Raw genomic sequence first — 217460 nt, 5'->3', positions numbered from 1 at the left:
GCCCGGGCTACGGGTTCACCGCCGTCTGCGGGCCGGTAGCCCGGACAGATGCGCAAGCATCGCCTCCGGGAAATTCAGCCACTCTGCGCGCTGCTCCCGGGGGCGGCGCTTAACGCGCCTTGCCCGGGCTACGGGTTCACCGCCGTCTGCGGGCCGGTAGCCCGGACAGATGCGCAGCATCGCCTCCGGGAAATTCAGCCACTCTTCGCGCTGCTCCCGGGGGCGGCGCTTAACGCGCCTTGCCCGGGCTACGGGTTCCCCCCGTCTGCGATCCGGTAGCCCGGACAGATGCGCAGCATCGCCTCCGGGATGTTATCGGCCCGCTACGGCTCTCTTATTCGATAATGCACGCTGAATCGACAGCACGCTGAACAGCACAATCACCAGCCCCACCAGCGCCAGTCCCTCGATCTTTTGCCCGAGGAAAACCCAGCCTAATAGCACCGCCGTCACCGGACTCAGCAGGCTCATCGCCGACACCGCCACCGGGGAAAGGCGGCTGATACCGCGAAACCACAGGCCGTATGCCAGCATCGCCCCGGCAACGCACAGCCACAGATAGCCCGCCGCCTGAGTCAGCGTCACCTGATGCAGCGGCGGATCGACCAGTAACGCAATCGGTGCCAGTACGATACCGCCAATCAGCAGCTGCCAGCCGGTCAGCGCGATAACCGGCAAAGCGATCGCCCAGCGACGCGACAGCCAGGTTCCCAGCGCCATGCTCATCGCTCCCAGAAACGCCGCGGCGATCCCCAGCGGTTCGAGCGTGGTTTGCGGCGACAGCAGCAGCATCGCCATTCCCGCGATCCCCATCAATGCCGAGAGCACCGCCAGCCAGGGCGATCGCTGACGATCGACGCACCAGGCCAACAGCATCACCAGCAGCGGCTGGATAGCCCCTATCACCGCCGCCAGGCCGCCCGGCAGCCGATAGGCGGCAATAAACAGCAGCGCCTGAAACGCGCCGATATTCAGGATCCCGGTAACGATCAGCTTCCACCACTCGGCGCGCAGCGGGAAACGGCGACTCCAGATCAGCAGAGCGATCCCGGCCGGCAGCACCCGCAGCAGCGCGGCGATAAACGGCCGATCCGGCGGCAGAAACTGCGAGGTCACAATATAGGTGCTGCCCCAGATGGCGGGGGCCAGCGCGGTTAAAAACAGATCAACCATCAAATTGCGCGAAACAAAGGCCATGATTTTATCTTCACATCAAGGTAAATTGTGGCCTAATTATGTATCGATATTTATCTTGATATCAAGACAAGTGAGCATTAATGGACAAATCACCGCAGACCGACGCCGTGGATCGCATTCTTGAACAGTGGAAACGGGAACGCCCCGATCTCGATTGCAGTCCGATGGGGCCGTTTGGCCGCCTGAAACGCTGCGCGCTGCTGCTGGAACCGCGCATTGAAGCGGCTTTTCTTCGCCATGATTTAGTGCGCTGGGAGTTTGATATGCTGGCGACGTTGCGGCGGGCGGGCGAACCGTTCGTGCTGTCGCCCACCCAGCTATTTTCAACGTTAATGATCACCTCCGGCACCATGACCCATCGTCTGAAAGCGCTGGAAAAACGGGGGTTTATTCGCCGTCTGCCAAACCCGGACGATGCGCGCAGCATGCTGGTCGCGCTGACACCAGAGGGGAGAGAGTTAATCGACAGGGCGGTGGAAAGTCACGTGGAGAATGAGCGGCAGCTGCTAAGTGGACTCTCTGCGGCGCAGCGCCATCAGCTTGATGAAGCGCTGACGATTTTTATGCGCCTGCTGGAAAAAGAGTAATACCCACCCGCTTTGAATAAGGCGCTTACCTTGTTGCCGGATGGCGGTTGACGAAGCACCACCGTTATTTCCCGGAGGCGATGCTGCGCATCTGTCCGGGCTACCGGATCGCAGACGGCTGTTAACCAATAGCCCGGGCAGGCGCTTTGCGCCGCCCCCGGGAGCAAAGCGCAGAGTGGCATAATCACCCCTTACCGAGCGGAAACGGGCGATCCTGCACAACCGTTTTCATCACCAGCGTCGACCGCAGGTGCTGCACGCCGGGCATCGCGGAGAGTTTGTCATCATACAGCTTCTGGAACGCCGGGAGATCGCGCGTCACCACGTGCATCAGGTAGTCCGGATCGCCAAACAGGCGCTGCGCCAGTACGATTTGCGGTATCTCTTCCACCGCCTCCTCAAACGCGCTCACCGCTCTCTTATCGCCCTCTTTTAGCGTCGCGAAGACGATCGCCAAAAAGTTAAAGCCCATTTTGGCCGGATCCAGATTGGCCCGATAGCCGGTAATGACGCCTTCCTGCTCCAGCGTCCGCAGCCGTCGATGACAGGGAGAAAGGCTGAGATTCACCCGCTCGGCTAGCTCGGTTATCGACAGTCGTCCATCGGACTGGAGTTCAGCAAGAATTTTTCTATCAATGCTATCCATTTGGAAGATTTTCCCTCAGAAGACCGCTTAAGAGCATAACATTGAAAGCTCATTGCGCAATAAACTCGATATTCTTTCCTTCAAATAATCGCCGCTTTACGAGGGAAAATGATGAGAAACTGCCGTTACCACGCAGAGGTGCGCTGTCCATGGAAATGAGCTTTATCGCCAGCTTTTGGCTGGTCTCTTTTCTGCTGATCATCACGCCGGGCGCTGACTGGGCCTACACCATCAGCGCAGGGATCAACGGTCGGCGCGTGATACCCGCCGTCGCCGGACTGATGTCCGGTCACCTGCTGGCCACGCTGATCGTCGTCGCCGGAATCGGCGTGTTAATCGCCGGCCACCCGCTGGCGCTATCGACGATTACCCTGCTGGGCGCGGGCTATCTGATGTGGCTGGGGATCGCTATTTTGCGCCATCCGCCAACGCCAGGCACACAGCAATACAGCGCGGATAGCTGGAATCGCTGGGCGATTAAGGGGCTATGCATTAGCGGCCTGAATCCAAAAGTCTTTCTTCTGTTTTTGGCCCTGCTGCCGCAGTTTACCGACCCACAGGGAAGCTGGTCGCTAGCCCAGCAGATGTCGGCGCTAGGCGGTATTCATCTGGTAACCTGCACGCTGGTCTATTTACTTGTCGGCTACGGCGCCAAAGCGCTGTTAGCGACCCGGCCCCAAATCGCGCAAAAGGTCAGCATCGCTTCCGGGGTGATAATGGTCGCCATAGCCGCCCTGCTGTTTCTGGAGCAGCTGAGGTAGCCTGCCATATTAGGCGCGAGCGGGTGTCTTGTTCGCGCCATGGCATTATTGCGGCAAAAACGCATTGCTGTACGGTTATTTTGCATTAGTCATTACCTCCCTCTAAATTAGCCAACGCGCGACCCTCGCTTCCTTATCAGCCAGATTTTTTGGCTACGCAACCCTCCGATATACCCCCCTCTTAGCGGCAGTTAAGGTTTATCTCATATGAAATAAAACAATTCTTAACGCTCGCCACAATTGTTGCGCTTCCTGTTTCCCCTATTCATAAGATGGTTTTTGCAGTATGGTTAACAATATTAGAAGTTATATACTGCTGTATACCCACTTAAGGAGAAAACAATGAGCAGGATATGGGCCCTATCCCAAAGAGTAACGCCAAACAAAAATATAAATATAAATATAAAAACTACCTATCCAAAAGAAGCCACAACGCTTAAATATTGCCCGCCGCAGCAATAAATAATGCACATGCAGACGAGCTTAATCATTACCTGATAACGGCCAAAAAATGCGCTAGCCGGCTGCATAATAAAGGGAACTCAATGAAAAGCAATGCTATTTTAAAAAAAAGGAACTTCCTGACTCACAACGAAATAGAGTCATTACTCAAAGCGGCCAACAGTGGCGCACATGCCACGCGTAATTATTGCCTGACATTATTATGTTTTATTCACGGATTACGCGCCAGTGAAATATGCCGCCTGCAAATTTCCGATATCGACCTTAGTTCTAAATGCATCTATATTCACCGTCTTAAAAATGGATTTTCGACAACGCATCCTTTGCTGAATAAAGAAATCCGCGCATTAAAAAACTGGCTGCATGTCCGCGCCTCATACCCGCAGTCCGACAGCGAATGGTTATTTCTCTCACGAAAAGGTAATCCTTTGTCTCGCCAGCAGTTTTATCAGATTATTTCCGCCTCTGGCGATAATGCCGGGCTGTCGCTCGAAATTCATCCGCATATGCTCCGTCATTCATGCGGCTTCGCCCTGGCCAACATGGGCATTGATACCCGCCTTATCCAGGACTACCTGGGCCACCGCAACATTCGCCATACCGTATGGTATACCGCCAGTAACGCTGGCCGTTTCTATGGTATCTGGGACGAAAGCAGAGACAGACAGCGGAGCCCTGTTCTGCCGTAATGCTCGATGCCATGGAGGGCGTCAAAATAACCGTCAGGCAGCGGTAAACATTAATAAAAATTAACCATACGGTGTTTATGATTATTGTTCCGGCAAGTTCACAGCGCTACGATGATTTATCTTATTACCCCTCGGGCATGACCCAGCATATAAATGCACCAACTCCCTTCCGTTTAAAATAGCCGCAACCATGCTTTTTTCCTTTTAATTTTATACACCTGAAAAAGAACCGCGGCGCAGAGGTTGCCGCCATCAATAAAATCTATAAGAATAAGATTTATCATCTGGCAATATTCTGCCCCACAGCCGCTACAATGTCATTATTCAACTATGCTTAATCCCCTTCATATAATACGCGATTAACCTTGCGAATTATTTGTGAGCGCCCCCTGCGGTCAGCAGGGTCGTGTTAATTATCAAGATCATATCAGGAGTTATTTATTGTGAACCGACGTCGTTTTCTCACCGGTAAAGAAGTTCAGGCGATGATGCTGGCAGCCCGTCACGGGCAAACGGGAGAGCGGGATTACTGTCTAATCCTGCTCGCTTTTCGTCATGGTATGCGCATTAGCGAATTACTCGATCTGCACTATCGCGACCTCGATCTTGTCGAAGGCCGCATCAATATTCGACGGCTGAAGAATGGATTCTCCACCGTACATCCGCTGATGGTTGATGAATGTGACGCCATCAGGCGCTGGAGTCAGGTACGCGCCGCCTGGAAAGGCGCGCAAAAAACCGATGCGCTGTTTATATCGCGACGCGGTACTCCGCTTTCGCGTCAACAGGCCTACCGAATCATCCGAACCGCTGGCGTAGACGCTGGCACGGCTACCCATACTCACCCGCATATGCTGCGCCATGCCTGCGGTTACGAGCTGGCGGAGAGAGGGGCCGACACCCGCCTTATCCAGGACTACCTCGGCCATCGAAACATTCGCCATACCGTACGCTATACGGCCAGCAACGCCGCGCGATTCGCCGGGCTCTGGGAACGCAACAACCTGATGGAGTGGAATTTACAAAATCAGAGAATTGAAAATAAGAATTTGATAAATAAGGGAAAATAACTTACCGAACAGGTCAATTGGGGCCAAACTGTGTGCATCATAAAAATATTCAGTTACCTTTTGCAACCATCGAATGCATCAAGCAGAGTGTAAAAACCAATATCACATTGATTAATAATATTTTTTATTTTTAATTTTTTCCAGAAACATCCTTCTTTCCGCTACCCATCTTTTGTGGCCCCGCGTTGACGATAGCCATCCATGGCTTATTAAGCCTTAACTACTTCAATTTATTATCTCGAAAAACAACAATAAATCAGATTAAAAAACCAAATTATTTATAAAGAAATCATAATTTCAGTCAATTACACCAATGAGTCAAAATGGCCCCAAATGTCTCATTTTTTGGGTGAAAAACATGCAGAACCGCAGCCGAAAATTTCGGCTGAAACATGAAATACCTGGAGGTCATGATGACGGCCAGATCGGTTCGTAATCCCGATATTGTTCAAAGGAAAACAACATGAAAATCAAATCACTGGCAATCGTTGTTCTGTCAGCCCTGTCTCTTAGCTCCGCGGCGGCGCTGGCCGACACCACGGTAAATGGCGGCACGGTGCATTTTAAAGGGGAAGTCGTCAACGCAGCCTGCGCCATTGACGCGGGTTCAATCGATCAGACCGTTCCAATGGGCCAGGTTCGTTCGGCAAAACTCGCTACTCCAGGCAGCACCAGCACGGCTGTCGGCTTCAATATCCAGTTGAACGATTGTGACACCACCGTTGCCACCAAGGCCGCCGTCGCCTTCACCGGCACCGCAATTGACAGCACCAACACCACCGTACTGGCGCTGCAAAGCTCCGCAGCAGGCAGCGCGAATAACGTCGGCGTGCAGATTCTGGACCGTACCGGTACGCCGCTGGTGCTGGATGGCGCGACCTTCAGCGCAGCTTCTACCCTGAACGATGGCACCAACGTCATCCCATTCCAGGCGCGTTACTATGCGACCGCTGCAGCCACTGCCGGTACCGCTAACGCTGACGCCACCTTTAAAGTGCAGTACCAGTAATTTTTTCATCAGGCAGGGAAGCGCGCCGGGCCAGGAAGGCCCGTTATCCATAACGGAATTCGGGTGATAACGATGCAAAGGATGAAGTCAGGTCTGTGGATATTTTTGCTCCCACCGCTGGCGCTGGCCGGTAACCAGTGGAACGTCACGCTGCCCGGCGGAAATATGCGCTTTCAGGGCATCATCATTGCCGAGTCCTGCCGCGTTGAAGCGGGCGACCAGCAGATGACGGTCAATATGGGACAGATCAGCAGTAATCGGCTTCATTCAGCCGGAGAAGATACGAATCCAGTTCCCTTCGATATCCACCTGCAGGAGTGCAGTACCGCCGTCAGCCAGCGCGTTGGCGTGGCCTTTCACGGCGTCGCCGATGGTAAAAACCCGGACGTGCTCTCGGTGGGCGAAGGGCCGGGGATAGCAACCGGCGTGGGTGTCGCTCTGTTTGATAAAGACGACCATCCGATCCCATTGAACGGCCCTCCCGCCGTCTGGACAAAATTGTATACCGGGCCAACCACATTGCATTTTGTCGCGAAATACCGGGCAACGGGGCACCAGGTCACCGGAGGCGCGGCCAACGCTCAGGCCTGGTTCTCCCTGACCTATCAGTAATGAATCAGCAGACGAACCGAAAACAGGAAACGACGGTGACGATAAAAGGGGTAAACGTGAGAACAACACTGGCAATAACGCGCGGTTTACTGGCGGGGGCGCTGATGATAGCCGCCATGGGACTTACCGCTCACGCCGAGGCCGGCGTGGCGCTGGGGGCGACCCGCGTCATCTATCCTGCCGGGCAAAAGCAGGTTCAGCTGGCGGTCACCAACAACGACGAAAAGAGCACTTATTTGATTCAGTCATGGGTGGAGAATGCCGACGGCGCGAAGGACGGCCGCTTTGTCATCACCCCGCCGCTGTTCGCCATGCAGGGAAAAAAAGAGAATACCCTGCGCATCATTGATGCCACCAACGGCCAGCTGCCGCAGGATCGGGAAACGCTGTTCTGGATGAACGTCAAAGCGATCCCGTCGATGGATAAATCAAAGCTCAGCGACAACACCCTGCAGCTGGCGATCATCAGCCGCATCAAGCTCTATTACCGTCCGGCAAAACTGGCGCTGCCGCCGGATCAGGCTGCGGAAAAGCTGAAATTTCGCCGCGGCACAGGGACGCTTACGCTGATCAACCCCACCCCCTACTACCTGACGGTCACCGAACTCAACGCCGGTACCCGGGTGCTGGAAAATGCGCTGGTTCCGCCGATGGGTGAAGCCAGCGTTAAATTGCCCGCCGATGCCGGTCGCGAGATTACATACCGGACGATTAACGACTACGGCGCGCTGACCCCTCGGATGCAGGGCGCTACGCAATAACTGACGGGAGACCGCGTTCTCCCGGAAATAAAAATAAGAACTGACAGCCGGGCGACTTTGGACCGGAGGGACTATGTCACATCTGAAATATGGACTCGACGATCTGGGCTCCGGGCGTAAAAGCAGCCACGGGACGGGGAATGCGCGCGCTTTCGCTCAAATCACGCTGGCTCTGTTACTTGCCGCACCGATCTTTTCTTTACAGGCGGAGCTCTATTTTAATCCGCGTTTTTTAGCGGATGACCCTGCCGCCGTGGCGGACTTATCAGGATTTGCCAACGGCCAGGAGGTCCCTCCGGGAACCTATCGCGTCGATATTTACCTCAATGACGGGTTTATGACTACCCGCGATGTCACTTTTAATAGTAGCGAAAGCGATCGCTCGCTGGTCCCCTGTCTGACGCGCGGGCAGCTGGCCGGGATGGGCGTCAACACGACATCCATTGAAGGGATCGGTGCTCTGGCATCCGATGCCTGCGTACCGTTAACCGAAACCATCAAGGACGCCACCACCCGCTTCGATGTCGGCCTGCAGCGGCTGTACCTGACCGTACCCCAGGCGTTTATGGGCAACCGCGCCCGCGGCTATATTCCGCCCGAGCTCTGGGACCACGGGATTAACGCCGGGCTGCTGAACTACAACTTCACCGGCAACAACGTCCATAACGACATCGGCGGCAGCAGCAACTACGCGTACCTGAATCTGCAGAGCGGGCTCAACCTCGGCGCCTGGCGCCTGCGCGACAACACCACCTGGAGCTACAGCAGCAGCGGCAGTTCGTCGACCAATGAAAACAAGTGGCAGCACATCAATACCTGGCTTGAACGTGATATTACGCTGCTGCGCTCGCGCCTGACCCTCGGCGACAGCTATACCAACGGCGACGTCTTCGACGGCATTAACTTCCGCGGCGCGCAGCTTGCCTCCGATGACAACATGCTGCCGGACAGCCAGAAGGGGTTTGCCCCGGTGATCCACGGCATTGCCCGCGGCACCGCTCAGGTATCGGTCAAACAGAACGGCTATGAGATCTACCAGAGCACGGTGCCGCCCGGCCCGTTCACCATCAACGATCTCTACTCCGCCGGCAATGGCGGCGATCTGCAGGTGACCATCAAAGAGGCCGACGGCAGCAGCCAGGTCTTCACCGTCCCTTACTCGTCCGTTCCGGTGCTCCAGCGCGAGGGCCATACCCGCTATGCCGTCACCGCCGGAGAGTACCGCAGCGGTAGCGATCGGCAGGACAAACCGAAGTTCTTCCAGAGCACCGTAATGCGCGGTCTTCCTGAGGGCTGGACGCTGTACGGCGGCACCCAGCTGGCGGACCGTTACCGCGCCTTTAACCTCGGCGTCGGCAAAAATATGGGGGAGCTGGGGGCGCTGTCGCTGGATATCACCCAGGCCAACGCCACCCTGCCCGATGACAGCGATCGTCAGGGCCAGTCGGTACGTTTCCTCTATAACAAGTCGCTGACGGATACCGGCACCAACATCCAGCTGGTGGGCTACCGCTACTCGACGCGCGGTTATTTCAGCTTCGCCGACACCACCTACAGCCGGATGAACGGTTACAACATCGAGACCCAGGACGGGGTGGTGCAGATGAAGCCGAAGTTCACCGATTACTACAACCTCGCGTACAACAAGCGCGGCAAAGTGCAGCTCAGCGTTACCCAGCAGCTGGGACGCACCGCCACGCTCTACCTGAGCGGCAGCCACCAGACCTACTGGGGAACCAACAGCGCCGACCAGCAGCTCCAGGCCGGGCTTAACGCCGCCGTCGACGATATCAACTGGACCCTGAGCTACAGCCTGACCAAAAACGCCTGGCAGCAGGGTCGTGACCAGATGCTGGCTCTCAACATCAGTATCCCGTTCAGCCACTGGATGCGCTCCGACAGCACTTCCGCCTGGAGAAACGGTAACGTCAGCTACAGCATGTCCAACGATCTGAACGGCAGGACCACCAGCCTGGCGGGGCTGTACGGCACGCTGCTGGAGGACAATAACCTGAGCTACAGCGTACAGACCGGCTACGCCGGCGGCGGTGAGGGCAACAGCGGCGGTACCGGCTACGCGGCGCTGAACTACCGCGGCGGTTACGGCAACGCTAACGTCGGCTACAGCCGCAGCGACGGTATCAAACAGCTGTACTACGGCCTGAGCGGCGGCGTGCTGGCCCACGCCGACGGCATCACGCTGAGCCAGCCGATGAACGACACGGTGGTGCTGATCAAAGCCCCCGGCGCGGATGGCGTGAAGGTAGAAAACCAGACCGGGGTACGGACCGACTGGCGCGGCTACGCCGTTCTGCCCTACGCCACCGAATACCGGGAAAACCGAGTGGCGCTGGACACCAATACGCTGGCCAACAACGTCGACCTTGATGATGCGGTGGTCAGTATTGTGCCCACCCACGGGGCGATTGCGCGCGCCGAATTTAAGGCCAGCGTCGGCATGAAGCTGCTGATGACGCTGACCCACAACGGTAAACCGGTTCCTTTTGGCGCCATAGCCGCCGCTGTCGATAGCCAGACCAGCAGCATCGTCGCCGATAACGGCCAGGTCTATCTGAGCGGAATGCCGCTGGCGGGCAAGGTGCGCGCGAAATGGGGCGAAGGTCCGAACGCCAGCTGTGAGGCCAGCTACAGCCTGCCGCCGGAAAGCCAGAACCAGGCGTTAAGCCAGCTGTCGGCAGCGTGCCGCTAAGGAAACCATGATGATGAGAAAAAACCTGTATCTGCTGGGCGCCATACTCTCTCTGGTCTCCTTCAGCACCCCTGCCGCCGATAGCACTATTACGATTAGCGGATACGTAAGGGATAACACCTGCGCCGTGGCGGGTGAGTCAAAAGATTTTACCGTCGACCTGATGAATAACGCCGCCAAACAGTTTAATGCCGTCGGCACGGCCACGCCGCTGGTGCCGTTTCGCATCGTGCTATCGCCCTGCGGCGGCTCCGTCACCGCGGTTAAAGTCGGCTTTACCGGCATAGCGGACAGCGACAACACCAGCCTGCTTAAGCTGGACAGTGGCGTATCGGCAGCGTCCGGCATCGGCGTGCAGATCCTTAACGGCAGCCGGGCTCCCCTGGAACTCAACGCCACCTCGTCAAATATCGCGTGGACCACGCTGAAACCCGGGCAGACCAACACCCTGAACTTTTACGCCCGGCTGATGGCCGCGCGCGTCCCGATTACGGCAGGACACGTTAATGCCACCGCAATCTTCACGCTTGAATTTCAGTAACCGGAGGCTGAAATGAAATGGACTCATGCACCCTGGCTGCTGGCGGTAATCATGACCTTCGCCAGCGCCCCCCAAGCCGCCGATGTGACCATTACCGTTAACGGCAAAGTGGTGGCCAAACCCTGCACCATCGCCACCCCAAAAGCCACCGTCGACCTCGGTGATTTATACACCTTTAACATGCTTTCACCCGGCTCGGCATCAGGCTGGCATGACGTCACGCTCGAGCTCAGCAACTGTCCGGTTGGTACCTCACGGGTCACCGCCAGCTTCAGCGGCACGGCGGATGCCACCGGCTATTACAAAAACCAGGGAACGGCGGGCAACCTCCAGCTGGAGTTGCAGGATACCAGCGGCGCCCGGTTTAACAACGGCACAAGCAAAACGGTGGCCGTCAACGATGCCACGCAATCCACCCGCTTTCCATTGCGCGTCAGGGCGCTGACGGTTAACGGCGGACCAACGCAAGGAACAATCCAGGCGGTGATTAACGTCACCTACACCTGGCTATAAGGCAGGAGAACGTTATGAATCAGCGGATTACCGCTCCCCGTAGATGTCGTATGGCGCTGGTCAAGGCGCTGTGGCTGGCGCTTGTGTTAGCGGGCTTTTCCACCAGCGTCAGGGCTTATACCTGCTACGACTCCACCGGTACCATATTAAATAGCGATTCAGGCGGGAAAGTATCCAACGTCTACGTTAACCTGCAACCAAGCCTCGGAGCCGGGCAGAACCTGGTCGTCGACTTATCCAGCTCGATTTATTGTAAAAATGACGCACCGGACAGGCGCAACGACATGGTAAGCATGCTACAGGGATCGGCCTATAGCGGCCTGCTTACCAACTTCACGGGGTCTTTAAAATACTACGGGGTTAGCTACAGTTTCCCGCTAAATTCCCCAACTGCCAGCCACAACTTTACTTCCGGTAACTACACGAGCTGGAATACCCAGCTCTACCTGACGCCAATATCCACCGCCTCCGGGCTGGCGATAAGCGCCGGCTCGCATATCGCCACGCTGGTGATGTATCAGGTGGGTTCCGATATCAACGGCGGCGGTAACGTTCGTACCTCAAAATTTACCTGGAATATCTATTCCAACAATAGCGTGATTATCCCGACTGGCGGCTGCGATGTTTCCGCTCGCAACGTCACGGTAACGCTGCCTGAGTACCCGGGTTCGACCGCTGTTCCGCTCACGGTACGCTGCGGGCAAAATCAAAAGATAGGTTTTTACCTCTCCGGCACCACGGCGGATAGCGCCAACAGCGTTTTCACCAATACCTCTTCCGCCTCACCGGCTCAGGGCATTGGCGTTCAGCTACTGCGCAATGGCACCATCCTGCGTTCAAACAGTACCGTCTCAATGGGAACCGTGGGCACCTCCGCGGTCAACCTGGGACTCACCGCAACCTATGCGCGCACCAGCGGCCAGGTCACCGCGGGCAACGTGCAATCAATTATTGGGGTGACCTTTGTTTACCAGTAACGCGCCTGCGGCGCGTGATAGAACGGGAATGGACTATATTCTTTCGCCCTGCTCGCTGGTCGCCGATGGATTAGCCAAAGTGATGATGGCCAACAGCATGCAGCCCGTTGTGCTGCCGTCGGATGCGACGAGGCTTCCCGGCGACGCGAACATTCGCCGCATCATCGTTTTTCTGCCGGAAACCCCGGCCAGGCTGCTCGCCACCCTACAGCAGGCCGCTGCGTTTCTCAAACATTCGGCAACGCCGCTGCCGATGCTGATCCTTAGCCGCAGCCCGGCCAGCTGGCTGTGGCATACGTTGCTGCATCAGGTCATCGATCGCCATTTACTTTCTGAAGTGCGATCCGCCGCCTCGGACCTGCCCGTCCCCAGCCTGACCGCAGTGCTCCAGGACTACATTCAGCAAAGATATCCTTCGCTTAAGCAGCTGGCTGACGAAGAGATACGCCTCGGCGGAAAGAGCCCCGGTGGGCTCACCCGGCCGGAGCTCAATGCCATTCTCGGTCTACTCAGCGGATACAGCGTCAACGCCCAGGCAAAGCGCCGCGGCATTAGTCACAAAACGCTTTATAACCAGCGAACCGCAGGACTGAAAAAAATGGTGGAACATTATCCTCAGCTGGCAACCCGTTTCCCCGGCAGCCAGACCAAAGGGCAGAAGATCCAGCCGGATGCCGCGCTCTCCGCCTTTGAGCGCGAATTTGTCCACGCGATTCACTGTCGGCAAATTTTCCCGGTCTTCCAGCCCATCACTGACGATCGGATGCGGTTAAAAGGGTTAGAGATCCTCTGTCGCTGGCGGCAAAAAGGTCAGGTTCTGCTTCCCGGCGAGTTTTTACCGCAGATACGTTCCGCGTACGCCTGGCTGGTGTTGACAGCCTTTGTGCTTCGCGAGGCCGTGGAGAATATCAATTTACATCCAGGTGAGTTTTATTTCTCAGTCAATATTCCCGCCGCTATCGCCAGCAATGACAACCTGATCCGCATGCTGGAGACCGCGCGCCAGCAGCTGCGCGAGCCCCATCAGTCCTCGAGGCTGGTACTGGAATTTGCTGAAACCCTGGACCTCAACCTGCAGAGTAAAATTGCCGACAATATTTCCCGGCTACGCAAGCAGGGCTTTGCCATTATGCTCGATGACTGCTTTTCACAAAGCAGCGTCATGTTTCCGGCGAGATCGGTCAGGTTCAGCGCTTATAAGCTGGATATGAGCATCGTCAACGATATGCAGCGCGATCCTCACGCCCAGGCCCTGATCAAAAGCCTGCTTTACTACTGCCAGCTAACCGGTAGCCGCTGTGTTGCCGAAGGCGTGGACAGCCTGGATAAATTCAACCGACTGAAAGCGCTGGGAATCGATCGTTTTCAGGGTTATCTCATCTCGCCGCCGGTGGAGCGGGAAAACGTCAGTGACCTTATCCACCAGCTTTTATCCGGCCGCGATCTGAGCCTTATCGACGGATGAACAATCGCCAGAATACGTCGCCGACCGCGCCAGGCTAAAATAGTTGCGCCAGCATGCTGGCGCATTTATTTCAGGCGCGAATATCGTCGTACTCACGGGTATTATCAAATTCATGTTTGGCAAACGGGCACAGCGGAATAATTTTGCGCTGCTCGCCGCGCATTTTTTCCACCACTTTCGCCACCAGCTTTTTCCCCACCCCCTGGCCTTTCAGGCTGGGGTCGACGTCGGTGTGTTCAATAATGCTGAGGTGCTCGCCCGTGGGTACAAAAACAATTTCCGCCACCTGCTTCCCGTCGGCGTCATTGACGTAAAACTTGTTATGACCTTCCAGTATTTCCATCATTTCCTCGCTTATTTTTGGCGATACTTTAGTGCGCCGCTCGGGCAAGTATCAATAACCTTAACCACCGTGGCCACGTCCACTTCATCCGGGACGATCCACGGTTTGCGTTTCAGGTTGAAAAGCTTCGCGCTACCGCGCACGCAGTTACCCGAGTGCTGACAGATATCGGTGTTAAAGTAGACATCGATTTTCTCGCCGGTATAGACGCGATAGCCCGCTTCCAGTAGTTCTTTATCCATGACATTGCCTCAGTTCTGACTTTTTTTTTAGCTTTGGCTCTAAGCATAGCCCTGCCAACAACCGCTGACTATCGGCGACGGGCGAAATTTATATTCCAGCGGCCTCACGCCATTAATGCAGAATGAATGATTTTCTATGCACTCGTTATCCAAAGAAAATGTTCTGTTTACCGATGAAATACAGACGCTTCGGTTATATCTATCTTTTATTTCCCCGGTAGGGAGATTACACTCATTTCACCTTAACCCGAGCACTCAGGTATTCAGTCTTGAATCGCATTGTAAAGCTGCCGCGCCCTACGCTCTTATTCTTGCTATTTACGCTCTCCGGCTGCTCATTATCCCCGGCAATTCCGGTATTAGGCGCCGCATTCCCGGGCTGGTTTTTCTGCTTAACAGGCGCCGCGCTGTTACTTATTCCCTGCCATATCCTGATTGTGCGTAAAGGATGGCAGTCGCGATTTTCTCCGCTGGTCTTCAGCTATCTGGCGCTGATGTTCCTGTTCGCCACGATTCTGTGGTTCCTGCTCTTCGTAAACTAGATACCTATGACCTCATCCCGCTCAAGCGTTATCCGCAAAAAATGGCCCCTGCTGGCGCTCGTTCTCGCCGCTATCGTGGCGCTGATTGTGGTTATCTGGCAGCTGCAAACCTCGCCGGAAACCAACGATGCCTATGTGTATGCCGACACCATCGACGTGGTGCCGGAAGTGAGCGGGCGGATCGTCGAGATGCCGATTCGCGACAATCAGCGGGTAAAAAAAGGCGACCTGCTGTTCCGCATCGACCCGCGCCCCTACCAGGCGATGCTTGATGATGCCAAAGCGCGGCTGACCACGCTTGATGCGCAGATTATGCTGACCCAGCGCACAATCAAAGCGCAGGAGTACAACGCGCAGTCAGTCAACGCCGCCGTTGAACGCGCTAAAGCGCTGGTTAAGCAGACCACCTCTTCACGCATTCGCCTTGAGCCGCTGGTACCGCAAGGGTTTGCCTCCCAGGAGGATCTTGATCAGGCGCGAACGGCAGAAAAAGCGGCGCGCGCCGAGCTGGAAGCCACCCTGCTGCAGGCGAAACAGGCTTCCGCCGCCGTGACCGGCGTCGATGCCATGGTGGCGCAGCGGGCGGGTATCCTCGCGCAAATTGCGCTGGCCGAGCTGCACCTCGAATTTACCGAAGTCCGCGCGCCGTTTAACGGCGTGGTGGTGGCGCTGAAAACGACGATCGGCCAGTACGCCTCGGCCCTGAAGCCGGTCTTTACCCTGCTGGATGACGACCACTGGTACGTGGTGGCGAACTTCCGCGAAACCGATTTAAAAAACGTGCGGCCCGGCGTTCCGGCCAGAATCACCGTGATGACCAACCACAGTCGCGCCTTCAAGGGCGTGGTCGACTCGGTCGGCACCGGCGTTCTGCCCGACGGCGGCAGCGTGATTGAAGGCCTGCCGGTTATCCAGAAGAGTATCAACTGGGTCCACGTTTCCCAGCGCTTCCCGGTCAAAATCGCCGTTAAAGACCCCGACCCGAACCTGTTTCGTATGGGCGCCTCCGCCAGCGCCGTTCTGCAGCCGCAATAAGGAGACGGCATGCAGAGCTTGTGGCCCTTTCTGACCCGGGAACTCCGCGATGCGCCGGGGCGGGCGAACTACACCCTGCGCCTGACGCTCAGCTGCGCGGTGCTGATTGTGCTGTTTATGACGCTGCATATTCCCTTCCTCGCCGTCGCGCTGATCGTGGTGTTTTACGTCAGCCAGCCGAACGTCCTGATGATCAAACTGGTGAGCGTGGTTTTCGTGGTGACCGTCAGCGTCGCGCTGGGCGGCGTGCTGCTGATTATCAAGTGGACCTATGACTATCCACTGATCCGCCTGGTCGCCTCGGTGATCCTGTTCTTCTGCGCCATTTACCTGATGCGGGTGCTCGGCAAGCTCGGGCTGGCGTTTTTCGTGGTGGCGCTGGCGGTCATCTACGCCCAGACCTTCCCGTCGATGACCAGCCAGAGCGAAATTCTGGTGCGCCTGCTGCTGTGGCTATGGGTGGCGATCAACACCGCGATTCTGGTGACCCTGCTGGTCAACGCCTGTTTCCAGCAGGCCTTTCCCGGCTATCAGTTTAAAGCCCGGCTGGTGGTGATGCTCCGCCAGACGGCGCAGCGCCTGAGCCAAGCGGACGATGGCACGCCGCCGCCCACCGTTACCGAGATTGCCGGGCAGTTTAACCAACTGCGGTCCCTGTATCAGCAGGCCGCGCGCGCCACGCCGGACATTGCCGCCAGCCCGCAGGCCTGGCAGTCGCTGATGGCCGCCGCGCTGAGCTGCTCTCATTTGACGGCGCTCCTCCAGCCGGGCGACGACCATCCCGATGCGCGTCGGCGGATAGCCAGCCAGCTTAACGCGCTGGCGGATAATCTGCCCGCGGCGGCGGCGGTCCAGCCGCTGATTGTCCCGCGCGACGGCGCCAACAGCGCCATTTTGCAGGAAATCGCCGAGGTTCTGGCGCGGCTGGCGCGCGGCGAAACCATCCCGCTGCCGCAGGGCGAAGTGGAAAAAGCGCCGCTGCTTTTGCCGGACGCGTGGTCCAATCCGGCCTATCTGCACTTTGCCCTGAAAACGCTGCTGGCGACGCTGCTGTGCTACGTTTTTTACACCGCCGCCGACTGGCAGGGCATCCACACCATCATGCTGAGCTGCGTGATCGTCGCCCAGCCGGGCCTGGGCGCCACCATGCAGAAAACGTGGCTACGCATCGGCGGCGCGCTGCTGGCCACGCTGATTGCGCTGCTTCTGATCGTCTTTGTGCAGCCCTGGACCGATTCGCTGAGCGGCCTGCTGGCGATGACCCTGCCGGTCTTCGCGCTGGCGGCGTGGATTGCGGCGGGGTCGGAGCGCATCGCCTACGCCGGCATTCAGATAGGCTTTACCTTCGCGCTGGCGTTCCTGAGCTGGTTTGGCCCGCTCAGCAACCTTACCGAGCTGCGCGACCGGGTTATCGGCATCCTGCTCGGCGTGCTGGTTTCCTCCATTGTTCATCTCTATTTATGGCCCGATAGCGAAGCGCCGCAGCTGAAAGCGCGTCTGGCCCAGCTGTATCGCCAGCTGGCGCAGACCCTCGCCGCCCGCGACGATGAGGTTCAACTAGTACCGCTGTTTGCCGCGCTGACCGAGAGCGAAACCTTAATCAACCGGGTGGCCGCCGAGCCGCTGGGAACCTATGCGCACCCGTGGTCGGAAGCCAAAAGCTGGCCGGCGCGGGCAACCTTTCGTCAGGCAGAGGAGATCCTGCGTCTCAGCGAAGGCTATCGCCTCTACGCCGCGCCGGAAGATACCTTTTTAGCGCGCTGCGCCCGGCGGCTTGAAGCCTACGCCAGCGATATCGATGCGCAGCAAAATACCGTTGAGCGCGTTCAGGCGCCGCAGCCGGATCCGGCGAATCCGTTCGGCGCGCCGCTGGTCAATGCGCTAGCCGCGCTGCCCACGTGGCCGCTTGCGTCTTCCGTTATTCCGCGACAGGCAACCCGATCATGACGAAAACCACTCCTCTTCCGCGCGTCTGGCGCTCCCTGGCGCTTGCCTTCGCCCTGACGCTGTTAAGCGGGTGCGCGTTAATTCAGGACGATCCCGGCCAGGTGCCGATGGTCAAGCCGCAGCAGGCCGAGCTGGCGCAGGTGATCCATCTGGCGAATAGCGGCTGGCCGACGGCGCGCTGGTGGGAAGGCTATCAGGATCCGCAGCTCAATATGCTGGTCAACCGCGCGTTGCAGAATTCACCCACTATGCAGGCGGCGCGGCTGCGTATTTCGCAATCGCAGTCCACGGTTGAGCTGGCGCAGTCGGCAATGGGCGTTCAGGCCACCGCCGTGGCGGCGCAAAACCGCCTGCGGGTAACCAATAAACAGTTTACCTGGCCCTACTCCTTCTCCCTGCCGGTGGATAAAAACGGCCCCTGGTACACGCTGAATACGGTCGGCGTCGGAGCGACGCTGAATATCGATTTATGGGGCGCCGACCGCGCCCGCGTCGCCGCCGCGATTGGCGAAAAGAACGCCCGCCAGGCGGAGACCGCCGGTATCGAGCTGGATCTCGCCAGCAGCGTGGCTCAGCTCTATTTCGCGATGCAGGCAACTTTTCAGAAAATCGAATTACTCAACCAGCTGGAGGCTATCGCCCGCCTCTCGGTGCAGGCGCACGAGCATCGTACCGCGCGCGGCGTCGAGGATAGCGTCGATGTCGCCAATGCCCAGGCGGAGCTTCTGGCGGCGCAGCAGCAGGTGATTACGGCGCAGGGGACGCTGACGCAGTATCGGGAAACCCTGCGGGCGCTGATCGGTGCCGATGCGCATAGCATGCCGGAGATTCACCCCGTGGCGCTGCCGACGCTGCAGGAAACGCTCCCGGACTCGCTCTCGTTTGAGCTACTGGCCCGCCGCCCGGACCTGCAGGCGCTGCGCGGCTACGTTAGCGCTTCCATGAGCCAGGTGGACGCGGCAAAAGCGGCCTTTTACCCGCACTTTGATATCAAGGCCTTCTGGGGCTACAACGCGCTGAGCGTCGGCGATCTGTTTAAGTCCTCATTCCAGCAGATCAATATACTGCCGGGGCTCTATTTACCGCTGTTTGACGGCGGGCGCTTAAACGCCAACCTGAAATCGACGCGTACGGCGAGCAATATTTTGATTAAGCAGTACAACCAGGCGGTGCTGGACGCGGTGCGCGACGTGGCGATTAGCTCCAGCCAGCTGAACGATTTGAACCAGCAGGCCGCCCTGCAGCAGCAGAAAGTGACGGCGGCGATGGTGACCACCCGCAGCGCCAGCGCGCACCATCTGCGCGGGCTGATCAGCTACTATGCGGCGCAGGAGGCGCGTCGCCCGGCCATCGCGCAGCAGCTTTTGCTGCTGGATATCCAGGCCCAGCGGCTCAGTACCGATATCACCTTGATTAAAGCGCTGGGCGGCGATTATCGCGGCCCGGCGCTGAGCGAGAACGCCCCATCGCGCTAGCTTAACAGGCGCCATTCGCGCGCCTGGTTTACCGCCTGGATGCGCCCCTTCACCTGCAGCTTTTCATACAGCTGCTTAAGGTGCCATTTGACGGTTTCCGCCGAAATGCCCAGCTCGCGCGCCACGCCCTTGTTGGAATGGCCGCTGGCAATCAAACGCAGGGTCTGCTGCTCCCGTTCGGTCAGCCGCAGCGCGGGCGGCTGCGGACGCGCCGTATCAATCACGATACCGGCGGCGGCGAAGCCGGACAGCAAAGCGACGATATCGGCGGTCAGCGCATCATCCGCCGCGCCGCGCTTGTGCATCTCCGCCAGCAGCGCAGCCATCTCTTCCCTCCCCTCCAGCAGGCTGCGCCACAGCCCCTGACGCAGCGCGCGCGCAAGCGCCGGCCGGCAGACAGCCATCGCCTGCTCCCGCTCGCCGGCACGCCAGAGGGCAAGCGCCTGCTTGAGCCGCAAACGAACGGCGAACAGCCACTCACCGCTGGTTTCCCGCACGCCGGCCAGCGTATCCAACAGCCGGGCGGCGGCCTGCGGTTCGCCGGCGGCGATAAGGAGATGGCTCTGGCTGAGCGCGATATATCCGCCGGCAGCCTCCGTCTGGTTAAGGGTCTGCAGGCGAAGCAGCAGCGCGTCGGCGGCCAGTTTGTCGCCCGCGTGAAGGGCAACGGCAATCCGCTCCGCCAGCAGCGGAGCCTGCGCCCGCAGCCAGCCGCGCTGGGCCGCCAGCCCTTCGGCGTGCAGTAATAGTGATTCGGCTTCCGCCAGTCTCCCCATTTCACGGGCCTGACGGGCCAGGATGATATAGCCGCGGCTAAGGCCGTCGGGCGGACAGAAGTTGTCGATGGTCTCCAGACGCGGAACCAGCAGGCTTTGCGCCTGCTCGCCCTTCCCCTGCTCCCAGGCGATCTCGGCGAGAATGGGCGCCAGGGTAGCGCCGCTGCTGGCGTTCTCGCCGGTATGCTGCTCCGCATAGCGCAGCGCTCCCGCGGCCTGGCGTTCCGCTTCGGCGAGATTCCCCTGGCGCAAATAGCTCTGCGCCATAACAAAGGCCCGGTAGACCGTCACGAACAGGTTGCGGTTAGCAACGCTGACGCCGGATACCCGCTGCTGTACCTCCAGCGCCTGCTGCGGCCGGGAGTCCGCAAGATGGCAGTAGCTGAGGATGTTGCACACCAGGCCATCAACCCAGATATCGCCGCAGGGCACCTCGCGCAGCAGCGGTTCGACAATAGCGATACTGCGGGCAATATTGTCGGCAAAGGCTTCGCAGATCGCGCGAACGACCCGCAGCTTCACCCACGAGCTGTGGGCCAGCGCCCCGCCATGCGCCGCCGATTGCGTCTCAATGGCGTCGAGCAGCTGGCGAGCGTCGCTAAACCGGAAGCGGTGGGCTAACGCCCAGGCCAGGTTAAGCTGAAGCTCGATGCGCGACGGGTCGAGATTGGCTGGCAGGTAGCGTATCCACTGCACCAGGGTATCGATATCCCCCTCCTCCGCCAGAGACTGCGCGCCCGCTTCCGCATCCCTGGCCGCCGATTTTCCTGCGGCCAGCGCATGGCGTATCGCCTCGGCCCACAGCTGCTGCGAGGCGAACCAGGCGCTGGCGCGATCGTGCAGCTGGCGAATATCAATATCCCCGCCGTGGCGCAGGCGATGCAGCAGCGCGTCGCGCATCAGCGGGTGATAGCGAAACCAGCGGCCGCTGTCGTCCAGCGCGGAAAGAAACAGATTGTGCTGCGCTATCCACCTCAGCATCTCGCCGCCGTTATGGCGGCCGCAGACGGCATCGCACAGATCCGGATGCAGGCGATTAAGCACGGAGGTATGCAGCAGGAAGTCGAATACTTCGGGCGGCAGCGGCGCGAAAATCACTTCATCCAGATAGCGGGAAATTGACCGCGAGCCGGCGCCAAGGTCCATCGCCGTAGACGCGTCCGGGGAGAGCGCGGCCATTTTCATTCCCGCGACCCACCCTTGTGTGAGCGCGATAAGCCGGGGGATCGCCTGCGGATCCAGCCCCGACGCGCCAGCGAAATAAGCGCGGGCTTCGCTGGGGGTAAAGCGCAGCTCCGGGTCATAGACCTCCAGCAGCTGGTCCTGCATATGCAGACGGCTCAGGGCTAAAGGCGGCTGACTACGGCTACCGATGAGCAGATGCAGCGCCGGCGGCGCATGGTGCAGCAGCCAGTTCATTCCCTGATGAATCGCCGGGTCGCTGATGCACTGATAGTCGTCGAGGATCAGGTACAGCGGGTGCGGGCACTGATTAAGCTGATTAACGAGCTCAGCAAAGAACAGGGGGAGCTCGGCCGGAAGCTCGCCTTGTAACAGATGCAGAAACGACGGGCTCCATCCCTGCCACAGCGGCCGCAGCGCCTCCTGTAGATAGCGCATAAACAGCAGCGGCGCGTTGTCGTCCTCTTCAAGGCTCAGCCAGGCCAGCGCGTCCCCTTGTCGAAGGCGGTGCCGGTACCACTGCGCCAGCAGGGTGGTTTTGCCAAACCCGGCGGGCGCGCGCAGCAGGGTTAAACGGCGGGAGACGGCGCCGTCGAGGCGCTGCAGCAGGCGCTCCCGCGACAGCAGGCTTTCCGGCGTACGGGGCGGCGTAAAGCGCGTGGAAATAAGCGGCAGCGTCCCGGTGAAACGTAAAGGTTCCTGATGAACAAACGCTGTCAGTGAATCATCCGCCGAGGGTAAAAAAGCCATACCGCGATTACTCCTTAAATCCAGTCCGTACGCTCATTATCCCCCCCATCAGGGGGGTAGGCCACGCTTATTGCGCCCGATAGAGTAGTGCCATTCGCCGCAGCGGCTACGACGACATCGGCCGCGGGCCTCCCTGGTTTATTAATCAGTACAAGGTGAGTACAGACATGGCTATCGAAAATAAAGTTGCGCTGGTGACCGGCGCCGGTCAGGGCATTGGTCGCGGTATCGCGTTGCGTCTGGCTAAAGACGGCGCGTCGGTGATGCTGGTCGACGTGAACCCGGAAGGGATTGCCGCCGTCGCCGCCGAAGTGGAAGCGCTGGGGCGCAAAGCGGCCACCTTCGTCGCTAACATCGCCGACCGCGCGCAGGTGTACGCCGCCATCGATGAAGCGGAAAAACAGCTGGGCGGCTTTGATATTATCGTGAACAACGCCGGGATCGCCCAGGTTCAGGCGCTGGCCGATGTAACGCCTGAAGAAGTGGACCGCATCATGCGCATCAACGTTCAGGGTACCCTGTGGGGCATTCAGGGGGCGGCGAAAAAATTCATCGATCGTCAGCAGAAAGGGAAAATCATCAACGCCTGCTCTATCGCCGGTCATGATGGTTTCGCGCTGCTGGGCGTCTATTCCGCCACCAAATTTGCCGTACGCGCCCTGACGCAGGCAGCGGCGAAAGAGTACGCCAGCCGCGGCATCACGGTTAACGCCTACTGTCCGGGGATTGTGGGAACCGGAATGTGGACCGAGATCGATAAGCGCTTCGCCGACATTACCGGTGCGCCGGTGGGCGAAACCTATAAAAAATACGTGGAAGGCATCGCCCTTGGCCGCGCCGAAACGCCGGACGATGTGGCAAGCCTGGTCTCTTATCTGGCAGGCCCGGACTCCGATTATGTTACCGGTCAGTCGATTCTGATCGATGGCGGTATTGTTTACCGTTAAGGGTTAAACCCGGCGCAGAACGCGCCGGGTTTTTGCGGGATTACGCGTTAGCCGCGGGCTCCTGCGGCTTGTCGCTGCGGGTGTTTTCCAGCATCCGGCGAACCGGAACAATCAGCAGGCACAGCACCGCGGCGCAGATCAGCAGCGCAATGGAGCAGCGTGCGAACAGGTCAGGCAGCATATCCAGCTGATCGGCCTTCACGTGGCCGCCAATCAGGCCCGCCGCCAGGTTACCCAGGGCGCTGGCGCAGAACCACAGCCCCATCATCTGGCCGCGCATTCTTTCCGGCGCCAGCAGGGTCATGGTCGCCAGGCCAATCGGGCTAAGGCACAGCTCCCCCAGCGTCAGCATCAGAATACTGCCCACCAGCCACATCGGCGAAACGCCCGCGCCGTTGTTGCTCAGGACGTTTTGCGCCGCCAGCATCATCAGACCAAAGCCCGCCGCCGCGCATAAAATACCGATAACAAACTTAGTGATGCTGCTCGGACGGACGTTTTTGCGCGCCAGCGCAGGCCATGCCCAGCTGAATACCGGCGCCAGCAAAATAATAAACAGGGCGTTGATCGACTGGAACCACACCGCCGGGATCTCGAAGGAGCCGAGCATACGGTTGGTATAGTCGTTAGCGAACAGGTTAAACGAAGTCGGTTTCTGCTCAAACGCCGACCAGAAAAAGGCGGCGGAGATGAGCAGGATAAAGCATACCAGCAGGCGGGCGCGCTCTTTGCGGCTCAGTCCGGCGAAGACGAACAGGTAGATAAAATAGAGCACCACCGACGCCGCAATCACGTAGACCAGCACGCTGGCGACCGCCACCGGGTTAATCACGATAACGCCCTGGGCAATCAACGCGATGATAACCGCCACGCCGACCGTCAGCGCCAGCAGCCATGCGCCGACGCCGTTTCGTTTCACTACCGGGCTGTTCCAGGTGGAGTCGAGGCCGACTTCGCTGTCGTAGCGTTTCATCGCCGGAACGGCAAAGACGCGGAAGATAATCAGTGCCACCAGCATCCCGATGCCGCCGATGCCGAAGCCCCAGTGCCAGCCGTGAGATTTAATCAGCCAGCCGGAGATCAGCGGGGCGATAAACGACCCCATGTTGATGCCCATATAGAACAGCGAGAAGCCGCCGTCGCGGCGCGCATCGCCTTTCTTGTACAGCGTACCGACCATCACCGAAATACAGGTTTTGAACAGGCCGGAACCGAGCACGATAAACATCAGGCCGATAAAGAACAGGCTATCCCCCATCACCGCCGACAGCGCGATGGAGAGATGGCCGAGGGCGATCAGAATCGAGCCGTACCAGACCGCCTTTTGTTGCCCGAGCCAGTTATCCGCCAGCCAGCCGCCGGGCAGCGCGGCAAGATACATGGTCCCGGCAAAGATCCCGACAATGGCCGACGCGTTCTCGCGCGCCAGCCCCATCCCGCCGTCATAGACGGTGGCCGCCATAAACAGGATCAGTAATGGTCGAATACCGTAAAACGAGAACCGTTCCCACATTTCGGTGAAAAACAGCGAACCGAGGGGGTAAGGATGACCAAAAAAGGTCCGAGTTTCATTTTTATTAACAGAGGAATGCATAACTTCTCCCAAAGATGTCCGCAGCGCTTTAACGCAGCGGAAAGCGTGTTGGCCTTTTATACACAAGGCCAATCATTCACATTTAATGTGACGTAATTTAACCATTTGATAACCTAATAATGGTCCTGTCTAGTCCCTTCCCCCAACTTTTTAGATGAAAAGTCGACAAACGTCTACTTTTACAGATTTAAAGTTGGCGAGAGAGGAAATGTGATTGACAGAGGCATTCATGACAAAAATGATAATTTTTTATTTATTTACAATGAGTTAAGAAATCACTCTGGCATCCTCATCCCGCCAGAGAACCCGGGCGATAAAAGGGGTAAAAGCGGGAAAAAACAGCATTAATGGGGGCTTTAATGAGTAATGCCGTTTAATGGCATTCTCATCGACTCAAACCAGGGGGAACTCGCGGCAGGGAATATTCCAACCTGCAGCCGGAAGAACGATCGAAGCGAGCATCCCGGCTCATTGGCCTATTGACGGAGAGGAGATATCTACAGATAGCGGATCAAAAAGACGATAAACTCCTCAATCAGCTGTGGCTTCATGACTCTAAAAATATACTTAAACTTTTTATGGGATATTTTTACAATGCGCCATTTCGCTTTTGATGCCGTCAGCCGCAGGGTGAGCCTGACTTTCAGCGACAGGCTTTCTTCAGATACAATAATCTGCACTTTATTTCTTGCGTAGTCATATTTGAAACTAATATCAAAAAAGAAACCATCGTTTGCCACGGTGATTTTTTTGGCATCGCCAAAAGAACCCTTGGTAACTTTATTATCAGGATTTGCTTTTAGATGTGACAATATTGAGACATATAAGCACACGAATTTTATTTTAAACTCACGCCGCTGTCGCTTTATCTCCTCCTTTTCCTTCCTTAATCTCTCCAGGCTATTTGTCATCGAACTCATTTATTTTTTCCTGCCATATGATTTATATCCTATATAATCACCAGCGAGGTTTTTAAGACAGGATAGCATCACGATAATTCTCCATGCGAATAATCAGACAACGCCTCAAAATATTATTTCTGTAGCGTTGGGTAGTATCCGCTCATTATGGCTTGCATAATGACAATATATAAAATATGGTTTTTACTGCCATAACGCGATTCTGACATAAAGATTGAAATAAAATCCACTTTTTATTTCATTGGACATGCTTTTCAGAAGTTTCGCGTTACATTTTAAATGTCCGCGTGCTAAGAATTATATTAGCTACGCGCATAATGTATTGAAAACTTTTAAAAAGCGGGAAAACCAGTGACCCGTTTGTTCGTTGACGGATAAGCCGATGCTCCCGATGGCATAAAGAAACGTTTGAGGGACTATACCCTTCAGGGGGTATCTTTCCTGTACGCCACTATCAACGACGCTTTAATCCAGCGCGCTTTAATTGCGCTATATTCGGAAGAAGCCATCACTTTCTCCAGCGCCGGGTTGATACGCGGCGCAATACCGAGCCCTTTACCGTGGTACTCCGGATCGGTGCGCCGCTGCCGGAACAGAACGCTAGAGGTGCGCCTCTTCATCCAGGGAGATCACCTGAATGCCGGCATTACGATACGCCTGAACGTCATCGGGCAGACGATCGACCACCACGGTATCAATCCGATCCGCGGCGGTAAACTGGGCAAGCGAGGTATTATTCAGCTTGCTGTAGTCGCAGACGATAATCACCTGGCTGGCGTGCTCAACCATGCCGCGTTTCGTTTCTGCCAGCATGATATCGGCCACGCAGGCGCCGTGTTTCAGCGACAGCGAATTGGCGCCCATAAACGCTTTATCGACGTTCAGGGTATCAAGAATAGAGCGTCCGTTGATCGCTACCACGCAGTGGTACCCCTTCTTCACGATCCCGCCCAGCAGAATAGTTTGAATCGAGGGGCTGGCTTCCAGCTCGCGGGCGATTTGGTAATCGTTGGTGACCACCGTGACGTTTTGTCGGTCGCGAATATTGCGCGCGATATGCAGGGTCGTCGTGCCGGTATCCAGCACAATAATGTCGCCATCCTCAACCAGCGCCGCCGCGCGCTGGCCGATCCGCTCTTTCGCGCTGAGGTTGACAATTTCACGCGCGTCCGATGCCTGTTCAAAGCTCGCCCGCGTGCGAAGGACGGCGCCGCCGTGGGTACGGGTCAGCAGTCCCTCCTCTTCCAGCTGGCGGAGATCGGCACGAATGGTGGCGCCAGATACATTAAAGACGTCACACATCTCAGAAACAGCCACTTTGCGTTTTTCCCTGAGAATACTGAGCAACTTCTCCTGTCTTTCTTCTGCAAACATTCTGCCTCTCTCTTATTTACGGCACGTTACGCGCGGCGCGGCGCTGGCTTACCGTTGCTTATCAGTCGGGTCCTGCGCTCAGGGCATCCAGCCTGTCGTATAAGGCGGCGGATTGCCGGTAGAGCGTATCAAAAAGCTCGCTGCAGGCGTGGTAATAATCCCGCAGACGGGGATCCGGCGAAATCAGCTTATCGAACTGCACCGTCTGCCTCACGCCGCTGGCAAAATCCGCGTACAGCCCCGCGCCAACCCCGGCGATAATACCGCATCCGGTGACGCCATTCTCCTGATTGCGCGTAGATAATATCGGAAGATTGTACGCCGCGGCTTTGATTTCAAGCCACAGCGGGCTGCGCGCGCCGCCGCCGGAAGCGATCATTTGTTGCGGATATTGCCCGCACGCCTGCAGCTGGCGCAGATTGCGCCAGGACGCAAAGGCCACCCCTTCCAGGACCGCGCGGAATAAATGACCGCGGCGATGCTTGCGCTGCAGGCCGAAGAACTGCGCCCGCGAGTTCGTATGTTCGGCCAGGCGCTCTCCCGTCAGATAAGGAAGAAAGAGCAGCCCTTCCGCACCGGCCGGCACCGCCGCCGCTTCCTGCAAAAGCTGCGGGTGGGTAATCTGGTTATCGGCAAGCGCCAGCCGCGCCCAGCGGACGGCATCGCCGCCGGCGTCGAGAATCGTAAATCCGCCCCAGGCCGCGTTAGCCAGATGAAGGTTATTGACCAGCGGGTGGCGTAACGGCCGCGGCGACACCACGGTGATCAGCGTCGACGTGCCGGTGGAGTCGGACGCCATCCCCGGCTCATATACTCCCGAGCCCAGCAGAGAGGCCGCCATGTCCGACGTACCGGCAACCACCGGGATCCCTGGCGGCAGGCCCGTCAGGCCGGCGGCGCGTGGGGTTACCTGGCCGATAATGTCGCTGGAAAGTTTGAGGTCCGGTAGCTGATCGACCCGCAGGCCAAACGTTTCGCAGGCTTGCGAAGACCAGGCGCGGGTTTCGCTGTCCATCAGGAAATAGCAGGACGCCTCGCTATAGTCGGTCGCCAGAGCGCCGGTCAGCATGAAATTAATATAGTCCTTCGGCATCAACACTTTGGCGAGCTTTGGCCAGCGCTCCGGATGATGTTCACGCCACCAGGCTAATTTGAAAGCGGGCCACGCCGCCGCGGGCGGATTATTTAAATGCGCCAGCCACTTTTCCCGCCCTTCGCGCGCGGTAAAAGCTTCCACCTGCGGCTGGCTGCGCTTGTCATTCCACAGCAGCGCCCTGTCCTCCACCAGCTCGCCGCCATCGTCCAGCAGGACGGTGCCGTGCATCTGCCCGCAGGCGCCAATAACCGCAATCTGCGCAGCCGTTTCAGGATAGCGGTAAAGCACTTCGCGTATGCAGTCGCAGGCGGCCTGCCACCATAACGACGGGGCCTGTTCTGACCAACCCGCACGCGGCGTGGTCTGTTCATACTCTCTTTGCGCAAAGCCGACCATCGTGCCGTCAACGCGCAAAAGAGCGGCGCGGGTACTGCCAGTGCCAACATCAATCGTGAGTATTTTATCTTTCATCACTGACTCCGGTGACGTCTTAAGGCGGGCCATCAGGCCCGCGGTCTCTCAGTTTAATCGGCGTTCAGCTCGGGAAAGCGTTCCGGGTGCTGCTCCAGTTCAGCCAGCACCTTTGTGACCGCGCCATGGCTCATGCCAAAGCGGCGGACGCCAAGCTGGTACAGGGCGCGCACCGTTGCCAGATCGCGAATCCCCCCGGCGCCTTTGATATCGATTCGTCCTTTAAGCTGGTCGGCAATAATGCTGACTTTTTCCACCGTCGCGCCGGTCGGCGCCCAGCCGGTGGAGGTTTTGACCCACTTCATCCCCACCTCTACGGCGATATCGCACACGCGGCGAATCTGCTCCTCATTGAGATAGTGCGTTTCGAGGATCACCTTCGCCGGTACCGGCGCGGCGGCCTCCACCACGCGGCGCAAATCTTCGCGCACATAGTCATAATCGCCGGATAACACTTTGCCGATATTCACCACCATATCCACTTCGCGGGCGCCATCGGCAATCAGCTGCCGCACTTCCTGAACCTTGGTGTCAGTCGCATGCCCGCCGCCGGGAAAGCCGACCGGCCCGCCAATCATCACCTCTCCCGTCCCCTGCTGCGGCAGCAACGAACTGAGAAAACGCGTCCAGCAGGGCAGAACGTGGACGGAAATAATGTTGTATCGGGTTGCCAGCTCGGCGCAGGCGCGAACGTCCGCTTCGGTACTGGTGGCCTGGACTGCGCTCAGGTCGACTAAACGTGCAAAACGACGGGTTGTTTCATTCATGGTTTTATCCTGCTCTTTGTTTTTAGTTGCTTTCATTTAATGCTCTCAATCGGCTTAAATCCATTTAAAAACGCATCAAATGAAAATAACGTGATCAAATTAGCATTTTTTTATTTTCATTTGCTTTTAATTAGCAGACGAGAAATGAGCGAAGCCCTTGATGAACGGGCGTAAACGGGCATAAACGGGCGCAAAGGCAATATTGCATTTATTTTTGTTTGTTTTTGTTTATGCCTGAATAACGGGCGAGAGAGCGAAACCGCTGCCGGATATGACGCCAAAATGCGTACGCTGTCACATTGACCGGCGACAAAACGGTCGCCTTCGCCGGATATTCCGGAGGTCTCAACGCCCTGCGCAAGGGAAAGGTAATCTGATTATGTACTTCAGGAGAGAGCTATGTTGCCGCTGGAACGTCATCGTTTGATTGTTGAACTGCTGGGCCAACGCGGCGTGATGCGGGTGAATGAGATTGCGCAAGCGACTCGGGTCTCCAGGGAAACGATTCGCCGCGATCTGAGCGAGCTGGAACGGAAAGGGATCTTAAATCGGAGCCATGGCGGAGCGCTGGCGGCGGAGAACCCGCTGCCGGCGATCCGAGCGGCATCGCCCGCCCTGCCGGTCGAAGATAGCCAGGGAAGCTTTCAGCAGAGAACGCTGCTGCACAGCGAAGGAAAAATGCGCGTTGCCCGCAAAGCGCTGCAGTGTCTCCAGCCGGGACAGACCATCGTCCTGGACGGCAGCAGCACCAGCTGGTTTTTGGCCCGGCAGATGCCGGAGATGGCGCTAACGGTTATCACGCCCTCTATCCGCATCTTGCAAACGCTGATGAGCAGACGCTCGTTGCATCTCGTGGGACTGGGGGGCGATTTTTCCCCGACCGAGGAGGCATTCTTCGGTGAAACCGCCTCACGAACGCTGCGCGAGTACGCCGTCGATACGCTCTTTTTCTCCTGCCAGGGGCTGGAGCGCGATAGCGGTTTATATGCGGGTACGGAAGCCCACGCCGCCCTGTTGAAACAGATGATGCTGGCCGCCCGTCAGACCGTGGCATTGGTCGACGGCAGCAAGCTGGGGCGAACAGGCGTCGCGCGGATCGGCGGATTGGGCGAGCTGGACTGTTTAATCACCGAAAAGTTTGTCGATCCGCTGCTGGAAAAAGAGATGACCTGGCATAACGTCGGGCTACAGATCGCCTGAGTACGCCGTCATGACGTGACGGTGACTACGCGCATTGTCGAAACGCTGCTTCCCGCGGCAGGGCCAGACTTTGCCTGAAATCAGCCACTACCGGAATAAAAGAGGCCTTATGCGTTATTACCTTTCTCCCTCGCTCATGTGTATGGACATGATGAAGCTGGCGGAACAGCTGCACTTTTTAAACGGCAAAGCCGACAGGCTGCACGTCGACGTGATGGACGGGCACTATGTGAAAAACCTGGCGCTATCGGCCAGCTTTGTGGCGCAGATTCGGCCCTATACGTCGCTTCCCATCGATGTCCACCTGATGGTCGAAGAGCCCGCTCCGTTTATCCCGGCGCTGATAGAAGCCGGAGCAGACGCCATTTCACTGCATCCGGAAACCATCTGCCGCGAAGCTTTTCGGGTCATCAATATGCTTCGCCAGGCGGGGAAAGAGGTGGGGATGGTGCTTAATCCCGCCACGCCGGTTGAGAGCATCCAGCACTATCTGCATCTGCTCGATAAGGTCACGGTGATGACCGTCGATCCGGGCTATGCCGGTCAGCCGTTTATTCCCGAAATGGCCGCCAAAATCGCGCAGCTTCATCAGCTAAAAGAGAGCCGCAGCCTCAACTTCTTGCTGGAAGTCGACGGCTCATGCAACCGCAACACCTACCGTGAGCTGCTGGGAGCCGGGGCGCAGGTATTGGTGATGGGCAGCAGCGGTTTATTCCGCCCGGATATGCCGCTCGAGCAGGCCTGGGAAAAAATGTCCCGGGATCTGTCCGCCGCGCTGCACTCCCCCGAGCACGTATAAAGGAGCGAATGATGTCAGGAAAAGTCTGTATTTTTGGTTCATTCAATTTCGACATGGTGGCCAGAGTGGAGCGCTTCCCGGTGCCGGGCGAGTCGTTAGTGGCCTGCGGGAGCATGACCAGCGCCGGCGGAAAAGGGGCGAACCAGGCCACCGCCGCGCTAAAAGCGGGGGCGAATGTCCACTATATCGGCAAGATTGGCAATGATACCTTCGGCCATTTTGCCCGTCGTCATCTGAAGAGCGTGGGGTTTAACGCCGTGACGCTGCTGGTCGCCGAAGAGGTCCCCACCGGCAATGCGCTGATTTATGTGGCCGGCAACGATGCCGAAAACATGATTGCCGTCGACCCCGGCGCGAATATGACGGTGACCGATGATGAAATCGCCGGCTGCATTCCCGCTATCGGCTGCGCAGATGTGGTGCTGGTTCAGCTGGAGAATAATCTTTCCGCCATTGAACAGGTCGTTGACGCCGCGAAAGCAGCCGGGGCCTTCGTGGTGCTTAATCCCGCTCCCTGGCAGCCCGTTGAGCACGCCTTTCTAAGCAAAGTGGATTTGCTCACGCCGAACGCGACGGAGGCCGGGTTAATGACCGGGCGCCGGGTTGACTCTCTGGCGGCCGCGGCCGAGGCCGCCGATGCGCTGCATGCCCAGGGCGCGCGCAACGTCATTATCACCCTCGGCGCTAAGGGCGCCCTGCTGAGCGAGCAGGGCGTGAAATCCCCTATTCCGTGCTTTCCTTCTCATCCCCGCGATACCACCGGCGCGGGCGATGCCTTTAACGGCGCGCTGGCGGCGCGTCTGGCCTGCGGCGATCCGCTGCATAGCGCGGCCCGATTTGCGGCAGCCTACGCCGCCGTCAGCGTCGAAAAGCAGGGCGCATCATCTTTACCGGATTACCAGGAGGCACGAGAACGGCTTTTACGTGCCGCCTCTGATTATGAAATGGCTTAAACCCTACTGTATAAAAACCATTAAGAGGATAGCTCAATGAGTACGCTAATCACGGATAAGGTCGATAAAGCGGCGGTCCACAATGAAAAACTGGACGCCAGCGCGTATTTACCGCACACCCCCTGGCTGCAATTTTTACTGGTCTGTTGCCTGTTTGCGCTCTGGGGGATGGCGGGCAACCTGAATGATATTTTGATCGCCCAGTTTAAAAAGGGCTTCGATTTAACGGATACCCAGACGGCGCTGGTGCAGTCGATTTTTTTCCTCGGCTACTTCTTTGTCGCCCTGCCTGCGGCGGCGCTGATTAAGCGTTATTCCTATAAAGCGGCGATTATTATTGGGCTGTGCCTGTACGCCCTCGGCTGTTTCCTGTTCGTCCCGGCCGCGCAGATCATGACCTACGGCGCGTTCCTCGCCTGCCTGGGGGTGATCGCCTGCGGACTCTCTTTTCTGGAAACCTCGGCAAACACCTACTCCAGCCTGCTGGGCCCGATCCACTCCTCCACCCAGCGCATTAACTTTTCGCAGATCTTCAACTCGCTGGGCGTGATTTCCGGCGTGCTGATTGGCCAGGTGATGGTCTTCGGCGAAAACGATCCGAGCCATGAACAGCTGCTGGCGATGCCCGCCGCCGCCGCGGACGCCGCGCGCCATCAGATGGTCGGCCAGGTGGTCGGGCCTTATCTGATTATCGGCTCCGTGCTAGTGGTGCTGGCGCTGGTGTTCGTGTTTATTAAATTCCCGTCGTGCAAGGGCACGCCCTCTCAGCAGCAGCAGCTCCCGACGGAAAGCATGGGGCCTACGCTGAAACGCCTGTTTGCCATCCCGCGCTTTCGCCTCGGGATCCTGTCGCAGTTTTTGTACGTCGGCGCCCAGGTTGGCGTATGGAGCTTCACGATTCGCTTTGTGCAGCTCGTGCAGCAGGGCACCAGCGAGCACTCCGCAACCTACTGGCTGCTGGCTTCTCTGGTGATTTACGCCGTGGGTAAAACCGTGGCCACCTGGTTGATGAACCGCCTGAATCCGGCGCTGCTGCTCGGTACCTTTGCCCTGGCCGCCACCGCCCTTTTACTGGTTGCCGTATTCAGCAGTTCAATGCTGGCGGTCTATGCGCTCATTCTGGTCAGCTTCTGTATGGCGCCATGCTGGCCGACAAACTTTGGTCTGGTCATCAAAGGGATGGGGAAAGATACCCAGACCGCAGGCTCGATCGTGGTGATGTCGATTATCGGCGGGGCCGTTATTCCGCTGGTGATGGGCATTATCTCGGATATGAACGGCGGCAATATGCAAATCGCCTTTATCGCTCCGCTCCTGTGCTTTGTGTATGTCGCTTTCTACGGTTTCTGGTGCGTGCGTAAGGGGGTATAACATGCGCGAACTGATCAACACGATTGCTCATATTGGCTATCAGGTCAGCGACTTAACGCGTTCGCTTGCCTTCTATGAACCGCTGGGCTTTCAGCGCCAGCAGCGGTTTAGCAAACCGTCGCCGCAGGGCGCTATTGAAGTCGCGTTTCTTGAAATGGCGGGCGCCGTCCTCGAGCTGTACCAGCTTCCCGAAGGAACGCCTTTTGACGCCCCTCGCTGCGGTATCGATCATCTGGCGCTGGAAGTCAGCGATCTGGATGCGGTGCAGCAGCGGCTGGCGGCGCTCGGTTATCCGCTCGATGAAGGGCCGATTGAGGAAGAAAATGTGCGCTTCCTGCTTATTCGCGGCCCCGATGGCGAACGGCTCGAGTTCGATGCCTTTAAGCGCTAAGCGGCCGGGCTGATCCCCTTCTCCCTTTTAGGCCCGGTTAACACGGGTCTAAAAGTGGGCTTCCTCAGGCTTTACAAAAGCCTGTCTGCTTCCAGATTTTCTCTCCCCCAACCGGCCTCTCCTGCCTATTGTGCAATGTTACAAAATTGCTTCTGTTTTGTTGATTTTCTATTGTGAGCCATTCGGCAATTTCCTCTCCTGAATTTCCCCAGACTATTTCCAGTCAATACGCAATATCAGGAGAGACAAATGAGCAGCACCTCCGCCGACTTCCAGAATCTGTACCAGGCCCTGAGACACAGCGCCGCCCGCAGCCCGGATGCCCTGGCGCTGGCGTTTGAGGATCGGCGCTATCTGTACCGCGATTTTCACCTGCGGGTACAGCGAGCGATGGCGCAGCTTGACCAGGTCTGGTCGCTGCGCAAAGGCGATCGAATCCTGCTGGCCTGGGGGAATCATCCCGCTTTTTGCGAAGTCCTTTTTGCCGCGCTTGGTCTGGGCATCGAAGTGGTGCCTTTCAGCACTAAGCTTAAGCAGGCCGAAAGCGAGGAGCTGGTGGGCCATATCGCCCCGCGGGTCGTGCTGTTCGATGCGACCGTACAGGACTGGCTGAAAAACACCCCCGACGCGCGCGCGGTTTCGCTCAGCGAATGGCAGGCGATCTCACTTCCCGAACCGCTGACCCGCCAGCCGGTCCCGGTTAACCGCGACGATACGGCGGTGATGATGTTCACCTCCGGTACCACCGGAGAGCCGAAAGGGGCGATTATCACGCACAATAACCTGCTCTGCGCGATTGACGCCTATACGCAAAAACTGAATCTCACCGCCGCGGATAGCACCATTCTGGCGGTACCTATCTATCACATCACCGGCCTGTCGGCGCTGCTGGCGCTGTTTATTAGCCTCGGCGCGAGCATCTGGCTGCAGCACCGGTTCAACGCCCCGCAGGTGATCGGCACCCTGCGCGAACAGAACATTACCTTTCTGCACGGCTCGCCAACCATTTTTATCCTTCTCTGCCAGGCGGCGCGCGAGCAGAGCGCCAGTCATCCTGGCGATTTCCCCGCGTTACGCACGATTGCCTGCGGCGCGGGCCATCTGAGCGATGGACTGATCAACGAGTTAAAAACCCTGTTCCCGCACACGGCGATTCAGCCGATCTACGGGCTCACCGAAACGACCTCACCCGCGACGATTTTTCCGGGCGACGTCTGGGGCAGCGATAAATGCGGCAGTTCGGGCCAGGCGATCCCCGGCCTCGCCATTACGATCCGCAACGATCGCCAGCAGCTCCTCCCCGCCGGGCAAATCGGGCATATCTGGCTAAAAGGCGACGTGGTGATCCGCGAGTACTGGCAGCACAGCGAACGACGCCCGAGCTGCGATGCACAGGGCTGGTTTTGTACCGGCGACCTGGGCTATCTCGACGGTGAAGGCTGGTTGTACATAAAAGACCGCAGCAAGGACATGATCAATCGCGGCGGAGAGAAGATTTACTCGCTGGAGCTGGAAAACATTCTCTCTACCTATCGGGGAGTGCGGGAAGTTGCCGTCATCCCGACCCCCAGCCCGATCTATGGCGAAGAGCCGGTGGCGTTTATCGTGCCGGACGGCCAGCACCACCTGACCAGCGAAGAGATCCTCGGCTGGCTGAAGGTCAAAATCGCCCGCTTTAAGCTGCCGGCGCGCATTATTTTCACCCGCGTTTTACCGCGCACCCATAACGGAAAAGTGAGCAAACAACAGCTCAAAACGCGCCTCGCGGAATCCATCATCACGCTATCAACGGAGGATAAAAAGTGAGCAGCAAATTTATCGACGCCCATCAAGCGGCCCAGCGGGTCGCCAGCGGCGACACCGTCTGCACCGTCGGGATGACGCTTATCGGCGCGGCGGAGTCCATTTTAAGCGCTATCGAAGCGCGCTTTCTGACTGCTGGCGAACCGCGCGACCTGACGCTGCTGCATGCTGCTGGGCAAAGCGATCGCCAGCGCGGCATCCAGCACTTCGCCCACCCGGGTATGGTAACGCGGCTTATCGGCTCGCACTGGGGCCTGGCGCCGCGCTGGATGGCGATGATCAACAACAACGAAGTGGAAGCCTGGTGTCTGCCGCAGGGGCAGATCGTCCATCTCTATAGCGCGATGGCCGCCGGGCTTACCGGGCGGCTTTCCCCCGTCGGGCTCGGTACCTTTGTCGATCCGCGCATGGAAGGCGGGCGGATGAACGCCCGCACCCGCGAACGGCCCGATCTGATCGAGCACGTGACGTTTCGCGGCGACGAATATCTGTTCTACCCGGCCATTCCTCTGGACGTGGTCATTGTGCGCGGCACCCATGCTGATGAAGAGGGCAACCTCACGACCGATGAAGAGGTGATGAAGCTGGAAGTTCTGCACGCGGTTCTCGCCGCCAGACGCTATGGGGCGAAGGTGCTGGCGCAGGTGAAATATCGCGTGGCGAAAGGCTCGCTGCATCCGAAAAGCATCACCGTTCCCGGCAACCTAATCGACGCCATTGTGGTATGCGAAGAGCCGCAGATGGATCACCGCCAGACCTCCAGTTGGGACTTCGATCCGGCGCTGTGCGGCGATATCCAGCTTCCCGCCGCGCAGAACGCGCCGCTGCCGCTCGACCTGCGCAAGCTTATCGGGCGAATTGCCTGCCGCTATCTGACGCCCGGCTGCGTCATCAATCTCGGTACCGGCATTCCCAACGATGTTATTGGCGCCATTATTCACGAAGAACGGCTCGGCGAGCAGGTCACCATCACCGTGGAGTCAGGGATCTACGGCGGGCAGCAGGCGGGCGGCGTTGATTTCGGCATCGGTCGTAACCTGAGCGCGATGATAAGCCACCAGGATCAAATGCTCTATTACAACGGCGCGGGGGTCGATATCACCTTTATGGGCGCCGGCGAGATGGACCCGCACGGCCACGTCAACGCCACGCGGCTCGGCGCATCCTGCCCCGGCGCGGGCGGTTTTATCGATATCACCCAGAATGCCCGCCACGTCGTGTTCTGCTCCTCTTTTACCGCCAAAGGGCTGGAGATCGCCTGTGAACAAGGGGCCCTGCATATCCGCCGCGAAGGCGAGGTACGTAAATTCGTCGCCGGGGTGAATCAGATTTCTTACAACGGCGAGCTGGCCCGCGCCAAAGGACAAACCATGCATTACGTCACCGAGCGGGCGGTTTTCGAACTGCGCCCGGAGGGGCCGGTGCTGACGGAAATCGCCCCCGGTATCGATCTTGAGCGCGACATCCTGGCGCATATGGATTTTCGTCCGGCGATCGCCGCGGATCTTCAGATTATGGACAGTCGCTTGTTCACCTCGCAGCCCTGCGGCCTCGCGGAACATCTGTCCCGGAATTCATCCTCTGACTCACAAGGAAATTAGCTATGAAACTTGCCAGTAAAACCGCCATTGTTACCGGCGCCGCGCGCGGTATCGGCTTTGGCATTGCCCAGGTGCTTGCGCGGGAAGGCGCGCGCGTGATCATCGCCGATCGCGACGCGCACGGCGAAGCCGCCGCCGCGTCCCTGCGCGAATCGGGCGCACAGGCGCTGTTTATCAGCTGCAATATCGGTGAAAAAGCGCAGGTCGAAGCGCTGTTTTCCCAGGCCGAAGAGGCGTTTGGCCCGGTGGATATTGTGGTGAATAACGCCGGAATCAACCGCGACGCCATGCTGCACAAACTCTCCGAAGCGGACTGGGACACGGTGATCGATGTCAATCTGAAGGGCACTTTTCTCTGTATGCAGCAGGCCGCCATCCGCATGCGCGAGCGCGGCGCGGGCCGCATTATCAATATCGCTTCCGCCAGCTGGCTTGGCAACGTCGGGCAAACCAACTATTCGGCGTCAAAAGCCGGCGTGGTGGGGATGACCAAAACCGCCTGCCGCGAACTGGCGAAGAAAGGCGTCACGGTTAACGCCATCTGCCCGGGCTTTATCGATACCGATATGACGCGCGGCGTCCCGGAAAACGTCTGGCAAATCATGATTAACAAGATCCCTGCGGGCTACGCCGGGGAGGCGAAAGACGTTGGCGAGTGCGTGGCGTTTCTGGCGTCCGACGGCGCGCGCTATATCAACGGGGAAGTCATTAACGTCGGCGGCGGCATGGTGCTGTAAGGAGAAAAACGATGACACAGGCTAATGATATTGTGGTTGTCAGCGGCGTTCGTACCGCTATTGGCACGTTTAACGGCAGTCTTAAGCATACCCACCAGCACGATCTCGGGGCAGCGGTTATTCGCGAAGCGATCGCCCGCGCCGGGCTTGCGCCGCAGGATATCGATGAAACGATCGTCGGCAACGTCGGGCAAATCGCCGAAAGCGGTTTTATCGCCCGCATCTGCCAGCTGCGGGCGGGGATCCCGCAGGAGAGCACCGCGTATTCGGTTAACCGCCAGTGCGGCTCCGGGCTTCAGGCCCTGGCGGACGGCATGATGCAGCTGCAAAGCGGCCAGGCCGAGGTGGTCGTCGCCTGCGGAACGGAAAATATGACCCAGTTGCCCTACTACCTGCGCAAAGCGCGCGATGGCTATCGCATGGGCCACGGCGAGCTGGAAGATGGACTGATCTCCATCCTTACCTGGCCAGAAGGGCCTTATCACAACGGCATCACGGCGGAAAACGTCGCGCAACGCTTCGGTATTACCCGTGAAGCGATGGACGATTTCGCCTGGTCGAGCCAGCAGAAGGCGCTGAAGGCGATCGCTGAGGATCGCTTCCGCGAGCAGATTCTGGCCCTTGAGGTGCCGGACGGCAAAAAAGCGACCCGCCTGTTCGCGACCGATGAACACCCGCGCGATACCCCGCGCGAAAAGCTCGCCGCGCTGCGTCCGGCATTTAAAGCCGACGGTGTAGTGACAGCGGCCAACTCCTCCGGCATTAACGACGGCGCGGCCGCACTGGTGATGATGACCCGCCAGCAGGCGGAACAGCGCGGCTTAACCCCGCGCATGCGGATTCGCGGCTGGGCGGTCGCCGGCTGCGGCGCGGAGATTATGGGGTTTGGCCCCTCTCCCGCTACCCGGCGCCTGATGGACCGTCTCAATATGGATGTTCACGCCATCGATTTAATTGAACTCAATGAGGCCTTCGCCGCCCAGGCGCTGGCGGTGATGAACGATCTGCGTCTCGATCCAGCCCGCGTTAACGTCAACGGCGGCGCGATCGCCCTCGGCCACCCGGTGGGCGCCAGCGGTGCGATCCTGCCGGTCAAACTGATGTATGAAATGGCGCGCAGCGGCGCGCGCACCGGTCTGGTCACCATGTGCATCGGCGGCGGCCAGGGGATTTCTATGCTGTTCGAGCGCGAAGGCGCTTAGGAAAAGACGGCCCGAAGTGGGGCTTCGGGCCGGGCGTCGTTCGGGTCAGCACCCGGCGACAACCTGTGAGCTGACTAACGGGATCGACGCGATCCCGGCAAGGCTTCTGACCACGAATACGGGGAAATAATAACCATGTCCGCAATAAATGAAAAGGCGGTAAACGGGGCGCAGCTACAGCGCACCCATAAAAAGATCTACCGCCATTTGATGCCGCTGCTTATCGTGGCGTACATCATCAGCTTTATTGATCGTACCAATATTGGCATGGCGAAAGCGACCATGTCGGTGGATATCGGCCTTTCCGCAACCGCATTCGGCCTCGGGGCCGGGTTGTTTTTTCTCACCTACGCGGTGCTGGAGATCCCCAGCAACCTGTTTTTAACCCGGATTGGCGCACGGCGCTGGATCGCCCGCATCATGATCACCTGGGGGATCATCTCCTGCGGCATGGCGTTTGTCACCGGGCCTACGTCCTTTTACGTGATGCGCCTTTTGCTCGGCGCCGCCGAAGCGGGGCTCTATCCGGGCATTATTTACTACCTGACCCTCTGGTTTGGCCGCGAAGAGCGCGCTAAAGCCACCGGTCTGTTCCTGCTGGGAGTCTGCCTGGCCAATATTATCGGCGCGCCGCTGGGCGGATTGTTATTAAGCCTTGATGGAATGTCCGGCTGGCACGGCTGGCAGTGGATGTTCTTTATCGAAGGGCTGCCCGCGATAGCGCTGGCGTTCGTCGTCTGGCGCAGACTGCCGGATAAACCGGCTGACGCCCGCTGGCTGGACAGCAACGACGTGCAGGCAATCAACGCGGTACTGGAGAAAGAAGCCGAGGAGACGCGCCATACGCCGAGCCGTTTTTCCCTGAAAACAGCGCTCACCACCCGGGTATTTTTGTTGCTGGTGCTGATTTACTTTACTCACCAGTTTTCGGTTTACGGCCTGAGTTATTTCCTGCCGGGGATCATCGGTAGCTGGGGCCAGCTTACCCCGCTGCAGATCGGTCTGCTGACCGCCATCCCGTGGATCGCAGCCGCCGCTGGCGGGATCCTGCTGCCGCGCTTCGCCCGGACGGAGCAGCGTTCGCGCAGCATGCTGATGGCCGGATATCTGGTCATGGCGACCGGCATGGCCATTGGTGCAATTGCCGGTCACGGCGTGGCGCTGCTTGGCTTCTCGCTGGCCGCCTTCATGTTCTTCGCCATGCAATCCATCATCTTTAACTGGCTCCCCTCGATCATGAGCGGGCATATGCTGGCGGGCAGCTTCGGCCTGCTTAACTGCCTCGGGCTGTGCGGCGGCTTTCTCGGGCCGTTTATTCTCGGCGCGTTTGAGGACCGCACCGGCGCGGCAACGTCCGGCTTATGGTTCGCCGTCGCGCTACTGATCGTCGGCGCGCTGGTGTCTGTGTTCATCAAAAGTTCGTCATCCCCCGGCAGTGCATCGGCAAAACAGGCCGACGGCGAAAAAGCGTAATCAGGAGGTTCTTATGCGCATCGAAGTCTTACTGGATTTAAAAACTCGACTCGGCGAAAGCCCGGTCTGGGATGTCGAACAGCAGCGTCTTTGGTGGGTGGACAGCCTCGACGGGCGCCTGTTCGCCTGTAACGCGCAGGGCGGCGCGATTAAGAGCTGGGACGTGCGGCAGAAAATTGGCTCTTTCGCCCTGCGCCAGAACGGCGAAGACGCGGTGGTGGCGCTACAGAATGGCGTGCATCTGCTCGACTTCGCCAGCGGCGAGCTGACGCTACTGCACCATCCGGAAGCGGACCGGCCCTTTAACCGGCTCAACGACGGCAAAGTCGATCGTCAGGGACGTTTTCTGTTCGGATCGATGGATATGCGTGAAGAGGAGCCGAGCGGCGCGCTATATCGCCTGGACGCCGATCTGTCACTGCACGTGCTGAAGAAAAATATCATCGTCTCTAACGCCCCGTGCTGGAGCCCCTCCGGCGAGACGTTCTATTTTGCCGATACCTGGACGGGCGAAATCTGCGCCTGGGACTACAACACCGCGACCGGCGATCTCTCCGGAGAACGAGTCTTTTGCCGTGTCGATCGCAGCGAAGGCGGCGCGGCGGATGGCGCCACCGTGGACAGCGAAGGCTATCTGTGGAACGCGCTGGTCTACGCGGGCAAGCTGGTACGCTACACGCCGGAGGGCAAGGTCGATCGCATCATTGAGATGCCGGTGAAAAAAGTGACCAGCGTAATGTTCGGCGGCGAAAACCTCGACGTGCTGTACGTCACCTCAATGGCGCAGCCGCCCCTCCCGCGCTTCCCGGAAGATAATCAGCTGCGCGGCAGCCTGTTCGCCCTATACGACCTGGGCGTGACCGGCGTAGCGGAACGGCGTTTTGCCGGCTAAGCCAACCTCCGGCTCGCCGCGATAACAATAATACCCGGCGAACTGACTCTGACCCTGACACCAGGCGGCGCGCATCATGCTGTCGCGACGCCGCGGAGTAAACACGACTATGACAACAATCAATCACACACCTGCCGGCGAACAAGGTGGAAAAAAGCGGCTGATACATCGTTTCTCCTGGGTTTCGCTGCTGGTTTGCTGGCTAATCTGGGTGCTTAACGCCTACGATCGCGAGATGATCCTGCGCCTTGGCCCGGTCATCTCTAAAGAGTTTTCGCTCTCGCCGGAACAGTGGGGCAACGTCGTCGCCCTGATTATGGTTGCCCTTGCGGTGCTGGATATCCCCGGCTCCATCTGGAGCGATCGCTACGGTTCAGGCTGGAAGCGAGCGCGCTTTCAGGTACCGCTGGTGCTGGGCTATACCGCCCTCTCTTTTCTTTCCGGAATTAAAGCGATCAGCCACGGGCTAACGGCTTTTGTGCTGCTGCGCGTTGGCGTCAACCTCGGGGCCGGCTGGGGCGAGCCCGTCGGCGTCAGCAACACCGCAGAGTGGTGGCCGAAAGAGAAACGCGGCTTCGCGCTGGGGGTGCATCATACCGGCTATCCGATTGGCGCGCTGCTGAGCGGCGTGGTGGCAAGTCTGGTGCTTTCCGCATTTGGCGAAGGCAGCTGGCGCTACTGCTTCCTGCTGGCGCTGATCGTCGCCATCCCGCTGATGATTTTCTGGGCGAAATATTCCACCGCCGATCGCATCAACACGCTTTATCTGCATATCGATAGCCAGGGGATGACGCGCCCGGCGACCCAGGAAAGCAGCCATGTTGCCAAAGGCGAAGGGATGAAGACCTTTTTACGCACCCTGCGCAACCGCAATATTTCGCTAACGGCGGGCAATACCCTGCTGACGCAAATTGTCTATATGGGCATTAACGTTGTGCTGCCGCCGTATCTTTATCACGTCTCCGGCCTGTCGCTGGCAGCATCCGCCGGGCTAAGTATTATCTTCACGCTTACCGGTACCCTGGGCCAGATAATTTGGCCCTGGCTCTCCGATAGCTTTGGCCGTAAACGTACTCTGATCGTCTGCGGTCTGTGGATGAGTATCGGCATTGCGCTGTTCTATTTCGCCACCAATATGCCGCGCCTTATCGCCATTCAGCTATTTTTTGGCCTGGTGGCCAACGCCGTGTGGCCTATCTACTACGCCATGGCTTCGGACTCCGCCGAAGAACGCGCCACCTCTACCGCCAACGGCATTATCACCACGGCGATGTTTATCGGCGGCGGCATTTCGCCATTGCTTATGGGCTGGCTCATCCAGTTCGGTGGGGGGTGGGAAAATCCGGCGGGTTATATCTACGCCTTCTTTACCATGGCGGGATGCGCGCTGCTGGGGATGTTATTGCAGCTTATGACCACCGATAAAACGCCGCGCAAAGCGCATTAACGCAGGAGAACGCATGAAGATTGTTATCGCGCTGGATTCGTTTAAGGGTAGCTGTAGCGCGCAGGCCGCTTGCGCAGCGGTAGCACAGGGGTTGCGCCGGGTTGACGAGGGGCTGGAGCTGGTCGAAATGCCCGTGTCGGACGGCGGAGAGGGGCTGCTCTCGGCTCTTGCGGAAAGTCCGCAGCTGAAGGGCGCAAGGTGGCAGCAGCAGCGTTGCGCCTCGCCTTATGGTCTCTCCGTACAGGCCGCGTTTCTGATCCTGCCCGGCGAACGGGCCATTATCGAGATGGCGCAAAGCTGTGGGCTGGAGCTCACGCCGAAAGCGCAGCGGGATGTGCGCCTGGCCAGCAGCTTTGGGCTGGGTGAGCAGGTAAAAGCGGCGCTGGATGCCGGGTGTCGGCGTTTGATTATCGGGCTGGGCGGCAGCGCGACCAACGATGGCGGCATCGGTTTTGCCCAGGCGCTTGGCGCCCGCTTCTGGCGCGAGGACGGCACGCTGCTGCCGGTTCCCGCGGCGGGCAAGGACCTAGCGCATATTCAGCGCATCGATTTAAGCGCCATGGACCCGCGCTTACGACAGGCCGAAATACAGGCCTCCTGCGACGTCACAAATCCTCTACTCGGGGAAGATGGCGCCACCCGGGTGTATGGCGCGCAGAAAGGCGCGGACGAGGCGGCGCTCAGGGAGCTGGAGGCAGGTATGGCGCACTACAGTCGGCAGCTTACGCAAACGCTCGGCTACGACGTCAGCGAACGGCCCGGCGCCGGAGCTGCGGGCGGTATGGGGGCCGCGCTAATCGCCTATGCGGGCGCCACGCTGCGCCCGGGCATTGACCTGGTGCTCGAACTGCTTAACGCCGACCATCATCTTAGCGATGCCGCGCTGACCATCGTCGGGGAAGGCTGGCTCGATCGTCAGAGCGCCTTTGGTAAAGCCCCGGTGGGCGTGGCGGGCAAAGCGGCGCGCCACGGCGTACCGGTTGTGGCCCTTTGCGGCGGACGCGATGAGAGCAGTCGGCAATTGTATCAACACCATATTGACGCGATGTGGTCTATCTGCCAGCGCCCTATGCCGCTGGCGGAGTCGATGAACACATGCGAACAGCTCCTCGCCGACGCAGCGGAGAATGTTCTACGAACCTTTCTGAGCGGGCGGCGCGGAGAGGCACATAAGCGGATAACTGTATGATTATTACGACGGCGCTGGCTAATGAAATTGTCGCCCGGGCAATGGCGATAATTCATCATAATGTGAACGTGATTGACCATCATGGACAGATCATTGCCTCAGGTGAACGGCATCGTATCGGCGAGCAGCATGAGATCGCCCGTGAGGTGATACGCACCGGTAAACGCATTTGTATTAACAACACCGCGGAAGCCGCGCGTTTTCAGAATGTGCATCCCGGTATTAATCATCCCATTATCTATGACGATCGCGTGGTGATGGTGGTGGGCATCAGCGGCGATCCCGCAGCGATCAGCCGCTATGCTGAACTGGCGGTACTCACCGCCGAGCTGCTGGTCCGCCAGGCCGTGGAGATGCGGGAAACCAACTGGCGACAGCGTCTGCGCGATACCCTGTTTGGTCAATATCTTGATCAAGGCGCTTCGCCCGCCGGACAGGAAGCGCTGCATCGCCTGGTGGAGCTTGGCTTCGCTTTTGATGCGCCGCTGGTGCCGGTCGTGGTAACCGTCCAGGTCGAACAGCACCAGCTAAGCGAAATACTGAGTACGCTGCTGCGGGAATTCTCGCAGCTGTCCGGGGTAAGAGACGTGATTTTGCTGGGCAGCAATGAAATATTGCTCCTCAATACGCTGAGCGAATCCCAGGAAACGCTGCTGCGGGGCATCGAGTTTGTCCTCAGCAATCAGATCAGCCATTACCATATCGGCATTGGCGTGCAGGCGGACAGCGCTCCGGATATTCGCGAGGCCATCCGATTCGCCCGTTCGGTGATTGAGGTGGGGAGCAAAGTGCAGCCGCAGCGGCAGATCTACTACTTTCGTGAAATGGCGATGCTCTGCCTGTTCCGGGTGCTGGAAGACAGCTATATGGTCAATTTTTTTATCAATAACGTACGCCAGCTGCTTGAGCATGATTCCGGCGAAGTGCTGCTGGATACCCTGAGCAGCTTTATTGCCAATAACGCCGAGCCGGGCAAAACGTCGCTGCTGTTGGGGATTCATCGCAATACGCTCACCTACCGGCTACAGCAGATTAAAAAGCATATTCAGCTCGATCCGATGGTCTTCACCGACCTGACGCAGCTGGCGGTGTCGGTACACTGCTATCGTCGGCAGAACCCGCGCCAGAGCGAATGGATTGATACCTTAAGCTAACGTGCGGCGGGCGAGCAGGCCGGTACGCGCCCTCGCCACCTGGTACCGCGTATCACTCTGAGATCGCCGTTTATCAAAATAATAGCGCGCCCGGCGATTTTATCGCGGGCGGAGCCTCCGTCGCCGATGGCGGGCTTTTCGCCCCAGCCGTTCGGCGAAGCTTGCTCGCTTCAGTCGCCATTTTTGTACACAATTTAATCAAATGGCACCGTTCTTGCCTTTTATCTACGTTCCCCGACCGCAGCATTCGTCGGCCAATATCGATAAAAAGGACAGGAAAATGGCGCAAATGAATGAAAACATCGCGACCGCACCGGTCTCTCCCCTCCGCGATTTTTTCGCGAAACCCCGTATCATCGCCAGGCCCGGCTTTAACCGCTGGCTGGTGCCGCCGGCCGCGCTGGCGGTTCATCTCTGCATAGGTATGGCCTATGGATTTTCCGTTTACTGGCTGCCTATGTCGCAGCTCATAGGAGGAAGCGCGTCCTTGCAATGCCCCGTCACGATGTCGTTCTGGCAGCAGCTGTTTACCCGCGATTGCGACTGGAAAATCTCCATGCTGGGCTGGACCTACACGCTGTTTTTTGTTTTTCTCGGCTGTTCGGCGGCGCTGTGGGGCAGCTGGCTTGAGAAGGTTGGACCGCGGCTGGTAAGCTTTATTGCCACCTTGTGCTGGTGCGGTGGCCTGCTGCTATCCAGCGTCGCTATCTATTTCCATCAGCTGTGGCTGCTGTGGCTGGGGGCCGGGGTCATCGGCGGAATCGGTCTCGGACTGGGCTATATTTCACCGGTTTCGACGCTGCTGCGCTGGTTTCCTGACAAGCGCGGAATGGCGGCCGGGATGGCGATCATGGGTTTTGGCGGGGGAGCGCTGGTGGGCGCACCGCTGGCAAACGGTCTGATGAATTACTTCGCCGGTCCGGCCGGCAACGGGGTATGGCAAAGCATTCTGGCGCTGGCGGCGATTTATGCGCTGTTTATGCTCGCCGGTACCTTTGGCTATCGTCTGCCGCCCATGGGCTGGCATCCTTCGGGTGAGAAGGCGCAGAAAACGATCCGCAATAATCCCACGATCCAGGTGCACGTCCGCGTTGCCTGCCGCACTCCGCAGTTCTGGCTGCTGTGGATGGTGCTGTGGCTCAACGTCACCGCGGGGATCGGCATCCTCGGTATGGCTTCGCCGATGCTGCAGGAGATCTTTGCCGGCAAACTGCTGTCGCTCGATCTCAGCTGGCATGAGCTGAACGGCGAGCAGCTGAAACGCATTGCAACCATGGCCGCAGGATTTACCGGTCTGCTCAGCCTGTTTAACATCCTGGGACGTTTTTTCTGGGCATCGGTATCCGACCTGTGCGGGCGCAAAATGACCTTTGCGATCATTTTCTGCCTGGGCGCCGTGCTGTACGGCACGTTGCCGCTGGTGAATCACGGCGGCTATATCGCGCTGTATGTCTGCGCAATGTGCATTATCATTTCGATGTACGGCGGAGGCTTTGCCAGTATTCCCGCCTATCTGGCCGACGTCTTTGGCTCACAAATGGTGGGCGCGATTCACGGGCGCCTGTTAACCGCCTGGTCGGCGGCGGGGATCAGCGGCCCGGTTCTGGTGAACTATCTGCGCGAGTATCAGCTAACGCACGGGGTCTCGCCCGAGCGCGTCTACGATATTACGCTGATGGTCCTGACCGGCTTGCTGGTGTTGGGTTTTATCTGTAATCAGCTGGTGCGTCCGCTGACGGAAGAGCATGCGATGACCGCGGAACAGCAGCAGCAGGCGAAAGGACTGTACACCATCAACAAGGATGCCCAGCTCACGTGGGAGCCCCGCCCGTCCACGCTGCTGTTAACCGTAAGCTGGCTGGCGGTGAGCGTGCCGCTGTTATGGGGCGTCGGTACCACCCTCCAGCAGGCCGTGAAGTTCTTTATGTAGATTGTTGCCGCCGATGGCCCGGCGGCTTCTACGAACCTACCGGCGCGTGGCGATCGCATGACGCAATATGCTCAACGATCCGCTCTACCGCCTCTTCTGCGGTCAGCACCGAGGTATCCAGAGTCAGGCTGGCAGTGTGCCAGGGTTCGTAGTCACGGGTGATAACCTTTTGCCAGTCCGGCAGGATATGGCCGCGAATATCCGCCACTCGGTTTTCCACGCGATACCGATGCTGCGTTTGGTCGGAGCAGGTCAATTCTATCTCCAGAAACGGCGCGGCATTCCCGGTCGCGACCTCTCTCCAGGCCTGGCGGGTAATGGCTATAGGGTTAACTGAGTCGGCAATCACCACGTTGCCCAGCCTGAGGTTATCCGCGGCAATGGCGTACGCCGCCAGATATCCGGCCGGTCCTATATCGTGCCGTGTGACGGTTTCGGCGCGGATCAGCGCCTGTTCAATTGAATCAATCCGTAACCAGACGGCCCCCAGCCTGGCGGCCAGCAGGCGAGCAATGGTTGATTTCCCGGTACCGGGCAGGCCGCCAAAGATCAGTAACATCGATATCCCATTACGGCAGCGTCATGTTATTGCCGCTGGCGATGATTATTGGTGATTTTCCAGCTTACCTGACCAGGGTTCTTATTCAGCCAGGCATTATTAATATTCAATACTGGCTGAAACTGCATAAGCGGCATCAGGAAGCGTCTGCAGATAATAGTCATAGTCACCCTCCAGAATATCGTTCAGCGATAATGATACCGTCCCGCAGGCCGGATTGTGATAAATGGTGACGTTGCTCATAGATAGCAGTATCTCATGACAAAGTGAAAGAGAGACGTAGCGCCAGGATAAAGAAGTACAGTTGATCAAGCGCCTGGGATTCAGTGATTATTGTAGCCTGGCGGCGTCAGATAGAGAGGCGTGCCTGCCATCTCATGCCGAGTAAGCCCTTGTAGTATAATAATTTTCGCTATCCAATCATGACCCCATATAAACTCTTCAGCCGGAAAAATTTTTCCCACATAAGACGTTCTGAGCATCCAGTACAGCCTCCCTCGTCTCATTGACCCTGATTGCCGAGTAGATATCAATATTCAGTTTCTGAGATTCATCGTCTGTCAGTTCGCGGTAGCACAGCCCTTCCTGATTAAACGTGCATTTCGACTGGGGCATCAGTGCAAACCCTTTGCCTCTTGCGATGCGGGTGAGCATAACGAGTGAATCATCCGGCTCTTTAACCCTTTTGAGCGGGACATTGAGCTGTTCAAAAAAACTTTCACATTTGTCATAAAATGAAGGGTTTGCGCTTCTTGAAAACCAGAAAAGTGGTAAATCACTGACGTCTTTGAGCGATACTTTTTCTTTCAGGCTGGCGGGATGTATAGCCGGCATTGCTATCAGCAGCGGTTCGCAGCAAACCCAGCGATACTGAACCATATCTTCATGGCCAGTGCCCTTTTCCCCCGTAAGCACGAGGTCAAGCGTGTTTTTTGACAGGCATTGAAGGAGTTGGGCAGAAGTCAGATTAGGTGTTTCAACGTCGTCTCCGGCATCCAGTTCGATAAGCTGTCTGCTGACGGGTTCGATAAATTCAAAATTAAGCGTCCGGGTAAGGCCGATCCGTACCTTCCCCCCGGATGCCAGTGAACCGGTTTTCAGTTCATTAAGTTCCAGCAGGATCTTCTCTGCTCTTATTACCAGGGCCTGGCCAGCCTCCGTCAGGCTGACGTCATGCGTACTGCGGCTGAATAACTGCTGATTCAGCACGCCTTCGAGGCACTTTATATGTCGGGTTAGCGGAGGCTGAGTCATTCTGAGCCGTTCAGCAGCTCTGCGAAAATTCAGCTCATGAGCAACAGCAAGGAAGCACTGGAGCTGTTTAACGCTAGGGAGGTGGTTACTTATCAGGTGTCCTGCGATCGCCATAGATTCGAGCCTGCCAGTCAAAAAATTTATTCTAAACTCTTTTGTATTCTGAGTGTTAACACGAATGATCATATCAGGGATCAGTCTGTTTACAGTAATACGAAAATTGAATTACACATTAAACAATTCCATCCTCGTCACAGATTGATAAATTTCTCCCGAACTCAATCAGAAATCTATTTGGAGATAAAAATGTCAGCTAACTATGTACTGGTCTCACGCTTTCCGTTAAAAAATAATGTTTCCGCTGCTGATTTCTCGTTCTTAAAAAACAGCGGCAGCACACGATACTATTATTCAGAAGAGCAGGGAGTGAATGAACTTCTGGAGCTGCGTGCATTTAACGACATCAAGGAAATTTCGTGGGTAGAAGAAGAGATGGTATCCATGTTCCACAGGCTGGCTGATGTTCTTTCTGCAGATATTCGCAGAGAATTGCTTAAGTTTGTAGAATCTCCGATTGACAACAAGAAAGATCTCCCTGAAAGCCAGTACATTCAACTTCGCCATGTTGAAGTTCCGGCTCATAATTATCAGCAGTATCGTCAGTGGCGCGATGAGACCATTTTTAATGTTGTCAGGGACAATAAAGATAAAATTGAAAGCTTTGAAGCATTCCACTCTCTTATTAGCGGTGTTCCGGGTGTAATGTTTATCTCCTCCTTCAATGGCGATAAGCAATCCTATAAGGAAGCCTTCACCAATGCGCGTTACCAGGAAATTATCCAGCAAGCTGGAGACAATTACATCACCGGAGGCAATGAAGGACTTTACACCCGCATCTACCATGCCTGTTGCAGCTGAGGAATGATAAATGAACTATAAAAAACTGGTTATTGTAGGCGATAAGTTTAATGAATTCGCAAATGGTAAAGATGTTCTGACAATTTCTCAGCTTGAATTACTTTCGCAAATTCCAGCCAACATTATTGATAAAGAACATGAGATTATTATCGGCCAGGGTGTACGTAAAGATTTCGCAGGAAAAGTCATTTCGAATCAGGCAAGAAATGTTGTTCATGGCAATAAACTTAAAATGTGCTCTCTGGAAAAATTGGTCAGAGATAAAAAAAATGTACATTGTCATAAAAGGCTGGAGCAGAATGTTCTTATCGGCTCAGCAGAGCAGACCGAACATAACAGTGATCTTTTTGCAATGCCGCTGCTGATTGACGAACGCTGTGAGCTCATGGCCGATCATCAGACCGGCCAGCATATTCAGGGGATGCTTCTGGTCGAGGCAAGTCGTCAGGCTTTTATCGCCGTTACCGAAGAGTTTATTTATAAGCAGGAAGCAGGACGCTACTACGTCATTAACAGCATGGCGACGACCTTTTCCAGCTTTCTGTTTCCTTTACCAGCGCTGGTCCATTTTGAATTCCTTGAGAAGGACATTAATGAGCGAAGGGGGCGTTTCAGAGCGCAGGTTCGCGTGACTCAGCATCAGACGCTTTGCGCGACGATGGATGTATCGTTCACCGTATATCCTTCAGCTCTGATTGCTGAAAAGGAAAAACTGCTGGCTGAAGCCGCCATGCAGGCGGCAATTGCTGAACAGAACATCGCGACACACGGGGTGACGCATGTCCAAATCAGCTAGCCGAACATACCGCCTGGCTGTGACCACGCAGGGGCCGCTTTACCCCCCTGCGGAGGTCATGGACGGTAACGGCAACTTTGTGGTGGTTGGCATGGTGCCGGGTGATAACGGGCTGGAATGGCGAAGCGTGCTTGTGGCAGCAGACAGCCCCGTGCCCGAATTCGGCGCGACGAAGCCTTACAGAATACTGCGAGATATTGAAGGTATGTCGCAGGATGAAGTTAAGGATATCATCCTGCATACCCTTCCTTTACCCATCCCATCAAATAATTACGGGATGCTTTTTGCACCGGAGCAGCGGCCGCAGGCGAACACCGAAAGCCGCCCCAGTCTGCCTCTGCATGAAGGCTATATTGCTGATTACCGCAGCAGTGATGGCAAACGTCAGGTTCAGCCTGTCACTCTGGAAAACTGGATGCATGCGGAGGGTACGCTGGATGTCTGTCTGTCTGAAGACAGCAGGCGCGCAAGGTTTACGTTTTCTTTCCGTAATCTTGTTCCCGACAGTGTTTATACCGTGATGAGCCTTCGGGAAAAAGATTTAGCGACTGAGAATCCAAGCCGACCGGGACCTCTGGGCATACCTAACGTATTTATTACCGATCATAACGGTAATGCAGATTACTGGGCGGAATTGCCCGATCCCTTCCCGGCACATGAACGGAATGAAAACCGGATTATTAACGTTGTTGTCCTGTATATGAGTTCCCGCCAGAGCTACGGCGGCGCAATCGGGCTTTATGGTCTGGGTGGTGACATCCATGCTCATTTAAAACTGAAGGTCCGTTCCTTCGATGAATTTACCACCGTAGAGTGAGGTAAAATATGCCATTTGTTCACATCACCACCTGGCCTGTAAAAGATGAAGGTGAAATTATCCGGCTCCAGGAAGATATTACGTTTGCTGTGCATAAACATACCGGAGCGCCGCTGGATAAAATCTCGGTTGTCATTACTGAAATACATCCTTCTCGCTGGGCAGACGCAGGGGTTCCCGGAAACCATAAAGATTTTCAGGAAAAAAGCCGAAGGAAAAATTACGAGGAGTGAGTTTTGCAACAGGCCGCCGCTTTTTTTGACGTCGATGAGACGCTGATCAATATTAAAAGTATGTTTGATTTTTTTGACTTCTGGTGCAAGGAGAATAATGAACCCATTAAACTCCATAAGTATATGGCGAATTTCCAGTCTGATGTTAAAAAAGGAATTCCCCGTGAGCATCTCAACAGGGAGTACTACCGGCAATTTGCAGGTATCAGTTATAAGGCGCTTGAAGAGGCTGGTGAAAAATGGTTCAGATTTAAGCTGAATTCAGAATTATTTATAGGAAGCGCGGTTTCGGCTCTTAAAAAACATCAGGCTGAAAATATGGATATTGTTTTTATATCCGGTTCAATGCTTCCCGTTCTTTCTCCTGTCGCAAGATACCTTGGCGTGAAAGATATTCTTTGCGCACCACTGAAGTTCACTGCTGCAGGGGAAATGACGGGTGAAATAGGTTATCCACAGACGATTGGTGACGGAAAGAAAGATGCGCTCCTTCAGTTTTGCGAACAGAGAAATATTAATCCTTCTGACTGTTATGCCTATGGTGACGATCTCTCTGACATTCCGATGCTTGCATCAACCGGCCACCCTGTCTGCGTAGGAAAACATTCAGCGCTGGCCAGACACGCGATAACACATCGCTGGCAGGTTATTTAAACCAACCTTGAGGTAAGAATATATGCATTCAGAAAAATCCCCGCAGGATATGACCTTCAGGTCTTGGCTTGCCTTGTTTATTCTGGCTCTTTCAACGTTTACTATCGTTACCACCGAACTGGCTCCGGTAGGCCTGCTGACGCCCATTGCAGAGGGACTTGGCGCCTCTGAGTCAGCGGTTGGCATGACGGTTTCACTTTACGCCTGGGTGGGCGCACTGAGCGCACTCTTTGCATCAGTATTCCTTGGTAATGTGGCCAAGAAGCGGCTTCTGCTCACACTCACGGTCATACTTTTTCTTTCTAACGTTCTTGCCGCCACGGTAAACACATACGCCATACTGCTAGTCGCACGCGTACTGGGCGCGCTGGCACATGGCGCATTCTGGGCGATGATCGGCGCCACCGCAGTGGCTATCGTGCCAGCCCGATTCCTTGGCGCGGCAACGTCTATCGTTTTTGGTGGCGTCTCGGCTGCCAGCGTATTTGGCGTGCCGATATCAAATTATATTGGTATACACTTCGGCTGGAGACAGGCGTTCTGGCTGATGGCTTTACTCAGCGTGGTTGCCTTTGCCGGCATTACCATACTGGTGCCACAGATAACCAGTAAAAGTGCGATCGGCCTGGGGGCGCTCAAAAGCGTATTTAAATCCTCCGCGCTGTGGAAAATTTATTCCGCCACGTTACTGGCCGTAACCGCACACTTTGCCGCTTTTACATACATTGAACCCTGGCTGCACACGCAGCATTCCCTTGCCACATCCGTCATCCCGGCGGTTCTGTTTGTTTACGGTATCGCTGGTCTTGCCGGCAATTTTCTCACCGGAATGATGATTGATAAACATCTCAAAGCAACGGTATCGGTATCGGTCGTGCTTATCTGTGCTGTGCTGGTATTTCTGGGTTTATCCGGTACATCCCTTTCAGGCACTGCGGTCTTTACCGCAATGGTTATCTGGGGCGTGGCTGTATCCGGGATTTTTGTGGGCTTCCAGACGTGGGTCCTGCGCCTGGCGGAAGATAAAGCCTTCCCGGCGTCCGCGGTTTACGTTTCATTCTTCAATACCGCTATTGGTGTCGGGGCATCTGCAGGTGCCTGGATGGTATCCGCTTTTTCCGTCCCACTGCTTTATATCGCAGCCGGCGCAGCTATCGGACTTTCTGTCCTGCTCGTTGCCGCTATTCCGACGCGCCTGAGGTCTGAACAAACCACTCCGGAGAAATATTATGAGCCCAACTGATGAGCTGACACGTTATGGCAGAGATATTATGGATCGTCTTGAGTCCGGACTCGCCGATAAAGTCACCACCCGACTGAGCGAAATTGATTCCACCTTGCCGGCCCTGATTACCGATTACGCTTTTGGTGCTGTGGTTGGCCGTCCCGGACTAGATCTCAGAACGAGAGAAATGCTGACGGTTGCTTCGCTTGTGACGCTGGGTAACGCAATGCCACAGCTTGAATTACACATGAGAGCGGCACTCAATACCGGCGTCACCCCGGAAGAGCTGCTTGAAATCGTGATACAGATGGCTATCTATGCCGGCGTTCCGGCATGCATGAACGGCCTGACGGCCTACCGCGCCGCTATGGCGGCGACCGGCCATACTCTGCCTGGCCTGAAAGAGGAAATGTCATGAACGAAGTTGTGATTGTTTCTGCAAAACGTACTGCAACGGGTGCATTCATGGGTTCCCTGTCGGGCCATTCCGCAGCAGAACTCGGGAGTCACGTCATTCGTGCGCTTCTTGAAGACTCAGGAGTGGAGGCCAGTGAGATTTCTCAGGTTATTATGGGACAGGTACTGACGGCAGGATGTGGCCAGAATCCCGCACGTCAGTCCGCGCTGAACGCCGGGCTACCCGTTGAAACGCAATGTCTGACGATTAACAAGGTCTGCGGTTCAGGTCTCAAATCAGTTCATCTGGCCATGCTGGCGCTGCAGACGGGTGAGGCAGAATTCGTCATTGCCGGCGGTCAGGAGAGCATGTCTAACGCCCCTCATATTCTGATGGCTTCACGCTCAGGGACAAGGCTGGGGGATTGTAATATGAGGGATAGCGTGGTGTCCGATGGACTCTGGGATGCTTTCGATAATAACCATATGGGCGTCACCGCCGAAAATGTTGCAGCTGAGTTCAGCATCAGTCGCGAAATGCAAGATGAATACGCGCTACTGTCCCACATAAAGGCAATGGATGCTCAGGAAAAGGGAATATTTGCTCGTGAAATAGTTCCCGTTGAATGGCAGGACAGGAAAGGTAAAACCCTGAGAGTTGACACGGATGAAGGCCCCCGCAAAACCAGCATTGAAAAACTAATGCAGCTGAAACCCGTTTTCAGAAAGGGAGGAACTGTGACGGCAGGTAATGCATCCTCTCTTAATGATGGCGCGGCCGCTGTCCTTCTTTGTACCAGAAAAACTGCCGAGGCACGTGGGCTGCTGGTTTTAGCGTCTCTTGCCGCGTTTGCGAATTCGGGGATTAAGCCGGCATTAATGGGTGCCGCTCCGGTACAGGCTATCGCAGACTGTCTTTCCCGCTCTGGCTGGAAACCAGAAGATGTTGATCACCTGGAGTCCAATGAAGCGTTTGCAGCCCAGGCGCTGGCAGTGGTTGACCAGACGGGTATTTCACCCGATCGTATTAATCCCTATGGCGGAGCAATCGCACTCGGGCATGCTATCGGTGCCTCGGGATGCCGCATTCTGGTCACCCTCGTGCATGGACTCCTGCGTAATGATAATAAACGCGGTGTTGCAGCGCTGTGTGTTGGCGGCGGTGAAGGGGTGGCGCTGAGCGTTTACCGCTGAAGAAAAATTATCGGCTGTACAGCGGCTGGGCTGTTAATAAAAACAAAATAACCGGGCAATGCCCGGTTTCATATTATGTAAACGGATTTCAGGCGTTAACGCCTTTCATACCTTCTTCAGAATACCGGCCGCCTTTAATCTCAACGCGCTGGTGAATATCGTTCAGTAGCGCAACATCTGATTTGTCCAGAGCGATGTCAGCCGCCTGCGCATTTTCGGCCAGATAACTGATGTGCTTGGTACCGGGGATCGGTACCAGCTTATCGTACTGCGCGAGCAGCCAGGCCAGCGCCACCTGACCCGAGGAACAACCGTACTTTTCAGTAAGCGGGAGAACAGCATCGAGAAGCTGTACGTTGTGATCAAGGCTGGACTGAATGAAACGCTCATTATTTTTACGGAAGTCACCTTCAGAAAAATCACTGTTTTTACGGTATTTTCCTGTCAGGAACCCCCTTCCCAGCGGAGAATAGGGTACCAGGCCAATCCCCAGCTCTTTCACTGTCGGCAGGATTTCATCTTCAATGTCACGTGTCCATAGTGAATATTCTGTCTGCAGGGCTGTGATTGGGTGTACAGCATGGGCCCGGCGAAGGGTCGATGCAGAGACTTCACAAAGTCCGATATGATTGATCTTTCCATCTTTGATGAGACGGCTCAGACATTCCATGCTCTCCTCGACAGGCGTCGCCGGGCTGACCCTGTGAAGATAGAACAGATCGATCCGTTCAACGCCGAGCCTTTTGAGGGATTCATTACAGCAGTGGGTAATGTAGTCCGGTTGATTGTTAATGGTGCGGGCATAAGCCTCATCAGGCGCCCGATCGATTCCGCACTTTGTGGCAATTCTGAACTGCTCACGCGTAGCCTTATCGAGTCCGGCAAGAAAGTGGCCAATCAGCCGTTCATTGTGACCCCGCCCGTACAGGTTAGCGGTATCAATGAACGTAATATCCAGGTCAATGAGTTTATGTAATAGCTGCCGGGAAGCCTTGTCATCTGTCTGGCCATAAAATTCGCTCAGTCCCATCGCACCATAGCCGACTGAACTGACAATAAGGTTTTGAGATAAATTTCGGGTATGCATAATGACTCCTTTTTTTTACACCATGATTGTTTCACCCCGATTACGGTTAATGAATTGTCATTTTCGTTATGCAAAAAAAGTATCAAGGCGGGCTGCATAAGGTGTAGCTCGTAACGCGCTGGCGTGTCGGTATGCATGCACCGGCAGGAAGAAATCAGGGACCGAATGACCGCCAAAGGCTGGAGAGATCCAGCCTTCCCTTTTTCCCTGATTTTGGACAATTCCATCCATAAAGCCCGTTGGTGGTAAGACACCTCGCGGAGCCGTCAGGCGACAACATCAGGGTATGTCAGACATCAGGATGACCATGTATCCGAAAGCGCGAGGCCGAACCGCTGGCAGCGCCTGCATGTGGTGTGCAAGTACCGTGACCACTAACAGTGTACCTTGTGTTGGTAAACTATCGTTCAATGGTAGGACGATTACAGACAATTTAGCTAAGGCAAGCTGTTGATAGAAATGAGAATTTTAATGAAGTTTTGCCACAGCGGGAGATATTCTGGAGCGGGCGAAGGGAATCGAACCCTCGTATAGAGCTTGGGAAGCTCTCGTTCTACCATTGAACTACGCCCGCGAAGAGGTGCGAGGGCCATTATAGACCTTACGCACCCGCTGACAAGCCCAAACCAGGCTAAATGCCGATAAAATAACCTTTTAGCACTTAGGCTTACTGCCCTGCGGCGGCAAATAGCGCAGCGGGTCGATCGCCGTCGCCCGGTAGCGAATCTGGAAATGCAGACGCACGGAATCCGCATCCGAGCTGCCCATGGTGGCAATCTGCTGGCCAATCTTCACGCTCTGGCCGTTATTCACCATTAGCTTGTCGTTGTGCGCGTAGGCGCTGATATAGTCCTCATTATGCTTAATCATAATCAGGTTGCCGTAGCCGCGCAGCTGGTTGCCCACGTACACCACTTTGCCCGCCCCTGCCGCATACACCGGCTGGCCGCGCTTACCGGCGATATCGATACCTTTATTGCCGCCATCGCTGGTGGAGTATGGCAGCACTACTTTACCGCTGGTTGGCCAGCGCCAGCAGCGTTGCCCGACCGGCGGCCAGGAGGATTGCGGCACCGCCGAAGATGGCGTCACGGCGGCGGTACGTTTCGCTGACGATTTCTTGCCGGATGCCCCCGCCTTCGCCGTGGTCCCGGAACCGCTGTTTAGCTTCAGCTTTTGCCCGACTTCGATGGTATAGGGAGGTGAAATATTATTGAGACGGGCGAGATCCCTGACGCTGGTGCCAGTGGAACGTGAGATAGCGTACAGCGTGTCGCCGCGCTTCACGGTGTAGGTAGAACCGGAATCGGATGAGCTGGAACACCCCGCGACAATCAGGCTGCTCAGCAACATTATTGCAATAACAAAGCGTTTTCTCATCAGGCATCCTGCGCTTAACACGAACATTCACCTCAAAACCAGGGCGATTATCATACCAGTCCCTAAGGCATTCCCCAATCGCTACCCGTCATACAGAAGTATTAAAGGCCTGCTAAACGGCTGAACATCTTCGCTCTCCCGGGAGAGTCCGGGAGCGTCGCGGTGCGTCCGGGTTAAACCGCTCGTGATTCAATTAGCCCCCTGCCGGCACCTCTGCAATATCACGCTCTCCCCGGAGGCCAACATGTTTTGGTAATGCCTTTGTCCCATTTATGGGCTACCCTAGTGGCCTGAGTACATGACCCGGCGGGTTTGTGCCGGGTCATTTTTTATTTCAGGAGTTGTCATGGCCGGGGAACATGTCATTTTGCTGGACGAGCAAGATAAGCCTACAGGTATGCTGGAGAAGTATGCCGCCCACACCTTCAATACCCCTCTGCATCTCGCGTTTTCCAGCTGGCTGTTCAATGAACAAGGCCAACTGCTGGTCACGCGCCGCTCGCTGGGCAAAAAAGCCTGGCCAGGCGTATGGACGAACTCAGTCTGCGGGCATCCGCAAACCGGCGAAACCTTTGAACAGGCCGTTGAGCGCCGCTGCCGCTTTGAGCTCGGCGTTGAGATTACCCGCATCGCCCCGGTCTTCCCGGGATTCCGCTATCGGGCCGTTGCGCCGAATGGCATTGTCGAAAACGAGGTCTGCCCGGTCTATGCGGCGCGAGTCGCCAGCGCGTTACGGATAAATCCTGACGAAGTGATGGATTTTCAGTGGAGCAATCTTGCGGATGTGTTAAGCGGGATTCGCGCGACGCCCTGGGCTTTTAGCCCGTGGATGGTGCTGCAGGCGGCGGACGATAATGCGCGTAACGCATTAATCAGCTTTAGCAACCAGGCATAAAAAAACCCAGCTCTGCTGGGTTTTTTTATTCGCGTAATGCTTATTTTACCGGACGCATCGCCGGGAACAGGATCACGTCGCGGATGGTGTGGCTGTTGGTAAACAGCATCACCATACGGTCGATACCGATACCGAGGCCCGCGGTCGGCGGCAGGCCGTGCTCCAGCGCGGTAACGTAGTCTTCGTCATAGAACATCGCTTCGTCGTCACCGGCGGCTTTCGCGTTAACCTGATCGAGGAAACGCTGCGCCTGGTCTTCCGCATCGTTCAGCTCGCTAAAGCCGTTACCGATTTCACGCCCGCCGATGAAGAATTCAAAGCGGTCGGTGATTTCCGGGTTCTCGTCGTTACGACGCGCCAGCGGAGAGACTTCTGCCGGATATTCGGTAATGAAGGTCGGCTGAATCAGGTGCGCTTCCGCCACTTCTTCGAAGATCTCGGTCACGATGCGGCCCAGACCCCAGCTCTTCTCAACGTGGATACCGATGCTTTCCGCAATGGCTTTTGCGGAATCGAAGTTATCCAGATCGGCCATCTCGGTTTCCGGACGATATTTCTTGATCGCTTCGCGCATGGTCAGCTTTTCAAACGGCTTGCCGAAATCAAAGGTCTGATCGCCGTAAGGCACTTCAGTATGGCCCAGAACGTCCTGCGCCAGGGTGCGGAACAGGGATTCGGTCAGCTCAATCAGATCTTTGTAATCCGCATACGCCATGTAGAGTTCCATCATGGTGAACTCAGGGTTATGGCGAACGGAGATACCTTCGTTACGGAAGTTACGGTTGATTTCGAACACGCGCTCGAAGCCGCCAACCACCAGACGCTTCAGGTACAGTTCCGGCGCGATACGCAGGTACATGTCCAGATCCAGCGCGTTGTGATGGGTGATGAACGGACGCGCGGACGCGCCGCCGGGGATCACCTGCATCATCGGGGTTTCAACTTCCATAAAGCCGCGGCCGACCATGAACTGGCGGATGCCCGCCAGGATCTGCGAACGCACTTTAAAGGTGTTGCGCGATTCATCGTTGGAGATCAGGTCCAGGTAGCGCTGACGATAGCGCGCTTCCTGATCCTGCAGGCCGTGGAATTTGTCCGGCAGCGGGCGCAGGGCTTTGGTCAGCAGACGCAGCTCGGTGCAGTGAATAGAGAGCTCGCCGGTCTTGGTTTTGAACAGCTTACCGCGCGCCGCGATGATATCGCCGAGGTCCCACTTTTTGAACTGCTCGTTATAGACGCCTTCCGCCAGATCGTCGCGGGCGACGTACAGCTGAATGCGGCCGCCAACGTCCTGCAGCGTAACGAAGGAGGCTTTACCCATGATACGACGGGTCATCATGCGGCCAGCGACGGCGACTTCAACATTCAGCGCTTCCAGCTCTTCGTTTTCTTTGCCATCGAAGTCAGCGTGCAGAAGGTCTGAGGTGTGGTCACGACGGAAATCATTCGGGAACGGGATACCCTGCTCACGCAGCGCGGCCAGCTTCTCACGACGGGCTTTCAGTTCATTATTAAGGTCAATTGCCGCGTCAGCGCCCTGTGCTTGTTGTTCAGACATGTTGGTTCCTCATAACCCTGCTTTCAAACTTGCTTCGATAAATTGATCCAGGCTGCCGTCCAGCACCGCCTGAGTGTTGCGGGTTTCCACCCCGGTGCGCAGATCTTTAATGCGGGAGTCATCCAGCACGTAAGAACGGATCTGGCTGCCCCAGCCGATGTCGGATTTGGTATCTTCCATCGCCTGCTTCTCGGCATTTTTCTTCTGCATTTCCAGCTCATAAAGCTTCGCTTTCATCTGCTTCATGGCCTGGTCTTTGTTCTTGTGCTGTGAACGGTCGTTCTGGCACTGGGTCACTAAGCCGGTCGGAATGTGGGTAATACGCACCGCGGATTCCGTACGGTTAACGTGCTGACCGCCCGCGCCGGATGCGCGATAAACGTCAATGCGCAGATCCGCCGGGTTGATGTCGATATCAATATCGTCATCCACTTCCGGATAAACGAACGCGGAGCTGAAAGAGGTGTGGCGGCGGCCGCCGGAATCGAACGGGCTCTTACGCACCAGGCGATGAACGCCGGTTTCGGTACGCAGCCAGCCGTAGGCGTAGTCGCCGATAATCTTGATGGTCACGGACTTAATGCCCGCCACTTCGCCTTCAGACTCTTCGATGATCTCGGTCTTGAAGCCGCGCGCTTCGGCCCAGCGCAGATACATGCGCATCAGCATGCTGGCCCAGTCCTGCGCTTCCGTTCCGCCGGAACCGGCCTGGATATCGAGGTAGCAATCGGCGCTGTCGTATTCACCGGAGAACATCCGGCGGAATTCCAGCTGCGCCAGCTTCTCTTCCAGCACATCGAGCTCGGCGACGGCTTCGTTGAAGGTCTCTTCGTCTTCGGCTTCAACGGCCAGCTCCAGCAGGCCGGAAACGTCCTCCAGCCCCTGAGACATCTGATCCAGCGTATCAACGATGGCTTCCAGCGAGGAACGCTCTTTACCCAGCGCCTGCGCGCGCTCTGGTTCGTTCCAGACGTCAGGCTGCTCCAGCTCGGCATTTACTTCTTCGAGACGCTCTTTCTTAGCATCGTAGTCAAAGATACCCCCTAAGAACGTCCGAGCGCTCCGTGAGGTCCTGAATACGGTTTTTTACCGGATTTATTTCAAACATGGTCGGTTTCTTTTAATGGATTCGTCAAAATGCGGTGATAAGAGCGGAATTCTACCGGATTCGCGCCCTCATTAATATACTGTTCTCAATTTGGCCAGAGGTGGTCAATGATCAGCTGCAGGCTGCGGTTGCCGCGGAACTCATTGATGTCAAGCTTATAGGCAAGCTGAACTTCGCGAACGCCGTTATCCGGCCAAAGGGAAGTATCAACATTGAACGCGATACCGTCCAGCAGCGGGCCGCCGCCGACCGGCTCAACCATCACCTTCAGATGACGCTCGCCGACCAGGCGCTGCTGTAGCAGACGGAAACGGCCGTCAAACAGCGGCTCCGGGAACATCTGCCCCCACGGTCCGGCGTCGCGCAGCATCTGCGCGACCTCCATGCTCATCTCTGCCGCCGCCAGCGGACCGTCGGAGACCACTTCCCCCTGCAGCAGCGCAGGATCGAGCCACTCGGTCACCAGCTCGCCGAAGCGCTGCTGGAACTCTTCAAAGCGCGCCTCTTCCAGCGATAGTCCCGCCGCCATGGCATGGCCGCCAAACTTCAGAATCAGCCCGGGATAGAGCGTATCCAGACGCTCCAGCGCATCGCGCATATGCAGCCCCTGAATCGACCGACCGGAGCCTTTGAGCGTACCGTCGCCGGTGGGCGCAAAGGCGATAACCGGACGATGGAAACGCTCTTTGATACGCGAGGCCAGAATGCCGACGACGCCCTGATGCCACTGCGGATGGTACATCGCCAGGCCACCGGGCAGCATCTCACCGCTGCGCTCCAGCTTCTCACACAGGGTCAGGGCTTCCGCCTGCATCCCCTGTTCTATCTCTTTGCGCGTCTGGTTCAACGCATCCAGCTCATTGGCCAGCACCCGCGCTTCGCCGGTGTTGTCGCACAGCAGAAGCGCCACGCCGACGGACATATCGTCCAGCCGCCCAGCCGCGTTAAGGCGCGGGCCGAGTGCGAAGCCGAGATCGCTTGCCGCCAGCTTTTGCGGGTCGCGGTTGGCGATCTCCAGCAGCGCCTTAATGCCCGGACGGCATTTCCCCGCCCGGATGCGGCTCAGCCCCTGCCAGGTCAGAATACGGTTGTTGGCATCCAGCGGTACGACGTCCGCCACGGTGCCGAGCGCCACCAGATCGAGGAGATCAGCCAGATTAGGCGGCGCAATGCCGCGCTCCTCAAACCAGCCTTTATCGCGCAGAAAAGTGCGCAGCGCCAGCATCAGATAAAAAGCCACGCCCACCCCGGCCAGCGATTTCGACGGAAACTCACAGTCGCGCAGGTTCGGGTTAATAATCGCTTCCGCCGCGGGCAGGGAATCCCCCGGCAGGTGGTGATCGGTCACCAGCACCGGAATACCCAGCGCATGGGCGCGATCGACGCCAGCGTGCGAAGAAATACCGTTATCCACGGTCATAATCATCTGCGCGCCGCGGGCGTGAGCCTGATCGACCACTTCCGGGCTCAGGCCGTAGCCATCTTCAAAACGGTTTGGCACCAGGTACGAGACGTTGCCGTAGCCCAGCGCCCGCAGGGCCAGAACGCTCAGCGCGGTGCTGGTGGCGCCGTCGGCGTCAAAATCGCCGACCACCACAATATGCAGCCCCTTCTTAAATGCGCCGTAGAGCATCTCTACCGCTTTTTCGACGCCGGTCAGCTGCGACCACGGCAGCATGCCTTTCACGCCGCGCTCCAGCTCCTGCGCGCTACGCACGCCGCGGCTGGCGTACAGCCGCTGCAGCAGCGGCGGGAGATCGGCAGGTAAATCGACGCCGTCAGCCGCCTCGCGGCGGCGTAGTTGTATCTGTTGTTTCACGCGAATCAGTTACCGCTTGTCTGTTTTTGATGCTCATCAAGGAGCGCTTTCAGGTCTTTAGGATCGCGATAGCCGGGCATCAGCGTGCCGTCGCTCAGCACCATCGCCGGCGTGCCGTTAACGCCAAGCTGCACGCCCAGCATGTAGTGTTTAGCGATATCAACATTGCAGCTGGCCGGCTGCACGCCCTTACCGCTCATCGCGTCATCCAGCGCTTTGTTACGATCTTTAGCGCACCAGATAGCCTTCATATTCTGCTCGGCTTCGCTTTGCAGCCCCTGGCGCGGGAAGGCCAGATAGCGCACGGTAATACCCAGCGCGTTATAGTCGCTCATCTGCTCATGCAATTTATGGCAATAACCACAGGTAATATCGGTGAAGACGGTGATGACGTGTTTTTCCTGCGGCGCTTTATAGACGATCATCTCTTTTTCCAGCGCGTTCAGCTTACCGGCCAGCAGCGTATTGGTGACGTTTACCGGCTGCGCGCCGCTGACGTCGTACATCGGCCCCTGGATAATGTGCTTACCGTCATCGGTAACGTATATCACGCCGCTGTCCGTCAATACGGTGCTGATGCCTTTGATCGGCGAAGGTTGCACGTCCGAACTCTGCACGCCCAGCTTCGCCAGCAGTTGCTTGATCGCCGCGCTATCGGCATGCGCCGCACCGGATAAGGTGGTCGCCAGCAGAGTGAACATCAGTAAACCTTTTTTCATACTCAGTCCTTTTTTTCAGCACTCACGCACGCGGGTGATGCTGTTGATGGAGTTGTCGCAGACGCTCGGTCGCCACGTGGGTGTAGATCTGCGTCGTGGAGAGATCGCTGTGTCCTAACAGCATCTGCACCACGCGTAAGTCGGCGCCATGGTTAAGTAAATGCGTCGCGAACGCATGGCGTAACACGTGCGGGGAGAGCTTTTCGCTGTCAATCCCCGCCAGTACGGCATAGTGCTTAATTCGATGCCAGAACGTCTGGCGCGTCATCTGCTGCGCGCGCTGGCTGGGAAAAAGCACATCGGACGCCACGCCGTTCAGCAGCCAGGGGCGCCCGTATTCAAGGTAATTCTCAACCCACAGCACCGCCTCTTCACCCAGCGGTACCAGACGTTCTTTATTTCCTTTACCAATCACGCGCAGCACGCCCTGTCGCAGGCTAATGTCGCTCATGGTCAGGCCCACCAGCTCGGAAACGCGCAGACCGGTGGCGTACAGCACTTCCAGCATCGCTTTATCGCGCAGCTCCAGCGGTTGTTCAACCAGCGGCGCCTGGAGCAGGCGTTCCACCTGCGCCTCGCTCAGATCCTTCGGCAGCCTCTGCGGCAGCTTTGGCGAGGCCAGCAGCGCGCTGGGATCGTCCGGGCGAATTTTCTCCCGGTAAAGATGCTGGAAGAAACGGCGCACGGCGCTTAGCAGGCGCGCGGTGCTGGTGGCTTTATAGCCGCCGGTTTGCCGCTCCGCCAGCAGCGACTGGAGATCTTCGCCGCTGACGCTGGCAAGCGACAGGCCACGATGATGCAGCCATTCGACCACCATCGTCAGGTCCCGGCGGTAGGCGCTTAGCGTGTTCTCCGCCAGATTCCGCTCCAGCCATAAGGCATCAAGAAACTGCTCGATTTGTGCGAGATCCTGTTCCACTCTGGCCTCTTTGCTTATTAAAACGGCGCCATTATACCCTAAATAATTCGAGTTGCAGGCGGGCGCGGCCTTTCTGGTACACTAAGCGCAAAGTCACAGCAAGAATTGAGACGTTTCCGCGATGAACATAGGTCTTTTTTACGGTTCCAGCACCTGCTACACCGAAATGGCGGCGGAAAAAATCCGCGATATTATCGGCCCTGAACTGGTCACGCTGCACAACCTGAAAGATGATTCCCCTGCCCTGATGACGCAATACGATGTGCTGATCCTCGGCATTCCAACCTGGGATTTTGGCGAGATCCAGGAGGACTGGGAGGCGGTCTGGCAGCAGCTCGATACGCTGGATCTGCAGGGTAAAATCGTCGCGCTATACGGCATGGGCGACCAGCTAGGCTACGGCGAATGGTTCCTTGATGCGCTCGGCATGCTGCACGATAAGCTGGCGACCAAAGGGGTTAAGTTTATCGGCTACTGGCCTACTGAAGGCTATGAATTCACCAGCCCGAAACCGGTCATTGCCGATGGGCAGCTGTTCGTTGGCCTGGCGCTTGATGAAACGAACCAGTACGACCTGAGCGATGAGCGCATTCAGAACTGGTGCGAGCAAATCCTCGGTGAAATGGCTGAGCAGTTCTCCTGAGTCCCTGCCTACTCTTGCGTCGGTTTTAGCAACACCAGCCGACGCAGGTCTCGCCATTCTCCCGCGTCCATGCTATCCGCCGCGACCCACAAATGCTGGGTTCGTTGGTTTTCCGTATTCCGCAGGCGCAGCAGCATTCCGCTGTTAATCACCCACGGGGTGCCGATGATATCCCACTCCGCCTTTTGCCAGCGCAGACGGGAGTCGATCAGCAGCTTGATTTCTCCCTGACGGGCATGGATCCGCCGCTGGCTGCGCACGCAGTCGAACACCACCAGCGACAGCAGTATCAGCCACAGCGGGGTATAGCTCAGCGGCCAGGGCATCAGCAGCACCAGCGCCGCCACCACGCCGTGCATCAGCAGCGAAAACCACTGCGCTCGCCACGAGATGCGTAAATCAGATTGCCACAGGACCACGTTCCCGATTCCGTGTCTGAATTAATTTTACCATCCGCTGCAGTTCTGCATCAGCCGGCTCGCCATGATTCATCAACCAGTTGAACAGATCCGGATCGTCGTTTTCCAGCAGGCGGATGAATAACGCTTTGTCGCCATCGCTGAGCGTGTCGTACTCATGCTCGAAAAACGGCATGATGGAGATATCGAGTTCACGCATACCTCGACGGCATGCCCAGTGGATGCGGGCTTTATTGTTAATGTCCATGTTTTACTTCCTGCTTATAAATATCTCTTAGTTTAACCCGTTTTCGGCGCTGACTTCACTGGAATATCAAGTTTCGCGAGCGCTATTCCATGAAAACCCTAAAATAATCAGGTCATTTATTATTTCGCTGGTTTCAGCGCCCCGTCTTTGAGGGCACGAATGGCCTGTCAAAAGCGCTTGCATTGCACCATAGCTCTTTTACCATTAGTCACACACTCTGCGTTAAGCTATTCAGGATATGACTATGGCTTTTACACCTTTTCCTCCGCGTCAGCCTTCCTCTTCCGCTCGTCTGCCGTTAACGCTGATGACGCTGGACGACTGGGCGCTGGCGACGATTACCGGTCCGGATGGCGAAAAATATCTGCAGGGGCAGATTACCGCCGACGTCAGCCACCTGACCGACGAGCAGCATCTGCTTGCCGCGCATTGTGACGCCAAGGGCAAGATGTGGAGCAATCTGCGCGTTTTCCGCCGCAACGAGGGTTTTGCGTGGATTGAGCGCCGCAGCCTGCGCGATGCGCAGCTGACCGAACTGAAAAAATACGCGGTGTTCTCTAAAGTGACCATCGCCGCCGATGATGAATCCGTACTGCTGGGCGTTGCCGGGTTCCAGGCGCGCGCTGCGCTGTCGCCGCTGTTTAGTGAACTGCCGAACGCCGAGAAACAGGTTGTCTGCGAAGGAGCCACCAGCGTGCTGTGGTTTGCGCATCCGGCCGAGCGTTTCCTGCTGGTGACCGATGTGGCAACCGCCACCCGCATCACCGATGCGCTACGCGGTGAAGCGCAGCTCAACAACAGCCAGCAGTGGCTGGCGCTGAATATTGAAGCCGGGCTGCCGGTTATCGACAGCGCCAACAGCGCGCAGTTTATTCCGCAGGCCACCAACCTACAGGCGCTGGGCGGCATCAGCTTCAAAAAAGGCTGCTACACCGGCCAGGAGATGGTTGCCCGCGCTAAATTCCGCGGCGCCAACAAGCGCGCCCTGTGGTATCTGGCGGGAACAGCCAGCCGCGTACCTGAAGCCGGGGAAGACCTGGAGCTGAAGATGGGTGAAAACTGGCGCCGAACCGGCACCGTTTTAGCGGCCGTGCAGCTGGACGACGGTCGCCTGCTGGTACAGGTGGTGATGAATAACGATATGGAGCCGGACAGCGTGTTTCGCGTACGCGATGATGCCGGTAGCCTGAGCATCGAGCCGCTGCCGTATTCGCTGGAAGAGAGTTAAAGCGATATTCCCTGCCGCCTTCTCCCCGGAGGCGGCAATCACGCCTGTCTGGGCTACCCCACCCGCAAACCACGAAACACCCGCGGCCGCGCGCTTTGCGCAAATGCGCCATCTCTGGCCCAGGCCACTTTCTTGCGTAGAAGAATAGTGTATGTTCTGAACAATCATTTATTTCTTAAGCGGTAAAAGAGATGAGACGGATTGAGGTCATACTGGGGGAACTGGAGCGATTAACTCGCGGGCTGAATCTTGCGGATCTGGAACAGGAAACGGCATTTACGGCGGAAGCTATCGGCTTTAACCTCGGGCTTGCGCGCAACTCGGTCAGCAAAGACCTCAATCAGTTATGGAACGACGGCCTGGCGATTAAGAGCAGAGGACGCCCCGTGTTCTTTTGGCACCGCCAGGCAATGGAAACGCTGCTGGGGCGCAGACTGAATGATACCGAATGTGAAGTGCGCACGGTTGCCGATCTTCTGCCGCATCAGGAAGGTTGCTCAACGGATGACCCCTTCAGCGGCCTGATTGGCTACGATCGCAGCCTCCGTGATGCGGTGGAAAAAGGCCGCGCAGCGGTGCTTTATCCTCACGGGCTCCACGTATTGCTGACCGGCCCCTCCGGGGTAGGTAAAACTTTCTTTGCCGAGCTGATGCACCGTTTTGCCTGCGAGCATGCGGCGGGGTCCCCCCCGCCGCTGGTCTACTTTAACTGCGCCGAGTATGCGCATAACCCGGAGCTGCTCTCTTCGCATTTGTTCGGCCATCGCCAGGGCGCATTTACCGGCGCCAGTGAGAATAAAGCCGGTCTGGTGGAGCAGGCGGACGGCGGATATATGCTGCTTGATGAGGTGCACCGCCTGCCGTATGAAGGACAGGAAAAACTCTTCTCCATTCTCGACAAAGGCCAATATCGCCCGCTCGGTTCAAGCGCCACGGCGCGGTCCATCACGGTGCGCTTGATTTGCGCCACCACCGAACCGGTCAGCTCAGCGCTGCTGCGAACCTTCCAGAGACGCATCCAGGTCTGTATCGATCTCCCCGGGATCCGTCAGCGCTCGGTGGAAGAACAGGTGGAACTTATTGTCGGTTTTCTCCAGCGCGAGAGCCGCAAAATTGAGCGTACGGTCAGTATCGACAAAACGCTGTTGCTCTGGCTGCTGAATAAACCGCTGGAAGGCAATATCGGCCAGCTCAAAAGCGATATCCAGTTTCTTTGCGCCCAGGCGTGGGCCGCGGGAATGACCGAGCATAACGACACGCTCCAGCTGGATAAACGGCTGGTAGAAGTGCCGTTCAACGCCACACCGGAACAGCGTCTGCTGGTGGATACCTTGTTTGACGGCCAGGATCGGCTAAGCGTCGATGCGCGCACGTTACCCGCATTGAAAACCTCTCTGGCGACAGGAGCGGAGATCGAAGAAAGCGATCTGTTTTACAGCTTCCTGACCCGCGAATACGTCAACCTGCGCAACAGCAACGTCCCACCGGCTGAGACGCTGGCGATCCTCAAAAACAAACTCAGTTCTATCTTTGAATATGGCCTCTACAGCCGCGACAGCGTGGGCCATCCGCCGCGCTATGGCGATCGGATTGAAGAGCGGGTGACCCTGCTGATTGGCTGTGTGGAACAGGTGCTGGGCTTTACGCTGCCAGAAAACCTGATGAATCCGCTGCGTAAACACTTTCTGGCGCTGATTGGCTACGTGCAGCGCGGGCTGATCCCGCAGCTCTACTCCTCCAGCCTGATCCTCGACCGCTGCAAAGACGAGTATGAAAACGCGACTATGCTGTGCCGGAAAATCAACGAGCTGCTGCATATTCAGTGCCCGGCGACGGAGGTCGTCTGGCTATGTCTGTTCCTGAAAGAGTGCCGCCATTATCGCCAACGGATCGACGCCAGTCCCGACTGCGGCGTCATTTTAATCGCCCACGGCGCGACGACGGCGACCAGTCAGGCGCAGTACGTCAACCGGGTGCTGGAGCGCGAGCTGTTCAGCGCCATCGATATGCCCTTTGAGCAGTCGGTGCATGACACGCTGGAAACGCTAACCCAGCGGATCCAGAGCCAACGCTACCGGCGGCTGATTCTGATGGTGGATATCGGCTCGCTGGTGCATTTTGGCAGCACCATCAGCAAGCTATTCCAGATTGACGTCCTGTTAATGCCCAATATTACGCTGACCAGCCTGCTGGAGCTGGGTCTGGATTTAAGCTATGAAACCAGCGAGCTACCGCAGCTGGCGGAATTGCTGCAGAGTAAAAATATCCCCTGTCAGCTCTGTACTCCGCAGCAGGAGAACGGCGGTAAGGTGCTGGTGATCTCCTGCATTACCGGCATGGGAACCGCAGAGAAAATCAAAAAAGTGCTGGAGGAAAGTTTTGGCGAGCTGATGTCGCAGGATACGCGAATGGTGATCCTCGATTACAACGAGGTTCGCAGCCTGGAACGCGTTCAGCAGTCGCTGCTGGCCGGTGAGCGACTGGCGGGGATTGTCGGCACCTTCCAGCCGGGGCTGCCGGATATTCCGTTTATCTCGCTTGAAGAGCTGTTCTCCGAGCAGGGGCCGGAGCTGGTGCTCAGCCTGCTCACGCCGGACCTCTCAAGCAGTGAGCGCCGTCTGGAGATGGAGCGCAGCGCGATGCGCTTCATCAGCGCGCTGACCATGGAAAGTATCATCAACCATATTTCGGTACTCAATCCCCAGCGCATTCTCAAAGAGATGGAGGGGGTGTTTAACCATTTAACCACCTCGCTTTCGCTGAAACCCAGCCGCCAGATGACACTGCGCTTCCTGATCCACTGCTGTTGCATGGTCGAGCGTATCGTAATTAACCGGAAACCGTTACAGATGTCGCTGGAGAGCCAGCCCGCGCTGGACGTCCGCGCGTTTAGTGTCATTAAATCCGCCTTCCAGCCGATCGAAGAGGCTTATGCCATTCGTTTATCCGACGCGGAATATTTTTATATCTACGAACTGTTGTATCGCTGATCCCTTAACTGGCGTGGCTTTACGCCGCGCCTGCCCCTCTTCGCCCCCCATGTGACACAAATTCTGGCACAGCCTTTGCTCTTATTACGTATATCAACGTAATAGCGCCAGGAGGCCATTTTGATTACCACTGAACCTTTGTCCCAGATCCTGCTGCTGACCCATGGCGGCTGGGGGCAACAGCTCTGCAACAGCCTGTGCATGGTGACGGGCGAAATTAAAGGCGTAACGGAAATCGCCCTGATGCCCGTCGATACCTTGGGCGAGTTTTATCAGCGCGTAGAAGCCGTCGTGAAAACCCTGCCCGAAGGCTCGCTTATTCTGACCGATTTTATTGGCGGGACCACCTCTAACGTGGCCGCGCGGCTAAGCGCCGATTATCCGGTGGCGGTGATTTCCGGACTGAATGCCTCGCTGCTGCTGGAGGCGCTGGACAAGCGGGAACAGGGACCGCTATCCGCCTGCGTAGCTGAATTAGTGGAAGCCGCGCGCAGCAGCTGTCTGGACGTTGTCGCCCACGTTCGGCAATTACAACAATCACAATAAGGAAAAAATATCATGGCTAACATCGTGTTATGTCGCATCGACAGCCGCCTCATTCATGGACAAGTGGTGACGAAGTGGGTCGGACAATCCCAGGCCAACCGGATTGCGGTAGTGAGTGATGAGCTGGACGCCGATCCGTTTATGAAAAATATCTATCTGATGGCGGCACCGCCAAACATCAAAGTGGATTGCTACAGCAATCGGAGCTTTGCCGCATCGTGGAAAGAAAACCAGCTTGGCGACGGCAGCGTGCTGGTGCTGTTCCCCTCTCTCGCGGCGATTCAGGAAGCCGTACAGCTCGGGTTTGATGTTTCCGCCATTCAGGTTGGTGGCTTAGGCGGCGGGCCGAACCGCAAGGTCGTTTTCCAGAACATCACGTTGGATGAAAAAGACGTTGGCATTCTTCACGACCTGAAAAGTCGAGGGATTAAGGCGGTCTTCCAGACTATCCCGGAAGATAAGCCGCAGTCGCTGGACGATATCCTGAAAAAATTCTAACCATTTAACATACACAAAATCATTCTGGATGCATCGAGGCGGCAACTGAGTGAATCCCCTGGAGCTTACTTAAGTAAGTGACTGGGGTGAGCGAAGGCAGCCAACAAAGAGGCAGCCTGAAAGATGAAGTGTACAGGAAAAAACTATGGATACTTTAGTCTTCGCAAGCCTGATGGGGTTGTATTACTGGTTTGCCCGCTTACGCCTTGGCTACACCTTCTCCGCCATGCTGTTACAACCTGTTGTAATCGCCGTTTTTGTCGGCCTGCTGTTGGGCAATATGGAAACGGCGATGATTATTGGCGCAGGTATGCAGCTGGTTTACCTCGGCGTGACCTCAACGCCCGGGGGTAACGTGCCGTCAGATCCGGCGCTGGCCGCCTGTATCTCGATTCCTATCGCCGTAAAAGCCGGGATGGATCCGAACCTGGCCATCGCGCTGGCCATCCCGTTTGGCGTGATCGGCGTTTTCCTTGACCAGCTCAGACGCACGCTGAACGCCGCTTGGGTGCATATGGCGGATAAACACGCGGAAACGGCCAACATGGGCGGTATTATGCGCTGCGCGTTCCTCTATCCGGCGTTGCTCGGCCTGGTGCTGCGTTTCCCGGTAGTGTTTGCTGCCAACTATTTTGGCCAGGACGTGGTAGAGAGCTTCCTCAAGCTGATGCCGCACTGGTTGACCCACTCCTTTGAAATTATGGGCGGAATTCTGCCGGCGCTGGGCTTTGCCATCACCATCATGGTGATCGGTAAGAAGAGCCTGCTGCCGTGGTTTATCGGCGGATTCTTTGCGGTGCTGTACCTGAAGGTGGACATTATGGCGATGGCAATCTTTGGTACCTGCGTGGCCTTCCTGATTAAGGGCCTGGCGAAAAATGAAGGAGCAGCATGATGAGCAGCGATGTAATGCAGCATGAACTGGTGGAGCGCGCGCGGGAGAACGGCACGCTGACCAAAGCGGACATCACCAAAGCCTGGTTTATTTACTGGCTGGGCGCGGAAGTTTCCAGCTCCTATGAGCGTTTACAAAGCCTGATTTTCTGCGCCTCCATGACGCCGATTATCAAAAAACTCTACCCGCAAAAAGAAGAGCAGGTGGAGGCGCTAAAACGCCATCTGAACTTCTTCAACTCTGAGCAGACCTTTGGCGCGGTGATTCAGGGGATCTCGATTGCGATGGAGGAGCAGAAAACCCGCGGTGAACCGATTAGCGACGCGTCTATCACCGGGATTAAAACCGGGCTGATGGGGCCGCTGGCCGGAATGGGGGACTCCATCATCTGGGCGGCCGTCATGCCGTTGCTGATTGCGATTTTCATCCCGTTCGCCGCCAGCGGCAGCGCGATGGGCGGCATTGTGCCCTTAATTCTCTATCCGGCCATTACGCTGGCGATCAGCTACGGCATGGTGCACAAAGGCTACACGCTGGGACGCGACTCAATCATCGGCCTGCTCCAGGGAGGGCGAATTAAGGAGCTTATCTACGGCGCGAACGTGCTGGGCCTGATAATGATGGGCGCGCTCTCCGCAAGCTACGTCAAAATAACGACCCCTTTAAAGCTCAGCGCGCTGAAAGGCTCGGAGGTGGTGGTCCAGCAAATCCTCGACTCTATCGCGCCCGGCCTGTTGCCGCTGGCGGCGGTGTTTGCCATCTACTTCTATCTGGTGAAGAAAGGGCCGCGCTACACCACCATTCTGCTGTCAATTGTCGCGCTCAGCGTGGTCTGTTCGCTGCTGGGAGTGCTGTAAACCATGACGCAGAATATCTATCAACAGCTGGGGTTAAAACAGGTGATTAACGCCTGCGGCAAAATGACGATTCTGGGCGTTTCCAGCGTGGCGCCGGAGGTGATGCAGGCAACGGCGCGGGCGGCATCGGCCTTTGTGGAAATCGACAGGCTGGTAGACCGAACCGGCGAGCGGGTCTCCCGCTTTACCGGCGCGGAGGACAGCTATATCACCTCCTGCGCCTCGGCGGGAATCGCCATCGCCGTGGCCGCCGCGATTACCCATGGCGACCAGGCGCGAGTGATGCAGATGCCGGACAGTCGCGGTATGGCCAACGAAATCGTCATGCTCCGCGGACATAACGTCGATTACGGCGCGCCCATCACCAGCGCGATTCGCTTAGGCGGTGGGCGCGTTGTGGAGGTCGGTTCAAGCAATCTGGCGGCACGCTGGCAGCTGGAGAGCGCGATCTCTACCAGCACCGCCGCCCTGCTGTATGTGAAATCACACCACTGCGTGCAAAAAGGGATGTTGAGTATCGAGGATTTCGTGCAGGTCGCACAGACTCACAACCTGCCGCTGATTGTCGATGCCGCTGCCGAGGAGGATTTACGCGTCTGGGTGGCAAGCGGAGCGGACATGGTTATCTATAGCGGGGCAAAAGCGTTTAACGCGCCCACTTCCGGATTCATCACCGGGAAAAAACAGTGGATAGCGGCGTGTAAGGCGCAGCATCACGGTATTGCCCGGGCGATGAAAATCGGCAAGGAGAATATGGTCGGTCTGGTTTATGCGCTGGAACACTATCATCAGGGGCAGAAGGGGGTCACTGCCGAGGAACTCCTGCCCGTCGCGAAAGCGATCTCAGCGATAAACGGCTTACAAGCCGATATTGAGCAGGATGAAGCCGGACGCGCCATCTGGCGTATCCGCATTCAGGTGAATGCCCAGGAGCTGGGTCTGGATGCCCGCGAAGTCGAAGCACAGCTGCGCAATGGCGAGATCGCCATTTACGCCCGACGCTATAACCTCCATCAGGGGGTTTTTAGCCTGGACCCACGAACGGTAGCCGAGGGTGAAATGAGCCTGATCGTGGCGCGCCTAAAGGAGATTGCAGACCATGCAGCAAATTAATTTTTACCGTCAACGCGTCGCGATTAACGTGCTGGCGAAAGATATCGCCAACGCCCGGGACATTTATGATGCCGCCGAAGGCCATGCGGCGATTGGCGTCCTCTCGGCACAGTTTGCCTCCGTGGAAGAAGGTGTTCAGGAGGTAAAACGCTGGATGGCGGAGATACCCTCCATCTCCGTAGGCCTGGGCGCCGGCGATCCTGCGCAGTATTACAAAGCGGCGATGATCGCGTCAGCGCTTCACCCGGCGCACGTTAATCAGACCTTTACCGGCAGCGGGTTTGCCGCAGGGGCGCTGGCGGCTACGGGCGGGCAGCAGACCTGCATTAATGCGCTGGTCAGCCCGACGGGAACCCCTGGCGAGGTTCTTATCTCCACCGGCGTCAGCAGCTGTCAGGGCACGCCGGCCCGCGTCTCCTGCGATGCGGCGGTACGCATGATGCAGGACATGGGGGCCCATGCGGCGAAGTTTTTCCCCATGGGCGGCGAAAAGTCGCTACCGGAGCTGTATATGCTGGCGACCACGGCAGCTCGTAACGGGATGACGTTAATCGAACCAACCGGTGGAATCGATCTCGATAACTTTGGCATTATTTTGCAAAGCTGTCTGGAGGCAGGCGTACTTCGCGTGATGCCCCATGTTTACAGCTCGATAATCGACCCGCAAACCGGCAATACCCGGCCAGAAGATATCCGCAGATTAATGGATATCGTGAAAGCCGTGGTCTGAATAAAAGCACCGGGCCGTAGCCCAGGCAGGCAAGCCATCACCAACGGAGAATGTCCCGGAGGCGGCGCTGGCGCGCCATGTCCGGGCTACCATCCCTCAGATGACGGTGAACCTGTAGCCCGGCTAAGCGTAGCGCGAGCCGGGAGATTTCGCGAAATTTAAACCTGCCCGACGTACAAATAAATGGCCAGGAAGTGGCACACGCTGCCGCCCAGGACAAAACCGTGCCAGATAGCGTGGTTGTACGGAATACGTTTGCAGACGTAGAAAATAACCCCCAGCGAATAGACCACGCCACCCACGGCAAGCAGCGTCACGCCGCCCACCGCCAGCTTAATCGCCAGCTGATAAACGACGATCAGCGACAGCCAGCCCATGGTCAGGTAAGTCACTAAAGAGAGGATCTTAAAACGATGCGCAATGGTCAGCTTAAACAGGATCCCCAGCAGCGCCAGGCTCCAGATGACGATCATCAGCCCGCGCGATAGCGGCGAATTTAGCCCCACCAGCAGAAACGGCGTGTAGGTCCCGGCAATCAGCAAATAGATGGCGCAGTGGTCGAATTTTTTCAGCCACAGCTTAGCCCGCTGATGCGGAATCGCGTGATAGAGGGTCGAGGCGAGGAACAGCAAAATCATGCTGCCGCCGTACAGGCTGTAGCTGGTAATGGCCGTGGCGCCGGCGTTGCTGTCCACCGCCTGCACCAGCAACAGCACCAGACCGACGATACCGAACACCAGCCCAATCCCGTGACTGACGCTGTTGGCAATTTCCTCTGCCAGAGAATATCCCTGTGTGATTAACGATTTGCGAACCATATTTGACTCCGAAAACAAGTACGCTTTCAATGCACACTTAGGTTAACTGAGAATGATTCCAGTGAACACCTGTTCGCTAAAATAAAAAGATGAATATTTATGAACAGTATAAAATCAATAGGTTACATAAAAATTTCAACTAACAGACGTTCACTATTTAATTAAAGCTTTTCGAATTCAATAACATAAAACTGCTTTTCTTCAGGATAGATCTCCGCAATCACCTCACGCAGCTGCGCCAGGGTCATATTCTCCTGCTGCGCGTGCAGTTCACTCAGCGTATCCAGCGTCACCGTTGAGGTAGCCACCACGCGAATGGTGCAAAAATAGCCGTCATCTTCATAGCGGCCAACGCGCAGCACATCGCCCGTTTTAAAGTGTGATTCAGCCGCATCGCGGAGGGTAATCGTTTTGCGTCCGGCGAGGATGTCGTCCTGAAAACGCTGAAAAAAGGTTATGTCATTTGGCTGCATGATATCATTCCATTCTGGTCATTATGAATTGTGAGTTTGCCACTGTGAGTATCTTCTCCCACGCCGCTATCGCCAGTCTCAATAATCTTGAGATGATGGTCTATCACTACGTCATTAAAAATCGCGACAAAGTGATGTACATGACCATCCGCGAGCTGGCGGAAGCGGCCGGAGTCTCCACGACTACCGTTTTGCGCTTCTGTCGCAAGCTGCAGTGCGAAGGCTACTCGGAGTTTCGCGTACGCTTTAAATTATATCTGGAGCAGAATGAGCCTCAACAGGCAAATATCGGCGCCAGCGAAATAATGAGCTTTTTTAAAAGCGTTAATAACGATGAATTTGACCAGCTGCTCGAGCAGGCGGTCGATATTATTCTGTCTTCAGAACGTATTATTTTTGTTGGTGCCGGCACCTCCGGCGCGCTGGCAAAATATGGCGCGCGTTTCTTTTCTAACGTCGGGAAATTCAGTAACCATATCGACGACCCTTATTTCCCGGTGACCAATGATATGGCGCGTAATGCGCTGGCCATCGTGCTGTCGGTCTCCGGCGAAACCGAAGAGATCCTGCGCTTCGCCAGCCAGTTCAGCCTGCATCGCTGTAAAGTGATGTCCATCACCAGCCACGAGCACTCGCGGCTGGCAAAGCTTGCCGACTTTAATCTCTCCTGGCACGTTCCGCAAACGCGCATCGGCGGCGTCTATGACATTACCACCCAGATCCCGGTCATTTATATTCTGGAAACGCTGGGGCGTAAATTAGCGCGCAAACTCGCCTGAAAATAACAGGGTGTTTTTTCGATGTAACAAATTCCATTCCGGGCAAATTGTTATATCGTGACATTTATATTCCCTTTGTTAGACTCGCAGCCAACAAGTCATTAAGACGAGATGAGCAAAGATGAAGAAAATTCCTTTACCAAAAGACTTTTTATGGGGTGGCGCCGTCGCCGCGCACCAGGTTGAAGGCGGCTGGAATAAAGACGGCAAAGGCCCGAGCATCTGCGACGTGCTTACCGGCGGCGCGCACGGCGTGCCGCGCGAGATAACCCAGCAGGTAGAGCCGGGCAAGTACTATCCGAACCACGAAGCCATCGATTTCCACGGCCGCTACAAAGAAGACATCAAGCTGTTCGCCGAGATGGGCTTCAAGTGCTTCCGCACCTCTATCGCCTGGACGCGCATCTTCCCGCTGGGCGACGAAAGCCAGCCGAATGAAGAAGGGCTGAAATTCTACGATGACATGTTCGATGAACTGCTGAAGTACAACATCGAACCGGTTATTACCCTCTCCCACTTTGAGATGCCGCTGCATCTGGTTCAGCAGTACGGCGGCTGGACCAACCGCAAAGTGGTCGATTTCTTTGTGCGCTTCGCCGAAGTGGTCTTCGAGCGCTATAAGCACAAAGTGAAATACTGGATGACCTTTAACGAGATCAACAACCAGCGTAACTGGCGCGCGCCGCTGTTTGGCTACTGCTGCTCCGGCGTGGTCTATACCGAGCATGAAAACCCGGAAGAGACCATGTACCAGGTGCTGCACCATCAGTTTGTCGCCAGCGCGCTGGCGGTGAAGGCGGCGCGTCAAATCAATCCGCAGATGCAGGTGGGCTGCATGCTGGCAATGGTCGCCCTCTACCCGTTCTCCTGCAAGCCGGAAGACGTGATGTTTGCCCAGGAATCAATGCGTGAACGCTACGTCTTTACCGACGTCCAGCTGCGCGGCTACTACCCGAGCTACGTCCTGAACGAATGGGAACGCCGCGGCTTCAATATCAACATGGAGGACGGCGATGCGCAAATCCTGCGCGAAGGCACCTGCGCGTATCTCGGCTTCAGCTACTACATGACCAACGCGGTGAAAGCGGAAGGCGGTACCGGCGATGCGATCTCCGGCTTTGAAGGCAGCGTGCCCAACCCGCACGTCAAAGCCTCTGACTGGGGCTGGCAGATTGACCCGGTCGGCCTGCGCTATGCGCTGTGTGAACTGTATGAGCGCTACCAGAAGCCGCTGTTTATCGTCGAAAACGGCTTCGGCGCGTACGATAAAGTCGAAGAAGACGGCAGCATCAACGACGACTATCGCATCGACTATCTGCGCGCTCACGTCGAAGAGATGATCAAAGCGGTGACTTACGACGGCGTTGAGCTAATGGGCTATACCCCGTGGGGCTGCATCGACTGCGTCTCCTTCACGACCGGTCAATACAGCAAGCGCTACGGCTTTATCTACGTCAACAAACATGACGATGGTACCGGCGATATGTCCCGCTCGCGCAAGAAGAGCTTTAACTGGTACAAAGAGGTTATCGCCAGCAACGGCGAGAAACTGTAATCATCTTGCCCCTTTCCAGCCGGAAGGGGGCAAAACTTCCCACAAAACAGACACTTCTTTACAGCTTTAACATTGCTAACCCACGCTCAGCCGATAAGATAAACCACATCAATCGTTGAGTCGCTGACGCTGACTTCGTGAATCAACGCCGCACGCTGCCGGCCTTTCCGGCGCATCACAATGTAGAAAAATGATGCTAAACGTCTTCAGACAGATCCTGATATGGCTGCTGATTGTCGCCGCCGTCAGCCTGGCGGTGGATTACCTGCGCAGGCCCGCGCTGCCGCAGAATTTCTCCAGCATGCCGCTGCAAACGCTTGATGGCCAAACGGTCGATCTGGCGGCAATGAGCCACGAACGCCCTTTGCTGCTGTACGTCTGGGCCACCTGGTGCGGCGTTTGCCGCTATACCACCCCGTCGGTGGCCGCTTTAGCCAACGATGGCGGCAATGTGATGACGGTAGCGCTACGCTCCGGCGACAACGCCGCTCTGGCGCGATGGCTGGCGCATAAAAAAATGGCGCTGCCGACGATCAATGACGCCAGCGGTCAGCTATCCCAACGGTGGGAGGTGCAGGTCACGCCGACCCTTATCGTAATCTCGCGCGGCGAGGTGAAGTCAGTCACCACCGGCTGGACCAGCGGCTGGGGGATGCGCCTGCGGCTGTGGCTGGCGTCGTAGCGCATTTCCCTGCTTGCGCTGCGCTTAGCAGGGCCAGGGATGGGGTGAGGTAAACAGATTTTGTATCCCGGGCAAGGCGTTTAGCCGCCCCCCGGAAAACGAGTTGCCGATTATCTCCCGCCCGCCAGCTCCAGAAAGCTGCCGGTCACGTAGGAAGCCTTCTCACTCAGCAGCCAGACGATGGCCTGAGCCACCTCCTCCGGCTGCCCGCCGCGCCGCATGGGCAGCATCGACTTCACGCGATCCACGCGCCCCGGTTCACCGCCGCTGGCGTGCATGTCGGTATAAATTAAGCCGGGGCGCACACCGTTAACCCGAATCCCCTGCGCCGCCACCTCCAGCGACAGGCCGGTGGTCAGAGTATCAACCGCGCCCTTTGACGCGGCATAATCCACATACTCCCCCGGCGCCCCGAGGCGAGATGCCGCGGACGACACATTCACAATCGCCCCGCCCTTACCGCCGTGCTTGTGCGACATCCGCTTTACCGCCTCCCGGCAGCAGAGGAAGTAACCGGTCACGTTGGTGGCCAGCACCTGGTTAATCCGCTCCGCGCAAAGGCTTTCAATCGTCCCCTGGGTAAATAAAATGCCGGCGTTATTGACCAGCGCGGCGAGCGGTTCACCGAGGCGATCGATAGCGGTAAACATCGCCATCACCTGCGCTTCATCGCTGACGTCCGCCCGTAGCGCAACGGCTTTGCCGCCGCTGGCGATAATTTCGTTCACCACGCCGGTCGCGGCAGCGCTATTTTGATGGTAATTCACCGCCACGGTATAGCCTTCCTGCGCCAGCAGCAGCGCCGTCGCTTTACCTATTCCCCGGCTGCCGCCCGTCACCAAAGCTATCGTCATGCCATTCTCCCAAAAAATAAAGGCGCCGCAGCGCCTTTAAAAGATAGTCTAATCAGCAGATTACTGGTATTCGCTCATCGGCACGCAGGAGCAGAACAGGTTACGGTCGCCGTAAACATCGTCCAGACGCTTAACGGTCGGCCAGTACTTGTTGTTCAGCCCCGCCGGGAAGACCGCCAGTTCACGGGTGTACGGATGGTTCCACTCGCTCACCAGTTCACCCTGAGTATGCGGCGCGTTCACCAGCGGGTTATCCTCCAGCGGCCATTCACCGCCTTTCACGCGGTCGATCTCGCCGCGAATCGCCAGCATCGCATCGATAAAGCGGTCCAGCTCCACTTTGCTTTCCGATTCGGTCGGTTCCACCATCAGCGTGCCGGCAACCGGGAAGGACATGGTCGGAGCGTGGAAACCAAAATCAATCAGTCGCTTGGCAATATCCAGCTCGCTGATGCCGGTCTCTTCTTTCAGCGGACGAATATCCAGAATACATTCGTGCGCCACGCGACCGTCGCGGCCGGTATACAGCACCGGGAACGCGTCTTTCAGCCGGGTAGCGATGTAGTTGGCGTTCAGAATCGCCATCTGGCTCGCCTGTTTCAGCCCCTCTGCGCCCATCATACGGATATACATCCAGCTGATCGGCAGAATGGAGGCGCTGCCGAACGGCGCGGCGGAAACCGCGCCCTGACGGGTCAGCATGCCTTCAATTTGCACCACGCTGTGGCCCGGCACAAACGGCGCCAGATGCGATTTCACGCCAATCGGCCCCATACCCGGGCCGCCGCCGCCGTGCGGAATGCAGAAGGTTTTATGCAGGTTGAGGTGCGAGACGTCCGCGCCGATAAAGCCCGGAGAGGTAATGCCGACCTGGGCGTTCATGTTCGCGCCGTCAAGGTAAACCTGGCCGCCAAACTGATGCACCACTTCGCACACTTCGCGAATAGTCTCTTCATAAACGCCGTGGGTGGACGGATAGGTCACCATGATGCAGGAGAGGTTCGCCGCATGCTGCTCGGCTTTCGCCCGCAGATCCGCCAGGTCGATGTTGCCATTTTTATCGCAGGCGACCACCACTACCTGCATTCCCGCCATCTGCGCGGAAGCCGGGTTGGTGCCGTGCGCAGAGCTTGGGATCAGGCAGATATCGCGATGCCCTTCGTTGCGGCTCTCGTGGTAATGGCGAATCGCCAGCAGGCCCGCGTATTCGCCCTGCGCGCCGGAGTTCGGCTGCATGCAGACCGCATCATAGCCGGTCAGCTTAACCAGCCAGTCGGAGAGCTGGGCAATCATCTGATGATAGCCTTCAGCCTGATCAACCGGGCAGAACGGATGCAGTTCGGCGAATTCCGGCCAGGTGATCGGGATCATCTCCGCGGCAGCATTCAGCTTCATGGTGCAGGAGCCCAGCGGGATCATCGCCTGGTTCAGCGCCAGATCCTTACGCTCCAGCGCGTGCATATAGCGCATCATCTCGGTTTCGCTGTGGTAGCGGTTGAACACCGGATGAGTGAGGATCGCATCGTCACGTAGCATGCTGGCCGGGATCGAACGGCTGTCCAGGGCCACGTCTTTATCCAGCGTGTCGATATCCAGGCCGTGATCGTCGCCCACGATGGCGCGGAACAGGTTCAGGACGTCTTCGCGCGTGGTGGCTTCATCGAGCGTGATCCCGACGGCGTGATGAATATCGCTGCGCAGGTTGATCTGCAGCGCTTCCGCCCGCGCCAGCACAGCGGCTTTATCGGCGACGTCCACGCACAGGGTATCGAAGTAGTGCGCATGGCGGAGCTTAAGGCCTTTTTTCTGCAGGCCATCGGCGAGAATATCGGTCAGGCGATGAATACGGCTGGCGATACGCTTCAGCCCAGCCGGGCCGTGGAATACGGCGTACAGGCTGGCAATATTGGCCAGCAGCACCTGGGAGGTACAGATATTGGAGTTCGCTTTCTCGCGGCGAATATGCTGCTCGCGCGTCTGCATCGCCATGCGCAGCGCGGTATTACCCGCCGCATCTTTCGATACGCCGATAATACGGCCCGGCATGGAGCGTTTGAATTCATCTTTTGCGGCAAAAAACGCCGCGTGCGGGCCGCCGTAGCCCATCGGTACGCCGAAGCGCTGGGCGGAGCCAAACACAATGTCCGCGCCCTGCTTGCCCGGGGCAGTCAGCAGAACCAGGGCCATAAAATCGGCCGCGACGCTGACAATCACTTTGCGCGCTTTCAGGTCAGCTATCAGTTTGCTGTAATCGTGAACCTCGCCGGTGGTGCCTACCTGCTGCAGCAGCACGCCAAAGACGTCCTGATGGTCGAGCGCTTTTTCCGCATCATCGACAATCACATCGAAACCAAAGGTTTCCGCGCGGGTGCGCACCACGTCCAGCGTCTGCGGGTGAACGTCGGCAGCGACGAAGAAGCGGTTGGCGTTTTTCAGTTTGCTTACGCGTTTGGCCATTGCCATCGCTTCCGCAGCGGCGGTGGCTTCGTCCAGCAGCGAGGCCGAGGCAATATCGAGCCCGGTCAGGTCGAGGGTCACCTGCTGGAAATTCAGCAGTGATTCCAGGCGACCCTGGGAAACCTCCGGCTGATAAGGCGTATAGGCGGTATACCAGCCCGGATTTTCCAGCATGTTGCGCTGAATCACCGGCGGCAGCTGCACGGCGGTGTAGCCCATGCCAATGTACGACTTGAAGCGCTTGTTACGACCGGCGATCGCCTTCAGTTCCGCCAGCGCGGCGAATTCCGTGGTTGCTTCGCCCACCTGCGGCGGCGTTGCCAGCTGGATATCCTGCGGCACAATCTGGCCAATCAGGGCGTTAAGCGAATCGGCGCCAACGGTTTTCAGCATCTCCTGCTGCTGCCGGGCATCCGGGCCGATGTGACGTTCAATAAAGGCGTCACGGTTTTCAAGCTGGCCTAAAGTCTGGGTCATGAGCGATGGTTCCTGAACGTGCGGTGAATCGTGATTGTCTGACGGGTTTGCCCGGCGAGCACTGACGCTAACCGGGCCAGAAGACGCAAATCATTCGCGTTGCAGGAAGCCAACGCCCCTGCCACGTGAAGGATGAAGCGTATTTATTCGTCTTCTAACAGAGCTTCATATGCGGTCGCATCCAGCAGCGCGGCAACCTGAGCTTCATCGCTGGCTTTGATTTTAAAGATCCAGCCGCCGGCGTACGGCTCGCTGTTGACCAGCTCAGGGGAGTCGTTCAGCTCTTCATTGACGGCAACAATTTCGCCGCTAATCGGCGCGTAGATATCGGAAGCGGCTTTGACGGATTCGGCAACCGCGCAGTCGGCGCCCGCTTCTACGGCGGCGCCCACTTCCGGCAGGTCAACGAAAACCATATCGCCAAGCAGCTCCTGCGCGTGCTCGGTGATACCGACGGTATAGGTGCCGTCCGCTTCTTTACGCAGCCATTCGTGTTCTTTGCTGTATTTCAGTTCTGCTGGTACGTTGCTCATCAATTCATCTCCAAATGGGAAATCACACCACGGCTTTGCCGTTGCGTACAAAAACGGGTTTGGTCACTTTGACCGGCATTTCGCGATTGCGAATCTGCACCACGGCGGTTTCACCGATGCCTTCCGGTACGCGCGCTAAGGCAATACTGTAGCCCAGCGTCGGGGAGAAGGTGCCGCTGGTGATAATGCCTTCTTTCTGATTGCCATCGGCATCGCTGAAGCGCACCGGCAGGCCGCCGCGCAGAACGCCTTTCTCGGTCATCACCAGGCCGACCAGCTGTTCGGTGCCTTTTTCACGCTGGAGTTCCAGCGCTTCACGCCCGATAAAATCACGGTCAGCCGGTTCCCAGGCAATGGTCCAGCCCATGTTAGCCGCCAGCGGAGAGACGCCTTCGTCCATCTCCTGGCCATAAAGATTCATGCCCGCTTCCAGGCGCAGCGTATCGCGCGCGCCAAGGCCGCACGGCTTAACGCCCGCGTCCAGCAGACCGCGCCAGAAATCCACCGCCTGCTCGTTCGGCAGCGCGATTTCATAACCCGCTTCACCGGTATAGCCGGTAGTCGCAATAAACAGATCGCCCGCCTGCACGCCAAAGAACGGCTTCATGCCTTCCACGGCCTGGCGCTGCGCGTCGGTAAACAGCGTCGCCGCTTTCTCTTTCGCCTTTGGACCCTGTACGGCGATCAGGGATAGATCGTCACGCACGGTTATCTCAAGACCATAGGATTCAGACTGCTGGGTGATCCAGGCGAGGTCTTTTTCACGGGTGGCGGAGTTAACAACGAGGCGGAAATAGTCTTCAGAAAGGAAATAAACAATCAGGTCATCAATGACGCCGCCGGAGGCGGTCAGCATGCCGCTATAGAGCGCTTTACCCGGCACGGTGAGCTTCGCAACGTCGTTAGCCAGCAGATAGCGCAGGAACTCGCGGATTCGGTTGCCGTGAAAATCGACGATGGTCATGTGCGACACATCGAACATTCCGGCATCACCGCGCACCGCATGATGCTCATCGATCTGGGATCCGTAATGCAGCGGCATCATCCAGCCATGGAAATCCACCATGCGCGCGCCGCATAGCGTGTGTTGTTCAAACAACGGAGTCTGTTGAGCCATCTTTTCCTCATCGAATAAAACGGAACCAGCCACGATTTTTGGCGTTTTTTGCGCCGCGAAAAACGCCGCCAGCATCGCTAAAGGACGCCGACGCAAACGTTCTCTTTGGCCTGAACTTACCACCGATATCCGCACTAAACCATAAGCCTGGTCAGGACATCACATTAGCTTATGACCAAAATCAGCCGCAGAGCCTACAGAGTTTTTATCTGCAATAAAGCGATTCAACCCGCACAAAACCAAACCCATTAATTAAAAAAGCAGCGCATGATGATATTTTCTGCGAAATGACGGGCCTAATTTCTATAACAAAAAAAAGGTAACATTAATAAAACTAATGCGAAAAACGAGGTGAAATTAGATTATTTCAAATGAGAGGAGATAACCCGGCGCGGCGGCCGGGTGAGAGAAGTGTGACGTACTTAACGTAACCAGGCGGGCAGGTCGTTGAGCCCCATCGCTTGACGGATAAGCTGCGGCTTCACGCCGGGCAATGTATCCGCCAGCTTAAGACCGATATCGCGCAGCAGCTTCTTCGCCGGATTGTGGCCGGAGAACATGTCACGAAAGCCCTGCATCCCCGCCAGCATCAGCGCAGCGCTATGTTTACGGCTGCGTTCATAGCGACGCAGATACAGATGCTGGCCGATATCCTTGCCCTGCGCGTGCAGGCGCTTCAGTTCGTCGATCAGCTCGGCGGCATCCATAAAGCCAAGATTAACGCCCTGCCCCGCCAGCGGATGAATGGTATGGGCGGCATCGCCGACCAGCGCCAGACGATGGGCGGCAAACTGACGCGCATAGCGGCCGGTGAGCGGGAAGACCTGGCGCTCGCTCTCCACGGCGCATAAGCCGAGGCGGTTATCGAAGGCAATATTCAGCGCCTGGTTAAAAGCGGCATCGTCCGCCTGCCGCATCCGCTCAGCCTCTTCGGGAGAGAGCGACCAGACAATCGAGCAGAGGTGCGGATCGCTCAGCGGCAGAAACGCCAGAATCCCTTCGCCGTGGAACGCCTGACGCGCCACCGCTTCGTGCGGTTCTTCGGTGCGAATAGTGGCAACCAGCGCATGATGGTGATAATCCCAGTAGGTGAGCGGGATATCAGCTTTATTGCGCAACCATGAATTGGCCCCATCGGCGCCAACCACCAGCCGGGCGGTTAACATCGTGCCGTCCTGCAGGCTAAGAAAGGCCTCGTTCTCCCCCCACGCAACCTGCTGCAGCTGCGCCGGGGCCAGTAGAGTGACGTCCGCGCAGCGCTGCGCTTTTTGCCACAGGGCGTGGTGAACCACGGCGTTTTCAATAATATGCCCAAGGTGGCTAAAGCCCATGCTCTGGTCATCAAAGCTGATGCGGCCAAAACTGTCTTTATCCCACACTTCCATACCGTGGTAGCAGCTGGCGCGCTGGGCGATAATATCCTGCCAGACGCCCAGTTTGCTCAGCAGCTTCTCGCTGGCGGCGTTAACCGCCGACACCCGCAGCGCCGGCGGCGCATCCGCGCTTAACGGCTGAGGCGCGGCCTGTTCCAGCACCGCAACGCGCAGCCCGCTGCCCTGCAAACCGCAGGCAACCGCCAGCCCCACCATTCCACCGCCAACAATAGCGACATCAACACTTTGCACGTTTCACTCCTTAACGGGGGACCCAACCGAGGGTACGCTGCGCCAGCGCATCGCGCGCCGGGGTAAATAATTCCATCGCCATCAGGCCGACGTTGCGCCCCACCACCAGCGGCGCCCAGCGATTGGCGAACAGATGCACCAGCCCATCGGTCACGCCGACGGTGGCGGCTTTATCTGCGGCGCGGCGGGTCTGATAGCGGCTCAGAAGCGGATAGCCGCCCGGATCCTCTCCTTCTGCCTGCGCCTGCGCCAGCATTTCCGCCAGGCTCATGACGTCGCGCAGACCGAGGTTAAATCCCTGTCCGGCAATAGGATGCAGCGTTTGCGCCGCGTTGCCGACCAGCGCCAGACGATGCGCAACCGTGCGGCTGGCTCGGGTGAGCGAGAGCGGATACACGCTGCGCTTTCCGACATGGACGATCCGGCCAAGACGCCAGCCGAATGCCTGCTGAAGCTCATGACGAAAGCGTTCGTCCGACCAGCTCAGCACCTCTTCATGCCGCGACTGCGGATGACACCACACCAGCGAGCAGCGGCCCTGCGACATGGGCAGCATCGCCAGCGGGCCGTGTGGGGTAAAGCGTTCAAACGCGCGCCCGCTATGCGGCTGCGCGGTACTGACGTTGGCGATAATCGCCAGCTGTTCATAGGGTTCCTGCTGCCAGCTGATACCACAGCGGGCCCCCAGCGTCGAGCGCGAGCCGTCGGCGGCGACCAGCAGTTTACCGCTGAGGGTTTCGCCGTTGTCCAGAACCAGGCTTACGCTCTCTTCGCTGCGGCTGACATTTTCCACCTTTGCCGGGCAGTGCAGCGTCACGCCCGGCGCCTTGCGCAGCTGCGCAAACAGGCGCTGGCCGACATCGTGCAGCTCAACCACCTGGCCCAGCGCCGCCAGCCCATACTCCTCAGCCTCGAGCGTCACAAACCCCGCGTGGCCGCGATCGCTGACGTGAACGCGCTGAATGGCCGTGGCGCAGTCGGCTATCTCTTGCCAGATATCCACGCGAGCCAGCTGCTGGCAGGTGCCGGCAGCCAGAGCGATGGCGCGGGCGTCAAAGCCCGGATGCTGCGCGGAATCCGGCGCTGATGCTTCAACCAGATGCACCGGCAGCATACCGCCGGTCAGGCGAGATATCGCTAGCGCCAGCGTCGCGCCGGTCATTCCTCCGCCGACGATCAGGACGCTCATAGCTGGCGCGCCGCCGCCATCAGCGCCTCGATATCGTCCGCTTTTTTCACTACGCCGGCGGTGAGGTTCTCATTACCGTCTTCGGTAATGACGATGTCGTCTTCAATACGAATGCCGATGCCGCGGTACTGGGCCGGCACGTCGGCATCCGTCGCAATATACAGCCCCGGTTCAACGGTCAGCACCATTCCCGGCTCAAGAATACGCGAGCGGTCAACGTCATAGCTGCCGACATCATGCACGTCGAGCCCCAGCCAGTGGCTCAGGCCATGCATAAAGAAAGGACGATGGGCGTTATTAGCAATCAGCTCATCAATTTCACCTTTCAGGATCCCCAGACGCACGAGGCCGGTAATCATAATCCGCACCACCTGCTGGTTAACCTCTTTAATTGAGGTACCCGGGCGATAGAGCTTCAGCGAGGTTTCCAGAGATTCAAGGACGATATCGTAAATCTCGCGCTGGGCCGGGCTAAATTTGCCGTTAACCGGGAAGGTGCGGGTGATATCGCCCGCGTAGCCGCGGTATTCGCAGCCTGCGTCAATCAGCACCAGATCGCCGTCGCGCAGCTCGCACTCATTTTCGGTGTAGTGCAGGATGCAGCCATTTTCGCCGCCGCCCACGATGGTGTTATAAGAAGGAAAGCGCGCGCCGTGACGGTTGAATTCGTGAAGGATCTCGCCTTCCAGATGATATTCGAACATCCCGGGACGGCATTTTTCCATAGCGCGGGTGTGGGCCAGCGCGGAGATCTCCCCTGCGCGGCGCATGACCTCCAGCTCTTCTGCCGATTTAAACAGGCGCATCTCATGCACCATCGGCCGCCAGTCAATGACCGAGCCTGGCGCCTGCAGATTCTGCCGTACGCCTTTGCGCAGTTTTTCCAGCGCGTTAAACACGATGTCGTCGGCGTAGGCATATTCGCCCTGCGCAAAGTAGATAGCGTCGAGGCCGTTAAGGAGCTGGAACAGCTGCTGATTGATTTCACTAAATGCCAGCGCGCGATCGACGCCCAGCTTCGCGGGGGCAGCTTCCTGCCCGAGGCGGCGGCCAAACCAGATTTCAGCGGTCAGATCGCGCACGCGGTTAAACAACACGCTGTGGTTGTGCGTCTCATCGCTTTTAATCAATACCAACAGCGCTTCTGGCTCATTAAAGCCGGTGAAGTACCAAAAATCGCTGCTCTGCCGGTAGGGATATTCTGAATCTGCGCTGCGTACCGCTTCCGGCGCGGCGAAAATGAGCGCTGCGCTGCCCGGCTGCATCTGCGCCAGTAGAGCCTGGCGACGAGAGAGAAATTCCTGCTGAGTCATGACGCCCCCTGAACGATTTAATGAATGATTAGTGTAGCGTCGGCTTTTGAACTTCCGGCGCAGTGGGTTTCTGAAGAGAGAAGGTGTCGTGGCACAGCAGCGCAGCAACGCGTACGTATTCGATAATCTCCTCCAGAGACATTTCGAGCTCTTCCTGATCCTCGTCTTCGTCATACCCGAGCTGAGCAATATTGCGCAGATCGTCGATGGCTTCACCCGTTTCGTCTTTGACTTTATCCAGCTTAGGCTGCGTCACGCCCAGCCCAAGCAGAAAATGGTTCACCCAACCCGCGAGCGCATCGGCGCGATCGAACACGCTCACCTCGTCGCCATCCGGCAGGTAGAGCTGGAATAAGAAACCGTCATCCTCCAGCGAATCGCTGGTGGCGGAATGCATGTTACGCAGCGCCTGCGCCAGCTCGTGACCAAAAGCCAGGCCTTCGTTAGTCAGATCGTGCACCAACGGCTGCCAGCTGCTGTCTTTGTTGCCGCCGCACAGGATCCCGCTAATCAAACCGTGCATTTCGGCAGGGGTTAATCCTACCCCTTGTTGGTTCAGTAACTGGTCTACAGCGTTGTAGCCAGGCATTTCGTTCTGTATAGACATGCGCATTCGTCATCGTTGGGAGGAATATTCATGATATGCTACCACTTTGGACCCTGGTGAACCAGAATAGGGCTTGTATCTTAAAACCAGGGTAGCTATAGTGTCGCCCCTTCGCAGACCCTCCCAGGGCGTGAAGGCCGCGCAGTCAATCAGCAGGAAGGTGGCATGTCTGCACAACCCGTAGATCTCCAAATTTTTGGCCGTTCACTACGAGTGAATTGCCCGCCTGAACAAAGGGATGCCTTAAACCAGGCAGCTGACGACCTGAATCAGCGGTTGCAAGATTTAAAAGAACGCACTAGAGTCACAAATACTGAGCAGCTGGTCTTCATCGCCGCGTTGAACATCAGCTATGAGTTGACTCAGGAAAAAGCGAAAACCCGCGACTACGCCGCCAGCATGGAGCAGCGTATTCGGATGCTTCAGCAGACCATCGAACAAGCATTGCTTGAGCAAGGTCGCATAAGCGAAAGACCCGGGCAGAAGTTTGAATAACACTTTGCATTTAACTGTGTTAGAGTAATCGCAAGAACAAAATTTCTCTGAGATGTTTGCAAGCGGGCCAGTCCCCTGAGCCGATATTTCATACCACAAGAATGTGGCGCTCCACGGTTGGTGAGCATGCTCGGCCCGTCCGAGAAGCCTTAAAACTGTGACGACACATTCACCTTGAACCAAGGGTTCAAGGGTTACAGCCTGCGGCGGCATCTCGGAGATTCCCTTCTTTTTCGTTTCATCCCCCCTAAGTTAATTTTCGGCTTTTGCCGCCGTGTATTAGACTACGCCTGTTGGTATCGTTTGCTCACCGATGAGACTCAGGTATGACCCTATTGTCAGATATCCCCTTTACCAGGCAGCAAATTCGTCAGCAGATCCGCCAGCGCCGACGCGCGTTAACGCCGGAGCAGCAAACCCAGTTCGCCCTCCATGCGGCGGACAGAATGATGGCGTATCCGCCGGTTCTGCTCGCGCAGACGGTCGCGGTATTTCTTTCGTTTGATGGCGAGCTGGATACGCGGCCGCTGATTGATCAGCTCTGGCGGGCAGGCAAACGGGTCTATCTCCCCGTGCTTCATCCGTTCAGCCCCGGCAATCTTCTGTTTCTGCACTACCACCCAAGCAGCGATCTGGTGGTGAATCGTCTGAACATCCGCGAACCGAAGCTCGACGTGCGCGATGTCCTCCCGCTTAGCCAGCTGGATGTACTGGTAACGCCGCTGGTCGCGTTTGATGCCGCCGGACAGCGCCTGGGTATGGGCGGCGGATTTTACGACCGGACGCTGCAAAACTGGCGGCAGTATCGCCTGCAGCCGGTCGGCTACGCGCATGATTGCCAGCAGGTTGACGCGCTGCCGACGGAGCAGTGGGATATCCCGCTGCCAGCGGTCATCACGCCGTCAAAAACCTGGCTCTGGTAAAACGCCCGAACAATTGACATTGCTGTTTTTTTCACCTAAATTCCTGGGTAAAGGGTGAGGGAGGCGAACCTCCCTCCTGCATTCTCTCTGTTAATATGCTGGCCAGGCGATGATTAACAGGATAAGCAGCATGATGAAGAGTCTCATCATCGTCCCTTTCCTTTTAGAGCCCCTGCCTCGGTAGGGGCTTTCCCGTTTCAGCCCCACGCTGAGTCTTTATCGTAAATCCCTTTCTTTCAGGCACAACGACATCCGACGGTTTTAATCGTCGTTTGCGGCAAGCCTCGCAAAGCGTTTGGGTGGCGACGGGAAATTGCAGAAGGGTCTATCAGGAGAAAAGGGGCAGGTCGATGACCTGCCCGCTGGCATAAAAGGAGTTAGAACAGCAGACGGGCGCGGATGGTGCCAGGAATAGCCTTCATCGCCTGCAGCGCGCTCTGCGCGACATCTTCTTCGGCTTCAATATCAATGACCACGTAGCCCATTTGCGGAGTGGTCTGCAGATACTGCGCCGCGATGTTAATGCCCTGCGCGGCGAAAATCTGGTTAATCGCGGTCAGAACGCCCGGACGGTTTTCATGGATATGCAGCAGACGGCGCCCGCCGTGCAGCGGCAGCGACACTTCCGGGAAGTTAACCGCCGAGAGCGTAGAACCGTTATCGGAGTATTTCGCCAGCTTGCCCGCCACTTCCAGACCGATGTTTTCCTGCGCTTCCTGAGTTGAGCCGCCAATGTGCGGGGTCAGGATAACGTTGTCGAACTCACAGAGCGGAGAGTTGAACGGATCGCTGTTGGTCGCCGGCTCGGTCGGGAAGACGTCGATCGCCGCGCCCGCCAGGTGCTTGCTCGCCAGCGCATCGCACAGCGCCGGGATATCCACCACGGTGCCGCGAGAGGCGTTGATCAGCAGCGCGCCGGGTTTCATCAGCGCCAGCTCTTCCGCGCCAATCATGTTCTTCGTGGAGGCGTTTTCCGGCACGTGCAGGCTCACCACATCGCTCATGTTCAACAAATCAGAAAGATGCTGGACCTGAGTCGCGTTACCTAACGGCAGCTTGCTTTCAATATCGTAGAAATAGACATGCATCCCCAGCGATTCGGCCAGAATACCCAGCTGCGTGCCGATATGACCATAGCCGATAATACCCAGCTTTTTGCCGCGCGCTTCAAAGCTGCCGACCGCCAGCTTGTTCCATACGCCGCGGTGCGCTTTGGCATTTGCCGCCGGTACGCCGCGGAGCATAAGCAGCAGTTCGCCGATCACCAGTTCAGCAACGGAACGGGTATTGGAGAACGGGGCGTTAAACACCGGGATACCGCGTTTCGCCGCCGCGTTTAAATCAACCTGATTGGTACCGATACAGAAGCAGCCAACCGCGACCAGCTTCTCCGCCGCCGCGAAGATCTCTTCAGTCAGATGAGTACGGGAACGCAGGCCGATGAAATGGGCATCACGGATGGACGCTTTCAGCTCTTCGCTATCCAGCGCGCCTTTATGAAATTCGATATTGGTGTAGCCCGCTGCGCGAAGGCTGTCCACCGCTTTTTGGTGCACACCTTCAACCAGCAGAAATTTAATCTTGTCTTTTTCCAGTGATACCTTAGCCATTTCCCCGTCCTGTTTTTGTCTTAACTGATGTCGTGCGGAACGAAAGTTCTTCTCAGCAACATATCAAAAAAAACTATTGCGGCAATATGAACGTTTGCGTCGGCAACCTGAAGAAATATCAATCAGCGGGAAATAGCAGGACAAAACACCAGAAAGTAAAAGAAAGGTAGATTGTTACTAAGACAAGGCGCATAAATGTGACAGAAGTCACCAAAATAGGCCTGGAGAAAAAATATTTGCGAGGGAGCGATTCGCTCCCTCGGATCAGACTATTTAGTGATAGTTTTTACACCATCAGCGGTGCCAATCAGCGCAACGTCCGCACCGCGATTCGCAAACAGGCCGACGGTCACGACGCCCGGAATACCGTTAATGGTATTTTCCAGCGCAATAGCGTCCAGAATTTCCAGACCAAACACATCGAGGATCACGTTGCCGTTATCGGTCACGACGCCCTGACGATACTCCGGACGGCCGCCCAGCTTAACCAGCTGACGCGCCACGGCGCTACGCGCCATCGGGATCACCTCCACCGGCAGCGGGAATTTACCCAGAATATCCACCTGCTTGGAAGCATCGGCGATACAGATAAATTTGTCGGCGACCGAAGCGATAATTTTCTCACGCGTCAGCGCTGCGCCACCGCCCTTGATCATCTGCATATGGCCGTTGATTTCATCTGCGCCGTCCACGTAAATACCAAGACGATCAACGCTGTTCAGATCAAAAACCGTGATACCGAGGCTTTTCAGTTTTTCAGTAGAGGCATCAGAGCTGGAAACCGCCCCTTCTATTTGCCCTTTCATGGTACCCAGCGCATCGATAAAGTGCGCCGCCGTCGAGCCCGTACCGACCCCAACGATAGTGCCCGGTTGTACATACTGCAGTGCCGCCCAGCCTACCGCTTTTTTCAGTTCATCTTGCGTCATGATTATGGTCCGAGATGTGAATTCCTGAGGCGCATTATAGAACATCAGGGGGGTCATTGTCCCTGCGACGGCGATCACACAACGCGGTCGCCAATTTTTCATCTTCATCAAAAACAAATTTATGTCATAGTGCGAGTTAACGAAAAGTATTAGGGGGCACGCCAGAGCAATGAAACGACCGGACTACAGAACACTACAGGCGCTGGACGCGGTAATCAGGGAACGAGGGTTTGAGCGCGCCGCGCAGAAGCTTTGTATTACGCAGTCCGCCGTCTCTCAGCGCATCAAACAGCTGGAAAACATGTTTGGACAACCGCTGCTGGTGCGAACCGTACCGCCGCGTCCCACCGAACAGGGGCAAAAGCTGCTGGCCCTGCTGCGTCAGGTCGAACTGCTGGAAGAGGAGTGGCTGGGCGATGAACAAACCGGCTCCACGCCGCTGCTGCTATCGCTGGCGGTCAACGCCGACAGCCTGGCCACCTGGCTGCTGCCCGCGCTCTCCAGCGTGCTTTCCGACTCCCCTATTCGGCTGAACCTACAGGTGGAAGACGAGACCCGGACCCAGGAACGTCTGCGCCGCGGCGAAGTGGTCGGCGCGGTCAGTATTCAGCCGCAGGCGCTGCCCAGTTGCCTGGTCGATCAGCTCGGCGCCCTCGACTACCTGTTCGTCGCCTCGAAGGAGTTTGCCCAGCGCTATTTCCCCAACGGGGTGACCCGCTCGGCGCTGCTGAAAGCGCCGGTGGTGGCATTCGATCATCTCGATGATATGCACCAGGCCTTTTTGCAGCAGAACTTCGATTTGCCGCCGGGCAGCGTGCCCTGCCATATCGTGAACTCCTCGGAAGCCTTTGTGCAGCTGGCCCGCCAGGGAACAACCTGCTGTATGATCCCGCATCTGCAAATTGAGAGAGAGCTGAACAGCGGCGAACTGATTAACCTCACGCCGGGCCTGTTCCAGCGCCGGATGCTCTACTGGCACCGTTTTGCCCCGGAAAGCCGCATGATGCGCCGGGTGACCGATGCGCTGATCGATTACGGCCATAAAGTGTTGAGACAAGATTAACCCCCGCAAGCAGGCCGGCCCCGTACGGCCTGTATGACCCACCTTCTCCTGTTCATATCTTTGAAATACATCACAAAATAAAACATTTCATGCGGCAAAAAACGACGCATCGATGGCTATTTTTTGCTGGCGACAAGGCCGATGAAAAAGCTCACCGTATTCGCAATATCCCATTTCATTGCGCATACGGAGCACAACATGTCAGAGTTACGGGAGTGGCAAACGCTCGCCAACAAAGAGCTCAGCCGGCGGGAAAAAACCGTCGATGCCCTGGTAAAACAGACGGCAGAGGGCATTGACGTTAAGCCGCTGTATACCGAAGCCGATCTTGATAATCTGGAAGTGACCGGCACCCTACCCGGCCTGCCGCCTTTCGTTCGCGGCCCGCGCGCCACCATGTACACCGCACAGCCGTGGACCATCCGCCAGTACGCCGGTTTCTCTACCGCCAAAGAGTCCAACGCTTTCTATCGCCGCAACCTCGCCGCCGGGCAGAAAGGGCTTTCCGTCGCCTTCGACCTCGCGACCCACCGGGGCTATGACTCCGATAACCCGCGCGTGGCGGGCGACGTGGGGAAAGCCGGCGTGGCGATCGATACCGTCGAAGACATGAAGATTTTATTCGATCGGATCCCGCTGGATATGATGTCCGTATCGATGACCATGAACGGCGCGGTGCTGCCGATAATGGCGTTTTATATCGTCGCGGCGGAAGAACAAGGGGTGGCGCCTGAACAGCTCACCGGCACGATCCAGAACGATATTCTGAAAGAGTACCTGTGCCGGAATACCTATATTTACCCGCCAAAGCCCTCAATGCGCATTATCGCCGACATCATCGCCTGGTGTTCGGGCAACATGCCGCGCTTTAACACCATCAGCATCAGCGGCTACCACATGGGCGAAGCCGGAGCCAACTGCGTGCAGCAGGTGGCCTTTACCCTGGCCGACGGTATCGAATACATCAAGGCCGCGCTCTCGGCCGGGCTGAAAATCGATGACTTCGCCCCGCGCCTGTCGTTTTTCTTCGGCATCGGTATGGATCTGTTTATGAACGTCGCCATGCTGCGCGCCGCACGCTACCTGTGGAGCGAAGCGGTAAGCGGCTTCGGCGCTACCAATCCGAAATCCTTAGCCCTGCGCACCCACTGCCAGACCTCCGGCTGGAGCCTCACCGAGCAGGATCCGTATAACAACGTAATCCGCACCACTATCGAAGCGCTCGGCGCCACGCTCGGCGGCACCCAGTCACTGCACACCAACGCTTTCGACGAGGCGCTTGGCCTGCCCACCGACTTTTCCGCCCGTATCGCGCGTAATACGCAGATCATCATCCAGGAGGAGTCAGAGATCTGCCGCACCGTAGACCCGCTGGCCGGATCGTACTACCTCGAATCGCTGACCGATCAAGTCGTTAAGCAGGCGCGAGCCATTATGCAGCAGATCGACGACGCGGGCGGAATGGCGAAGGCGATCGAGGCCGGACTGCCGAAACGGATGATCGAAGAGGCCTCCGCCCGCGAACAATCGCTGATCGACCAGGGCAAGCGCGTCATCGTCGGCGTCAATAAGTACAAGCTGGAAAAAGAAGATGAAACGGCGGTACTGGAGATCGACAACGTCAAGGTGCGCAACGAACAGATCGCCTCGCTGGAAAAAATTCGCGCCAGTCGGGACGACGTGACGGTAAAAGCCGCGCTGAACGCCCTCACCCACGCCGCGCAGCATGGTGAAAACCTGCTGGCCGCCGCCATCAACGCCGCCCGCGTCCGCGCCACGCTGGGCGAAATTTCCGACGCGCTGGAGGCGGCGTTTGACCGCTACCTGGTGCCCAGCCAGTGCGTCACCGGCGTGATTGCGCAAAGCTACCACCAGTCAGACAAAGCCGCCGGCGAGTTCGACGCTATTGTTGCGCAAACCGAAAAATTCCTCGCGGAACGCGGCCGCCGCCCGCGCATTCTGATCGCCAAAATGGGTCAGGACGGTCACGATCGCGGGGCCAAAGTGATCGCCAGCGCCTATTCCGATCTCGGCTTCGACGTTGACCTGAGCCCGATGTTTTCCACGCCAGAAGAGATCGCCCGCCTGGCGGTGGAAAACGACGTGCACGTGGTGGGCGCCTCATCTCTGGCGGCAGGCCACAAAACCCTGATCCCCGAGCTGATCGATGCCCTGAAAAAATGGGGGCGGGAAGATATCTGCGTCATCGCCGGCGGCGTCATCCCGCCGCAGGATTACGCCTTTCTGCAGGCGCGCGGCGTGGCCGCCATTTACGGCCCCGGTACGCCGATGCTGGAGAGCGTACGCGACGTCCTGATGAGGATTAGCCAATATCATGATTAACCACGCCACGCTGACGGACGCCGTGCGGCGACTACGCCTGGGCGAGCGGGCCACGCTCGCCCAGGCCATGACGCTGGTGGAGAGCCAGCATCCCCGCCATCAGGCGCTAAGCGCACAGCTGCTGGATGCCATTATGCCCTTCACCGGCAACGCCCTGCGCCTCGGCGTCACCGGCACGCCGGGGGCCGGAAAAAGCACTTTTCTGGAAGCTTTCGGCATGCTGCTGATTCGCCACGGCCTGCGGGTCGCGGTGATAGCGGTCGATCCGAGCAGCCCGGTCAGCGGCGGCAGCATTCTTGGCGACAAGACGCGCATGATCGAACTGGCGCGATCGGATTCGGCCTTTATTCGCCCGGTGCCCTCCAGCGGCCATCTGGGCGGCACCAGCCTGCGCGCGCGGGAGCTGATACTGCTGTGCGAAGCGGCGGGCTATGACGCGGTGATTGTCGAAACCGTCGGCGTCGGCCAGTCGGAAACGGAACTCTCCCGGCTGGTGGACTGCTTTATCTCGCTGCAGATCGCCGGCGGCGGTGACGATCTGCAGGGCATTAAGAAGGGGATTATGGAGATGGCGGATATCGTGGTTATCAATAAAGATGATGGCGAGAACCGCGCCAGCGTGGCAATCACCCGTCATATGTATGAATCCGCCCTGCATATTCTGCGCCGTAAGCACGCCGCGTGGCAGCCGCGCGTTTTGAGCTGTAGCGCGCTGGAGCAGCGCGGCATCGAAGCCGTCTGGCTCGCAATTCTTGACTTCAAAACCACCCTCACCGACAGCGGCGATCTGGAAAAACTGCGCCAGCGCCAGGCGCTGGAGTGGCTACAAAAGCAGGCCGAAACCGAGGCGCTGCACCTGCTGTTTGCCAGAACCGACTTTGCACGCTACTTCCAGCAAACGCTACAGGCGGTAAAAAACAACGGCCTCTCGCCGCGCACCGGCCTGCGGCAGATTAGCGAATTCCTCCAGAATCATTACTTTGCGTAAAAGGATATTTATGTCTTATCAATATGTTAATGTCGAAATTATCCGCAAGGTTGCGGTGATTGAGTTCAACTATAGCCGCAAGCTCAACGCCTTAAGCAAGGTGTTTATCGACGATCTGATGCAGGCGCTGAGCGACCTCAACCGGCCGGAAATTCGCTGCGTCATTTTACGCGCGCCCGGGGGAGCAAAGGTTTTCTCCGCCGGCCATGACATCCACGAATTGCCCGGCGGGCGCCGCGATCCGCTCTCGTATGACGATCCGCTGCGTCAGATCACCCGTATGATCCAAAAGTATCCGAAACCGGTGATCTCCATGGTCGAAGGCAGCGTCTGGGGCGGCGCGTTTGAGATGATCATGAGCTCCGATCTGATCATCGCCGCCAGCACGTCAACGTTCTCTATGACGCCGGTGAATCTCGGCGTGCCCTACAACCTGGTCGGCATTCACAATCTGACCCGCGACGCCGGCTTTCATATCGTGAAAGAGCTGATTTTCACCGCCCTGCCGATTACCGCCCAGCGCGCGCTGGCGGTCGGTATTCTCAATCACGTGGTGGACGCCGACGAACTGGAAGATTTTACCTTGCAGATGGCGCACCACATCTCCGAGAAAGCGCCGCTGGCGATCGCGGTCATTAAGGAAGAGCTGCGCGTGCTTGGCGAAGCCCACACCATGAATTCCGATGAGTTCGAACGTATTCAGGGAATGCGTCGCGCCGTCTACGACAGCGTGGATTATCAGGAAGGCATGAGCGCGTTTATGGAAAAGCGTAAACCTGAGTTCGTCGGCCATTAATCACGCCGGATTAAGGAGTATAAAATGAAACGGATGAGCGCCGATGAAGCGGCGGAGATTATCCAGCACGACCAGATGGTGGCGTTCAGCGGATTCACGCCCGCCGGTTCGCCTAAAGCGCTGCCCGCGGCCATCGCTCGCCGCGCTGACGAATTACATCGGGCGCAGAAGCCTTTTCAGATCCGCTTGCTGACCGGCGCCTCCATCAGCGCCGCCGCCGATGATGCGCTATCGGCAGCCGATGCCGTCTCGTGGCGCGCGCCGTATCAGACCGCCTCCGGACTGCGGCAAAAAATCAACCAGGGGCAGGTGAAGTTTGTCGATCTGCACCTGAGCGAAGTGGCGCAAATGGTCAACTATGGGTTCTTTGGCGAGATTGATGTCGCGGTGATCGAAGCTTCGGCTATCGCGCCGGACGGACGGGTCTGGCTCACCAGCGGTATCGGCAACGCGCCAACCTGGCTGCTGCGGGCGAAGAAAGTGATCATTGAGCTGAATCACTACCACAGCCCGCGGGTTGCCGAGCTGGCCGATATCGTGATCCCCGGCGCCCCGCCGCGGCGCAACAGCATCGCCATCTTTCATGCGATGGATCGCGTGGGCAGCCGGTACGTGCAAATCGATCCGAAAAAGATTGTCGCTGTGGTGGAGACCGAGCTGCCCGACGCCGGAAACGTTCTGGATAACAATAATCCGGTTTGTCAGAAAATTGCCGATAACGTGGTCACCTTTCTGCTGGAAGAGATGGCTCGCGGACGCATCCCGCCTGAATTTCTGCCGCTGCAAAGCGGCGTGGGCAATATCAACAACGCGGTCATGGCGCGGCTGGGCGAAAATCCGGATATCCCGGCTTTTATGATGTACTCGGAAGTTTTACAGGAGTCGGTGGTTCATCTGCTGGAAACGGGGAAAATCACCGGCGTTAGCGCCTCCAGCCTGACGATATCCGCCGGTTCGTTGCGCAAGATTTACGACAATATGGATTTCTTCGCCAGCCGCATTGTCCTGCGCCCGCAGGAGATCTCCAATCATCCGGAAATTATCCGCCGTCTGGGGGTTATCGCCCTCAACGTGGGGCTGGAGTTTGATATCTACGGTCACGCCAACTCGACGCACGTAGCCGGGGTGAATCTGATGAACGGCATCGGCGGCAGCGGCGATTTTGAACGCAACGCCTGGCTCTCTATCTTTATGGCGCCGTCCATCGCCAAGGACGGGAAGATCTCCACCATCGTGCCGATGTGCAGCCATGTCGATCACAGCGAGCACAGCGTGAAGGCGATCGTTACCGAGCAGGGTATCGCCGATCTGCGCGGGCTATCGCCGCTGCAGCGCGCCCGCGCCATCATTGATAACTGCGCGCATCCGCTCTACCGGGACTATTTACATCGCTATCTGGAGAGCGCTCCCGGCGGACATATTCACCACGACCTCGCCCACGCCTTCGACCTGCATCGTAATCTGCTTGAGCACGGTTCAATGCTCGGCTAGCCCTCCGCACCGTCGCGATCTTCAGTAATATGCTGAAGCATCGTGGCGGTATAGCGATGATTTTTCAGCGAATAGAGATACTCCTGCATATACATCGCGCTGCCGGGCGCGTCGAAGTACTTCAGCTTCGCCGGATTCACCAGACGCCAGGCGAAGTAAGGAATAACCGTCAAAAACTGCCCGCGCTCTACGGCGCTAATTTTGGCCATAAAGCTGTAGGGGCGATAGATAATCGTCGGGTTGATCCCGCTGGGGCGCATATACGCGTCCAGCATCGCCTCAAAATTGGCCCGGTTCTGGAAACGCATCTGCAGCCAGGGCAGCTCACGTAACAGATCCTGCGGCGGCTTATCTTCATAACGGCGGGAAACAAGAAACCCCAGACGCAGCGGCGCCAGTTCGCTAATGGTCAAATTTTCCAGCTCCTGCACGCGGGGCGAAACATGCTGCGGCGAGATAATAAAATCCAGCTGGCGATCGAACAGGTTATCAATCACGCCATTCTCGCTGAACTCCACGGCCTGGGTGGTTACGCCATCGTATTTATCGCCCAGGCTGATGAGCTGATCGAAAATAATCGTTGGATAGGTATTGTCGATGCCGATAACGATGTTGCGCGAGCGGTGCGCGGAATAGTGAATTTCGTTATCGATGGCCGATAAGCGCTGATAAATGGGAAACAGTTTCTGATAGAGCTCCTGCCCCGCTTTATTGAGGCTGATGCTGTTATCTTTACGGGTAAATAGCGTATAGCCGATCTGATCCTCCAGCGCAGCGATGCTTTTGCCGAAGGGAGACGCGGTCATATGAATTTTTTCCGCCGCTCTGGCAATATTATTGGTCTGCGCCAACAGAATGAAATTGCGCATCTTTTTCGAAATAAAGATATCCATGCTCACCTCATCGTAGAACAGGGATATATCCTTACCTTATTCAGGGAAAAGACTTTTGTCGCGCTCTCAATTTTACAGATAGTCACAGAAAAAGCCCGGCGCGAAGGCCGGGCGACAGGATTACTGCGCGGCTTTGGGTTCTTCAGCGGGTTTCGCCGGTTCCGCAGGTGCTGGCGCAGGCTGGGTCGGCTGCAGCTCAAACACCACGTCCACCTGGTCATCGAACTGAATGGTCGCCTGCTCGTAGGTTTCCTGAGCAGAAACCGGCGCCGCATCGGCTTTCATCATCCGCACCATCGGGCTCGGCTGGTAGTTAGAGACATGATAGCGAACGCTGTAGACGGGCCCCAGTTTGCCGTGGAACCCGGTAGCCAGCTCCTGAGCCTGGTGAATGGCATCATCAATCGCCGCTTTACGCGCTTTATCTTTATAAGCGTCCGGCTGCGCCACGCCCAGTGAAACCGAACGGATCTCATTCAGACCGGCTTTAAGCGCCCCATCTAACAGACCGTTGAGCTTATCCAGCTGGCGCAGCGTCACTTCAACGCTACGCACCGCGCGGTAGCCCTTAAGAATGCTTTTACCGTTCTGATAGTCGTAATCAGGCTGGGTACGCAGGTTAGCTGAGTTAATGTCTTTCTTCGCAATGCCGCTCTTCTCCAGGAAGGAGAGATACTGGGCCACGCGCTCATCGGCCTGTTTTTTAGCGGATGCCGCGTCTTTCGCGGAGACGTTTACTTCAATCGCCAGCGTAGCGATATCAGGAACCGCTGCGACGCTGGCGGTACCTGAAGTGACGATATGTGGGCCGTTTGGCAACTCGTTTGCCTGAACTGCCATTGCGCTAAATCCGAGTGCCGCCGCCAGGGCCATGACTTTTAACTTCACTGTCGTTTCTCCATCTTACATTGGTCGTCTATACGCAGACGCATGCCTGCAAGCTTAGCGCGTACGCGGAGAAAGTCCATCGGACAAGGCTTAGTTAAGCAGCGCCTGCACATGAGCGAAGCCGTCCTTCGCCAGCTGGAAGGCAATGACCCACATCACCAGACCGACCAGCACGTTGATAACGCGCTGAGCCTTCGCCGTGCTCAGGCGCGGGGCGAGCCAGGCGGCCAGCAGGGCCAGCCCAAAGAACCATAAGAATGAGGCGCTGATGGTACCTAAGGCAAACCAGCGCTTCGGCTCCATCGCCAACTGCCCGCCAAGGCTGCCGAGAACCACAAACGTATCCAGATACACGTGCGGATTCAGCCAGGTGACCGCCAGCATAGTGACGATAATTTTCCAGCGCCCCTGCTTCATCACTTCCGCGCTTGCCAGTTCGAGGTTGCTGCTCATCGCCGTTTTCAGCGCGCCAAAGCCGTACCACAATAAAAAAGCGACGCCGCCCCAGGTCACCAGCGCCAGCAGCCACGGTGACTGCATCAGCAGCGCGCTGCCGCCAAAAATCCCGGCGCAGATCAGCAGCAGATCGCTGATGGCGCACAGCAGAGCAATCATCAGGTGGTACTGACGACGAATGCCCTGATTCATCACAAAGGCGTTTTGCGGACCGAGCGGCAAAATCATGGCCGCTCCCAGGGCAAGGCCCTGAAAGTAATACGATAACATCGCAAGTGATTTCCACTGAAAGAGTCAATGCCGGGGAATATAGCGCGCGGAAATCATTAGAGGAAATTGAAAATTTTAATCGTTAATAAGAACTACTAATAGGGCGCAGAAAAAAGGCCGGACAAACCGGCCTGTATAAAAGAGGAGAATTACTCTGCTTTTTCCTGCGGACGAATGACGTGAACGTCCATCTGCGGATACGGGAAGCCGATGCCATTGGCGTCAAAGTCGCGCTTAATACGCTCCAGAACGTCCCAGTATACGCTTTGCAGATCGCTGCTCTTACTCCATACGCGCACCACGTAGTTCACCGAAGAAGCGCCCAGTTCATTGAGACGCACGGTCATTTCACGATCTTTGAGGATACGTTCATCCGATTCGATGATATTGGTGAGCAGCTGCTTCACTTTATCGATATCAGCGTCGTAGGCCACGCCGATGATAAACTCGTTGCGGCGCACCGGCTCGCGGGAGAAGTTGATGATATTCCCGGCAATGATTTTACCGTTCGGCACCACCACGATTTTGCCATCTGCGCTGCGCAGGGTCGTGGAGAAAATCTGCACGTTCAGCACGGTTCCCGCGATACCGCCAAGGTCAACGTATTCACCGGCGCGGAACGGGCGGAAGACCACCAGCAGGACGCCAGCGGCAAGGTTAGACAGCGAGCCCTGCAGCGCCAGACCGACGGCTAAGCCCGCGGCGCCGAGCACCGCGATCACCGAGGCGGTTTGCACGCCCACGCGGCCGAGGGCGGCGATCAGGGTAAAAGCAATAACGGCGTAGCGTACCAGCGCAGAGAGAAAATCGGCAACGGTGGCATCAATATGCCGCGCCCGCATCAGGCGATTGACGGTGTTGGAAACAATCCGCGCCACGATCAAACCGACAATAATAATCGCGATAGCCGCGACAATGTTGACGGCATAGCTCAGCAGTAACGCCTGATTGCGCACCAGCCATGAACCGGCGTTATTTATGCTATCGACAACGTTCAAATCTTCCATTCAACTTTCCTTATGGATACCCGGACGGGGAAAAAATAACCAAACCTGATAATTACAAACAGGTTAAGGGTAAACAATAAGAGTGCGTTTTGCCAAATTGATCACATTTATTTAGCAACATTTCATGTTGTTCAGATAATAAAAAAGCCCGCATTTCTGCGGGCTTCCGGGTAAGCAACAAACCTTTCTTACAGAACGTCGATCGCGTTCAGCTCTTTAAATGCCTGCTCCAGACGGGTCACCATGGACGTCTGTGCAGCGCGCAGCCATACGCGCGGATCGTAGTATTTCTTGTTCGGCTGGTCTTCGCCTTTCGGGTTGCCCAACTGGCCCTGCAGGTAAGCTTCGTTAGTTTTGTAGTACTGCAGGATACCGTCCCAGGTTGCCCATTGGGTATCGGTATCGATGTTCATTTTGATCACGCCGTAGCTTACGGAGTCTTTGATTTCCTGAGCGGAAGAACCGGAACCACCGTGGAATACGAAGTTCAGGCTGTTGTGCGGCAGGTTGTGTTTCTTAGAAACGTATTCCTGAGAGTCGCGCAGGATAGTCGGGGTCAGTACCACGTTGCCCGGCTTGTAAACGCCGTGTACGTTACCGAAGGAAGCGGCGATGGTGAAACGCGGGCTGATTTTGCTCAGCTCGGTGTACGCGTAATCAACGTCTTCCGGCTGGGTGTACAGAGCAGAAGCGTCCATGTGGCTGTTGTCCACGCCGTCTTCTTCGCCGCCGGTGCAGCCCAGTTCGATTTCCAGAGTCATGTCCATTTTGGCCATACGCGCCAGGTACTTAGAACAGATCTCGATGTTTTCGTGCAGGGACTCTTCAGACAGGTCGATCATGTGAGAAGAGAACAGCGGTTTGCCGGTTGCGGCGAAGTGTTTTTCACCCGCGTCGAGCAGACCGTCGATCCACGGCAGCAGTTTCTTAGCGCAGTGGTCAGTGTGCAGGATAACCGGAACACCGTAGTGCTCAGCCATCTGATGCACGTGATGCGCGCCAGAGATAGCGCCCAGGATGGCTGCGCCCTGAGGAACGTCAGTTTTCACGCCTTTGCCCGCGATGAACGCAGCGCCGCCGTTAGAGAACTGAACGATAACCGGAGAACGAACTTTTGCAGCTGCTTCCAGAACGGCGTTGATGGAATCAGTACCCACGCAGTTTACCGCTGGCAGAGCAAAGTTGTTTTCTTTAGCTACCTGGAACACTTTCTGAACGTCGTCGCCAGTGATGACGCCCGGTTTTACGAAATCAAAAATTTTAGACATGTTACGTAGTCCTGTATCTGTATCTTCGACCGTTGAAGAAGGTTCGCGAGCTTTTACGCGCGCTGAAAAACAGGCGGGTCTCCCCGCCTGAACTGAATTACTGCTTAGCGCGCTCTTCGAGCATGGCTACTGCCGGCAGAACTTTACCTTCCACGAATTCGAGGAATGCGCCGCCGCCGGTGGAGATGTAGGAGATTTTGTCAGCAATACCGAACAGGTCGATTGCTGCCAGGGTGTCGCCGCCGCCTGCGATGGAGAACGCCTCGCTGTCTGCGATGGCGTTAGCCACGATTTCAGTACCTTTGCGGAAGTTCGGGAATTCGAACACGCCGACCGGGCCGTTCCACAGGATGGTTTTCGCGTTTTTCAGGATTTCAGCCAGTTTCTCTGCGGAAGCATCGCCCAGGTCCAGAATCTGCTCTTCATCTTTGATGTCGTTAACAGATTTCAGGGTAGCGGTTGCGGTTTCAGAGAACTCGGTTGCCACGCGAACGTCAGTCGGAACCGGGATATCGCAGGTAGTCAGCAGGCGTTTCGCTTCGTCAACCAGATCGGCTTCGTACAGGGACTTACCGACGTTGTGGCCCTGAGCGGCAACGAAGGTGTTGGCGATGCCGCCGCCGACGATCAGCTGGTCAGCGATTTTAGACAGGGAGTCCAGAACGGTCAGTTTGGTAGAAACTTTAGAACCACCCACGATAGCGACCATCGGACGAGCCGGTTCTTTCAGCGCTTTACCCAGGGCGTCCAGCTCAGCGGCCAGCAGCGGGCCTGCGCAAGCGACGTCAGCGAATTTGCCGATACCGTGAGTAGAAGCCTGCGCGCGGTGAGCGGTACCGAACGCGTCCATGACGAATACATCGCACAGCGCAGCGTATTTTTTCGACAGCGCTTCGTCGTCTTTCTTCTCGCCTTTGTTAAAGCGAACGTTTTCCAGAACCACCAGCTCACCGGCAGCGACTTCAACGCCGTCCAGGTAATCTTTAACCAGACGTACCGGGTTAGACAGTTTGTCTTTCAGATAGTTAACAACCGGCAGCAGAGAGAATTCTTCGTTGTACTCGCCTTCGGTAGGACGACCCAGGTGGGAAGTGACCATCACTTTCGCACCCTGTTTCAGGGCCAGTTCGATGGTCGGCAGAGAAGCACGGATACGCGCGTCGCTGGTTACTTTCCCTTCTTTAACCGGTACGTTCAGATCCGCACGGATAAAAACGCGTTTACCAGCCAGATCCAGATCGGTCATCTTAATTACAGACATGGTGAATCCTCTCGTTGATTCTTGATAAAGTTTTGCAGGCGCCTGAGCGCCTTACCTGAAACCTTGTGCGGCCATCGCTAACGTGGTGTCGAGCATCCGGTTAGCAAAGCCCCATTCGTTATCGCACCAGACCAGCGTTTTGATCAAATGCGCGCCACTTACCCGCGTTTGTGTGCCATCGACAATGGCGCTATGGGGATCGTGGTTGAAATCTATCGAGACTAACGGCAATTCCGTATAGTCAACTATACCATGAAATGCACCCAGTGCTGCTTTTTGCAGCAACTGGTTGACTTCACTTGCTTTTACCGGTTTTTTCACCGTTACGCTAAGGTCGATCGCCGTCACATTAATCGTCGGTACACGAACCGCAATCGCTTCAAAGCGATCGTTAAACTGAGGGAAAAAACGCGTGATCCCCGCAGCAAGCTTAGTATCAACCGGGATGATTGATTGGCTGGCCGCTCGCGTCCTGCGTAAATCCGGATGCCAGGAATCAATGACCTGCTGATCGTTCATTGATGAGTGGATCGTGGTTACCGTTCCTGACTCTATACCGTAGGCATCATCTAACAGCTTAATGACCGGAATAATGCAGTTGGTGGTGCAGGAGGCGTTGGAGACGATACGGTGCTCGGTTCTGAGCTCAGCATGGTTTACGCCAAAAACGATCGTCGCGTCGAGGTCGTTGCCGCCAGGGTGTGAAAAAAGCACTTTTCTGGCGCCGGCTTGAAGATGGGCTTCGCCATGCTCGCGGCTGCCGTAAACGCCGGTACAGTCAAGCACCACATCAACCGCCAGTTCCCGCCAGGGCAACGCCTCAAGGGAAGATTCATGCAGAAGACGAATGGCATCGTCGCCAACAAACAGCTGCTCTCTCTCCTGACGTACATCCCAGGCAAAGCGCCCATGGCTGGTGTCATATTTCAATAAATGCGCGATGCCGGCAGCATCCGCCAGTTCATTGATTGCCACCACGGTAATTTCCGCACGACGCCCGGATTCATACAAAGCACGAACCACGTTACGCCCGATGCGACCGAAGCCATTAATCGCAATGCGTATGGTCATAGGTCTCCTGCAAGGCTATCCATGATATGAGGTGGCTGACAGAGTAATGCAGCAACGCTCTAAGGGAAACCTTACCTGTCGCAAACTGCGACTGATTGATTAATTGTCGAACATTTAGACGACTGAAACGCTTCAGCTAGAATAAGCCAAACAAGGAATAAAAGGAATGATTGTCCAGCCGGAGAAACCATTTATCTGACTTACATCACACTTTTACCCTCTCTGCCGCGGAATTTATTCCCTATTCCACAATGACGAATAAGCGTAGCAAAATCTTTTCGTTGCCGGGCGGCAAACACTGATTTATATCAGAAACTATACCGTACAGCGGCGATATGATGACCGTTACGTCCGAGTCTCGGAGTCCCTCGAAAAAATGACAATCCCCCACTTGCAGCCCTCTGCGGCTCGTTACTATGCGCTTCGCTTACTTCCGGGCGATGAAGTTTTTTCACGCCTGCGCGCCTTCATACAAGAGCAACAGATTCAGGCCGCCTGGATAGCCGGCTGTACCGGCAGCTTAAGCCATGCGGCATTACGTTTTGCCGGCCAGGATGAGACCACTTTATTGACCGGAACCTATGAGGTTATCTCCCTGAACGGCACGCTGGAATGGCAAGGTGAACATCTCCATTTAGCGATATCCGATCCGCAAGGCGCCATGCTCGGCGGCCATATGATGCCCGGCTGTACCGTCCGCACCACCCTTGAGCTGGTGATAGGCGAACTGACCTCCCTGGCGTTTAGCCGTCAGCCGTGCGCGGTTTCCGGCTATGACGAACTGGTCATTTCATCCCGATAACTTTTCCCCTTAAAGAGGTTTCTATGGCTCGTCGCCAATTTACCAGCCAGTCCCTGGTGCTGATTGCGATCGCCGTCGCCATCAATATGATCGGCGGACAGCTCATCAGTCTGTTAAAGCTTCCCATCTTTCTCGATTCGATCGGCACCTTAATCAGCGCGGTTTTACTCGGCCCGGTCATTGGCATGTTGACCGGGTTACTGACCAACCTCCTGTGGGGGCTGCTGACCGATCCGATTGCCGCCGCCTTTGCGCCGGTGGCGATGGTGATTGGTCTGGTCGCCGGATGGCTGGCGCGCGCGGGATGGTTCCGCACCTTACCGAAGGTGGTCATTAGCGGCGTTGTCATTACCCTCGCCGTGACCGCGGTCGCCGTACCGCTGCGTACGGCGCTGTTCGGCGGCGTGACGGGCAGCGGCGCGGATCTGTTCGTCGCCTGGATCCATTCGGCAGGTCAGAATCTGCTGGAATCGGTGGCGATTACCGTCTTAGGCGCTAATCTGGTGGATAAAATCCTTACCGCGATTATCGTCTGGATCCTGCTGCGCCAGCTGCCGCTGCGCACGCTGCGTCAGTTTCCTGCGATGTCTGCCGTACGCTAATGCACCCTTTTACGTCATTAACCCTCTGGGCGCTGGCGGCGGCGACTACGCTGCTGCTGCCCTCAGAGACGGCGCTGCCGGTTTATAGCGCAGCGGCGTTTCTCAGCTTGCTGCTGTTCAGGGCGACACGGCGGCGGGCAAAATACGTCGCCTGGCTCCTCTTCTCGCTGGGCATTGGCCTGTGGCTGGTCCACGGCGGCTGGTTTACCCAGTGGCTGAGCGGCCACCCTCGCGACCCGCAGCGCTGGGCCAGCGCCATCACGCTCTGGCTGAGAATTCTGGCGATTGTTTCAACGTCACAGCTGTGGATGGAGTACGTACCGGTACAGCGCTTTATTCGCGCCCTGTTTGCTTCACGCCTGCCGCCGGGCGTCGCTTATCTGTTCGCTGGCCCGCTGCTGGTTGTCGAACAGCTAAAGCGCCAGCTGACGATTATCCACGAAGCCCAACGCGCCCGCGGCGTACCGCTGGACGAGAACGGCTATCAGCGGCTGCGCGCTATGCCTGCGCTCATTATCCCTCTGACCCACAACGCGCTTAACGATCTGGCGATACGCGGAGCGGCGCTGGATATGCGGGCATTTCGTTTACATCGTCGGCGCACCACGCTTTGGGCGCCGAAAGACAGCGCCTTACAACGTCTGGCGCGTTACGGCATGCTGCTGGCGATGGCCGCTGAAGCTGGAGCCTGGCTATGGTTACGTTAGAACAATTCCGCTATCACCCGACCCAGGCGGCGCGATCTGCGGCATGCTTTGATTTTCATTATTCGCAGCCCGGCATTGTGGCGATTTTTGGCGATAGCGGCAGCGGGAAAAGCACTCTGGCGCAGATTATGGCGGGCTGGTATCCGGATTTTCTGCCCGGCGATATCGAAGGTAAAGGCGCCCTGCTTGGTATCCCTATCGGGCAGCAATCGCTGGTCGAACGGGCGCAGGCCATCCAGCTGGTCCAGCAATCACCCTATCTCCAGCTTTCCGGCTGTACCTTCAGCGTCGAAGAAGAGGTCGCTTTTGGCCCTGAAAATCTCTGCCTCAGCGAAGAGGAGATTATGCGCCGTATTGACGAAGCGCTGACGCTGACGGCGTGCCAGGCGTTACGACATCGCCACCCCTCCACCCTATCCGGGGGAGAAACCCAGCGGGTGGCGATCGCCTGCGCGCTGGCTATGCGGCCAACGCTACTGATCCTTGACGAAGCCTTTAGCCGCCTGACGGCGCAGGCAAGCGCTATGCTTCTGGAGCGCCTGGGGCACTGGGCGCTGGCGCAGCGTTCATTGATTATCCTTTTTGAACGCCCCCCTTCGCCTTTTCTTGCCTGGTGTCAGCAGGGATGGCGACTGCACGATGGAGCGCTTTCCCCGCTATGCTAACGTTGAATCAGGTGACCTGGCGCTGGCCCGGCGCGACGGCTGACTGTTTGCAAAATATCTCGCTGGCGCTCGGCCAGGGGGAATGGCTGGCGCTCACCGGCGATAACGGCGCGGGGAAATCCACCCTGCTGCGGGTGATGGCCGGACTGCTACCCGCCACGTCCGGTACCGTCAATTTGCTGGATAAGCCGATTGCGCAATACAAAAACCGTCAACGCGCCAATATCATCGGCGTGCTGTTTCAGGAGGCCGAAAACCAGCTCTTCCACAGCAAAGTCGCGGAAGAGGTCGCCTTTGGGCTGCGACTCCAGAAATTGCCTTCTGCGGAGGTTGCGCAACGCACCGCGGCGGCGCTGAAATTATGCCGGCTGGAGAGCGTAGCCGACGCGCATCCGCTGGATTTACATACCGCCCAACGCAGGATGGTCGCCGTAGCCTCTCTGGAAGCCATGGCGCCAGAAATACTGCTGCTTGACGAACCCAGCCGCGATTTTGACCAGCACTGGCTGGCAATATTTGAAGCGTGGCTGGCGGTTTGCCGCAAAAGAGGGACCAGCGTAGTGGCCATCAGCCACGATGAGGCGTTTACACGGCGGCACTTTTCCCGCCGGGTGCTTCTGGAAAAAGGCAGAGTGCTGAGGATGGTCTGAAAAAGAAACGGGCCGCCAGAGCGACCCGTTTTTTACGGTGGCAGCCAGAGTTTTTACCCGGAGGCGGTGCTGCGCACCTTCCCGGGCTACCCGACCGCGCTGGCCCGTAGCCCGGAGGCGGTAAAAGAACTACAGCAGCGCTTTCGCTTTCGCGACCACGTTATCCACGGTGAAGCCAAACTCTTCAAACAGCTGCTCCGCCGGCGCAGACTCACCGAAGGTGGTCATGCCAACGATCGCGCCGTTCAGGCCCACGTATTTGAACCAGTAGTCGGCGATACCCGCTTCGATGGCCACGCGCGCAGAGACGGCTTTCGGCAGCACGGCTTCACGGTAAGCGGCATCCTGCTTGTCGAACGCGTCGGTGGACGGCATGGAAACCACGCGCGCCTTCACGCCTTCGGCAGTCAGTTTTTCGTAAGCGGCAACCGCCAGCTCCACTTCAGAACCGGTGGCGATGAAGATCAGCTCCGGCTGTCCCGCGCAGTCTTTCAGCACGTAGCCGCCGCGGGCGACGTTCGCCAGCTGCTCTTCGGTACGCTCCTGCTGCGCCAGGTTCTGACGGGAGAGGATCAGCGCGGTCGGGCCGTCCTGACGCTCTACGCCGTATTTCCACGCGATGGCGGATTCCACCTGGTCGCACGGACGCCATGTGGACATGTTCGGCGTGACGCGCAGGGAAGCCACCTGCTCAACCGGCTGGTGCGTCGGGCCGTCTTCGCCCAGACCGATGGAGTCGTGGGTGTAGACCATCACCTGACGCTGTTTCATCAGCGCCGCCATACGTACCGCGTTACGCGCGTACTCGACGAACATCAGGAAGGTGGAGGTGTACGGCAGGAAACCACCGTGCAGGGCGATGCCGTTGGCAATCGCGGTCATACCGAATTCACGTACGCCGTAGTGGATATAGTTACCGGCAGTGTCTTCGTTGATGGCCTTAGAGCCGGACCACAGGGTCAGGTTACTTGGCGCCAGGTCAGCAGAGCCGCCGAGGAACTCAGGCAGCAGCGGGCCGAAAGCTTCAATGGCGTTCTGGGATGCTTTACGGCTGGCGATTTTCGCCGGGTTAGCCTGCAGCTTCGCGATGAATTCGTTCGCTTTCGCGTCGAAATCAGCCGGCATCTCGCCTTTCATACGGCGGGTAAACTCGGCAGCTTCCTGCGGGAAGGCTTTGGCGTAGGCGGCGAATTTCTCGTTCCACGCGGACTCTTTCGCCTGGCCGGCTTCTTTGGCATCCCACTGGGCATAGATTTCAGACGGGATTTCAAACGCCGGGTGTTTCCAGCCGAGCGCTTCACGGGTCAGCGCGATTTCCGCGTCGCCCAGCGGCGCGCCGTGGGAGTCGTGGGTACCGGCTTTGTTCGGCGAACCGAAACCGATGATGGTTTTGCACATCAGCAGGGACGGTTTGTCGGTGACCGCACGCGCTTCTTCTACCGCGCGTTTAATCGAGTCAGCATCGTGACCGTCAACGCCGCGCACCACGTGCCAACCGTAGGCTTCAAAACGCTTTGCGGTGTCATCGGTGAACCAGCCTTCCACGTGACCGTCGATAGAGATGCCGTTGTCGTCATAGAACGCCACCAGCTTGCCCAGTTTCAGGGTACCGGCCAGAGAACATACCTCGTGAGAGATACCTTCCATCATGCAGCCGTCGCCCATGAACGCGTAGGTGAAGTGGTCAACAATGTCGTGGCCCGGGCGGTTGAACTGCGCCGCCAGAGTTTTCTCCGCGATGGCCATACCAACCGCATTCGCAATACCCTGCCCCAGCGGACCGGTGGTGGTTTCCACGCCCGCGGTGTAGCCGACTTCCGGGTGACCCGGGGTTTTAGAGTGCAGCTGACGGAAGTTCTTCAGCTCTTCAATCGGCAGATCATAACCGGTGAGGTGCAGCAGGCTGTAAATCAGCATGGAACCGTGGCCGTTGGACAGGACAAAACGGTCGCGGTCGGCCCAGGACGGGTTCTGCGGGTTATGATTCAGGAAATCACGCCACAGGACTTCGGCAATGTCAGCCATACCCATCGGGGCACCCGGGTGACCGGATTTGGCTTTCTGTACTGCGTCCATGCTCAGCGCACGAATAGCGTTAGCAAGCTCTTTACGTGAGGACATTTTGACTCCAGATCGGATAATGAAGGCCATGCCCGCAACGACTTGACGACAGCGCGTTTTGGGCTACGCCGGAAAAAAGTGTGAACAATGTAACCTAAGCGGCAAAGCATGTACATGGAGCATCCTTTTGCCGTTTAAGAAATCTCTGGAACACGTTGTGCTACGGCGTAATCCTCTCGCCCGCATTCTCATATAGTATTTATAATTTGCACAGGATACGGCAGGCAGCCATCGCCGTTTTTTCGGATAAATAACCATAAGATTGTGGAAGATAAAAAAATGAAAATTCGCTCAGCTCTTCTTGCCCTTGGGATCGCAGCCACGCTTACCGGATGCCAGAACATGGATTCCAACGGCCTGCTTAGCTCCGGCGCAGAGGCTTTCCAGGCTTATTCGCTTAGCGACGAGCAGGTGAAAACCTTAAGCGACAAAGCCTGTCAGGAGATGGATGCGAAAGCGACTATCGCGCCTGCCAGCAGTGAATACAGCAAACGCCTGAGTAAAATCGCCGCCGCGCTGGGGGACAACATCAACGGCCAGCCGGTGAACTACAAGGTGTATCAAACTAAAGACGTTAACGCCTTCGCCATGGCTAACGGCTGCATCCGCGTTTACAGCGGACTGATGGATTTGATGAATGATAATGAAGTCGAAGCGGTTATCGGCCACGAAATGGGTCACGTCGCGCTGGGCCACGTGAAGAAAGGGATGCAGGTAGCGCTGGGCACCAACGCGGTACGCGCGGCGGCGGCCTCCGCGGGCGGCATCGTCGGCAGCCTGTCGCAGTCGCAGCTGGGCGATCTGGGCGAGAAGCTGGTGAACTCGCAGTTCTCCCAGCGTCAGGAATCGGAAGCGGACGACTACTCGTACGATCTGCTGCGCAAGCGCGGCATTAATCCGGCAGGACTTGCCACCAGCTTCGAGAAACTGGCGCAGCTGGAAGCCGGACGCCAAAGCTCCATGTTTGATGACCACCCGGCATCGGAAGCACGCGCTCAGCATATCCGCGATCGCATGAAGGCCGACGGGATTAAGTAAGCCCCGGCTCCCCAAGTGGCATAACAAACAGAATTGGGGGAGCTTATCGGTATGCCGGGTAGCGGCTCACACCTTACCCGGCAACACAACCTGCACTCATTCTTAGGCCGGTGCAAGCACTGCGCCTCCAGGTCGTTCGAGGAAAACGCACGCTGTGAGCGACCTGATTATTCGCCTTTTTTCGCCGCCTGAATGTAGAGCATTTCCAGCGCCAGCGTCGCCGCCGCCAGGGCGGTGATTTCGGACTGGTCGTAGGCCGGAGCGACTTCCACCACGTCCATGCCGACGATGTTCAGATCCTTCAGGCCGCGCACCAGCTTGATCGCACGATCGGAGGTCAGGCCGCCGATCACCGGCGTACCGGTACCCGGGGCAAACGCCGGATCCAGGCAGTCGATATCAAAGGTCAGGTACACCGGCATATCGCCGACGATCTGTTTCACCTGCGCAATCACATCGTCAACGCTGCGATCGTTTACCTGGCCCGCATCCAGCACCGTGAAGCCGTTGTCTTTATCAAACTCGGTACGGATACCGATCTGCACCGAATGATGCGGATCGATCAGACCTTCGTTGGGCGCGGTGTAGAACATGGTGCCGTGGTCAAATTCGCAGCCATTGGCGTAGGTATCGGTATGGGCGTCGAAATGCACCAGCGCCATTTTGCCAAAGTGCTTCGCATGAGCGCGCAGCAGCGGCAGCGTCACAAAGTGGTCGCCGCCAAAAGAGAGCATGCGTTTTCCTGCCGCCAGCAGTTTTTCCGCGTGGGCCTGCAGCTTTTCACTCATTTCACGCGCGTCGCCAAAGGCGTAAACCAGATCGCCGCAGTCCACGACGTTCAGGCGCTCGCGCATGTCAAAATTCCACGGGAAGCGGTTGTGCTCCCACGCAAGGTTCGTCGACACCTGGCGGATCGCCGCCGGGCCATGACGGCCGCCCGCGCGTCCGGAGGTCGCCATATCAAACGGTACGCCGGTGATGACCCAGTCCGCATCGCTGTCGTACGGCATGAAATTCATCGGTAGACGCAGAAAACCAAATGCGTTGGATACCAGGGAGTTATCGTATTGATGACCTAAGGTGCTCATGGGTATGACCTCTTTTACAGTCGTTGTATTGAAATACAAATATAAAAAAACCCTTCCGCGTCGTTAGGCCCGACGAGGAAGGGTTTGAATAAGTTTACTGCTTAGTTGGCCGAATTATCGCCGTAAATGTCTACGCGTTCAAGTGAGTCTGGCAAGTGGTGAACCAGGCCTCTCTCTCCCTCTTCCCTCTCCGCTACGGAGAGGGCATAGATCACTCGTCTTCCAGATAAGTGTAGCCGTATAAACCGGCCTCGAACTCTTCAAGGAACTGCTGCTGCAGGTCAGCGTCGAGATCGGTCTTTTTCACCTGATCGCGGAACTGGGTCAACAGCGTGTTCGGATCGAGCTGCACGTACTGCAGCATATCCGCGACGGTATCCCCTTCATCAGACAGCTCCACTTCGACGCTGCCGTCAGGGAAGACAAACACGTCGACGGCTTCCGTATCGCCGAACAGGTTGTGCATATTGCCGAGGATCTCCTGGTAGGCGCCTACCATAAAGAAGCCCAGCATCGGCGGGTTATCCGGATCGTATTCCGGCATCGGCATGGTGGTCGCAATACCGTCGCCATCCACATAGTGGTCAATCGCGCCGTCGGAGTCGCAGGTGATATCCAGCAGCACCGCGCGGCGTTCCGGCACCATATTCAGCCCTTCCAGCGGCATCACCGGGAATAGCTGATCGATACCCCAGGCGTCCGGCATCGACTGGAACAGGGAGAAGTTGACGTAGATCTTATCCGCCATACGCTCCTGCAGTTCGTCGATAATTGGGCGATGCGCGCGGTTGCTGGGATCGAGCTGTTTCTGCACTTCATGGCACATATTGAGATACAGCTGCTCGGCCCAGGCGCGCTCCTGAAGATTAAAGGTGCCGGAGGAGTAGCCGATATGAATATCGTGCAGATCCATCTGGCTGTCGTGCAGCCATTCGCGCAGCGAGCGGCGATTGCCGGTTTCCTGCATCTCCTGCCAGGTTTCCCACATGCTTTGCAGCGGACGCGCGGCGTCTTCCGCGGGCGGGGTCGCCTCGGTATATTCGTTACGCTCAACACCGATAATATTCGATACCAGCACGGTGTGGTGCGCCGTGACCGCGCGGCCGGATTCGGTGATCACCGTCGGGTGCGGCAGGCCGTTCTCTTCACAGGCATCGCCAATCGCCCAGATGATGTTGTTGGCGTATTCGTTCAGGCCATAGTTCACCGAGCAGTCGGACTGCGAACGGGTCCCTTCATAGTCGACGCCGAGACCGCCGCCAACGTCGAAGCACTGAATATTCACGCCCAGCTTGTGCAGCTCAACGTAGAAACGCGACGATTCACGCACGCCGGTGGCGATATCGCGAATATTGGCCATCTGCGAGCCAAGGTGGAAGTGCAGCAGCTGCAGGCTGTCCAGATGCCCGGCTGAGCGCAGAATTTCAACCAGCTGCAGAACCTGGGTCGCCGCGAGGCCAAATTTGGATTTTTCGCCGCCGGAGGACTGCCACTTACCGGAGCCCTGCGAAGCCAGACGCGCGCGCACGCCGAGACGCGGCACCACGTTCAGCCGCTCGGCCTCTTCCAGCACGATGGCGATTTCGGACATTTTCTCGATGACCAGATAGACCTTGTGGCCCATCTTTTCGCCCACCAGCGCCAGGCGGATATATTCACGGTCTTTATAACCGTTACAGACAATCACGCTGCGGGTCATACCGGCGTGCGCCAGTACCGCCATCAGCTCGGCCTTGGAGCCAGCTTCCAGGCCCAGCGGCTCGCCGGAGTGGATCAGCGATTCAATCACGCGGCGATGCTGGTTAACCTTGATCGGATAAACCAGAAAGTAGTCACCGTTATAGCCATAAGATTCGCGCGCGCGTTTAAAGGCGGCGTTAATCGAACGCAGGCGGTGCTGCAAAATCTGCGGGAAGCAGAACAGCGCAGGCAGGCGCTGCCCCTGAGCTTCACGCGCTTTCACCAGCTCGGCAAGGTCAACGCGCGCTTCCGGGACGTCAGGATCCGGGCAGACGCTAATATGGCCCAGTTCGTTAACGTCGTAGTAGTTATTACCCCACCAGGCAATATTGTAAGTACGTAGCATCTTGCTGGCTTCCTGGGAGCTCATCGCAACCTCCTGCATAGAACGTAGTACACCGTGATCGCCTGCTGACGAAGGCGAAGATAAAGACATGTCGTCAGACATAGCGAACCTCAAATTTTAGTAACAAGTGTAAAACAGTTGACTACTATCGCAATCCGAAGAAGCGATAACAACCCATAAACAGTCCGAAATCCCAGTAGATAGTGCTGGTCTTGCGGCTGAGCGACCGGTTTCTTATTCATATCATCGTAAAACACGTACCCGAACGGAGTATGACAGTCCGGAGAAACCACGAGAAAACCCTTGCTATCGCAAGAGCGCCCTTGTTCAGTTTTCCAGCAGCCTGCCGGCCCGGGAATCCTGAGAAGCGCCGAGATGGGTAGAACATCGGCTGGTTTGCATGAGAGAGATGCGGATTGAGGAGTAGTGACGCGCGACGGAACGACGCGACGAATCAGGCGAAAAACGTGGGTTCATTATCTGGTATCACCTCCACACTGCCCCGAGTCGGGCCAGCGACAAGCCAAAGCTATAGGTTCCGGACAGCCAGCGAAAACGCCGCTGCGGGACTCTGTCAATAGAGACTGCTTAACCCGGCTGGAAGTGGCGTCACGAGGTGAGTGCTCGTGCGCTGTTTTAATGAGCCGCGCGCGGCGTTTTATACCGAGAAGCGGGGTAAAAAGCAAAATAAAAATATGCGCGTTGCCGGGTATTGTCAGGAAAAATTGCCACTGCCCTTTTTCTATAAATGCGACGAATATCAAAAAAGGCTGGAAATGGGGTCAAGAACTGCCCTAAAATAGCCGTCCAGAAGTTAATCCATCTATACTGATTAACACTCAGACTGCTCGTGTCACTACCTGCAAGCTTTGGTAGAGTCATCCGTCAAAGCCATTCTACACAACAGTATGAGCTACCCGAATCGTCCACAGGTGAAATAAAACATGGCAAAACACCTCTTTACGTCAGAGTCCGTATCAGAAGGGCATCCCGACAAAATTGCTGACCAAATCTCCGACGCCGTGCTGGATGCGATCCTCGAACAGGATCCGAAAGCGCGCGTAGCATGTGAAACCTACGTCAAAACCGGTATGGTTCTGGTCGGTGGTGAAATCACCACCAGCGCATGGGTTGATATCGAAGAGATCACCCGCAACACGGTCCGTGAAATTGGCTACGTGCATTCCGATATGGGCTTTGACGCCAACTCCTGCGCGGTGCTGAGCGCCATCGGTAAACAGTCTCCGGACATCAACCAGGGCGTTGACCGTGCCGATCCGCTGGAACAGGGCGCGGGCGACCAGGGCCTGATGTTTGGCTACGCCACTAACGAAACCGACGTGCTGATGCCGGCGCCGATCACCTATGCGCACCGTCTGGTGCAGCGTCAGGCTGAAGTGCGTAAAAACGGCACCCTGCCGTGGCTGCGCCCGGATGCGAAAAGCCAGGTCACCTTCCAGTACGACGACGGCAAAGTTGTTGGTATTGATGCGGTCGTTCTCTCCACACAGCACGCCGAAAGCATCGATCAGAAATCGCTGCAGGAAGCGGTGATGGAAGAGATCATCAAACCGGTTCTGCCGACCGAGTGGCTGAATAGCGCGACCAAATTCTTTATCAACCCAACCGGCCGTTTTGTTATCGGCGGCCCCATGGGCGACTGCGGCCTGACCGGGCGTAAAATCATCGTTGATACCTACGGCGGCATGGCTCGTCACGGTGGCGGCGCTTTCTCCGGTAAAGATCCGTCTAAAGTGGACCGTTCTGCGGCCTATGCGGCGCGCTATGTGGCGAAAAACATCGTTGCCGCTGGCCTGGCCGATCGTTGCGAAATCCAGGTTTCCTACGCCATCGGCGTGGCGGAGCCAACTTCAATCATGGTTGAAACCTTCGGTACCGAAAAAGTGCCTTCTGAGCAGCTGACCCTGCTGGTGCGCGAGTTCTTTGACCTGCGTCCGTATGGCCTGATTCAGATGCTGGATCTGCTGCACCCGATCTACAAAGAGACGGCGGCATACGGCCACTTTGGCCGCGAGCATTTCCCGTGGGAAAAAACCGACAAAGCGGCCCAGCTGCGCGAAGCGTCCGGTCTGAAATAAGACGCCGCTCTCCTCGCTTTCAAGGCCAGCCTCGCGCTGGCCTTTTTATTTTACGCCCCTCAGCCGCCCGGCATACCGCCTGCAACTCCCTTTTATGGAAGCGATTACATCATATGCAGAGCAAACCTTTTCCGTTATTGCATGCAAAATGTAATAAGACTTCACTTTGTTACACAATATTTCAGTAAAGTCCGATTAGCGCTTTTAATTTCTTGAGCTAAACTTAATTAATATACTGATTTAAATGCGTTTATAGTCATTACGTTTCTTTACTCTAGTGTAACCGATTACACAGCCGTGATTACTATCACATTTTTTTACGACGTATTTACCTACCCTACGCATCGACAAGATCAATAACTCAACCGGAGGGCGTTATGCCTGACAACAAAAAACAAGGGCGTTCCAACAAGACGATGACGTTCTTTGTCTGTTTCCTCGCCGCACTGGCTGGCCTGCTGTTCGGCCTTGATATCGGTGTTATTGCGGGTGCCTTACCCTTTATTGCCAACGAGTTCCAGATAAGCGCCCACACTCAGGAGTGGGTGGTCAGCTCTATGATGTTCGGCGCCGCCGTCGGCGCGGTGGGCAGCGGCTGGCTCTCCTTCAAACTCGGGCGTAAAAAAAGCCTGATGATTGGCGCCATCCTGTTCGTTGCCGGCTCGCTGTTCTCCGCCGCCGCACCGAACGTGGAAGTGCTGCTGCTCTCCCGCGTGCTGCTCGGCCTGGCCGTGGGCGTCGCCTCCTACACCGCCCCGCTGTATCTGTCTGAAATCGCCCCGGAAAAAATCCGCGGCAGCATGATTTCGATGTATCAGCTGATGATTACCATTGGTATTCTCGGCGCCTATCTTTCCGATACGGCATTCAGCTACAGCGGCGCCTGGCGCTGGATGCTCGGGGTGATTATTATCCCGGCGGTGCTGTTGCTGATTGGCGTGGTTTTCCTGCCTGACAGCCCGCGCTGGTTTGCCGCTAAGCGCCGCTTTGTCGACGCCGAACGCGTCCTGCTGCGCCTGCGCGACACCAGCGCTGAAGCGAAACGCGAGCTGGATGAGATCCGCGAAAGCCTGAAGGTAAAACAGTCCGGCTGGTCGCTGTTTAAAGAAAACAGCAACTTCCGCCGTGCGGTATTCCTCGGCGTCCTGCTGCAGGTGATGCAACAGTTCACCGGTATGAACGTCATCATGTACTACGCGCCGAAGATTTTTGAACTGGCGGGCTATACCAACACCACCGAACAGATGTGGGGAACCGTCATCGTGGGGCTGACCAACGTTCTGGCGACCTTTATCGCCATCGGACTGGTTGACCGCTGGGGCCGTAAGCCGACGCTGATCCTCGGCTTTATCGTTATGGCGCTCGGCATGGGCGTACTGGGCAGCATGATGCATATCGGCATCCACTCCGCCACGGCGCAGTACTTTGCCGTCCTGATGCTGCTGATGTTTATCGTTGGCTTTGCGATGAGCGCCGGCCCGCTGATTTGGGTGCTGTGCTCCGAAATCCAGCCGCTGAAAGGGCGTGATTTCGGTATCACCTGCTCAACGGCCACCAACTGGATTGCCAACATGATCGTCGGCGCGACCTTCCTGACCATGCTGAACTCGCTGGGCAGCGCCAACACCTTCTGGGTCTATGGCGGCCTGAACATCCTGTTCATCTTCCTGACCCTGTGGCTGATCCCGGAAACCAAAAACGTTTCGCTGGAACATATCGAACGTAACCTGATGAAAGGCCGTAAGCTGCGCGAAATCGGCGCGCGCGACTAGACTAACCCGCTTCCTCCTTCCCGGGAGGAAGCTTCTTCTTGCTCTCCTCATCCCGCCGCACTATCCTCTGGCGCTATGAAAACACCCCGAATTCCCATTGCCCTTCAACAGGCCGTTATGCGCAGCCTGCGGGAAAATCTTGCCAAAGCGAACCTCAAGCTGGAACGACATTACCCTGAACCGGTGCTGGTTTATCAGCAGCGGGGAACCTCCGCCGGTACCGCCTGGCTGGAGAAAAATGAAATCCGCCTTAACCCGGTGCTGCTGCTGGAAAACCAGCAGGCGTTTATTGATGAAGTAGTGCCGCACGAGCTGGCCCACCTGCTGGTATGGAAGCACTTTGGCCGCGTGGCGCCGCACGGCAAAGAGTGGAAATGGATGATGGAAAGCGTGCTGGGCGTTCCGGCTCTGCGCACCCATCGTTTCGAACTCGATTCAGTGCGTAAAAATACCTTCCCCTACCGCTGCCAGTGCCAGCAGCACCAGCTTACCGTCCGCCGCCACAATCGCGTGATGCGCGGGGAGGCCACCTATCGCTGCGTGCGCTGCGGAGATGTTCTGGTGGCGGAAAAGTAATCTCCGGAAATAACTGGAAATTTTCTGATCTGACTGATTGCGTCTGGCAATCACATTCGATACGTTGCGGGCTCGTTTTGACACGGAGTTAACGATGTCCCGTATTCATATTTTTGCTGCCGCGTTTCTCAGCGCGGCGGTATGCGCACCGCTTGCAGCGGAAGGAATCAACAGTTTTTCTCAGGCCAAGACCGCTGGGGTCAAGGTCAATGCCGACGCCCCCGGCGATTTCTACTGCGGCTGTAAAATCAACTGGCAGGGAAAAAAGGGGGTTATCGACCTGGAATCTTGTGGCTATAAAGTGCGTAAAAATGAAAATCGCGCCAGCCGGGTCGAGTGGGAGCATGTGGTTCCCGCGTGGCAGTTTGGCCATCAGCGTCAATGCTGGCAGGACGGCGGGCGTAAAAACTGCGCTAAAGATCCGGAATACCGCAAGATGGAAAGCGACATGCATAACCTGCAGCCGGCGGTCGGTGAGGTCAACGGCGACCGCGCCAACTTTATGTACAGCCAGTGGAACGGCGGCGAAGGCCAGTACGGCCAGTGCGCGATGAAGGTTGATTTTAAAGATAAAGTTGCCGAGCCGCCGGCTCGCGCCCGGGGCGCTATCGCCAGAACCTACTTCTATATGCGCGACCGCTACCAGCTCAATCTTTCCCGCCAGCAAACCCAGCTGTTTACCGCCTGGGATAAGCTGTACCCGGTAACAACCTGGGAGTGCGAACGCGACGCGCGTATTGCAAAAGTTCAGGGCAACCATAATCCTTACGTCCTGCAGGCTTGCCAGGCGCAAAAGAGCTAACCTACACTAGCGGCAATTGTTAATTTGCAGCTTCACTCCTTCCCCTGTCATGGGGAGGAGAATATCTGCGCAAAGAACGGAATATCAAGCATGCGCATTCCTCGCATCCATCACCCGGAACCGATTACCACGGGTAGCCAGATAGCTCTTTCCGACGACGCGGCCAACCACGTCGGTCGCGTTTTACGCAAGGGTAAAGGCCAGACAATTGAGCTTTTTGACGGCAGCAATCAGGTCTTCGAGGCGGTCATTGTCGAGGCAGGTAAGAAAAACGTTCTGGTTGACGTTCAGAGCAGCAAAATGGATAACCGTGAATCCCCGCTGCATATCCATTTAGGCCAGGTGATGTCCCGCGGCGAAAAAATGGAATTCACCATCCAGAAATCGATCGAACTTGGCGTAAGCCTCATAACGCCACTGTTTTCCGAGCGCTGTGGCGTTAAACTGGACGCCGAACGTTTGCAGAAGAAGATCCAGCAGTGGCAAAAAATCGCTATTGCCGCCTGCGAGCAAAGCGGCCGCAACGTGGTGCCGGAGATCCGCCCTGCCATGCAGCTTGAAGCCTGGTGCGCGGAGCAGGACGAGGGCCTGAAGCTTAATTTGCACCCTCGCGCCAGCGCCAGCATTAATACGCTGCCGCTGCCGGTCGAACGTATCCGGCTGCTGATTGGCCCGGAAGGCGGGCTTTCGGCAGAAGAGATAGCGATGACCGCTCGCTACCGGTTTACTGATATCCTGTTGGGACCGCGCGTTCTGCGTACAGAGACAACTGCGCTCACTGCCATTACCGCCCTGCAGGTGCGTTTTGGCGACTTAGGTTGAAGCGTTAACGGAGAAGAACAATGATTAAGCTCGGCATCGTGATGGACCCCATCGCAACCATCAACATCAAGAAAGACACCAGCTTCGCCATGTTGCTGGAGGCGCAGCGTCGCGGCTATGAACTCCATTATATGGAGATGAACGATCTGTACTTAATCAACGGCGAAGCCCGCGCTCGTACGCGTAAGCTGAGCGTCGAGCAGAACTACGATAAATGGTACGCGTTCAACGGCGAACAGGATCTGCATCTGGCGGACCTTGACGTCATTCTGATGCGTAAAGATCCGCCGTTCGATACCGAGTTTATCTACGCGACCTACATCCTCGAACGCGCCGAAGAGCAAGGCACGCTGATCGTCAATAAGCCGCAGAGCCTGCGCGACTGTAACGAAAAGCTGTTTACCGCCTGGTTCTCCGAGCTGACCCCGGAAACGCTGGTCACCCGTAATAAAGCCCAGCTGAAAGCCTTCTGGGAAAAACATGGCGATGTCATTCTCAAACCGCTGGACGGTATGGGCGGCACCTCCATTTTCCGCGTTAAAGAGGGTGACCCCAACCTCGGCGTGATTACCGAGACGCTAACCGAGCTGGGCAGCCGCTACTGCATGGCGCAGAACTATCTGCCGGCCATTAAAGATGGCGATAAGCGCGTGCTGGTGGTTGACGGCGAGCCGGTTCCTTACTGCCTGGCCCGTATCCCGCAGGGCGGCGAAACCCGCGGTAACCTTGCGGCCGGTGGTCGTGGCGAAGCGCGCCCGCTGACCGAAAGCGACTGGGCTATCGCCCGCCGCGTGGGCCCGACGCTGAAGGCCAAAGGCTTAATCTTCGTCGGTCTGGATATCATTGGCGATCGCCTGACGGAGATTAACGTCACCAGCCCCACCTGCGTACGTGAAATCGAAGCCGCCTTCCCGATTTCCATTACCGGGATGCTGATGGATGCCATCGAGAAGCGCCTCAATAAATAAAGCGCTTATTCAGGCTACAGGCCAGCGCCTGTAGCCTGGAGCCAGCTCAGGAGATTCACGCTCAGGTTCATACCGACAACGCGCCTTGAGCCTGCAAGATAAAGTGAATCGACACTCCCTTGCTTTACCCGCATACTGGGTGCTGCTTTTTTGAACCAGGAACAGAACCTCTGACAATGAATTTACAGCATCACTTTCTAATTGCCATGCCTGCTCTCCAGGACCCGATGTTCCGTCGCTCCGTAGTCTATATCTGCGAGTATAACGATGACGGTGCCATGGGCATCATCATCAATAAGCCGATGGAAAATCTGCAGGTTGAAGGGATCCTGGAGAAGTTAAAAATCACGCCTGAACCGCGCAATCCCGAGATTCGCCTGGATAAACCGGTGATGGTTGGCGGCCCGCTGGCCGAGGATCGGGGTTTTATACTGCATTCGCCGCCTTCCGACTTTTCTTCCAGCATTCGTATTTCCGATAACACGGTGATCACCACCTCCCGCGACGTGCTCGAAACGCTGGGTACGGATAAACAGCCGGACAACGTGCTGGTTGCGCTGGGCTATGCCTCTTGGGAGAAAGGCCAGCTGGAGCAAGAGATTCTGGATAACGCCTGGCTCACCGCGCCGGCCGATCGGAATATTTTGTTCAGCACGCCGATAGCTGACCGCTGGCGCGATGCTGCGAAGCTCATTGGCATCGATATCGTGACGATGCCAGCCGAAGCGGGGCATGCGTAATGAGCGGCACTTTTTTAGGCTTTGATTTTGGCACCAAAAGCATTGGCGTCGCCGTAGGGCAGCGCATCACAGGCACTGCCCGCCCCCTTCCCGCGTTGAAAGCGCAGGACGGTAAGCCTGACTGGAATATTATCGAAAAGCTGCTGAAAGAGTGGCAGCCCGAAGCCGTGATTGTCGGCCTGCCGCTGAATATGGACGGTACGGAACAGCCCCTCACCGCGCGCGCACGCAACTTCGCGAATAAAATCCACGGCCGCTTCGGCGTGCAAATAACCCTGCATGATGAACGTCTGAGCACGATTGAAGCCAGAGCCGGGCTATTCGAACACGGTGGATTCCGGGCGCTCAATAAAGGCAGCGTGGATTCCGCTTCTGCAGTCATTATTCTGGAAAGCTACTTCGAGCAAAGTTTCTGAACATCAATGATGGCGCCCTACCGCAGCGGCAGGCGCCATCATCCTGATTTCATTTTTAGTGGCGCAAATGCTCATTCGCCCAGCTGACCGCCTGAGTCCGGTTCTTCACGCTTAGCTTACGGAACACGTTGTACAGATGGGTACGCACCGTGTTTTCACTGATAAACAGCGCGCGGGCAATATCCAGATTGGTCGCCCCGCAGCGAAGTTCATTCAGGATTTCACATTCACGCTCGGTCAGCGGTGAATTTTCCGCAGGCGCCGATACATGATCCGCAGCATACATCGCCGGGTGCATCACGCTCAATTCAGCCGTCTGTTCGCCGTTCAGCACAGCCTTAACGCCCTCAATTAAGCGCGATTCATCATCGTCATGACGGAAAACGCCGTACAGCGCTGGCCACTGCGCCATTTCGTAGAGCTCATACTTTTGCGCGCTATTGATAATCAATAAACGGGGGTTATCCGCCTGCAGACGAATAATGTCACGCCATACGCTATTCAACTTTTTATTTGAAACTGCAATATCAAATAATATTACAGAATCTTTCAAAAGACGCTGCGCGAGGGGTTTGTTAATATTTTGCAGAACGACTGATGCAGATAACTTCTCAGCCAGCCAGGTTGCGAATGCTTTGCTTTGAATAGAGGGGTGAGTAATAAAAGTAACCTGGTGAGAAAAAGCCGAATTCTCAGATAAATTAATCACTTAAAACTCTCCTTAGTTGATTCCCGCCTTCATAGCGGTTAAATGAATTAACAAGAATACGATCGCTGGTGTATTTATAAATTCAAACCAAACTTACACCTTGAAACATTATTCCATGGGAATTTTCCTATCCCTGTAAACAGCATAAATCGAATGCCTTAAGAGAGTCAAAAGATTATCAAACTTTTTTCCTGGTTATGGGAGGTTTATGTCAATTCGTTTTTCATAGCGTGCATTATTCGGCTTAATTTTAGGTACTTATTTGTAATATAAAATAATGATACCAAACATTAATAAAACATTATCATAACAAGCCATTGGTATGATGTCTGAATATAAAAGATGCAGCTATAAAAGACCCGCAGCCGTACGTTGCTGAAAGCTTTGCGTAAAAGTTTGCATCCCGAATTGCTGCCCGGTTTGCATCACGCCGGGCAGCTGATGCGTTTTCCCCTCGCGGATCAAATTCGCCACCGCCGGGGTATTAACCAAAAGCTCGTATAGCGCAACTCTTCCGCCAGCAGTATCCGGAAACAATTTTTGTGCCAGCACCGCGCATAAACTTCCCGCCAGCTGGCTACGAACCTGCTCTTTCTCATGGGCAGGAAAAACATCCACCAGCCTTTCAACCGCCTGTGCCGCGCCGCGCGTATGCAGCGTCGCCATAACCAGATGTCCGGTCTCCGCCGCGGTCAGTGCCAGGCGGATCGTTTCGCTGTCACGCAGTTCCCCTAGCAGAATGACATCCGGGTCCTGACGCAGCGCAGCGCGCAGGGCCGCGGCAAATGAGGGGCAGTGGCGACCTATTTCCCGCTGCTGGATCAGGCAGCGCTCGCTGCGGTGAATAAACTCAACCGGATCTTCCAGCGTCAGGATATGGCCATTGAGGCGCTGATTAAGATAGCCCACCATCGCCGCCAGGGTGGTGGATTTCCCGCTACCGGTGGCGCCCGTGACCAGGATAAGCCCGCTCTCCTCATTGAGCAGCTCCGTTAAGGCGGCCGGCGCGCCGAGATCCGCCAGCTGCGGACAGGTTTCCGCCAGCAGACGCAGGGCCAGCGACAGACCGCGGTTGTGGACAAATGCGCTGGCGCGCAGGCGCGGTCCGCCGGCCGGAGCCAGCGCGAAATCGACCTGTCCGCAGGCCTGCCACTGGGCGAGCTGCTCGGCGTTGAGCCAATCAGCGAGTATCTTGCCAATATCCGGAGAGGTAAACGGCGCGGGCTCAAGCTTGCCCTGGCGACGCCAGCGCGGTGTTGAAGCATTGCACAGGTGTAGATCGGAGACGTTATGCTTTACACTAAGGGCCACTATTTCTTCCAGTTCCATAACTCATCCTCGGTATATGAACGATATTGCGCATAACCTGGCACAGGTCCGGGACAAAATCTCAGCCGCTGCCGCACGCTGCGGCCGTGCTCCAGAAGAAGTTACATTGCTTGCAGTCAGTAAAACGAAACCTGCGGGCGCTATCGAAGAAGCGATGGCCGCAGGCCAGGTCGCGTTTGGCGAAAATTATGTTCAGGAAGGGGTGGAGAAAATCCGCTACTTTCAGGAAAAGGGCGCAACCGGGCTACAGTGGCACTTTATAGGGCCGCTGCAGTCCAATAAAAGCCGTCTGGTGGCCGAGCATTTTGACTGGTGCCATACCGTCGATCGCCTGAAGATCGCCATGCGCCTTAGCGAACAGCGACCTGCGCAAATGCCGCCGCTTAACGTACTGATTCAAATAAATATTAGCGATGAGCAGAGCAAGTCGGGCATTCCCGTTGACGAGCTGGACGCGCTGGCGGCAGAGATCGCGAAACTGCCGAATCTGCAGCTGCGCGGTTTAATGGCCATTCCCGCGCCAGAGTCAGAATATGTAAGGCAGTTTGCCGTCGCCCAACAAATGGCGGTAGCATTTGCGCGGCTAAAAACGCACTACCCTACCGTCGATACGTTGTCGCTGGGAATGTCGGATGATATGGAAGCCGCCATCGCGGCGGGAAGCACTATGGTGCGCATCGGAACCGCAATTTTCGGCGCGCGCGACTACAGCAAAAAATAAGGAATCTGAGGAACGCCATGAAGACGTTGACTTTCCTGCTCTCAACGGTCATTGAGCTTTACACAATGGTCGTGTTGTTACGCGTCTGGATGCAGTGGGCGCGCTGCGACTTTTATAACCCGTTTTCGCAGTTCGTGGTCAAGGCTACGCAGCCTGTCGTTGGGCCGCTGCGCCGCATTATCCCGGCGATGGGGCCGCTCGACAGCGCCTCCCTGCTGGTCGCCTTTATTCTCTGCGTCGTGAAAGCTATCGTGCTGTTTATGGTCGTCACCTTCCAGCCGATTATCTGGATCTCCGCGCTGCTGATCCTCATTAAAACCGTCGGCTCGCTGATTTTCTGGGTTCTCCTGCTCATGGCAATCATGAGCTGGGTAAGCCAGGGACGCAGCCCGGTGGAATATGTCCTGATGCAGTTGGCCGATCCGCTGCTGCGTCCGATCCGCAGACTGCTGCCATCGATGGGCGGCATTGATTTCTCGCCGATGGTGCTGGTTCTGCTGCTGTACGTGATCAACATGGGTATCGCCGAACTGTTGCAGGCTACCGGCAACGTTCTGCTTCCGGGGCTGTGGATGGCGCTATGAGTGCCGTCGAAGCCTGCGCTGATGGGTTGGTCTTACGGCTGTATATTCAGCCTAAGGCCAGCCGCGACAGCATCGTTGGTTTACATGGCGACGAGCTTAAAGTCGCCATTACCGCGCCTCCCGTTGACGGCCAGGCCAACGCCCATCTGGTAAAATTCCTCGCCAAACAGTTTCGCGTAGCGAAAAGCCAGGTGCTTATTGAGAAAGGCGAACTGGGCCGCCACAAACAGATAAAAATCATTCATCCGCAGCAGATCCCCGATGGGGTCGCCGCCCTGAAAGAATAAACAGGATCTCATATGCAAAAAGTTGTTCTCGCCACCGGTAATCCCGGGAAAGTGCGCGAGCTGGCCTCGCTGCTGGCAGATTTTGGCCTCGATATCGTGGCGCAAACCGAACTGGGCGTGGATTCCGCAGAGGAAACCGGCCTGACCTTTATCGAAAACGCCATTCTGAAAGCGCGTCATGCCGCGCAGATTACCGGCCTCCCGGCCATCGCCGATGACTCAGGTCTGGCCGTCGATGCGTTAGGCGGCGCGCCCGGCATCTATTCCGCCCGCTATTCCGGCGAAGACGCGACCGACCAGCGCAATCTCGAAAAGCTGCTCGATGCGCTGCGCGACGTGCCTGACGATCGGCGCCAGGCGCAATTCCACTGCGTGCTGGTCTATCTGCGCCATGCGGAAGATCCCACCCCGCTGGTTTGCCACGGCAGCTGGCCGGGCATCATCGCTCGCGAAGCCGCAGGCAGCGGCGGCTTTGGTTACGACCCGATATTCTTTGTTCCGACGGAAGGTAAAACCGCAGCGGAGCTGAGCCGTGAAGAAAAGAGCGCCATTTCCCACCGCGGACGCGCGCTCAAACTGTTACTGGAAGCCTTACGTAATGGCTAATTTGCCGCCCCTGAGCCTCTATATTCACATCCCGTGGTGCGTGCAAAAATGCCCGTACTGCGATTTCAACTCGCATGCGTTGAAGGGCGAGGTACCGCACGACGCCTACGTTCAGCATCTGCTGAACGATCTGCGGGCCGACGCCCACTATGCGCAGGGACGTGAAATCGGGACTATTTTCATCGGCGGCGGTACGCCGAGCCTGCTCTCAGGCCCGGCGATGCAAACCCTGCTCGACGGCGTGCGGGAAGCTCTTCCCCTGGCGGACAACGCGGAAATCACGATGGAAGCCAACCCCGGCACCGTAGAAGCGGATCGTTTTGTCGAGTATCAGCGCGCGGGTATTAATCGCATCTCCATCGGCGTACAGAGCTTTAGCGAACAGAAGCTCCAGCGTCTCGGGCGCATCCACGGGCCGCAGGAAGCCAAACGCGCGGCAAACCTGGCAAGCGGTCTGGGACTGCGCAGCTTTAACCTCGATTTAATGCACGGTCTGCCGGATCAGTCTCTGGAAGAGGCGCTGGACGACCTGCGTCAGGCGATTGCGCTCAATCCGCCGCATCTCTCCTGGTATCAGCTGACCATTGAGCCAAACACCCTGTTTGGCTCGCGTCCGCCGACCCTGCCGGACGACGACGCGCTGTGGGATATTTATGAACAGGGGCACGGCCTGCTCAGCGCGGCGGGCTATCAACAATATGAAACCTCCGCCTACGCTAAGCCGGGATATCAGTGCCAGCATAACCTGAACTACTGGCGCTTTGGCGACTACCTGGGCATTGGCTGCGGCGCGCACGGCAAAGTGACCTTCCCGGACGGGCGCATTCTGCGGACGGCGAAAACCCGCCACCCGCGCGGCTATATGGAAGGCCGTTATCTGGAGCGCCAGCATGATGTGGAAGATGCGGATAAGCCGTTCGAGTTCTTTATGAACCGTTTCCGCCTGCTGGAAACGGCGCCGCGAGATGAATTTAGCCGCTACACCGGGCTTGATGAGCGTACAATCCGTCCGCAAATCGATGCCGCCATTGCTGAGGGCTATCTGACGGAAGATGAGCGCTGCTGGCAGATTACCGAGCACGGTAAGCTCTTTTTGAACTCCCTTCTCGAATTATTCCTCAGCGAATAAACCTCGCTATGCTTATCCCGTTATAAAAATAACGGGATAATTAATTATTCGTTTTTTCCGAAATATCAATATCGCTATTTCCGAATCATCTCAATTCAACATTTCCAATAAAAATAAATTCACATTCATTTATTAAAAATAAATATAACCTACCGCACAAAAATACGTATTTGATCGCCTGATTGCGAAAAAGTGTGAGTCAGACAGCTTAAAGATGTACGACAACAAGGATAATATGTCATACAGAAACAAGGAATACCCTTTAAGATATTGACCAATTACCCTAAGTGCATGGAGCCGACTCATGAAAAAACTCTCTTTTTCTCGTTCTCTGGCGTGTGTATCTCTGCTTGCCCTGCTCGCTTCCGGCGCCAGCGCAGCTGAAAAAGTCACGTTAAAACTGGCACATAACCTCGAACGTAGCCACGTTGTCCATCAGGCCTTTGAGGCGATGTCCAAAGAGGTTAACCAACTTTCCAACGGTGATATGAAGATTCGTATATATCCCAGTAGCCAGATGGGCAGCGCGCGCGAAACGATGGAGCTATTACAAAACGGCGCGCTGGATATGACCAAAGGTTCCGCCAGCGATCTGGAATCATTCGATAACGTCTACGCGATATATAATTTACCGTTCCTGTTTAAAGATCAGAATCACTTCAATAAAGTCGTCTTTGGTGACGTGGGCAAGGAAATTATGGAGTCCACGAAAGATAAAGGATTCTTTGCGCTTTCCGCCTATGTTGCCGGGACCCGCAGTTTTTACGCCAAAAAGCCCATCACTAAACCGGAAGATTTAAAAGGATTGAAGATCCGCGTCCAGGCCAGCCCGACAACCTTAAAAATGGTCGAATTAATGGGCGGTTCGCCAACCCCTATTTCCTTTGGTGAAGTTTATACCGCCATGCAGCAGGGCGTGGTGGACGGCGCGGAGAACAACGTGCCTTCCTGGGTGCAAACGCGCCATATCGAAATCGCGAAAGTGTTCTCAGAAGATGAACATGCGTCCATCCCGGATTTCCTCGTTATTTCCAGTAAAACCTGGGACAAATTGACGCCGGATCAGCAGCAAATCCTGATCAAGGCGGCGAAAGCTTCCGAAGCGTATCAGCAAAAACTGTGGGACAAGATCGATGCCGACACCCGCGCGCAGGCCAAAGCCATGGGCGGCGAAATTATCAAAGTGGATAAAGCGCCGTTCCGCGCCGCCGTGCAGCCGCTGTTTGATGAGTTCAAAAAAGATCCGAAGCAGGCCGCCCTGCTGGCCAAATTTGAAGCTGCCGCCGAATAACACTTAGCGGGCCAGCCGCTGGCCCGCTTTCATCGGGAAAACAATGATGATACTTAACCGCATAAAGCTGGCGGTGGACCGCACGATCGCCGCATTCTCCGTCGCCGTTATGATTGCGCTGGTTGTTTGCGTCGTCTGGCAGGTGTTCAGCCGCTACGTACTCAACCAGCCCAGCACCCTGACCGACGAGCTGGCGCGCTTTTTGATGATCTGGGTCGGGCTACTGGGTGCGGCATATACCGTCGGCGCCCAGCGTCATCTGGCTATCGACTTACTGGCGATGACGCTCCCTCCCCGCAGGCAGGCGCTGCTCAGCGTCATCATTAATCTGCTGATCTTTATTTTTGCCGGATCGGTGATTGTGACCGGCGGCGTGAAGCTGATTGAAAAAACGCTGTCGACCTCCCAGGTCTCAGCGGCAATGCAGATCCCCATGGGCTACGTCTATCTGATCCTGCCGTTAACCGGCCTCATTATGATGTTTTACGCAGTATGTTTTGTCAGCAATGGGCTAAAAAACATGAAGCACGTTGAAGCGGGGGCAAATTGATGGACAGCTATATCGCACTGATGCTATTTGGCTCTTTCTTTATTCTGGTTTTTATTGGCGTACCTATCTCCTTCTCCATCGGCATCGCCACCGTCGGTTCAATGCTGCTGATGTTCCCGTGGGATATCGCGGTGATTACCGTTTCTCAGCGCCTGGCGAACGGCCTCGATAACTTCGCCCTGCTGGCGATTCCATTCTTTATCTTTGCCGGTACGCTGATGAATAGCGGCGGGATTGCCATACGCTTAATCAATCTGGCTCAGGTGATGGTCGGACGCGTACCGGGCTCTCTGGGCCACGTCAACGTGCTGGCAAACATGATGTTCGGCTCGATTTCAGGCTCGGCGGTCGCCGCCGCCGCCGCGGTAGGGGGCACGCTGAACCCCATTCAGACGCAGAAAGGCTACGATCCGGCTTTCTCCACGGCGGTGAACGTCTCGTCGTGCATCACGGGCCTGCTTATTCCGCCGTCAAACGTGCTGATCGTCTTTTCCCTGACGGCGGGCGGCGTGTCGGTCGCGTCGCTGTTTATGGCCGGCTATCTGCCGGGCATTTTGATGGGCCTGGCTATTATGGTGGTCTGTGCCGTCATTGCTAAACGTCGCGGCTATCCGGTTTCTGAACGCCCTACCTGCGCCCAGGCGGCAAAAGCGTTTTTCGACGCCCTGCCCAGCCTGCTGTTGGTGATTATTGTGATGGGCGGGATCCTCGGCGGCATTTTTACCGCTACCGAAGCGTCGGCTATCGCCGTGGTCTACACCTTTATCCTGTCGGTGCTCATTTATCGGGAAGTGAAATGGCGCGATCTGCCGAAGCTGATCCTTGAATCGGTGGTGATGACCTCTATCGTGCTGCTGATCGGCTTTTCCGTCGGCATGTCGTGGGCGATGACCAACGCCGACATTCCCTACATGATAAGCGATGCGCTAATGGGGGTGTCAGAAAACCCGGTGGTGATACTGCTGCTGATTAATATCGTGCTGTTAATCGTTGGGATTTTTATGGACATGACCCCGGCGGTGCTGATTTTCACGCCGATATTCCTGCCCATCGCGCAGGATTTAGGGATGGACCCGGTGCATTTCGGCATCATGATGGTCGCCAACCTGTGCATCGGTCTGCTGACGCCGCCGGTAGGCAGCGCGCTGTTCGTTGGCTGCTCCATTTCCGGCGTTAAAATTCAGCAGCTCATCAAACCGCTGCTGCCGTTCTACGCCGCCCTGCTGATCGCGCTGATGATGATTGTCTATATCCCGCAGATCTCGCTGTTTATTCCGCAGCTGCTGGGGCTTATGTGATCGACTGACCATAATCGCTACCTGCGGGCGCAGGTAGCGAAATAAAACTTACTTTAACGACCCCACCAGCGCTTTGCGGCTCTCCTCAAGGGAGACCACGCGGCTGCAGACATCCTTACCAAACTGCTGGAAATCGGCTTCCTGGTTTTTCCATTCATCCTGAATGGCCGTTTGCAGGCCGCCAAGGCTGCCGAGGATCCCCTGCAGCGGGTTACCGCCGCCTTTAAGAACCGCCTTCGCCCCCATCTCGTTGATGCTATCCTGCAGAATGCCGCCCATCGCCTGATTTACCAGCTGCTGGCCGTCGGCGCGCACCTGATCGATGGCTTTATAGTGGAAGGTCAGGCCATCGTTACGATGTTCAATTATGCGGCTCATTTGCGCTTTCAGCTGCGCATCAAGCTTGGTCAGGCGGCTATGCATGCTGCTGCTGGCCCCCACCTGTTCGGTAATAATTTTATCCAGCGCGGCGCGGCCTTTTTCTACCCGCGTGCGGGCGCCTTCATCAATCCACGGCAGGCTGCTGCGCAGGCCAGCCTGATAGTCCTGAGCCTGCTCGCGCTGAGCGGCGTTCAGGGAATACGCTTTACCGTTAAAGGTCAGGTTGCCGTCCGGCTTAATCACCAGATCGCCGTTTTCGCCTTTTACCTGCACCTGCTGCGGGCTGAGGATGACATCGTCACGCGGCGTGACGCTACACTGGTAGTCCGCATGCGCGGACAAAGCGGTGACGGAAAGCGCCAATGCCAACAGCGTTTTGCGCATCATTTAACTCCCTTCAGACAAAACGGGCCGGCAGTTGCCGACCCTTGTCAAACTTAGTCCCACCAGATATCAAAAAGTTCGCTGGTGCGTACATCGGCAAGCCCGCAATCTTCCAGCCATTTACGTACGATGGCCTGGTGTTCCTCGGTGCATTTGCCGATTTCCTGCAGGCAGATCAGGCCTTCCCAGGAAAGATAACCGCTGCCGTCAAAGGCCAGCTTATTAGGCTCAATCACTTCATCAATCAGATCGTTAACGGTCTGGTCGATCTGCTCTTCGCTGGTTCCATCCGCGAAACGCCACGCGACGGAAAAACCCACTTCCTGAAACTCGTCGATATGCATTTTTTTACGCAGACGACGGCTACGATTCGTTGCCATTATTTCACCCTCTCGAACATTAAGTCCCATACGCCGTGGCCAAGACGATGGCCACGCTGTTCAAATTTGGTTACCGGGCGCGATTCCGGGCGCGGCACATAGTCGTTGCTTTCAGACCGGTTACGATACCCTTCAAGCGAGGACATCACTTCCAGCATATGCTCGGCATATTGCTCCCAGTCGGTCGCCATATGGAAGACGCCGCCCAGCTTCAGTTTACTTTTCACCAGTTCGGCAAAAGGCGGCTGAACGATACGGCGCTTATTATGACGCGCTTTGTGCCACGGGTCAGGGAAAAACAGCTGCACCATGCTCAGGGAGTTATCCGGAATCATCGTATGCAGCACTTCCACCGCATCGTGGCACATGACGCGCAGGTTCTGCACGCCCTCTTCTTCGGCGGACGCCAGGCAGGCGCCGACGCCCGGCGAGTGCACTTCAATGCCGAGGAAATTCTGCTGCGGCTTCTCTTTCGCCATCGCCACCAGCGAAGCGCCCATACCGAAACCGATCTCCAGCGTGACCGGCGCCTCACGGCCAAACAGCGCGGCGAAATCGAGTGGCGCATCGTTAAATTCAACGCCCATCACCGGCCAAATATTGTCCAGCGCGTGCTGCTGACCTTTGGTCAGGCGGCCCTGACGACGGACGAAGCTGCGAATACGGCGCAGCGGACGGCCGTTTTCATCGAATTCCGGAGATATGACGTCGTTTTTCATAAAAGTTAAGTCTGCTTGTGAGAGTGTTCGGAAAACGGGCATTATCCAAAGTTACCCGGCGGATGCAAGGGTTTACAGCCTCTCGCCCTTGTGCTGCAATCTGCCACCTTATAATCGCTATCCCGGAGCCGTAGCTTTGACTTTTCTCGCCGCGCAATTTTCAGCCCAGGTGCTGGACTGGTACGACAAATACGGGCGTAAAACCCTGCCCTGGCAAATCGGCAAGACGCCCTACAAAGTATGGCTCTCCGAGGTGATGTTGCAACAAACACAAGTGGCGACAGTCATCCCCTATTTTGAACGCTTTATGGCGCGTTTCCCAACGATTACCGACCTGGCGAACGCGCCCCTCGATGAAGTCCTGCATCTGTGGACCGGACTTGGCTATTACGCCCGCGCGCGCAATTTACATAAAGCGGCGCAGCAGGTGGCCACCCTGCACGACGGCAAATTCCCGCAGACCTTCGATGAAGTCGCCGCGCTGCCGGGCGTGGGCCGCTCTACCGCCGGCGCGATTTTATCCCTTTCTCTCGGTCAGCATTATCCGATTCTCGACGGTAACGTGAAGCGCGTGCTCGCGCGCTGCTATGCTGTCAGCGGTTGGCCGGGGAAAAAAGAGGTTGAGAAACGCCTGTGGGAGATCGCCGAGGACGTCACGCCGGCCAAAGGCGTCGAGCGTTTTAACCAGGCCATGATGGACCTCGGGGCGATGGTGTGTACCCGCTCGAAACCAAAATGCGAGCTCTGTCCGCTGAATAACGGCTGCGTGGCCTACGCAAATCATTCATGGGCTCAATACCCAGGCAAAAAACCGAAACAGACGATCCCCGAGCGTACCGGCTATTTCCTGCTGATGCAGCACGGCGACGAGGTGTTCCTCTCCCAGCGCCCGCCGGTGGGCTTATGGGGCGGTTTGTTCTGCTTCCCGCAGTTTGAGGATGAAGATGCGCTGCGGGCGTGGCTGGCCCAGCGTCAGATTAAGACCGATAATCTGACGCAATTAACCGCGTTCCGCCACACTTTCAGCCATTTCCATCTGGATATTGTGCCGATGTGGCTTACAGTGCACTCATCCGGCGCATGCATGGATGAAGGGGGCGCACTCTGGTATAACTTAGCGCAGCCGCCGTCCGTCGGTCTGGCGGCTCCCGTGGAGCGCTTGTTGCAACAGTTAAAAGCCGGAGCACCGGTTTAGCTTTCTGGCGATTAAAGAGGATTAAGAATGAGCAGAACGATTTTTTGTACTTTCCTGCAGCGTGAAGCCGAGGGCCAGGATTTTCAGCTGTACCCGGGCGAGCTGGGCAAACGCATCTATAACGAAATCTCCAAAGAAGCCTGGGCCCAGTGGCAGCATAAGCAGACGATGCTGATCAACGAGAAAAAACTCAGCATGATGAACCCGGAGCATCGCAAACTGCTGGAGCAGGAGATGGTTCAGTTCCTGTTTGAAGGTAAAGACGTGCACATCGAAGGCTACACGCCGCCAGAAAAACAGTAAGGGCCTGACGGCCCTTTACAACAATAAACACAACACGCACTCCCGGAATGATGAAAAAATACTTAGCGCTAGCGCTGATTGCGCCTTTGCTCGTTTCGTGTTCCAGCTCAACCAAAAAAGGCGCCGAGTACAACGAGGCGTGGGTAAAGGACACCAACGGCTTTGACATTCTGATGGGCCAGTTCGCCCATAACATCGAGAATATTTGGGGTTATAACGAAGTTCTGCTCGCCGGGCCGAAGGACTACGTCAAATACACCGACCAGTATCAGACCCGTAGCCATATCAACTTTGATGCGGGGACGATTACCGTCGAAACCATCGCCGGCACCGACCCGGCCGGGCGCCTGCGCCAGGCGATTATTAAAACCCTGCTGATGGGCGACGACCCGAACTCCATCGACCTCTATTCCGACGTCGATGATATTCAGATTTCAAAAGAGCCGTTCCTGTACGGTCAGGTGGTGGATAACACCGGCGAGTCGATTCGCTGGGAGTGGCGCGCCTCGCGCTTCGCCGACTATCTGCTGCAAACGCGCCTGAAAAGCCGCAGCAACGGCCCGCGCATGATCTACAGCATCACCATCAACCTGGTGCCGAACCACCTCGACAAACGCGCGCATAAATACATTGGCATGGTCCGTCAGGCATCGCGCAAATACGGCGTTGATGAATCGCTGATCCTGGCAATTATGCAAACCGAATCTTCCTTTAACCCCTATGCGGTCAGCCACGCCGACGCGCTGGGGCTGATGCAGGTGGTGCAGCACAGCGCCGGGAAGGACGTATTCCGTTCGCAGGGCAAATCAGGCCTGCCGAGCCGCAGCTATCTGTTCGATCCGGTCAATAACATCGACACCGGCACCGCCTATCTGGCGATGCTGAACAACGTCTATTTGTCCGGCATCACCAACCCGACCTCGCGTCGCTATGCGGTCATCACCGCCTATAACGGCGGCGCGGGCAGCGTGCTGCGGGTCTTCTCCAGCGATAAGGTTCAGGCGGCGAATATCATCAACAACATGACGCCGGGAGATGTTTATCAGACCATCACCAGCCGTCACCCCTCCGCCGAGTCGCGTCGTTATCTGTATAAGGTTAACTCTGCGCAGAAAGGCTACCGCCGCAGGTAATCTCCCTCCAGCGCCCTTGTTTCCTCAAGGGCGCCTTCCTTCTGCTATACACAATAGAGTTGCGCAACTGTTTTGCGATTTTCTGCGGCAGTTAACAAAAGCATCCATCGCATAAATGATAGAATCCAACCAAAATAACGCCATAAATGTTATTTAAAACACAAAACAATTCTATATCCGTGAGGATCAAAACATGAATCTTAAGCTGCAGCTCAAAGTACTGTCGTTCCTGCAGTTCTGCCTCTGGGGAAGCTGGCTGACCACGCTCGGCTCGTATATGTTCGTCACCCTCAAGTTCGACGGTGCGGCCATCGGAGCGGTCTATAGCTCACTCGGTATCGCCGCGGTGTTTATGCCGACGCTGCTCGGTATCGTTGCCGACAAATGGATCAGCGCCAAGTGGGTTTATGCCATTTGCCATCTGGTCGGCGCGCTGACGCTGTGGCTCGCCGCCCAGGTCACCACGCCGGGGGAAATGTTCCTCGTCATCCTGCTCAACTCGCTGGCCTATATGCCAACGCTGGGGCTGATTAACACCATTTCTTACTACCGCCTGCAGTCTGCGGATATGGATATCGTGACCGATTTCCCGCCGATTCGTATCTGGGGCACCATTGGTTTTATCCTCGCCATGTGGGGCGTCAGCTTCTCCGGCTTTGAACTGAGCCATATGCAGCTCTATATCGGCGCGGCGCTCTCCTTGCTGCTGGTGCTCTTCACCCTGACGCTGCCGCATATTCCGGTGGCCAATCAGCAGAAAAACCAGAGCTGGACCGCCATGCTGGGCCTTGATGCCTTCGCGCTGTTTAAAAACAAACGTATGGCGATCTTCTTTATTTTCTCGATGATGCTGGGCGCCGAACTGCAAATCACCAATATGTTCGGCAACACCTTCCTGCACAGCTTTGATAAAGATCCGCTGTTCGCCAGCAGCTTTATCGTGCAGCACGCCTCGGTGATGATGTCGATTTCGCAGATCTCGGAAACCCTGTTCATCCTGACCATCCCGTTCTTCCTCAGCCGCTACGGCATCAAAAACGTGATGCTGATTAGTATCGTGGCGTGGATGCTGCGCTTCGGCCTGTTCGCTTACGGCGACCCGACCCCGTTCGGCACCGTGCTACTGGTGCTGTCGATGATCGTTTATGGCTGCGCCTTCGACTTCTTCAACATCTCGGGTTCGGTGTTTGTGGAAAAAGAGGTTCGCCCGGAAATCCGCGCCAGCGCGCAGGGGATGTTCCTGATGATGACCAACGGCTTCGGCTGCATACTTGGCGGGATGGTAAGCGGCAAAGTGGTGGAGCACTTCACCCTCGAAGGGATTACCGACTGGCAAACCGTGTGGCTGATTTTCGCCGGCTATTCGCTGGTTCTGGCTTTTGCCTTTGTGGCGCTGTTTAAGTACAAGCACGTCCGCGTACCAACCGGGGCGCAGACCGTCGCACATTAAATAAACGGCTTACCCCAGATTTACGAATAAAAAAACGCGCCCCGGTGTTATCAACGGGGCGCGTTTTTTATGCTTTCAGCACATAGCCATATAGCCGCTTAATGCCGTCAGGGTCCGTTTCGCTGTAGACCCCCTGGAGCTCCGGCGAGAAGCCCGGCAGCATATTGACGCCTTCCTCCAGCGCCAGAAAATAGCGCAGCACCGCCCCGCCCCAGATTTCGCCAGGCACGACGCACAGCACGCCCGGTGGATACGGCAGCGCGCCCTCCGCCGTAATGCGCCCTTCGGCTTCGCTTAAGCGCACCAGTTCAACGTTACCGCGAATAAACTCGCGGTTGGCGTCCTGCGGGTTCATCACCGCGCGCGGGAAGCTCCTCTTGCGGAACATCTCTTTTTGCAAATCCTTCACGTCAAAGCTGACGTACAGGTTATGCATTTCCTGGCACAGCTCGCGGATGGTGTAATCCCGATAGCGCACCGGATATTTATTAAAGATGGTCGGCAGAACGTCGGCCAGCGGGGTGTCGGATTCAATATGCTGCTCAAACTGGGCGAGCATCGCCACCAGCTGCGCCAGCTTCTCGGCGCTCTCTGCGGGCGTCAGCAGGAACAGAATGGAGTTCAGATCGCACTTCTCCGGCACGATGCCGTTTTCGCGCAGGTAGTGGGCCAGAATGGTCGCCGGGATACCAAAATCGGTATATTTTCCGCTCTCCGCATCGATCCCCGGCGTCGTCAGCAGCAGTTTACAGGGGTCAACGAAATACTGATCGCTGGCATAGCCTTCGAAGCCGTGCCAGCGCGCGCCCGGCTCAAAGCTAAAGAAGCGCCGTTCGCGGGCGATGGCTTCAGTGGGATGATCCTGCCACGGACGCCCCGCCACCACCGGTGGAATAAACGGCTGGATCATTTTGCAGTTGGCGATAATCGCCTTGCGCGCTTCGATACCCAGCGCCACGCACTCCGCCCACAGGCGGCGCCCGCTCTCTCCTTCGTGAATTTTGGCATTCACGTCCAGAGCGGCGAACAGCGGATAAAACGGGCTGGTCGAGGCGTGCAGCATAAAGGCGTTGTTGAGCCGCTTATGCGGGCAAAAACGTTCCTGTCCGCGCAGGTGGTTATCTTTTTTATGGATCTGCGACGTTTGCGAAAAACCGGCCTGCTGTTTGTGCACCGACTGAGTGACAAAAATGCCCGGGTCGTCCGGCGTCAGGTCCAGCAGCAGCGGCGAACAGTCGGCCATCATCGGGATAAACTGCTCGTAGCCGACCCAGGCCGAGTCAAACAGGATGTAGTCGCACAGACCGCCGATTTTATCGACCACCTGGCGGGCGTTGTACACCGTCCCATCATAAGTACCGAGCTGAATCACCGCCAGGCGGAACGGGCGCGGCGCATCGGCTTTTTCCGGCGCCGTCTCGCGTATCAGTTCGCGCAGGTATTTCTCATCGAAGCAGCGATCGTCGATACCGCCAATAAAACCAAACGGATTACGCGACGCTTCGAGATAAACCGGCGTTGCGCCGGCCTGAATCAGCGCGCCATGATGATTGGATTTATGGTTGTTACGGTCAAACAGTACCAGATCGCCGCGCGTCAGCAGCGCGTTGGTCACCACTTTGTTCGCCGCAGAGGTGCCGTTAAGGACGAAGTAGGTTTTATCGGCGTTGAAGACCTTCGCCGCGAACTTCTGCGCGTGTTTGGCAGACCCTTCATGAATCAGCAGATCGCCAAGCTTAACGTCGGCGTTGCACATGTCGGCGCGAAAGACGTTTTCACCAAAGAAGTCGAAAAACTGCCGTCCCGCCGGATGCTTCTTAAAGAAGGCGCCGTGCTGATGGCCCGGACACGCGAAGGTGCTGTTATCCATCTCAACGTATTGGGTCAGCGTATCGAAGAACGGCGGCAGCAGGTTCTCTTCATAGCCGCAGGCGGCGGCTTCCAGTTCGAGCCACTCCTGCTCTTTGCCGCTAACGATGGCCGTCACGCCTTCTGGTTTTTCGTGGTCAGCGTCACTGAACAGATAAACCGGCAGGTTGAACCCGGTGCGTTTCAGTAACGCAAGGATGCCGCTGCGGCTGTCCGCTACGGTAATGACGACTGCCGCCACATCGGTAAAATCTGTACTGTCCAGGGCCACCACGCGACGGTGGGTGGACAGGCGGGATACCAGCTCGCGGCTGGCGGCAATGTGCATTGATTTCATGAGCGCGAATACCCGTTTCCGGAGAGTAAAAGGCTTCGGCCAGGGCGTCTGGGCTCTGGCCAACGAAATGTCAGGGTCTGGCTGGATCCCAGCTCCGACCGCCAGACATCAGTAAAAGCAGACCGCGTCCGATCTTACTGTTGTCCTGCAGTGAGCCTGCGTTACGCTCACCGCATGGTGGGCAGAAGTTGCAGTGTAAGGGTAGCAAGACGAGGCTGCCTGCGCATCTGTACGCAGCGGCAACGGCGATGTAGCGGCGATGTCGTCATCACGGCGGCCTCATTCAGGAGAGGAGAAAATTCGCGCAATCATGTCACCTTTAAATCTACCGCGCAAGATGAATTACGTATGCAGCCATACCACGGATGCGCAAGCCTTTTGGCCCGTTTAGCGTCATAATAATGCAGTCATTAGGGATAATTAACAGGAGTCATGCTGTGGTTACAGGGCCATTTATTAACGCCGGCGCGGTCCTTTTGGGCGGCGTACTCGGCGCACTCTTAAGTCAAAGATTGCCGGAACGGATTCGTACATCAATGACCTCTATTTTTGGCCTCGCGTCGCTGGGCATCGGCATTCTGCTGGTGATCAAATGCGCCAACCTGCCGGTGATGGTGCTTTCAACGCTGGTGGGCGCGCTGCTCGGCGAAGTGTGCAACATGGAGAAAGGCATTAATACGCTGGTCAGTAAGCTCCAGCAGCTGCTTTCGCCCAAAAAGGGGCAGAAAAAGGTCTCAGCGCATGAGTCCTATATTCAAAGCTACGTCGCGATAATCGTGCTGTTCTGCGCCAGCGGAACCGGGATTTTCGGCGCGATGCGCGAAGGAATGACCGGCGACGCCAGCATTCTCATTGCCAAAGCGTTTCTCGACTTCTTTACCGCCACTATCTTCGCCTGCACCCTGGGGCTGGCCGTCTCGGCCATTTGCGTACCGATGCTGGCCATCCAGCTGGCGCTGGCGGCCTGCGCGTCGCTGATTATGCCGTTAACCACGCCGATGATGATGGCGGATTTCACCGCCGTCGGCGGCATGCTGCTGGTCGCGACCGGTCTGCGCATCTGCGGAATTAAAATGTTCGCCGTGGTGAATATGCTGCCGGCCCTGGTGCTGGCGATGCCGATTTCAGTGGCCTGGACGGCGTTTTTCGCCTGAAGATGCGTGCTTTTGACGCAATGTGGTGATAGATTGTTCAGTCTGCTGCGAAACAGATAAATTTCGTTGACGAGGTGCGGTGAATCAGGTTTAATGCGCCCCGTTGCCCGGATAGCTCAGTCGGTAGAGCAGGGGATTGAAAATCCCCGTGTCCTTGGTTCGATTCCGAGTCCGGGCACCACTATTTAAAGAACCCGCCCAAAAGGCGGGTTTTTGCTTTTCTGCGGCCGGACTCTCCATCGAACTCCGTTCGATTATTCGCCGCACGGCGGCTCACCCCTTCGGGGCCAGCGCGACAAGCGCGCTGTTCAACGCCTGCGGCGTTAGTCCGAGTCCGGGCACCACTATTTAAAGAACCCGCCCAAAAGGCGGGTTTTTGCTTTTGGGGAACTAGCACTAGCTTCCCGTCAAAGTCCCCTCACCCTCTCCGCCAGAAAAAAATCATTGCCAGGGATTTTGCCTGCCCCACGCTCTCTCGCATCACTTGCCTGAGCGCAGGTCTGCTTGTTTTGCGGGAAAACCCTTATCACCAGCGTCGTTGAAAAAGTAAGCTATTTGTCAGTTAGTAGAGAAAGATAAAAAAAACTGAACAATTTTAATAAACTTATAATGTGGCGTATTTCTCAGATTGTGTATGAATGAGTAAATAAATTAATGCCTATTAAAATGTAAAAAAAGCACTACCGACAATTATTATTTCTGGCGTAAGCAGCTAAAGGAATGAACATGCTGAGTAACGGAGCAAAAGATTATAAAGCGAAACTGTTTGAAAATCATGATGAGAATATTCATTTTCTTTTGCATACTCCACTCTCCATTCAGCGCCAGGTCTGGGAGTCTGCAGCCACAAAGGCAACGCTACCTGCGGGTGTATGTATCGAAACTGTTAACGATACAGAGGTGACCGCGGAGTGGATTTCATATCCAGATTCGATAAATACCAGGATTATTCTCTATTTCCACGGAGGTGGAAATTCTCAGGGTTCGTGTCTGACTCACAGAAAACTCGCTGCCTATCTCGCACAATATTCTGGTTGCCGAACTCTGGTACTGGAATATCCTCTGGCGCCAGAAAATCGATTTCCTGCGGCCTTATTAAATTGTCATCAGGCCTATTTATGGCTGCTTGCTAATGGTTATTCAGCAGAGGACATTATCCTCGCGGGAGACTCCAGTGGTGGTGGTCTGGTCATGTCGCTTTTACTCTTGTTAAAACAGCATCAAGATCCTTTGCCGGACTCGTCTGTTCTGCTATCACCCATGTTGGATTTCACACTTTCAGGTAAGAGCATAACGCTGTGTAAGGATCTTGATCCGCTGCTTTGCATAGAAGACCTGATAATGACCGTGAAATACTACTGTTCGGACAGTGAACGAAGCGATCCTCTTGTCTCTCCCCTGTTTGGTGATTTGTCTGGACTTCCTCCCGTATTTATTCAGGTGGGAAGCGAGGAGTTATTGCGCGATGATGCATTACGCCTCTCCCGATATGCTAAAAAGGCTGGGATGCAAGTTGAGCTTGAGATATGGGACGGGCTCTGGCATGTATTTCAGTCATCGGTGGGAAAGATACCTGAAGCGGATGAGGCGTTACAAGCCGTTGCTAAATTTATCCGAAGCAGAAGAGCCTGTCTGTAATTCTGTGTAACTGCCACTATAAAAGGTGATCGCTCAGGCGGTCACCGAACTCGATAATAAAACGACTCATCGCCAGCCGCCAGTTCTGGATCGGCATACTCCATTTTTTGACGCATCTTTGATCGCCAGATAAACCACTTTCCGTACCGAGTCGTCTGTCGGGAACACTTTGCGTTTCTTAATCGCAGCACGGATCACGCTGTCCGACGAGATCGAACGCAAGATTATTCGCCTGTTCGCACTGGGGATGAGTTACCAGGATATCAGCCGGGAAATTGAAGAGCTCTATGCTTTCAGCGTGTCCACCGCCACCATCAGTACAGTAACCGATAAAGTCATCCCTGAACTAAAACAGTAGCAACAGCGCACGCTGGAGAAGGTTTACCACTTCGTCTGGCTGGATGCTATTCACTATAAAATCCGTGAGGATGGCCGTTACCAGAGCAAAGCGGTTTATACCGTTCTGGCGCTGAATCTGGAAGGCAAAAAAGAAGTTCTGGGCCTGTATCTGTCAGAAAGTGAAGGCGCTAACTTCTGGCTATCCGTATTGAGTGACCTGCAAAACCGTGGCGTTGAAGACATCCTGATTGCTTGCGTGGACGGGCTGACTGGCCTCCCGGAGGCAATAAACAGCATTTATCCGCAGACAGAGGTGCAGTTGTGCGTCATTCACCAGATCCGTAACACGATTAAATACGTGGCCTCAAAGCACCATAAAGCCTTCATGACCGACATGAAACCGGTATAGCATTTGTTGCTCATATACCATACAAATCCATAAAGATAAAATTTAAACAAAGAAAACAAAAAGTTATAGAAATGCTTTGGATATCACTATTCAAAATGATTCCAAAATCACCTGTACCAGCGAGAGTATGAGAACCATAATGGTTTAATAATTATCGAAATTGTCTATCAAGAGACGACATTTGCCAAACTATCTAAACTGGCTGATGCAAAACACCCTACCTGGTCAGGTGTTGCTCCAGTCATGGCTCACTCGTAACGGCATAGATCGTAAGCTCTCTTACCTCTATGTGCAGAATGGCTGGCTCAGGCGGATCGCGCACGGCGTATACTGACGGACGGGCCGTGAGCCGGACTGGGTGGACGCGGTTTATTGCCTGCAAACGCAGTGGGAAAAACCGGTTCGCGTGGCGGGACTGACCAGCGTTGCGCTACAGGACTATGCTCACTATACCGAGCCGGGCAGGCAGCAAATCTGGCTCACGCTTCCGGCTTACGTCAAGCTGCCGGGATGGTTTGTCGTCTTTGAACCATCCGCGATGTTTGTCACGCTGTATACCTCTGGCCTCACCGTTGATATACCGTCATTCACGACACAACTTAAAATCGGCGACCGACAGTTAGTGGGCAGCGTACCGGAACTGGCCGCGTATGAGATCGCCTGCGGCGTTCCTTCCTTGATCTCGTTCGAACATGCCGATGCTCTGTTTCAGGGGATGAATCTTCTTAGCCCGCGTAAATTACAGGCGCTGCTCTTCGCCAGTCATTCGGTTAAAACCAACCGCGTGATGCTCTACCTTGCCCGACGCAATGAGCATCCTTACTTTCAGTACCTCGATCAAAGCGGTATAGAAACAGGCTCGGGAAAACGGCAAATCGTTCCCGGCGGTTGGCTGGAGCCGGATTATCAAATCACCGTTCCCCGCGCATTTAAACCGGAAGGAGTCGAAGATGGATCTGCGTGATAGTTATGCCCGACAGGTCAGGCTATTAATGACTGCCCTGCCGCATGTGGCGCAGGAGTCCTGTTTCGCCCTGAAAGGCGGCACGGCAATCAACTTATTTGTACAAGATTTCCCTCGCCTGTCGGTGGATATCGATCTGGCGTATAAGACCTTTACTGATCGCGATACCGATCTGGCGGTCATCAATGACGCCTTGATGTGTATTACTGAATCGCTGAACGGCAGACCGGGGATCACGGCTATCCGGCAGGAGAATAAAGCGGATGAAAAGCGCATCATAGTTAACACCGCTGATGCGAAGATAAAGATTGAAGTTTGTCACACCGTTAAATGCGGACCTCGAACATTATGTGTGGAGTTCCATCCGCTATATGTGAACCTCAGACCGTTATGTGTGGACCTGACTCCACACATAACGAAGCCTCTCTCCTTAAACACCGATTTTTCGTGATACCTCTCACCAAACCAAAGCGATTTTTTGTAGGGGCCTTCGTGGGGGCTTTTTGCAAGCAATATCAACAAAACCAATAACAAACAGCACGTTAATCGTAGGTATGATTCCGAGTCCGGGCACCACTATTTAAAGAACCCGCCCAAAAGGCGGGTTTTTGCTTTTCTGCGACCGGACTCTCCATCGAACTCCGTTCGATTATTCGCCGCACGGCAGTCTTAATTTGCAAGATATTGGGTGGAAACTCGCTTATCAGAAGTTATACCCAAAACAACATGCTAAATCCGGTCAAAACGACGATACAAGCGACATTCAAAAACAGGCCGGCGCGCATCATCTCCTGCTGCTTGATATGGCCGGTGGCGAAAACGATAGCGTTTGGCGGCGTCGCCACGGGCAGCATAAAAGCGCATGAAGCCGCAATGGCAATCAATACCGACAGAATCACAGGAGACATGCCGAACGCTTCAGCCACTGAGGCAAATACGGGAATGAGCAAAGCGGCGCTGGCCGTATTACTGGCAAACTCGGTCAGAAATACCACGAATGTTGCAATCACCAGGATAATAATAAATATCCCCATATGAGCCACCATCCCGCTAATCTGGTTTGCCAGGAACAGACTGGTACCCGTCTCTTTCAACACATTACTTAAGCAGATACCACCGCCGAATAATAACAGCACGCCCCAGTCAGCCGTTTTTTCTATATCCTTCCAGTGAACCACCCGGGCGAAATTGACTAATATAATGGCGCCTAAAGCCACGATGGTATCGAAGGATTTAAAACCGCCCAGCAGATCGTTAATGGGTCCGCTGAAAATCCAGAAGAATACGGTAAGGCCAAAAATAGCCAGGGTGACTATTTTGCCTTTATCCCAATCGACCTGTTCACTATTCGTTTCGAAGGTCCCCTTAAGTTCCGGCCTGAACACGAGGTAAAGAATCGCAATAGCGACTGGCAGTAAGACGATCATTGCCGGGAGACCGAACTTCATCCAGTCAAAGAAGGAGAGCCCCACCTCGGCGGCGGCAATCGCATTCGGTGGACTGCCGACGATGGTCGCCATTCCGCCAATGCTGGCGCTATAGGCAATACCGAGGAGCACAAACACATAGGTCGAATGGCGGTTTTTGCCATCGACTTTACTCAGGATCCCCAATACCAGCGGCATCATCATTGCGGCCGTCGCCGTATTACTGATCCACATTGACAGCAGCGCCGTCACGCCAAATAGCATAAAGACCGCGAGGCGCATTTTGCCCCTCGCCATCGCTAATACCTTATCGGCAATGACTTTATCCAGCCCCTGTACATGCATCGCCGCCGCCAGAGCAAAACCGCCGAGGAAAAGGAATATCGTTGAGTTAGCGAAACTGTTTAGCGCCGCCTGGGTATTAAATACCCCCAGCAGCACGGCCATGACGGGAACCATGATTGCCGTAACGGTCACGTGCAGCGCTTCCGTTAACCATAATACGGCGATAAAAGCGAGCATACTCAGCCCCATGACCACCTTCGGCTCATAGGGTAGCGTGTTGTAGAGAACGATAAACAAAACAATATCGAGCAAAATGATGATGCTGTTACGATTAAAAAACCACTCATGGGTATTGGTGGGTAAAGGACTCATGTCGTTTTTATTCATAGTAGCTTCCTTGTAACTGGTTACGACTGAATCATTACATGTATATGTCTTTCAGGTATAAATTATGTTCCTGTTCTGTTAACTGGATCGTACCAGACAATTTCCCGCCTGAATGACACCCAGGTCAGGATATTTCCGGAAAGAGGTTCCTGATATAGACGATTTATTGAAGCGAGCAGGCCGACTTTATTAGCTTTAATTTCCTTCGTCTGAATTTCTGTCTTTGGCTGCCGCGCCGGTATACGCGACGTTGATAGTTTCACCAACATCTAAAATAGCCCCAGAGATCCATCGATTATTTTCGGCAATCCATTTCTGAAATAGAGATAAAGCAGCGCGTAAATACGGATAATTCGGTGAGAAACCGGGCAAAAGCGCGCTATTCTGGAAATCGACACGCCCAGGCGGCTAACAACCTTTCCCTCCGGACGGCTAAAAAGCATCTTATATTCCTTTTTGCTCTTAGCGGCAGACAAAAGTTCTTTAAAATGCCAATTTTGCAGCCCTACCATTCAAATCATCTCGATACGAATGGGTAAAATGTTATGTCAGTTTTTCATTCCGTTAGCGACCTGATTGGTCATACTCCCCTGCTGCAGCTCCATAAGCTTGATACCGGCCCCTGCAGCCTGTTTCTAAAACTGGAAAATCAAAATCCCGGCGGCTCGATAAAAGACCGCGTCGCGCTATCCATGATTACGCAGGCAGAGCGCGAAGGGAAATTAAAACCCGGCGGCACGATTATCGAAGCCACCGCCGGCAATACCGGCCTCGGTCTGGCGCTGATCGCCGCGCAGAAAAATTATCGCCTGATTCTGGTGGTGCCGGACAAAATGAGCCGCGAGAAGATTTTCCATCTGCGCGCGCTGGGAGCGCAGGTACAGCTTACCCGATCGGACGTTAACAAAGGCCATCCCGCCTACTATCAGGACTACGCCCGGCGCCTTGCCGACGAAACGCCAGGCGCCTTTTATATCGACCAGTTTAATAACGAGGCTAACCCGCTGGCGCATGCCACCACCACTGCCCCGGAAATCTTCCAGCAGCTGGATGGCGATATCGACGCGATCGTCGTCGGCGTCGGCTCCGGGGGAACGCTCGGCGGGCTTCAGGCCTGGTTTGCTGAGCACTCCCCTGAAACGGAATTTATCCTCGCCGATCCGGCGGGCTCCATTCTGGCGGACCAGGTCGAAACCGGGCGCTACGGCGAAACCGGCTCCTGGCTGGTGGAAGGGATCGGCGAAGACTTTATTCCGCCGCTGGCCCATCTTGAAGGCGTCCGCAGCGCATACCGCGTCACCGATAGCGAAGCTTTCGCCACCGCCCGCCAGCTGCTGCAGGTTGAAGGCATTCTGGCAGGCTCCTCTACCGGAACGCTGCTCACCGCCGCCCTGCGCTACTGCCGGGCGCAGACATCACCTAAACGCGTGGTGACCTTCGCCTGCGACAGCGGCAATAAATATTTATCAAAGATGTTTAACGATGACTGGATGCGCCAGCAGGGCTTTTTAAGCCGTCCATCGCGCGGCGATCTCAGCGATTTTATCGCTCTGCGCCACGACGAAGGAGCAACCGTCACCGCCGCGCCGGACGATACCCTGGCGGCCATCCTCGCGCGTATGCGCCTCTACGACATCTCGCAGCTGCCGGTGCTGGAAAACGGCCGCGTCGTCGGCATCGTCGACGAATGGGATCTGATTAGCCACGTCCAGGGCGACAGTCAGCGCTTTTCTCTGCCGGTCAGGGAAGCGATGACCCGTAACGTGGAGACCCTGGATAAGCACGCGCCGGAAAGCGCGCTGAAGGCCATTTTCGATCGCGGCCTGGTGGCCGTTATCGCCGACAACGATCGTTTTCTTGGCCTCATTACCCGCAGCGATGTGCTGACCACCTGGCGTAACCGACTCGAACAGTAAGGACTTCTCAATGACAAATTTGCATACCCTGAGCGTACATAGTGGCACATTTACCGATGAACACGGCGCGGTGATGCCGCCTATTTATGCCACCTCCACCTTTGCTCAGCCCGCGCCGGGGCAGCATACCGGGTACGAATATTCGCGCAGCGGCAACCCGACCCGTCACGCGCTGGAGACGGCGATTGCCGACCTGGAAAGCGGCACGCGCGGCTACGCCTTTGCTTCCGGCCTTGCGGCCATCTCAACCGTGCTGGAGCTGCTGGATAAAGACAGCCACCTGGTCGCCGTCGACGACGTCTACGGCGGCACATACCGGCTGATTGAAAACGTTCGCCGCCGCAGCGCCGGCCTGCGGGTGAGCTGGGTGAAGCCCGACGATCTGGCGGCCATCGAAGCGGCCATTCGGCCCGACACGCGCATGATCTGGGTTGAAACGCCGACCAACCCGCTGCTTAAGCTGGCCGACCTCAGCGCCATCGCCGCCATTGCGCGGCGGCATAATATTATCAGCGTCACCGACAACACCTTCGCCTCGCCGGCGATCCATCGTCCGCTGGAGCTGGGCTTTGATATCGTGGTGCATTCGGCGACCAAATACCTTAACGGCCACTCCGATGTGGTCGCCGGGCTGGCGGTGGTCGGCGACAACGCCGCGCTGGCGGAAAAGCTGGGCTACCTGCAAAACGCGGTCGGCGGCGTCCTCGACCCGTTCAGCAGCTTCCTGACGCTGCGCGGTATTCGTACCCTGGCGCTGCGTATGGAGCGCCACAGCAGCAATGCGCTGCTGCTTGCCGAGTGGCTGGAGCAGCAGCCGCAGGTCGAAAGGGTCTGGTTCCCGTGGCTGGCCTCGCATCCGCATCATCAGCTGGCGCGCAGGCAGATGGCGCTTCCCGGCGGAATGATCTCCGTGGTGGTCAAAGGCGACGATGGCTACGCCGAGCGGATCATCCGCAAGCTGAAGCTATTTACCCTCGCGGAAAGCCTCGGCGGCGTGGAAAGCCTGGTGAGCCAGCCGTTTAGCATGACTCACGCGTCGATCCCGTTGGAGCAGCGTTTAGCCAACGGCATTACTCCGCAGCTGATTCGTCTGTCGGTAGGGATTGAGGATCCGCAGGATCTGATCGCCGACTGGCGTCACGCGCTGCGCGACTAAGCAGATTGCCCGGCGGCGGCTAACGCCTTGCCGGGCGACAAGATCCCCCATCACATCAGGCCCGCCGCCCGGCAGAGAATTAAGCAGTCTACCCGTTCTGGCCCTGCCCCTGCAGAAGATGCTCAACAAATCGCGTCAGCTTCGGCAGCGGCCGCAGATCCTGCCGCCAGAGCAGGTGAATCGGCCTCGGCTGCGGGGTATACGCCTCGAGCACGCGCACCAGTTTGCCGCACTCGAGCGCATCCGCCAGCAGCACTTCCGGCTGCAGCAGCAGCCCGGCGCCGGCGATCGCCGCCGTTCGCAGCGCGTAGCCATCATTACAGCGCAGAACAGCGTCGCGCTTCCAGCGTACGCCCTCCTCCGCGCCCGGCAGCTTCCACTCATTGCGCGCGGTCCACACCGTATGCGACAAACAGAGATGATCGACCAGGTCCGCAGGCGTTGTCGGCGTACCGTGGCGGGCTAAATACCCGGGCGCGGCGCAGATCGTCATCCGGTAGGGCGCGAGATACTTTGCCACCAGATCGTTATTGCGGATCTCGCCGATGCGGATCGCCAGATCGATGCCCTCATCCACCAGATCGACCATCCGGTTGGTCAGATCCAGCTCCACGCGCACGTCGGGCCAGGCCTGCAGAAACGTGGCGGTCAGCGGGGCAATCACGCAGGCGCCAAACGACGTCGGCGCGCTTATCCGCAGCGTGCCCGCGGGCGCGACCCGTAGTCTCTCCACTGAACTTTCGGCGATGGAGACCTGCTCCAGGACGCGTTTCGCCTCGTCAAAATAGACCCGCCCGGCGTCGGTCAGGCTCTGGCGGCGGGTATTGCGCTCAAGAAGACGGGTATTAAGCTGCCGCTCGATCAGCGCGATATATTTCCCGACCATCACCGCCGACATCTCGAGCCGCGCTGCGGCGCCGGTAAAGCTTCCGCACTCCACGACCGCAATAAAGGTCTCCATCGCCCGCAGCTTATCCATATTACAAACCCCTGGTTAGCAATCATTTAACTTTTAGCCAGTTTATCCGATATTTGTTTTATTAAAGAATAGCCTCTCACCCGAGAGAGGAACCTGCTATGAAAATCATCATTATTGGCGCCAGCGGTACCGTTGGCCGCGCGGTTGCGCAAGAATTAAACCAGCGTCATGAAGTCATTCGCGTCGGCCGCACTCAGGGCGACTATCAGGTCGATATCACCTCACAGCAGAGCGTGCAGAACCTGTTTGCGAAAACCGGTCGGGTAGACGCGATTGTTTCCGCCACTGGCAATCTCTTCTTTGGCCCGCTGGCGACCATGACCGACGGCGATTTCAACCAGGGCCTACAGGATAAACTCCTGGGGCAGATTCGCCTGGCGCTGACCGGCCAGCATTATCTGAACGACGGCGGTTCTATTACGCTGATTAGCGGGATCGTCGCCCATGAGCCCATCGCTCAGGGCGTCAATGCCACCACCGTCAACGCCGGGCTGGAAGGATTCGTTCGCGCCGCCGCCTGCGAACTGCCGCGCGGAATACGTATTAACCTGATTAGCCCCACCGTATTAACGGAATCGGCGGCAGCCTACGACGGTTTCTTCCCCGGTTTTACCAGCGTCCCCGCCGCCAGCGTGGCTCAGGCCTACCGCCGCAGCGTAGAAGGCGTTCAGAGCGGACGGATCTATAAGGTCGGCTACTGACCGGCGCCGCTGCGGGCCGGAATTACGCTGCCGGCCCGCGACGGCGCTTACATCCTGTTTCATCAACGGCTACACTGATCCTTCAATTTGCCTTTTTGAATGACTCATGTTGAAGAAACTCGTTTTTATTGCCCCGCTTTTGGCGCTTATCGCTCTACTTATCTGATGGTTCACGCCCCGCTACGCCGAAGAGGACGTCGCGTACTACCGCTCCGTCTTCTGCGTTATTGACCATCAGGACAGCCGTGCGTTTCTCCGCGATATGGAAAATATGATTGAAGGCGGCAATTCGGATTATGCGCTGCATAAGACCCACTACGTGCCCGCTCTGGGCCAACGGATGCTGGACACCTGGCAGCAGTTGACGCCGGAAGAGCAGAAAAGTATCAGCCAGGACCAGCAGCGCTGTCGCCAGCTGATGAGCGAAAAGCAGCGCCCGGATTAAGGCGTATTACTGCGCAAAATGACTCGCTGACAATAATAGAAAATAACATTCTGCTGCGACGAGCGGAATGTTAAACATAAACATGGCGAATGAATAACAGTATTTAGCGCGCGAAAAAGTTATATTTAATCGATATCCCGACGTTATTATCACCCTATTTATTTTAAAAAAATCGTTCTGGAAATAATTCCGTCACAATCTCCTCTTATATTTCCAAGCCTTAATAAACAGTAAATTATAACCAATAATTATCGAGGCTTATTTTGATTCGCTATATTCCCGTTTCGCTCTCTCTGGTCGCCGCCGGCGTTTCCGGCGTGCTCTACGCTGCGCCGATAAATACGCCCGTACTCGCTACGATGGATAATTTCCGCGATATCGCTGGCACGACGTCTGTTTATACCACCAGCCACGACGGCACCCTGCGCACCGGCGTTTTTTATCGTTCTAATGCTCTGGCATTATCCTCCGCGGACCAGGCGACGCTGAGCACGCTCGGTATCAGCGATGTTTATGATTTGCGCACGGCCAGCGAAATCGCCAGCAGCCCGGACGTGATGCCCGACGGGGCGAGGTATACCCATATTGATATCATCGGCAACACCGCTTCGGGCAGCAACATCACCTCAATAACGTTCAGTAGCGCCGCTGAAGCCAAAGCGATGATGCAGCAGACCAACGTCTCCTTCGTCAGCGATGCCGGGATGCGCGCCCGGTTCACCACGCTATTTAACGATCTGGCCAGCGCCGACGGCGCAGCGCTGTTCCATTGTACCGCGGGCAAGGACCGCACCGGCTGGACCGCCGCGATGCTGCTGAGCATTGCCGGCGTCGATGAGGGGACCATTATGGAAAACTACCTCGCCACCAACGACTATACCCGCCAGCGCGTCGAAGCGACCCTGGCGATGATGCCCCCCGCCATGGCGGCGATTTACGAGCCGCTGCTGGGCGTCGATGCCAGCTATCTTCAGGCCGGGCTGGATGAAATCAGCCGCGAGTACGGATCGGTGGATAACTATCTGAAGCAGGGCCTGGGGCTGTCGCAGGAGACGCTCTACGTCCTGCGCGGCAAAATGGTGCAGTACGGCCAGCTGCCGGGACAAAGCGAACTGCGGGGGAATGCGGCGCAGGGCGCTGCGCTGCTTAACGCCCTGCAAAACAGCGAGCTATCGGGCCGCTACACCGACTATAACTATTATCTGCAATCGGCCATTGATGCCGGAACCCTCGGCGGCGTGGAGACTCAGGTCGGCGGGCAGATTTACGCGGACGCCGCCAGCTACCTGCTGCGCAGCGGCTCGCGATTAGACAGGGCGTTAACGCCGAATATTGATAGCCGTCAGCTGCGGGATGGGGAAGGAAAACTGTGGCTGACCGGGCTTAGCGGCTATCTTGGCACCGATGGTTCCGCCCGCGCCGCCAGCAGTAATGAGCATACCACCGGCTCGCTGCTGGGCTATACCTGGCGGTTTAACGCGCAGCTTAGCGGCTACGGCACTCTGGGATATAGCTGGGGCTCGCTGGGCAGCGCCAGCGCCGATGCGGATGCCAACACCACTCTGCTGGGGTTCGGCGGTCGCTATGCTTTTGAGGATTTAAATCATGGCCTCTTTGCCGCCGCCGATCTTAACGCAGGCTGGATCGATTATAGCAGTACGCGCCGGCTGAATGGCGGGCTGGGTACGGCCACCGGCGATACCCATGGCCAGCTGGTTGGCGGCACGCTGCGCCTCGGCTACGTCAGTCCGCTCGATTTTGCCAGCGTTGAGTACGCCGTCGGGACCCGCCTGACCCACCTGCGGATGGACGCTTTCCGCGAAAGCGGCAGCGAGCTGGCGCTCAACGTCGACCGCGTCAGTGAAAATAACGCCAGCGGTATTGCCAATGTGAGTATCGCATTTCATTCGCAAAACGGCGGCGGCTGGCGCTTCACGCCGGCGATAAATATCGGCTATGAACACAGTTTCAGCGGCCCTTCGGTACGCACTCAGGGACAGGTTTATCACTATGAGGTCGTACAGAACGCGGCCTTCGATAGCCGTGACATGGTCAACGCTGGCGCCAGTTTGAGCATCACGCGCGGTGCGCTGAGCCTGAACCTTGGCGGCCAGGCTGACGTCGCCAGCGGCGGCGACAGCCACGGCTACAGCGGCAGCCTTAGCGTGGGCTACGCCTTTTAAACATCCCCAGCAGGCCGCCGCCGCGGGCGGCTTGCTCTTAGCCACGAAAATGCAAAGCGGTTAAACATACACCGCCGAGGATCGGCGCATTTTTCGCCGCCATGGGCAAAACGAAACGCTGGCAGGAAAGGTAAAACAGAAATTATGTTTCAATCCGCTACTGGCAGCGGCAATCATCAATCTGATGCATGATTGTCCTTACCATAAAAAGTAGTTGATCTGGTATCGACAAGCTCTTATTTTGCTTCTCAGTTTTTAAACGAGATGAAACTGATGCCTACTATTACAGCCAGTAGTATGAAAGAAGCAAAAGAGTTAATGAATTGTGGGAAGTACAAAGAAATCGTTCTCAATTTCGATATTGATGCTGACGATTTTTTCACCCTCGCAACATCCCAGTCAGGAACAAAAGTCACCATCACAGACAGAAATAATCGCTCATCGGTCAAAGCAGAAAAATAATAAAAACCCCTGAGGCTCTTCTTATGCTGTTAGCTATTGGTACCGTCGCTGTTGCTTTTCTTTCCACGTTGATGCTGATCTGGCTTGACGATCGCATTACCGACCAGGATTAACGACCCGGGCCGGCGATAAGCCGCAAAACCGCCCGCCTCTGTGTTTCTCTCGCCCGTAGCCATCGGCTGCGGGCGATTCAAAAAACCCGCCAATCCCGTTTTCACATTACGCACTGATGATTTTCGCCCGCCGGGCAGGTCATGCATTCGCATAAAAACAGGGGCTTAAAGAAGAAAACGAGAAGGGAGCCCCGCGCCGCCGACGGCGCGGAGCACGGCGATTACAGCGACTTCGCCAGGCGCTCGACGGCGGTCATCAGACCCTCTGTCGACACCGTCGAGTAGGACAGGCGCAGCGTGCGGGTATCCGGGTTATCGTTATAGAACGCTTCTCCTGGTACGTAGACCACGCCATTTTCCAGCGTTTTCTTCATCCATTCCATGGTATCGAACGGATAACGGAAGCGAGCCCACAGGAACATACCGCCTTTAGGACGGCTGAACGCCAGATGCTCGCCAAGCTGCGATTCCAGCGCGTCGGCCAGCGCCACGCACTTCTTGCGGTAATCTTCGCGGATCAGGGCAATCTGGCTTTCCAGGCGGTTCATGCTCAGGTATTCCGCGGTGATGACCTGCGAGAGCATATTAGTGTGCAGATCCGCCGCCTGTTTAACGATCACCGTCTGCTGCGCCAGCCAGTCCGGCATCACGATCCAGCCAATACGCATCCCCGGCGCGAGGATTTTGGAGAAGGTGGAGGTATAAACCACCTGATCTTCACAGCCCAGCTCAACCGCATACTGATACAGCGGGCGGCGTACTTCATCAGTGAAGCTGATTTCACCGTACGGATCGTCTTCGATAATGACGAAGTCGTGCTTTTTCGCCAGCTCAACCAGGCGGCGGCGGCGCGCTTCGCTCAGGGTTTTCCCGCCGGGGTTGCCAAACGTCGGCACCAGGTAAACGGCTTTCACACGCGTGGTTTCCAGCAGATCGGCCAGCTGTTCCACCAGCATGCCGTCATCGTCGGTATCCACGCTGAGAATATTGGCCTGCGCCAGCTGGAAGACCTGCAGCGCCGCCAGATAGGTCGGACGCTCAACGACAATCGCATCACCCGGATCGAGCAGGGTGCGGGCGACGATATCCAGCGACTGCTGCGAACCGGAAGTGATATAGACATGACTTGCCGAACAGGCCACGCCGCGCGCCTGACACAGTTCGCTAACGGCCTGACGCAGCGGCGGATAACCTTCGGTCAAACCGTACTGGAACGCATCGTTAAAGCGCCCGTTCATCACCTGCTGCACCGCCAGGTTCAGGCCTTCGGTATCAAAAAGCTCCGGGGCCGGAATACCGCCGCCCAGAGAGATAACGCCGGGCAGCTTACTGTGCTTGAGGAGTTCGCGGACGGCGGAGGGCTTAAGTTCACCCGCGCGGGCGGCGAGTCGCCGATCGTGCATACTATTTTCCTTTTCTGTCTTGTTGTTGTGATGTTTTATCTATTTTTACCGTTCATTCCCCCGGTCGCACTATGCTCACTGGGGCTACGGGTTCGTATGTTCGGTAGCCCGGACAGATGCGCAGCATCGCCTCCGGGATATTCTTCAGCATCCTGCGGCCTTCCCCCGGGGGCGGCGCGATGCGCCTTGCCCGGGCTACAAATGCCGCAGGTGACGAGAACCGCAGCCCGGATAAGGCGCTCACCGCCGCAATCCGGGGCCAAACTTAACGGCTATCTGTGTCTTTTAGCACGATTAACGGCTCAATATCGCTCTCTTTTTTAACCACCAGAGAATCATCTCCGCGCAGGCAGGTCCCGCCGTAGTTACCGCCGACGGTGAAGGTGCAAACCTGGATGTATTTGCCATCCACTTTTGGCAGGCACCACAGCTGCTGGTAGATATTTTTGCGGTCGAAAAACTGGCCGCTGGTTTTATCCAGCACTTCGTCCTGCGGGCCTATCAGGTCGATATTGTTGCCGCAGCGGCCCGAGATAGGCTTAACCGCATAGCCGCTTTCCGCCAGCTGCTCGTTGACCACAAAATCCGTATCCAGAAGATAGCGATGATTGGGGAACAGCGACCACAGCACCGGCAAAATCGCCTTGTTGCCGGGGATGACCGTCCACAGCGGCTCGAAGACTAATACTTCCGGGCGCAGCAGAACGTCTATCAGGCGCACTTCATTATTCGGGTGTCCGGTACGTATCGGCACCGCCGCGTACTCATCGGCGCTGACTTCCCGCACCTGCTCAATAGCGGTCTCCCATGCCCAGGTTTTCCAGACGCAGTTGACCAGACGCCCGTCGGCATCAATCAGCTGCCCGGCGGCATCCCAGCGCAGCTCATCCAGGCCAAACAGAATTTTGCTCTCGAAGCCGGCCTGGGTCAGCGAACGCTGGATAAACTGCGCGTGGTAGTTCTCCTCCAGATCCTTATCCTGCATGATGTGCACGAAAGGACGCGCCCGGCTGTGCTTCCACGCTCCGGCCAGCTCATCCAGCAGATTTTCCGCCGGGTTGTGACCGGTGCCGTAGTAGCCCTGCTTCAGCCACTGCTCGAGGATCAGCCCGCCTTCGGTATGGCAGGACGCGGAATCGGCGTTGTACTCATACACCTTGAGCCCGCGCTCATCCATACAGAAATCCATGCGGCCGGTAATCATATGATGGCGACGGCGCTGCCACGAGAGGCGCAGACGCGGCCAGAGAATTTTCGGAATATCGAACAGCGCCAGCAGGCTGTCATCCTTCATCACCTTGTCGGTGGCGTGCAGGTACATCAGATGCAGCTCATTGGTGGCTTTGATAAGCTCCTGCTCGGCGCTTTCGGTGATGGTGAAATACTGGTAAGGGTCTTTATTGATGACGTGGCCGTTGGCTTCCACGTAGGCTTTTTGCAGTGAATCTTTCTCGTTGAGCCAGTTGCCGCGGTATTGGCCTTTATTCGGCAGACGCGCGCCTTTGATGGCCATCGCCTCACCCGGCAGCACCGGCTGCGGCAGGCTGTGCTCGGTATCGGCGGTTTGAATCATCCAGCCGAGGATTTCGGTATCGGCAAAGGTGTCTTTAATCGTGTAGAGGCCGTTTTTCACTTCCAGCGTCAGCTCGCGGGTCCACTGCTGGCCCTGCGGCAGCGGCGAGTGAATGACGTTCTGTTCGGCGATCCTGACCTTATTCCCTATCAGTTGCGTAATCACCGCCACGTGGCCCGTGTGCTTAAACTCGCCGCCTTTCTGCCAGATCAGCAGTGAGCCGGCGAGAGGCGGACGGCGGGAGCCGTTGGCGAACGCCTGCAGCGGCAGAATATTGTCGTTGACCACCTCGCGGAGAAAACGCAGGGAGAAGATTTCGTAGGCCATGCCGACGTCGGTGAAAACAAAACCGTAGGTGAGGAACAGAAAGCGGCGCGCGAACTCCACGCACTGCCATTTGTGCCCCATATACTCATTACCGATATAGCTGCGGAACGTGGCGTCATCCGGATAATCTTGCGGATTTAAGCTACTGTAATTAGAAGAATAAATCGCCACGCCGCCCGGTGCGTAGCCTAATAGTGTACCAAACGGGGCGTCACTGCTTGTGGAACCTTTGCTCATTTAGCCTGACCTCAAATTAATGCAGCCCGGGCAGTTGGCGAAACAAAACTCCCTCTTCTTATCCTGCCGCAGGCACTTACCAGACAGAGGTGGAATGATGATACCACTCATTCGATTCGCTAATCGTGCCCTTAAGGAAAATAAGCCTGCGCCCCCGGGCAAAAGTGATATCGTTATTTGAGATAAAAAAACAATCAGGAGTCGACAATGAGCATACCATCGCATCTGACCGCCCAACCGCTGGTCTGGGGGCATGGCCCCCGCACCTTTGAGGTGTTCCTCGAACCCACCTGTCCTTTCTCCGTGCGGGCATTTAATAAGCTTGATGACCTGCTGGATGAAGTTGGCGCGGATAACGTGACGATCAAAATTCGTCTGCAGTCTCAACCGTGGCATCTGTTTTCCGGCGTCATCGTCCGCTGCGTTCTCGCCGCGTCCACCCTGCCGCACGGCCGCGAGCAGGCGCATAAGGTGCTTAAAGCCGTCGCCGACCACCGCGAAGAGTTTGAGTTTACCGACCACTGCAGCGGGCCGAACATGAACGCCACGCCGCAGCAGATTATCGAGCGTATCGAACGCTATAGCCACGTCTCGCTGGCCGCGGCGTTTGCCCGCCCGGAGCTGCAAAACGAGATCAAATGGCATAGCAAGTACGCGCGCCAGAACGGCATCCACGTGTCGCCGACCTTTATGGTTAACGGCCTGGTGCAGGCGGATCTCGGCAGCGGCGACGACGTCAGCGTATGGGCCGCGCGGATTCTGGCTTAGTACGACTCTCCCGCGCCGGCGCGGTAACGCCAGCGACACGACATCAACACCTCACTAAAAAGGCAGATCAGCATGTCAGAGAATAACTACCAGCCACCTAAAGTGTGGGAATGGAAGCAAAACAACGGCGGCGCATTCGCCAATATCAACCGTCCCGTCTCCGGCGCAACGCACGATCGGGAGCTGCCGGTGGGCGCGCATCCGCTTCAGCTCTATTCGCTGGGGACGCCCAACGGCCAGAAAGTGACCATTATGCTGGAAGAGCTGCTGGCGTTAGGCGTCAGCGGCGCGGAGTACGACGCCTGGCTGATTCGCATCGGCGAAGGCGATCAGTTCTCCAGCGGCTTTGTCGAGGTTAATCCGAACTCAAAAATCCCCGCGCTCCGCGACCACTCCACCACTCCGCCGACCCGCGTTTTTGAATCCGGCAGCATCCTGCTCTATCTGGCGGAAAAGTTCGGCTTCTTCCTGCCCAAAGATCCGGCAGGCCGCGCCGAAACCCTCAACTGGCTGTTCTGGCTGCAGGGCTCGGCCCCGTTCCTCGGCGGCGGCTTTGGCCACTTCTTCAGCTATGCGCCGGTGAAAATCGAATACGCGATCGACCGCTTTACGATGGAAGCCAAGCGCCAGCTTGACGTGCTGGACAAGCAGCTTGCCCGCGGCCGTTTTGTGGCAGGAGAGGAGTACACCATCGCCGACATGGCCATCTGGCCGTGGTACGGCAACGTGGTGCTGGGGAATGTTTACAACGCCGCCGAGTTCCTGGATGCCGGTAGCTATAAAAACGTGCTGCGCTGGGCGCAGGATGTGGGTAAGCGCCCCGCCGTTCAGCGCGGGCGGATGGTTAACCGCACCTCAGGCCCGCTCAACGAGCAGCTTCACGAGCGCCATGACGCCAGCGACTTCGACACGCAAACCGAAGATAAACGCCAGGCGTAGCGCCCATGCCCGCCGGAGGCTTCCGCCTCCGGTTTTTAGCGCAAATACTTCTCAAACCACGCCAGCGTGCGTTGCCAGGCCAGGTCAGCCGCGGCCCGGTCGTAGCGCGGCGTGGAGTCATTATGAAAGCCGTGGTTAACACCCTGATAAATATAGGCCTCGTAGACTTTATTGTGTGCCTTCAGCGCTTTTTCATAGGCGGGCCAGCCTTCATTAATGCCGCTATCGAGTCCGGCATAATGCAGCAGCAGCGGCGCTTTAATTTTATCGACCTCATTCAGCGGCGGCTGGCGGCCGTAAAACGGCACCGCGCAGGCCAGCTCAGGGATCGCCACCGCCGCCGCGTTGCTGACGCCGCCGCCGTAGCAGAACCCGGTGATACCGACCTTCCCCGTCGCCTGCGGATGCTTCGCCATAAACGCGACCGCCGCAAAGAAATCATTCATCAGCTTCACGGGATCGACTTTCTGCTGTAGCGCGCGGCCTTCATCATCATTACCGGGATAGCCGCCGACGGAACTCAGGCCATCCGGCGCCAGCGCGATATAGCCCGCTTTCGCCACCCGCCGGGCAACGTCTTCAATATAGGGATTCAGGCCGCGATTCTCATGAACCACCACCACGGCGGGCGCTTTGTCGGCTATTTTCGCCGGCGTCACCTGATAAGCCCGCACTTCGCCGTGGCCGTCAGGAGAAGGGTAATGAATATACTCCGGGCGGATATCCGGGTCGGTAAACGCCACCTGCTCCGCCAGAGCATAGTCGGGCTTCAGCAGGTTAAACAGCGCCAGCGCGGTCATCCCGCCGACGGTATACTTCCCCGCCAGCTGGAGAAACTCGCGTTTGCTGATTTTGCCGTGGGCGTAGTAGTCATAGTATTCGAGCAGCTGCTGCGGAAAATCTTTGGCCGTTAGTCGCGTCATCACCCTGCCTCCGTTATTAAGCGCCCTTTAAGCAAAGCAGAAGCCCGGACATACGCCAGCGGAGAAAAGCAGAAACGGGGAGTAAAAAGCCCAGCGGCCAACACCGCCGGGAGAGGAGGGATCAGTGTTTCACTTTGGTCAGACGATCGAGGTAGCCCATCACAAAGGCCGACAGCACAAAGGTCAGGTGGATGATGACGTACCACATCAGCTTATTGTCCGGGACGTTTTTCGCATCCATAAACACCCGCAGCAGATGAATGGAAGAGATCGCCACGATGGAGGCGGCAACCTTATTTTTCAGCGAAGTGGCGTCCATTTTGCCCAGCCAGCTGAGCTTCTCCTTGCCCTCGTTGATATCCAGCTGGGAAACAAAATTTTCATAGCCGGAGAACATCACCATCACCAGCAGACCGCCCACCAGGGTCATATCCACCAGCGACAGCAGGGTCAGAATCATATCCGACTCACTGACGCTGAAAATATGCGGCAGTATGTGGAAGATCTCCTGAAAAAATTTGATCGTCAGCGCAATCAAACCGAGCGAAAGGCCAAAATAAACCGGCGCCAGCAGCCAGCGCGAGGCGTACATAGCATTTTCCAGAAAGCGTTCCATAAGATCCTGTCAGTTAACATAAACGGCCGCCATTATACCGCAACAGGGCAACGTTATAGCAACAGGCGTCCAACAAGAGAGCGATTCGAGGAGATAAAAAAGCTGGCGCAAGGCCAGCCTGAGAAGATGGGTGGAGAGAGGTTACTTCGCTTTGACGGTTTCTTCGCCCACCAGGCCAATCTTCAGATAGCCCGCCTGGTGCAGGGTATCCATAACCTTCATCATCGTCTCGTAGTCCACGGTTTTATCCGCGCGGAAGAAGACGGTGGTGTCTTTCTTGCCTTCGGTCAGCGCATCCAGCGAGGCGATCATGCTCTCGTCGGTAATGGGGTCATTGCCGAGGAACATGGTTTTATCCGCCTTCACCGACAGATAGATCGGCTTTTCCGGACGCGGCTGCGGCTGGCTGGAGGAAGCAGGCAGATTCACCTTCACGTCGACGGTAGCCAGCGGCGCCGCCACCATAAAGATGATTAACAGCACCAGCATGACGTCGATAAACGGCGTCACGTTGATGTCGTGCATTTCGCCGTTATCATCGAGGTTTTCGTTAAAATGCATCGCCATAAAGCATTAACCTACGCGTAGTTTCTGGGCAGTACGTACCGGCTTAACGCCGCTGGCGCTCAGGTCCAGGTCGCGGCTTTGCAGCAGCAGAACCTGGGCGGCGACATCGCCAAGGGACGCTTTGTAGCTGGCGATCATGCGGGCAAAAATGTTGTAGATGACCACCGCCGGAATCGCAGCGAACAGGCCAATTGCCGTGGCCAGCAGCGCTTCCGCGATACCCGGAGCAACCACCGCCAGGTTAGTGGTCTGGGTCTGGGCAATCCCGATAAAGCTGTTCATGATGCCCCAGACGGTACCAAACAGGCCGACGAACGGGGAAATCGCGCCGATGGTCGCCAGATAACCGTTGCCGCGTCCCATGTAACGACCTACCGCCGCCACACGACGCTCCAGTCGGAAACCGGTACGCTCTTTAATGCCTTCGTTATCTTCAGAACCCGCGGAAAGCTCAAGCTCATTTTGCGCTTCGTTGATCAGCTGCGAGGTCAGGCTTTTCGCATCGAAACCGTTAGCGATATCGCTGGCCTGGTCGAGAGAGCGTGCTTCAGCAACCAGCTGCTGTTCGCGCTTGAGGCGGCGCTTGCTGGCCAGGATCTCTGCGCCTTTGCCGAAAAAGATAGCCCATGTGACTACCGACGCCAGAATCAGGCCGATCATCACTACCTTAACGACAATATCGGCATGATGATACATACCCCAAACGGAGAGATCCGCCTGCATCAAATTATTACCCACACTGTATCTCCAGGACGTAAATCACAAAATCTGCGCACAATAATATCAAAACGACATCGAATTGATAGTGGTTCTCATTAGTATTTACACTGTGCAGCAAATCACGTTTATTTTCCTTGCGCTTACGCAGTAAAAAAGTTGCTGACCCCGCCGTTGATAAAATTTTTACCTGTATCCGCCGCGACCCGGTACATCAACGGGCATTCATGTTAGTTTAGACGTCCAGACGTATAAAAACAGGTTATCTGAACATGGCTGATAAACATCTTGATACTGCGCTGGTTCACGCCGGGCGCAGCAAAAAATACACCCTGGGCTCGGTAAACAGCGTCATTCAGCGCGCCTCATCGCTGGTTTTCGACACCGTCGAAGCGAAAAAGCACGCGACGCGCAACCGCGCCAAAGGCGAGCTGTTCTACGGGCGTCGCGGGACGCTGACCCATTTCTCCCTGCAGGAAGCGATGTGCGAGCTGGAAGGCGGCGCCGGCTGCGCCCTCTTCCCCTGCGGCGCGGCGGCGGTCGCGAATACCATTCTGGCGTTCGTCGAGCAGGGCGACCATATTCTGGTGACCAACACCGCCTATGAGCCTACCCAGGATTTCTGTACGAAAATTCTCGCCAAACTCGGCGTCACCACCGGCTGGTTCGACCCGCTCATCGGCGGCGATATCGCTCGTCTGGTGCAGCCGAACACCCGCGTGGTGTTCCTCGAATCCCCCGGCTCCATCACCATGGAAGTCCATGATGTTCCGGCGATCGTCGCGGCGGTACGTCGCGTCGCTCCCGAAGCCATCATTATGATCGACAACACATGGGCGGCGGGCGTGCTGTTTAAAGCGCTGGAGTTTGGTATCGATATCTCCATTCAGGCCGGCACCAAATATCTGATCGGCCATTCCGACGCGATGGTGGGTACCGCCGTGTCCAATGAGCGCTGCTGGGCGCAGCTGCGCGAAAACGCCTATCTGATGGGGCAAATGGTGGATGCCGATACCGCCTATATGACCAGCCGCGGCCTGCGCACCTTAGCGGTACGCCTGCGTCAGCACCATGAAAGCAGCCTGCAGATTGCCGAATGGCTGGCGCAGCATCCGCAGGTGGCGCGCGTGAATCATCCCGCCCTGCCCGGTAGCAAAGGCCATGAGTACTGGAAGCGCGACTTCACCGGCAGCAGCGGTCTGTTCTCTTTCGTGCTCAATAAACGCCTGACCGACGCCGAACTCTCCGCTTATCTGGACCACTTCAGCTTGTTCAGCATGGCCTACTCCTGGGGCGGCTTTGAATCGCTGATTTTAGCCAACCAGCCGGAACACATTGCCGCAATCCGTCCTGATGCTGAAGTTGATTTCAGCGGCACGCTGATCCGCCTTCATGTCGGGTTAGAAAATGTTACCGATCTGCTGGATGATTTAGCGGCGGGCTTCGCGCGTATCGTGTAAAGTGACGGTCAGTGGCAACAATAGCGGACGTTTTTTAGAAAAACGGCCGCTTTAGTTGCGCCCGGGATCAAGGTGCCCGAGCCTCTTCAGGAGTACACTAGACAAAAAACACGGTACCACTTAGGAAAGTCCATGGTTGTCATTCAAGAAATTGTCGCCGCGCTGTGGCAGCATGATTTTGCCGCGTTGGCAAACCCCCACGTTGTGGGCGTTGTATATCTGGTCATGTTCGCAACCCTGTTTCTGGAAAACGGTCTGCTGCCCGCCTCATTTTTACCGGGCGATAGCCTGCTGCTGCTCGCCGGGGCGCTCATCGCCAAAGGCGTAATGGACTTTGTACCTACGGTCGCCATTTTAACCGCCGCGGCCAGCCTCGGCTGCTGGCTGAGCTATATCCAGGGGCGCTGGCTGGGTAACACCGTTACGGTTAAGCGCTGGCTTGGGCATCTGCCGCATAAGTACCATCAGCGGGCAACCTGCATGTTTGACAAACACGGCCTGCTGGCGCTGCTGGCCGGGCGTTTCCTGGCGTTTGTTCGCACCCTTCTGCCTACCATGGCGGGCATTTCCGGGCTGCCAAACCGCCGCTTCCAGTTCTTCAACTGGCTGAGCGCGCTGCTGTGGGTTGGCGTAGTCACCGGTCTGGGCTATGCGCTGAGCATGATTCCCTTCGTTAAGCGCCATGAAGATCAGGTTATGACCTGCCTGATGATTCTGCCTATCGCGCTGCTGATCGCCGGGCTGCTCGGTACGGTTATCGTGGTGATTAAAAAGAAATACTGTAACGCCTGATCGTTTACCGGGGCGGCGCGAATTCGCCGCCCTTACATCGTTCGTCACATCCCCTGAATCGTTCTGATACGCGCCGCATCCTCCCCCGGCGTCATGCCGAAATAACGCTTAAACTCGCGGCTGAACTGCGACGCGCTTTCATACCCCACCCGCATCGCCGCCGCGCTGGCCTTCATACCATCGTGGATCATCAGCATGCGCGCTTTATGCAGGCGATAGGTTTTCAGGTATTGCAGCGGGGAGGTGCTGGTGACCGATTTAAAGTTATGGTGGAACGCCGAGACGCTCATATTCGCTTCCGCCGCCAGCTGATCGACGCTGAGGTTCTCTGTGTACTGGCTTTCAATACGCTTCAATACGCGGCTAATCAGGCTGAAGTGGGTCTGACGACTGACCAGCGCCAGCAGCGCCCCCCCGCACGGCCCGGTCAGCACGTGATAGAGAATTTCGCGGATAATCTGTTTGCCAAGAATGCGCGCGTCCAGCGGGCGCTCCATGACATCCAGCAGGCGCTCCGCCGCGCACAATATCTCTTCGGACAGCACCGCAGAGTTGATCCCGCTCGACGCCATGGACGGCTGAAACTGCTCATCTTCCCCGATATCCATCAGCAGTTCTTGCAGTTGAAGAATCTCGACGTTCAGCCGAATCCCCGCCAGCGGGACTTCCGGAGTGGCGAAGGTTTCGCATTCAAACGGCAGCGGTACCGTCAGCAGCAGATACTCATTGGTGTCATAGCGAAAGGTACGCTCGTTAATGTAGCCAATTTTATGCCCGGAAAAGAGAAAAACGATCCCCGGCTGATACATAACCGGCGTGCGCGTCCCCGGCTGGGTACCGTACAGCAGGCGAATATCCGGCAGCAGAGCATTAAGCATTTCTTCTTTATCTTTCAGCTGATTAACCTTATGCGTTAATAGCTGGCATATCTCAGCGCGGTTCATTTATCGTGCTTCTCCGAACGTTTTTATACCTTCGCATTGTGCGCACTTCCGGCGAATTTCTCCAGCCCCAAGGAGAAATGGGCAAGACAACGGCAGGAATGTGCATTGAGGGGAACGGCCCGCGGGAACACAATGTCCGTCATCTGGCAGAGGTATTGTCTCTGTTGGCGGTTTTATCTATTTGAGGGCACCAGCCATGAATAATTTCGACCTACATACCCCAACCCGCATTCTGTTCGGTAAAGGCGTGATTGAAAATCTGCGCGATCAAATCCCGGCGGATGCACGCGTGCTTGTCACCTACGGCGGCGGTAGCGTGAAGAAAACCGGCGTGCTTGATCAGGTTCTGAGCGCGCTGAACGGCATTGACGTTCGGGAATTTGGCGGCATCGAGCCAAACCCGTCCTACGAAACGCTGATGAACGCGGTGAAAATCGCGCGTGATGAAAAGATCACTTTCCTGTTGGCGGTGGGCGGCGGCTCCGTTCTCGACGGCACCAAATTCATCGCCGCGGCGGCCCACTACGATTCCAGTATCGATCCGTGGGAAATTCTCGAAACCTACGGCAGCAAAGTGGCCAGCGCTATCCCGATGGGCTCCGTGCTGACGCTGCCGGCGACCGGTTCCGAATCCAATAAAGGCGCGGTGATCTCGCGTAAAACCACCGGCGACAAACGCGCGTTTATGTCCACCCACGTCCAGCCGGTGTTCGCTATTCTGGATCCGGTTTACACTTACACCCTGCCGCCGCGCCAGGTGGCTAACGGCGTCGTTGACGCATTTGTCCATACCGTTGAGCAGTACGTCACCTATCCGGTCGACGGCAAAATCCAGGACCGCTTTGCCGAAGGTATTCTGCTGACCCTGGTGGAAGACGGCCCGAAAGCGCTGAAAGAGCCGGAAAACTACGACGTTCGCGCCAATATTATGTGGGCGGCCACCCAGGCGCTGAACGGCCTGATTGGCGCAGGCGTGCCGCAGGACTGGGCGACCCATATGCTCGGCCACGAGCTGACCGCCATGCACGGTCTCGATCACGCCCAGACGCTGGCTATCGTTCTGCCGGCCCTGTGGAATGAAAAACGCGATGCTAAACGCGCCAAGCTGCTGCAGTACGGCGCCCGCGTCTGGAACATCACCGAAGGTTCCGAGGAAGAGCGCATTGACGCCGCCATCGCCGCAACGCGTGATTTCTTCGAACAGATGGGCGTCCCGACGCGCCTTTCCGCCTACGGTCTGGATGGCAGCTCCATCCCGGCGCTGCTGGCGAAACTGGAAGAGCACGGCATGACCCAGCTCGGTGAAAATCAGGATATTACGCTGGACGTCAGCCGCCGTATTTACGAGGCTGCGCGCTAATCAACGCCCTCTCCGACGCGTAAACTCGCGCAAAGGAGAGGAGTTTAACTACCGTTTTTAGCTATTTCGTCCAGACTTAATGCTACCCCTCGGCGGAATTTATTCCGCTGAGTTCATTAACAGGAGGAAGGCATGACACATCCAACCGTTATAAAACTACACGACGGCAACCTGATGCCGCAGCTGGGGCTCGGCGTGTGGAAAGCAGGCAACGAGGAAGTCGTCTCCGCCATTCATAAGGCGCTGGAAGTCGGTTATCGCTCGTTTGACACCGCCGCCGTGTACCAGAATGAAACCGGCGTCGGCAATGCGTTAAGCAGCGCAGGCGTCGCCCGCGATGAGCTGTTCGTCACCACGAAACTGTGGAATGACGATCAAAAACAGCCCAAAGAAGCGCTGCAGGAAAGCCTTAAAAAACTGAAGCTCGACTACGTCGACTTATACCTCATTCACTGGCCGGTTCCGGCAACTAACCATTACGTCGACGCCTGGAAAAGCTTAATTGAGCTACAGCGGCAGGGGCTGGCAAAAAGCATCGGCGTCTGTAATTTCCAGGTTCATCATCTGCAAAAAATCATCGATGAAACCGGCGTCGCTCCGGTGATAAACCAGATTGAACTTCACCCGCTGATGCAGCAGCGCCAGCTTCACGCCTGGAATGCGACGCATAAGATCCAGACCGAGTCCTGGAGCCCGCTTGCGCAGGGCGGCGAAGGGGTATTCGATCAGAAAATTATTCGTCAACTGGCGGATAAATACGGTAAAACCCCGGCGCAGATCGTTATCCGCTGGCATCTCGACAGCGGCCTGGTGGTGATCCCGAAATCGGTGACGCCATCGCGCATTGCCGAGAATTTTAACGTCTGGGACTTCCGTCTTGATAAAGATGAATTGAGTGAAATCACTAAACTGGACCAGAACAAACGCCTGGGGCCAGACCCGGATCAGTTCGGCGGTTAACCTTTCCTGCTCCGTCGGCTTCCGGCGGAGCATCGCTTTGCTATCTGGCTAAAACCACGTACATTCAGGGTTTATTGCAATCAAATGGATGCGTGCTGATGAGCTGTATTTTCTGCCAAATTGTTGAGGGGAAAGCCCCCTGCCATAAGGTGTGGGAAGATGAACACCACCTCGCCTTTCTCTCTATTTTCCCTAATACCGACGGTTTTACGGTCGTGATCCCGAAGAAGCACTACCCCAGCTATGCGTTTGATATGCCGCCGCAGGCATTGGCCGATCTGGTGCTGGCGACGCAGAAGGTGGCGAAGCTTCTGGATAAAGCCTTTGATGACGTGGGCCGTACGGGGATGTTTTTTGAAGGCTATGGCGTTGATCATGTCCACAGCAAACTCAGCCCGATGCACGGCACCGGGGATATGACCCAATGGCGGCCTATCGAGTCGCGTCAGACTAAGTTTTTTGCGCAATATGAAGGCTATCTCTCCTCCCACGATCATGAGCGGGCGGATGATGAAAAGCTGGCGGCGCTGGCGGCCAGAATCAGAGAAGCCTAGCCATAGAATTTGCTTTGCCGTTTGGCAAGCTGCTGACCGGGCCCGGAATTATCAGGCCCGGTCATACAGAAGCGCCAGCGGGCAGGCAGCCGAATTAACGACCGGCGACCTTACCGCGTTTTACGGGCTTCTTCGCCGTCGCCCCGCCGTTCGAGCGCTGGTGCACAATCGGCGTATGCTTGGTCAGCGCCGGACGGGTATGGCGGTTCTGGCGACGCGCTTCGCGCATTTCGTCGATCGTCGGCGCCGGTACCAGGCAATCGCGACGGCTGCCGATCAGGTGCTTTTTACCCATGGTTTCCAGCGCCTGGCGGATCAGCGGCCAGTTGGCCGGATCGTGATAGCGCAGCAGCGCCTTGTGCAGGCGGCGCTGTTTGTCACCCTTCGGCACCACCACATCCTCACTCTTATAGCCAATCTTACCCAGCGGGTTCTTGCCGGTGTAATACATGGTGGTCGAGTTCGCCAGCGGCGACGGATAGAAGTTCTGCACCTGATCCAGGCGGAAACGATGCTGTTTAAGCCACAGCGCCAGATTCACCATATCTTCATCCCGCGTGCCGGGGTGGGCGGAAATAAAGTATGGGATCAGATACTGCTCTTTACCGGCCTGCTTCGAATAGGTATCAAACAGCTGCTTAAAGCGATCGTAGCTGCCCATACCCGGCTTCATCATTTTCGACAGCGGTCCCTCTTCCGTATGCTCCGGGGCAATCTTCAGATAGCCGCCAACGTGGTGGGTAGCCAGCTCTTTGATATAGCGCGGGTCTTCAACGGCGATGTCGTAACGTACGCCGGAAGCGATGAGGATCTTTTTGATGCCTTTCAGGTCACGGGCGCGGCGATAGAGATTAATCGTCGGCTCATGGTTAGTGTCCATATGCGGGCAGATATCCGGATAAACGCATGACAGGCGGCGGCAGGTCTGCTCGGCGCGCGGCGACTTGCAGCGCAGCATATACATGTTGGCCGTTGGGCCGCCAAGATCGGAAATAATGCCGGTAAAACCGGGAACCGTGTCGCGAATCGCTTCGATTTCATTGATGATCGAATCTTCGGAACGGCTCTGAATGATACGCCCCTCATGCTCGGTAATTGAGCAGAAGGAACAGCCGCCAAAACAGCCGCGCATAATGTTAATCGAGAAGCGGATCATCTCGTAGGCCGGAATGCGGGCATCGCCGTATGAGGGATGCGGAACGCGCTTATACGGCAGGGCAAACACGCTATCCATCTCTTCGGTGGAGAGCGGGATTGCGGGCGGGTTAACCCAGATATAGCGCTCGCCGTGCTTCTGCATCAGCGCGCGGGCGCAGCCGGGGTTGGTTTCATGGTGCAGAATACGCGACGCGTGCGCGTAGAGAACCTTGTCGCCTTTCACCTTCTCAAAGGAAGGCAGCAGGACGTAGGTCTTCTCCCACGGCTTCGGACGCGGGGGCTGCACGGTAACGCGCTTCGCTTCCTGTTTTGGCGGCGCGACGGTTTTGTTATCCGCGCACGGCAAATCTTCACCGTACGGATGCGGAATCGGGTCGATTTTCCCCGGCGTATCCAGACGCGTGGAATCCACTCCGCTCCAGCCCGGCAGCGCCTCTTTCACCATGATGGCGGTGTTGCGTACGTCACGAATTTGCCCGATGGGCTCGCCGGCGGCCAGACGGTGCGCCACTTCCACCAGCGGACGCTCGCCGTTGCCGAACATCAGCATATCGGCTTTGGAGTCCACCAGAACCGAGCGACGCACGGTATCAGACCAGTAGTCGTAATGCGCGGTACGGCGCAGGCTGGCTTCGATACCGCCGAGGATCACCGGGACATCTTTCCAGGCTTCTTTACAGCGCTGGGTATAGACCAGCGTGGCGCGATCCGGGCGTTTACCGGCAACGTTACCCGCCGTGTAGGCATCGTCATGACGCAGCTTGCGGTCGGCGGTGTAGCGGTTGATCATCGAATCCATGTTGCCGGCGGTGACGCCGAAGAACAGATTCGGTTTACCCAGGCGCATAAAATCGTTTTTATTATTCCAGTCCGGCTGGGAAATAATCCCCACGCGAAACCCTTGCGCTTCCAGCATGCGTCCGCAAATCGCCATGCCGAAGCTCGGGTGATCGACATAGGCATCGCCGGTAACCAGAATGATGTCGCAGCTATCCCAGCCAAGTTGATCCATCTCTTCTCGCGACATCGGCAAGAACGGCGCGGGGCCAAAGCAGGCGGCCCAGTACTGCGGCCAGGAGAAAAGGTCACGATCCGGTTGGATCAGGGATATTGCGCTCATATTGCTTCCGGGGAAATGATAAAAAAATAATCAAAAAGGGCGGCGATTATAAGCCGGAACGATGGAAGAAATGAAGGAGGTTTTTCCAATCCCGGCCGCATGGAACCGGGACAGAATAAATTACGGCGCCGGATTCACCAGAATCTGGCCAATGGAGCCCCGGTCGGCAAGCTCCAGCGTCTGGCTTAAATACTGGAACGGGAAGTGCGGCCAGGAGGGCTGATTGTAATAGACCAACAGTTCAACCTGCCCGTCGATCCAGACGGTATCCTTCCAGCCGCGATCTTCCGGGAACGGCGCGGAGCCGTTGACGTTACGCACCTGGAACATGACGCCTTCAATATGGAACGACTGCGGCCGGTCGGCGCGCACAATCCAGCGCTCCCAGGTGCCCTGCTGCGCCGTAATATCGATACGCTGCGGATCCCACAGCTGACCGTTGATCCCCGGATCGTCGCCAAGGGTGATCTCACGGCTGCGAATCGCCGCGCCGGCCAGAATTTCCGTCGGCAGCAAACGCACGGGCAGACTATCGGTCACCAGCGGCAGCAGGCCCGTCGGGCGCAATGTCAGAATCAGCGTGGAGATCAGAATGCTCGACGGCTCGAAGAAGCCGCGAATACGATCGACGATGCTTGCCGCTTCCCCGCAGGTGATCGACACTTCATCGCCGTTGGTCATATCGACCAGAATTTCTCGACGCTCGCCCGGCGCCAGCGACAGCTGCTTCAGCGAAACCGGCGCGGGCAGGAGCCCCTGGTCACCGGAAATCACGTGCAGCAATCGGCCATCGCTCATCTGCAGCTGATAGCGACGGGAGTTGGACGCATTCAGCAGGCGCAGGCGCACCCAGCCGCGCGACACCTCAACGAAAGGCCCCTGTACGCCGTTCACCAGCAGCGTATCGCCCACGAAACCACCGCTACCGGGCTCGCTGTATTCAGGCGTACCGAAGTTATCCAGACGCTTGTCCTGAATAATCACCGGAAAATCATCCACGCCGTAGTGATTGGGGATCGGCAGATTCTTACTGACATCATCTTCCACCAGCCACATGCCGGCCAGGCCGTTATAGACCTGTTTTGCCATATGGTTTGGGGTGTTGGCCTGATACCACAGGGTCGCCGCGCTTTGGCGGATTGGCAGTACCGGCGCCCAGTCGGCGTTAGCGGACATCATGCGCGCGGCGCCGCCGATCAGCGGACCGGGGACCTGCAGACCACGGATAGTCATCGCCACGTTTTCCGTCAGGCGGTTGCTGTAGATCAGCTTGACATCGTCGCCGTTCCAGACGCGAATGGTTGGCCCCATATAGCGACCGTTAATCCCCCACACCGAGGCGCGGGTACCGGGCGTAAACGACCAGTGCGCGCGCTGTAGCGTCAAGAATAGCGGCTGCCCGCGGCGGGACTCCAGCAGAGGGGGGATCGGCAGCGCAGGCTGCTGGCCAGCGGCCTGTGCCTTCAGCGGCGCGGCGCCCGCGCACAGCGCTACGCCTGAAGCCTTAATGAACTGACGCCGACTGAGTGACATATTAACTCCATGAAATACTGACTAATTAATAAGGGAATTCGTTTCCCGCCAGCAATCCGCGCGCTGTTTGCGGCGTTTCCTGTGTTATTTCTTTGCGGCCGCTTCGCGTTCGGCAACTTCTTTATCCAGCTCAGCGATTTTCGCGGACATCAGCTCGCGGCAGTGCGTGGCCAGCGCGCGAACGCCCTCTTTTCCATACTGGCTGGTATCTACCGGCGGCAGCATTTCTACAATCACCAGACCGTTATTCAGGCGATTGAGATTAATTTTATTCGATGTATTAGACACGCACACCGGAATAATGGGCACGCCAGCCGCGACAGCAGCATGAAAAGCGCCGGTTTTAAAAGGCAGCAAACCGCGGCCGCGGCTGCGGGTCCCTTCCGGAAACATCCAAAAAGAGATATTGCGCTTTTTAAATGCGTTCACGACTTCGGCAATAGTGCCATGCGCCTTTGCCCGGTTATTGCGATCGATCAGCAGGTTCCCCGTCAGCCAGTAGAGCTGGCCGAAAAAGGGGATCCACGCCAGGCTCTTTTTACCCACGGTCACGGTCGGCGGCTGCACGATATTTGATGCCGTCACCATATCATAGTTATTCTGGTGGTTAGCGATATAGATAGCGTTGCCGTAGCTTTCCGCGTCGGCTGGCTTGCGCAGCTCGACTTTCAGGCCGAAGACCGGCGACAGTTTGCCAAACAGGTGGCCGAAGGTGGCGACGTGCTTAGGGTTACGCGGGCTGAACAGACAATAAATGCAGCCGAAGATGCAGACCAGAATACAATAGATGACAACGATAATTAGTCGAAAAATAAATAGCATAGCTACCTCTGAAACCCAAACCGCTTAGAATTATACTCGCTGTTTCGCAGATTGCAGGCATCGGGCATCATTGCAAAGCGCGTTGCGCATCTCGAATGACGCTGGCGGATATTGTTCATCGCAATGCCTGAATAAACAACGATTTTGCGGTAAATATTAACCTCCCCCGCCGAACCGCGGGGGAGGATGTTCCTACTCTTCGCTATCGCCCGCGGAGGCGCGACGCGGTGAATCAATCTCCACCCGGTCAATTTTCTGTAGTCCGCGCATCAGAGAGCCGCGGCGGCCGCGCTCGCCGGTGACTTTTTGCAGCTCTTCCGGGCGTAGTTTGATTTTCCGTTTGCCGACGTGAATCGTCAGCGTACTTTGCGGCGGCAGAACGAACAGGTGCGCCAGGCCATCCTGGCCCGCAGCCGCTTCCGCCGACGGAATACTGATGATCTTGTTACCTTTGCCTTTCGACAGCTGCGGCAGGTCGCTCACCGGGAACATCAGCATGCGGCCGGCTGCGGTAATGGCCAGCAGCATATCGGACTCATCCTCAATCACCAGCGGCGGCATTACGTGCGCGTTATCCGGAAGGCTAATCAACGTCTTACCGGCACGATTGCGCGCGACCAGATCGTTGAAAGTACAAATAAACCCGTATCCTGCGTCGGAAGCCAGCAGCAGTTTTTGGTCATCGGCCTCCATCAGCATATGTTCTACCGTCGCCCCCGGCGGCAGGGTCAGCTTACCGGTGAGCGGCTCGCCCTGTCCGCGTGCGGACGGCAGGGTGATAGGGTCAATCGCGTAGCTACGCCCGGTGGTGTCAATAAAGACCACCGGCTGATTGCTCTTCCCTTTCACTGCGGCTTTAAAACTGTCGCCCGCTTTATAGTTCAACCCCGGCGCGTCGATATCGTGGCCTTTGGCGCTGCGCACCCAGCCGCTCTGCGACAGAACGATGGTGACCGGCTCGGACGGCAGCATATCGTGCTCGCTCATCGCTTTCGCTTCTTCACGCTCGCGCAGCGGCGAACGGCGATCGTCGCCAAAGGCGTCGGCGTCGGCCTGCAGCTCTTTCTTCAGCAGGTTATTCATTTTGCGTTCAGACGCCAGAATGGCCTGCAGATGGTCGCGCTCTTTCTCCAGCTCGTTCTGCTCACCGCGAATCTTCATCTCTTCCAGCCGGGCGAGATGGCGCAGTTTTAATTCCAGAATCGCTTCCGCCTGAGTTTCGCTGATGCCAAAGCGCGACATCAGGGCCGGCTTAGGCTCATCTTCGTGACGGATAATTTCGATAACTTCATCGATATTCAGAAACGCCACCAGCAAACCTTCCAGGATATGCAGGCGCTTAAGGACTTTTTCCAGACGGTAGCTGAGACGACGGCGCACGGTATCGCGGCGGAAAGTCAGCCATTCCGAGAGGATTTCCAGCAGATTTTTTACCGCCGGACGGTTATCGAGCCCGATCATATTCAGGTTGATACGATAGCTCTTTTCCAGATCGGTCGTCGCGAACAGGTGGTTCATCACCTGCTCCATATCCACGCGGTTAGAGCGCGGGACGATCACCAGGCGAGTCGGGTTTTCGTGATCCGATTCGTCGCGCAGGTCATCCACCATCGGCAGCTTTTTGTTGCGCATCTGGGCGGCGATCTGCTCGAGCACGCGGGCGCCGGAAACCTGATGCGGCAGCGCGCTGATCACCACCGCGCCGTCTTCTTTCGTCCACACCGCGCGCATCCGCACCGAACCGCGGCCGTTCTGGTAGATTTTGCGGATCTCCGCGCGGGGGGTGATGATTTCCGCTTCGGTCGGGTAATCCGGCCCCTGTACGATATCCAGCAGATCGTCCAGCGAGGTCTGCGGTTTTTCAATCAGGGTAATGGCCGCCTGAGCGACTTCACGCAGGTTGTGCGGCGGAATATCCGTCGCCATGCCGACGGCAATGCCGGTAGTGCCGTTGAGCAGAATATTAGGCAAGCGCGCAGGCAGCATCTTCGGCTCCTGCAAAGTGCCGTCGAAGTTCGGTACCCAGTCAACGGTGCCCTGCCCCAGTTCGCTCAGCAGCAGTTCAGCATACTTCGACAAACGGGATTCGGTATAACGCATCGCGGCGAAGGATTTAGGATCGTCCGGTGCCCCCCAGTTCCCTTGACCATCAACCAGCGGATAGCGGTAAGAGAAGGGTTGCGCCATCAGCACCATGGCTTCATAGCAGGCGCTATCGCCGTGCGGATGGTATTTACCCAGCACGTCGCCGACGGTGCGGGCGGACTTTTTGAACTTGGCGCTGGCGTTGAGACCCAGCTCAGACATCGCATAGACGATGCGACGCTGGACCGGCTTCAGGCCATCGCCAATAAACGGCAGCGCCCTGTCCATGATGACGTACATGGAGTAGTTCAGGTAGGCGTTTTCCGTAAATTCATGCAGCGCAAGGCGCTCTGCCATATCGCTCATTAATCGTGAATCCTCAATCTGCGTACCGGCCGTTCGGACGGCAAAACTACCGGCGATAATACCCTATCTGACGCCCTGAGTCACAGGGCGTTAGGCTGGTTGAGGAATTCAGTGGACATCCTTCATTTCAGCGGAAGATAAACGTCCGTCTGCAGCTCATGCTCACCGACTTCATGCACGAAAGTGAGGTAGCGAAAGAAAACAGGGAAATCGCGCAGCGACTCTCCCGATGCGGGCAGCCAGTCGCGATAAAGAAACCAGATGCTCTGCGCGAGCGTGTCCAGAGATCCGTGATGACGCACCACTGCGCAACGTCCGCCGGGGATCTCGCCATTCACCACGCCGAAGCTGTTTTCCGGCACCGGCTGGCTGACCGTACCGCCAATATCGAAACGAAAATCGTCAGCCGGCGTGGCCGCGGGGTCGTCCCAGGAGATTCCCCAGGTTGCGCAGCTGGCGACCGGGGACAGACCGCTCACCTTGCGCCAGGCGATAAACTTCGCGGCGGTCTCATTGACTAAATCAGGGTTGCCGCGATGCCGCAGCCTCGCGATCTGAGTGGTAGGTAGCTGGATTATTTTAACATCCATCGGGTGTTGCTCCTGTAGCGTATGTTTCGGCACGCGTCGATGCCATTCCAGCCAGTCCGGCTGTTGACGGAACTGGCTGGGGCTTTGCGCGAAAGCGCTGCGGAAGGCACGGCTGAACGACTCAGGATTCTGGAACCCCGCATCAAGGGCAATATCGATAATCTTTTCCTGTGGATTAAACGCCAGTCGCCAACAGGCGCGACGCAGACGTAGCCACTGGATATAGCGATAGAGCGGTACCCCGCTATAGGCGCTGAATTGCCGGTGAAAATGATACGGCGAGCTGTGGGCTATCGCACTAAGCGTCTCCAGCGACAGCGGCGTGTCCAGATGGCGTTCAATGTACAAGCACACTTGCTGAAAACGCCCGGCAAAGGCCGGGCTTACCTGAGTATCGTTCATCGCATCCTCCCGGAAACATACTCTGACAGAGCGAGGAGTGCGGTTCCTGACCGATCTTGCTTAAGATGATAAGAAAATTATGGCGTGATTTTACGAATCTGCTTTACGTCGATTTCCACTGAGTTCCAGTCTTTATCCACTTCACCCTGAATCTCTACCGTATCCTGCGGGGTCACGGTCACGCCGTTCCAGCGCTTGTGATCGATATCGACGTTCACGGTGCCGGAGCTGTCCTGGAATTTATACAGGTCGTCGGAAATACGCTCCACGATTTTACCGCGCAGGGTCACCCAGGTATCGTCACGCAGGCTTTTCGCATTCGCAACCGTCGTTACGCTCCCGTTCGGGCCAATGAACCCGCCGTTTTGCGTGGTCGTCTGGCTGGTTTGCGTCGAGCCGGGTCCGGAAAATCCGCCCTGCCCGGCGGCCAGTACCGGCATGGAAACTAAGGCGATGATAGCGGTCATTGCGGCGATTTTCTTCATGATGTGTTCTCCCTTTGTGTTTATATCGTCACTATTACACCGGGCAAAACTTAACGACTTCTTAAGCGGAAAAAATAAATTTTATTCCTGTACAGCGCGCGCCGCAACGCGCTTTACTGCGGGAATATCCGAGGGACACAGGAGCAGAAAATGCGCATTTTACTGGTGGAAGACGACAAACTGATCGGCGACGGCCTTAAAACCGGACTGACCAAGCTGGGCTTCAGCGTCGACTGGTTTACCCGCGGCGAAGAGGGCAAAGCCGCGCTGTACCACGCCCCTTACGACGCCATTATTCTGGACCTGACCCTGCCCGGCATCGATGGGCTGGATATTCTGCGCGAATGGCGCGACAAAGGCCGCCACGAACCGGTACTGATCCTCACCGCCCGCGACGCGCTCAGCCAGCGCGTTGAAGGGTTACGTCTCGGCGCCGATGACTACCTCTGCAAACCTTTCGCACTGGTTGAAGTCGCCGCGCGTCTGGAAGCGCTGATGCGTCGCGCCCACGGCCACAGCAGCAGCGAGCTGCGGCACGGCAATGTTGTTCTCGATCCAGGCCGACTCACGACCACGCTAAACGGCGAGAGCCTGCCGCTCAAGCCAAAGGAGTTTGCTCTGCTGGAACTCCTGATGCGCAACGCCGGACGCGTGCTGCCGCGTAAGCTGATTGAGGAAAAGCTCTATAGCTGGGATGACGATGTCTCCAGTAACGCGGTAGAAGTGCACGTCCATCATCTGCGCCGTAAGCTCGGCAGCGGCTTCATTCGCACCGTGCACGGCATCGGCTATACCCTGGGGGATGCATGAAACGACTGGGTAGACTGAGCCTGCGCGTCCGCCTGACGCTGCTTTTCCTGCTGCTGACCAGCGCCGCCTGGGGCATTGCCAGCCTTGTGGCCTGGCAACAAACCGCCGACAAACTGGATAAGCTGTTCGATACCCAGCAGCTGCTGTTCGCCCGCCGCCTGAGCGCGATGAATGTTGACGAACTCCATACCCTCGCTCCGCAGGTACGGGAGCAGAAAAAGGTCAAACATGGCCATCTCGATGACGATGCGCTGGCTTTCGCTATCTTTACCGCCGACGGCAAAATGGTGCTTAACGATGGCGAAAATGGCCAGGATATCCAGTGGGGTAACCATCGGGAGGGGTTCAGCGATGGCTACCTGCGCGGCGACGATGACGAGTGGCGCTTCCTGTGGCTTACCACCCGCGACGGTCGCCATCGTATCGCCGTCGGTCAGGAGTGGGATTACCGCCGCGAGATGGCGCTGGATATCGTCACCTCCCAGCTTACGCCCTGGCTGGTTGCGCTGCCGCTGATGTTTTTGCTGCTCATCGTGCTGTTGAGCCGGGAGCTGGCGCCGCTGAAAAAGCTGGCCACCACGCTGCGCGCCCGGGCGCCGGACTCCGCCGAAACGCTAAATAGCGAGAACGTGCCCAGCGAAGTTCGCCCGCTGGTCGACGCGCTAAATCAGCTCTTTACCCGGACGCATGACACCATGATCCGCGAGCGTCGCTTCACGTCCGATGCCGCCCACGAGCTGCGCAGCCCGCTGGCGGCGCTGAAGGTGCAGACCGAAGTGGCTCAGCTCTCAACGGACGATCCGCAAGGGCTGGATAAAGCGCTGGCGCAGCTTCACCAGGGGATCGATCGCGCCACTCGCCTGGTCGACCAGCTGCTCACCCTGTCGCGTCTGGATTCGCTGGCGCTGCTGGACGATCTCCAGACTATCGCCCTTGATGAACTGCTGCAGTCGGCGGTCATGGAGATGTACCACCCCGCCCAGCAGGCTGGCGTTGAGCTACGCCTGCACCTGAACGCGAAAAACATCACGCGCACCGGCCAGCCGCTGCTGCTGAGCCTGCTGGTGCGCAATCTTCTGGATAACGCCGTGCGCTATAGCGCCGCCGGACGCCAGGTCGACATCATCCTTGATGCGGGTGAATTTCGCGTACGCGACAACGGCCCGGGCATCAGCGCCGAGGCCCTGACGCGCATCGGCGAGCGCTTTTATCGCCCTCCCGGCCAGGAACAGCCCGGCAGCGGCCTTGGGCTCTCCATCGTCAAACGCATCGCCGCGCTGCACGGGATGACGGCCAGCTTCGACAACGCCCGGGACGGCGGATTCGAGGCGCGCATTCGCTGGTAGCGGCATTATTGCTAAAAAAGCAAAAGACTTTGCACATTTTGCTCATTTTACCGCTTTGCCCTGCGGGGTAAAATTAGCCTCAAAATTGAAAAGTTGAGGATAAAAAATGAGCAACATCCTGATTATTAACGGTGCGAAAAAATTCGCCCACTCTAACGGCCAGCTGAACGACACCCTGACCGAGGTCGCGGATGGTTATCTGCGCGACGCCGGGCATGATGTTAAGGTCGTCCGCGCCGAGAGCGACTACGACATCAAAGAAGAAGTGCAGAATTTTCTCTGCGCAGACGTGGTTATCTGGCAGATGCCGGGCTGGTGGATGGGCGCACCGTGGACGGTGAAAAAGTACATTGATGATGTCTTTACCGAAGGTCACGGCGCGCTGTATGCCAGCGATGGCCGCACCCGCTCCGACGCCAGTAAGAAATATGGTTCCGGCGGCCTGATTCAGGGGAAAAAATATATGCTGTCCCTGACCTGGAACGCGCCGATGGAAGCGTTCACCGAGAAAGATCAGTTCTTCCACGGCGTTGGCGTCGACGGGGTGTACCTGCCATTCCATAAGGCCAACCAGTTCCTTGGGATGAGCGCCCTGCCCACCTTCATCGCCAACGATGTGATCAAAATGCCCGATGTTCCGCGTTATACGGCAGAATATCGCAAGCATCTGGCGGAAATTTTTGGTTAACTGTAGTGAGTTATGAAAAGACGACAAGCGCGGCTCATTTTAGCGGCGGCTTGAAGTATGATGAGAATATACAGAAGGAGTTGAGTTAACCATGTTGACAGTGATCGCTGAAATTCGCACTCGTCCGGGCCAACACCATCGTCAGGCGGTGCTGGATCAGTTCGCAAAAATTACCCCGACCGTTCTCCAGGAAGAAGGCTGCCACGGCTATGCGCCGCTGGTGGATCACGCCGCTGGCGTCAGTTTTCAGACTACTTCACCGGATTCTATCGTGATGGTCGAGCAGTGGGAAAGCGTCGCGCATCTTGAAGCGCACCTGCAGACGCCGCACATGAAAGCCTACGGCGAAGCCGTGAAAGGCGACGTACTGGAAATGAATATTCGTATTCTTGAAGCGGGTATTTAAGCAAGCAAACGACATCGGCCGGTTTCCCGGCCGATTTTTTATTATCCGTCCAGCTCCGCCAGATCGCCCTTCTCCTGCAGCCAGTTACGCCGATCTTCAGAACGCTTCTTCGCTAACAGCATATCCATCATGGCGGTCGTCTGCTGCTCGTCTTCATCGTTGATAATCAGCTGTACCAGACGGCGGGTATTCGGATCCAGCGTGGTCTCGCGCAGCTGCATCGGGTTCATCTCGCCCAGCCCTTTAAAGCGCTGCACGTTCGGCTTGCCTTTCTTGCGCTTAAGCTGCTCCAGCACGCCGGTTTTCTCTTCTTCTGTAAGCGCGTAATACACCTCTTTGCCGAGGTCGATACGGTACAGGGGCGGCAGCGCCACGTAGACGTGACCCTGCTTAACCAGCGTGCGGAAGTGCCTGACAAACAGCGCGCACAGCAGCGTCGCGATGTGCAGGCCGTCGGAGTCGGCATCCGCCAGAATACAAATCTTGCCGTAGCGCAGCTGGCTCAGGTCGTCGCTATCCGGATCGATACCGATGGCGACGGAAATATCATGCACTTCCTGGGAAGCCAGCACCTCATCGGAAGAGACTTCCCAGGTGTTCAGGATTTTACCTTTCAGCGGCATGATCGCCTGATACTCGCGATCGCGCGCCTGCTTGGCCGATCCGCCCGCCGAATCCCCTTCCACAAGGAACAGTTCGGTTCGGTTCAAATCCTGGGCGGTACAGTCCGCCAGCTTACCGGGCAGCGCCGGACCGCTGGTCAGCTTTTTACGCACCACTTTCTTCGCCGCGCGCAGGCGACGCTGGGCGCTGGAGATCGCCATTTCCGCCAGCAGCTCTGCCGACTGAACGTTCTGGTTCAGCCACAGGCTGAAGGCATCTTTGACCACCCCGGAAACAAACGCGGCGCACTGACGGGAAGAGAGGCGCTCTTTCGTTTGCCCGGCAAACTGCGGGTCCTGCATCTTCACGGACAGGACGTAGGCGCAGCGCTCCCAGATATCTTCCGCCGACAGCTTCACGCCGCGCGGCAGAATATTGCGGTATTCGCAGAACTCGCGCATGGCGTCCAGCAGCCCCTGGCGCAGGCCGTTAACGTGGGTACCGCCCTGCATCGTCGGGATCAGGTTGACGTAGCTTTCGGTCAGCAGTTCACCGCCTTCCGGCAGCCACAGCAGCGCCCAGTCAACCGCTTCGGTATCGCCGGAGAAGGTGCCGACGAACGGTTTTTCCGGCAGCAGCGGCAGGCCGTTAACCGCTTCGCTAAGATAGTCGGTCAGACCATCGGCGTAGCACCAGCGCTGTTCGCTGTCGTTAACCAGATCGCGGAAAACAATCTCTACGCCCGGGCAGAGAACGGCCTTGGCCTTTAATAAATGAGAAAGGCGCGAGACGGAAAAACGCGGGCTATCGAAAAAGCTTTCGTCCGGCCAGAAGTGCACGCTGGTACCGGTATTGCGCTTACCGCAGGTACCGGTCACGTGCAGATCTTCTACTTTATCGCCGTTTTCAAACGCGATGCTGTAGACCTGGCCGTCGCGGCGCACGTTCACCTCAACGCGTTTCGATAAGGCGTTGACCACCGAAATCCCTACGCCGTGCAGGCCGCCGGAGAACTGGTAGTTCTTATTGGAGAACTTCCCCCCGGCGTGCAGGCGGCAAAGAATCAGTTCAACTGCCGGAACCCCCTCTTCAGGGTGGATATCCACCGGCATTCCGCGTCCATCGTCGATGACTTCCAGCGACTGATCGGCGTGGAGAATCACCTCCACGCGTTTCGCGTGACCGGCCAGGGCCTCATCCACGCTGTTATCAATAACTTCCTGACCAAGATGGTTTGGACGTGTGGTATCAGTGTACATTCCCGGACGGCGGCGAACCGGCTCTAGCCCGGTGAGTACCTCAATGGCATCAGCGTTATATGAAGATTGCGTCATGGTGTGTATTCGTAGGTCGTTCCGAACCGCTCAGCGCAGGCCCAGAAAATCGATAATCTGAGTGAAATGATCTTCAAAGCCAACAAATGCGTGATTACCGCCCTCCTCTACCGTTTGTCGGCAGGAGGCGAAATAATCCACGGCCTGGCGGTAATCAAGCACTTCATCACCCGTTTGCTGCAATAACCAGATTAAATCCGGCGCTTCCAGCGGGTCAATTTGCATGACCTTGAGATCGTAAATATGGCGAGACTCTAGCACATATTGCTGCCCCGTGTATGGATTCTCATTGGGGCCAAGGAAATTGTTCAACAGCTCAAACGGGCGCACCGCGGGGTTCACTACCACGGCGGGCAGCATAAAGCACTGCGATAGCCAGGTCGCGTAATATCCCCCCAGCGACGACCCGACAACGCCCAGAGGTTCACCGCCATGCTCCAGCACGATAGACTCCAGATGCTCAGCCGCCTGCGCGGGATAAACCGGGAGCTCCGGTATCACCATCGAGATGTCAGGATAGGTCTGCGCCAGCCACGCTTTCAGCGCAGTCGCTTTTGCCGACCGAGGCGAGCTGTTAAAACCATGCAGATAGAGAAGCGTAGACATCAGTATCCTTCTGAAGCGATATCCGGGTGAAATTTCACGCCTTCGAGACGGCAAACTTCAGTGGTCAATGTGCCGTCAGGATGCAGTTCCAGCCAGCGCCAGCCTGGGGAGACGGTATCGAGCGTGAAGTTCGCGCAGTGCGGCTTAAACTGCACGCAGGTGGATGGCGTGGCCATCATGCGCCGTCCGTTCCAGTCAAGGTCCAGCTCCTGGTGAATATGGCCGCAGAGCAGATGCTTAACGCGAGGAAAAGCGGCCAGCGCGCAATCAAGCGCCCCGGCATTACGCAGGCTATGCTGATCCAGCCAGCTACAGCCTGACGGCATGGGATGATGGTGCAACAGCAGCAGCGTATACCGCTGCGGAACTTCGGTCAGCTTCTGCTCAAGCCATTCCAGCTGGAAATCGCTCAGCTCGCCGTGCGGCACGCCGAACACCTGGCTATCCATCAGCAATACTTGCCAGTGGTCGCCCAGCAATACGCGTTTAGCGGGAGAGATGCCGGATTCCTGCAGCGTGCTGTACATTGCCGGTTGAAAATCATGATTACCCGGTAGCCAGACGCAGGGTGCAGTAAAACTCGCGATGCCTTCAGCAAAATGCTGGTAGGCCGCGGCAGAGTGATCTTGCGCCAAATCGCCTGTAGCAACGATCAGGTCGCACTCTCGCTGTGAGGCGTGGATCGCATCCAGTACGGCCTGATAGCTTTCCCAGGTATTGATACCTAACAGCGTTTCATGTTTTTCAGCAAACAGGTGAGTATCGGTAATTTGTAATATCCTGACTCTGGCCTCACCAGCCAAAGGTAGGTTTAACAGGCTTTCCAAATGGTGTCCTTAGGTTTCACGACGCTAACAAACCGGAATCGCCATCGCTCCATGTGCAAAACAGTATCGCAGCCAATCGGCCAGAAACTGATTAATTTGATGCTTTTCGTCGCGTTGATGCAACTTTTTATTAGGATAATCATACCGCGCTTTAAAGCGAAAGATCTGCTGACTTGAACACACTTCAGCGACCATTGCATCGTGATAGAGCCGTACCGTCATTGACGGCAGACTCCAGTAGCTCACCGACGGTGCCGTCTGTTCAATCGCCACTAACGTAGTGTAGCGGGTCGATTCGACGATGGTTAATCGGTATTGCGCGTTGCCCACCTGGTAACTCACCTTTTCTCCCGCTGCATCCGTTCGCGGCAACAGGCGGCGCAGCTGGGCAAAGTTGGTTTCACACAGGCGCATCATTTCAGGAAAGTCAGGTGTATAACGCTTCATTTTGTCCACTCGTTTCGTAAATTGTGATAATGCAGTTGTAGCCATTGCAGCGCGATGACAGAGGCTGCGTTGTCGATTTTCCCCTCTTCCACCCATCTGTAAGCCTGTTCCCGGCTCACCACATGAACGCGAATATCCTCGTTTTCGTCGGCCAGTCCATGAATTCCTTTTGCCGTCGTTGCATCGACTTCACCCACCATAATAGACAGCCTTTCGCTGGTGCCGCCGGGGCTGGCCAGGTAGCTGAGGACCGGTTTAACCCGGCCAACAATAAGCCCGGCCTCTTCCACCGCTTCACGACGGGCGACATCTTCAGGAGACTCGCCTTCTTCTATCATACCGGCGACCATTTCGAGCAGCCACGGGCTCGCGCTGGTATCATACGCCGCAATACGGATCTGCTCGACGAGCACAACTTCATCGCGTACCGGGTCAAAGGGTAGCAAGACTGCGGCGTGGCCGCGCTCAAAAATTTCGCGGGTCACTTCGCCGCTCATCCCACCGTTGAACAGGCGATGGCGAAAACGATATAAATCGAGCGAAAAAAAACCGCGATAAAGCGTTTCGCGTGCAATAATTTCTACATCGTTTTTAGAGAAGGTAATCCCCTGCTGATTGACGTCGCTCATTTCGATATCCTGTAGAACATGAAGTTATGAATTTATAGGCGGTGTGGCTACCGTTTTACGGCTCGTATGCTAGATTGGTGCAAATTACCGCCCCATGGCACATAACGCCAACTTTTTACGGTAACAGACTCTATACAATCAGTGATTATTTTTAGAATTTGAGTAGCGCTAAATGCTTCACAACAAGGAATGCAAATGAAGAAACTCTTTCCCATCCTTATCGGCCTGGGCCTGACTGGCTTCAGCGCCATGAGCCAGGCTGAAAACCTGCTGCAGGTTTATCAGCAGGCGCGTGTCAGCAACCCTGATCTGCGTAAATCAGCAGCCGATCGTGATGCCGCATTCGAGAAGATCAACGAAGCGCGTAGCCCGTTATTGCCACAGCTCGGTCTGGGTGCAGATTATACCTATACCAGCGGCTTCCGTGATGCTAAAGACCAGAATTCCGACGTCACCAGCGGATCGCTGCAGCTCACGCAGGTTCTGTTTGATATGTCGAAATGGCGTGCGCTGACGCTGCAGGAAAAGAACGCCGGCATTCAGGACGTCACCTATCAGACGGATCAGCAAACGCTGATTCTGAACACCGCGACGGCCTATTTTAAAGTGCTGGCCGCGATCGATACGCTCTCCTATACCGAAGCGCAGAAACAGGCTATTTACCGCCAGTTAGATCAGACCACCCAGCGCTTTAACGTTGGCCTGGTGGCGATTACTGACGTACAGAACGCCCGTTCGCAGTACGATGCCGTGCTGGCGAATGAAGTCACCGCGCGCAACGACCTTGATAACGCCGTAGAAGGGCTGCGTCAGGTGACCGGCAACTACTATCCGGAGCTGGCCTCGCTGAACGTTGATGGTTTTAAAACCACTAAACCATCGGCGGTGAACGCGCTGTTGAAAGAAGCGGAAAACCGCAACCTGTCGCTGCTGCAGGCCCGACTCAGCCAGGACCTGGCGCGCGAGCAAATTCGCCAGGCGCAGGATGGGCATCTGCCGACCCTGAATTTAAACGCGTCCAGTAGCGTATCTAATAACAGCTACAGTGGTTCTAAAAACACCACGCAGGACAGAGATATCGGGCAGAACCAAATCGGCCTGAACTTCTCCCTGCCGCTGTATCAGGGCGGGATGGTGAACTCCCAGGTTAAACAGGCGCAGTACAACTTTGTCGGCGCCAGCGAGCAGCTGGAAAGCGCGCATCGTAGCGTGGTGCAGACCGTTCGTTCCTCTTTTAACAACGTGAACGCGTCCATCAGCAGCATCAATGCCTACAAACAGGCCGTGGTGTCTGCCCAAAGTTCACTGGATGCCATGGAAGCCGGTTATTCAGTGGGTACGCGTACCATCGTCGATGTCCTGGACGCGACCACCACGCTGTATAACGCAAAACAGCAGCTGTCCAACGCGCGTTATAACTACCTGATTAACGAGCTGAACATCAAGTCCGCGCTCGGTACGCTGAACGAGCAGGATCTGGTTGCGCTGAACAACACGCTGGGTAAAGCGATTCCGACCTCGCCGGACAGCGTGGCGCCGGAAAATCCGCAGCAGGATGCCAGCGCTGACGGCTACAGCAACACCGTCGCGGCAAAACCGGCGTCCGCACGCAGCACCAGCGGCAGCAATCCGTTCCGCCAGTAATTAAGCTTGCGCACTCCACGCTTCGCTTACCCCGCGGGTAAGCGAAGCGTTAAACGTAAGGCAACGTAAAGATCCCCCGCTTTCCGCCCCTATTCGCTTCATTTTCCACCACTCATCCTCTATCCTGAGCGTTAACAAAACGCATACCACTGGGTCCAGGAAGACAAACATGAAACGGACAAAAAATATTAAACACGCCTCCTTCCGCAAAAGCTGGAGCGCTCGTCATTTAACTCCCGTTGCGCTCGCCGTGACGGCGGTATTTATGCTCGCCGGCTGTGAACAAAGCGATGAAACGGTTTCTCTGTATCAAAACGCCGATGACTGCTCTGCCGCTAACCCGAGCAAATCCGCAGAGTGCACCACCGCTTACAACAACGCGCTCAAAGAAGCGGAGCGCACCGCGCCGAAATACGCCTCCCGTGAAGATTGCGTCGCCGAATTCGGTGAAGGTCAGTGCCAGCAGGCGCCGGCTCAGGCAGGCATGGCTCCGGAAAACCAGGCCCAGGCGCAAAGCAGCGGCAGCTTCTGGATGCCGCTGATGGCGGGCTACATGATGGGCCGGATGATGGGCGGCGGAATGGGCGCTCAGCAGCCGCTGTTCAGCTCAAAAAACCCGGCCAGCCCGGCCTATGGTAAATACACCGACGCGGGCGGTAAGAGCTACGGAGCAGCGCAGCCGGGCCGTACCATGACCGTGCCGAAAACTGCGATGGCGCCAAAACCAGCCACCACCAGCACCGTGACGCGCGGCGGGTTTGGCGACTCGGTCGCTAAGCAATCAACCATGCAGCGTAGCTCAGCAAGCTCCTCTTCTTCACGCTCAATGGGCGGCTAAGCGACATGGAAAGAATCAGCATTACCGAGCGCCCGGACTGGCGCGAAAAGGCGACAGAATATGGCTTTAACTTTCACACCATGTACGGCGAGCCGTACTGGAGCGAAGAAGCCTATTACAAACTGACGCTGGCGCAGGTTGAAAAGCTTGAAGACGTCACCGCTGAGCTGCATCAGATGTGTCTGCAGGCGGTGGAAAAAGTCATCGCCAGCGATGAGTTAATGGCCAAATTTCGCATCCCCAAACACACCTGGGGCTTCGTACGCCAGTCGTGGAAAACCCATCAGCCCTCGCTGTATTCGCGTCTCGATCTCGCGTGGGACGGCGTGGGTGAGCCGAAGCTGCTGGAGAACAACGCCGATACGCCAACGTCCCTCTATGAAGCAGCATTTTTCCAGTGGATCTGGATGGAAGATCAGCTGAACGCCGGTCAGCTGCCGGCGTGCAGCGATCAGTTCAACAGCCTGCAGGAGAAGCTGATCGATCGCTTTGGCGAGCTGCGCGAGCAGTTCGGCTTCCAGCTGCTGCATATGGCCTGCTGTCGCGATACCGTTGAAGACCGCGGTACCGTGCAATATTTGCAGGACTGCGCCGCAGAAGCGGGCGTGGCAACCGAGTTCCTCTACATCGAAGATATTGGTCTCGGCGAAAAAGGCCAGTTTACCGACCTGCAGGATCAGGTGATTGGTAATCTGTTCAAGCTCTATCCATGGGAGTACATGCTGCGCGAGGTGTTCTCCACCAAGCTGGAAGATGCAGGCGTGCGCTGGCTGGAGCCGGCGTGGAAGAGCATTATCTCCAACAAAGCGCTGCTGCCGCTGCTGTGGGAGATGTTCCCCAACCATCCGAACCTGCTGGCCGCTTATTTCAGCGAAGATGCGCATCCGGAGCTGGAGAAGTACGTTATCAAACCGATCTTCTCCCGCGAAGGCGCTAACGTCTCTATAGTGGAGAATGGCAAAGTGCTGGAGGCGGTAGAAGGGCCGTACGGTGAAGAGGGCACCATCGTCCAGGCGTTCTATCCGTTGCCGAAGTTTGGCGACAGCTACACGCTCATCGGCAGCTGGCTGATTAACGACCAGCCGGCGGGAATTGGCATTCGCGAAGACCGGGCGCTGATCACTCAGGATCTGTCGCGCTTTTATCCGCACATTTTCGTCGAGTAACAGCAAACCCCGGCGGCATTGTTTACTGCCGGGGTTTATCTATTTTCAGGCGCCAATGACCACCGACAGCATGCTCAGGGAGCCCATTTCCATTCCTTCAACCGGGATCGTAATCGGCTCTTCACCGTCCCAGGCGCCCAGCACGTACAACAGCGGCAGAAAGTGATCGGCCGTCGGGTTCGATAACGATCCGCCTTCATGCGCCAGGTAATTCACCAGCGGATGTTCCGCTACGGGACCTTTCCAGTCCAGGTTCGCCTTCACGTAGTCATTAAACGACGCCGCCCAGGGATAAGGTGTATTTTCGCCGTGCCAGCGTGCGGTACGCAGGTTATGCACCACGTTGCCGCTTGCCACCAGCATAATGCCCTCATCGCGCAGCTGAGCCAGCTTACGCCCCATTTCGAAATGCCATGCCGCGGGCTTCGTACTATCAATACTCAGCTGTACCATCGGAATATCAGCATCGGGATACATTTTAATCAACACGCCCCAGGAACCATGGTCAAAGCCCCAGGCTTCTTTATCCAGCGTCACCGGCACCGGCGCCAGCAGCTCGACCAGACGCTGGGCCAGCTCAGGCGAACCCGGCGCCGGATAATGCGTATCGTAGAGCGCCTGGGGAAAACCGCCAAAATCATGAATCGTTTTCGGCGCCTCCATCGCGGTCACTCCTGTACCGCGAGTGAACCAGTGCGCGGAGATCACCACAATGGCTTTAGGCCGCGCCAGCGTCTCGCCCAGATGCCGCCAGGCGCGAGTATAGATGTTATCTTCCAGCACGTTCATCGGGCTACCGTGACCTAAAAACAGCGCGGGCATGCGGGTACGGGACATAGTGATATCCTTTATTAAGAAAGTTGATGTATTTACATTACGCTCTTTCTATGGAGGATAAACTCAGATAAGCATGATGATGATCGTCAGAAAATTTGAATGTAAGCGGCGGTAAAGAGTGAATCCGCGCGCTCGCGATCGTCAATGGATCAGGATACTCTTAATAAGAATTATTTTCATAAGGAGGTGAATGTTGTCCTCACCCGTCATTTTGACCCTGCTGGCAGGGAGCGCTACCTTTATTGGCGCCATTTTCGGCGTTATCGGGCAGAAACCCTCGAATCGCTTACTGGGATTCTCACTGGGATTCGCCGCCGGGATCATGCTGTTGATTTCGTTGATGGAGATGCTGCCCGCCGCGCTGGCTACCGAAGGCATGTCCCCCCTGCTCGGCTACGGCATGTTTATTATCGGCCTTCTGGGCTACTTTGCGCTTGACCGCATGCTGCCTCACGCCCACCCGCAGGATCTGATGTCTCCCGGCATTTCCCGCCCGCGCAACCTGCGCCGTACGGCGATTTTGCTGACCTTAGGCATCAGCCTGCATAACTTCCCCGAGGGCATTGCGACCTTCGTGACGGCCAGCAATAATCTCGAGCTGGGCATGGGGGTCGCGTTAGCCGTTGCGCTACACAACATCCCGGAAGGACTGGCGGTAGCCGGACCGGTATATGCCGCCACGGGCTCCAGAAGTAAAGCGGTGTTCTGGGCGGGTCTTTCCGGCATGGCGGAAATCTTCGGCGGCGTGCTGGCCTGGCTGGTGCTGGGCAGCGCGATATCCCCGGTGATGATGGGCGCCGTTATGGCCGCGGTTGCCGGTATCATGATTGCGCTGTCGGTTGATGAGCTTATGCCGCTGGCGAAAGAGCTCGATCCACAAAGCAACCCGAGCTATGGCGTGCTGTGCGGGATGTCAGTGATGGGATTAAGCCTGGTGGTTTTGCAAACGGTGGGCATTGGCTGAGTCAATGCCCCCATTATTTCACTTGTCAATTCATTACATGAATTCATCATTAATGATGAATTGAGAACAGGTATTAAATTTAACCTTTAGTCAATTAAGACCATGCGTAAATAGCCTTTTCACAGCATTCGCCCTCATTGCTTTGGCATTAATTTGACGTTAATTCTGCGGGTATCAAACGAAATTTATTCACATCAACAATCAATACAGGTAAAGCCACCGTCAAAAGAGATATTACATTGCGAAATATCCTAAAAAAAGCGCACTAAAATGCATACATTAAGGAAAACTGCGAGTTACCTTTAATTACAATTAACATGCGTAACAGTGAGCAGCGTGATAGTTTTTACGCGTTGAATTAATATTAATTCAAGCAAACCCAATCCCATACCAGTTGTCGTAAACCTCATATTTAATATTGATCATCTATAAAGGACTATATTCCATGTTTAAAAAAACGCTGCTCGCTGTTGTCACTACCGCTGTTTTTTCTGCGACTGCTTTTAATGCCAGCGCTGAAGATCAGGGCCACGGTATTGTCACCTTCTCCGGTACCGTTATTACCGCCCCTTGCTCTGTGACACCGGAAAGCTCTCAGATTGATGTCGATCTCGGCCAGGTTGCCGATAGCGTACTGAACGGCGGCCAGTACTCTCAGCCTGCAGATTTCTCTATCAAACTGCGCGACTGTATTCTGAGCACAACGGATGATAAAGGCGTGAAAACGACAACGGATAAAGTGAACGTGACCTTTACTTCTGCCAACGTCGACAGCAATGACGCCAGCCTGATGGTAAATACCAAAGAAAGCAACTACGGCGGCGCTACCGGCGTTGGCGTACGTATTATGGACGCAGGTTACAACACCGTAACCCTGGGATCCGCAGTGCCGGTAGTGTTTACCGATACCAACCCGACTCAGAACCTGGACTTCCACGCCCGCATGGAATCTAAAGGTAAAAATGCAACCGAGGGTGATGTTTACGCTCAGGCAAACTACGTCCTGGCTTATAAATAATTATCACTTTCGCTTAATTTTTATCGATTCAAGCCGGTGATGGATTCACCGGCTTTCCTGGTCTATTTTATTAAAAGAAACGGATTTTATGCGCACTATTATTCATAGCGGTTTAATGCCAGGAAAGTTATTCCTTTTAATAAAGCATACCCTTTGCTCAGTATGTTTTACCGCATCACTATCAATGCCGCTTTATGCAATAGAATTCAATACCGATATGATTGATGCTGAGGACAGGAAAAACATCGATCTCTCGCAATTTGAAAAAAAAGGCTATATTCCTGTCGGCACCTATGTAGCACGCGTACAGATCAACAAAAATACCTTACCAAAAGCCTATCACCTGGAGTGGATAAAAGCTGATAACGAAAGCGGATCTCAGCTTTGCCTCACTAAAGAGCGCCTGGCAGAGTTCGGCTTTGCCGATGCGTTTATTGAACCGCTACAAATGTGGAATCAAAAAGGCTGTCTCGATCTCAGCCATCAGCCAGAGCTGATTATTCGTCTGGATAAAGCGAACATGGTACTGACGTTAACCGTACCCCAGGCATGGATGAAATATCAGGCTAAAAACTGGACGCCGCCGGAGTACTGGGACGACGGTATCGCGGGGCTTATGCTGGATTATAACCTTTACGCCAGCCAGTACACGCCGAGCCACGGCGACAGCAACCAGAGCGTCAACTCATATGGCACACTGGGTTTCAACCTCGGTGCATGGCGCTTACGTAGCGATTATCAGTACGATCAATCGTTTACTGAGCGGAAATCAACGGGTACCAGCAGCAGCCTGCCGCGTACCTATTTATTCCGCCCGATTCCGTCCCTGGCGTCAAAATTCACGATGGGCCAGTACGACCTGAGCTCAGGCCTCTACGATACTTTTCACTTTACCGGCGCCTCTCTGGAAAGTGATGAACAAATGCTGCCGCCGGATTTACGCGGCTATGCGCCGCAAATAAGCGGCATCGCGCAGACCAACGCTAAAGTCACCGTTACGCAAAACAGCCGCACGCTCTATCAAACGACCGTCTCCCCCGGGCCATTCACCATCGCCGATCTGGGCACAACCTTGCAGGGGCAGCTGGATGTCACGATCGAGGAAGAAGACGGACGCAAAAGTACGTTCCAGGTTGGTTCCGCCTCTATCCCTTACCTGACGCGTAAAGGGCAGGTACGTTATAAAAGTTCAGTGGGTAAACCCACATCAACGACCCACAATGATGTGAATAACCCCCTTTTCTGGACCGGGGAGGCTTCCTGGGGCTGGTTGAGTGATGTTTCTCTCTACGGCGGCGCTATCGTCACCGCCGATGACTATCAGGCGGCAACCGGTGGGGTTGGCTTTAACCTTAACCGTTTTGGCTCATTCTCCCTTGATATTACCCGCGCCGAGGCTAATCTACGTAATGACGATCAAGGTAAACAGCGCGGCTTCAGCTATCGCGCTAACTATGCCAAACGTTTTGAAGAAACAAACAGTCAGGTAACCTTCGCGGGTTACCGGTTCTCAGATAAAGAGTACGTCACGATGAGCGAATATATCAGCTCGCGCGATGGCTCCGACTCCAGCTCCAATGAGAAAGAGAGCTATGTGCTCTCCTTTAATCAGTTCGTTGCGCCGCTGGAGCTAAATACCTATCTGAGTGTCACACGTAATACCTACTGGAACAGTGAAACCAATACGAACTACTCGTTTTCTCTGAGCCGGAGCTTTGATATTGGTGCGTTTAAAAATATTTCAGCTTCATTGGCGATGAGCCGCGTGCGCTGGAATGATGATGAAGAGAATCAATATTACTTTTCACTCACCCTGCCGCTGGAAAATAATCGCAATATTATGTACAGCCTGCAGCGCTATGGCGACGACGCAACGACGCAAACGGCAACCTGGTACGATGGTTCAGATCGTAATAACCCGTGGAATATGTCCGTTTCAGGCACAGATAAAGAGTTTGGCGATGGCGAAGCGGCCATGCGCGGATACTATCAGCACTATTCACCCTATGGCCGGTTGAATGTAAACGGTAGCGTGAAGCCAAGCAGCTATCGCTCGCTCAGCGCTGGCTGGAACGGCTCGTTCACGGCAACCCGTTACGGTGCGGCATTACATGATTACAACACTGGCAACAGTTCTCGCGTCATGGTGGATGCGGATGGAATAGCCGGTGTTGAGGTAAACAATCATCGTAGTATGACCAATATGTTTGGTATTTCCGTGGTTCCGTCAGTGGGTAACTACACAACGGCGATGGTGATGGTGAACAACAACAACCTGCCGGATGGCGTGGATGTAACCAACTCGGTAATCCGCACCACGCTGACCGAAGGCGCTATTGGCTATATGCCCCTGAGCGCGACCAAAGGCTATCAGATCATCGGCGTCATCCGCCTGGAAGACGGACGCTATCCACCGCTGGGCGTGACCGTAACCGACAAAGCAACCGGTCGCGATATAGGTTTAGTCGCTGATGACGGCTTTGTATACCTGAGCGGAATACAGGAAAACAGCATCCTGACGCTAAAATGGAACGACAACGTGTGTGATTTGACACCGCCTAACCATAGCAACCTCGATGGTCAGGCCATTATTTTACCATGTAAGCCCGCACATTAATTCAGGATGAATGATGATGAAAATTAAGACATTTGCGAAAGGACTATTCTGTTTGTTGAGTACCAGCTTTGCGGTTAATGCCGCCGTGTCGCCCGACAGAACCCGCATTATTCTTAACCAGTCGGATAAGAGCGTCTCCGTGCGCTTGACCAACCAGAGCACAACGGCCCCTTTCCTTGCCCAATCATGGATTGAGGATAAGGATAATAAAAAATCCCGAAACTATATTACTGCTGTTCCGCCAATGGTGCGCCTCGAGGCGGGTGAGCAAGTACAGGTTCGCCTGATTCCTCAGCCAGCGTTGACGCAGCTTCCGGCGGACAGGGAATCGCTGTTTTATTTCAACGTGCGCGAAATTCCGCCGCGCTCGGAACAGAAAAACGTCATGCAAATTGCCATGCAGAGCCGCATTAAAATTTTCTGGCGACCAAAGGTAGTCGAAGTGAAGAACGGGCAGGTGAATCTGACCGGTAAATTCGATATTAGCCGAACGGCCAGCGGGTTAACGTTAAAGAACAACTCCCCCTACTTTATCACCGTGGGTTATATCGGCACGAATGGCAAAACGCTGCTGCCAAAAACATCCAGCATGATGGCTGAACCGTTTGGCCTGGCGTCGCAGGAGATTAAAGACCTGCCGGCTAATTTCCAGGTAGGCTTTATTGGCGATTACGGCGGCCTGAATATGTTTAAAGTCAGCTGTAATTCTGTACAAGTGGTCTGTCAGTCTGAACCGGTGAAAAAGGGATAATAATGAAAAGACTACTAAGTTTTTTAACGTTATTAATCAGCCTGTTTTCTGTGCCATCATGGGCAGTAAATTGCTATCAAAATAACGAAGGAGGAGCGCTTTCTTACATTGCTACACTTCCTTCCTTTACCATTCCTAACGACATTACGCCTGGCAAGAAAATTTGGGAAAGTTCCGACATTAATATTACCGTGTACTGCGATAAAGCCTCCCACTGGAGTCGCGCTGCCCCAACGGAAGAGCTTTATGCCTGGATAAAACTCTCGGCGTTTAATAGCAGTGAGGTACTCAATAATCCTTATTTTACTTTTGGCGTAACATACGATGGTGTCGATTACGAAGGCATTAATCAAGGCATCAAGACAGGCGCCTGTCTGGATAGAATAGATCAGAAACCGCTGCCAAATATCTATCATGACCCGGTATGTAATGGTTCGGTACTGCAAAAGAATGTATCCTTTAACGCCCGCTTCCGCCTGTATATTAAAGTTAAAGCGATTCCTCCCGATAGCTCAACAGTCTATAATTTTGGTGACATTAATGTACTGCAATTTGATGGCGAAGGGGGAGCAAACCTGCTCAGTGATGCCAAAAATTTACGTTATTATATTACTGGATTAGATAACGTGCGGTTTTTGACCTGTACAGCTTCCGTTAAGCTTTTCCCTGAAAGTCAGACAGTGGATTTTGGCGTCATTCATGCTTATAAAACCGACATGCCAGCGCTGAAAAAAACGTTCAGCCTCTCCACCATCCGGGATCAGGCGGCAGGCTGTACTGAACAATTCGATATCACGACCAGCTTCTATACTAATGATACCCTATACGATATTACTCATTTGGATATGAATAATGGCTTTCTATTGAATATCTATGATAGCACGGCTAGTACTAACGTTATATTCAACCAATATATGCCATTCGCTACCTATATTCCGGGACGACCATCAACCGTCACGCATAACTATATTGCTGAGCTGACCCAAAATCCCTCCGTCTCAGTCAAGGATGGCCCTTTTAGCAAAGATGTGATTATAAAGATTAACTATCAGTAGCTTTCTTTTGGAACTATTCAACAATAAAGCCGGGATATCCCGGCTTTCTCATTTTTTAGCGCAACTTTTAGCGCAACGACTGCAATCAGCTGGCTTTACGCTCGTGTTCGCGACGGTAGGCCACTAAATCTTCAATCGTGACCACTTCCATATTGTGCTGCTGAGCAAACTCGATGCACTGCGGCGCACGCGCCATAGAGCCGTCGTCGTTGGTCAGTTCACACAGTACGCCCGCCGGTTTGAGGCCAGCCAGCGTGACCAGATCGATGGTTGCTTCAGTATGGCCGCCGCGGGTCAGAACCCCGCCCGGCTGCGCGCGCAGCGGGAAAACGTGTCCAGGGCGGTTCAGGTCGGACGGCTTCGCGCCATCGGCAATTGCCGCGCGCACGGTGGTCACGCGGTCAGCGGCGGAAACGCCGGTGGTCACGCCTTCAGCGGCTTCGATGGTCACGGTAAAACCGGTACCGTAGGCGCTGGTGTTGTTCTCAACCATCATTGGCAGGTCGAGCTGTTTACGGCGATCTTCCGTCAGGCACAGGCAGACAATGCCGCTGCCGTGGCGAATGGTCAGCGCCATCTGCTCAACGGTCATGGTTTCAGCGGCGAAAATCATATCGCCTTCGTTTTCACGGTCTTCATCGTCAAGCACCATCACACCGCGGCCTTCGCGCAGTGCATCCAGAGCACGTTCTACACGTTCAAAAGCGGTACCAAAAGAGGAAAGTAGCGTCTGATTCATGGTAAAAAAACCTCATTAATTGTATGGTTACCAGAATCAGGGCAGTCTTAGGAGCGCCGGTTTAGCGGCAAAAGTCAACGCAAGCGGGTACAAACCCGGCTGAGCCGTTACTCTCTCCCATCCGGACTCTAACCGTCGGCCCCGGAATTACACCGGATCTGCTGACCTTTCTGCATTCGCAGAAAGCGCTCGCGGGCTTTCAACGCTATGGTTGATTTACCGCCGGTGGGGAATTTCGCCCCGCCCTGAGAATAAGCAAAGCAACTATAACGCTATTGACTATCGTCGGCAATGCATAAGCTTCAAACATTTATGGTTTATAGGCGCCGACGATCGCACTACAATGAGCGGATAACCGACCAGAGCAGGAAACCACCATGATTGACCCGAAAAAAATTGAACAAATCGCCCGTCAGGTTCATGAATCAATGCCGAAGGGGCTCCGCGATCTGGGGGAAGACGTGGAGAAAAAAATCCGTCAGGTGCTCCAGTCGCAGTTAACTCGCCTGGACCTGGTAAGCCGCGAAGAGTTCGACGTGCAGACGCAGGTGCTGTTGCGCACGCGTGAAAAGCTGGCGCTTCTGGAGCAGCGTCTTAACGATCTGGAAAACCGTTCGCCGAGCGCGCCGGACGTCGAAGAGAAGCCGTAAAACAAGCAACGGGCCGTCAGGCCCGTTGTCGTATCTGTACTGCGGTAAGTAGATTAGTGCTCCAGCTCCGCTTCTGGCGTCATGGTTTTATTCGCCTGGCGGCAGTAAAGTTCATAGCGTTGACAAAACCATTCGCGATGCGCTTCATCCATATTACCAACAATGGCCTGAAGATCGACGGGCTGACCTTGTGCGTTCATTCTGGCGAAGCTCTGGGCCAGAAAATCAAAATTCTTCATTAAATACATATCGTTTTTCTTCATACGCATACTCCTTCAGCCGTTGGTGTTCTGATTGGTCATATGCTTTTTACTGACTTCAGTATTTATCCTTACCTTAGCTTTTTTTGTACGAAAAATGCGCCTCAAATGGCGATTTGTTGAGCCAAATCATTTATGCCGTCATTAAATAAAAAGAGGCCCGCGATTAGGCGATCGCGGGCCTCTTTTGTCCTGTTTTGCAGCGTTATCGCCGGTGACGCCTCGGTTAGCGCGGTAATTCCGGACATACCGCCGCTACGGTGCGAAGAGAAAACATTACTGTTTGTTATCTTTCTGGATCTTCTTGATGATGTTGGTCGTCGAGCAGCCATCTTCAAAGTTGAGCACCAGCACCTCGCCGCCGTTTGCCCAGACTTCTTCGCTACCGGCGATCTGTTCCGGCTTATAGTCGCCGCCTTTTACCAGCAGATCCGGCAGAATTCCGGCAATCAGACGCTGCGGGGTATCCTCTTCAAAAGAGACCACCCAATCGACAGCTTCCAGCGCGCCCAGCACGATCATCCGCTGATCCAGCGGGTTGACCGGGCGAGAGTCGCCTTTCAGACGCCGGGTTGACGCGTCGCTGTTCACCGCAACGATCAGCCGATCGCCCAGCTTGCGCGCGTTAGCCAGGTAGGAAACATGGCCCGCGTGTAAAATGTCGAACACGCCGTTGGTCATCACCACTTTCTCGCCGCGCTTGCGCGCCGCGGCAACCGCCAGCTTCAGCTCTTCTTCGCTCATCACGCCAAAACCGGTCTCGGAGCGCCCGCGCACCGCGTTCTCCAGTTCGATAGGCGAAACGGTAGAGGTACCGAGTTTACCGACCACGACGCCCGCCGCCGCGTTGGCAAAGTAGCAGGCCTCTTCCAGAGTATTGCCGGAGGCCAGCGTCGCCGCCAGCACGCCGATGACCGTATCACCCGCACCGGTAACATCATAGACTTCCTGGGCCTGAGTGGGCATATGCAGCGGCGGTCGCCCCGGCTGCAGCAGCGTCATCCCCTGCTCGGAACGGGTCACCAGCAGCGCCGAGAGGTCAAAATCGGCGATGATTTTCATCCCACGCTCAACGATCTCTTCTTCATCCTTACATTTACCCGCGACCGCCTCAAATTCTGAGAGGTTAGGCGTCAGCAGGGTGGCGCCGCGATAGCGTTCAAAATCCGTGCCCTTCGGGTCGATAAGCACCGGAACGCCCGCGTCGCGAGCCAGCTTAATCATGGTCTGGACGCTGGTCAGCGCGCCTTTGGCGTAATCAGACAGTACCAGCGCGCCAATGGAGCTCAGCGCCTGCTGAATACGCTCGTGCATCGGCTGCGGATCGACGCCGGAGAAACCCTCTTCAAAATCGAGACGAATCAGCTGCTGGTTGCGCGACAGCACGCGCAGTTTGGTAATCGTCGGATGGGTCGGGACGGACACAAAGTCGCACTTCACGTTGACGTCGGCCAGCGCCTTGCTTAACGCGCGGGCGGCATCGTCAATCCCGGTCAGGCCAACCAGACGAGAGGTCGCGCCGAGCGACGCAATGTTCATCGCCACGTTTGCCGCGCCGCCAGGACGTTCTTCGATATTTTCCACCTTCACCACCGGCACCGGCGCTTCCGGCGAAATACGGCTGGTGGGACCATACCAGTAGCGGTCCAGCATCACATCGCCAACCACCAACACTCCTGCACGTTCAAACTCTGGCAGCGTTACTTTCATTCCTCTCTCCTGCGAGACGCAAACTTTGCGCGCGATAATAGCACACCCGGTTTTTTAGTTAAGCCATCAACCACTTCTGCCAGCTGGCGCTGACCTGTTCACGCTCCTGGCTAAACGCTTCTGGCGCCACGTTCCCCGGCTGCTCCTGCAGCGCCAGGTGATGGAGCGCATCGCGCAGCGTGGTGTAAGCGTGAGTTAACGCCCTCGCCTCTGCCTCGTCCATAATGTCGTTCTGCGCCAGCAGTTCCAGAATACGGACGTTATCGGACCAGCGCGTGAGCTTCGGTTTATCACTGGCATAGCGTAGGACCAGATACTGGGTAATAAATTCAATATCCGTGATACCCCCGGCATCGGCTTTAATATCAAAGCGATCGTGATGCTTATTCCCCAGGTGAGCGCGCATTTTTTCGCGCATTTCCCGCACTTCGGTCTGCAGTTTTTCGCCTTCTCGCGGGGTAGTAAGAATATCCCGACGAATGGCGTCAAAGCGCGCCTGTAGCTCAGGATCGCCATACACTACGCGGGCGCGAACCAGCGCCTGATGCTCCCAGGTCCATGCCTCATTTTGTTGATAATCAGCAAAGGCATCGGCGGTGGTCACCAGCATGCCCGCCGCACCAGAAGGACGTAAGCGAGCGTCCACTTCGTACAGAATGCCCGACGAGGTGCGAGTGCTGAAAAGATGCATGATGCGCTGCGCCAGCCGCAGATAAAACTGACGACCGTCGATTTCGCGCTCGCCGTCGGTCATCACCTCCATCGGACAATCGTGGAGGAACACCAGATCGAGATCGGAACTGTAGCCCAGCTCCCAGCCCCCCAGCTTACCGTAGCCAACCACCGCAAAACCGCGCCCCTGGCGATCGTGCAGGTGCGTCGGCTGCCCGTAGCGGGCCACCATCTGCAGCCAGGCCTGCTGGACCACCGCGTCAATCATCGCCTCCGCCAGCCAGGTTAAGTGATCGCTCACTTTCATCACCGGCAGAGTTCCGGCGATATCGGCCGCGGCGATATGCAGCAGCTGCGCCTGCTTAAACTGGCGTAGCGCCTCCAGCTGCTGCTCTTCATCATCTTCCGGTACGCGCAGCAGATACTGGCGCAGTTCATCGCGATAGGCATCGGTGGCCGTTGGCTGATAAAGCGTATTCGGGTCCAGCAGCTCGTCCAGCAGCAGCGGATGGCGAGCCAGCTGGCTGGCGACCATCGGCGATGCCGCGCACAGGCTAATCAGGTGCTTTAACGCGCCGGGGAATTCGCTCAGCAGCTCCAGGTAAGTGGTGCGGGTGACAATCCCGGTGAGCAGCGGCGTAATGCGCGCCAGCGGCACCGGGGCATCCGCGCGCGAGCAGATTTCGCTGAGCAGATGCGGCATGAGCTGGTCGAGCACCTGACGGCCGCGCGGGCCAATCGTGCGCCGGTCCAGCTCTTTACGAAAATCGGCGATCAGCGCCAGCACGCTGCGGCGATCGCTGTCGGCGAGATGCGCCAGCGCCGGGCTGGTATCATCCTCCTGCAGCGCGTCCTGCCACAGTTCGCGCCAGTACTCTTCAAGCTGTTCATCCGGCGACTGGGTTTCATCGTCGCCGATCAATTCATTAAACACGCGCCGCACGTTGGCCATCTGCTCCGCCAGCCGCGCGCTGAGCGTATCCCAGTCGGCAGCCCCCATCCCCCAGGCCAGCCGGGCGCGATTAAGTTCATCCTGCGGCAGGGTTTGCGTCTGCTCGTCGTTGATGCTTTGCAGCAGGTTTTCCAGGCGACGCAAAAACAGATAGGCTTCGCGCAGCCTCTGCGCATCCCCTTCCGGCAGCAGGTGCAGCTCTTCGATAGCGGCCAGCGTCGGCAGCAAAGCCCGCTGTTGCAGCATCGGTTCGCGTCCGCCGCGAATCAGCTGGAAGACCTGGACGATAAACTCCACTTCGCGGATGCCGCCCGCGCCGAGCTTGATATTGTCCTTCAGTCCCCGACGGCGCACCTCACGGGCGATCATTCCCTTCATGTTGCGCAGAGACTGAATCACGCTGAAATCAATATAGCGGCGGAAGACAAACGGCCGCAGCATGGCGCGCAGTTCGCTGGCGTAAACGCCATCGTTATCGCCCATGATTCGCGCTTTCACCATCGCGTAGCGCTCCCAGTCGCGCCCCTGCTCCTGGTAATAATCCTCCAGCGCGGCAAAGCTCAGCACCAGCGGGCCGCTGTCGCCAAACGGGCGCAGGCGCATATCCACGCGGTAGACAAAGCCATCCTGGGTGGGCTGATCCAGCACCTTAATCAGGCGCTGCCCGAGGCGGGTAAAAAACTGGGCGTTGTCCAGCTCGCGACGGCCGCCGCGCGTGGCGCCATGCTCCGGCCAGGCGAAAATCAGATCGATGTCGGAGGAGAAATTCAGCTCGCCGCCGCCGAGCTTGCCCATCCCGAGGATCAGCAGCGGCTGCGGCGTACCTTCAGCATTACACGGAGTGCCCCATTCACGGCAGCAGGCGGCGTATAGCCAGTCGCGCGCGGCGACGATTAAGGTCTCCGCCAGCGCGCTTAGCTGCTGCAGGCTGCTCTCTTCGCTGACCAGCGATAGCGCCTGGGCCCAGGCGATACGCACCATGATCCGACGGCGAAACTGGCGCAGCTCGCGCATCAGCGCGGCTTCATCATTGACCTCGGCCAGGCGAACCTGCAGCCAGTCGGCATAGTGATGCCACTCCTGCGCCTCGGGAGGCGCACTTTCAAGCTCTGCCAGCCACTGCGGCTGCGCGATCAGACTCTGTTCGACGAAATCGCTAAAGGCCATGACCGATTGCGCCCGATCGCTCAACGTCGATACGGGAAAATCCGCTGGTAGCCGGCCTACGACCGTCTGCCAGTGCTGCTGTAATTGCGAAGAAAGCGGCATCTTAGGGGCTCCCTGGCCTGAAATTATCGTTTTCCACTATGCAGCCAGAACGGCTCCGCGGCCAGCGCCTGGCGACGAAAATATTCGATAACGCTGCTGTCGTTATGCGCAATCGCCCGGCGGGTTTCTTGCCAGTTTTCCAGCCACGGCGCGGCAGCGTCGATATAAGCGCCGGATAGCAGCTGAACGGTGTCAATTTCACGGGTCAGGCGCGGAAGCTGATCGACATAACCGTCAGCGGACGGCTGGCGGAAGGCGTTTTTCAGCTCCGCCGCCGCTCTGGAGAGCTGAATATCCGCGAAGCGTTTAAACGAACCGGCAATTTTCTGCTCTCCGGCTGCGTTCAGGAAGGGACGCCAGCCGCGGTTTATCAACAGATCGGTGAGCGTCAGCTTGGCTCTGACGGTCGCCACGCTGAAAAGCGCCGCCTGGGCGGTTTCGGCCTCCGCCAGCGCCGCCTCAGCTTCGCTCAGACGCTCACGCAGCAGCGTGGTGGCCTTGCGCGGGACAATACCGCCAAACAGCACCAGCGCGTGCCGCACGCGGGCGATAGCGTGCAAAATCTCCGCTTTCGCTTTTGCATTGCCGCGATTGAGGAGTTCATCATGATACAGCCAGTGCGCCAGCGCGCTTTCCAGCGCCGCTTCCAGACCCTGCTCGACGCTGGCCTTCGGCGCGACGCGAAGGATCGTTAACGCGGTCAGCGGACGTTCTTCATTGCCCTGCGCCAGATGATAACCGCGCGCCGCCTTGCTCAGGCTGCCCTGACGCAGTACGCCGGTATCCAGCAGGCGACGGGCAAGGGTCAGAATGTCCTGGGTAGTACCGGACAGCAGTTCCAGCTCCAGTTCACAAATCGGTTCCTGATGCTCGCCGGCTTTAACTTCGCCGCGGTCAAGCGCGATTTCAATTTCGCTGTCGCCTTCTTTGACCACCCATCTTTCACGCTCAAAATCGGTGCTGAAAAGCGGCTGTACGTTCTGTGCGAGCGCCGCCGGCAGTTCCCCCTGCGGCCAGACCTCAGCCGGCAGTTTCTCCAGCGCCAGCTCCGGGGTGTCCAGAGGAATGTTGTATTCCGGACGCTGATGCAGGCCGCCGACGACGCGCCCGGCAATTTTCAGCGTCATTTCATAGCGCCCCTGGTCGCCGCGAATGCGCAGCCCCATGTCGTGGCGGCGCAGCCAGTTATCCGCCGTTTCATAGTAAATATTCAGCAATTGACCCGCTGGCGTATGCTTTGCCTCCAGCGCGTTGAGGTGCTGACGCAGCGCGTCAACGCCATCCTGAGCGACGATAAACTTTAATTCGATTTCTTGAGCCATGACTGAATTCTTCCGCTTATATGCTGTGCCGGGAAATTGCGGCGAACTAACAACGATATTTCTTGTCAGTAAATAGTATTTTGCGGCGAATCGCCATGCAATGCGCATTTTGCCGGGCCACCTCCTGGATGATTCCGATTGTGGCGGAAAACTTTGCGTCGCTTCGGCGATGCCACTACTATCGTTCAACTTTTTATGACCAAACGATGACCTGATGCCAAAATTACGCCTTATTACATTGACTTTGCTGGCGCTGAGCGCCGCCACGGCGGTCCACGCGGAAGAAAAACGTTACGTTTCAGATGAACTGAATACCTGGGTGCGCAGCGGTCCGGGCGATAACTATCGTCTCGTGGGCACCATCAACGCCGGTGAAGAAGTCGCGGTGCTGCAAACCAACGACAGCACGAACTATGCTCAGGTACGCGACAACAGCGGCCGTACCGCCTGGATCCCCTTAAAAGAGCTGAGCAACGAGCCCAGCCTGCGCACCCGCGTGCCGGATCTGGAAAACCAGGTCAAAACCCTGACCGACAAACTCAACAACATCGACACCACCTGGAATCAGCGCACGGCGGACATGCAGAAGAAAGTCGCCGGTAGCGACGCCGTGATAAACGGTCTGAAAGAAGAGAACCAAAAGCTGAAAAATGAGCTGGTTGTCGCGCAGAAAAAGGTAAACGCCGCAAATCTGCAGCTTGATGACAAACAGCGCACCATTATCATGCAGTGGTTTATGTACGGCGGCGGCGTGCTGGGCGTCGGCCTGATCCTCGGACTGGTGTTGCCGCACCTGGTACCGAGCCGCAAACGCAAAGACCGCTGGATGAACTAATTCGTCTTCTCTGCCAGACTTACGTATCATCGTAAGAAAATAAAGACGGGAGAGTGAGGCGTGAAGGTTTATCTGGTCGGTGGTGCAGTACGAGATGCGTTATTAAGGCTACCGGTTAAAGACAAAGATTGGGTCGTGGTTGGCGCCACGCCTCAGCAACTTCTCGACGCGGGCTACCAGCAGGTAGGCCGTGATTTTCCCGTGTTCCTGCATCCGCAAAGCCGCGAAGAGTATGCTCTGGCGCGCACCGAGCGCAAGTCCGGCTCCGGCTACACCGGCTTTACCTGCTATGCCGCCGCTGACGTTACCCTTGAGCAAGACCTGCTGCGCCGCGATCTGACGATCAACGCGCTGGCCCAGGACGCCGACGGCCAGATTATCGATCCCTACGGCGGCCAGGCTGATTTACGCCAGCGCCTGCTGCGCCACGTCTCGCCCGCCTTTAGCGAGGACCCGCTACGCGTCCTGCGCGTGGCGCGTTTTGCCGCCCGCTACGCGCATCTGGGGTTCCGTATCGCCGATGAAACCATGGCGCTGATGCGGGCGATGGCCGATGCTGGCGAGCTGGCGCACCTCACGCCCGAGCGGGTGTGGAAAGAGACGGAAAGCGCCCTATCTACCCGCAATCCGCAGGTCTTCTTCCAGACATTACGCGACTGCCGCGCGCTCAAGGTGCTGTTCCCGGAAGTCGACGCTCTTTATGGCGTACCGGCCCCGGCTAAATGGCACCCGGAAATCGACACTGGCCTGCACACGCTGATGACCGTCACCATGGCGGCGATGCTCTCGCCCGAAGTGGATGTCCGTTTTGCCACCCTATGCCACGACCTCGGGAAAGGGCTGACGCCGAAAGCGCTCTGGCCGCGCCATCATGGTCACGGTCCGGCTGGCGTTAAGCTGGTCGAGCAGCTCTGCGCCCGTTTGCGGGTGCCAAACGAGCTGCGCGACCTGGCAAAACTGGTCGCCGAATTTCACGATCTGATTCATACCCTGCCCATCCTGCAGCCGAAAACGCTGGTCAAGCTGTTCGATAATATCGACGCCTGGCGCAAGCCGCATCGTGTCAGGCAAATCGCGTTAACCAGCGAGGCCGACGTGCGCGGGCGCACCGGCTTTGAAGCCTGCGATTATCCGCAGGGTCGCCTGCTGCTGGAAGCCTGGGACGTTGCCCGGTCGGTTTCAACTAAAGAGGTGGTGGCGGAAGGTTTTCAGGGCGTTGAAATTCGTGAAGAGCTGACGCGTCGGCGGATTCAGGCCGTCGCTCGCTGGAAAGAAAAGCGTTGCCCTCAGCCGCGGGACTGAGGGCGGGCGCTTAGAAGAAGACCACGTAGACCGCTGCCGCAACGATAAAACGGTAGATGGCGAACGGGATAAACGAAATACGTTTAATCAGCTGCAGGAAGGTTTTAATCGCAATCAGCGCGACGATAAATGCCGTGATAAAACCGACGGCAAACATCGGAATATCGCCGGCGTTCAGAAAGCCAATGCTCTTGTACATATCCAGTACGGTTGCGCCCATCATCATCGGCACCGCCAGCAGGAACGAGAACTCAGAGGCCGCATAGCGGCTGACGCCCATCAGCATCCCGCCGGAAATCGTCGCCCCGGAACGCGAGAAGCCCGGCCACAGCGCCAGACACTGGAAGCAGCCGATGACGAATGCCTGACGATAGGTCATATCATCAATGCCCACCGCGCGCGGCTGTTTCGGCTTCAGCACCTCCGCCGCGATCAGCAGCACGCCGCCCACAATCAGCGCATACATCACGTTTATCGGGTTAAACAGCGACTTGATGGTATCGTGGAAAATCAGCCCCAGCACCACCGCCGGGATCATCCCCAAAAGAATATGGATAAGCGACAGGCGACCGCTGCCCTGGCCTTCATGCTCGGGCTTTTTGCCAAAATGAATGCCGATAAGACCAAACAGGCGGCGCCAGAACATCACCACAACGGCCAGAATGGAACCAAGCTGAATGACGACTTCAAACGTATTCGCGGTATCGCCTTCAAAACCCAGCAGATGACCGACAATAATCATATGACCAGTACTGGAGACAGGTAAAAATTCTGTCAAACCCTCAACCACACCCAATATTGCCGCTATCAGCAGCGAGTGTATATCGCTCATCCAATTAAACCCTTTAAAAAGTAAAATGAAAAAAACCAGGAACGAAGAACCGAGCTATCAGGCGTGCTTATTTGGCCACAGACAGCGCGCAGAAAAGTGAGCGTACAGGTTGTACGCAAGGATTTCGAGCGCTGTCACAGGGCAAAACGGCAAAGAAAATAGCCTGATGGCCGGATTCTATGACCGGTATAAACGCAATTTGTTTAACGAGTATGACCTGAAAAGTTTTGTTTCAGATTAAGGCCACGTTCAATAATGACGCCGACGTTAGCCGCCCTGGCTACCGCCCCAGGTTTGCTGACTTTAATACGTACCCATGGAGATTGAAACTTTTCCAGCAGCAGGTCGGCAATTTCTTCCGCCACGCGTTCCACCAGCGCAAAACGCCCGCCTTCGACGTGGCTGATTACCAGCTCGCTGATATCAGCATAGCTGAGACAATCGCTGACATCATCGCTGGCCGCCGCTTTGCGGTTATCCCACGCCATTTCGATATCGAACACCAGCTTCTGTTCGATGGTCTGTTCCCAGTCGTAAACACCAATTGTGGTGATTACCGAAAGTTGCTCTATAAATACAATATCCATCACGACCTGCCTGCTTTTTGGCTAAACCGGATACCACTTCCGGCCAATTATGCGTATTATCCACAGATGCAAAGACATCCCCTAAATAATTTGCGTTGCAGGAAGACAGCGACGCGGCAAGGCTCCAGGAGCATAGCGTCGCTATGGGTCCCGGCGAGCCAATGCGCGGACAACGCGCAGTGCGCAGGGGATAAAACGACACTTTCAAAATGGAACAGCTGATGAGTGCAATCGCGCCTGGACTGGTTATCCTCGCCTACCTCTGCGGCTCAATCTCCAGCGCCATTCTCGTTTGCCGCCTCGCTGGCCTTCCCGATCCTCGCGACAGCGGCTCCGGCAATCCAGGGGCGACGAACGTCCTGCGAATTGGCGGCAAGGGCGCAGCCGTAGCGGTGCTTATTTTTGACGTACTGAAAGGCATGCTGCCGGTCTGGGGCGCGTGGGCGTTAGGCCTGACGCCGTTCTGGCTCGGCCTGGTGGCGATCGCCGCCTGCGTGGGCCATATCTGGCCGGTATTTTTTAACTTTCGCGGCGGTAAAGGCGTGGCCACCGCTTTCGGCGCCATTGCTCCTATCGGCTGGGATCTCACCGGCGTGATGGCCGGAACCTGGCTGCTGACGATTCTGCTCAGCGGCTACTCCTCGCTGGGGGCTATCGTGAGCGCGCTGATTGCTCCGTTCTATGTCTGGTGGTTCAAACCGCAGTACACTTTCCCGGTTTCGATGCTGTCATGCCTGATTCTGCTGCGCCATCACGACAACATACAGCGTCTGTGGCGTCGTCAGGAAACCCGCATCTGGACCCGGCTCAAAAAGAAGAAAAAAACGCCGGAGCAGAAATAACCTTTGCTGCGCCGCAACTTCGCGGCAAGTAAGCCCCAGGTGATTAAGGTGAACCAACGCGGCTGCGGCTCGAAGTATGACGGGCATAAGCTTTTCATATGACCGGGATGATTGGCCCCCGATCAATACTCTTCGCTGCTGTTTTATCTTGATTTTGCAGGGGCGCGACATTGCACGGCACCGTGTTACCACAGAATAAAAAAGGCTGGCAGGCCTCGCTGGACCTCCAGTTTCAATTTCTCGGCGGGAAAACCACGCTCGCCTCCCGTCGTCATGTCGGTCCCCTCACCGTTCAGCGCCCGTTTTATCCCGAAGAAGAGACCTGCCACCTCTATCTGCTTCATCCGCCCGGCGGTATCGTCGGCGGCGATGAGCTCACCATTAGCGCGACGATGGATCCCGGGTGCCACACCCTGATCACCATGCCCGGCGCCAGCAAGTTCTATCGCAGCAGCGGCGCGCAGGCGCGTCTTCAGCAAACCCTGACGCTGGCGGAAAACTCAACGCTCGAGTGGCTGCCGCAGGACGCGATCTTCTTTCCCGGCGCCAACGCCGCTTTGTCTACCGCCTTTCATCTCGCCGCCTCCAGCACGCTGCTGGCGTGGGACCTGCTGTGCCTTGGCCGGCCGGTCATCGGCGAAGCCTTTAGCCACGGCGCGCTCGCCAATCGCCTGGAGGTGTGGATCGACGGCTCTCCGCTGCTGATTGAGCGCCTGAGCCTGGCCGATGGACAGCTGGCCTGCGTCGCGCAGCAGCCGTGGGTGGGAACGATGCTGTTCTACCCGGCGAACGAAACGCTGCTCGAAGGCGTACGCGAAAAACTTACGCCGCTGGCAAACTACGCCGGCGCGACGCTCACCGACGGCCTGCTGACGGTACGCTTTCTAAGTGACGATAATCTGCTTTGCCAGCGGGCGATGCGCGATATCTGGCAATTTATGCGCCCGCACCTGACCGGCAAATCTCCGGTACTCCCCCGAATCTGGCTGACTTAAGAGAACGCTATGGAACTGACACCCAGAGAAAAAGACAAGCTGTTGCTGTTTACGGCCGCGCTGGTGGCGGAGCGTCGCCTGGCCCGCGGCCTGAAGCTCAACTATCCCGAATCCGTGGCCCTGATTAGCGCCTTTATTATGGAAGGCGCGCGCGATGGCAGAAGCGTCGCCGAGCTGATGGAAGAGGGACGCCACGTCCTGAGCCGCGACCAGGTCATGGAAGGCGTGCCGGAAATGATCCCCGATATCCAGGTCGAAGCCACCTTCCCGGACGGCTCGAAGCTGGTTACCGTCCATAACCCGATAATCTGAGGTAGCGCGATGATCCCAGGAGAATATCAGGTAAAACCCGGCCAGATAGCGATTAACGTCGGCCGCGCCACCTGCTGCATTATCGTTGAAAATCACGGCGACCGGCCGATTCAGGTCGGCTCGCATTACCACTTCGCCGAGGTCAACCCGGCGCTGAAGTTCGATCGCCAGCAGGCGACCGGCTATCGCCTGAATATCGCCGCCGGCACCGCAGTGCGCTTCGAACCGGGCCAAAAGCGCGAGGTGGAGCTGGTGGCGCTGGCCGGAACCCGCGCGGTGTACGGTTTCCGCGGAGACGTTATGGGTGCGCTGGAGGCAAACGATGAGTGACATTTCACGTCAGGCCTATGCCGACATGTTCGGCCCCACCACCGGCGATAAAGTTCGCCTGGCGGATACCGAGCTGTGGATCGAGGTCGAAGATGATTTGACCACCTACGGTGAAGAGGTCAAATTCGGCGGTGGCAAAGTGATCCGCGACGGTATGGGCCAGGGACAGATGCTTTCCGCCGGGTGCGTGGATCTGGTGCTGACCAATGCCCTGATCGTCGATTACTGGGGGATCGTCAAAGCCGATATCGGCGTCAAAGACGGGCGGATCTTCGCGATCGGCAAAGCCGGCAACCCGGATATTCAGCCCAACGTCACGATCCCGATCGGCGCGGCCACGGAAATTATTGCGGCGGAAGGCAAGATCGTCACCGCCGGCGGCGTCGATACGCATATTCACTGGATCTGTCCGCAGCAGGCGGAAGAGGCGCTGGTCTCCGGCGTCACCACCATGATCGGCGGCGGGACCGGCCCGGCGGCGGGCACCAACGCCACGACCTGCACGCCCGGGCCGTGGTACATCTCGCGGATGCTGCAGGCCGCGGACAGCCTGCCGGTCAATATTGGCCTGCTGGGTAAAGGCAATGGTTCGAATCCGGATGCGCTGCGTGAGCAGGTCGCGGCCGGGGTTATCGGCCTGAAGATTCACGAAGACTGGGGCGCGACCCCGGCGGCAATCGACTGCGCGCTGACGGTGGCCGACGAAATGGACGTGCAGGTCGCGCTGCACAGCGACACCCTCAATGAGTCCGGATTCGTTGAGGATACCCTGGCGGCCATCGGCGGGCGCACTATCCATACTTTCCATACCGAAGGGGCGGGCGGCGGCCATGCGCCGGATATTATTACCGCCTGCGCGCACCCCAATATTCTGCCCTCGTCAACCAACCCGACGCTGCCCTATACCGTCAACACCATTGACGAACATCTGGATATGCTGATGGTTTGCCATCATCTCGACCCGGATATCGCCGAGGACGTGGCGTTTGCCGAATCGCGCATTCGGCGGGAAACCATTGCCGCGGAAGACGTCCTGCACGATCTGGGCGCCTTCTCCCTTACCTCGTCTGATTCACAGGCGATGGGCCGCGTCGGCGAAGTGGTGTTGCGCACCTGGCAGGTAGCGCACCGGATGAAGGTCCAGCGCGGCCCGCTGGCGGAAGAGAGCGGCGATAACGACAACTTCCGCGTGAAGCGCTATATCGCCAAGTACACCATTAATCCGGCGTTAACCCACGGTATCGCCCATGAAGTCGGTTCGATTGAAGTGGGTAAACTGGCGGATCTGGTGCTGTGGTCCCCGGCGTTCTTCGGCGTGAAGCCGGCGACGATCGTCAAAGGCGGCATGATCGCGATGGCGCCGATGGGCGACATCAACGCCTCTATCCCGACGCCGCAGCCGGTGCACTATCGCCCGATGTTCGGCGCGCTGGGCAGCGCTCGCCACCGCTGCCGTTTGACCTTTCTGTCGCAGGCGGCGGCGGAAAACGGCGTCGCTGAACGGCTGAACCTGCACAGCGCGACGGCGGTGGTTAAAGGCTGCCGCACGGTACAAAAAGGCGATATGCACCACAACGGCCTGCTGCCCACTATTACCGTGGATTCGCAAACCTACGAGGTGCGCATCGACGGCGAACTGATAACCAGCGAACCGGCGGATGTGTTACCGATGGCGCAACGTTATTTCCTGTTTTAAGGAGCGCAAATGCTTTATTTGACCCAACGGGTGGAGACCCCGGCGCAGGCCACGGCCAGCGTTACCCTACCGATTGACGTGCGGGTAAAAAGCCGCATTAAAGTCACGCTTAACGATGGCCGTCAGGCGGGCCTGCTGCTGCCGCGCGGTCTGCTGCTGCGCGGCGGCGACATTCTCAGTAACGAAAACGGTAGCGAATTCATTGAAGTGATCGCCGCTGATGAAGCCGTTTCGGTCGTACGCTGCGCCGATCCTTTTATGCTGGCGAAGGCCTGCTATCACCTTGGCAATCGCCACGTGCCGCTACAGATTATGCCCGGCGAGCTGCGCTATCATCACGATCACGTCCTGGACGATATGCTGCGCCAGTTTGGCCTGGCCGTGGATTTCGCGCATCTGCCGTTTGAACCTGAAGCCGGCGCCTACGCCAGCGAATCGCACGGCCATCACCACCACCATCACGATCGTGAGCACAGCCACTAAATGCCGACGCCGGAAAAACGTCTGCGCTTGATGCAGCTTGCCAGCAGCAGCCTCCCGGTTGGCGGCTACAGCTGGTCCCAGGGGCTGGAGTGGGCGGTGGAAGCAGGCTGGGTAGCGGATACCGCCGCCTTTGAGCGCTGGCAGCTGCGCCAAATGGAGCAGAGCTTTTTTACCGTCGACCTGCCGCTGTTTGCCCGCCTCTACCGGGCCTGCGAAGCGGGCGATCTGGCCTGCGCCCGGCGCTGGACCGCTTATCTGCTCGCCTGCCGGGAAACCCGCGAGCTGCGCGATGAAGAGCGCAACCGCGGCGCGGCCTTCACCCGGCTGCTGGCCGACTGGCAGCCGGAGTGCCCGCCCGAGTGGCGCAAGCTGTGCCAGCAAAGTCAGCTAACCGGCATGGCGTGGCTCGGCGTACGCTGGCAAATCGCCATTCCTGACCTGGCCCTGAGCCTTGGCTATAGCTGGATTGAAAGCGCGGTGATGGCGGGCGTCAAGCTGGTGCCCTTTGGCCAGCAGGCGGCCCAGCAGTTGATTCTTCGCCTGTGCGACCGCTACGCGGCGGACATGGACAGCGCCCTGGCGACCCCGGACGACGCCATCGGTTCGGCGACGCCGCTTGCGGCTATCGCTTCCGCCCGGCACGAAACCCAGTATTCCCGATTATTCCGTTCTTAGGAGAAGGTATGAACATGATTAAGCAACCGCTGCGCGTCGGCGTCGGCGGCCCGGTCGGCTCCGGAAAAACCGCGCTGCTGGAAGCCCTCTGCAAAGCCATGCGCGACACCTGGCAGCTGGCGGTGGTGACCAACGATATCTACACCAAAGAAGATCAGCGCATTCTCACCGAGGCTGGCGCCCTGGAGCCTGAACGAATTGTCGGCGTCGAAACCGGCGGCTGCCCGCATACCGCTATTCGGGAAGATGCGTCGATGAACCTTGCCGCGGTGGAAGCGCTGAGCGAGAAATTCGGCAATCTCGATCTCATCTTTGTAGAAAGCGGCGGCGATAATCTGAGCGCCACCTTCAGCCCGGAGCTGGCGGATCTCACCATCTACGTCATCGACGTGGCGGAAGGGGAAAAAATCCCGCGCAAAGGCGGACCGGGGATCACCAAATCCGACTTCCTGGTGATCAACAAAACCGATCTTGCACCGTACGTGGGCGCGTCTCTGGAAGTGATGGAGCGCGATACCCTGCGCATGCGCGGCGAACGCCCGTGGAGCTTCACCAACCTGAAAAGCGGCGACGGCCTGCAAAATATCATCGCCTTTATCGAAGACAAAGGCATGCTCGGCAAGTAACCCCTGCACCATCCCGGCGCAGAGGTGTCGGGATGGTGCATACCCTGCCCTCTCTTTAACCATCCCCTTCATGAAGCCCTGATAGCGCCTGCCCTGCGATGTGGCATAAGGTTTGCTAATTCCAGTCATGCCTAACCATTAAGGAATGACTATGTCATCACTGGATATAAAAACTGATTTACCTGCGCAAACCAGTGCCTCCGGCTCCAAAGAAACGCTGGAAGATTATACCCTTCGCTATGCTCCGCTGAGCTTTCGCCGCTGGGGACCGGGGGTTGTCGCGGTGACCGCATTGGGCGGCATCGCCTATCTGGCTGACTTTTCTATCGGCGCCAGCATCGGCATGGCCTGGGGCACCACCAATGCGATTTACGCGATCCTGCTGGCGGCGCTGGTTATTTTTCTTACCGGTATTCCGCTGGCGATTACCGCCGCGCGCTATAACATCGACCTCGACCTGATCACCCGCAGCGCCGGTTTCGGCTACTTTGGTTCGGTGATCACCAGTATTATCTTCGCCGGATTTACCTTTATCTTCTTCGCGCTTGAAGGCTCGATCATGGCGCAGGGGCTGCTGGTGGGCCTGGGGATCCCGCTGTGGATGGGCTACCTCATCGCCACGCTGATGGTCTTGCCGCTGGTGGTCTACGGCATGAAGGCGCTGACTCGCCTTCAGGTCTGGACGACGCCGCTGTGGCTGGTCCTGATGGTGGTTCCGGTGGCCTGGCTTATCGCCAAAGACCCGGATCTGGTGGACGGCTTTATGAACTTCGCCGGTAAAAACAACGCTTCAACGGTAGATTTAACCGCCATTATGCTCGGCGCGGGGGTGTGCCTGTCGCTGATCATGCAGATTGGCGAGCAGATCGACTATCTGCGCTTTATGCCGCCGAAGACCGCGGAAAACAGCAAAAGCTGGTGGCTGGCGGTGTTCTCCGCCGGCCCGGGCTGGGTCGTATTAGGCGCGATTAAACAGATTATCGGCGCTTTCCTCGGCTTCTATCTGCTGACCCGCTTCCCGGCGGTGCACAACACCGAACCGGTGCAACAGTTCGTCAGCGTCTTCGATAACCTGGTCCCCGGCTGGCTGGCGCTCACCCTCGCGGTGGTGCTGGTGGTTATCTCGCAGATTAAAATTAACGTCACCAACGCCTATTCCGGCTCGCTGGCGTGGACCAGCGCCTGGACGCGCACCACCAAACGTTATCCGGGGCGGATTATTTTCGTCATCGTCAACCTGACGATTGCCCTTGCCCTGATGGAAGGCGACATGTTTAGCGCTCTGGCGTGGATCCTCGGCTTCTATTCTAACTTTGCCATCGCCTGGGTGGTGGTGGTGGCCACCGACATCACCGTCAACAAAGGGGTGCTGAAGCTGGCGCCGGCGCAGCCGGAGTATCGCCGCGGGATGATCTACAACGTCAACCCGGTAGGCGTGGTCTCTTTTGCCCTTGCGGCAGGCCTGTCGATTAGCGCCTTCTTCGGCCTGTTGGGCGAAACGCTGGCGCCGTTCTCGCCGCTGATTGCGCTGGCGGTGGCTTTCGTGATGACGCCGGTCATGGGGATCGCCACCCGCGGGCGCTATTACATTAAACAGCACGATGATGGTATCGCCGAGCCGCGCTACGATGCGCAGGGTAACGCGTCGATCACCGTTTACCGCTGCCTGAGCTGCCGGGAAGAGTACGAACGTCCTGACGTGATGCATTCGCACAAGCACCAGGGGGCGATTTGCTCGCTGTGTAAGAGTATGGAATAAGTCGCGAAGGCAGGCCGACAGGACGTCGGCCTGTGAAATATCAGACGTTATGCCGCCGGAAGCTCGGCCAGCGGCCAGCGCGGACGAACGGTGACGCCGAGCTCCGCTTTAGCGCCGGAGCGCAGACGGACCATCCCCGCATAGGCAATCATCGCGCCGTTATCGGTACAGAATTCAGGACGAGCGTAGAAGACTTCACCACCGCGCTTTTTCATCATTTCCGCCAGCTTCGCGCGCAGCGTACGGTTCGCGCTGACGCCCCCCGCCATCACCAGCCGTTTAAAGCCGGTTTGATCCAGCGCGCGGCGGCACTTAATCATCAGCGTATCCACGACCGCATCTTCGAAAGCGCGGGCGATATCGGCGCGGGTTTGATCGTCATCGCCGTTGCTGCGAATGGTGTTCGCGGCAAAGGTCTTGAGGCCAGAAAAGCTGAAATCCAGCCCGGGGCGGTCGGTCATCGGGCGCGGGAAGACAAAGCGCCCTTCGGTGCCCTGGGAGGCCATCTTCGACAGCATCGGGCCGCCGGGATAATCCAGCCCCAGCAGTTTCGCTGTCTTATCGAAGGCTTCGCCCGCCGCGTCGTCAATCGATTCGCCCAGCAGTTCATACTGGCCAATGCCGGTG

The 217460-nt window shown here is 56.6% G+C and carries 207 protein-coding genes, 2 tRNA genes, 1 other RNA gene, 8 pseudogenes and 1 riboswitch (1 of these 219 only partly in view); of the genes and pseudogenes, 131 read left to right on the top strand and 87 right to left on the bottom strand.

Features of this window, described 5'->3' with window-relative positions; translation table 11 throughout:
* Nucleotides 1-312: 312 nt before the first annotated feature.
* Nucleotides 313-1197, bottom strand: coding sequence for an EamA family transporter (locus ABLU88_RS11245; protein ID WP_064374738.1), 885 nt, complete (start codon nt 1195-1197; stop codon nt 313-315).
* 80 nt (nt 1198-1277) lie between these two features.
* On the opposite strand from ABLU88_RS11245, the gene ABLU88_RS11240 reads away from it, so the two are divergent.
* Nucleotides 1278-1784, top strand: a complete 507-nt coding sequence (locus tag ABLU88_RS11240; protein WP_348836534.1) for a MarR family transcriptional regulator — start codon at nt 1278-1280, stop codon at nt 1782-1784.
* Nucleotides 1785-1968: 184 nt separating this feature from the next.
* Here ABLU88_RS11240 and ABLU88_RS11235 read toward each other — a convergent pair whose 3' ends face one another.
* Nucleotides 1969-2430, bottom strand: a complete 462-nt coding sequence (locus tag ABLU88_RS11235; RefSeq protein WP_348836533.1) for an Lrp/AsnC family transcriptional regulator — start codon at nt 2428-2430, stop codon at nt 1969-1971.
* Between the two features lie 149 nt (nt 2431-2579).
* On the opposite strand from ABLU88_RS11235, the gene ABLU88_RS11230 reads away from it, so the two are divergent.
* The 11 genes from ABLU88_RS11230 (at nt 2580) to ABLU88_RS11180 (ending at nt 14000) form a co-directional block, all read left to right on the top strand.
* Nucleotides 2580-3191, top strand: coding sequence for a LysE family translocator (locus ABLU88_RS11230; protein WP_348836531.1), 612 nt, complete (start codon nt 2580-2582; stop codon nt 3189-3191).
* 545 nt (nt 3192-3736) lie between these two features.
* The gene (locus ABLU88_RS11225; RefSeq protein WP_004124742.1) at nt 3737-4342 is read left to right on the top strand and encodes a tyrosine-type DNA invertase; all 606 of its coding nucleotides are present in this window, start codon (nt 3737-3739) and stop codon (nt 4340-4342) included.
* 443 nt (nt 4343-4785) lie between these two features.
* Nucleotides 4786-5412 carry a tyrosine-type DNA invertase gene (locus tag ABLU88_RS11220; protein WP_348836530.1) on the top strand — a complete coding sequence of 209 codons (627 nt, stop codon included), beginning with the start codon at nt 4786-4788 and terminating at the stop codon, nt 5410-5412.
* 463 nt (nt 5413-5875) lie between these two features.
* Entirely contained in the window at nt 5876-6421 is a 546-nt protein-coding gene (gene fimA, locus ABLU88_RS11215; protein ID WP_004124748.1) for a type 1 fimbrial major subunit FimA, read from the top strand.
* Between the two features lie 72 nt (nt 6422-6493).
* Nucleotides 6494-7033: a fimbrial protein gene (locus ABLU88_RS11210; RefSeq protein WP_348836529.1), complete on the top strand. Its 540-nt coding sequence runs from the start codon at nt 6494-6496 to the stop codon at nt 7031-7033.
* Nucleotides 7034-7068: 35 nt separating this feature from the next.
* Entirely contained in the window at nt 7069-7794 is a 726-nt protein-coding gene (locus ABLU88_RS11205; RefSeq protein ID WP_348836528.1) for a fimbria/pilus periplasmic chaperone, read from the top strand.
* 73 nt (nt 7795-7867) lie between these two features.
* Nucleotides 7868-10504, top strand: a complete 2637-nt coding sequence (locus ABLU88_RS11200; protein ID WP_348836526.1) for a fimbrial biogenesis usher protein — start codon at nt 7868-7870, stop codon at nt 10502-10504.
* A gap of 10 nt (nt 10505-10514) precedes the next feature.
* Complete coding sequence (locus ABLU88_RS11195; protein ID WP_348836543.1) at nt 10515-11045, top strand: fimbrial protein; 531 nt, start codon at nt 10515-10517, stop codon at nt 11043-11045.
* 12 nt (nt 11046-11057) lie between these two features.
* Nucleotides 11058-11558 (top strand): fimbrial protein FimG, encoded by a 501-nt coding sequence (locus tag ABLU88_RS11190; protein ID WP_004124772.1) that lies wholly within the window; start codon nt 11058-11060, stop codon nt 11556-11558.
* Nucleotides 11559-11572: 14 nt separating this feature from the next.
* Nucleotides 11573-12535, top strand: coding sequence for a fimbrial protein (locus ABLU88_RS11185; protein WP_348836525.1), 963 nt, complete (start codon nt 11573-11575; stop codon nt 12533-12535).
* A gap of 28 nt (nt 12536-12563) precedes the next feature.
* On the top strand, nt 12564-14000 hold the full coding sequence (locus tag ABLU88_RS11180; RefSeq protein ID WP_348836523.1) for an EAL domain-containing protein: 1437 nt from the start codon (nt 12564-12566) through the stop codon (nt 13998-14000).
* A 70-nt stretch (nt 14001-14070) separates the two neighbouring features.
* Here ABLU88_RS11180 and ABLU88_RS11175 read toward each other — a convergent pair whose 3' ends face one another.
* Together ABLU88_RS11175 and yjdI are read right to left on the bottom strand one after the other, a co-directional pair.
* The gene (locus ABLU88_RS11175) at nt 14071-14343 is read right to left on the bottom strand and encodes a GNAT family N-acetyltransferase (RefSeq protein ID WP_014226706.1); all 273 of its coding nucleotides are present in this window, start codon (nt 14341-14343) and stop codon (nt 14071-14073) included.
* 11 nt (nt 14344-14354) lie between these two features.
* A complete protein-coding gene (yjdI, locus tag ABLU88_RS11170; RefSeq protein ID WP_348836522.1) occupies nt 14355-14585 on the bottom strand; it encodes a 4Fe-4S mono-cluster protein YjdI in 231 nt (76 codons plus the stop codon).
* A 269-nt stretch (nt 14586-14854) separates the two neighbouring features.
* Here yjdI and ABLU88_RS11165 point away from each other — a divergent pair, with 269 nt between their 5' ends.
* From ABLU88_RS11165 to ABLU88_RS11150, 4 genes are read left to right on the top strand one after another with little or no spacing between them, the layout of a single operon-like run.
* Nucleotides 14855-15127, top strand: coding sequence for a YtcA family lipoprotein (locus tag ABLU88_RS11165; protein WP_014226707.1), 273 nt, complete (start codon nt 14855-14857; stop codon nt 15125-15127).
* 6 nt (nt 15128-15133) lie between these two features.
* The gene (gene mdtN / locus ABLU88_RS11160) at nt 15134-16162 is read left to right on the top strand and encodes a multidrug transporter subunit MdtN (RefSeq protein WP_348836520.1); all 1029 of its coding nucleotides are present in this window, start codon (nt 15134-15136) and stop codon (nt 16160-16162) included.
* A gap of 9 nt (nt 16163-16171) precedes the next feature.
* The gene (locus tag ABLU88_RS11155) at nt 16172-18109 is read left to right on the top strand and encodes an FUSC family protein (RefSeq protein WP_348836519.1); all 1938 of its coding nucleotides are present in this window, start codon (nt 16172-16174) and stop codon (nt 18107-18109) included.
* The gene (locus ABLU88_RS11150) at nt 18106-19584 is read left to right on the top strand and encodes an MdtP family multidrug efflux transporter outer membrane subunit (protein ID WP_348836518.1); all 1479 of its coding nucleotides are present in this window, start codon (nt 18106-18108) and stop codon (nt 19582-19584) included. Before ABLU88_RS11155 ends, ABLU88_RS11150 begins: the two co-directional genes overlap by 4 nt.
* On the opposite strand, the gene ABLU88_RS11145 is transcribed toward ABLU88_RS11150, so the two are convergent.
* Nucleotides 19581-22292 (bottom strand): LuxR C-terminal-related transcriptional regulator, encoded by a 2712-nt coding sequence (locus ABLU88_RS11145; protein WP_348836517.1) that lies wholly within the window; start codon nt 22290-22292, stop codon nt 19581-19583. The genes ABLU88_RS11150 and ABLU88_RS11145 overlap by 4 nt on opposite strands.
* Nucleotides 22293-22459: 167 nt before the next feature.
* On the opposite strand from ABLU88_RS11145, the gene ABLU88_RS11140 reads away from it, so the two are divergent.
* Nucleotides 22460-23239 (top strand): acetoin reductase, encoded by a 780-nt coding sequence (locus ABLU88_RS11140; protein ID WP_348836516.1) that lies wholly within the window; start codon nt 22460-22462, stop codon nt 23237-23239.
* A 40-nt stretch (nt 23240-23279) separates the two neighbouring features.
* Here the strand turns inward: ABLU88_RS11140 and ABLU88_RS11135 are convergent, their stop codons facing one another.
* The 6 genes from ABLU88_RS11135 to deoC form a co-directional block, all read right to left on the bottom strand.
* Nucleotides 23280-24833, bottom strand: coding sequence for a peptide MFS transporter (locus ABLU88_RS11135; protein WP_004124798.1), 1554 nt, complete (start codon nt 24831-24833; stop codon nt 23280-23282).
* Nucleotides 24834-25330: 497 nt separating this feature from the next.
* Nucleotides 25331-25753, bottom strand: coding sequence for a hypothetical protein (locus ABLU88_RS11130; protein WP_348836515.1), 423 nt, complete (start codon nt 25751-25753; stop codon nt 25331-25333).
* Between the two features lie 425 nt (nt 25754-26178).
* The gene (locus ABLU88_RS11125; RefSeq protein WP_348836514.1) at nt 26179-26373 is read right to left on the bottom strand and encodes a hypothetical protein; all 195 of its coding nucleotides are present in this window, start codon (nt 26371-26373) and stop codon (nt 26179-26181) included.
* A complete protein-coding gene (locus tag ABLU88_RS11120) occupies nt 26354-27127 on the bottom strand; it encodes a DeoR/GlpR family DNA-binding transcription regulator (protein ID WP_009654966.1) in 774 nt (257 codons plus the stop codon). Before ABLU88_RS11120 ends, ABLU88_RS11125 begins: the two co-directional genes overlap by 20 nt.
* A gap of 61 nt (nt 27128-27188) precedes the next feature.
* Nucleotides 27189-28694, bottom strand: a complete 1506-nt coding sequence (locus ABLU88_RS11115; protein ID WP_348836513.1) for an FGGY-family carbohydrate kinase — start codon at nt 28692-28694, stop codon at nt 27189-27191.
* A 53-nt stretch (nt 28695-28747) separates the two neighbouring features.
* Nucleotides 28748-29497 carry a deoxyribose-phosphate aldolase gene (deoC, locus tag ABLU88_RS11110; protein ID WP_348836511.1) on the bottom strand — a complete coding sequence of 250 codons (750 nt, stop codon included), beginning with the start codon at nt 29495-29497 and terminating at the stop codon, nt 28748-28750.
* 363 nt (nt 29498-29860) lie between these two features.
* Between deoC and ABLU88_RS11105 the strand changes: the two genes are divergently transcribed.
* The 15 genes from ABLU88_RS11105 to ABLU88_RS11035 all read left to right on the top strand — a co-directional run bounded on the left by ABLU88_RS11105 (nt 29861) and on the right by ABLU88_RS11035 (nt 47603).
* On the top strand, nt 29861-30661 hold the full coding sequence (locus tag ABLU88_RS11105; RefSeq protein ID WP_025106034.1) for a DeoR/GlpR family DNA-binding transcription regulator: 801 nt from the start codon (nt 29861-29863) through the stop codon (nt 30659-30661).
* Nucleotides 30662-30770: 109 nt separating this feature from the next.
* Nucleotides 30771-31460, top strand: a complete 690-nt coding sequence (alsE, locus tag ABLU88_RS11100) for a D-allulose 6-phosphate 3-epimerase (protein WP_348836509.1) — start codon at nt 30771-30773, stop codon at nt 31458-31460.
* Nucleotides 31461-31471: 11 nt separating this feature from the next.
* Nucleotides 31472-32413: a ribokinase gene (locus tag ABLU88_RS11095; protein ID WP_348836541.1), complete on the top strand. Its 942-nt coding sequence runs from the start codon at nt 31472-31474 to the stop codon at nt 32411-32413.
* A 36-nt stretch (nt 32414-32449) separates the two neighbouring features.
* Nucleotides 32450-33784 (top strand): L-fucose:H+ symporter permease, encoded by a 1335-nt coding sequence (gene fucP, locus ABLU88_RS11090; protein ID WP_348836508.1) that lies wholly within the window; start codon nt 32450-32452, stop codon nt 33782-33784.
* A gap of 1 nt (nt 33785) precedes the next feature.
* Nucleotides 33786-34175, top strand: a complete 390-nt coding sequence (locus ABLU88_RS11085) for a VOC family protein (protein WP_032694034.1) — start codon at nt 33786-33788, stop codon at nt 34173-34175.
* Between the two features lie 249 nt (nt 34176-34424).
* Entirely contained in the window at nt 34425-35981 is a 1557-nt protein-coding gene (locus tag ABLU88_RS11080; protein ID WP_348836506.1) for a class I adenylate-forming enzyme family protein, read from the top strand.
* The gene (locus tag ABLU88_RS11075; protein ID WP_348836505.1) at nt 35978-37579 is read left to right on the top strand and encodes a CoA-transferase; all 1602 of its coding nucleotides are present in this window, start codon (nt 35978-35980) and stop codon (nt 37577-37579) included. Before ABLU88_RS11080 ends, ABLU88_RS11075 begins: the two co-directional genes overlap by 4 nt.
* A 2-nt stretch (nt 37580-37581) precedes the next feature.
* Nucleotides 37582-38316: a 3-oxoacyl-ACP reductase FabG gene (gene fabG, locus ABLU88_RS11070; RefSeq protein ID WP_032720110.1), complete on the top strand. Its 735-nt coding sequence runs from the start codon at nt 37582-37584 to the stop codon at nt 38314-38316.
* Between the two features lie 11 nt (nt 38317-38327).
* Complete coding sequence (locus tag ABLU88_RS11065; RefSeq protein WP_004105426.1) at nt 38328-39518, top strand: thiolase family protein; 1191 nt, start codon at nt 38328-38330, stop codon at nt 39516-39518.
* A 135-nt stretch (nt 39519-39653) separates the two neighbouring features.
* The gene (locus tag ABLU88_RS11060; RefSeq protein WP_049083522.1) at nt 39654-40991 is read left to right on the top strand and encodes an MFS transporter; all 1338 of its coding nucleotides are present in this window, start codon (nt 39654-39656) and stop codon (nt 40989-40991) included.
* Nucleotides 40992-41004: 13 nt separating this feature from the next.
* A complete protein-coding gene (locus ABLU88_RS11055) occupies nt 41005-41883 on the top strand; it encodes an SMP-30/gluconolactonase/LRE family protein (RefSeq protein ID WP_348836502.1) in 879 nt (292 codons plus the stop codon).
* A 76-nt stretch (nt 41884-41959) separates the two neighbouring features.
* Nucleotides 41960-43330, top strand: coding sequence for an MFS transporter (locus ABLU88_RS11050; RefSeq protein ID WP_023321586.1), 1371 nt, complete (start codon nt 41960-41962; stop codon nt 43328-43330).
* A 13-nt stretch (nt 43331-43343) separates the two neighbouring features.
* Nucleotides 43344-44519, top strand: coding sequence for a glycerate kinase (locus ABLU88_RS11045; protein WP_348836500.1), 1176 nt, complete (start codon nt 43344-43346; stop codon nt 44517-44519).
* Entirely contained in the window at nt 44516-45673 is a 1158-nt protein-coding gene (locus ABLU88_RS11040) for a sugar diacid recognition domain-containing protein (protein ID WP_025106025.1), read from the top strand. The genes ABLU88_RS11045 and ABLU88_RS11040 overlap by 4 nt, the downstream gene beginning before the upstream one ends.
* 280 nt (nt 45674-45953) lie before the next feature.
* Complete coding sequence (locus ABLU88_RS11035; RefSeq protein WP_025106024.1) at nt 45954-47603, top strand: OFA family MFS transporter; 1650 nt, start codon at nt 45954-45956, stop codon at nt 47601-47603.
* Between the two features lie 28 nt (nt 47604-47631).
* Here the strand turns inward: ABLU88_RS11035 and ABLU88_RS11030 are convergent, their stop codons facing one another.
* On the bottom strand, nt 47632-48162 hold the full coding sequence (locus ABLU88_RS11030) for an AAA family ATPase (RefSeq protein WP_348836498.1): 531 nt from the start codon (nt 48160-48162) through the stop codon (nt 47632-47634).
* Nucleotides 48163-48185: 23 nt separating this feature from the next.
* On the opposite strand from ABLU88_RS11030, the pseudogene ABLU88_RS11025 reads away from it, so the two are divergent.
* Nucleotides 48186-48269 (top strand): annotated as a pseudogene (locus tag ABLU88_RS11025) (hypothetical protein); the annotation flags it as partial.
* On the opposite strand, the gene ABLU88_RS11020 reads toward ABLU88_RS11025, so the two are convergent.
* Nucleotides 48262-48405, bottom strand: coding sequence for a hypothetical protein (locus ABLU88_RS11020; RefSeq protein ID WP_254540090.1), 144 nt, complete (start codon nt 48403-48405; stop codon nt 48262-48264). The pseudogene ABLU88_RS11025 and the gene ABLU88_RS11020 overlap by 8 nt on opposite strands.
* A gap of 198 nt (nt 48406-48603) precedes the next feature.
* Nucleotides 48604-49530 (bottom strand): LysR family transcriptional regulator, encoded by a 927-nt coding sequence (locus ABLU88_RS11015; RefSeq protein WP_025106011.1) that lies wholly within the window; start codon nt 49528-49530, stop codon nt 48604-48606.
* Between the two features lie 192 nt (nt 49531-49722).
* Between ABLU88_RS11015 and ABLU88_RS11010 the strand changes: the two genes are divergently transcribed.
* From ABLU88_RS11010 to ABLU88_RS10975, 8 genes are read left to right on the top strand one after another with little or no spacing between them, the layout of a single operon-like run.
* Entirely contained in the window at nt 49723-50334 is a 612-nt protein-coding gene (locus ABLU88_RS11010) for a hypothetical protein (protein ID WP_071998069.1), read from the top strand.
* A gap of 10 nt (nt 50335-50344) precedes the next feature.
* Nucleotides 50345-51130, top strand: coding sequence for an AfsA-related hotdog domain-containing protein (locus ABLU88_RS11005; RefSeq protein WP_348836497.1), 786 nt, complete (start codon nt 50345-50347; stop codon nt 51128-51130).
* Nucleotides 51131-51188: 58 nt separating this feature from the next.
* Nucleotides 51189-51947 (top strand): hypothetical protein, encoded by a 759-nt coding sequence (locus ABLU88_RS11000; protein WP_196562011.1) that lies wholly within the window; start codon nt 51189-51191, stop codon nt 51945-51947.
* An 8-nt stretch (nt 51948-51955) separates the two neighbouring features.
* Nucleotides 51956-52180: a tautomerase family protein gene (locus tag ABLU88_RS10995; protein ID WP_148851659.1), complete on the top strand. Its 225-nt coding sequence runs from the start codon at nt 51956-51958 to the stop codon at nt 52178-52180.
* 3 nt (nt 52181-52183) lie between these two features.
* A complete protein-coding gene (locus tag ABLU88_RS10990; RefSeq protein ID WP_348836496.1) occupies nt 52184-52834 on the top strand; it encodes an HAD-IB family hydrolase in 651 nt (216 codons plus the stop codon).
* 22 nt (nt 52835-52856) lie between these two features.
* Nucleotides 52857-54077, top strand: a complete 1221-nt coding sequence (locus ABLU88_RS10985) for an MFS transporter (protein ID WP_025106006.1) — start codon at nt 52857-52859, stop codon at nt 54075-54077.
* Nucleotides 54064-54477, top strand: coding sequence for a carboxymuconolactone decarboxylase family protein (locus tag ABLU88_RS10980; RefSeq protein WP_025106005.1), 414 nt, complete (start codon nt 54064-54066; stop codon nt 54475-54477). Before ABLU88_RS10985 ends, ABLU88_RS10980 begins: the two co-directional genes overlap by 14 nt.
* Nucleotides 54474-55649 (top strand): acetyl-CoA C-acetyltransferase, encoded by a 1176-nt coding sequence (locus ABLU88_RS10975; RefSeq protein ID WP_048260384.1) that lies wholly within the window; start codon nt 54474-54476, stop codon nt 55647-55649. Before ABLU88_RS10980 ends, ABLU88_RS10975 begins: the two co-directional genes overlap by 4 nt.
* Before the next feature lie 88 nt (nt 55650-55737).
* Here ABLU88_RS10975 and ABLU88_RS10970 read toward each other — a convergent pair whose 3' ends face one another.
* From ABLU88_RS10970 to actS, 3 genes are all read right to left on the bottom strand, one after another.
* Nucleotides 55738-56736, bottom strand: a complete 999-nt coding sequence (locus ABLU88_RS10970; protein WP_025106003.1) for an aldo/keto reductase — start codon at nt 56734-56736, stop codon at nt 55738-55740.
* 500 nt (nt 56737-57236) lie between these two features.
* Nucleotides 57237-57310 (bottom strand) — tRNA-Gly (locus ABLU88_RS10965).
* 80 nt (nt 57311-57390) lie between these two features.
* The gene (actS, locus tag ABLU88_RS10960) at nt 57391-58116 is read right to left on the bottom strand and encodes an amidase activator ActS (RefSeq protein ID WP_004124922.1); all 726 of its coding nucleotides are present in this window, start codon (nt 58114-58116) and stop codon (nt 57391-57393) included.
* A 346-nt stretch (nt 58117-58462) separates the two neighbouring features.
* Between actS and idi the strand changes: the two genes are divergently transcribed.
* On the top strand, nt 58463-59011 hold the full coding sequence (gene idi, locus ABLU88_RS10955) for an isopentenyl-diphosphate Delta-isomerase (RefSeq protein ID WP_122117975.1): 549 nt from the start codon (nt 58463-58465) through the stop codon (nt 59009-59011).
* Between the two features lie 40 nt (nt 59012-59051).
* On the opposite strand, the gene lysS is transcribed toward idi, so the two are convergent.
* The 5 genes from lysS to xerD all read right to left on the bottom strand — a co-directional run bounded on the left by lysS (nt 59052) and on the right by xerD (nt 65134).
* Complete coding sequence (gene lysS, locus ABLU88_RS10950) at nt 59052-60569, bottom strand: lysine--tRNA ligase (protein ID WP_014226789.1); 1518 nt, start codon at nt 60567-60569, stop codon at nt 59052-59054.
* A 9-nt stretch (nt 60570-60578) separates the two neighbouring features.
* A protein-coding gene (prfB, locus tag ABLU88_RS10945; RefSeq protein ID WP_100248296.1) for a peptide chain release factor 2 occupies nt 60579-61677 on the bottom strand; the annotation gives its coding sequence in 2 pieces (ribosomal slippage) (nt 60579-61601 and nt 61603-61677; 1098 coding nt in all).
* Nucleotides 61678-61762: 85 nt separating this feature from the next.
* Entirely contained in the window at nt 61763-63496 is a 1734-nt protein-coding gene (recJ, locus tag ABLU88_RS10940; protein WP_025105972.1) for a single-stranded-DNA-specific exonuclease RecJ, read from the bottom strand.
* 5 nt (nt 63497-63501) lie between these two features.
* The gene (dsbC, locus tag ABLU88_RS10935) at nt 63502-64215 is read right to left on the bottom strand and encodes a bifunctional protein-disulfide isomerase/oxidoreductase DsbC (protein WP_064377980.1); all 714 of its coding nucleotides are present in this window, start codon (nt 64213-64215) and stop codon (nt 63502-63504) included.
* 22 nt (nt 64216-64237) lie between these two features.
* Nucleotides 64238-65134: a site-specific tyrosine recombinase XerD gene (xerD, locus tag ABLU88_RS10930; RefSeq protein WP_004105555.1), complete on the bottom strand. Its 897-nt coding sequence runs from the start codon at nt 65132-65134 to the stop codon at nt 64238-64240.
* Between the two features lie 121 nt (nt 65135-65255).
* Here xerD and fldB point away from each other — a divergent pair, with 121 nt between their 5' ends.
* A complete protein-coding gene (gene fldB, locus ABLU88_RS10925; RefSeq protein ID WP_014226792.1) occupies nt 65256-65777 on the top strand; it encodes a flavodoxin FldB in 522 nt (173 codons plus the stop codon).
* An 8-nt stretch (nt 65778-65785) separates the two neighbouring features.
* Here the strand turns inward: fldB and ABLU88_RS10920 are convergent, their stop codons facing one another.
* Both ABLU88_RS10920 and sdhE read right to left on the bottom strand, forming a co-directional pair.
* Entirely contained in the window at nt 65786-66196 is a 411-nt protein-coding gene (locus ABLU88_RS10920) for a protein YgfX (RefSeq protein ID WP_004854060.1), read from the bottom strand.
* Entirely contained in the window at nt 66177-66443 is a 267-nt protein-coding gene (sdhE, locus tag ABLU88_RS10915) for an FAD assembly factor SdhE (protein ID WP_004124953.1), read from the bottom strand. The genes ABLU88_RS10920 and sdhE overlap by 20 nt, the downstream gene beginning before the upstream one ends.
* A 244-nt stretch (nt 66444-66687) precedes the next feature.
* Between sdhE and ygfZ the strand changes: the two genes are divergently transcribed.
* The 8 genes from ygfZ (at nt 66688) to ABLU88_RS10875 (ending at nt 75300) form a co-directional block, all read left to right on the top strand.
* A complete protein-coding gene (gene ygfZ, locus ABLU88_RS10910; RefSeq protein ID WP_116279857.1) occupies nt 66688-67671 on the top strand; it encodes a tRNA-modifying protein YgfZ in 984 nt (327 codons plus the stop codon).
* A 191-nt stretch (nt 67672-67862) separates the two neighbouring features.
* Nucleotides 67863-70661, top strand: a complete 2799-nt coding sequence (gene dagR / locus ABLU88_RS10905; protein ID WP_348836492.1) for a transcriptional regulator DagR — start codon at nt 67863-67865, stop codon at nt 70659-70661.
* A gap of 120 nt (nt 70662-70781) precedes the next feature.
* The gene (locus ABLU88_RS10900) at nt 70782-71207 is read left to right on the top strand and encodes a PTS sugar transporter subunit IIA (protein WP_004854067.1); all 426 of its coding nucleotides are present in this window, start codon (nt 70782-70784) and stop codon (nt 71205-71207) included.
* Between the two features lie 12 nt (nt 71208-71219).
* Entirely contained in the window at nt 71220-71705 is a 486-nt protein-coding gene (locus tag ABLU88_RS10895) for a PTS system mannose/fructose/N-acetylgalactosamine-transporter subunit IIB (RefSeq protein ID WP_122117310.1), read from the top strand.
* Nucleotides 71706-71850: 145 nt separating this feature from the next.
* Entirely contained in the window at nt 71851-72600 is a 750-nt protein-coding gene (locus tag ABLU88_RS10890) for a PTS sugar transporter subunit IIC (protein ID WP_004124968.1), read from the top strand.
* Nucleotides 72597-73457, top strand: coding sequence for a PTS system mannose/fructose/sorbose family transporter subunit IID (locus tag ABLU88_RS10885; protein WP_014839507.1), 861 nt, complete (start codon nt 72597-72599; stop codon nt 73455-73457). Before ABLU88_RS10890 ends, ABLU88_RS10885 begins: the two co-directional genes overlap by 4 nt.
* A 3-nt stretch (nt 73458-73460) precedes the next feature.
* Nucleotides 73461-74570 carry a D-glucosaminate-6-phosphate ammonia lyase gene (gene dgaE / locus ABLU88_RS10880; RefSeq protein WP_348836490.1) on the top strand — a complete coding sequence of 370 codons (1110 nt, stop codon included), beginning with the start codon at nt 73461-73463 and terminating at the stop codon, nt 74568-74570.
* Nucleotides 74557-75300 (top strand): 2-dehydro-3-deoxy-phosphogluconate aldolase, encoded by a 744-nt coding sequence (locus ABLU88_RS10875; RefSeq protein ID WP_348836489.1) that lies wholly within the window; start codon nt 74557-74559, stop codon nt 75298-75300. The genes dgaE and ABLU88_RS10875 overlap by 14 nt, the downstream gene beginning before the upstream one ends.
* A gap of 158 nt (nt 75301-75458) precedes the next feature.
* Here the strand turns inward: ABLU88_RS10875 and ABLU88_RS10870 are convergent, their stop codons facing one another.
* Together ABLU88_RS10870 and yqfB are read right to left on the bottom strand one after the other, a co-directional pair.
* Entirely contained in the window at nt 75459-76118 is a 660-nt protein-coding gene (locus tag ABLU88_RS10870) for a hemolysin III family protein (RefSeq protein ID WP_014839509.1), read from the bottom strand.
* Nucleotides 76119-76279: 161 nt separating this feature from the next.
* Nucleotides 76280-76591: a N(4)-acetylcytidine aminohydrolase gene (gene yqfB, locus ABLU88_RS10865; protein ID WP_032720089.1), complete on the bottom strand. Its 312-nt coding sequence runs from the start codon at nt 76589-76591 to the stop codon at nt 76280-76282.
* 50 nt (nt 76592-76641) lie between these two features.
* Between yqfB and ABLU88_RS10860 the strand changes: the two genes are divergently transcribed.
* The 3 genes from ABLU88_RS10860 (at nt 76642) to ABLU88_RS10850 (ending at nt 79607) form a co-directional block, all read left to right on the top strand.
* Nucleotides 76642-77370 (top strand): MurR/RpiR family transcriptional regulator, encoded by a 729-nt coding sequence (locus tag ABLU88_RS10860; protein ID WP_025105967.1) that lies wholly within the window; start codon nt 76642-76644, stop codon nt 77368-77370.
* 121 nt (nt 77371-77491) lie between these two features.
* Nucleotides 77492-78925 carry a 6-phospho-beta-glucosidase gene (locus ABLU88_RS10855; RefSeq protein WP_160741266.1) on the top strand — a complete coding sequence of 478 codons (1434 nt, stop codon included), beginning with the start codon at nt 77492-77494 and terminating at the stop codon, nt 78923-78925.
* Between the two features lie 190 nt (nt 78926-79115).
* A complete protein-coding gene (locus ABLU88_RS10850) occupies nt 79116-79607 on the top strand; it encodes a protein disulfide oxidoreductase (protein ID WP_154924431.1) in 492 nt (163 codons plus the stop codon).
* Between the two features lie 110 nt (nt 79608-79717).
* On the opposite strand, the gene ABLU88_RS10845 is transcribed toward ABLU88_RS10850, so the two are convergent.
* The 8 genes from ABLU88_RS10845 to ABLU88_RS10810 all read right to left on the bottom strand — a co-directional run bounded on the left by ABLU88_RS10845 (nt 79718) and on the right by ABLU88_RS10810 (nt 89779).
* On the bottom strand, nt 79718-80461 hold the full coding sequence (locus tag ABLU88_RS10845) for an SDR family oxidoreductase (protein WP_103813952.1): 744 nt from the start codon (nt 80459-80461) through the stop codon (nt 79718-79720).
* A 60-nt stretch (nt 80462-80521) separates the two neighbouring features.
* Entirely contained in the window at nt 80522-83395 is a 2874-nt protein-coding gene (gene gcvP, locus ABLU88_RS10840) for an aminomethyl-transferring glycine dehydrogenase (protein WP_014226805.1), read from the bottom strand.
* A gap of 143 nt (nt 83396-83538) precedes the next feature.
* Nucleotides 83539-83928 (bottom strand): glycine cleavage system protein GcvH, encoded by a 390-nt coding sequence (gene gcvH, locus ABLU88_RS10835; protein ID WP_004854088.1) that lies wholly within the window; start codon nt 83926-83928, stop codon nt 83539-83541.
* Between the two features lie 22 nt (nt 83929-83950).
* Complete coding sequence (gene gcvT, locus ABLU88_RS10830) at nt 83951-85045, bottom strand: glycine cleavage system aminomethyltransferase GcvT (protein WP_064404342.1); 1095 nt, start codon at nt 85043-85045, stop codon at nt 83951-83953.
* A gap of 422 nt (nt 85046-85467) precedes the next feature.
* The gene (gene ubiI, locus ABLU88_RS10825) at nt 85468-86670 is read right to left on the bottom strand and encodes an FAD-dependent 2-octaprenylphenol hydroxylase (protein WP_014839515.1); all 1203 of its coding nucleotides are present in this window, start codon (nt 86668-86670) and stop codon (nt 85468-85470) included.
* Between the two features lie 10 nt (nt 86671-86680).
* Nucleotides 86681-87859 carry a 2-octaprenyl-6-methoxyphenyl hydroxylase gene (gene ubiH, locus ABLU88_RS10820; RefSeq protein ID WP_025105962.1) on the bottom strand — a complete coding sequence of 393 codons (1179 nt, stop codon included), beginning with the start codon at nt 87857-87859 and terminating at the stop codon, nt 86681-86683.
* On the bottom strand, nt 87856-89172 hold the full coding sequence (gene pepP / locus ABLU88_RS10815; protein WP_014226807.1) for a Xaa-Pro aminopeptidase: 1317 nt from the start codon (nt 89170-89172) through the stop codon (nt 87856-87858). The genes ubiH and pepP overlap by 4 nt, the downstream gene beginning before the upstream one ends.
* A 28-nt stretch (nt 89173-89200) precedes the next feature.
* Nucleotides 89201-89779, bottom strand: a complete 579-nt coding sequence (locus ABLU88_RS10810; protein WP_004133578.1) for a YecA family protein — start codon at nt 89777-89779, stop codon at nt 89201-89203.
* 165 nt (nt 89780-89944) lie between these two features.
* Here ABLU88_RS10810 and zapA point away from each other — a divergent pair, with 165 nt between their 5' ends.
* The 3 genes from zapA (at nt 89945) to ABLU88_RS10795 (ending at nt 91197) form a co-directional block, all read left to right on the top strand.
* The gene (gene zapA / locus ABLU88_RS10805; protein WP_004105598.1) at nt 89945-90274 is read left to right on the top strand and encodes a cell division protein ZapA; all 330 of its coding nucleotides are present in this window, start codon (nt 89945-89947) and stop codon (nt 90272-90274) included.
* A gap of 41 nt (nt 90275-90315) precedes the next feature.
* Nucleotides 90316-90499: non-coding RNA, 6S RNA (gene ssrS, locus ABLU88_RS10800), on the top strand.
* Between the two features lie 101 nt (nt 90500-90600).
* The gene (locus ABLU88_RS10795; RefSeq protein ID WP_122117817.1) at nt 90601-91197 is read left to right on the top strand and encodes a 5-formyltetrahydrofolate cyclo-ligase; all 597 of its coding nucleotides are present in this window, start codon (nt 90601-90603) and stop codon (nt 91195-91197) included.
* Nucleotides 91198-91574: 377 nt separating this feature from the next.
* On the opposite strand, the gene serA is transcribed toward ABLU88_RS10795, so the two are convergent.
* On the bottom strand, nt 91575-92807 hold the full coding sequence (gene serA / locus ABLU88_RS10790) for a phosphoglycerate dehydrogenase (protein ID WP_004115297.1): 1233 nt from the start codon (nt 92805-92807) through the stop codon (nt 91575-91577).
* A gap of 269 nt (nt 92808-93076) precedes the next feature.
* Complete coding sequence (rpiA, locus tag ABLU88_RS10785; RefSeq protein ID WP_004125006.1) at nt 93077-93736, bottom strand: ribose-5-phosphate isomerase RpiA; 660 nt, start codon at nt 93734-93736, stop codon at nt 93077-93079.
* Between the two features lie 169 nt (nt 93737-93905).
* Between rpiA and argP the strand changes: the two genes are divergently transcribed.
* The 5 genes from argP to ABLU88_RS10760 all read left to right on the top strand — a co-directional run bounded on the left by argP (nt 93906) and on the right by ABLU88_RS10760 (nt 100417).
* Nucleotides 93906-94799, top strand: a complete 894-nt coding sequence (argP, locus tag ABLU88_RS10780) for a DNA-binding transcriptional regulator ArgP (RefSeq protein WP_004105608.1) — start codon at nt 93906-93908, stop codon at nt 94797-94799.
* Between the two features lie 198 nt (nt 94800-94997).
* A complete protein-coding gene (gene scpA, locus ABLU88_RS10775; RefSeq protein ID WP_224293299.1) occupies nt 94998-97142 on the top strand; it encodes a methylmalonyl-CoA mutase in 2145 nt (714 codons plus the stop codon).
* Nucleotides 97135-98130, top strand: a complete 996-nt coding sequence (meaB, locus tag ABLU88_RS10770; RefSeq protein ID WP_064358258.1) for a methylmalonyl Co-A mutase-associated GTPase MeaB — start codon at nt 97135-97137, stop codon at nt 98128-98130. Before scpA ends, meaB begins: the two co-directional genes overlap by 8 nt.
* Before the next feature lie 10 nt (nt 98131-98140).
* A complete protein-coding gene (gene scpB / locus ABLU88_RS10765) occupies nt 98141-98926 on the top strand; it encodes a methylmalonyl-CoA decarboxylase (RefSeq protein ID WP_014226812.1) in 786 nt (261 codons plus the stop codon).
* Between the two features lie 24 nt (nt 98927-98950).
* The gene (locus ABLU88_RS10760; protein WP_014226813.1) at nt 98951-100417 is read left to right on the top strand and encodes an acetyl-CoA hydrolase/transferase family protein; all 1467 of its coding nucleotides are present in this window, start codon (nt 98951-98953) and stop codon (nt 100415-100417) included.
* Here ABLU88_RS10760 and ABLU88_RS10755 read toward each other — a convergent pair.
* The 7 genes from ABLU88_RS10755 to epd all read right to left on the bottom strand — a co-directional run bounded on the left by ABLU88_RS10755 (nt 100414) and on the right by epd (nt 107531).
* Nucleotides 100414-101310 carry a LysR family transcriptional regulator gene (locus ABLU88_RS10755; protein WP_014226814.1) on the bottom strand — a complete coding sequence of 299 codons (897 nt, stop codon included), beginning with the start codon at nt 101308-101310 and terminating at the stop codon, nt 100414-100416. The two genes, ABLU88_RS10760 and ABLU88_RS10755, sit on opposite strands and share 4 nt — an antisense overlap.
* Before the next feature lie 120 nt (nt 101311-101430).
* Entirely contained in the window at nt 101431-102198 is a 768-nt protein-coding gene (locus ABLU88_RS10750; protein ID WP_025105958.1) for an oxidative stress defense protein, read from the bottom strand.
* Between the two features lie 90 nt (nt 102199-102288).
* Nucleotides 102289-102924: an arginine exporter ArgO gene (gene argO, locus ABLU88_RS10745; protein WP_048260409.1), complete on the bottom strand. Its 636-nt coding sequence runs from the start codon at nt 102922-102924 to the stop codon at nt 102289-102291.
* A gap of 149 nt (nt 102925-103073) precedes the next feature.
* Nucleotides 103074-103931, bottom strand: a complete 858-nt coding sequence (locus ABLU88_RS10740) for a small-conductance mechanosensitive channel MscS (protein ID WP_014839522.1) — start codon at nt 103929-103931, stop codon at nt 103074-103076.
* A 188-nt stretch (nt 103932-104119) separates the two neighbouring features.
* The gene (gene fbaA / locus ABLU88_RS10735; protein WP_009654956.1) at nt 104120-105199 is read right to left on the bottom strand and encodes a class II fructose-bisphosphate aldolase; all 1080 of its coding nucleotides are present in this window, start codon (nt 105197-105199) and stop codon (nt 104120-104122) included.
* Between the two features lie 97 nt (nt 105200-105296).
* Nucleotides 105297-106460 (bottom strand): phosphoglycerate kinase, encoded by a 1164-nt coding sequence (gene pgk / locus ABLU88_RS10730; protein ID WP_004125049.1) that lies wholly within the window; start codon nt 106458-106460, stop codon nt 105297-105299.
* A 51-nt stretch (nt 106461-106511) separates the two neighbouring features.
* Nucleotides 106512-107531 (bottom strand): erythrose-4-phosphate dehydrogenase, encoded by a 1020-nt coding sequence (gene epd, locus ABLU88_RS10725; protein ID WP_014226819.1) that lies wholly within the window; start codon nt 107529-107531, stop codon nt 106512-106514.
* A 376-nt stretch (nt 107532-107907) separates the two neighbouring features.
* Between epd and ABLU88_RS10720 the strand changes: the two genes are divergently transcribed.
* From ABLU88_RS10720 to ABLU88_RS10700, 5 genes are read left to right on the top strand one after another with little or no spacing between them, the layout of a single operon-like run.
* Entirely contained in the window at nt 107908-108333 is a 426-nt protein-coding gene (locus ABLU88_RS10720) for a PPC domain-containing DNA-binding protein (RefSeq protein ID WP_086531497.1), read from the top strand.
* A 23-nt stretch (nt 108334-108356) separates the two neighbouring features.
* Nucleotides 108357-108935, top strand: coding sequence for an ECF transporter S component (locus ABLU88_RS10715; protein WP_014226821.1), 579 nt, complete (start codon nt 108357-108359; stop codon nt 108933-108935).
* Complete coding sequence (locus tag ABLU88_RS10710; protein ID WP_201994097.1) at nt 108935-109642, top strand: energy-coupling factor transporter transmembrane component T; 708 nt, start codon at nt 108935-108937, stop codon at nt 109640-109642. The genes ABLU88_RS10715 and ABLU88_RS10710 overlap by 1 nt, the downstream gene beginning before the upstream one ends.
* Nucleotides 109630-110307 (top strand): energy-coupling factor ABC transporter ATP-binding protein, encoded by a 678-nt coding sequence (locus ABLU88_RS10705; RefSeq protein ID WP_064358261.1) that lies wholly within the window; start codon nt 109630-109632, stop codon nt 110305-110307. The genes ABLU88_RS10710 and ABLU88_RS10705 overlap by 13 nt, the downstream gene beginning before the upstream one ends.
* Nucleotides 110301-110957, top strand: a complete 657-nt coding sequence (locus ABLU88_RS10700) for an ATP-binding cassette domain-containing protein (protein ID WP_032751214.1) — start codon at nt 110301-110303, stop codon at nt 110955-110957. Before ABLU88_RS10705 ends, ABLU88_RS10700 begins: the two co-directional genes overlap by 7 nt.
* Before the next feature lie 129 nt (nt 110958-111086).
* Here ABLU88_RS10700 and tkt read toward each other — a convergent pair whose 3' ends face one another.
* Nucleotides 111087-113078 carry a transketolase gene (tkt, locus tag ABLU88_RS10695; protein ID WP_004854129.1) on the bottom strand — a complete coding sequence of 664 codons (1992 nt, stop codon included), beginning with the start codon at nt 113076-113078 and terminating at the stop codon, nt 111087-111089.
* Between the two features lie 279 nt (nt 113079-113357).
* On the opposite strand from tkt, the gene ABLU88_RS10690 reads away from it, so the two are divergent.
* Nucleotides 113358-114116 carry a M48 family metallopeptidase gene (locus ABLU88_RS10690; RefSeq protein ID WP_025105944.1) on the top strand — a complete coding sequence of 253 codons (759 nt, stop codon included), beginning with the start codon at nt 113358-113360 and terminating at the stop codon, nt 114114-114116.
* Between the two features lie 167 nt (nt 114117-114283).
* On the opposite strand, the gene speB is transcribed toward ABLU88_RS10690, so the two are convergent.
* The 4 genes from speB to ABLU88_RS10670 form a co-directional block, all read right to left on the bottom strand.
* Nucleotides 114284-115204 (bottom strand): agmatinase, encoded by a 921-nt coding sequence (gene speB, locus ABLU88_RS10685; RefSeq protein WP_004105690.1) that lies wholly within the window; start codon nt 115202-115204, stop codon nt 114284-114286.
* A gap of 211 nt (nt 115205-115415) precedes the next feature.
* The gene (gene speA, locus ABLU88_RS10680) at nt 115416-117392 is read right to left on the bottom strand and encodes a biosynthetic arginine decarboxylase (protein ID WP_014226827.1); all 1977 of its coding nucleotides are present in this window, start codon (nt 117390-117392) and stop codon (nt 115416-115418) included.
* 8 nt (nt 117393-117400) lie between these two features.
* Nucleotides 117401-117532: an acid stress response protein YqgB gene (yqgB, locus tag ABLU88_RS10675; RefSeq protein WP_075210876.1), complete on the bottom strand. Its 132-nt coding sequence runs from the start codon at nt 117530-117532 to the stop codon at nt 117401-117403.
* Between the two features lie 85 nt (nt 117533-117617).
* Nucleotides 117618-117767 (bottom strand): hypothetical protein, encoded by a 150-nt coding sequence (locus ABLU88_RS10670; RefSeq protein ID WP_155774231.1) that lies wholly within the window; start codon nt 117765-117767, stop codon nt 117618-117620.
* 467 nt (nt 117768-118234) lie between these two features.
* Between ABLU88_RS10670 and metK the strand changes: the two genes are divergently transcribed.
* The 8 genes from metK (at nt 118235) to ruvX (ending at nt 125485) form a co-directional block, all read left to right on the top strand.
* Nucleotides 118235-119389 (top strand): methionine adenosyltransferase, encoded by a 1155-nt coding sequence (gene metK / locus ABLU88_RS10665; RefSeq protein ID WP_014226830.1) that lies wholly within the window; start codon nt 118235-118237, stop codon nt 119387-119389.
* A 377-nt stretch (nt 119390-119766) separates the two neighbouring features.
* Nucleotides 119767-121161 (top strand): sugar porter family MFS transporter, encoded by a 1395-nt coding sequence (locus ABLU88_RS10660; RefSeq protein ID WP_004854145.1) that lies wholly within the window; start codon nt 119767-119769, stop codon nt 121159-121161.
* A 75-nt stretch (nt 121162-121236) separates the two neighbouring features.
* Nucleotides 121237-121737 carry a SprT family zinc-dependent metalloprotease gene (locus tag ABLU88_RS10655; RefSeq protein WP_025105942.1) on the top strand — a complete coding sequence of 167 codons (501 nt, stop codon included), beginning with the start codon at nt 121237-121239 and terminating at the stop codon, nt 121735-121737.
* A gap of 94 nt (nt 121738-121831) precedes the next feature.
* Nucleotides 121832-122539 (top strand): deoxyribonuclease I, encoded by a 708-nt coding sequence (endA, locus tag ABLU88_RS10650; RefSeq protein ID WP_014226832.1) that lies wholly within the window; start codon nt 121832-121834, stop codon nt 122537-122539.
* A 90-nt stretch (nt 122540-122629) separates the two neighbouring features.
* Nucleotides 122630-123361, top strand: coding sequence for a 16S rRNA (uracil(1498)-N(3))-methyltransferase (rsmE, locus tag ABLU88_RS10645; protein WP_348836479.1), 732 nt, complete (start codon nt 122630-122632; stop codon nt 123359-123361).
* A gap of 20 nt (nt 123362-123381) precedes the next feature.
* Nucleotides 123382-124329 carry a glutathione synthase gene (gene gshB / locus ABLU88_RS10640; protein WP_201993961.1) on the top strand — a complete coding sequence of 316 codons (948 nt, stop codon included), beginning with the start codon at nt 123382-123384 and terminating at the stop codon, nt 124327-124329.
* Nucleotides 124330-124505: 176 nt separating this feature from the next.
* Nucleotides 124506-125069 carry a YqgE/AlgH family protein gene (locus ABLU88_RS10635; RefSeq protein WP_014226835.1) on the top strand — a complete coding sequence of 188 codons (564 nt, stop codon included), beginning with the start codon at nt 124506-124508 and terminating at the stop codon, nt 125067-125069.
* The gene (gene ruvX, locus ABLU88_RS10630; RefSeq protein WP_348836477.1) at nt 125069-125485 is read left to right on the top strand and encodes a Holliday junction resolvase RuvX; all 417 of its coding nucleotides are present in this window, start codon (nt 125069-125071) and stop codon (nt 125483-125485) included. Before ABLU88_RS10635 ends, ruvX begins: the two co-directional genes overlap by 1 nt.
* Before the next feature lie 55 nt (nt 125486-125540).
* Here the strand turns inward: ruvX and ABLU88_RS10625 are convergent, their stop codons facing one another.
* Nucleotides 125541-126194 (bottom strand): LuxR C-terminal-related transcriptional regulator, encoded by a 654-nt coding sequence (locus ABLU88_RS10625; RefSeq protein WP_014226837.1) that lies wholly within the window; start codon nt 126192-126194, stop codon nt 125541-125543.
* 348 nt (nt 126195-126542) lie between these two features.
* Nucleotides 126543-127523, bottom strand: coding sequence for a type IV pilus twitching motility protein PilT (locus ABLU88_RS10620; protein ID WP_025105940.1), 981 nt, complete (start codon nt 127521-127523; stop codon nt 126543-126545).
* A gap of 16 nt (nt 127524-127539) precedes the next feature.
* Between ABLU88_RS10620 and ABLU88_RS10615 the strand changes: the two genes are divergently transcribed.
* From ABLU88_RS10615 to ABLU88_RS10580, 8 genes are all read left to right on the top strand, one after another.
* Nucleotides 127540-128244, top strand: a complete 705-nt coding sequence (locus ABLU88_RS10615; protein WP_025105939.1) for a YggS family pyridoxal phosphate-dependent enzyme — start codon at nt 127540-127542, stop codon at nt 128242-128244.
* Nucleotides 128245-128261: 17 nt separating this feature from the next.
* Nucleotides 128262-128828 (top strand): YggT family protein, encoded by a 567-nt coding sequence (locus tag ABLU88_RS10610; protein ID WP_004105714.1) that lies wholly within the window; start codon nt 128262-128264, stop codon nt 128826-128828.
* Entirely contained in the window at nt 128825-129115 is a 291-nt protein-coding gene (gene yggU, locus ABLU88_RS10605; RefSeq protein ID WP_004854155.1) for a DUF167 family protein YggU, read from the top strand. The genes ABLU88_RS10610 and yggU overlap by 4 nt, the downstream gene beginning before the upstream one ends.
* A 12-nt stretch (nt 129116-129127) precedes the next feature.
* Complete coding sequence (locus ABLU88_RS10600) at nt 129128-129721, top strand: XTP/dITP diphosphatase (protein WP_004854157.1); 594 nt, start codon at nt 129128-129130, stop codon at nt 129719-129721.
* Nucleotides 129714-130850 carry a radical SAM family heme chaperone HemW gene (gene hemW / locus ABLU88_RS10595; protein ID WP_348836475.1) on the top strand — a complete coding sequence of 379 codons (1137 nt, stop codon included), beginning with the start codon at nt 129714-129716 and terminating at the stop codon, nt 130848-130850. The genes ABLU88_RS10600 and hemW overlap by 8 nt, the downstream gene beginning before the upstream one ends.
* Nucleotides 130851-131154: 304 nt before the next feature.
* A complete protein-coding gene (locus ABLU88_RS10590; protein WP_014839537.1) occupies nt 131155-132141 on the top strand; it encodes a TRAP transporter substrate-binding protein in 987 nt (328 codons plus the stop codon).
* A 46-nt stretch (nt 132142-132187) separates the two neighbouring features.
* On the top strand, nt 132188-132691 hold the full coding sequence (locus tag ABLU88_RS10585) for a TRAP transporter small permease (protein WP_348836539.1): 504 nt from the start codon (nt 132188-132190) through the stop codon (nt 132689-132691).
* Nucleotides 132691-133989, top strand: a complete 1299-nt coding sequence (locus ABLU88_RS10580; RefSeq protein WP_348836474.1) for a TRAP transporter large permease subunit — start codon at nt 132691-132693, stop codon at nt 133987-133989. The genes ABLU88_RS10585 and ABLU88_RS10580 overlap by 1 nt, the downstream gene beginning before the upstream one ends.
* A gap of 48 nt (nt 133990-134037) precedes the next feature.
* Here the strand turns inward: ABLU88_RS10580 and ABLU88_RS10575 are convergent, their stop codons facing one another.
* Genes ABLU88_RS10575 through trmB form a run of 3 tightly spaced genes read right to left on the bottom strand, consistent with a single transcriptional unit; the run spans nt 134038 to nt 135853 of the window.
* Nucleotides 134038-134757 carry a DUF2884 domain-containing protein gene (locus ABLU88_RS10575; protein ID WP_009651812.1) on the bottom strand — a complete coding sequence of 240 codons (720 nt, stop codon included), beginning with the start codon at nt 134755-134757 and terminating at the stop codon, nt 134038-134040.
* Nucleotides 134758-134807: 50 nt separating this feature from the next.
* The gene (locus ABLU88_RS10570; protein WP_348836472.1) at nt 134808-135134 is read right to left on the bottom strand and encodes a YggL family protein; all 327 of its coding nucleotides are present in this window, start codon (nt 135132-135134) and stop codon (nt 134808-134810) included.
* Nucleotides 135134-135853, bottom strand: coding sequence for a tRNA (guanosine(46)-N7)-methyltransferase TrmB (trmB, locus tag ABLU88_RS10565; protein ID WP_004854170.1), 720 nt, complete (start codon nt 135851-135853; stop codon nt 135134-135136). Before trmB ends, ABLU88_RS10570 begins: the two co-directional genes overlap by 1 nt.
* 136 nt (nt 135854-135989) lie before the next feature.
* Between trmB and mutY the strand changes: the two genes are divergently transcribed.
* The 4 genes from mutY to ABLU88_RS10545 all read left to right on the top strand — a co-directional run bounded on the left by mutY (nt 135990) and on the right by ABLU88_RS10545 (nt 139934).
* The gene (mutY, locus tag ABLU88_RS10560; RefSeq protein ID WP_025105936.1) at nt 135990-137048 is read left to right on the top strand and encodes an A/G-specific adenine glycosylase; all 1059 of its coding nucleotides are present in this window, start codon (nt 135990-135992) and stop codon (nt 137046-137048) included.
* 27 nt (nt 137049-137075) lie between these two features.
* On the top strand, nt 137076-137351 hold the full coding sequence (locus ABLU88_RS10555; RefSeq protein WP_004854175.1) for an oxidative damage protection protein: 276 nt from the start codon (nt 137076-137078) through the stop codon (nt 137349-137351).
* 50 nt (nt 137352-137401) lie between these two features.
* Entirely contained in the window at nt 137402-138484 is a 1083-nt protein-coding gene (gene mltC / locus ABLU88_RS10550) for a membrane-bound lytic murein transglycosylase MltC (RefSeq protein ID WP_014226844.1), read from the top strand.
* A 193-nt stretch (nt 138485-138677) separates the two neighbouring features.
* Nucleotides 138678-139934 (top strand): nucleoside permease, encoded by a 1257-nt coding sequence (locus tag ABLU88_RS10545; RefSeq protein WP_049101233.1) that lies wholly within the window; start codon nt 138678-138680, stop codon nt 139932-139934.
* A 67-nt stretch (nt 139935-140001) separates the two neighbouring features.
* Here the strand turns inward: ABLU88_RS10545 and ABLU88_RS10540 are convergent, their stop codons facing one another.
* Entirely contained in the window at nt 140002-142140 is a 2139-nt protein-coding gene (locus ABLU88_RS10540) for an ornithine decarboxylase (protein WP_103813972.1), read from the bottom strand.
* Nucleotides 142141-142577: 437 nt separating this feature from the next.
* Between ABLU88_RS10540 and ABLU88_RS10535 the strand changes: the two genes are divergently transcribed.
* The 3 genes from ABLU88_RS10535 (at nt 142578) to ABLU88_RS10525 (ending at nt 144932) form a co-directional block, all read left to right on the top strand.
* Nucleotides 142578-143294, top strand: a complete 717-nt coding sequence (locus ABLU88_RS10535; RefSeq protein ID WP_004135818.1) for a DUF554 domain-containing protein — start codon at nt 142578-142580, stop codon at nt 143292-143294.
* Nucleotides 143295-143399: 105 nt separating this feature from the next.
* Nucleotides 143400-143475: transfer RNA gene (locus ABLU88_RS10530), tRNA-Phe, on the top strand.
* Nucleotides 143476-144020: 545 nt separating this feature from the next.
* On the top strand, nt 144021-144932 hold the full coding sequence (locus ABLU88_RS10525; RefSeq protein ID WP_085520132.1) for an alpha/beta hydrolase: 912 nt from the start codon (nt 144021-144023) through the stop codon (nt 144930-144932).
* A 16-nt stretch (nt 144933-144948) separates the two neighbouring features.
* On the opposite strand, the pseudogene ABLU88_RS10520 reads toward ABLU88_RS10525, so the two are convergent.
* A pseudogene (locus ABLU88_RS10520) lies at nt 144949-145136 on the bottom strand (IS256 family transposase); the annotation flags it as partial.
* A 7-nt stretch (nt 145137-145143) separates the two neighbouring features.
* Between ABLU88_RS10520 and ABLU88_RS10515 the strand changes: the two are divergent.
* From ABLU88_RS10515 to ABLU88_RS10505, 3 pseudogenes are all read left to right on the top strand, one after another.
* Nucleotides 145144-145680: pseudogene (locus tag ABLU88_RS10515) on the top strand (IS256 family transposase).
* A gap of 181 nt (nt 145681-145861) precedes the next feature.
* Nucleotides 145862-146644, top strand: a pseudogene (locus tag ABLU88_RS10510) (type IV toxin-antitoxin system AbiEi family antitoxin domain-containing protein).
* Nucleotides 146631-146960, top strand: a pseudogene (locus tag ABLU88_RS10505) (nucleotidyl transferase AbiEii/AbiGii toxin family protein); the annotation flags it as partial. The pseudogenes ABLU88_RS10510 and ABLU88_RS10505, both read left to right, overlap by 14 nt.
* A gap of 394 nt (nt 146961-147354) precedes the next feature.
* On the opposite strand, the gene ABLU88_RS10500 reads toward ABLU88_RS10505, so the two are convergent.
* Together ABLU88_RS10500 and ABLU88_RS10495 are read right to left on the bottom strand one after the other, a co-directional pair.
* Nucleotides 147355-148743, bottom strand: coding sequence for a DASS family sodium-coupled anion symporter (locus tag ABLU88_RS10500; protein ID WP_348836470.1), 1389 nt, complete (start codon nt 148741-148743; stop codon nt 147355-147357).
* 269 nt (nt 148744-149012) lie between these two features.
* On the bottom strand, nt 149013-149255 hold the full coding sequence (locus ABLU88_RS10495) for a hypothetical protein (RefSeq protein WP_348836469.1): 243 nt from the start codon (nt 149253-149255) through the stop codon (nt 149013-149015).
* A 33-nt stretch (nt 149256-149288) separates the two neighbouring features.
* Here ABLU88_RS10495 and ABLU88_RS10490 point away from each other — a divergent pair, with 33 nt between their 5' ends.
* Both ABLU88_RS10490 and ABLU88_RS10485 read left to right on the top strand, forming a co-directional pair.
* Nucleotides 149289-150659, top strand: coding sequence for a cystathionine beta-synthase (locus tag ABLU88_RS10490; protein ID WP_025105933.1), 1371 nt, complete (start codon nt 149289-149291; stop codon nt 150657-150659).
* A 10-nt stretch (nt 150660-150669) separates the two neighbouring features.
* Entirely contained in the window at nt 150670-151815 is a 1146-nt protein-coding gene (locus ABLU88_RS10485) for a PLP-dependent aspartate aminotransferase family protein (RefSeq protein ID WP_004854188.1), read from the top strand.
* Nucleotides 151816-151903: 88 nt separating this feature from the next.
* On the opposite strand, the gene ABLU88_RS10480 is transcribed toward ABLU88_RS10485, so the two are convergent.
* The gene (locus ABLU88_RS10480) at nt 151904-152794 is read right to left on the bottom strand and encodes a LysR family transcriptional regulator (RefSeq protein WP_029946875.1); all 891 of its coding nucleotides are present in this window, start codon (nt 152792-152794) and stop codon (nt 151904-151906) included.
* Between the two features lie 98 nt (nt 152795-152892).
* Here ABLU88_RS10480 and ABLU88_RS10475 point away from each other — a divergent pair, with 98 nt between their 5' ends.
* The 4 genes and pseudogenes from ABLU88_RS10475 to ABLU88_RS10460 all read left to right on the top strand — a co-directional run bounded on the left by ABLU88_RS10475 (nt 152893) and on the right by ABLU88_RS10460 (nt 156585).
* Nucleotides 152893-153495: a short chain dehydrogenase gene (locus ABLU88_RS10475; RefSeq protein WP_025105932.1), complete on the top strand. Its 603-nt coding sequence runs from the start codon at nt 152893-152895 to the stop codon at nt 153493-153495.
* Nucleotides 153496-153601: 106 nt separating this feature from the next.
* A pseudogene (locus ABLU88_RS10470) lies at nt 153602-153940 on the top strand (hypothetical protein).
* Nucleotides 153941-154203: 263 nt separating this feature from the next.
* Nucleotides 154204-156123: a tyrosine-protein phosphatase gene (locus ABLU88_RS10465; RefSeq protein WP_025105930.1), complete on the top strand. Its 1920-nt coding sequence runs from the start codon at nt 154204-154206 to the stop codon at nt 156121-156123.
* 273 nt (nt 156124-156396) lie between these two features.
* The gene (locus ABLU88_RS10460; protein ID WP_014226855.1) at nt 156397-156585 is read left to right on the top strand and encodes a hypothetical protein; all 189 of its coding nucleotides are present in this window, start codon (nt 156397-156399) and stop codon (nt 156583-156585) included.
* A gap of 334 nt (nt 156586-156919) precedes the next feature.
* Here ABLU88_RS10460 and ABLU88_RS10455 read toward each other — a convergent pair whose 3' ends face one another.
* The 3 genes from ABLU88_RS10455 to ABLU88_RS10445 form a co-directional block, all read right to left on the bottom strand.
* Entirely contained in the window at nt 156920-158101 is a 1182-nt protein-coding gene (locus ABLU88_RS10455; protein ID WP_014226856.1) for a PLP-dependent aminotransferase family protein, read from the bottom strand.
* Nucleotides 158102-158366: 265 nt separating this feature from the next.
* Nucleotides 158367-160238, bottom strand: coding sequence for a bifunctional glutathionylspermidine amidase/synthase (gene gss / locus ABLU88_RS10450; protein WP_009654105.1), 1872 nt, complete (start codon nt 160236-160238; stop codon nt 158367-158369).
* A gap of 76 nt (nt 160239-160314) precedes the next feature.
* Complete coding sequence (locus ABLU88_RS10445; protein ID WP_305955792.1) at nt 160315-160458, bottom strand: hypothetical protein; 144 nt, start codon at nt 160456-160458, stop codon at nt 160315-160317.
* On the opposite strand from ABLU88_RS10445, the gene ABLU88_RS10440 reads away from it, so the two are divergent.
* Both ABLU88_RS10440 and yghU read left to right on the top strand, forming a co-directional pair.
* On the top strand, nt 160446-161006 hold the full coding sequence (locus ABLU88_RS10440) for a thioredoxin domain-containing protein (protein WP_064404250.1): 561 nt from the start codon (nt 160446-160448) through the stop codon (nt 161004-161006). The two genes, ABLU88_RS10445 and ABLU88_RS10440, sit on opposite strands and share 13 nt — an antisense overlap.
* Nucleotides 161007-161078: 72 nt before the next feature.
* Nucleotides 161079-161945 (top strand): glutathione-dependent disulfide-bond oxidoreductase, encoded by an 867-nt coding sequence (gene yghU, locus ABLU88_RS10435; protein ID WP_014226859.1) that lies wholly within the window; start codon nt 161079-161081, stop codon nt 161943-161945.
* A gap of 35 nt (nt 161946-161980) precedes the next feature.
* Here the strand turns inward: yghU and yghX are convergent, their stop codons facing one another.
* The 4 genes from yghX to exbB form a co-directional block, all read right to left on the bottom strand.
* Nucleotides 161981-162868 carry a YghX family hydrolase gene (gene yghX, locus ABLU88_RS10430; protein WP_025105929.1) on the bottom strand — a complete coding sequence of 296 codons (888 nt, stop codon included), beginning with the start codon at nt 162866-162868 and terminating at the stop codon, nt 161981-161983.
* A 121-nt stretch (nt 162869-162989) separates the two neighbouring features.
* Nucleotides 162990-163484, bottom strand: a complete 495-nt coding sequence (locus ABLU88_RS10425) for a TIGR00645 family protein (protein WP_004105804.1) — start codon at nt 163482-163484, stop codon at nt 162990-162992.
* Nucleotides 163485-163625: 141 nt separating this feature from the next.
* Nucleotides 163626-164051 carry a TonB system transport protein ExbD gene (exbD, locus tag ABLU88_RS10420; RefSeq protein ID WP_014226862.1) on the bottom strand — a complete coding sequence of 142 codons (426 nt, stop codon included), beginning with the start codon at nt 164049-164051 and terminating at the stop codon, nt 163626-163628.
* A gap of 6 nt (nt 164052-164057) precedes the next feature.
* Complete coding sequence (exbB, locus tag ABLU88_RS10415) at nt 164058-164789, bottom strand: tol-pal system-associated acyl-CoA thioesterase (protein WP_004105812.1); 732 nt, start codon at nt 164787-164789, stop codon at nt 164058-164060.
* A 251-nt stretch (nt 164790-165040) separates the two neighbouring features.
* Here exbB and metC point away from each other — a divergent pair, with 251 nt between their 5' ends.
* A complete protein-coding gene (metC, locus tag ABLU88_RS10410) occupies nt 165041-166228 on the top strand; it encodes a cystathionine beta-lyase (protein ID WP_032692874.1) in 1188 nt (395 codons plus the stop codon).
* 132 nt (nt 166229-166360) lie between these two features.
* Complete coding sequence (gene yghB, locus ABLU88_RS10405; RefSeq protein ID WP_004125241.1) at nt 166361-167020, top strand: DedA family general envelope maintenance protein YghB; 660 nt, start codon at nt 166361-166363, stop codon at nt 167018-167020.
* 44 nt (nt 167021-167064) lie between these two features.
* Here yghB and ABLU88_RS10400 read toward each other — a convergent pair whose 3' ends face one another.
* Nucleotides 167065-167964, bottom strand: a complete 900-nt coding sequence (locus tag ABLU88_RS10400; RefSeq protein ID WP_047722906.1) for an AraC family transcriptional regulator — start codon at nt 167962-167964, stop codon at nt 167065-167067.
* 196 nt (nt 167965-168160) lie between these two features.
* Between ABLU88_RS10400 and yqhD the strand changes: the two genes are divergently transcribed.
* From yqhD to ABLU88_RS10385, 3 genes are all read left to right on the top strand, one after another.
* Nucleotides 168161-169324: an alcohol dehydrogenase gene (gene yqhD / locus ABLU88_RS10395; protein WP_064404252.1), complete on the top strand. Its 1164-nt coding sequence runs from the start codon at nt 168161-168163 to the stop codon at nt 169322-169324.
* A 132-nt stretch (nt 169325-169456) separates the two neighbouring features.
* A complete protein-coding gene (dkgA, locus tag ABLU88_RS10390) occupies nt 169457-170284 on the top strand; it encodes a 2,5-didehydrogluconate reductase DkgA (protein ID WP_046877669.1) in 828 nt (275 codons plus the stop codon).
* A 98-nt stretch (nt 170285-170382) separates the two neighbouring features.
* The gene (locus ABLU88_RS10385; RefSeq protein ID WP_025105926.1) at nt 170383-170838 is read left to right on the top strand and encodes an HIT family protein; all 456 of its coding nucleotides are present in this window, start codon (nt 170383-170385) and stop codon (nt 170836-170838) included.
* 154 nt (nt 170839-170992) lie between these two features.
* On the opposite strand, the pseudogene ABLU88_RS10380 reads toward ABLU88_RS10385, so the two are convergent.
* From ABLU88_RS10380 to ABLU88_RS10355, 6 genes and pseudogenes are all read right to left on the bottom strand, one after another.
* Nucleotides 170993-173206, bottom strand: a pseudogene (locus ABLU88_RS10380) (YgiQ family radical SAM protein); the annotation flags it as partial.
* A gap of 30 nt (nt 173207-173236) precedes the next feature.
* Nucleotides 173237-174649, bottom strand: a complete 1413-nt coding sequence (gene ftsP / locus ABLU88_RS10375) for a cell division protein FtsP (protein ID WP_004854230.1) — start codon at nt 174647-174649, stop codon at nt 173237-173239.
* Between the two features lie 84 nt (nt 174650-174733).
* Entirely contained in the window at nt 174734-175471 is a 738-nt protein-coding gene (gene plsC / locus ABLU88_RS10370; RefSeq protein WP_004125254.1) for a 1-acylglycerol-3-phosphate O-acyltransferase, read from the bottom strand.
* A 192-nt stretch (nt 175472-175663) separates the two neighbouring features.
* The gene (gene parC / locus ABLU88_RS10365; RefSeq protein WP_025105924.1) at nt 175664-177922 is read right to left on the bottom strand and encodes a DNA topoisomerase IV subunit A; all 2259 of its coding nucleotides are present in this window, start codon (nt 177920-177922) and stop codon (nt 175664-175666) included.
* A 122-nt stretch (nt 177923-178044) separates the two neighbouring features.
* Complete coding sequence (locus ABLU88_RS10360) at nt 178045-178914, bottom strand: AraC family transcriptional regulator (protein ID WP_009651841.1); 870 nt, start codon at nt 178912-178914, stop codon at nt 178045-178047.
* 77 nt (nt 178915-178991) lie between these two features.
* Nucleotides 178992-179399 carry a YgiW/YdeI family stress tolerance OB fold protein gene (locus tag ABLU88_RS10355; protein ID WP_014839568.1) on the bottom strand — a complete coding sequence of 136 codons (408 nt, stop codon included), beginning with the start codon at nt 179397-179399 and terminating at the stop codon, nt 178992-178994.
* A 150-nt stretch (nt 179400-179549) separates the two neighbouring features.
* On the opposite strand from ABLU88_RS10355, the gene qseB reads away from it, so the two are divergent.
* The 4 genes from qseB (at nt 179550) to ABLU88_RS10335 (ending at nt 182649) form a co-directional block, all read left to right on the top strand.
* Nucleotides 179550-180209, top strand: coding sequence for a quorum sensing response regulator transcription factor QseB (qseB, locus tag ABLU88_RS10350; RefSeq protein WP_014226870.1), 660 nt, complete (start codon nt 179550-179552; stop codon nt 180207-180209).
* Nucleotides 180206-181555: a quorum sensing histidine kinase QseC gene (gene qseC / locus ABLU88_RS10345; protein WP_208923826.1), complete on the top strand. Its 1350-nt coding sequence runs from the start codon at nt 180206-180208 to the stop codon at nt 181553-181555. The genes qseB and qseC overlap by 4 nt, the downstream gene beginning before the upstream one ends.
* Nucleotides 181556-181661: 106 nt before the next feature.
* Nucleotides 181662-182243 carry an NAD(P)H-dependent oxidoreductase gene (locus ABLU88_RS10340; protein WP_208923825.1) on the top strand — a complete coding sequence of 194 codons (582 nt, stop codon included), beginning with the start codon at nt 181662-181664 and terminating at the stop codon, nt 182241-182243.
* Between the two features lie 91 nt (nt 182244-182334).
* A complete protein-coding gene (locus tag ABLU88_RS10335; RefSeq protein ID WP_004125281.1) occupies nt 182335-182649 on the top strand; it encodes a putative quinol monooxygenase in 315 nt (104 codons plus the stop codon).
* 41 nt (nt 182650-182690) lie between these two features.
* On the opposite strand, the gene parE is transcribed toward ABLU88_RS10335, so the two are convergent.
* The 5 genes from parE to nudF are packed head-to-tail and all read right to left on the bottom strand — an operon-like array spanning nt 182691 to nt 187095.
* On the bottom strand, nt 182691-184586 hold the full coding sequence (gene parE / locus ABLU88_RS10330) for a DNA topoisomerase IV subunit B (RefSeq protein ID WP_004854242.1): 1896 nt from the start codon (nt 184584-184586) through the stop codon (nt 182691-182693).
* A gap of 30 nt (nt 184587-184616) precedes the next feature.
* Nucleotides 184617-185192: an esterase YqiA gene (gene yqiA, locus ABLU88_RS10325; protein ID WP_004854243.1), complete on the bottom strand. Its 576-nt coding sequence runs from the start codon at nt 185190-185192 to the stop codon at nt 184617-184619.
* A complete protein-coding gene (cpdA, locus tag ABLU88_RS10320; RefSeq protein WP_004854245.1) occupies nt 185192-186019 on the bottom strand; it encodes a 3',5'-cyclic-AMP phosphodiesterase in 828 nt (275 codons plus the stop codon). The genes yqiA and cpdA overlap by 1 nt, the downstream gene beginning before the upstream one ends.
* Nucleotides 186020-186043: 24 nt before the next feature.
* Entirely contained in the window at nt 186044-186466 is a 423-nt protein-coding gene (locus tag ABLU88_RS10315) for a DUF1249 family protein (RefSeq protein WP_004854247.1), read from the bottom strand.
* Nucleotides 186463-187095, bottom strand: a complete 633-nt coding sequence (nudF, locus tag ABLU88_RS10310) for an ADP-ribose diphosphatase (protein ID WP_004854249.1) — start codon at nt 187093-187095, stop codon at nt 186463-186465. Before nudF ends, ABLU88_RS10315 begins: the two co-directional genes overlap by 4 nt.
* A gap of 195 nt (nt 187096-187290) precedes the next feature.
* Here nudF and tolC point away from each other — a divergent pair, with 195 nt between their 5' ends.
* The 3 genes from tolC to ABLU88_RS10295 all read left to right on the top strand — a co-directional run bounded on the left by tolC (nt 187291) and on the right by ABLU88_RS10295 (nt 190743).
* Nucleotides 187291-188739, top strand: coding sequence for an outer membrane channel protein TolC (gene tolC, locus ABLU88_RS10305; RefSeq protein WP_032692881.1), 1449 nt, complete (start codon nt 187291-187293; stop codon nt 188737-188739).
* A 169-nt stretch (nt 188740-188908) separates the two neighbouring features.
* Nucleotides 188909-189577 carry a DUF1190 family protein gene (locus ABLU88_RS10300; RefSeq protein ID WP_004125303.1) on the top strand — a complete coding sequence of 223 codons (669 nt, stop codon included), beginning with the start codon at nt 188909-188911 and terminating at the stop codon, nt 189575-189577.
* Nucleotides 189578-189582: 5 nt separating this feature from the next.
* Complete coding sequence (locus ABLU88_RS10295; protein WP_207172197.1) at nt 189583-190743, top strand: glutathionylspermidine synthase family protein; 1161 nt, start codon at nt 189583-189585, stop codon at nt 190741-190743.
* 45 nt (nt 190744-190788) lie between these two features.
* Here ABLU88_RS10295 and ygiD read toward each other — a convergent pair whose 3' ends face one another.
* Nucleotides 190789-191580: a 4,5-DOPA dioxygenase extradiol gene (gene ygiD, locus ABLU88_RS10290; RefSeq protein ID WP_014226877.1), complete on the bottom strand. Its 792-nt coding sequence runs from the start codon at nt 191578-191580 to the stop codon at nt 190789-190791.
* Nucleotides 191581-191773: 193 nt separating this feature from the next.
* On the opposite strand from ygiD, the gene zupT reads away from it, so the two are divergent.
* The 5 genes from zupT to ABLU88_RS10265 all read left to right on the top strand — a co-directional run bounded on the left by zupT (nt 191774) and on the right by ABLU88_RS10265 (nt 197985).
* On the top strand, nt 191774-192544 hold the full coding sequence (zupT, locus tag ABLU88_RS10285) for a zinc transporter ZupT (RefSeq protein ID WP_025105919.1): 771 nt from the start codon (nt 191774-191776) through the stop codon (nt 192542-192544).
* Nucleotides 192545-192989: 445 nt separating this feature from the next.
* The gene (locus tag ABLU88_RS10280) at nt 192990-193562 is read left to right on the top strand and encodes a fimbrial-like protein (protein WP_032751300.1); all 573 of its coding nucleotides are present in this window, start codon (nt 192990-192992) and stop codon (nt 193560-193562) included.
* A gap of 184 nt (nt 193563-193746) precedes the next feature.
* Nucleotides 193747-196179: a fimbria/pilus outer membrane usher protein gene (locus ABLU88_RS10275; protein ID WP_213221616.1), complete on the top strand. Its 2433-nt coding sequence runs from the start codon at nt 193747-193749 to the stop codon at nt 196177-196179.
* Between the two features lie 13 nt (nt 196180-196192).
* Nucleotides 196193-196930, top strand: coding sequence for a molecular chaperone (locus tag ABLU88_RS10270; protein ID WP_224266182.1), 738 nt, complete (start codon nt 196193-196195; stop codon nt 196928-196930).
* Between the two features lie 2 nt (nt 196931-196932).
* Nucleotides 196933-197985, top strand: a complete 1053-nt coding sequence (locus ABLU88_RS10265) for a pilus assembly protein (RefSeq protein ID WP_025105915.1) — start codon at nt 196933-196935, stop codon at nt 197983-197985.
* An 85-nt stretch (nt 197986-198070) separates the two neighbouring features.
* Here ABLU88_RS10265 and ribB read toward each other — a convergent pair whose 3' ends face one another.
* Nucleotides 198071-198724 carry a 3,4-dihydroxy-2-butanone-4-phosphate synthase gene (gene ribB / locus ABLU88_RS10260; protein WP_004854262.1) on the bottom strand — a complete coding sequence of 218 codons (654 nt, stop codon included), beginning with the start codon at nt 198722-198724 and terminating at the stop codon, nt 198071-198073.
* 105 nt (nt 198725-198829) lie between these two features.
* Nucleotides 198830-198981: riboswitch (FMN riboswitch) on the bottom strand.
* A 120-nt stretch (nt 198982-199101) separates the two neighbouring features.
* Here ribB and ubiK point away from each other — a divergent pair.
* A complete protein-coding gene (ubiK, locus tag ABLU88_RS10255; protein WP_025105914.1) occupies nt 199102-199374 on the top strand; it encodes a ubiquinone biosynthesis accessory factor UbiK in 273 nt (90 codons plus the stop codon).
* A gap of 53 nt (nt 199375-199427) precedes the next feature.
* On the opposite strand, the gene glgS is transcribed toward ubiK, so the two are convergent.
* The 4 genes from glgS to ABLU88_RS10235 all read right to left on the bottom strand — a co-directional run bounded on the left by glgS (nt 199428) and on the right by ABLU88_RS10235 (nt 205559).
* A complete protein-coding gene (glgS, locus tag ABLU88_RS10250; RefSeq protein WP_004854266.1) occupies nt 199428-199637 on the bottom strand; it encodes a cell surface composition regulator GlgS in 210 nt (69 codons plus the stop codon).
* 273 nt (nt 199638-199910) lie between these two features.
* Complete coding sequence (gene hldE, locus ABLU88_RS10245) at nt 199911-201344, bottom strand: bifunctional D-glycero-beta-D-manno-heptose-7-phosphate kinase/D-glycero-beta-D-manno-heptose 1-phosphate adenylyltransferase HldE (RefSeq protein ID WP_014226884.1); 1434 nt, start codon at nt 201342-201344, stop codon at nt 199911-199913.
* A 58-nt stretch (nt 201345-201402) separates the two neighbouring features.
* Nucleotides 201403-204237, bottom strand: a complete 2835-nt coding sequence (gene glnE / locus ABLU88_RS10240) for a bifunctional [glutamate--ammonia ligase]-adenylyl-L-tyrosine phosphorylase/[glutamate--ammonia-ligase] adenylyltransferase (protein ID WP_064375098.1) — start codon at nt 204235-204237, stop codon at nt 201403-201405.
* Between the two features lie 23 nt (nt 204238-204260).
* Nucleotides 204261-205559, bottom strand: a complete 1299-nt coding sequence (locus ABLU88_RS10235) for an inorganic triphosphatase (RefSeq protein WP_014226885.1) — start codon at nt 205557-205559, stop codon at nt 204261-204263.
* 214 nt (nt 205560-205773) lie between these two features.
* Here ABLU88_RS10235 and ABLU88_RS10230 point away from each other — a divergent pair, with 214 nt between their 5' ends.
* Together ABLU88_RS10230 and ABLU88_RS10225 are read left to right on the top strand one after the other, a co-directional pair.
* Entirely contained in the window at nt 205774-206394 is a 621-nt protein-coding gene (locus ABLU88_RS10230) for a TIGR04211 family SH3 domain-containing protein (protein WP_014226886.1), read from the top strand.
* Between the two features lie 60 nt (nt 206395-206454).
* On the top strand, nt 206455-207696 hold the full coding sequence (locus ABLU88_RS10225) for a multifunctional CCA addition/repair protein (protein WP_014226887.1): 1242 nt from the start codon (nt 206455-206457) through the stop codon (nt 207694-207696).
* A 10-nt stretch (nt 207697-207706) separates the two neighbouring features.
* On the opposite strand, the gene bacA is transcribed toward ABLU88_RS10225, so the two are convergent.
* Nucleotides 207707-208528, bottom strand: a complete 822-nt coding sequence (bacA, locus tag ABLU88_RS10220; RefSeq protein ID WP_004854277.1) for an undecaprenyl-diphosphate phosphatase — start codon at nt 208526-208528, stop codon at nt 207707-207709.
* Between the two features lie 203 nt (nt 208529-208731).
* A complete protein-coding gene (gene folB, locus ABLU88_RS10215; RefSeq protein ID WP_014226889.1) occupies nt 208732-209115 on the bottom strand; it encodes a bifunctional dihydroneopterin aldolase/7,8-dihydroneopterin epimerase in 384 nt (127 codons plus the stop codon).
* 221 nt (nt 209116-209336) lie between these two features.
* Here folB and plsY point away from each other — a divergent pair, with 221 nt between their 5' ends.
* Entirely contained in the window at nt 209337-209957 is a 621-nt protein-coding gene (gene plsY, locus ABLU88_RS10210; RefSeq protein ID WP_004854283.1) for a glycerol-3-phosphate 1-O-acyltransferase PlsY, read from the top strand.
* A 97-nt stretch (nt 209958-210054) separates the two neighbouring features.
* On the opposite strand, the pseudogene ABLU88_RS10205 reads toward plsY, so the two are convergent.
* Nucleotides 210055-210138 (bottom strand): annotated as a pseudogene (locus ABLU88_RS10205) (short-chain dehydrogenase); the annotation flags it as partial.
* Here ABLU88_RS10205 and ABLU88_RS10200 point away from each other — a divergent pair.
* From ABLU88_RS10200 to ABLU88_RS10165, 8 genes are all read left to right on the top strand, one after another.
* Entirely contained in the window at nt 210128-210952 is an 825-nt protein-coding gene (locus tag ABLU88_RS10200) for an urease accessory protein UreD (protein WP_275050680.1), read from the top strand. The pseudogene ABLU88_RS10205 and the gene ABLU88_RS10200 sit on opposite strands and share 11 nt — an antisense overlap.
* A gap of 9 nt (nt 210953-210961) precedes the next feature.
* Nucleotides 210962-211264 (top strand): urease subunit gamma, encoded by a 303-nt coding sequence (locus ABLU88_RS10195; protein ID WP_014226891.1) that lies wholly within the window; start codon nt 210962-210964, stop codon nt 211262-211264.
* A gap of 9 nt (nt 211265-211273) precedes the next feature.
* Nucleotides 211274-211594 (top strand): urease subunit beta, encoded by a 321-nt coding sequence (locus ABLU88_RS10190; protein ID WP_014226892.1) that lies wholly within the window; start codon nt 211274-211276, stop codon nt 211592-211594.
* Entirely contained in the window at nt 211587-213290 is a 1704-nt protein-coding gene (gene ureC / locus ABLU88_RS10185) for an urease subunit alpha (protein WP_014839580.1), read from the top strand. The genes ABLU88_RS10190 and ureC overlap by 8 nt, the downstream gene beginning before the upstream one ends.
* A 9-nt stretch (nt 213291-213299) precedes the next feature.
* On the top strand, nt 213300-213773 hold the full coding sequence (ureE, locus tag ABLU88_RS10180) for an urease accessory protein UreE (RefSeq protein WP_014226894.1): 474 nt from the start codon (nt 213300-213302) through the stop codon (nt 213771-213773).
* Nucleotides 213774-214448, top strand: a complete 675-nt coding sequence (locus ABLU88_RS10175; protein ID WP_275050679.1) for an urease accessory protein UreF — start codon at nt 213774-213776, stop codon at nt 214446-214448.
* A gap of 8 nt (nt 214449-214456) precedes the next feature.
* Nucleotides 214457-215074 carry an urease accessory protein UreG gene (ureG, locus tag ABLU88_RS10170; RefSeq protein ID WP_004105899.1) on the top strand — a complete coding sequence of 206 codons (618 nt, stop codon included), beginning with the start codon at nt 214457-214459 and terminating at the stop codon, nt 215072-215074.
* A gap of 151 nt (nt 215075-215225) precedes the next feature.
* The gene (locus ABLU88_RS10165; protein WP_025105908.1) at nt 215226-216833 is read left to right on the top strand and encodes a cytosine permease; all 1608 of its coding nucleotides are present in this window, start codon (nt 215226-215228) and stop codon (nt 216831-216833) included.
* A 47-nt stretch (nt 216834-216880) separates the two neighbouring features.
* Here the strand turns inward: ABLU88_RS10165 and tsaD are convergent, their stop codons facing one another.
* Nucleotides 216881-217460, bottom strand: the 3' portion of a protein-coding gene (gene tsaD, locus ABLU88_RS10160) for a tRNA (adenosine(37)-N6)-threonylcarbamoyltransferase complex transferase subunit TsaD (RefSeq protein WP_025105907.1). Its footprint extends 434 nt past the window's final position; only the last 580 of its 1014 coding nucleotides appear in the window; the start codon falls outside the window, past its right edge; the stop codon is at nt 216881-216883.

It is taken from the genome of Klebsiella sp. GW_Kp182, assembly GCF_040062275.1.
GTDB classification, from domain to species: Bacteria; Pseudomonadota; Gammaproteobacteria; order Enterobacterales; family Enterobacteriaceae; genus Klebsiella; species Klebsiella michiganensis.
This window is presented reverse-complemented; position numbering and strand designations above follow the sequence as displayed.

What these genes read in the sequence shown, in the direction of transcription:
- ABLU88_RS11245 (WP_064374738.1), bottom strand. Translation starts at nt 1,197, where the DNA reads ATGGCCTTTGTTTCGCGCAATTTGATGGTTGATCTGTTTTTAACCGCG.
- ABLU88_RS11240 (WP_348836534.1), top strand. Translation starts at nt 1,278, where the DNA reads ATGGACAAATCACCGCAGACCGACGCCGTGGATCGCATTCTTGAACAG.
- ABLU88_RS11235 (WP_348836533.1), bottom strand. Translation starts at nt 2,430, where the DNA reads ATGGATAGCATTGATAGAAAAATTCTTGCTGAACTCCAGTCCGATGGA.
- ABLU88_RS11230 (WP_348836531.1), top strand. Translation starts at nt 2,580, where the DNA reads ATGGAAATGAGCTTTATCGCCAGCTTTTGGCTGGTCTCTTTTCTGCTG.
- ABLU88_RS11225 (WP_004124742.1), top strand. Translation starts at nt 3,737, where the DNA reads ATGAAAAGCAATGCTATTTTAAAAAAAAGGAACTTCCTGACTCACAAC.
- fimA (WP_004124748.1), top strand. Translation starts at nt 5,876, where the DNA reads ATGAAAATCAAATCACTGGCAATCGTTGTTCTGTCAGCCCTGTCTCTT.
- ABLU88_RS11210 (WP_348836529.1), top strand. Translation starts at nt 6,494, where the DNA reads ATGCAAAGGATGAAGTCAGGTCTGTGGATATTTTTGCTCCCACCGCTG.
- ABLU88_RS11200 (WP_348836526.1), top strand. Translation starts at nt 7,868, where the DNA reads ATGTCACATCTGAAATATGGACTCGACGATCTGGGCTCCGGGCGTAAA.
- ABLU88_RS11195 (WP_348836543.1), top strand. Translation starts at nt 10,515, where the DNA reads ATGATGAGAAAAAACCTGTATCTGCTGGGCGCCATACTCTCTCTGGTC.
- ABLU88_RS11190 (WP_004124772.1), top strand. Translation starts at nt 11,058, where the DNA reads ATGAAATGGACTCATGCACCCTGGCTGCTGGCGGTAATCATGACCTTC.
- ABLU88_RS11185 (WP_348836525.1), top strand. Translation starts at nt 11,573, where the DNA reads ATGAATCAGCGGATTACCGCTCCCCGTAGATGTCGTATGGCGCTGGTC.
- ABLU88_RS11180 (WP_348836523.1), top strand. Translation starts at nt 12,564, where the DNA reads ATGGACTATATTCTTTCGCCCTGCTCGCTGGTCGCCGATGGATTAGCC.
- ABLU88_RS11175 (WP_014226706.1), bottom strand. Translation starts at nt 14,343, where the DNA reads ATGGAAATACTGGAAGGTCATAACAAGTTTTACGTCAATGACGCCGAC.
- yjdI (WP_348836522.1), bottom strand. Translation starts at nt 14,585, where the DNA reads ATGGATAAAGAACTACTGGAAGCGGGCTATCGCGTCTATACCGGCGAG.
- mdtN (WP_348836520.1), top strand. Translation starts at nt 15,134, where the DNA reads ATGACCTCATCCCGCTCAAGCGTTATCCGCAAAAAATGGCCCCTGCTG.
- ABLU88_RS11155 (WP_348836519.1), top strand. Translation starts at nt 16,172, where the DNA reads ATGCAGAGCTTGTGGCCCTTTCTGACCCGGGAACTCCGCGATGCGCCG.
- ABLU88_RS11150 (WP_348836518.1), top strand. Translation starts at nt 18,106, where the DNA reads ATGACGAAAACCACTCCTCTTCCGCGCGTCTGGCGCTCCCTGGCGCTT.
- ABLU88_RS11145 (WP_348836517.1), bottom strand. Translation starts at nt 22,292, where the DNA reads ATGGCTTTTTTACCCTCGGCGGATGATTCACTGACAGCGTTTGTTCAT.
- ABLU88_RS11140 (WP_348836516.1), top strand. Translation starts at nt 22,460, where the DNA reads ATGGCTATCGAAAATAAAGTTGCGCTGGTGACCGGCGCCGGTCAGGGC.
- ABLU88_RS11135 (WP_004124798.1), bottom strand. Translation starts at nt 24,833, where the DNA reads ATGCATTCCTCTGTTAATAAAAATGAAACTCGGACCTTTTTTGGTCAT.
- ABLU88_RS11130 (WP_348836515.1), bottom strand. Translation starts at nt 25,753, where the DNA reads ATGAGTTCGATGACAAATAGCCTGGAGAGATTAAGGAAGGAAAAGGAG.
- ABLU88_RS11125 (WP_348836514.1), bottom strand. Translation starts at nt 26,373, where the DNA reads ATGAAGAGGCGCACCTCTAGCGTTCTGTTCCGGCAGCGGCGCACCGAT.
- ABLU88_RS11120 (WP_009654966.1), bottom strand. Translation starts at nt 27,127, where the DNA reads ATGTTTGCAGAAGAAAGACAGGAGAAGTTGCTCAGTATTCTCAGGGAA.
- ABLU88_RS11115 (WP_348836513.1), bottom strand. Translation starts at nt 28,694, where the DNA reads ATGAAAGATAAAATACTCACGATTGATGTTGGCACTGGCAGTACCCGC.
- deoC (WP_348836511.1), bottom strand. Translation starts at nt 29,497, where the DNA reads ATGAAAGCAACTAAAAACAAAGAGCAGGATAAAACCATGAATGAAACA.
- ABLU88_RS11105 (WP_025106034.1), top strand. Translation starts at nt 29,861, where the DNA reads ATGTTGCCGCTGGAACGTCATCGTTTGATTGTTGAACTGCTGGGCCAA.
- alsE (WP_348836509.1), top strand. Translation starts at nt 30,771, where the DNA reads ATGCGTTATTACCTTTCTCCCTCGCTCATGTGTATGGACATGATGAAG.
- ABLU88_RS11095 (WP_348836541.1), top strand. Translation starts at nt 31,472, where the DNA reads ATGTCAGGAAAAGTCTGTATTTTTGGTTCATTCAATTTCGACATGGTG.
- fucP (WP_348836508.1), top strand. Translation starts at nt 32,450, where the DNA reads ATGAGTACGCTAATCACGGATAAGGTCGATAAAGCGGCGGTCCACAAT.
- ABLU88_RS11085 (WP_032694034.1), top strand. Translation starts at nt 33,786, where the DNA reads ATGCGCGAACTGATCAACACGATTGCTCATATTGGCTATCAGGTCAGC.
- ABLU88_RS11080 (WP_348836506.1), top strand. Translation starts at nt 34,425, where the DNA reads ATGAGCAGCACCTCCGCCGACTTCCAGAATCTGTACCAGGCCCTGAGA.
- fabG (WP_032720110.1), top strand. Translation starts at nt 37,582, where the DNA reads ATGAAACTTGCCAGTAAAACCGCCATTGTTACCGGCGCCGCGCGCGGT.
- ABLU88_RS11065 (WP_004105426.1), top strand. Translation starts at nt 38,328, where the DNA reads ATGACACAGGCTAATGATATTGTGGTTGTCAGCGGCGTTCGTACCGCT.
- ABLU88_RS11060 (WP_049083522.1), top strand. Translation starts at nt 39,654, where the DNA reads ATGTCCGCAATAAATGAAAAGGCGGTAAACGGGGCGCAGCTACAGCGC.
- ABLU88_RS11055 (WP_348836502.1), top strand. Translation starts at nt 41,005, where the DNA reads ATGCGCATCGAAGTCTTACTGGATTTAAAAACTCGACTCGGCGAAAGC.
- ABLU88_RS11050 (WP_023321586.1), top strand. Translation starts at nt 41,960, where the DNA reads ATGCTGTCGCGACGCCGCGGAGTAAACACGACTATGACAACAATCAAT.
- ABLU88_RS11045 (WP_348836500.1), top strand. Translation starts at nt 43,344, where the DNA reads ATGAAGATTGTTATCGCGCTGGATTCGTTTAAGGGTAGCTGTAGCGCG.
- ABLU88_RS11040 (WP_025106025.1), top strand. Translation starts at nt 44,516, where the DNA reads ATGATTATTACGACGGCGCTGGCTAATGAAATTGTCGCCCGGGCAATG.
- ABLU88_RS11035 (WP_025106024.1), top strand. Translation starts at nt 45,954, where the DNA reads ATGGCGCAAATGAATGAAAACATCGCGACCGCACCGGTCTCTCCCCTC.
- ABLU88_RS11030 (WP_348836498.1), bottom strand. Translation starts at nt 48,162, where the DNA reads ATGTTACTGATCTTTGGCGGCCTGCCCGGTACCGGGAAATCAACCATT.
- ABLU88_RS11020 (WP_254540090.1), bottom strand. Translation starts at nt 48,405, where the DNA reads ATGAGCAACGTCACCATTTATCACAATCCGGCCTGCGGGACGGTATCA.
- ABLU88_RS11015 (WP_025106011.1), bottom strand. Translation starts at nt 49,530, where the DNA reads ATGGCGATCGCAGGACACCTGATAAGTAACCACCTCCCTAGCGTTAAA.
- ABLU88_RS11010 (WP_071998069.1), top strand. Translation starts at nt 49,723, where the DNA reads ATGTCAGCTAACTATGTACTGGTCTCACGCTTTCCGTTAAAAAATAAT.
- ABLU88_RS11005 (WP_348836497.1), top strand. Translation starts at nt 50,345, where the DNA reads ATGAACTATAAAAAACTGGTTATTGTAGGCGATAAGTTTAATGAATTC.
- ABLU88_RS11000 (WP_196562011.1), top strand. Translation starts at nt 51,189, where the DNA reads ATGGACGGTAACGGCAACTTTGTGGTGGTTGGCATGGTGCCGGGTGAT.
- ABLU88_RS10995 (WP_148851659.1), top strand. Translation starts at nt 51,956, where the DNA reads ATGCCATTTGTTCACATCACCACCTGGCCTGTAAAAGATGAAGGTGAA.
- ABLU88_RS10985 (WP_025106006.1), top strand. Translation starts at nt 52,857, where the DNA reads ATGCATTCAGAAAAATCCCCGCAGGATATGACCTTCAGGTCTTGGCTT.
- ABLU88_RS10980 (WP_025106005.1), top strand. Translation starts at nt 54,064, where the DNA reads ATGAGCCCAACTGATGAGCTGACACGTTATGGCAGAGATATTATGGAT.
- ABLU88_RS10975 (WP_048260384.1), top strand. Translation starts at nt 54,474, where the DNA reads ATGAACGAAGTTGTGATTGTTTCTGCAAAACGTACTGCAACGGGTGCA.
- ABLU88_RS10970 (WP_025106003.1), bottom strand. Translation starts at nt 56,736, where the DNA reads ATGCATACCCGAAATTTATCTCAAAACCTTATTGTCAGTTCAGTCGGC.
- actS (WP_004124922.1), bottom strand. Translation starts at nt 58,116, where the DNA reads ATGAGAAAACGCTTTGTTATTGCAATAATGTTGCTGAGCAGCCTGATT.
- idi (WP_122117975.1), top strand. Translation starts at nt 58,463, where the DNA reads ATGGCCGGGGAACATGTCATTTTGCTGGACGAGCAAGATAAGCCTACA.
- lysS (WP_014226789.1), bottom strand. Translation starts at nt 60,569, where the DNA reads ATGTCTGAACAACAAGCACAGGGCGCTGACGCGGCAATTGACCTTAAT.
- dsbC (WP_064377980.1), bottom strand. Translation starts at nt 64,215, where the DNA reads ATGAAAAAAGGTTTACTGATGTTCACTCTGCTGGCGACCACCTTATCC.
- fldB (WP_014226792.1), top strand. Translation starts at nt 65,256, where the DNA reads ATGAACATAGGTCTTTTTTACGGTTCCAGCACCTGCTACACCGAAATG.
- sdhE (WP_004124953.1), bottom strand. Translation starts at nt 66,443, where the DNA reads ATGGACATTAACAATAAAGCCCGCATCCACTGGGCATGCCGTCGAGGT.
- ygfZ (WP_116279857.1), top strand. Translation starts at nt 66,688, where the DNA reads ATGGCTTTTACACCTTTTCCTCCGCGTCAGCCTTCCTCTTCCGCTCGT.
- dagR (WP_348836492.1), top strand. Translation starts at nt 67,863, where the DNA reads ATGAGACGGATTGAGGTCATACTGGGGGAACTGGAGCGATTAACTCGC.
- ABLU88_RS10895 (WP_122117310.1), top strand. Translation starts at nt 71,220, where the DNA reads ATGGCTAACATCGTGTTATGTCGCATCGACAGCCGCCTCATTCATGGA.
- ABLU88_RS10890 (WP_004124968.1), top strand. Translation starts at nt 71,851, where the DNA reads ATGGATACTTTAGTCTTCGCAAGCCTGATGGGGTTGTATTACTGGTTT.
- ABLU88_RS10885 (WP_014839507.1), top strand. Translation starts at nt 72,597, where the DNA reads ATGATGAGCAGCGATGTAATGCAGCATGAACTGGTGGAGCGCGCGCGG.
- dgaE (WP_348836490.1), top strand. Translation starts at nt 73,461, where the DNA reads ATGACGCAGAATATCTATCAACAGCTGGGGTTAAAACAGGTGATTAAC.
- ABLU88_RS10875 (WP_348836489.1), top strand. Translation starts at nt 74,557, where the DNA reads ATGCAGCAAATTAATTTTTACCGTCAACGCGTCGCGATTAACGTGCTG.
- ABLU88_RS10870 (WP_014839509.1), bottom strand. Translation starts at nt 76,118, where the DNA reads ATGGTTCGCAAATCGTTAATCACACAGGGATATTCTCTGGCAGAGGAA.
- yqfB (WP_032720089.1), bottom strand. Translation starts at nt 76,591, where the DNA reads ATGCAGCCAAATGACATAACCTTTTTTCAGCGTTTTCAGGACGACATC.
- ABLU88_RS10855 (WP_160741266.1), top strand. Translation starts at nt 77,492, where the DNA reads ATGAAGAAAATTCCTTTACCAAAAGACTTTTTATGGGGTGGCGCCGTC.
- ABLU88_RS10850 (WP_154924431.1), top strand. Translation starts at nt 79,116, where the DNA reads ATGATGCTAAACGTCTTCAGACAGATCCTGATATGGCTGCTGATTGTC.
- ABLU88_RS10845 (WP_103813952.1), bottom strand. Translation starts at nt 80,461, where the DNA reads ATGACGATAGCTTTGGTGACGGGCGGCAGCCGGGGAATAGGTAAAGCG.
- gcvP (WP_014226805.1), bottom strand. Translation starts at nt 83,395, where the DNA reads ATGACCCAGACTTTAGGCCAGCTTGAAAACCGTGACGCCTTTATTGAA.
- gcvH (WP_004854088.1), bottom strand. Translation starts at nt 83,928, where the DNA reads ATGAGCAACGTACCAGCAGAACTGAAATACAGCAAAGAACACGAATGG.
- gcvT (WP_064404342.1), bottom strand. Translation starts at nt 85,045, where the DNA reads ATGGCTCAACAGACTCCGTTGTTTGAACAACACACGCTATGCGGCGCG.
- ubiH (WP_025105962.1), bottom strand. Translation starts at nt 87,859, where the DNA reads ATGAGCGTCCTGATCGTCGGCGGAGGAATGACCGGCGCGACGCTGGCG.
- pepP (WP_014226807.1), bottom strand. Translation starts at nt 89,172, where the DNA reads ATGACTCAGCAGGAATTTCTCTCTCGTCGCCAGGCTCTACTGGCGCAG.
- ABLU88_RS10810 (WP_004133578.1), bottom strand. Translation starts at nt 89,779, where the DNA reads ATGTCTATACAGAACGAAATGCCTGGCTACAACGCTGTAGACCAGTTA.
- zapA (WP_004105598.1), top strand. Translation starts at nt 89,945, where the DNA reads ATGTCTGCACAACCCGTAGATCTCCAAATTTTTGGCCGTTCACTACGA.
- ABLU88_RS10795 (WP_122117817.1), top strand. Translation starts at nt 90,601, where the DNA reads ATGACCCTATTGTCAGATATCCCCTTTACCAGGCAGCAAATTCGTCAG.
- serA (WP_004115297.1), bottom strand. Translation starts at nt 92,807, where the DNA reads ATGGCTAAGGTATCACTGGAAAAAGACAAGATTAAATTTCTGCTGGTT.
- rpiA (WP_004125006.1), bottom strand. Translation starts at nt 93,736, where the DNA reads ATGACGCAAGATGAACTGAAAAAAGCGGTAGGCTGGGCGGCACTGCAG.
- argP (WP_004105608.1), top strand. Translation starts at nt 93,906, where the DNA reads ATGAAACGACCGGACTACAGAACACTACAGGCGCTGGACGCGGTAATC.
- scpA (WP_224293299.1), top strand. Translation starts at nt 94,998, where the DNA reads ATGTCAGAGTTACGGGAGTGGCAAACGCTCGCCAACAAAGAGCTCAGC.
- meaB (WP_064358258.1), top strand. Translation starts at nt 97,135, where the DNA reads ATGATTAACCACGCCACGCTGACGGACGCCGTGCGGCGACTACGCCTG.
- scpB (WP_014226812.1), top strand. Translation starts at nt 98,141, where the DNA reads ATGTCTTATCAATATGTTAATGTCGAAATTATCCGCAAGGTTGCGGTG.
- ABLU88_RS10760 (WP_014226813.1), top strand. Translation starts at nt 98,951, where the DNA reads ATGAAACGGATGAGCGCCGATGAAGCGGCGGAGATTATCCAGCACGAC.
- ABLU88_RS10755 (WP_014226814.1), bottom strand. Translation starts at nt 101,310, where the DNA reads ATGGATATCTTTATTTCGAAAAAGATGCGCAATTTCATTCTGTTGGCG.
- argO (WP_048260409.1), bottom strand. Translation starts at nt 102,924, where the DNA reads ATGTTATCGTATTACTTTCAGGGCCTTGCCCTGGGAGCGGCCATGATT.
- ABLU88_RS10740 (WP_014839522.1), bottom strand. Translation starts at nt 103,931, where the DNA reads ATGGAAGATTTGAACGTTGTCGATAGCATAAATAACGCCGGTTCATGG.
- fbaA (WP_009654956.1), bottom strand. Translation starts at nt 105,199, where the DNA reads ATGTCTAAAATTTTTGATTTCGTAAAACCGGGCGTCATCACTGGCGAC.
- pgk (WP_004125049.1), bottom strand. Translation starts at nt 106,460, where the DNA reads ATGTCTGTAATTAAGATGACCGATCTGGATCTGGCTGGTAAACGCGTT.
- epd (WP_014226819.1), bottom strand. Translation starts at nt 107,531, where the DNA reads ATGACCATACGCATTGCGATTAATGGCTTCGGTCGCATCGGGCGTAAC.
- ABLU88_RS10720 (WP_086531497.1), top strand. Translation starts at nt 107,908, where the DNA reads ATGACAATCCCCCACTTGCAGCCCTCTGCGGCTCGTTACTATGCGCTT.
- ABLU88_RS10715 (WP_014226821.1), top strand. Translation starts at nt 108,357, where the DNA reads ATGGCTCGTCGCCAATTTACCAGCCAGTCCCTGGTGCTGATTGCGATC.
- ABLU88_RS10710 (WP_201994097.1), top strand. Translation starts at nt 108,935, where the DNA reads ATGCACCCTTTTACGTCATTAACCCTCTGGGCGCTGGCGGCGGCGACT.
- ABLU88_RS10705 (WP_064358261.1), top strand. Translation starts at nt 109,630, where the DNA reads ATGGTTACGTTAGAACAATTCCGCTATCACCCGACCCAGGCGGCGCGA.
- ABLU88_RS10700 (WP_032751214.1), top strand. Translation starts at nt 110,301, where the DNA reads ATGCTAACGTTGAATCAGGTGACCTGGCGCTGGCCCGGCGCGACGGCT.
- tkt (WP_004854129.1), bottom strand. Translation starts at nt 113,078, where the DNA reads ATGTCCTCACGTAAAGAGCTTGCTAACGCTATTCGTGCGCTGAGCATG.
- ABLU88_RS10690 (WP_025105944.1), top strand. Translation starts at nt 113,358, where the DNA reads ATGAAAATTCGCTCAGCTCTTCTTGCCCTTGGGATCGCAGCCACGCTT.
- speB (WP_004105690.1), bottom strand. Translation starts at nt 115,204, where the DNA reads ATGAGCACCTTAGGTCATCAATACGATAACTCCCTGGTATCCAACGCA.
- speA (WP_014226827.1), bottom strand. Translation starts at nt 117,392, where the DNA reads ATGTCTGACGACATGTCTTTATCTTCGCCTTCGTCAGCAGGCGATCAC.
- yqgB (WP_075210876.1), bottom strand. Translation starts at nt 117,532, where the DNA reads ATGAATAAGAAACCGGTCGCTCAGCCGCAAGACCAGCACTATCTACTG.
- ABLU88_RS10670 (WP_155774231.1), bottom strand. Translation starts at nt 117,767, where the DNA reads ATGAACCCACGTTTTTCGCCTGATTCGTCGCGTCGTTCCGTCGCGCGT.
- metK (WP_014226830.1), top strand. Translation starts at nt 118,235, where the DNA reads ATGGCAAAACACCTCTTTACGTCAGAGTCCGTATCAGAAGGGCATCCC.
- ABLU88_RS10660 (WP_004854145.1), top strand. Translation starts at nt 119,767, where the DNA reads ATGCCTGACAACAAAAAACAAGGGCGTTCCAACAAGACGATGACGTTC.
- ABLU88_RS10655 (WP_025105942.1), top strand. Translation starts at nt 121,237, where the DNA reads ATGAAAACACCCCGAATTCCCATTGCCCTTCAACAGGCCGTTATGCGC.
- endA (WP_014226832.1), top strand. Translation starts at nt 121,832, where the DNA reads ATGTCCCGTATTCATATTTTTGCTGCCGCGTTTCTCAGCGCGGCGGTA.
- rsmE (WP_348836479.1), top strand. Translation starts at nt 122,630, where the DNA reads ATGCGCATTCCTCGCATCCATCACCCGGAACCGATTACCACGGGTAGC.
- gshB (WP_201993961.1), top strand. Translation starts at nt 123,382, where the DNA reads ATGATTAAGCTCGGCATCGTGATGGACCCCATCGCAACCATCAACATC.
- ABLU88_RS10635 (WP_014226835.1), top strand. Translation starts at nt 124,506, where the DNA reads ATGAATTTACAGCATCACTTTCTAATTGCCATGCCTGCTCTCCAGGAC.
- ruvX (WP_348836477.1), top strand. Translation starts at nt 125,069, where the DNA reads ATGAGCGGCACTTTTTTAGGCTTTGATTTTGGCACCAAAAGCATTGGC.
- ABLU88_RS10620 (WP_025105940.1), bottom strand. Translation starts at nt 127,523, where the DNA reads ATGGAACTGGAAGAAATAGTGGCCCTTAGTGTAAAGCATAACGTCTCC.
- ABLU88_RS10615 (WP_025105939.1), top strand. Translation starts at nt 127,540, where the DNA reads ATGAACGATATTGCGCATAACCTGGCACAGGTCCGGGACAAAATCTCA.
- ABLU88_RS10610 (WP_004105714.1), top strand. Translation starts at nt 128,262, where the DNA reads ATGAAGACGTTGACTTTCCTGCTCTCAACGGTCATTGAGCTTTACACA.
- yggU (WP_004854155.1), top strand. Translation starts at nt 128,825, where the DNA reads ATGAGTGCCGTCGAAGCCTGCGCTGATGGGTTGGTCTTACGGCTGTAT.
- ABLU88_RS10600 (WP_004854157.1), top strand. Translation starts at nt 129,128, where the DNA reads ATGCAAAAAGTTGTTCTCGCCACCGGTAATCCCGGGAAAGTGCGCGAG.
- hemW (WP_348836475.1), top strand. Translation starts at nt 129,714, where the DNA reads ATGGCTAATTTGCCGCCCCTGAGCCTCTATATTCACATCCCGTGGTGC.
- ABLU88_RS10590 (WP_014839537.1), top strand. Translation starts at nt 131,155, where the DNA reads ATGAAAAAACTCTCTTTTTCTCGTTCTCTGGCGTGTGTATCTCTGCTT.
- ABLU88_RS10585 (WP_348836539.1), top strand. Translation starts at nt 132,188, where the DNA reads ATGATACTTAACCGCATAAAGCTGGCGGTGGACCGCACGATCGCCGCA.
- ABLU88_RS10580 (WP_348836474.1), top strand. Translation starts at nt 132,691, where the DNA reads ATGGACAGCTATATCGCACTGATGCTATTTGGCTCTTTCTTTATTCTG.
- ABLU88_RS10575 (WP_009651812.1), bottom strand. Translation starts at nt 134,757, where the DNA reads ATGATGCGCAAAACGCTGTTGGCATTGGCGCTTTCCGTCACCGCTTTG.
- ABLU88_RS10570 (WP_348836472.1), bottom strand. Translation starts at nt 135,134, where the DNA reads ATGGCAACGAATCGTAGCCGTCGTCTGCGTAAAAAAATGCATATCGAC.
- trmB (WP_004854170.1), bottom strand. Translation starts at nt 135,853, where the DNA reads ATGAAAAACGACGTCATATCTCCGGAATTCGATGAAAACGGCCGTCCG.
- ABLU88_RS10555 (WP_004854175.1), top strand. Translation starts at nt 137,076, where the DNA reads ATGAGCAGAACGATTTTTTGTACTTTCCTGCAGCGTGAAGCCGAGGGC.
- mltC (WP_014226844.1), top strand. Translation starts at nt 137,402, where the DNA reads ATGAAAAAATACTTAGCGCTAGCGCTGATTGCGCCTTTGCTCGTTTCG.
- ABLU88_RS10545 (WP_049101233.1), top strand. Translation starts at nt 138,678, where the DNA reads ATGAATCTTAAGCTGCAGCTCAAAGTACTGTCGTTCCTGCAGTTCTGC.
- ABLU88_RS10540 (WP_103813972.1), bottom strand. Translation starts at nt 142,140, where the DNA reads ATGAAATCAATGCACATTGCCGCCAGCCGCGAGCTGGTATCCCGCCTG.
- ABLU88_RS10525 (WP_085520132.1), top strand. Translation starts at nt 144,021, where the DNA reads ATGCTGAGTAACGGAGCAAAAGATTATAAAGCGAAACTGTTTGAAAAT.
- ABLU88_RS10500 (WP_348836470.1), bottom strand. Translation starts at nt 148,743, where the DNA reads ATGAATAAAAACGACATGAGTCCTTTACCCACCAATACCCATGAGTGG.
- ABLU88_RS10495 (WP_348836469.1), bottom strand. Translation starts at nt 149,255, where the DNA reads ATGGTAGGGCTGCAAAATTGGCATTTTAAAGAACTTTTGTCTGCCGCT.
- ABLU88_RS10490 (WP_025105933.1), top strand. Translation starts at nt 149,289, where the DNA reads ATGTCAGTTTTTCATTCCGTTAGCGACCTGATTGGTCATACTCCCCTG.
- ABLU88_RS10485 (WP_004854188.1), top strand. Translation starts at nt 150,670, where the DNA reads ATGACAAATTTGCATACCCTGAGCGTACATAGTGGCACATTTACCGAT.
- ABLU88_RS10480 (WP_029946875.1), bottom strand. Translation starts at nt 152,794, where the DNA reads ATGGATAAGCTGCGGGCGATGGAGACCTTTATTGCGGTCGTGGAGTGC.
- ABLU88_RS10475 (WP_025105932.1), top strand. Translation starts at nt 152,893, where the DNA reads ATGAAAATCATCATTATTGGCGCCAGCGGTACCGTTGGCCGCGCGGTT.
- ABLU88_RS10460 (WP_014226855.1), top strand. Translation starts at nt 156,397, where the DNA reads ATGCCTACTATTACAGCCAGTAGTATGAAAGAAGCAAAAGAGTTAATG.
- ABLU88_RS10455 (WP_014226856.1), bottom strand. Translation starts at nt 158,101, where the DNA reads ATGCACGATCGGCGACTCGCCGCCCGCGCGGGTGAACTTAAGCCCTCC.
- gss (WP_009654105.1), bottom strand. Translation starts at nt 160,238, where the DNA reads ATGAGCAAAGGTTCCACAAGCAGTGACGCCCCGTTTGGTACACTATTA.
- ABLU88_RS10440 (WP_064404250.1), top strand. Translation starts at nt 160,446, where the DNA reads ATGAGCATACCATCGCATCTGACCGCCCAACCGCTGGTCTGGGGGCAT.
- ABLU88_RS10445 (WP_305955792.1), bottom strand. Translation starts at nt 160,458, where the DNA reads ATGGTATGCTCATTGTCGACTCCTGATTGTTTTTTTATCTCAAATAAC.
- yghU (WP_014226859.1), top strand. Translation starts at nt 161,079, where the DNA reads ATGTCAGAGAATAACTACCAGCCACCTAAAGTGTGGGAATGGAAGCAA.
- yghX (WP_025105929.1), bottom strand. Translation starts at nt 162,868, where the DNA reads ATGACGCGACTAACGGCCAAAGATTTTCCGCAGCAGCTGCTCGAATAC.
- ABLU88_RS10425 (WP_004105804.1), bottom strand. Translation starts at nt 163,484, where the DNA reads ATGGAACGCTTTCTGGAAAATGCTATGTACGCCTCGCGCTGGCTGCTG.
- exbD (WP_014226862.1), bottom strand. Translation starts at nt 164,051, where the DNA reads ATGGCGATGCATTTTAACGAAAACCTCGATGATAACGGCGAAATGCAC.
- metC (WP_032692874.1), top strand. Translation starts at nt 165,041, where the DNA reads ATGGCTGATAAACATCTTGATACTGCGCTGGTTCACGCCGGGCGCAGC.
- yghB (WP_004125241.1), top strand. Translation starts at nt 166,361, where the DNA reads ATGGTTGTCATTCAAGAAATTGTCGCCGCGCTGTGGCAGCATGATTTT.
- ABLU88_RS10400 (WP_047722906.1), bottom strand. Translation starts at nt 167,964, where the DNA reads ATGAACCGCGCTGAGATATGCCAGCTATTAACGCATAAGGTTAATCAG.
- yqhD (WP_064404252.1), top strand. Translation starts at nt 168,161, where the DNA reads ATGAATAATTTCGACCTACATACCCCAACCCGCATTCTGTTCGGTAAA.
- dkgA (WP_046877669.1), top strand. Translation starts at nt 169,457, where the DNA reads ATGACACATCCAACCGTTATAAAACTACACGACGGCAACCTGATGCCG.
- ABLU88_RS10385 (WP_025105926.1), top strand. Translation starts at nt 170,383, where the DNA reads ATGAGCTGTATTTTCTGCCAAATTGTTGAGGGGAAAGCCCCCTGCCAT.
- ftsP (WP_004854230.1), bottom strand. Translation starts at nt 174,649, where the DNA reads ATGTCACTCAGTCGGCGTCAGTTCATTAAGGCTTCAGGCGTAGCGCTG.
- plsC (WP_004125254.1), bottom strand. Translation starts at nt 175,471, where the DNA reads ATGCTATTTATTTTTCGACTAATTATCGTTGTCATCTATTGTATTCTG.
- parC (WP_025105924.1), bottom strand. Translation starts at nt 177,922, where the DNA reads ATGAGCGATATGGCAGAGCGCCTTGCGCTGCATGAATTTACGGAAAAC.
- ABLU88_RS10360 (WP_009651841.1), bottom strand. Translation starts at nt 178,914, where the DNA reads ATGAACGATACTCAGGTAAGCCCGGCCTTTGCCGGGCGTTTTCAGCAA.
- ABLU88_RS10355 (WP_014839568.1), bottom strand. Translation starts at nt 179,399, where the DNA reads ATGAAGAAAATCGCCGCAATGACCGCTATCATCGCCTTAGTTTCCATG.
- qseB (WP_014226870.1), top strand. Translation starts at nt 179,550, where the DNA reads ATGCGCATTTTACTGGTGGAAGACGACAAACTGATCGGCGACGGCCTT.
- qseC (WP_208923826.1), top strand. Translation starts at nt 180,206, where the DNA reads ATGAAACGACTGGGTAGACTGAGCCTGCGCGTCCGCCTGACGCTGCTT.
- ABLU88_RS10340 (WP_208923825.1), top strand. Translation starts at nt 181,662, where the DNA reads ATGAGCAACATCCTGATTATTAACGGTGCGAAAAAATTCGCCCACTCT.
- ABLU88_RS10335 (WP_004125281.1), top strand. Translation starts at nt 182,335, where the DNA reads ATGTTGACAGTGATCGCTGAAATTCGCACTCGTCCGGGCCAACACCAT.
- parE (WP_004854242.1), bottom strand. Translation starts at nt 184,586, where the DNA reads ATGACGCAATCTTCATATAACGCTGATGCCATTGAGGTACTCACCGGG.
- yqiA (WP_004854243.1), bottom strand. Translation starts at nt 185,192, where the DNA reads ATGTCTACGCTTCTCTATCTGCATGGTTTTAACAGCTCGCCTCGGTCG.
- ABLU88_RS10315 (WP_004854247.1), bottom strand. Translation starts at nt 186,466, where the DNA reads ATGAAGCGTTATACACCTGACTTTCCTGAAATGATGCGCCTGTGTGAA.
- nudF (WP_004854249.1), bottom strand. Translation starts at nt 187,095, where the DNA reads ATGAGCGACGTCAATCAGCAGGGGATTACCTTCTCTAAAAACGATGTA.
- tolC (WP_032692881.1), top strand. Translation starts at nt 187,291, where the DNA reads ATGAAGAAACTCTTTCCCATCCTTATCGGCCTGGGCCTGACTGGCTTC.
- ABLU88_RS10300 (WP_004125303.1), top strand. Translation starts at nt 188,909, where the DNA reads ATGAAACGGACAAAAAATATTAAACACGCCTCCTTCCGCAAAAGCTGG.
- ABLU88_RS10295 (WP_207172197.1), top strand. Translation starts at nt 189,583, where the DNA reads ATGGAAAGAATCAGCATTACCGAGCGCCCGGACTGGCGCGAAAAGGCG.
- ygiD (WP_014226877.1), bottom strand. Translation starts at nt 191,580, where the DNA reads ATGTCCCGTACCCGCATGCCCGCGCTGTTTTTAGGTCACGGTAGCCCG.
- ABLU88_RS10280 (WP_032751300.1), top strand. Translation starts at nt 192,990, where the DNA reads ATGTTTAAAAAAACGCTGCTCGCTGTTGTCACTACCGCTGTTTTTTCT.
- ABLU88_RS10275 (WP_213221616.1), top strand. Translation starts at nt 193,747, where the DNA reads ATGCCGCTTTATGCAATAGAATTCAATACCGATATGATTGATGCTGAG.
- ABLU88_RS10270 (WP_224266182.1), top strand. Translation starts at nt 196,193, where the DNA reads ATGATGAAAATTAAGACATTTGCGAAAGGACTATTCTGTTTGTTGAGT.
- ABLU88_RS10265 (WP_025105915.1), top strand. Translation starts at nt 196,933, where the DNA reads ATGAAAAGACTACTAAGTTTTTTAACGTTATTAATCAGCCTGTTTTCT.
- ribB (WP_004854262.1), bottom strand. Translation starts at nt 198,724, where the DNA reads ATGAATCAGACGCTACTTTCCTCTTTTGGTACCGCTTTTGAACGTGTA.
- ubiK (WP_025105914.1), top strand. Translation starts at nt 199,102, where the DNA reads ATGATTGACCCGAAAAAAATTGAACAAATCGCCCGTCAGGTTCATGAA.
- glgS (WP_004854266.1), bottom strand. Translation starts at nt 199,637, where the DNA reads ATGAAGAAAAACGATATGTATTTAATGAAGAATTTTGATTTTCTGGCC.
- hldE (WP_014226884.1), bottom strand. Translation starts at nt 201,344, where the DNA reads ATGAAAGTAACGCTGCCAGAGTTTGAACGTGCAGGAGTGTTGGTGGTT.
- glnE (WP_064375098.1), bottom strand. Translation starts at nt 204,237, where the DNA reads ATGCCGCTTTCTTCGCAATTACAGCAGCACTGGCAGACGGTCGTAGGC.
- ABLU88_RS10235 (WP_014226885.1), bottom strand. Translation starts at nt 205,559, where the DNA reads ATGGCTCAAGAAATCGAATTAAAGTTTATCGTCGCTCAGGATGGCGTT.
- ABLU88_RS10230 (WP_014226886.1), top strand. Translation starts at nt 205,774, where the DNA reads ATGCCAAAATTACGCCTTATTACATTGACTTTGCTGGCGCTGAGCGCC.
- bacA (WP_004854277.1), bottom strand. Translation starts at nt 208,528, where the DNA reads ATGAGCGATATACACTCGCTGCTGATAGCGGCAATATTGGGTGTGGTT.
- folB (WP_014226889.1), bottom strand. Translation starts at nt 209,115, where the DNA reads ATGGATATTGTATTTATAGAGCAACTTTCGGTAATCACCACAATTGGT.
- plsY (WP_004854283.1), top strand. Translation starts at nt 209,337, where the DNA reads ATGAGTGCAATCGCGCCTGGACTGGTTATCCTCGCCTACCTCTGCGGC.
- ABLU88_RS10195 (WP_014226891.1), top strand. Translation starts at nt 210,962, where the DNA reads ATGGAACTGACACCCAGAGAAAAAGACAAGCTGTTGCTGTTTACGGCC.
- ABLU88_RS10190 (WP_014226892.1), top strand. Translation starts at nt 211,274, where the DNA reads ATGATCCCAGGAGAATATCAGGTAAAACCCGGCCAGATAGCGATTAAC.
- ureC (WP_014839580.1), top strand. Translation starts at nt 211,587, where the DNA reads ATGAGTGACATTTCACGTCAGGCCTATGCCGACATGTTCGGCCCCACC.
- ureE (WP_014226894.1), top strand. Translation starts at nt 213,300, where the DNA reads ATGCTTTATTTGACCCAACGGGTGGAGACCCCGGCGCAGGCCACGGCC.
- ABLU88_RS10175 (WP_275050679.1), top strand. Translation starts at nt 213,774, where the DNA reads ATGCCGACGCCGGAAAAACGTCTGCGCTTGATGCAGCTTGCCAGCAGC.
- ureG (WP_004105899.1), top strand. Translation starts at nt 214,457, where the DNA reads ATGAACATGATTAAGCAACCGCTGCGCGTCGGCGTCGGCGGCCCGGTC.
- ABLU88_RS10165 (WP_025105908.1), top strand. Translation starts at nt 215,226, where the DNA reads ATGTCATCACTGGATATAAAAACTGATTTACCTGCGCAAACCAGTGCC.